Source organism: Bacilliculturomica massiliensis (assembly GCF_900605495.1).
GTDB classification, from domain to species: Bacteria; Bacillota; Clostridia; order Peptostreptococcales; family Anaerovoracaceae; genus Bacilliculturomica; species Bacilliculturomica massiliensis.
In genome coordinates, this window is the sequence record NZ_LR027591.1 from 1 (window position 1) to 183,778 (window position 183,778).

Here is a 183,778-nt window from a genome sequence, read left to right on the forward strand (position 1 = left end):
TCATGGTGTTGATTGTTTGTACTTGAATCTTTCCTGAAGTCTGCCGGCCGAAGCCGGTTCTCCAGTTGAGAACAACTTAATGTTCTCTTTGACTCAATTTCTACACTATGGAGTTATCAAGGTTCATTGCTTGCTTCTCAGGCTTTACAGCCTTTTCGCACGCTTTTCTTCGCCGCCGCCTCTCGGTGACAGCTATATTAGAATAACAGATTCCTTTCGGCTTGTCAACCGTTTTTTCGACTTTTTTCAAAGTTTTTCGGAAGACGTCTGTTTCTTCTTGTGCTGTTCCTCAGCGGGACAGCTATATTAGAATAGCAAACTTCGGATGGATTGTCAACAGATCTTTTTAAGTTTTTTGCAATTATCTCTGCAAAGATCCTCTAACCCCCTGCAGTCGCTCTTCTTGAGGGTATTATGTCCACCGTCTCAGGACTTATACATACTTTTTCCATTGAACATAAAAATAAATTGCAGCCGCACGTTTCGACGTTTCCTCAGAGTATGTTCGTTTCTGCTGTTCCCATCCGCGGTATTCCACGGCTATATACTGCGTCTGTATATATAATGTAGCGGTTTTACAGTTATTGTAGATTCCGTCAGCTTTTCTGCTTAGAAAAAATGAGACACGGTCTGCGTGTCTGCACACATCGACGGCGGTTTGGTATATTCCCGACAGCCGGCGGGCAGACTAGGTGCAAAATGCTTTAGATTGGCGGTGGTTTTTTGCTTATTATTTTAATACGTACTTTTATATTGTATGTGATCGTCCTTTTTGTGCTGCGCGTAATGGGAAAGGGCGAGCTGTCCAAGATGGATCCCTTCCAAATGGTTATTCTCTTTATGATCGCGGAGCTGGCTTCTCTTCCTATCGAATCGCCGGATGTTTCCATACTGACGGGGATCACGTCGCTGGTCACCCTGCTCTTTTTGCAGGTGCTCATTTCCGTGATCTCTCTGAAGTGCGAAAAGTTTAAACGGTTCATCAACGGAAAACCCAGCATCCTCATCGACAAGGGCAACATTGACGTAAAAGAGCTGAACCGGCTGAGGATCAGTATCAATGATCTGACGGAACAGCTGCGGCTGAAGAATTATCCGTCCCTTGCCGATCTGGATTATGCCATCATGGAGGTCAACGGCGATCTCAGCGTTATCCCATCACCAGATAAACGCGCTCTCACTCCTTCCGACCTCTCTCTCAAAACTGACAGCGAAATGCTCCCCATGGTCCTGATCTCAGACGGCAGCCTTTACGCGGGCAATCTGGATAAGGTAGGCATGACAGAAAAACAGTTCCTTACGAAACTGCATACTTATGACATCTCCGATTACAGCCAGGTCTTCCTGTGTTTTACGGACGAAAAAAAGGAGCTTCATGTCTATAGAAAAGATGAGCACACCGGCCGAAAGGTCTGCGATCTGAATCAGCCCGGCTCCGAGGCCATGAAAGCGCCGAAGTCCGGGACCTGCGATCCCGGAAAGCCTGGAAACTCCAGGGATAAAAAAGGGGGGAAACAGTAATGCGGTCCTTAATTATTTCTACGGTCAGCCTGCTCCTGATCTTAGGTATCTGGTTCGGTTTCATGACCTACTGTGAAGATACGCTGGGCGGCCTTGTGGCCGTCATCGAGGAAGAGATCGAAGTCAGCGTGGCGGCGGAGGACTGGCCGGCGGCGAAAGAAGAATTCCGGCGTTTTTCCGAGAGCTGGCACAAAGACGAGGCTGCCTTCTCTCTGTTCCTTGAACAGTCTTCCATGCTGGATACAGATTTTGCAATTGCCCGGGCGGAAGCGTATATCAACGCCGAGGACAGATCCAGCGCGCTGGGAGAGCTGGCCAGCATCCGCGAGCAGCTCCGTTTTCTTTTCCTGAACGAACGAATAAATCTTGAAAATATCATGTAAACATAGTATTCTAATAAGCAGTAGAGTAAACGATATGCGTTAAGTGTCATGAGATGGGATGTCGCTCATGAACGAAAGGCCCGCAGCCCGGGCTTGCGATATATCGTTGCGTCCGCTGCTGCATTAGAGAACATATGCGGGTCGGCTGAATTTTGCATACAGCTTCCCTGTCTTTAGTGTGGTACACTCGTTGTTTCTTACATTAAAGAAAGGGAGGTTTTTTATTATGAAGAAACAAACATTAAGTTCACTGGTACTGGCGTCTCTTTTCGCCACACTATCCATCGTACTGACTCAATTTCTCAGCTTTTACATCCCGTTTCTGGGCAACAATTCCGTTCGCATCGGGTTCGGACATGTGCCACTTCTGCTGGCCGGGCTGCTTCTGGGACCTTTTTGGGGTGCTGCTACCGGCGCGGTGGCCGATTTTGTCGGCGCTGTGGTCTTTCCCTTTGGAGGCGCTTATTTCCCCGGCTTTACAGTGACGGCCATGCTGACGGGACTGATTCCCGCCCTGCTGAAACGCTCGCTGGGATGGCAGCGCCTGGGATGGCTGCAGATTCTCCTGATCACACTGGTCACGGAGACGGTGGCTTCGATCTTCGTCAATACCCTTTGGCTCTCTCTCATGTACGGAATGAATTACTGGGCCACTCTGATGATGCGTCTTCCCGTTACCCTGTGCATGTGTGTGGTTTATTCCGCTGTCAACTATCCGCTCTATTCACGGGCGTCCAAAGAATTGAACCGTTTCAGCGTCTGAAGCGGAGTGTTTGAGAGATCCTGAAAGGCAGTGCCGGCTGCAGGACATCCTGGCGATCGGATAATTTTTTACACATTGCCCTTGCAATTTTCTCCTCATCAGGCTATAATATATAGCGATTGAAAGAGAGATCTTTCACAGTAAAACAGCCAGACTCACGGGAGACCCCATCAAAGCGTCACACACCGCCGGGGTCTCTCTATATTTTTTGTGCGGCCTACCGCTCCCGGGCCGGTCTCCATCCCAACGACGGACCGGATCCCGGCGGCGATGCGCCCCGGCAGCCTGGACATAAGCCGCCGGGTCACAGGCCCGCGATCACCATCCAGGCCAGCGCGCCGGGTATTCCAAGGACCCCTACCACCACAGCCGAGATCCAGCTCAGCGCCATGTGAAAGCCAAGGTAGCCCCCGATCCAATTGAACAGCAGAATGAAAGCTCCTCCCGCCAGACTGTTGAGAACCAGACGCAATACCAGTTTCAGCGGGACCAGAAATAAATACCCCACCACATAAAGCACTATGATGCCGAACGCATACGCGATCAAAATGCCGATCTCCGTACTCATGTCCATCTTTCTCATCTCCCTTCCTTCGTCCATCAAATTCACCTTATCCTGTATAAAATATTCCAGGGCGGCATAGAATAGACTATCAAGGTGATTCAAAATGGGGAAAGGACGTGGGAAAATGGGATCGAATAATTTTATCGGAGTGAAGGACATCATGGGACGCGCCTATCGCAGCTTCCTGAATATACCGGTGGCGCCGACGGAAGACGATCTGCTGATCTCCGCCATAAAAGGAGCGCGCAGAGACTATAAAATGGCCGAGAGCCGGTTCAATGAAGCCACCAATCAGGATCTGGTGGATCAGGCCATCTACGATATGCTTTCAGCCAAGACCAAATATACGTACTTGATGAAGCAGGCCAGAGAGAAAGACCTTCATTTCTGAACCGCGCTCCGTCCAACAAACGGAAACCTCATATCCAAGATCCGCACCGCCGCCGACGGCCGATGCGGATTTTTTTATGCCACGAGTCAACAAACTGTAGACGAATGGGGCAGGTAGGTACTGGAAACGTTCATTTACAGGATTTTTTTAATGGAATATAATGAAGAAAAAAGGCGAAACGATCAGCGCTTCCGCAGTTTTTCCCACAGGCTGTGGGACGCGCAGTAACGAGAACAGGTGGTAAACAGGTGGCAACGGATATGCAGACAGAAGACGATGGGGTGGTGACGCTCCTTGGCGTCAGAGGTTCCTGCCCGGTATGGGGCCCGGCTTTTGCCCGGTACGGCGGCTCCACCGCCTGCGTTTTTGTTCAGATGGGCGGCCAGTCCATCGTGCTGGACGCCGGTACCGGTCTGCTGTCTCTGGCCGATGTTTTTCCACATGGGGAGCAGCGTTTTTCCCTGCTGCTTTCCCACCCCCACGTGGATCATCTGATGGGCCTGCCCCTCTGTCCGCTGCTGCAGCGGAGCGAGTTTTCTGTATCTTTGTATTCTTCTCCACGAGATGGACGGCACACGCTGGAACAGGTGGCCGCCTTGCTTGCTCCCCCGCTGTGGCCGGTGGGGCCGGAATCCTTCGCCGCTCACATGCGCTGGGAGGACCTGCCGGCTCCGATGTTTGCACTGGGAGCCGTGGAGGTCAGATGTCTGGAAGTTGTGCATCCCGGCGGTAGCACAGCGTTCCGGCTGTCCTGCCAAGACCGCAGTCTGGTCTATGTCAGCGACGCAGAGGAAAGCGAGTATTCCCTGCAGCGTCTCGTTGATTTCGCCGCCGGCTGTTCCCTCCTTCTCATCGACGGACAGTTCACGAAGGAGGAACTGACGGATCACCAGGGTTACGGCCATATGGCGTGGGAGACTGCAGTATCCGTGGGCAGGCGCTGCGGCGCCGAAGAACTCCGGATCATCCATCACGCTCCGGAGCGGACCGACAGACAGCTGGATGAGTTTGAGGAACGACTGTTTCAGATGCGGGGCGACGATCATTATCGTTTTGCAAGGTGCGGAGAGAGGATCTGTCTATGAACAATTTAACCATGGAAAGACTCCTGCAGGTGAGTATCGCTCTGTCCAGCGAGAAGGACCACGACCGCCTGCTGGAGACGATATTGACCGCCGCCATGGATATTACACACTGCGACGGCGGCACGCTGTATCAACTGGAAAAAGACCGCCTGTATTTCAGGAATAAAATAACCCGCTCCCAAAATGTTTGGGAGGGCGGCAGCCACGGCCACGTGACCCTGCCGCCTGTGACTCTGAGCCCGGAAAATGCCTGCGCCTGCGCAGTCCTGTGCAATACGCTGATCAATATCAAAGACGTATACCGCTGCGACGGCTACGATTTTTCAGGACCCTGCCGTTACGACAAGATGACGGGATACCATACCCAGAGCATGCTGATCGTACCCATGGAAAACGATCAGGGGCAGATCATCGGCGTGCTGCAGCTCATCAACGCCCTCGACGACTCCGGCCGCACCATACCTTTCGCCAAAGAATTTGAACCTGTTATTCTTGCTCTGGGCGCTCAGGCCGCCATCTGCCTGACCAACATGAACTACGCCATGGAGATCCGCCAGCTGCTGGATTCCTTCGTAGGCGTGATGTCCGCCGCCATCGACGAGCGTACATCCTACAACGCCAATCACACCAGAAACATGGTCAAATTCGCCGTGCGCTTTCTGGATTGGCAGGAGGGCCAGGGCAACCCCTGGCATATGACCCGCCTGGGCCGCGAACAATTCCTCATGTGCGTGTGGCTTCACGACATCGGCAAGCTGAACGTCCCCCTCTCGATCATGGACAAGTCCTCCCGGCTGACGGAGGAAGAACTGCGTGAGATCTTCCATCGCCTGACGGAGATCGAGCTGAACTGCGAGATCGAATACCTGCGGGGAAAACTCACCGAAGAAGCGTACGCCCACAGGCTTAAGTCTGTCCAGCAGGACCGTCAGCTCATACTGGATGTGAACCGGGCAAGATATGTGACGGACGACCGCGTGGCTCAGATCGAAAAAATGGCGCAGAAGCCGTATTTCGACCGGAAGACCGGCCGCGCCCGGCCCCTGCTCACCGAGGAAGAGAAAGGGGCGCTCATGATCCGCTACGGTACGCTGACGGCAGTGGAACGGGCGATCATGCAGAATCACGTGGTCACCACATCCAAAATGCTGTCCCGGATGCACTTTCCCCGCATCTATGAAAAAGTACCCATCTGGGCGGGAGAACATCACGAATTTCTAAACGGTCAGGGCTATCCCAAAGGCCTGACCGAAGAACAGATCGCCCCCGAGGTCCGCCTGCTCACCGTGCTCGACATATTCGAGGCGCTCACCGCCCACGACCGTCCTTATAAGGACGCGGTCTCTGCGGAGCAGGCGCTGGATATTCTGGACGAAATGGTCTCCGAGGGGAAGCTGGACGCAGACGTGGTGGCGCAGTTCCGCCGGAGCCGCGTCTGGGAAGATCCCGAAGACGGCGAATCCATCGATCTGTATAATCAGCCCGAATACACGAAGGAGGTTGAGGACTTATGCTGAAACGCTTCATAAGCTGGACTCTGGCCCTTGCGCTGATGTTTTCCTGCAGTTTGGCGTCGCCCGTATTTGCCGCGGACAGCGCTGCGGCCACCACCATGCGGCTGGAACGGACGGAAGGGACCGTCTCCCTCACGGGAAAGAATGAAAAATCTCTGGTCATCACGGAAGGTATGAAATTGGCCAGCGGAAATACCCTGACCACAAAATTAAAGAGCTACGCTTACATCAGCCTGGACGACAAAAAGGCAGTAAAACTGGACGGCTCTTCCTCTGCCGAAGTGCAGAAATCGGGCAAAAAGCTCGAAGTCCTGCTCAACTCCGGCAAGCTCTTTTTCAACGTAAAGGTACCTCTGGAAAGCGATGAGAGTCTCAATGTCAGAAGTTCCACCATGACTGCCGGCGTGCGTGGCACCGCAGGCGTGATCGAGATCGTAAACGATCAGGTATCAAAGCTGCATCTGCTGGAGGGAACGGTGCAGCTGACCGATTACAGTTCCCCCTCCGGAAAGGCCCGTGTGGTCACGGTACAGGTAGGTCAGACGGCCACCTGCGTAAGCCCCACGGGAAGCGCCGGCGACGCGGCCGTTTCCGTGGAAAAGATGGAAGTTTCCGCGGTCCCGGGGTTTGCTGCGGTGGAGATCGCAAGAGATCCGCAGCTGGCGGACAAGATCAGAAAACAGTCCTCTCTGGATGTGGACAGCATGATCAGCGGCGCTCAGAGCCGCCTTGACCAGGACGAAGCCGCCCAGCTGAAAAGACAGCAGGCCGCCGGCTCCGCAGTAAGGGAAAACATCATTGCGGACAGCGGGATCTTTCGGGACAGCTCATCGGCCGTGGGCAGTAGCGGCGGCGGAGGCGGAAACAACGGCGGCGGAAACAGCGGAGGCAACGCCCCCACGTCTCCGGCGGAACCCACCCCGGACTCCATTACGCTGACAGGCGCTGTGACCGCAGACTTGGCCAACGCCGCCCTGACCTCTTTCAGCGCCGTGACCATCGCAAACGGCGCGGCCCCCTCTGCCACCACGCTTACCATCCAAGACGGCGAATCGGTGACGGTCCCCGCGGGCAGATCTCTCACCCTGGAGAGAGGCACACAGACCACCATCGACGGTTCCCTCGATGTGGCAGGCACGCTGGTTGACTCCGGCCTGATCCAATGCAATGTGGGAAACGCCGTCGCCGTGTCTGATACGGGAGTCTTTCAATTTAAAGGAGGTATACTGTGGGGCGTGCCCGGCCTGTCCGCTCCCCCCATCCACAACACCGGCGCCTTTCAGGACAGCTCGGGTTCCCGGCTTTCTGTAACGGGCGCCTGTGTGCTCAACGAAGGAAGTACTTACATGGAGAGCCTGAACGACGTCTTCGCCGCGCTTACCGGCGACAGCAATCGGCTGAGACTGGTGACAAGTTCGCCCGGCGCCAACCCTATCTCCGGCGATCTGGTCCTTCCGGCCGGGGTGGGTGTTTCTCTGGATCTGAGCTCCTACGAGCTTTCTCTGGGCCAGTACTCCATCACAGTGGAGGACGGGGCCTCGATCTCTCTTTCGGGCACGGGGATCATCTCCGCCAATGAGACCGTCCTGCGCAGCGCCGGGCGGATCGATATGTCAGGTACCTTCACGCTGCGCAGTCGTTCCGGCAGCGCGACGGCCCTTGAGATCTCCGGAGGCGATGTGCGGATCACCGGAGCTCCCAAAATATACGGCGGTTCCTCCGCCATCACAGGCGCCGCTCCCGCTTCCCATCTGACGATCAGCGGGGGAACGCTGCAGAGCGATTCCGGTTACGCTGTGACCTGGGCGGGGACAGGCGAAATGACCGGCGGCACGGTCTACGGTTACCGTCACGCCGGATCCGGCTCCCACATCTTCACGCTCCGAAACGGCAGCGTGTTGGAACCAGTCTCCCCCACCGCGGGAGATCCGTCCTCCCCTGCTCCCGTCAAGCTGGAGGCTGAAGGCTTTGTTGTGGAAGGCGGCGCAGCCGCCGTCGTACAGGCCGCTTCCGCTTCCGCGGTCATCGACAATGAGCAGGCGTCCTTCCGCTTCAACAGCGGAACCGTCGCGAAGGCAGCAGGCGGACAGTACTTTGCAGATCCGGAAAAGGTGGAATATACGGTCCCTTCCGGCTGTGCCGGCTTGTCTAACGACGAAAACTCTCAGCTGTCCTATGGAATATATGACGATCCAAAATCAGTTGTTGAGCAGATCAATATGGGGAGTATGGGGAGTATGGGGATCGATACGGTTTGTCATCTATACCTCAGGGACGGCCTGGAGCTGGATAAGAACATTATGGGCTATAATTTATCCATCACGGGGGTGGGCGACGCCCCGGTCACCATAAGCGGCAACTACTTCAGCGCCCTCGTCACGATCCAGCAGGCCGGCACGATAAACAACGTGGCGATCGTAAACAACTCCACTGATACTACCAGTATTCCTGCGGCTCTGGCCGCTCCAAACGTCCCCGACGGCTCGTACACATTGAAGGCCAAGTCAGAAATCGTCTGTCTGATTTCAAGGGATCAGCACATCCCGGGACAGTATCAGGACGACGGCTATTATACGCTGGCTTCCGACCAACTGCGCAGTGCGCTTCTATAATGACATCTTATAACCAATTCAAAAAGATCTGCGTCTGCCTGCTGGCGGCCGCTGCAATGACCGCCCTCTGCGGAAGCGGCCTCCTGTACCGGCCGGACAATGCGTTGTCCGACCGGCTCTATCAGCGGCCTCAGGCGCTGGACGGCAATATTGCCATACTGGAGATCGACCAGCGCAGTCTGGACGAACTGGGTCCCATTCAAAATTGGGGCCGGGGTCTCATGGCGGATATCATCCGAAGGCTCTGCACCGATCCGGAGAACGCTCCGGCGGTCATCGGCCTGGATATTCTCTACTCCGGCGAGACAGAAGCCGCCGGAGACCAGGCTCTCGCCGACGCCTGCTCCCTTGGCGTTCCCGTGGTCGCAGCCTGCGCCGCGGATTTCGGATCCCGGCTCGTCACTGCGGAAGACGGCTCGTTCTACATGGATCCCTCGTCCATCGTGGGATTCGACGGGCCCTATGACGCTCTGTCGTCGGCTGCCGCCGCTGCCGGCCATATCAATACCATGCTTGATGAGGACGGCGTTCTCCGCCACGCGATCTGGCGGCTGAAGCTGCCGGACGGCAGTGAAGTCCCCTCTCTGGCCGCACAGATCTGCCGGATCTATACGGAGAAAATGGATCTCAGGGGCGAAGACGGCGGACGATCGGCCGGACCCGAAACGGAACCGGGCCCGGAGACTGCGCCGCACATAGACGAGCACTCTCTCTGGTACGTCCCCTTCCGGGCCGCTCCCGGAGGCTACAGCGACGGCTATTCGGTGAGCGGCCTGTTAGACGGCACGCTGCCTCCTGAGATATTTGCAGACAAGATCGTACTGATCGGTCCCTATGCTTCAGGACTTCAGGATCACTTTATCACATCCATTGACCGCGCGCAGCACATGTACGGTGTGGAATATCAGGCAAATCAGATCGACGCCCTCCTGCACGGCGACAGGAAGGCGGAGGCGCTCCTTTTTCCGCAGCTCCTGACGGTCTTCTTTCTCTCGGCTCTGTGTCTGTACTTCTTTCTGGACCGCAGGATCCTGATCTCCGTCGCCGTGTGGTCTGCTGTCTGCTGCTTCTCACTGATATTCTGTGTGCTTCTGTACCAGAATGGTACCGTGCTCCGGGCGCTTTATGTCCCTTTTTCCGTGACGCTTCTCTTCATCGCCTCTGTAGCCTTAAATTACACGCGTGCGGCTCTGGAAAAACGCCGGGTCACAAACACGTTTCAGCGCTATGTTGCGCCGGAGATCGTCCGCGAACTGCTCCATGACGGCAGTGATTCACTGGAAACGGGAGGACGGCTTACGGAGATCGCCGTACTGTTTGTCGATATTCGGGGCTTTACCACCATGAGCGAGCGTCTGGCTCCCGCTCAGATGGTCCACATCCTAAACCGCTGTCTGACGCTGACCGCCGACTGCATCCTGGAAAATGGAGGCACTCTGGACAAATTCATAGGCGACTGCACCATGGCCTTCTGGGGCGCTCCACTGCCTCAGAAAGACAGCATTTTCAAGGCGGTAAAGACCGCTCTGGACATGCAGGAACGCTCCCGCCGACTGAACGAGAGTCTCCGCGCGCAATGCGGGTTCACAGTCAGCTTCGGCATCGGCATCCACTGCGGGCCCGCCGTGGTGGGCAACATCGGCTCACCGTTCCGCATGGATTACACGGCCATCGGCGACACGGTGAACACGGCCTCCCGCCTGGAATCCAACGCGCCTCCCGGAAATATACTGGTCAGCGCCGCTGTTGCGGACGCAGTGAGGGACCGCGTACAGCTCACATCTCTGGGGACAAATATCACATTAAAAGGAAAGACGGAGGGATTTGAAATTTTTCGCGTGGACGGTCTGTCCCCGGAAAAAACATCCCGAGAGGATCATAAAGTATGAGAAGAAGAATTTTTTCCGTCCTATTGGCGGCAATATTCGTCTGTGGCTCATATGCCCCTGTAAATGGGGCGGACGGCGATTCCGCTCCGCAGAATCCCGGCAGTCCGTCCGGCCTGTGCCGGACGGCGGACGGGGGCATGCTCATCACAGATGAATATTATAAAGTTATCTGGCAGCAGGGGCCCGACGGTACGCTTTCCCTGTTTGCCGGCGCCCTTTCCGGTTCTGGCGAAGACGGCGCGCCTGCAGGCGGCTATCGGGATGGAAAACAGGCCGACGCCCTCTTTTCCCATCCGTGGTCCGTCGCCCCCTTCCTCCGCGGGTACGCCGTATCCGATACGGGAAACAACGTGATCCGCTATATGGACGGCTCACGGGTGGTCACCGCAGCGGGGGACGGTCAGACGGGACTACGCGACGGCGCTGCCGCAAAAGCCCAATTCTCCCGTCCCACAGGTCTTGCCAGGGACGACAGCGGCAGTCTCTATATCGCGGACACCGGAAACAATGTGATACGCCGTCTCAGCGCAGACGGAACGGTCACAACCTTTGCCGGAAACGGCGAAGGCTGCGCGGACGGCGCGCTTTCCGACGCCCGTTTCCGCCAGCCCACCGGCCTGTGCTGGAGCGGCGGCACACTGTATGTGGCGGATTCCGGCAATCATCGGATCTGCAAGATAGAGAACGGGACCGTTGCCACGCTGGCCGGAGCAGTATTGCAGAGCGGCGACGCCGCTTTTCAGACCGGCTACCGAAACGGCCCTGCGGCCGCAGCGCGTTTCGCCAACCCGCAGGGGATCGCCGTGGGCGAGGACGGATCTGTCTATATCGCAGACACGGGCAACCAGGCGATCCGCCGTATTCGAGACGGTTACGTCAGCACCCTGACGGCCGCCGACACATCGCACGGCATGGACGCGGGCAGTCTGGACCCTTTGGATCCTCTGGCCGCGGCCCGACATCCGGTCTCTCCCCGATCCATGATCGCATACGGCGGTCTGCTGTACGCGGCGGATCCTTTTTCTCGGCACGTTTTCCGACTGAGCACCGAAGATATCCCGTCTTTTGCAGATGTACCGAAAGACGCCTGGTATGCCGGCGCCGTGTCCTTCGCCTCGGAAAACAGAATATTGGCCGGCACCTCTCACGCCGCCTTTGATCCGGAAACTGCGATGACCCGCGCCATGTTCGTCACCGCGCTTGCAAATCTTCACCTTTCCCTTTATCCTGATGAGCTGTTGTCTGGAACTGCGTATTTCTCTGACGTTCCGGCAGATGGATGGTATGTGAAGGCAGCGGGATGGGCATTTGAACGGGGCGTGATCAAAGGCGACGGCGACGGCTGTTTCCGGCCCGACGCCCCGGTGACCCGGGAGGAACTGGTCACTATGCTGAATAACTATGCGAAAAGCGGCCAAACCCCCGGCGCAGCCGCCGCGGGAAGCTCCCTGCAGGAAACGGAAAGCGCGGATAACGCGGATCTCCGTCCATATCCCGACGCCGCCGACGTGAAGCCCTATGCTCTTCCCGCTTTCCGATGGGCCTGCGGAGCAGGACTGATCAGCGGTTCTGACGGCAGGCTCATGCCGGCCGCGCCGGCTACCCGGGCCGAGACGGCGCAGATCATAAAAAACTTCGCCATGCTTCAGTGAGGCCCCGGCGGCCTTCGGTCCGCAGCAGGATCGAAGCGGCGGCGTTAAAAGGAAGCAGCGCCAGACAGGAACAATGAAAAGGAAAACGACATCGCACAAAACATCGTAAAGTGAGTTTATTGCAAAGGATTCTGATCATCTCTCTCGGCAATTCGTGCCGTAATTATAAAAAGACTCCGCCGGGCATATTGCGCATCCACCGGCGGAGTCTTTTCATATCCATATTTTCATCGGCGCCTGCCACTCTCAGTACAGTCCCGCCGCATTCAGCAGCCAGATCACGCAGGGCATGCTGAACATGACCAGGAGGTTTGAGAGGATCACCGTCTTGTTTGCCAGCATCAGGTCCCCTCCGTTGGTCTCCGACATGGGGCAGGAAAGCAGAGCGGCCGGCATGCTGAACAGCGTCACCGCGACCACGGCCACATCCCTTGGAGCAGGTATCAGAAGAAAAATTCCTGTAAATACCAGAGGACAGACCGCCAGTTTCACCAGAGTGATCCACCACGCCGTAGGGCTGCGAAAAAGCTCTCTGAAGGGAATTCGGCTGATGGAACTGCCCACGCTGAGAAGGATCAGCGGCACGGTCAGATTCCCTACCAGATTGATGGGCTCATAGAGCAGATGGGGCAGCTGTACACCGCACAGAAACAGGATGAAGGAAAGAACCGTGGCAAAAAGCCCGTTGTTCAGACACTGGCGGAACACGCCCCAGCCCGTCTCTTTGCCGAATATTTTGTAGCCGTAGGAAAACATCAGCAGATTCTGCGCCAGTCCGAACATGACCACATAAAAGATCCCCAGGCTGCCGAACAGCACCTGCATGATAGGTATACCCAAAAACCCCTGGTTTCCAAAGGTAAAAAGGAACTGTTCCGTGCCCAGCCGTCCCCGGTCCTCCTGTTTTGAAAACCGGCCCCAGACCTCTGAGACCGCCACAAAGAGAAACGTTCCCGCAAACCCTGCCGCGATCAGCATCAACGCGTTATGCAGCAGCTCCGTAGAAAACTCCCGCTGCATGCCGAAAATGATCAGACATGGATTGGTAATATTCACCACCACCTTGTTGATCGTCTCCGAGGCCTCCTGGCTGATATAACCCGATTTCCCTCCGTAGGCGCCGATCAGCATGATGAGAAAAAGCACTGCGATCTCAACCGCTATTTCCTGAAATTCCATACGCTTAAACTACTCCCAAAATTAAACTTGACGTCTGCTTCCATTATTGCCGCACCTATCGCCGCCCAGTGTGCGGCCGGCCTCGTTCGTATTCCTCCATGATCGCCGGGGAAGCGCTGGCTCCGATACGGTCCGCCCCCGCTTCGATCATCTCCAGGGCGGTCTTCAGGTCCCGAATACCGCCGGAGGCCTTTACCTGCAGTCTGCCGCCCACCGCCTCCTTCATGAGAGCGACCAGGCGGGCTTCCGCCCCTCCCGAGGAAAAGCCGGTGGAGGTCTTCACAAAGCCGGCGCCCCCTTCCTCCGCCAGCCGGCAGGCGCGCAGGATCTCTTCATCGGTGAGCAGGCAGGTCTCAAGGATCACCTTCACACAGACGCCGCCCCCCGCCTCCGCGGCGGCTTTTACCACCGCGCGGATATCCTCTCTCACATAATCGTCCCTGCCGTCCTTCAGCGCGCCTACGGCCAGCACCATATCGATCTCGCCGGCGCCCTTCTCACAGGCCTGCGCCGTCTCAAAGGCTTTTGTCTCCGCAGTGCACGCCCCCAGAGGAAAGCCCACCACCGCGGCCACTTTTACGCCGCAGTCCGCCAGCTCCCGCGCCGCCGTTTCCACGTAGCAGGAGTTGACGCACACTGAGTAAAATCCATACTTTACGGCCTCCGCGCAGAGTCTTTTCACATCCTCCTGGCGGGCCTCCGGCTTCAGCAGCGTGTGATCAAAATACAGATTCAGCGGTTTCTTCATTTCTTCCTCCCCCGCGCCATTCTGCAGCGCCTTTCTACCTTCGCAGGCGTCTCACCGTCTCCCGGCCGCCGCCTCCTGCGGTTTCTCTTTATCATCGGCCGTCCTTCGGCGGCCCGGGCGTCCGCATCTGCGGCGCGCCGTCCGCGCCCGCCCTCTGGCGTTCCAGTCAGCTGCCTGCAGTACCCTTCGCCGCCCGTCATCTGCTGCGCCGCAGGCGGAGCCTGATGCAGACGGGCCGGCCTTTGAAAAGGAAAGAAGGCCGCCCGCAGGCAGCCTCATCCCTTTGTCCTATGTACGTGTGGCTTACGCCAGGATCTCCACTTCCACATCGTTGGCCAGACCGGCGGCATTGCCCTCGTCGGTGTCCAGATGCATTTCTTTCTCGTGACCTTCTCCCGCACGGATCAGGACGTTCTCAAAGATCAATCCTCTCTCTCCGGGAACTCTCACGCTGACCATCTGGTGATCCGTCACGCCGGCTTCCTTCGCCTGATCGGCGGACAGATGGATATGCCGCAGCGCTACGATGGCGCCGTGATCGATCTCGATCTCGCCAGCCGGGCCTACCAGCTTCACGCCCGGGGTACCTTCCAGCTTTCCGGATTCTCTCACAGGCGCCTTCACGCCCAGAGAACGGGCGTCGGTCATCGCCAGCTCGATCTGAGTCTCTTTGCGGACGGGCCCCAGCACGCGGATCCCTTTCAGCGTGGACTTCGGTCCCACGATATCTACTTTTTCCTCACATGCAAACTGCCCCGGCTGCTTCAGCGGCTTGGTGGGATGAAGCTCGTAACCCTTTCCGAACAGCGTTTCCAGATCCGCAGCAGACAGGTGCAGATGCTTGTTGGATAATCCTACCGGTACTTTGTAACCCATTTTCTTTTCTCTCCTTTTTGCCCCGACCCCGGAAAAGCCTGCAAAACTCTCACCTTCCGCGCGGCTGCGTTTCACGGCGCCGGGCCTGTGTTATTTGAACTATATCAGCATAAGATCGGTCCCCGGAGCCTGACTCCCAGGACCGCCTGCCTCACTTGTTGATGAGAACCCCCGTCCTTATTTTTCCACCAGACAGGATATGTAGGGAAGATTGCGGTATTTCTGGTCGTAATCCAGACCGAAGCCCACAATGAATTGATTGCCTACCGTAAAACATTTGTAATCCGGCTGGATCTCCACCTTCCGCCCCTCGGGCTTGTCAAGCAGCGTGCAGATCTTCAGCGACTTGGGTTTTCTGCCGCTCAGATACTCTTTCAGATACTGCAGCGTGAGACCGGAATCCACGATATCCTCCACGATGATCACATTTCTGCCCTCCACGCCCGTATCCAGATCCTTCAGGATCCGCACTACGCCTGAGCTTTTCGTGGAAGCCCCATAGCTGGACACCGACATAAAATCTATTTTCACATCCAGGTCGACTTTGCGGATCAGATCCGCCAGAAAGGGCACCGACCCCTTCAGTATGCCGACCATCAGCACTTCCTCCCCCGCAAAATCAGCGGTGATCTCTTTTCCCAGCTCCGCGATGCGTTCCGCAAGCTGTTCCTCGCTGATGAGAACTTCCCCGAATGCATATTCCTTATCTGCCATTTATGCTACTCCTTCTTTTCATCATCCCCAGGCTCCCGGGAATCATCCTCTTCTTCCCGCACCTCATATTCTACACCGTCCACAATATTTTTTCCACGGTATTTTTTCTTCAGGTCCCGGTCCCGCTTCCCCGCGTCCTCTCCCGTCCAGTACTTATCCAGCTCGTCTCTCAGATAATAGAGAATAAACAGCCAGAGGATCAGATCGTCAAGAAAACCGAATACGGGGATGATCGGGGGGATGAGATCCACAGGGAGAATCAGATAGATCAGCCCCAGCACAACCAGCGCCTTCTTCCAAAAGGAGACGTTCTTGTCCTTCATCATATATTTGATGGCTTTGATCCGCTTGCCAAGGACGGCCAGGCTGATAAACTGCATCTCGCTACCTCCGCTCCCGATCCTTCACTCAAGGCTGAACCGCCCGTATTACTCCGCTTCGTTTCCGGGCGCGCCGTCTACCAACAGTTCCAAAACCTCCAGCAGCTGCTCCGTGCCCGTGCGCTTCAGCGCGGACACAGGGATGACAAGATCGTCATCCGAAAGCGCCAGCGTCTTTCGGATGACCGATATATTTTTCTGCATTTCATTCCTGGAGATCTTGTCCGCCTTTGTGGCCGCCACCACGCCGTCCAGCTCATAGTGCCGCAGCCATTCGTACATCTGAATATCCTGCGCCGTGGGCGCGTGGCGGATATCCACCAGCTGGATCACCTTGCGCAGGTTCTGACGGCCTGCCAGATAGGTCTCGATCATCTGTCCCCAGCTTTCTGTGACGGACTTCGATACCTTGGCATAGCCATATCCCGGCAGGTCGACGATGCGGAAAACATCGTTGATCTCGTAAAAATTTATGGTCCTGGTCTTTCCCGGATTTCCGCTGACTCTGGCCAGTTTCTTCCGGTTCAGCAGCAGGTTGATGAGAGACGACTTTCCCACGTTGGAACGGCCCGCGAAGGCTACCTCCGGCATGGTATCCTCGGGATACTGGGCCGGTTTTACCGCCACCGCTTTCAATTCGGCTTTTTTTATCTTCATGTTTGTTTTTGTCTCCCGTTAGACCAGCGCTTCCGCAAGCGCGTCCTCCACCTTGTCGATGAGAACGAAGGTCAGCTGTTTTCTGACGTTGGCGGGTATTTCCTCAATGTCCGCCTCGTTCTCCCTGGGAAGCAGTATCTTTTTGATCCCTGCTCTGTGCGCCGCCAGCACCTTTTCCTTGATCCCTCCCACGGGCAGCACATTGCCCCGCAGCGTGATCTCGCCGGTCATAGCGACCTCCTTGCGCACCGCCCGTCCCGTCAGCGCGGAGATAACGGACGTGCACATGGTCACGCCGGCGGAAGGTCCGTCCTTGGGCGTGGCCCCCTCCGGTATGTGGATATGCAGATCGCATTCCTTGTGGAAGTCCTCGCTGACGCCCAGCGCTTTGGCGTGAGCGCGGATATAGCTGATCCCCGCTTTGGCGGATTCCTGCATCACGTCGCCCAGCTGTCCCGTCAGCACCAGTTTTCCGCTGCCGGGCACCACCGTAGTCTCGATAAAGAGAGTGTCTCCGCCCACCACGGTCCAGGCCAGACCGGTGGTGACGCCTATCTCGTTGACGCCCTCGATCTTATCGTAGTGATAGCGTTTCTTTCCCATGAACTTTTCCAGGTTGGCAGGCGTAATGCGGCTGCTGCGCCTGCGGCCCTCCACCACCTGGCGCGCCACCTTGCGGCAGATGTTCGCCACCTCGCGCTCCAGATTTCGGACGCCGGATTCTCTCGTATAGTAGTTGATGAGATCCCGCAGCGCAGGCTCCGTGATCGTGAGGTTTTTTTCGTCCAGACCGTGTTCCCTGCGCTTTTTGGGTATGAGATACCGCTGGGCGATCTTGACCTTCTCCTCCTCCGTATAGCCGGAAACGCTGATGACCTCCATGCGGTCCAGCAGAGGCCGGGGTATGGTATCAATGGTGTTGGCCGTGGTGATGAACATCACTCTGGACAGATCGTAAGGCACTTCCAGATAGTGATCCATGAATTCTTTATTCTGTTCCGGGTCCAGGACCTCCAGCAGAGCGGAAGCCGGATCTCCCCGAAAATCGTTGCCGATCTTATCTACCTCGTCGAACAGGAACACCGGATTGCTGGTCCCCGCCTCTTTGACGGCGGAGACGACCCGCCCGGGGATGGCCCCGATATAAGTCCTCCTGTGGCCCCGGATCTCCGCCTCGTCCCGGACTCCGCCCAGAGACATGTGCACAAATTTCCGGTTAGTAGCCCTGGCGATGGAACGGGCGATGGAAGTCTTTCCCACTCCCGGCGGACCCACCAGGCACAGGATCGGTCCCTTGATATTGCCCACCAGCTTCAGCACAGCCAGGTATTCAAGGATCCTCTCTTTTACCTTCTCCAGGCCATAGTGATCTTCATCCAGGATCTTTCTGGCCTTCTTCAGATCCAGATCGTCCTTGGACACTTTATTCCAGGGAAGCGACAGGATCCACTCCACATAAGTGCGGATGACGCCGCCCTCGGCGGAAGAACTCTGGATCTTCTGGAGACGCTTGATCTCCTTTTCCACCTTCTCGTGGGTGTCCTTGGGCAGTTTCAGCTTCTTCAGCTGCTTCAGCCACTCCTGGATCTCATCCTCGATATCCTCGTCCTGTCCCAATTCCTCCTGAATGGCCCGCATCTGCTCTCTCAGGTAATACTCCCGCTGGCTTTTGTTCATCTGACTCTTCACTTTTGTGTTGATGTCGTTTTCGATGTGAAGGATCTCGATCTCCTTCATCAGATAACCGCTGAGCAGTTCCAGTCTCTGTTCCGCGTCAAAAGCGTCCAGGACCGCCTGTTTTTCATCTATTTTCAGATCCATGTGCGAAGTGATCACGTCGGCCAGCCGGCCCGGCTGATCTTCTCCGCTCACAGAGGCGTAAACATCCATGGACATTTTGGGACTGTAGTTCAGATATTCCTCAAAGGATGAAAGTACAGAACGCATCAACGCTTCCAGCCTCGGCGACATATCGTCGTATTCCTGCTCCCACACAGCCCTTACTTCCGCCTGGAAATAAGGGATCTCCTTCAGAAGATCCACCATCTCACCGCGGCAGATCCCCTCCACCAGCACGCGGATATTGTCTCCCGGCAGACGGAGCATCTGCTTGATCTTGGCCACGGTCCCCACGTGATAAAAGTCTTCGATGGTGGGAAGATCCGTGTCCGGGTCTTTCTGCGCCACCAGAAAAACGGTCTGATTGATCATCATGGCCTTCTCCAGCGCCGCGATGGATTTTTCTCTGCCTATGTCAAAGTGGAGTACCATGCTTGGAAAAACGGACAGACCGCGCAGAGGGATCAGCGGCATGACCTGTGTGTCCCTTTCCTGGTCCACAAGGGTCGGAGCTTCTATCTTATTTTCCTGATCTCCCAGTTCTTCTTTCTTCTCGTTTTCTAATTCAGCCATCGTTACTCCTCCTTTCTCTTCTCTTTTTTTGTTTTCTTACACTCTGCGCCCGCTGTCTTCACGGGCTGCCCAATGCAACAAAACAGGCGGCTCCCCGCCGTCTGTTTCATTTGGAATAAACTGCCTCCCAGCTGAGCTCAGGATGCGGATTCTTCTTCTTCTTTGGTTTTATCCAAAAGCACCAGCGCAGGTCCAGCGTTATTGTCGATCGTCCCTTTTGTGATGATGCACTTCTTAATGTCGTCCCGAGACGGAATGTCGTACATGACGTCGGTCATGACCTGCTCCAGTATGGAGCGCAGTCCCCGGGCCCCGGTCTTTCTCTCGATGGCTTTTTCCGCCACTCTTCTGAGCGCGTCCTCCTCGATCTCAAGCTCCACGCCGTCCAGCTCGAACAGTCTCCTGTACTGCTTGGTGATGGCGTTCTTGGGTTCGGTGAGGATGCGTACCAGAGCGTCTGTGTTCAGCTCCTCCAGCGTGACCATGACGGGAAGACGGCCGATGAATTCAGGGATGAGCCCGTATTTCATCAGATCCTCCGCCTGGATCTTTTTCAATGTCTCCGACGGATCCATTTTCTGTACGGAAATATCGGAATTGAAGCCGATGGTCTTTTCGCCGATCCTCCTCTGGATGATCTTATCCAGCCCGTCGAAGGCGCCTCCGCAGATGAACAGCACATTGGTGGTGTCGAACTGGATGAACTCCTGATGGGGGTGCTTCCTTCCGCCCTGAGGGGGGACGCTGGCCACCGTGCCTTCCAGGATCTTCAGCAGCGCCTGCTGCACGCCTTCGCCGCTGACGTCCCTCGTAATGGAAGGATTCTCAGATTTCCGTGCTATCTTGTCGATCTCGTCGACGTATATGATACCCTTCTGCGCCTTTTCCACGTCGTAATCCGCGGCCTGGATCAGTTTCAGAAGTATGTTTTCCACATCTTCGCCCACATAGCCTGCTTCCGTCAGCGCAGTGGCGTCGGCGATGGCGAAGGGAACGTTCAATATCTTTGCCAGCGTCTGGGCCAGCAGCGTCTTGCCCGAACCCGTAGGCCCGATCATGACGATGTTGCTCTTCTGGATCTCGACCTCATCGTCTCCGCGCTGCATATCCAGATTGTTGATCCGCTTGTAATGATTATACACCGCCACAGCCAGGCTCTTCTTCGCGTCTTCCTGATCGATCACGTAATCGGACAGAGTGGCGGAGATCTCCTTGGGCTTCGGCAGCGACTTGCTGTCTGTGAGAACCGCGTCCTCCTTCATGAAGGCCAGTTCTTCCTTGATAATGTCCTGACAGAGCTCAATGCACTCGTCGCAGATGTACACATTGGGCCCTGCCACCAGTCTGCGGACCTGGTCCTGAGACTTTCCGCAGAAGGAGCATTTCAACTGTTTTGATTCATCATATTTTGTCATATATACTCTTTCCCCCTATTATCTGGTGGAGATCACCTTGTCGATGAGGCCGTATCTGGCAGCCTCCTCCGCGTACATGAAATTGTCGCGGTCCGTATCTCTGGCGATGGTCTCCAGGTCCTGACCTGTCCGCTCGCTCAGAATACGGTTCAGCTTTTCTCTCGTGCGGATAATGTGCTCCGCGTGAATGCGGACGTCCTCCGCCTGACCCTGCGCTCCGCCGAGAGGCTGGTGGATCATGATCTCCGCGTTGGGCAGTGCGAAGCGCTTCCCCTTAGCGCCCGCCGCCAGCAGAAACGCGCCCATGCTGGCCGCCATCCCGATACAGATGGTGGACACATCCGGCTTGATGTACTGCATGGTATCATAGATCGCCAGACCGGCCGTCACGGAACCGCCGGGGCTGTTGATATAAAAGCTGATATCCTTATCGGGATCTTCAGATTCCAGGAACAGAAGCTGAGCCACGATCAGGCTGGCGGTCGTCTCGTTGACTTCCTCGCCCAACATCACGATACGGTCTTTCAGCAATCTGGAATAGATATCGTAAGACCTCTCGCCGCGGCTGGTTTGCTCTACTACCATTGGAACTAAACTCATTTCCTCAATACCTTCCTTTGTGATTATTCTTAGTAAATTCCGCCGGAGCGATACATTCAACTCCGGCGGCTCAGTTCATCCTTCTATATTTATTACTCAATTACCGCGTTTTCAAACATGAAATCGATGGCTTTTCTCATTTTAATATCCTGCTGCAGGTAAGAGAAGTTATCCACGTTCATCATTTCACGCAGTTTTTCCACTTCCATCTTGTACATTTCGGCCATGGCAGTCATTTCCTTCTCCATGTCCTCCTGGCTGGCCTCCAGCTTTTCGGCCTCCGCCACAGCCTCCACGATCAGCCGGGTCTTGACCTTCTTTTCCGCATCCGCTTTCAGCTCGCCCCGCAGATCTTCTCTGCTCTTCTGCAGGTACTGGCAGTACATATCCAGATTCAAGCCCTGATAGGACAGCTGCTGGCTGAACTCGTTGAGCATCTCGTCCAGCTGATCCTCGATCATGATATTCGGCACGTCGATCTGGTTGGCCTCGAACACCTTTTCGAGGACGGCGTTCTTGGTCTCAAACTCCACAGCCTCGGCGGCGGACTTCTCCAGCTTCTCTCTGGTGTCCTTCTTCAGTTCCTCCAGCGTGTCGAACTCGCTGGCGTCCTTGGCGAAATCATCATCCAGAGCCGGCAGCTCTTCTTCCTTGACCTCGTGGACCTTGCATTTAAATACGGCTTCCTTGCCCGCCAGATCCTCCGCGTGGTACTCTTCAGGGAAGGTGACCTTCACTTCCACGTCGTCTCCGGCCTTGGCGCCCACCAGCTGCTCCTCGAAACCGGGGATGAAGCTCTTGGATCCCAGCACCAGAGGCTGTCTCTCGGCGGTACCGCCCTCAAACTGATCGTCGCCCACGAAACCGGCGTAATCGATGAGGACCGTGTCTCCATCCTTCGCCTCTCTCTCTACGACCACCAGTCTGGCGTTTCTCTTCTGCAGAGCTTCCAGCTCCTTCGTCACATCCTCGTCGGAGACGGGATGCTCCACCTTCTCCACCTTGACGCCCTTGTAATCCTTCACTTCGAACTCGGGCATGCAGGTGACGGTGACGGTTATCTCAAAATCCTTGCCTTTCTCCAGCTTCGCTTCCCCGAATTCAACGTTGGGACGGTCCACCGGATTCAGCTCCAGATCGGCCAGAGACTGGGGATATCCGGAGGAGAACATGCTGTTCAGCGCTTCCTCGAAAAAGACGTCCTCTCCGAATCTGGCCTCGATGAGCTTCCTGGGAGCCTTTCCCTTGCGGAACCCGTCCACTACGTACTTTCCCTTTTCTTTCTGGTACGCTTCGTTCAAAGCCTTATCAAAGTCCTCCCCGGAAAAGGTCATTGTGAATTTCGCATCATTTTTTTCCTTGCCAAGTAATGTTGCTTTCATTTTCTCCTCCATTATATTTCATTATTTTTCCGATTAACTCACGAATTCAATTTTCAACGGCTCCGGCGTCTGACGCCCAGGGCCCTGACAGTCAAATGTGCCCAGCTTGGAAACTGCGCACATTATTATACCTTTTATTTATTGGAAAGTAAAGCAAAAAAGCTGAAAATACTGCAATTCTACGGTTTATGGCGTTAGAAGCACGGCGATTTCTCACGGCTCCGGAATTTCCCACGGGAGATGCTCCATATTCCAGAACTGGCGGTAGCGATTTGGCTGCACGGCTTCCACCTGAATGATCAGCGTGAACTCCGTATTGGCGTCGCTGCCCTGCACGGAATCCATGTCCACTCCGTCAAACAGGACGAGCTGTTGCTTCTGCGCCTTCACTCCCACGGCGGCAGAGCCGGAGACCGTCACAGCAGCCGACGTGACCAGAGAGGGCCCCACCGGCGTTTTATAATAATAACAATAATCATTTGCTCTGTTGTCGTACCAGCCGTCTCCCTGGATCCGGTAAGAGGTAAACGGCGCGTCCAGAATGCTGTCCGTCTTCCGGTCCACCCACTGTTCGAGAATACGTACCCGCACCAGCGCCGGAGATATGCCCTCGTAGTTCACCACATATTTCAGATCCCCCAGATATCTGTTGGACGACGCGGTGCTGATTTTTATGCCGCTCAGGTCGTCTGCAGCAGTCTGGCCGAAATACGCCTGTCCCGCTATGTGAAAGTCGCTGACCGCCACATCGGAGACCGCCTCCTCCTGAGGATTCAGCCACCCGAGGGTACCGGATCCCAGCAGTCCCACGGCCGCCGCTGCAGCCGCGATCATCAGGATCATCCAGCTTCTTCTGCAGAACCAATTGATTTTTTTCTTCTCGTCCATCTTTTTCTCCGTTACAGCGTGCAGTTAATGGTAAAGATCAGCCTGCCTTCCCGCTGTTCCAACGCTTTCCCATTGTCCCTGGCGCTGTCCCCATTCCAGGGCATCTGATCGTACTCCGCCCAGCAGAGCACGTCGATCTCAAAAGCCTTCGCCGTTTCGCCTTCTCTCCACGGCGGAAGCTTGCCCGGATAGACCACTGTATTGTTCGTCACGCCGTTGGTGATCTTGCTGTGATATTCATCCAGCGCAGCGCTGAGAGCGGCAAAATCTCCATATGCGCCGGTCAGCTTTCCCCGTATATACTGTCTGTAATTCGTCCCGGCGCCGTCCGCCCCGCGCACGCAGAAGTTCTCCGGTTCTGCCCAGGCGTCCGCCGGGATCACCATGGAGAGCATGCCGCTGTCCGCCGGCTGCGGCGCTGTCACCGTGGCCCGGATGCCCACAGGCAGTCCTCCTGTGTTGACGATCCGCGCCCGCACCAGCGTCACGCCCTCGTCAAACTCATCGTGTGCTCCGGTCACCGTTCCCGACGCCTGCGAACGCACCGCCGCCACCGGCTTCTCTCCGTCGTTGAGCTTCGCCGCGCCGGCGATGGGAACAGATACGGAGACCTGCTGGCCATTTTTTATCTTTTCTATATTCTCGCCGTTCATGTAGACGATATAGTCGATCACGCCCACTCCGTATTCCGCTTCCAGCCACGTACCTGAATCAGTAAACCACGCGCCTGTCTTTTCTGTTCCCAGCGCCGCTGAGAAGATCACCGCGGCGGTCAGGAGACATATGCAGATTTTGGTCGCTGCCATCTGTTTTTTCATAAGGCTCAATCATCCTCTTCCGCCGGTTGTTCCGGACTACAACGAAAACCTGTTCTGATAAAATACCTGCCAGTCCATGGCCTCGCGCTGTTTGGCCAGATATTCCACGGTGATCAACAGCCGGGAACCGCTGTACAGCTCCGTAAAGATCTGCTCCTCCTCTGCGGTGGGCAGTTCAGGGACTACCTTGACGGAAACCAGAGTATTATAACGGTCTCCGGCGCCGGCAGGGACCGCCACCGCCGCGGTGGACACCGTCTGTCCCGCGGGCACCAGCTCCCACTCGCAGGAGCGTTCCATCAAAGGCGCGTCCACTAAATTCCATTCGTATCCTTTTCCAGTTTCAAATGCCAGGTTCAGAAGCGGGACCATGAGCGTCCGGCCCGCCCTTTCCTCGGTTATTCCCAGCTGATATACATCCTGTGAGGGCCAGCAGACCGCAGAGTGGGTCGCCGCCTCCGGCAGGCCGTATTTCGTCACCACCTGCGCCGTGATCCTGATCCTGACGTTGGTAGTTACTGTGGATCTGTTCTCCAGACGCAGCACGTTCAGCGCTCCGTCCTTTACCTCGATCAGTTCTCTGCCCGGATAGATATAAGAATCATCCTCGCTCTCCACTGTGTTGGAGATAAAACTGCCGTAGGATCCGTCTGTATTGTCCTTTGGAAAATAACTGACGTCACCCGCCGTCAGCGGTATTTCTTCCAGTCCGGAATAGACGAACCAGGAATAGGTAGAGCCGGCGCCGAACATGCAGCCTGCCGCCACCAGCGCCAGAAGCGCCAGAAGCGCGATCCGCGGAAACGGCATACTCGACGCCGAGCCGCCGTTTTCTTTTTTTCTCCCATGCATGGCCCTCTCCTCCTTTCCCGTCTCGCTGTCTCAACCCGTTTTCCGCCCGGCTGAGATCTTTGGGCTACTGATCCGTATCGGTCCGGTACACGCCCCACGGCCATTCCGCCGCTGTGCTGGGGCTCAGCGTGATATTCAGCATGATGGTCCTGGGCTTTGTCACGCCGTTCAGTCCCAGCACACCCAGCTTATAGACTCCGTTTTCACGCTGCAGAGCCGGTTCCGCCGCGTTCTCCGTTGCGCCGCCCGCGTTCATGGCTTTTACATCCGTCCAGGTGGCGTTGCTGCCGTAGATCCGTGCCTCAGCCGAGTAGCTTATGGAGCGGTCCAGCAGCGGCATTTCCATCTGAAGCTCCTTGTTGAAGGAAACGTTTGAGAAATACGGGAATCCGAAATTCCAGTACGTAGCGATCCCGTTCATAAAGGAGTTTGCCAGCTCCGGATCCGCGTCTCTGTCTACCAGGTTGCGGACGGAGAGCATCAGCTCAAGCCGGCCCAGATCCATGTTCATTATGTCTGCGCAGGCCGGCTGCGGGTAGGCTCCGCCCTTCTGCACCCAGGTGCCTCCGTACAGGCTGCTGGACAATATCTCCGCAAATGCATCTTCGTTCATAGCGCTGTAGGGGACAAAGAACTTCAGTCCCGCTCCCGTGGCCACGGGCACATCGTCGTATACGTAGTCCATCTGCAGCGTCCCCGCGCTCTCGCTGTTTGTTCCGCAGTTGTAATAGCAGCTGCGGAACGACCCGGCGGCGTTGTTCCCCGCCATGGCCTTGATGTTGGTGTTCGTCATATTCGATGAGATAAAGCATCCCGTGAAGCTGCCTGCGTTCAGTCCGGCAAAGCCCCCCGCCAGATCCTCCACTCTCGAAGAATGGTAAATTCCAAACTCCGTGTTGGACACAAAGGACGAGCCTTCCACCCGGCCCCGGTTTTCGCCGGTCAGACCGCCCAGATAAGTGACTCCTGCAAAGCCGGAATTGTTCACGCGCAGCTGTCCGGTCACCGTCACATTGACCAGCGCGCCTTCGTTTCTGGCCGCAATCAGTCCGGCGTATAAATTCCCGCTTCCGGGAGCCTCCGCGGCGACCGAAAGGTTGGTGAGATCCAGATTCTTCACCTTGCCATAGGTCCCCACCGTTCCGAAAAATCCGGCGTATCCACCGGCGTCCACCGTCACGCCGTCGATGGAGCGGCCGCCTCCGTCAAATGTTCCGTTAAAGGGTCTCTCTTCCGTACCGATGGGCTCCAGAGGACCCACGGCGGCAATATCAGCGCCCAGCCGGTAGATCTTATTCTCCGTGATCTCCTGTCCGCTGTTGATCCGCTCCGTCAGCCGGCGAAGCTCCTCCGCGGTGTTGATCACCACGTCCGCCGTCTCGCCGGTTCCCGGATTCCCCGCTCCGGAGCCTTTTAGAATGTCCTGAAGCTCCTGCGAGAAAATGAAATGATAGCGGATCGAGATCATCGGTTTCGTATATAGGTAATACGGCTTAGTGACCACGGGCGATGTCAGCTCGCCGCCCACAGTCACGGAGGCTGTGAGCTGGTCGCTCCCGCCCTCCGACGCGTCGTCCACGCTGACCAGATAATCGTTCTCCACCGGCACGCAGCGGAAGACTTCTCCAGTGAGCTTCATCGCCACTTCCAGCGCTCCCGCGCCCTGACTCAGCTTCCGATTGGCCGTGGCCTGGGTGAATTTCGAATAGGTTCCATTCTCAAAGTCCAGCGCCAGTACCGAGAGCCCCCTGGCCGCGCGGAACAGATCCGACGTTCCCGATTCCGCCGCGCTGTCCTGATAATACCCTGCGGGCGCTTTCTCAGCCGTGTTTACGCCCGACGCGCCCTCCACAGCCGTAACTCTGCCTGTCATCTGTTTATCGAACCAGCAGCCCGTCACATTCCCGGGGGTGATCCCATAGCTTTGTCCCGAACCGCCGCTCAGAAATGCTCCAGCCGCAAAACAGCCGGCTACAGCGCCCGATCCTCCGTTCTCAGCGGCGATCCCCGCCGCTGCGTTGGAGCCGCTGACGATTCCCGTGAAATAGGAATCCCTGATGGTTCCTTCGTTTTTCCCGGCGATCCCCGCCGCCTGAGGTCCGTCGACCACGCTCATGGAAAAACAGCGTTTTACCGCAGTTCCCGCTTCCGCAGAGCCTGCCAGCCCTCCTGCATAGCCGCTCTCCCCCGTGATCTTCAGGGACGTAAAGCAGTTTTCCACCACGGTTCCCGCCGTGATCCTGGCCGCCAGCCCGCCGGTCAGTCCTTCGCCCTGCACGGAGCCGCCCTGCATTCCCACATTGCGGATGACCGCGCCGGAGGCGGTCCCAAATAATCCCGCCTGACCGCTGGTCTGCTGATTCAGATCAAAGATCACGTGTTCCTGACCGTCGAAGGTGCCGCGGAAGGGATGTTCCGGGGTGCCCGCGGACGTCCAGCCTGAGAGCTGATCCATGTGGACATCATCCCCCAGAAGCACCACGCAGTTTTCAAAGCTGTCGGAGAAAGCCGCGTCCCCGTCGCCGTGTTTGTGATTTCCGTTGGGATTGCTCACATTGACGGTGCCGTTTACGATGGCCGAAAACTCTGCCAGCTCGCTGGCCGCAGAGATGGTATATGTCTTTTTGCCGTCGATGATCACCGGATCATCGTACCAGCATCTGAGATTGAACAGCATGTCGCGCTGGGTTCCGGAAAGTCCCAGTTTCAGCCAGATCATGCCGCTCTGATCCATCAGATATTTCGGATAGCCCAGCGCATCCTTCGTCGTCACCGCCGTCCCCCTGGGAACGTCCCACGTGATGGACTGCTGTGTGATCGTCAGATCGTCACCCGCATAGAGGATGCGCCCCTCGCTGGCCGAGGAGGCAAACGGCAGAAATTCCGCCGGGATCGCCGCATTCCGCACAGATTCTTTTACCCCAGGGACCAGCGCGCTTCCCGAAAGAATCTCATCGGAAAACACGGCAGGAACCGGGTAATATCCAGCCGCCGCGACCCAGCTGTCGTCAAATCCCCCGTAACCGACCATCTGCGAAGTACTCTTCGCGGCTGCCGAAACGCCCTCTCCGGCAGCGTAGACATTGCCGGCGGCGTTCTTGTCAAATACATTGCCCACAGACTGATTGCCCCCTGTGGACCGGCCCACGATGGCGCCCTCGCTGACCGCCTCCACATAGCCCGCCACAAAGTTCTGGCGGAAGATGGTATTGGAGGCAGCCGAAGCGATCCCGCCGGCCGCCGCGGCGTCACCCGTCAGCTGCACCGCTCCGGTGAAGAAATTGTTTTCCACCGTATTCAATTCAGGTCCGCCGGCGGACTCGCCGATCAGTCCCCCGGCTTTGGAAGCGCTGCCGCCGCCCATCAGGCCCGACGTCGCGAAGCAGCTGCGGACCGCAGTTCCGTTTTGAATGCGCCCCGCCAACGTTCCCGCCGGACCGCTTCCCGCGCTCAGGTCCCACTCTCCGGAGAGGATGCCCGTATTCTCCAGCGTCGCCCCCGAAGTTTCGCCAAAGAGACCTACTGCGCTGTCTGTGGCTGTGATGTGCAGGCCTCCCAGCACGTGCCCCATGCCGTCGAATCCGTAGACGAAGGGCTGCGCTGCCGTTCCGATGGGACGGAAGGGCTTATACGCGTTCATATCGTTGATATCCCTGCCCAGCATGATGCGGTAAAGCGTCCTTGTGGTCGTATCGCCGGAGACGGACTCTCTGTCCGCCGGCACGTAAAACGAGCTGTCCGTCAGGGACACGCCGTTTCCGTCCTCCACGCCCCCTGCGATCTTCTCCGCCAGCAGCGAGATAAGTCCTGTTTTGTCCCCTTCCTCCAGCACTGCGGCCGCCGCCTGCTGCAGCGCCGGCCTGGCTCCGGGGTCGCCGGTCACTTCCGTCAGAAGCGCCAGCCCCTGCAGCTGGTCCGCCGTGTAAAGCGTCCAGCCCAGCTTCTCTGTCACCGTAGTCTTGACAGATACGGTCCCGTCTTCTCCTGTCTCCGCCGCCGCGGTCCGCACCGGCTCGCAGGACCACATGCCTTTGGGATTGATCACGTACCAGCTGAAATCCGCAATGCCGGAGGCCTCGGTACTGGCCGTGAACTCCCTGGTCTTTTCAAAACCTCTCCACCTGAGAGTCACCGCAGCAGGCGTGTTGGCTCCCGTGGCCACCCCCATGGCCCCGCTGCTGGTAAAGCGCATCTCCGGACAGACGACCGCCGCCGGGGACGTTTCATCCTCAAAGGTGATGAAAACATTCTGGTATTTATTTTCTCCCGCTTTTCCGGCGCGGGTCATAAACAGCGCGATCGAATGGAACTTGACCTTTTCCGCCAGTTTTACAGCCTCAGGTGAGACGGAAACGGCGTGAGTCAGTATGGGGAATACTCCCTTTTCCATGGTCCAGGAGCTGCTCTGCCAGGAATCCGCCGGCATCTCCGCCGGTCTGGTCCCCGAAGCCATATTCCAGGTCTGGTTTTTCCCGTTCATAGCAGGCTTTACGCTGCCCTCATAAGGCCGGTAAGCGTTTCGCGGATTCTGAGGATAATAGGTAAAGTGACCGTAGATATCCAGATTCATCGACCTGTACGGATTGAGGTCATAGCGGTACATACAGTTGACGATGCCGGCCGACAGCAGGTCGTCCGCCTGCTCCTGCACAGTGGGCACGCCTGTCAGCTCGTCGTCGGTGATGGTATTTCCCAGCGCGTCGGAGCTGTCAAAAGCCGGCTGCCCGGTCTCGATTACGAGACCGCTCTTTCCGATGAGTCCGCCAAGTGCGCTTTCCCGTCCGCCGGACACCAATCCGCTCTGATACACCTCGTTCATCGTCAGACCGAAGCCCGGCGATCCCGCGCCCTGGGTGTCGCTGTTGCTCAGGGCGGGGGAATTATAGCCGATAACGCCCCCCAGGATCCCGTCGTTTCCGCTGTAGGAAACGTCGGCGCCCACGGCCACCTGCGCCAGCGACGTTATCTTCGGATTCTTTTCGCCGGAATGATCGATTATCCCGATCAGACCGCCGGCCGTGCGGACGCTGGAAACGCTGCCGCAGACCTCCGCCCTCTCCACCGTCACGTCGGCCACCAGAATTCCGCCCGCCAGAAGGCCCGCGTTCTGATTGCCGCTCCTTCCCTGAAGGTCGGCCGCCACCGTGATATCCGAGAGTCTGGCCGCCAGTGTGTTTCTGCCGTCGATACAGCCGATCAGACCGCCGGCGTACACGGTGTCTCCCGATGGGATATGCATGATCCCCTCCGAATCCAGGGCGATATTGCGGAAGGTCCCCCCTCCCGCATAAGCCGCCAGACCGCCGGAATAGACTTTGCCCGACGCGGAAAATTGGCTGGTCCTGACGCCCCGGACAGTGAGATCCTCCACCGTGGCCGTGGCATTCACCCGGCCAAAAATACCCTGATAGGTATAGGTCACCCCGGCGTCCGTGGTGACGACAGTCTGAAGGGATACATTTTCGATGGTGCTGTTATTGCCATGCAAAGTACCGCTCAGGCCCATGGCCGGAGCGAAAGAGTAATCGTCCATATGCAGCGTGATGGGGCCGCCTGCCGTTTCCTCCGGCGTCACCTCCGCTATAATATAATGTACGCTCTGGTTGTCCCTGCCCTTTGACACAAAACGGACAAAGTCCAGAAACACATCTTCATTGTAGATGATGAAAGGATCGCTTTCCGTCCCGGTACCGTAGTCGAAAGCCTTCAGTCCCGCCGTATAATCTACGTCCAGTTCAAAACCGGCGTTCGAGCGATATTGGGCGGTCAAAGTACCTTCCTCGGTCAGGGTGTTTTCGGGCAGTATCACGTATTGATCGGAGCCCTCCGCCCGAACCATCATGGCCGTCTTCGCGCCTCCGGCGTTTACGTAATAAAGAGCCTCCGGCGTCACAGTCACCACAAAACCTGCGGGGCCGAATCCGGCCGCAGCCATGGGTTGGGCGCCATCGGCGGTCTCCGCCGCCCCGGCTGCTCCCAGGGCTTCCCCCGTCACCGCGCCCTCGCTCACGCCTTCTTCCTTCACGGCTCCGGTTCCAGCGGTTTCCTCTTTCACCGCACCTGCGCTCACGGACTCTGCCGCCGCGGCGGCTCCGCTGACGGCCGTCGGTTTTACTTCATTTACCGTGATGCTGCTGAACTTGATCCCCTGAAGATATTCGCTGGATGCGTCCGCGTCCAGGAAAAAGATCCTCCGGGCGGACATCTCCGATATCTGTCTCGTCTCTTCATCCGCGCTGCCGGCGAAAGCCGCCAGTTCCGGATAGCTGCCCGCCGCATCACGATCTGTAAACAGGGAGGGGTTCAGAACGTCTGCACGAATCCGATCCGCCAGCATACCGTTGTTCCCGCTGTCCTTGTCGGTGCCGATATTGGTCACCCGCCCCGCGATCTGTTTATCATAATACACGTTGGCAAGGGTCTTTATCCCAAAGCCGGCGGAAGCGTAGCCCACGATGCCGCCCCGTCCGCCTGCGCCGTGGACCTGACCGGCAAAGTACACGTTTTTGACGCTGTCCGAACTGGCGCCGGTCTTATTGCCCATCAGACCTCCTGCGCCCTTGTCCGCCGTGATCACCGCGTTGACATAACAGTCCTCGATGGTGGCCGTCTGCTTATCCGCAAATCCCACCAGACCGCCTGCATAATCATCTCCGTCTATTCTGCCGAAGGCGAAACTGCGCAATACCTTCAGCGATCCCGTCTGAAAACCGACGATCCCTCCCAGCTTATCATCCTTCGCCGACCTGTTCTCTACGGCAGTGCTGCTGATCCGACCCGCAAAAAAGCTGTCGTACACCCTGCCGTCGTAGTTGTTATAGGCGGCAATTCCGCCCACGCACATTCCAGCGAGCTCTCCTGTAAAGGAACAGCCGGAAATGGTCTTGCTGTTATTGATAAAGCCCGCGACTCCTCCTACATTGGAAGGATATCTTGAATTTGGGGCTTCGTTTACCTTCAGATAGCTGTTTCTTACATGCGAATCCACGATCTCACCGGAATTATTGCCCGCCAGACCGCCGTATCCGTCGTTATTGGCCTCGCAGGAATTCAGGTCCAAAACAGCGTTCAGATTTTCCACAGAACAGTTTCTGACCGATCCGCTTATTTTGCCGATCAGGCCGCCGAAGCTGTTCATGTTGTTGTTGTTTCCCGAACCGCCGGCCCGATAGTCGCCGATCCGTACATTTATATCGCCGAGGGATACGCGGTCGAAGGTGCTGTTCATAAGGTCTCTGCCGGCAAGTCCCCCGCAATAGAATCCGCTTTTCACGTTTTTGAGATAAAGCTCCAGACCGCTCACTGTAACTCCGGTCACCTTCGTGTTTCCTATATTGCCAAACAGAAGGCCGAAGCTGGCGTCATCCACATCCAGAGCGGCGCCCGAGATCCCCGCCGCGGCCGCCTCAAAGGAAAGATCCTTCACTTCGGCTCCGGTGGCGTTTCCCAGCAGACTGCGGCTGCTCTGCGCAAATTGAACGTCCGCCAGCGCAGCGCCCTCGCCGTTCAGCGATCCGCAGAACGCCCCCTGATTGTAATCCGGCAGCGGCAGAATGGGCGTGTTCAGGCTGATCGCTGAAGCGCTGATCATAAATTCACTGCCGCAGGGCGCGCCCCCTGCCTGCCAGTAATCCAGAAACTTATAAAACTCGTCCTCGTCCAGGATGATATTGTCCGCCTTTGGAGGCGTCAGCTCGATCCGGGATGCGGAGAGTCCAAATTTCATTTCCCCTGCCGTGAACACCCCGGAACGCTGGATCTTCTTTCCGACGATATTGCCGGGATACGTATTGTACACGCCCGCGATCTCCGTCTCCACGGCGGCGTTCATCACCGCAGAGCCAGTGGCCGGAGCTGGAAGAGTATTCATGGGATCCGAAGCAGTGGAAAGATCGGACAGGCTTTTCACCAGATCCGCGTACTCAGAAGAGACCGTGATCCCGCTCTCCGTGACGTTGTTCAGCATCACCGCGTCGCCGGCCTGCAGGCTTTCCGCCCACATCAATCTCGGATAATGATCGGAGGCGGTCAGCCACACGGCCCCGGAACTGGTGTCCGGCACAGCAGACACATTCTTCAGCCCGCTGAAGCTCTCGGAACAGAGGACCGCCGTACTCGTTGCCGTCACCGCCAGCGTTCTGCCATTATCGTAGACTGCAGGGCCGTTGGCCGTCACATCGCAGTCGTAAAAGACCCGGTCGTTTTCACTCAGGTTTCCGTTGGCCAGTCCTAAAATGCTTCCCGGCTGGGGAACCGTGATCCCGCCGGAAAAATAGGAATTGGAAATGGATCCTGTTCCGGAAGCGGTCACGCCCGCCAGACCGCCTGCCAATACAGACGGCGTCTCGTTGACGGCGCTGACGGACCCGGAGCAATAGGAATCGATCACCTTGACGCCGCGGCCGGCCACCCCGCCGCCTGCGTGGACTATGGAAAGGCTTCCCATGGCAAAGCTGCCTTCTACGGTGCCCGAACCTGACGTGCCCAGCCCCACGATCCCGCCGGCGCCCCCGTCCGTAGCGCTCTCTCCGCTTCCGCCCCACAGGATATCCGCATCCGAGATACACTGATAGATGTAACCTTTTTTTATGTCTCCCGCGATGCCGCCCACAGCATTCCGGCCCTGCGAGTCGGCTCCGCGGATGGATCCGCCATAGATACAGCCCTGCAGTGTAGGCTCGTCCCGGCTTCCGGGATTGTCTTTCGATTTAAAGTTCCCGAGAATACCGCCTATCTTCATAAAAAAGCCCACGCTGGTGTCAAACCTGCCGGGATCCGTTTCTGTCCGGCTGCTGCCGAAGGTGATATCCCCGTTGACGATGCAATTAATCGCGGCCGTGCCTGATCTTTTCGCCGTCAGCGATTCGTACACGCCGATCATGCCGCCGACGCCGCGCTCCCTGTCGCCGCTGTTGTCCTTTGTCTCTCCGCCGGAATGGATGCTTCCGATAAAGACACAGTTTGCCACCGTACCCGTACTGTAACCCGCGGCTCCGCCGAATCTGGCGGGAAAAACATCGCTTCCGCCGCCGTTTTTCTGCAGCTCAATGCCCGCATTTCCGCCGCTGTCCGGCGCATAAATGCGTGTATTTGCGATCAATCCGCCGTTGAAACCAGCCACAACGCCCAGAGCGCTGTCCCTGGTGTTCATTCGGCCGTCCGTCACGGAAAAAGCAGTGTCGGAGAACACGAGACCGTCTACCCGGGCCGCCGCTCCCAGCGTACCAAAAAATCCGTAACGCTCCGTGGTCTTGGTCACTTTGACTTGCGCTCCATCTTTATTCGTATAGGTAAAATCGTTTGTATAGGTAAAGCTGCTGATCGTTTTTCCGCCGCCGTCAAAGACTCCGTTAAACGCATAGGCGGAGCCGATGGGGATCCACATGGATTCCCATCCGCCGTCAGCGGCCGATATATATGTGCCGTTAAATGAAGACAGATCCACATCCGCTCCCAGCCGAAAATATTTACCTTCAAATCCGCTGATGATGATCTCCGGCGTAACGTAGGACACCGTCAGAGCCATGGGCATCGCCATTGCCTCTTCCGTGGCCGTCTCCATATCCAGGTCAAGGGCCCCATCGGAAGAAACGCCCTCCGGCGTCACCGCCGGAGGCGTGGATACCTGACCGGCGTCCTGCTCCCCATCGGAGCCCCCATCCGGAGCGGGATCCCCGCCGGACGTACTTCCCCCGCCGTTCCCTTCGGTATTTCCACCGGCATTTTCACCGCTTCCGTCCGGCGTGTCTGAGGGGGCGCCCCCCTGGCTTCCCGACCCGCCGCCGGATACATCGTCTCCGCCGCTTCCGCTTCCGGAAGCACTGCCTCCGCCGTCGCCGGAATTTCCGCCGGCCGTTTCGCCGCCGCTATTGCCCCCGTCGTTTCCTCCCGGGTTTTCTCCGCCGGTGTCAGAGCCGCCCGCGGAGCTGTCTCCCTCCTGGGATCCGCCGTCTCCGGTCCCAGACGTGTTCCCGGACGTTTCCGATCCGTCGGGAACGCCGCTTCCGGACGGACCGCCCGCGCTGCCGCTGCTGTCGCCTCCCGACGCGGACCCCCCCCGCACACATCCCTTTTCCCCCACCCCGCCCTTCTCCATTTCTATTTTTTTTGTGCTTTTTTTTAACCCAATTTGGGTTGAAAAAAAAGCCGGCGGAACCCGCCGCTCTGCCCCGCGCCGTCGGACGTCCCGCCGGTATTCTGTCCGCTTCCGGAGCTGCTGCTTTCGGAGCTTCCATTCTGACTTCCACCGCCCGCCGCCGGGCCGCTTCCTTCTCCGCCTGTAGACGAACTGCCTGCGCCCGTATCCGTGGTCAGTTCCCCAGTCAGTCCTGCAAAACACAGCTGCCGGACTGCAGATGAAAGACCGGCGCCAAGGGGCTCTGAACCGCTCTCTGCGCTGTGGCTGTCTTTTTTCTTCGGCTCAGCACCGTTCTCTGTCCCGGAATTCGCCGTACTCTCTGTCTTGGACGTCTCCGTCTTCCCTTCGCTGGCCGTATCCTTCGGAGTATCAGCAGAAGCGTCTTCTCCCGTCCCCTTGCCGCCGGGTACCGTCTCCGATGCTCCGCCGCCGTCAGATGTTCCGCCACCGTCAGACGTTCCGCCGCCGGCATTTTCATCACCTGCGTTTTCCGATCCCGGCGTATCATTTCCCGGCGTCTCATTCTGCGGTCCGCTCTGATCAGACGGGCTCTCCCCGGAAGGGGAACCGCCGTTTTCTTCCGTCTGTCCCGGCGTCTCACCCGCGGGACCGCCTGCTCCCGAACCGCCGTCCCCGGGGACGTCTCCCTCATCCGCGCTTCCTGGTCCCAGCGAGTCCGGCGTAGTGAGATCGGTTCCTGCCGCCCCGCCGGTGACCGTATTGGGCGCTTCTTCCAGACCGTTCAATTCCAGCGTCACAGCAGACATAGAAACAACGCCCGGAAAGGATCCCAGATCCATCTCCGCCATCCACCGCGCAAGGCCGTATATGTCCTCCACCGTATTGAGCAGATAGGGATACTCCGCCGAAGATCCCGGTTCGTTTCCTTCACCGTATGCGGCGTATCTGCTGTCTTCCGCATTAAACCAGCCGTAGGAAGGCACGATGATCCGGCTTTCTGCGGCCTGGGTCCTGCCGGGATTCAGCGAAAAACAAAAACAGGACACGACAATAAGGTCGAAAATAAGCACCAGAGAAATGATCCTTCTGGTAAGCTCATTGTAATATGACCTCCAATGTCCTCCCTGTTTTCTGTTTTTCAAGAATCCTCTTAATAATTTCATAAACACTTGCCTCGTCTGCCGGAAGCATCCGGCAGCTGACTATTCTATGCGGCAGACTATTCCGCCGCGCCGAACGTTTCCACCATAGTGAGGTCGGCCCATTCCACATGATCCGACTGCTTTGCCTGCAGGCGAATAACGATGCGCACCGGCAGACCCGCAAATACATTTTCCGTCTTCGGGCCATCGTAACAAAACCGGATGGAACCGTTGTCCTCCGTAAATACTTCCACCGGCTCTCCCGTCTGCAGGGCGCTTTCCGTGACGGCCGGCACTCTGGCGGTACGCGTCCACCATTCCCCCGCCATGATCCCGGAGTCCGTCACCTTTTGCAGCGCAAATCCTCCGTCTCCCGTTTTCAGACTCAGATTCAGATATTGATCGTCCTGCGGCGCGGACAGCGCGCCGTTGGTAATATAGATCGCCGTGGAGGATGTGACGTTTCCCGTCCCCCCATCCTCCCAGACCGTATACTGGATCTGGAATCTGACGTCCGTGTCGATGGAAGACTTGTTGGTCAGAGTGAATGAGGAAAACAGATTCTTCCCGGGAACCATCAAGCCGTTCTCCGCCGTATAATTGACTTCATAATGCACCTTGCCTGATTCCAGCGTGAAGGCGCTGTCGTTTTTGTCCGTGAACCAGGCGTAGGATCTGTTGGCGTTGTACGCCCCCACCAGAAAGCCCAGCAGGATCAGCGCGGCCGCGATCTTGTAAATGATCCCGCTGTTCCACGGATTATTCTGTTGTCCGCCAGTCTTTTTCACCTGGATCACCATCCTTTCGGCCTGTTCTTCTCCTTCTGGCAAACTCAAGCTCAAACGCCAGCCAAAGGATGACCAGCGCCACAGCTCCGATCTTCACCGCCTGTCGGTCGAAGGCCATCACCAGATAGCCCGCGTAAGGCACCGTCAGGATCACCTTCCCCTCCGCCCTCGAAAGCACCACAGGTTCCGGGTCGATGCTGTTGTTGGCGTCGCCCTTGGTCTCCGCCAGATCGCCGTCAATGGACACGATACGGTGGGTGAATCGTTTCACTTCCCCCGACCCCGTCGAACGGAAAGTCACGATATCTCCCGGTTCGTACTGTGCCTGCGGTCTGACTACCACCATGCTCCCATAGGGCAATGTGGGTTCCATACTGCCTGACACCACGGCCAGAGATCTATAGTCTGTAAAAACAGATAGATTCAGCAGAAGCGCCAGCAAAAGCAGTACGATGAGCACCGCGTTCAGCGCCGCGCGAAATACGATACTGTCACTTATCTTCTTCATGTTCCGACTCCCGGTCAAGCTCCGCCTCCGCCTCGCTGCGGATGATGTTCACGATATCTCCAATGTTGAAAATCACGATGAGAAGCAGCGGAGCCAGCACGAGAAAAATGTAGCCGTACTTGCTGGCCGCCACGTTGACGAAAGACCCGAACAGCGCTGAGCTGAACACTACCTTTCCCAGCAGGTTTTCCCCATATACCACATAAGGGTCCTTTATGGCGTTGGCGTCCCCCTTTGTGATAAAGCAGAGACGGCCTTTCTCATCTGTTCCCACTTCTGCGATCCTGTGAGTGTTGATCTCTCCCATGATCGCCGGATCTCTGGAATAAAAAGAGATCACATCCCCCTCTTCCAGGTCTTCCGGGTCAGTTTCCTTTACAAAGACCACCGCTCCCTCCGGTATATTGGGCTCCATGCTGCCCGATACTACCCGCAGCAGCGAGATCCCCCAGAGCTGGGGCGCGTCTCCTTTTTCTGTTGTAAGCACCGTCCACAGCGCGGCGATGGCGATCACGATAGCCCCCACAGCCGCCGCAGTAACGGCGATATCGATCCACTTTGACGTTTTCTTCAATGCTACTCTTCTCTTTTCCTTCAGCTCCCCATTTTACCAGGCCTTATACCGGCTGCCGCCGCGGCCTGTCTTTCTGTCTGCCGCCACGGTCTCCCGGACTCCTACTGGGCCAGCGTCGTGCTCACAGAGAACAGCCCCTCCGTTTTCAGCAGCGTAAAGCTGTTTCCCGCAGCAGCGCCCGTTCCCGTCTGCGCCTCAGGGCCTTCTCCTTCTGCCACGAACTGCACCCGATACTGAAGTTCCAATGTCTCGCCGGACTTCAGCGAAAAATTCCTGTCGAAGAAGAACTCCTTATCCCTTCCCAGAAACCGATACGCCTGCTCCTCATATATACCGGAGCCCTCCGCCTTCTTTAAAATAGAAAGCCGCAGCGCGTCAGACAAACAGTCCTCAGCGGAATCCGTCGGGATCTGACCGTACTCCGTACCGGCATCGTCCCGCCGATAATTCTTCACATCGGAAAGTCCCAGATAAACCCTGCAGGCGCCGCCGTTGTTCTGTATGGATACCAGATAGGTCAGCGTATCCCCCGGCTTCATGTTTTCCGCCCTCATGATGGCGTTTCCATCCTTTGACGGAAGAGGATTTCCATCCTGATCCGTTATGGTAACGTTCACGGAAAGGGACGGCGACGCAAAGCGAAATGCGTCTGTAAACGGCGTCATCCAGTTGATGAACCACGCCAGCGTCACGGCGGCCAGCATCAGCAGCGTCAGAAACAGCACGATCACGCCGCGCCTGAGCTGCCTCCGCCTATCCATCGGACTCCTTCTTCAGATCTGTCTGCGGTCCGGCTTCCGCCTGCCGCATATTATTGTAGATCGCCATCTGTTCCTTCTCCGCTCTGCGCCGGGCTGCTTCATTCGCCCTGCGCACCGCTTCCATCCGGCGTTCCATTTCTAGTTCTTCCGCCGTCTTTTCCGGCGGCTTCTTTCCATCGTCTTTGTTCTTTTCTTTCTCTTCCAACGCTTTCAGGCGTGCTTTCTCTTTCTCTTCAGCCTCCCTGGCTTTGGCTTTTTCCTTTTCTTCCAGCGCTTTCAGACGGGCTTTTTCCTTCTCCGCCGCGGCCTTCGCCTTGGCTTTTTCCTGTTCGGCCAGCGCTTTCGCCTTCGCCCGTTCTTTCGCTTTTTCTTCCGCGGCTTTCAGGCGGGCTTTCTCCCGCTCTGCCGCGGCCTTCGCCTTAGCTTTCTCTTTCTCCGCGGCCTCCCTGGCTTTGGCTTTTTCCTTCTCTTCCAGCGCTTTCAGACGGGCTTTTTCCTTCTCCGCCGCGGCCTTCGCCTTGGCTTTTTCCTGTTCGGCCAGCGCTTTCGCCTTCGCCCGCTCTTTGGCCTTTTCCTCCGCGGCTTTCAGACGGGCTTTCTCCCGCTCTGCCGCGGCCTTCGCCTTAGCTTTCTCTTTCTCCGCGGCCTCCCTGGCTTTGGCTTTTTCCTTCTCTTCCAGCGCTTTCAGACGGGCTTTTTCCTTCTCCGCCGCAGCCTTCGCCTTGGCTTTTTCTTTCTCCTCCAGCGCCTTCTTTTTAGCCTGCTCTTTCTCCCTGGCCAGACGCTCTTTTTCCTTCTGTTTCTCTTTTTCCAGCCGCTTTTTTTCGGCGGCGGCCTGACGCTGTTCGATGCGGGCCTGGGCTCTGGTGATCTCTTCTATGATCACTTTCCTGACTTCCACGTCGGGAATATCGTAGTCGTCTACAATTTCTTCCACGATCTGTTTCACGAACTTGGGTTTGATCTTTTTGCGTCTTTTTACATTCTGATCGATGGGACGCTCGTCGTTTTCCAGCAGAGACTTGAACACCGTATAATTCAGAATCATATTTGTATACATCTGATACAGATATTCTTCATCAAAATCAAGCGCCGTCTCCTTAACGTCGATGCTGTAGCCCACATCATCGTACTGTTCCAGAAAGGCCCACAGCGTGTAACACTTTTTGTAGTTCGGATCCTTCATCAGAAGATTGGTCCGCTGGACAGGGGATCTCACCTCTGAAGTTCCGGACATGATCTCCATGAACGGAGAGCGCTTGAATTCCATTACGATGCGGCGCACCCTGTCGATCCGCTTAAACACGTCCATGTGCTGGGCGTCCGTCTCCATGTAAGACTGTTTATTTTTGATGTTCATCTCCAGCGTGTAACTGATCGCCTCGTAATCGTCTTCCATCTCCGAGGCAATGCTCAGCCGGGATTCTTTTTCGTCCCCGGTGGACCAGAATATGATGTCCGTCCGCTTATCGATAAAGGTGACCAGCCGTTTGATCAGCGTGTAGATAAAACGGTTTTCGTAAAGGTTGTAGCTCTCCTCTGTGGTAACATTCAATATCTTGGTAGGCTGAATGTTACCCCCCTTGATCTCTCCGATAAACTGCGTGTTTCGGGCCAGATGCTTTACGGAGTCCGCGGTTATCTTTTTCGCCAGCTCGATGGGCACCACGGCCTCGTTGGAGGCGATGAAGCGGCGGGGCTTTGAAATGATCGCGTCTATGGCCGTGATCCCCTCTTCCACCCTGGTGAGCCACTTTTCATCCACTTCTTTATGTAAAATACGGTTGGTCTGCTGTATGGTGTGGGGACTGCACTCCAGGAGCTCGAACAGATACTGGTAGTACGCGTCGTTTTCCAGAGTCCTGGCGACTTTATTCCGATATCGCAGATAAAAATCGTTCAGCGTGGCAGCCATGGCCTGTTCCCTCCTCTCCCGCCGATGCTAGAAGAGATTCTGTATCTTAAGCAGATATCTCTTGGATTCCGGCAGTCCTGATTTGCCGAATGTTTTTTCCACAAAGGCGATCAGTTCTTTTATCTCATCCCTGACATAGGAAATATTCATACTCTCAAATTTTTTCAGGATCTTTCTGCCGATGATGTAGTCAAGCGCCTCGCCCTCCGTGCCTCCGCAGGCCACGTAGACGGGAACGAAGTCCTCCATCTGGCGCAGAATACGATTTCCGAACGACATCTTGAACCGCGTCATCAGATAGCCGTCCAGCTTATCCAGTTTGGTCCTCATGGCGGGACTGATGGGGAAATCCTCCTTTGCCTGAGCAAAAAGACTGTTCAGATACCCGGTCGAAATGTTGACGGCCTCCGTATCCGGCGCCTCAAAGGGCTCCGCCTTTTCATTGATCTCGATGGGAATAGCCCGGTCGTACACTTTGTCGGTGATCGTAAATGTGGAATCATCATTGTTGGCCGTACCAACAAACCAGATATTGGGCGACACCTTCAGCTTGCCCTCCGACATCAGTTTCGGATCGCCGGGCCAGCCCACGGGCACCAGATCCACGAGCCATTCGTCCACGGACGGCATTTCAAGCACGGACAGCATTTCCGCGAAATAGTATTCCACCCGGGCCAGATTCATCTCGTCCAGTACGATAAAACTGGGTTCTTCCCTGTATCCCGCCTCGTAAACGCTTTTCAGGAACTCCGTCTCGTTGAAGCGCTTCGTAAATTCATTGAAATATCCCAGCAGTTCCGTGCGGTCTCTGTAAGAAGGCTGCACGGAGACCAGGGCCGCCGGATTGTTGAGAAACCTGGAAAAAGAATAGGGAAGACTGGTCTTTCCCGTTCCGCTGATTCCCTCCAGAATCAGGATCTTTGTGGAAGCCATTCCCGCCACAAAGAGCCGGATGATTTCTTCCTTATAGTACAGGCCCATGCGGGAGCAGGCGTAATTCCTGTACCGCGCGATGAGGTCCTCCAGACTGATGCTCTCGTTAAAGACCGGGGCCTGATAGTCCTCATATTTTTCATCCACCATAGACAGCTTCGTAAAGCGCTGTTCTCCGGTTTCTGTTTTCTTCTCTTTTTCCTTCAGACTGACCAGTTGATCCGCGTCGTCCGGATTCAGTCCAAGCTGAGACACCTGCATGGCCATGATCTTATTCTTTTCGTCGATCAGGTCCACCACCTGGCGATTCAGCGCGCCGATCTCCCGCAGCAGATCTTCCTCATCCAGCTTATCCCGCTTCCGGGCGATCTTCCGTTTGATGTAGAGGACCAGTTTCAGGACCAGAAGCACCACCACTGCTATGAGCAGCGCCGCCAGCAGCACGGCCATCACCCACTGAAAGGGGCCGAAGAAGGCTGCGTAGCTCATGAAGATGGTGACGTATTCCTTTACATCGGTAAAAAACAACTTCAGAAAAGCGCCTCCGATGGTAGCGAAAAAGCCGAATATATTAACGGCGATCATGCCAAGCAGTTCATAGGCCAGCTTTAAAAACTCGCTCATGCTCTTCTATTCCTCTTTTCCAGATTCTCCGCTCTTTTCTGACGTGTGGGCAGCCCCGCGCTGCGCTGCCGCTCTGGCCGCTGCCGCTCTCGCCGCCGCGGCTTTTGCAGCTGCTGGAACTGCGGCATCGGCCCCGGCCTGAGCTTCCGCCGGCCTGTCTTTTGACCGATCCTCCGGCTCGCCGGCTTCCCGCGATCCATTCTCCCGTTCCGCCTCCAGCTTTTTGCGGACTTCTTCCTCGATCTGCTGTCTCGACGCCTCGCCCGCTTCTCTCACCGCTTCCTTTTTCATCTCTATGATGAGAAGGATCAGCTTATACAGCTGCCAGATAAAGAACAACAGGAGCGGCAGTACGATGATGACGAGGAATCCGGTGCTCGAACTGAGTATATTCAGGATCTGTCCCATAACCGGGATCTTAAAGCAGTACTCGCCGATAATATCGCCCTGAGAGACGATCAGATTATCCGGCAGCTCGTTGGCGTCACCTTTGGTCATGAACTGGATCATACCATTTTCGTCGTGTTTTTCAATGATCCTGTGGGTATTGATCGCCCGTTGATTCTCGATCAGCGTCCAGTAAGCGATGATATCGCCTTCCTGCAGCTGCGCCGCGTCCACAGCCTTGACGACGATCAGGTCATTCTGACCGAACTCCGGTCTCATGGAATCTGTCAGCACCGACATGGGCGTGTAGCCCCCGATGCTGGCCACCCCGGTCTCGCTCTTTGCAGAAAATGTGACGATGGAGAAAAACGCCGCAATAATGACCACAAGCCAGAGCAGCACGTTCAGTGCCACATTCAGCACTTTTGACGCAGTTTTCATTCCTTCTTTTTCCTTTCGTGTTTCAATGCAGGCCGGCCGCCCCTACCGCAGCCGGACGCCGCGTCGTATGCAGCGGAAACGGATCCCTCTTTATAATCAGACCTGGCCCTCAAAGCGCAGCCTTCCGCTGAAGGTGGCCTTGATCACCTTATCGATGCAGTCATCGTCGTCTCCCTCGATCCACACCCGCACCGTCACTTTTTTCGGCGTCTCCGCCGTCAGCGAAAACAGCTTCGCGTCGGCGTCGCCTGTCTTGGCCTTGGTAAAAGTGTCCTGCGTCCCCTTCCCGAGCACGCTTAGCGTGGTGGAGCCCACCTTATGAGGTTCGTAGATGACGGAGGACCCTCCGTCGGGAGCAAAGGATACCCGGATGCAGTTGAGCACGTCGGCCTTCCCACCTGTTTCCGACGTGGAAAAATCGGTGCCGTCCTTCTGTCCCGCTATGCTGTCCTCCTCAGTCAGATACACGTCCATGTCCTGGCTGGAGATAAAGTACAGATCAAATTCCAGAAAGTTTTTGGAGGAGCTCAGCACCTCCGCCGCCTTTTGATCGTGAAGTTTTTTTCCGTCCTCAGAAGTCAGCGGCGCCAGCTTGACGTCGTCCAGGCCGAAACCCAGCGCTTTCTGGATCGCCCTGTCTATATCTGAGCTTTCCAGCACCGACTTATAGGAATCGATGGTGTTGCCGTGGGATTCCGTATCAAACTTCAGATAGGCTCCCGCCGTCACTTCCATATCTATCGTCGTGATCTTCGTGCTCAATGAAAGCGTGAACCAGGCGTAGGTCGCCGTTGCCAGAGCGATCAGCGCCAGCGCAATCATTGTGAAGGTTATATTCAATCTTGTCTTCTGATCTCTGCTTATTTTCATGTTCCCACACTGTTTCTTCTCAGAGTATCGGCGGACGTCTCCCATCTGGGGGTCTCCGCTTTTCCAGTAAGTTGTTGGTTATTTTCGTAAAATCGGATCAGGTCGTCTCCAGGTTCACTCCGTCTCGCCGGCGATGAACGCCAGTTTTACGGAGAGCAGTCCGCCGGAAATATCGGAAATACAGTCGTAGTCCATACCGTCCAGCCAGACGTAGACTGTCACCAGTTCCGGTACGCCGGCATTTAATCTGAACAGCGGCTGCGGCCGGGCTCCTCCCATGGCGTCCAGCTGTTCCTTTGTAAATCTGATCAGTTCGTCGGTGACGAGGAACAGCCTTTCGCTGCTCTTTCTGTCCTGCGGCTGGATCGCCGCGATCTTTCCGTCATTCTTCAGCGAGGCGATCCCATATTTGTCAGGCACCTCCACGCCCTCTACTCTGGTCGTATTTCTTCTGGTATAGTTCCCGCCTTCCTCTGCGGGATCGGGTTCATACAGTACCGGCGCGCCGTCCGCTTTCGGCCGGAACCCAATCATGACAGCCCTTGTGAGCATGCTGCCCTTCGGCGATTCAGGCAGAGACGCGGCCGTTACCGCCGTTCCGCTGGTGGTCACATTTCCGCCCCGCAGGTAGACATCCACATCGGTGCTGGAACGGAACCAGATCGGAAGCGCCAGATACATTCCGCTGCCGTCCTCTACTTTTCTGAAAAACTCCGCTTTGTTTGTCACATCGAAGCCGTTCGTATCCGGTCCGCCGCCTTCTCCGCTCATACCCTCGTTGGTATAAAACGCTGCAGCCGATACGGTTGATACGCCGCGAAGGCCCTCTTCCACCAGGTCAGTGTACGCTTTCACATCTTCATTAGATAAAAAGGATTTATAGGACAGTCCGGTCTGATCGTCTTCCGTCGCCGTGCCGTTGTGGACGGCGATCAGCAGATCAGAGGCGGCTTCTGAGGAAAACGTCACCCGCTCCACCTCTGTCTTCTGATTGTTCACGAACCAGGCATAGGTAGCCGTCGCCAGCGCCACGGCGGCCACGACTACCCCGATCAGAGCCATATATGTACTTTTTTTCAGCTCATTCATGCCCATGGTTCCCTGTCCTTTTCCTTTTCAACTTCAGATCCGGATCTATACAAACGATGCGCCGCTATTTTGCCTGACCGATAAAGTTCAGCTTAACATCCACCTTGCCGCCTGAAACCGCGGTAACGCACTCTTCGTCGCAGCCCTCCAGCCAAATATATACCTTCACCAGCTGATCTTCGCCTGCCTTCGCATTGAAGATCGGCGCAGCTCCTGACTCTATAACATCACCCTCAACCCACACATTCGATGTGTTTTTCACGACCTTGAAACCGTCTTCATAAGCATTCTGCGCTCCAAACGTCGCTGCGCCGGTGCCCGTGTCAACGCTTGTAACAGCCTGCCCGGCATTTCCTCCGCCGCTGTTATTGGTCGCTCCTACCACCGTCTTGCTCGTATCTCCGGGGAATGCGAAGGTCTTTACCGTCGTCGCGCCGTTGCTGGTGCTGACAAAGGAGACCCGCAGCGCCTTGTCGATCTGATCGGAGTTGATACCCGGATGCCGGTCGACTGCGCCTACCGTGGCCGTCACTGCGCTGCCTGACGCCAGCCAGACATCCATATCCTGCGATCCACGGAACCACAGCGGAACCATTTTGACCACGCCGTAACCGATCTCGGTATCCGCCGTCAGCTCTCCGTATGTCTTTACCGCGCTGTTTGTCGTGTTCCACGTCTTGTCATAGAAGAACCTGCCTGCCTTCAGCGCCGCCTCGTCAGCCGAAGCCGGTCTCAGATCGATCGCGGAAAAGCTGGTCATGTATCCGTTGTTGATCTTCTGGATATCCGCCGTCGCCACAAGGCTTCCGTATACCACGCCGCTGGCCGTCGTAGCTCCTGTTCCCGTTCCGCTCTGGTTTACTCCGATCTCCAATGCCTGCGATGCGCTGGCCTGGAATTCCATGTTCCCGACCTCCACCGCCGCATTGTTCACGAACCAGGCGTACGTTGCGGTACCCAGAGCCACAGTAGCCACCAACAGCATAGCCACGGCAGTGAATAACTGCTTTTTCGTGTTTTTCATGTTTTTCTCTCCTTTTCCTTTTTGTCTTGTTTCCACACTCTTTTATTCGTTTTCACAAATATTATATTATTAAGTCCGGCGCCGTTGGGCGGACGTACGGACGAAAGACAATAGAATACGATTTTGTCAGCCTATCGGTCTTTGATAGGCTTGTCGACCTCCAGATTCATGCTCATGCGGATCATTCCTCCGATGATGGCGTCCACGCATTCGGGGTCGTCCCCCTCAAGCCAGCTCACCACCGTGTATCGGTCCACGTCGTTGACCTCGAAGTCCTCCACCAGCCGCGCCATGATCACCTGATCGTTGATAAAGGGAATGGTGCCGGGCTCCGGCTCGCCGTTGGCGGCCCGCTTGGCGTAAATGGCCCGCCTCCCCGTGTCGTCGTATACGGCCACCCGCACGGCGTCGGAGACGCCCTTGGCCTCCATCTCTATGATAATGTTGGCGATATAATCTATTTTTTCACGGCCGCCGTTTCTCACGTAAAAGGTATACGCCATATAATCCTTGCCGTTGTGGGATCCTTCGATCTGGTCCAGATCATCCGGCAGGTCGTCTACCGATATATTCGTGGCGTTTTCCACAGCCGCCGCTTTCAAGCGGCTTTTGGGATCTTCGAAATCCTCTGTCTCCGACAGCATCAGTCCCTGACGGTACATGTCCATACGGTTGATGTTTATGGTGAAGTTTCCCATGCGCTCCTGGATGACAGAAGCGATAAAGATCCCCAGGATCACCAGCGCCGCCCCCACCAGCAGCAGCGTCAGTCTTTTGGCCCGCAGCACTCTCCGGGCCGCCCGCAGAAGCGCTCTCCGCCGAAGCAGCAGCGCCGCCGCCCGCTTCTGTTCCTCGCCGTCGTCTTCCTCGTCTGTCTCCATGCCTTTTCTGCGGCTGATGCTCTGACGAGCCTGTTCCCGAAGCTCTCTCAACGATGCGTCCCCCGGCTCGGCCTCCTCTCCGGAGACCTGCCGCTCCGTCTCAGATAAAACGTTTTGCTCACCGGCTGCCGCCGTATCGTCTATGTATTTTTTTGAACGCAGTCTGAATTTCATCTGCCGCTCCCTTTGTCTCTGTTACTTTTGCGGCGGACGGTCCGTTCTTCCAAACGGGCACTGCAAAAAAATCCCCGTTTTGTTACGAGGTCCCTTTCGTCCGCCAAACCCGCAGCCTTATTTAGCTGTCCCCTGACAGCTCGCCCACCGCGTCCACGTACTTATACAATTTATCTTTGTCCTTCGGATTGATGAACACAAATTTCAGTCCCGCCGTATAGCGGAAAGCGTTGCCCTTTTCCGTTTCTCTGAACCAGCATGTCTCGCCGGAGACAGATACTTTCCGCTTTTTTCCCACCGGCGGAAGAGTCATATCCACCATCTCTCCCACATTCAGAGGAACATTTGTAAACATGGCAAGACCGCCGGCGCTGACGTCCATGGTCAGTCCCTTGACTTCTTCCGCAGAGTCTGTGCCGTCCGGATTCCACCAGCGCTTCGTAAAGGTCACATCCAGCTCCGCTTTAATACGTTCGTCGGTACGCTGGAAGTACGCTCTGTTCTCGTTGACCTTGCGTATTTTCCAATAATGGCGCCTGCCCTCCTGCAGTTCTTCATCCACGTAGCCTTCTACAACGTAGGAACTGCCGCCCATCTCATATTTCATGAGAAGCTTTTTCTGAGGGTCTGCTTCGACCCTCTTTCCGCCTGCCATGGGCACGGAAATGAGGAAGCTCACACTGTTTATATTTCGTTCGAAAGTTGAGGTCAAGGAGAAGTCTTTGTTTTTCTCTCCGTTGATCACCAGCCCCACCCGGGAACCCGACTTCAATTTCAGTTTTTCCATAGCGATTACTCCATGCGTTTAATTATACGAGTTACAATGTTCTCGATGTGTAACTCTTCCGTAACTGTTTCGTGACTCCATTCGAAAACTATGTCGAAAAATTAGGTTATCCGTCGCTTTCTCCGTCTTACATAGCAGTCAGAAATCCGGTCTCATTCTCCGCCGGACCAGACGGGTCAGATTAGCCGCAGTATTTTCAGCCCAGCTGTATTCCGCCATGAACTCTCCCATATAGGCGGCGCGCATCTCAACCGATCCCGCCAGCAGATCGAAATAGTCGCAGCTGAGTTTTTCGGGAAGGATATGGCATACGCCTCTCCCGGTCACGAACACGTCCGACGCCTCCGCCTCCTCCAGCTGTTTTCGCAGTGACATGACGGCCTTGCGGTACAGGGCCTTCGTCTGTTCATTGAAGGGCCGGTCTTCCCACAATTTATCCACGGCTTCTTCCATGGTGACCGTGCCTCCGTTGTGATCCACACACAGCGCGAAGAGTTCCCTGGCTTTGGCATTTCTGAACGTGATGGGCTGATTCCCGCAGAATACATCGAAACGTCCAAAGGTCTTTACCTTCAGCCTGGGTTCTCCCCCTCTGCACAAAAGCCTTGCTCTATGCATAGCAAAAACTACGTCGTCCTTGCTGTACGGTTTCATCAGATAGGTAGCCGCCCGCAGAGCCATGGCCTCCTGAGCGAATTCTCCGTAGCCGGTCACATAGACCAGCACCAGATCCGGATGTATCTGTTTGAGTCTCCTGCCAAGCTCCAGGCCGTCCATCTCCGGCATGGTGATGTCCAGCACCGCACAGTCTATCCGATGCTCCTGCGCATAGGCCAGCGCATCCAGAGGGAATTCGAAGCACCCCACGATCTCCACGGCGTCTATGTCCTCGCACTGGTATTTGAAATGTTCCAGCGACAGCATTTCGTCGTCAACCAATATCGTTTTCATCTATCTCATCCTCCTTCGCCGGGATCCGAATTCTCGCCGTTGTTCCCTCGTCCAGCCTGCTCTCGATCGATAGCGTTCCGCCCGCCACTCTCTCCAGACGATATTTAACATTCCGTATGCCGATCCCCGTCCCCTCTTCCTCCAGGATCGCCGTGTCAAAGCCGACCCCATTGTCGATCACTTCGATATAGATATCGTCCCGGTTCCGGTAAGCCCGGATGATGACCGAACCGCCGCCCCGCTTTTGGGCCACGCCGTGCTTGATCGCGTTTTCCACCAGCGGTTCCACCGTCAGCACCGGCAGCAAAAAGCTCCATTCATCGATCTCGTAGACCACGTCGATGCGTGGGAAGCGGATCTTCTCGATCTCCGCATACGCCCTCACATGGGCCAGCTCCTTTTCAAAGGACACTACGTTCTGCGAGCCCATAGCATCCATATTCGCCCTCAGATAGTCGGAAAAATTGGTGATCATCGAACAGGCCACATCGGGGTCTTTGCGGATCATAATATGGATCGAGTTCAGCGCATTGTAGATGAAGTGCGGCTGTATCTGGGAGAGCATCAGCTGCATCCGGCTCTGAACCAGCTGTTCCCGGATCTGGCTTCCTTCCTCCAGACGCATGTAATTTCTTCTCAGATACAGGATCCAACTGGCAGACAGCGCCGCAACAACGGCAAAGAGCAGAAGAATAGAAGGAATGGTGTTCGTTCCCTCTAACGGTTGGATCATGCTGTTTAGATAAAATAAGGCCACGCAGGCGCATAGGCCGCGTATCAGGGGCTGAGCGTCAAATCTGCCGTCGCTTTCCTTCTGTTTGACATAAACCGCACAGGCCAGCGCTATCATCAGCAGATGAAGAATAAAACAAGCGGACAGATCCCATCCGTACCGCAAAAAAAATGCCGGCGCTCCCAGCATCAATGCCAGCGACAAGATCCGGCAGACGGCCGCGAGCCGATCCTCCCACACATCGTTTCCGCGTTTACGTCCGGAATAGCGCAGAAAGTACAGATACAGAAAAGGCAGCGCGGACCGCGCTGCACACTGCAACAATTCTGTGTGAGCCTGCAGAATGAGGATCCGCACCAGCTCGCAATCTCCAAAATACCACAATCCCATAAGCAGACTGTTTCCGCCGAACAAAAGCAGCCTGCGGCGATGCACGCTCACCCTGCTGAACACGAATGCAAGCAGGATCACGACCACCGCTGTTACCAAAACAGCCGCGCTTAGACACAGAGGAAGAATGTTTCTGGAAGCCAGGACAGCGGCGACCTTTTCCACCAACACTTTTTGTCCATCTGCTGCCAACCCTGCCGTACCAAGCGTTTCATTCACTGCTGTTCCTTTCCCTCCGCGGCTACACCCCACGGATGCAGGAAACGGCTCTTCTATTATTTCCCCTTGCGGGCGAGGCTCAGGCCTCTGGCGTATTTACTGCGATTCTCCGGCACCAGCCCGTATTTTTCAGCCAGGCTTGCGCCGATCGCCTTGATCTCCTCCGGTTCGCCGGAATAGAGCTCGATCTCAAGCTCGCAGATCGGCATGGATCCGCCGTCTGTGACGATCTCCCCGGTGTCTATGGCGATCTCGCAGATCGCACTGCCGGAATCCGCGCGCATCTTGCGGCGCAGGAAGCGGTTTTCCATCATGTTGACCAGACGCTTGTCTCCCACCAGCTCCAGCAGCGCTTTGCCCTGCTCGCTCTCCTTGAAGAGGTCGGTGGGAGGATCGATCAGATAAGACTCTTCCGTAACCGGCACGTTCAATTCCTCCCGGGTGTGATAACCGTCCACCACGGAACCGTTCCACTTCAGAGAGGCCACGATGCGGCTTCCCTCCATCCTCACGCGGAACGCCATGTCGTTTTCGCTGAGCACATGGTCCTCCGTGTCGAAGTAGACGGCCTTCATCAGTACGGTTTCTCTGGAATCCAGATCACCGATCGCCAGCAACTGCGGATCTTCCCAGATCTCCTCCGCCCGTTCCTTGTCGGCAATGCCGTATTTCATTTCTATTTCCATATAACATCTTTCCTTCTAACTCTATATTAACCAGATTTACTCCGCAAAACAGCGGAAGTCCTGACTATAATATCATTATTTCCGCTGTTTTGCAACACTTCTCGGACGTGATTCTCACGATGGCGGCCTGGTCCCTGCTCAATTGAGCCATTTTCATATTTTAAACGTTCCCTTTTCTTTATGGGTCCTTGAAAAGGAATTCAACTTTTTCGTTTAAAGCCATCGTACCCCGGGTATACTGAAAACAGCAATAACAAAAAAGATGCTGGAAACTATTATAAATTTCACAGAGGAGGGAAAGACTATGTTATGGAAATGCAGTGTATGCGGCTATATCGCCGAGGGAGATAAGGCCCCTGAGAAATGTCCGAAGTGCGGCGCACCCGCCGACAAATTTACAGCTATCGAGGGAGAAGCCGCAAAGAAAATCATCGATGCGGACCGTACCAACGATATTCACCACGAGATCGCAGTCTATGCGGCTAAGATCGCGGAACTGTGCAAGGAAGGTCTGGCCATCAATCTGGACCCCGGCTGCAATGCCGCCTTTGCCGCTTCCAAGAACCGCGCATGGGAGATCAAACAGATGGTGAAAGCTGAGATCGCAGGACACGTGGGTAAAGAGAAATACTAATAGCCTGTCCTTCCCATTTTTCAGAGATAAAAGACCTGCCGCATTCTGCAGCGGGTCTTTTTTTGCGCCGAATCTTCAATCACAGGCCCGCGCATTTGCCCACGCTTCCCGCTCTGTTTCCCCGGCGATACACAGCGGGCATATTTGAGACAAAACGGAGGACTGAAAGATGAATTTAATGGGAACGAGAACCGACGCCAACCTGAGAGACGCTTTTTCCGGCGAATCAGAAGCCAGAAACAAATATACCTTCTATGCATCGGTAGCGAAAAAAGAAGGTTATGAGCAGATCGCCGCGATCTTCCAGGAGACTGCGTCCAATGAAAAAGAACACGCCGAACTGTGGTTCAAGGCCCTGAACGGCATTGGAAACACCGAAGCCAATCTGGAGGCGGCCGCCCACGGCGAACACTACGAATGGAGCGAAATGTACAAGGGTTTTGCGGAAGTGGCCCGGGAGGAAGGCTTTAACGATCTGGCCTTTTCCTTTGAAAAAGTAGCGGAAATCGAAAAGCATCACGAAGAACGCTTCCTCGCCCTGCTGGAAAACGTCAAGACGAACCGCGTATTTCAGCGCCCGGAAAAGGAAGTCTGGATCTGCCGCAACTGCGGTTTCATTCTGGAAGCGGATCAGGCTCCGGAAGTCTGCCCGGTCTGCAAGCATCCGAAGGCGTACTTCCAGCTTCACGCATCCAATTATTGATCCGCACCGCGACGGCTGCAGAAGCCAGCGGAATCCAGCCGCGCAGGGTCCCGGGAACTGCAGAGTTCAGGTGAATCCGGCCGCGCGGGACCCCGGTGTTGGCAGAATCCCGCAACGCGGGGTCTCTGCGACTGCAGAGACGGCGCTTGGCCCCCGGGAATCGGATAGATCCAACCCCATCGAAAAAAGCGCTTCCCTCAGCAAATGCCTGGGAAACGCTTTTTCTGTCCTTTGAGACAGCCATGTACCTGCTTATCTCTCAAGCATCTCCAGTACCCGGTCCAGCCTCGCTCTCTGCTCCTGATTCATCATCCCGCGCAGAGATCGAATAGCCCGGATCTGCTTCTGATAAGTCGCGGGATCCTTTTTCATGCTGTCCTTCAGGCGCATGATCTCCGCAAGGATCTCGTCCTCGCTTTTTCCCTGCATGCGGTCAGCCATCTGCTCCGCCTGCCTGACGCCTCTGCCGTTTTTCACTCCCACCTGTCCGGCCAGTTCCATGAGCATTTTTTCATTGATATCCATATGATCCACTCTCCATTTTCAATACTGATTCCGGCACAGTGCGCCGCCGACCGGCGCGCCGGTGTTCACACTTTTATATATATGCACGTTTCTCTGTAAGTTGTCATATAATAAAGAATCCTATTTCCGCAGGTACCGCGCGCTCCGGCTGCAGGCAGTCATGGGCCTGAACGACAGGCCACTCTGCAGCTTACTGCCATCTGCCGACGATCTGCGGCTGCAGGCTGAACGCAGGCCGCAAGTTTGACGGCCGGCTGCGTATCGCTGACCGGCAGGCTGCACACGAGCTCCGGAAATCTGCAAAGTCAGAAAAAAGTTTACATTACATATTGAAGGAGGCAACTATGAATCCTTTACTGCTGCTTATTGTCATTCTGATTTTTTCCAATAACGGCAGAGGCCGCGGCCCGCATCCGGGCGGGGCCTTTCCTCTGGCGCGCCAGTTTAACGCTCCCCATATCGACTACTTTGACACGTTCAAGATGGAACTGCTCCTGGACCGGCTGCGCGCCATCACCGATGCCCTCGACAAGCTCAACCACCTGAGGCAGATGCAGAACCTGCCGCCTTCACGTGAAAACTCCATGAACCGCATACAGGATTCCGTGGACGCGGCAAAAGGCTTTCTGGCGGACACGAAGGCCGCGGGCCAACTGGACACCATTTCCGATACGCTGTCCGGCGTGAAACAGCTTGGCGATATGAGCGGACTCATCTCATCTATGGGGCCCATCCTCTCCATGCTGACCGCAGGAAATGACAACAAATAAAGCAAATTAATGATAGTAAGTTCCCCTATTTCGGTGTATACTTTAATATAGACCATTATGAAGAATCTGTTCTGATAAGCACGGCCTTCACGGAGCTGTTTTCCATGAGTTTTTCCTGAGGAAATCTCGCGAAAGAGAATGGCTTTCGCCTGAGGGTGTCTTTCGTTTAGGGCTCGCCTGCAATTGAGTCTTGCAATTGAGGTCGCCTGATATCAGCGGGGCTCTATCGTCCCGCAGACGAAAACACCGGGCCGGCAGTTTATCGCAGCTGAAAAGGAGGAACACAGATGGCACTTGTTACATCAAAAGAAATGTTTGCGAAAGCGCTGAAAAGCGATTATGCGGTGGGCGCCTTTAACGTAAATAACATGGAGATCATTCAGGGGATCGTGGACGCGGCGAAAGAAGAACAGGCGCCCCTGATCCTTCAGGTTTCAGCCGGAGCCAGAAAATATGCGAAACCGGCGTACCTGCTGAAGCTGGTGGAGGCCGCGATCCTCGATACCGGCCTGGACATCGTACTTCACCTCGACCACGGCGAGGATTTCGATATCTGCAAAAAATGCGTCGACGACGGCTTTACCTCTGTCATGATCGACGGGTCCAAACACGAGTTTAAAGAAAATATCGCGCTGACAAAAGAAGTAGTGGAATATGCCCATGCCCACGGCGTGGTCGTGGAAGCCGAGCTGGGCAAACTGGCGGGAGTCGAAGACAATATCAACGTGGACGCCAGATCCGCCACATTTACCGATCCGCAGGAGGCTGCTGAATTTGTGGCCAAGACCGGGGTCGATTCTCTGGCCATCGCTATCGGTACCAGCCACGGCGCATATAAATTCAAAGGCGAGCCTTATCTGGACTTCGAACGTCTGAAGGAGATCCACAAGCTCATCCCCGACACGCCCCTGGTCCTGCACGGCGCTTCCACTGTTCTTCCCGAATTTGTGGCCCGCTGCAATGAATACGGCGGCAACATCCCCGGAGCCCAGGGCGTTCCCGAGGAGATGATCCGCACCGCCACAGCCCACGGCATCTGCAAGGTCAACATCGACACCGACCTGCGGCTGGCCATGACGGCGGAGATCCGCCGCTTCCTCATCGAGAAGCCCGCGGAATTCGATCCCAGAAAGTATCTGGGACCCGCCAGAGACGCCATCAAATCCATGGTACAGCACAAGATCAAAAACGTGCTCAACGCCAGCGGCCAGAGATAAAGCACAGACGATCAGCGGAGCGCTCCGGGCTGAGATCTATGCAGTCTGACTGAAGTTTCCCTGAAGATCGACGGAACTGCAGAGTGTTTTACCGCGCGACAGCAGCAGTGGGTCTATGACCGGCGAAGGGGCTTATACGGCACTGATGGGCGGCGGGACGGCGGCAGCAGTGTATGTAGGGCCGGCGGGACGGCGGATGGTATTGCAGCGGCGCAAACGGCCGGCGGGACGGCGGCAGCAGGGTGCTGGCCGGCGAAGTCATTGACTGCGGTATAACGGGCGGAAGGCTGGTTGCAGAGTGCCGGTCCGTGGGGGCATATAATGATGATCCCGGCGATCGGTAAATCATCAAGCGCCCACATAGGTGAAAACAGTTCAAAAAAACGATTTTCACCTAAAAACACGAGAAAATCGCCGCTAAATGCTCTGATATTTACCCGAAATAGGTGAGAATCAATATTTTTATTGTTTTTCACCTATTTTTTTATCGTATTTGGGGGAAATCACGAAAAATTTTCTGATCTCGCCCATTTATCTCAGCCCCGGAACACCTCCCACGACAATTTTCAACGCATCTCCCGGCGCAGCGCTTCCGGCCAACGTTTGTCTCATGTCCGCGCCGCGTTTGCATTTTCAGCGCCAGCCCCAAGCGCTCACGCGCCCCAGAGGATCTGAAATGCGGCGGCAGCGCACAGCCAGGGGCCGAAGGGCAGTTCGCCTCCCGCAGTCGCCTTCTTTAACAACAGCAAGACCGCCGAGACCGCACCGGACAGCAGAGACGCCGCGAACAATGCGTTCAAGCCGCCTTCCAGCCCCAGCAGAATCCCCATAGCGAATAACAGCTTCACATCTCCGAAGCCGAAAGCCTCTCCCCCGCATCCAATCGCCCTCACTACAGCTTCGGCCCCTTTGCCCACGATCCAAAACAACCCGGCGCAGAGCAGCCCGGCGAAAACGCCCCTGGCAGCAGCTGCTGCAGCTGCATGACGGAAAGTCAGCCCTCCGTCCGCCGCCTCCAGGATATTTCCGGCGAGACCCAATACAGCCAACGCGGCCGCCAACTGATCCGGGATGATCATATACCGCAGGTCAGCCAGGGTGATCAGTAAAAGGCACCAGAGCGCCCCCAACACAACAGCGGCAGTCAGGAACGCTGAAACCTCTGCAGCCCCGGATCCAGCCCCCGCGGCACCACCCAGCGCGTCCATGCCGGATGCATCCAAACCGACCGCACCGGAACTGACCGGTCCCATTCCAATGATGTCGTCCGCCGTTCTCACGCCATGGGCGCCCATGCCCTCCGGCGGACAATATACACGAATAGCCGCCAGTGCAAACACGGCTGCGTAAAACATGGGCCATCTGCTGTCATTAAGGCCCCTTTCCTCCGCTCCATGCCGTTCTGTCTCCGTTTCCCCGCAGTCGCAGAGCCAGCCGCCGGGCATCCGCCGCCAGGTGAAAACGGCGGACCAGCCACAGAGCGCCCCCGCGCACGCTAAAATAACAAATTCCATTTATAATTACCCCTGCTCTCTTTCAGCTTATGGCAGCTCTTTGGGAATCAGTTTGATCTGGTCATTCATCTGTCTGCCGCCGACGCTGTTGTTCCCCAGCGACCGGCGCCGCCTTCCAGAATCGCCGGCCGGAACCGTCTGACATCCCTTCCAACGCAGCCAATCTGAACCGCCGGAGATATCCTCCAACGCTGCCGACGACTGCAGCTGCCGAAGTACTCTTCCGAAACAGCCGGCGGGAAGCGCTAACCAAGACCGTCGCTTGAAGCCCCTAGTTTTATCCTGAGTTTATTATAAATGTAATTTATTTGAATTTCAATCTTTTATTTCATTTTATAGCGGCAGAATTTTCGCCACCTGACGCTTTCTGTGCTTCTGCCCGACACACGATCAGTTCGCGGACGATCTCATTCCGCACGCGGCTCTGCTCTTCTTCTGAACGGCCGATCTGTTTTTTCCTGCGCCTGTCAGCCGGCGCCCAGCGAAACAGCCGCAGTTCGCCTTGCATCTGCCCGGCATCGAGGACTGTCAGCTCCTTTTGAAAAGATTCCTGTATCTGAAAGAAACTCGGCCCCCGTAAGCGGTCCCGGCCCGGCAATCCGCAGAGCAGACAGGGACGGGGCGCCCGCACCTGCTGTAGCTCCCCTGAGATCTTCCGCTTTGCCAGGAGATCGCCGCAACTGTCTTCCTCAAATTCGAACACATTTGTGATGATAGGCAATCCCAGCAGCTCCGCCGTCATCAGACCTACGGCTCCCGCCTGCAGATCCTCGCTTCTATATCCGCAGAGCAAAGCGTCATAGGGTTCCAGCGAACGTATGGCCTCCGCCAGCACAGCCGCGGTTTCGCCAGGATCGAAATTCCACCTCACATCTCCCTGTCCCGCAGTACCATATCCCGGCGTTCCCTGTCCCGCAGCCTTCGTTTCCGAAGATGCAGTTTCTGCATTAGCTACGCACATCGCAGACGGCTCCGGTACCAAAAAAGCCCGCTCTGCACCCAGGGCCAGCCCCAATCGCAGTACAGTCTTTGCGCTTTCCGATCCCCGGCAGATCAGATCGATCGAGACAGCTTCCTGATCCAGCATCTGCAGCGCCAGCTCCAACATATTCTTATCATCATGGTTCATGGCCAGTCCACCGTTTTCATCGGGGACTGCTTTCACCAGCAAAAGCAGTTTCATCATCGTTTCGCGCCTCCTGTCGCGTGAATACACAGAAAGGGATCCGCAGCGGCGGCTCCCTTTCTGTAGAATATATCGAATTGACGGATAATGCAAGCTTACATTTCCTATTGACCGAGTCAAGTTATTGCAGTGTTTAAATGTATAACATAAAAGACCCGCAGCCCCGGACCTCTTTGACATGGATCAGGCCGCCGTCAGCTGATCATCAACGGAGAGACCCTGGCCAAAGGATACGGCTCCGCCGTGCCGGGCCATCCGGCCAACGCCGCCGCGACGCTCGCCGTCCGCATTCAGCAGTTCCCCGTGTAGACCGAAGGCAGATATTCCCGCGCCGTCTCGGCCAGACCATAGACTGTCTCCACCGGCGTGGCCCGCTGGTCTTTCATGCGCCAGCGCGGAAAAAAGCGGGTCACGTGGAGGGGGACCCGCTTCCCCGCCCTTTTCTCAACGGAAGACAGCCAGCCGGCCAGCCGCCGCATATCCTCCTCATCGTCATTTTTTCCTGGTACGATCAGGACCGTCACTTCCGTGTGACACAGCTGCGAAGCCCGAATGATCGTCTCCTTTACCATGTCCAGACTGCCTCCCACCCAGGAATAATACTCCTGAGTAAATCCCTTCAGGTCGATGTTGACGGCGTCGATCAGCGGGAGCAGCCGGTCAAGGACCTCCGGACCCGCCGTACCGTTGGTTACCAGCACATTTTTCATTCCCGCCTCCGCGATCAGCCCCGCGCAGTCCCGAACAAATTCCCAGCCTACCAACGGCTCATTGTAGGTATAGGCCAGCCCGATATTTCCCTTCGCTGCAAGCTCAGCCGCCTGTGCGGCAAGCTGCCGCGGCGACACCGTCATCGCCGCGGGTTCTTCGAAAACTTCCTTCACCGCGCCCTGCCCAGCGTCCCCGGCAGCACTCTTCACGACGGCTCCCTGCCCGGCGTCCCCGGCCGCATCCCCCACGGCGTTCCCGGCGTTTTCCTGCGCAGCCGGCCCTGCGGACCCATTCTCTGCGCAGCCGGCGGCTCCAACGCTCCTGCCCCATGTCCCAGATCCGCTCCTCTGCGGGATCCCCGCCATGGAGATCTCGTAATTCTGACAGAAGGGGCAGCGCAGATTGCAGCCAAAACTGCCGGCCGACAGGATCAGATTGCCCGGATAAAACTCTGCCAGCGGCTTTTTCTCTATAGGATCCAGAGCAAGCGCCGTCAGTTTTCCGTAATTGGCGCAGATCACCTTTCCCGCTCTCGCCTGTCTGGCGCCGCAAAATCCCGTCTCTCCCTCCGCCAGCCGGCAGCGGCGGAAGCAAACGCCGCATTCCACGCGTCTCTCTCCGTGCAGCCGGTGCGCCCTGTCTTCCCCTCTCATCTGTGTCTCACCACCTCGAAGCGCTGGATAGTCACCTGTTCACCTTCCCGGATCCCCGCTTTCCTCTTTGCGATGGAGAGTTGTTTTTCCACCGTGTCAACTCCGTCCAGACAAGGAAGCAAAAGTCCTCGTTTGCCTCTGTTTTCCACGATCACGCCGTATCGCTGCGGATCCAGCTGCGCCGGGGAATCCACCGGCTCCGGCTCGCCAAGCACATCCACGCTGTAGACCAGCCATTCCAGTTCTTCCTCCTCCACCGGGTCGAAACGCGGATCCTCGATACCGGCCGAGACCGCATTTTCAGCGATCTCTTCCGCCAGATTCCGGCGTACGGGACCGATGGTGCCGATACAGCCCCGCAAGACCCCGTCCTTTTTCAGCGATACAAAGGCTCCTGCCCGCTCTCTGAAAAGTTCTTCCGGCAGCTCAGCATTCCCGTCCTGTCCCCCGCAGATCTTTTCCCAGGTGAGTTTCGCTCCGGTCCGAACGCGGTATTCCAGACTTTTTCTGGCCAGGCTCACATAGGGGTCTTCTTCCTCTCTCAGGTCAGCCAGCCGCTTCCTCTCCCCCTCCTCATAGATCCGATCAAACTGCCGCGATCTCACAGACCGCTGGGACAGATCCGGCGTAAACACCGCCACTCCGTAACCGACGCCGAAGGTGCCTTCATAGGACAACAACTCCGAACGCACCGGAACGCCGTCCAGCGCTCCGGCCATGATCTGGAAAGAGCGCAGCCCGCACTCCCCCGCAGCCTGGCAGAGGGACTCCGGAAAGCTCAGCAAAGCAAGGAAATCCCCTTCCGCCATCGCCCGCGTCACCCGAGCGTCAAACTCCGGTCCCTCCGGATCAAAGCCGTAAGGACCGTCCTCCTTCAGTCTGTGTGAAAGATCGCCGCTGGCCGCCACGACGATCCGCCTGGAAAGCCGCTCCGCCGTCTGCGCAATGCATTTCCCGAAACGGTAGTGCACAAGCGGCGCCATTCCGGACAGGCCCACTCTCACGATCCTGGACGTGATCCCCGCTTCCCGCAGAAATCGCAGTGGTATCATCGTCCCGTGGTCCAAAGAAGGATCGCGCTCCCCCTGTCCTCCGGCGTAGATTCCGGCTTCACAGGCTGTCTGTCCCAGAAGTTCGGCGAATTCCTCGTCATACTCCTCATCGAATCTGACGCTTCCCGCCCGAAAGGCTCCCATGTCTCCCCTGGCCCGCCTGCCCGGAGAGATGTGAAAATAATCCGCGTATAACGTGGAGTGGGGCGAAAGGATCACGACAGTCTCCGGCTCCCACTCTGCCGCCCGCCGGGCGGCCTTCCTGCACGCTTCCGCTGTTTTACCGATCTTTTCTTCTTCTCCCCGGCCGATCTCCGGCATGATGATGGGCGGATGGGGAAAGATAACTGCTCCTGACACTGCCATCCTTAACACCTCCTGGTAGTTTCGATGTACCGGCTCTCACTGAGCCTGATCTGGTTCGCCCGCGCATGATGGACTGCCGCGCAATTTCGATCTCCCGGATCGCTGCAGCTGTCCTTTGCATTCAGTATAGCACAAACGCAGTATACACAAAAGACGCCCCTTCAGGCGTCTTTGGACAGCAGCCGCTGTTTTCATAGGGAGGGTGTGAAAGAAACGACAGTGCAGTTACAGCGCCAGTACCTGCATAAGCATCCCCGCGCCTGCGCCGATGAGATAGATCAGTCCCACGATGCGCAGGTTTTCCCTCCAGTTTCGATTGATCTGAAACAGCACCGCCGTACCGATCCCAGCGCCCGTAGACAGTCCAGCCACCACGGAACCGAAGCTGATGCCACCGGCCAGATAAAGCTGCGTCAGCACCACAGACGCGGCGCAGTTTGGAATGAATCCGAATATGGCTGTGAGCAGCGGCTGCAGCGGACTGTTCGTCAGCAGCAGTCTGCCCACCGTTTCCTCCCCCAGCAGATAAAACACGCTGTTGAGCAGGAGGGAGACCGCCAGAATAAAGACGAAGATCACCGCCGTGTGATGGAGAGCCGCCCGCAGGATCCCCCCCTCCTCGCAGCCGCAGTGACTGCAAATATCGTGGTGATGCTCGGCGGAGATGTTTGTCCGTCCCCTTCTCCTGTCGATCAGGTCGATGACCATACCGGCGATCACCGCCACCACTACTTTGACCGCGATCAGCCAGCCCAGCATCCTGCCGTTCCCCGGCGCTGAAAGCATGACCGGTATCGCCTCGTCAGAGGTGGACAGAAAAACCGCGATCAGCGTACCCCGGGTGATGACTCTGCCTGCGTAGAAGTTGGCCGCCACTACGGAAAAACCGCACTGGGGCAGCGCCCCCAACAGTGCTCCGCCAAGAGGACCGTACTTCCCCGAGCCGGCCAGCATAGCTTCCAGCTTGTCTCCTGCCCGATGTTCCATATATTCGATAATCAGATAAGCCGCCAGCAGAAATGGCAGCATTTTTACGCCGTCAAGCAGCGTGTCAATCAATACATCCTTCAAATTCCGCTTTCCCTTCTCTCAGCCTCCGCTTTACTCTTACTCTGTTTGTTGCCTCTCGGCGGGTTTTTTATTCTTCCTGGCCCTGCTGTTCCTTCTTTTCCTTCCGGTCTTTCCGGAATGCGATAAAGCACAGCGCGCTGACCGCCATCAGCACCGGATAAAACATATAAGGAATAATGTCAAAGGGCGTCAGCCCTGTAAATGCTGCAGCGGACAGCAGCTGAGCCCCATACGGGATGAGACCCTGAAATACCGAGGTGAAAATGTCCAGCAGCGACGCGGATCGGACGGGACTGATGTCAAATTCTTCACTGATCTCCCTGGCGATCGGTCCGGCCATAACGATGGCCACCGTATTGTTCGCCGTGGAGATATCCACCAGGGAAGCCAGAGCCGCGATCCCCAGCTGTCCCCCCTTCCTGCTTCGGATCTTGGATCTGATCAGATTCAAGATGAAATCGACGCCGCCGTTTTCCTTCACCAGCGATATGATGCAGGCCACGGTGATGGAAATGACCGTGATGTCGTACATTCCCGTCACTCCGCCGCCTACTGCGGTAAAGATCTGACTCAGGGGTATCGTTCCGGTGAACACGCCCACGACCAGAGACGCCGCGATGCCGCTGATGAGCACGACGAACACATTGATGCCTATGAGCGCTCCAAAGAGAACGATCATATAGGGAACGACCTTGAAAATATTGTACGGCAGCGCCTCTGTGATCTCAAAATCACCCTGCATCGTCAGTGCAAACAGTATGATCATCGTCAGGATCGCAGCGGGCAGCACGATAAAGAAATTGGCTTTGAATTTGTCCTTCATTTCGCAGCCCTGGGTCCGGACAGCTGCGATGGTCGTATCCGATATCATGGAGAGATTATCCCCGAACATAGCGCCGCAGCACACAGCGGAGATGCAGACAGGAAGCGCGAAGCCCGTCTTTCCGCTGATCTCCGCCGCGATGGGAGCCAGCACCGCGATGGTGCCCATGGACGTTCCCATAGAGACGGAGATAAAACAGCCGATGATGAAGAGTCCCACCACCGCGATCTTCCCAGGAAGTATGGAAAGCCCGAGATTCACCACGCTCTCCACGCCGCCTGCAGCCGTCACCGATCCGGAAAAACCGCCGGCCACCAGGAAGATCAGACACATGATGATGATATTCTCATCGCCCACGCCCCTTGCCACCACCGCAAATTTTTCGCTGAAATTCAGTTTCCTGTTCTGCAGAAACGCCACGAGAAGCGCGATCAAAAAACCTACGATGGCAGGCATACTGTAAAAATCCCCCATCAGCACCCCCGTGCCGATAAAAATGAGCAAAAATACTCCGATGGGCAGGAGCGCCATCGGATTTCCTTTTCTGTTCTGCTGATCCATACTTTCCTCCATCTATTTTTCTTATGTTCGTTTGTTCTCACCCGATCCATCCACGGCATGGGCGTTCCACACCGCCCTCAGGCCGTGTCCGCTGTTCGCAGGCTGCGCGCCGCCCGGCGCAAAACGCCGCATGCCCCCGGTCCGCCGCGCACAGGATCGTATAATAGCCGCTCTGCGGCCATTCTGTCCTGACCGGACGCAGGCCGGCGGGACAGAATCCGCGCATGGCGTCCGCCGCGCACAGAATCATATAATAGCCGCTCTGCGGCTATTATATCATATACCCGTAAAAAAACAAACGAACACGCTAAAGGGCCCTGGCAGGTTACTGCGGAAGTTTTGACATACGCGGTTTACTCATTGACTTTAAAGATACGGCGGAGCTTTTCCTTTTTGGAAGAATACCCTGACCTTACAAATCCATACTACAAACTTTTGCGATTATAACCCTAAAAACAATTGATATCTTTTAGAAAACACGGTACACTATTACTGACAGGAGGTGAAGTAAATGATTTACAGACCCATTTATATTGATAAAATAATGGCCTATGCGAATACGCCGTTTGTCAAAATTCTCACCGGAATACGCCGCTGTGGAAAATCGACCATTTTAAAAATGTTGATCGATGAGATGAAAAAACGAGGCGTTCGGGATGATCAGATTCTACACTATAGCTTTGACTCTTTAGAATATGAGGATATAAAGACTGCAAAAGCCCTGTTTGCCCACTTGAAACAGCATTTATTTACGGAAGGCAAAACCTACCTTTTTCTCGATGAGATTCAAGAAGTGGAATCATGGGAAAAAGTAGTAAATTCTCTTATGACAGACTATGAGGTGGACATTTATGTGACTGGTTCAAATTCCCGGATGATGTCTTCTGAAATATCCACTTACCTGACCGGACGTTATATTTCCTTCCGCATTTATCCATTGTCCTTTTCTGAGTATATGATCTTCAGAAAGGAATACACAGAAGTTCTTGATCCTCGCACGGAGCTTACAAATTATGTGCGGCTTGGCGGCTTTCCCGCGATCCATCTGCAAAAATATACGCAGGCTGAAATCTACACGATCGTTAAGGATATTTACAATTCTACGATCTTCACGGACATTGTAAGACGTAATCAAATCCGCAAGATAGATCAGCTGGAACGCATTGTGAAGTTCGCCTTTGACAATGTTGGACGGACATTTTCCGCTGCTTCACTTTCCAAATATTTAAAAAGCGAGAACCGTTCGATCGATAACGAAACGGTTTATAACTATCTTAGTAAACTGGAAAGCGCCTATATCCTTCATCGCTGCTCCCGCTTCGATATACAAGGTAAGGAGATCTTGAAAACACAGGAGAAATTCTATCTGGCCGACCCGTCGCTGCGTTACAGTTTGCTGGGATATACGGCAGATAGTGTGGCGGCAATGTTGGAGAATATCATCTATCTGGAATTGCTGCGCCGTGGATATGACGTATATGTTGGAAAATTTGACAACACTGAAATAGATTTCATTGCTGTCAAACAGGAAAACAAACTGTATATCCAAGTAGCACAGGAGATCGGCTCTCCCGAAACAGAGCGGCGCGAATACGGCAGGCTGCTTGATATCCGGGATAATTACCCCAAATATGTATTGCGGGCAGACGCTTTTGCCGGCGGTAATTACGAAGGGATCAAGACTTTGCACGTTGCAGATTTTCTGCTAAGTGATGAGTATTGAGCAGGGAAATGAAGTGTTGACTGCAGCCGCACGCCCGGCAGCGGGGCGAAACATTTTTACTGCACCGCAAAAAAACAGGTGGAAATACGATCGACCCATCGTTTTCCACCTGTTTTTTTAGCGTTTTAAATGAATTCAGTAAGAACAGCCCCGGCCCCGTTCACTTTCCGGCCCAGATACCGGTCTGCGCTCCTGGTCTGTCTGGATCTGCGTCCGGTTTTATTTCGTCACTATTTGTGATCCACCGAATACATATGCTTGATCAGCATGAGGATCTTGCTGGAATAACCCCACTCGTTATCGTAAAAGGAGATGAACTTGAAGAACTTATCGTTCAGCTCGATCCCCTCGCGGGCGTCAAAAATGGAGGTGTGCGGATCGCCGATGAAGTCGCTGGAGACCACTTCGTCGTCCACATATTCCAGAATGCCTTTCATGGTAGTCTCAGAGGCTTCCTTCACCTTCTTGCAGATGTCCTCATACGAAGTCGGAGTCTTCAGCATGACGTTCAGGTCCACTACAGAAACGTCTGTGGTGGGAACGCGGTAGGAAATACCCGTCATTTTTCCTTTCAGAGAAGGAATGACCAGAGCCACGGCTTTCGCCGCGCCTGTTGTGGAAGGAATGACGTTGCCGAACACGGCCCGTCCGGTCCTCCAGTCTTTCAGGGAACGGCAGTCGACTACCTTCTGCTTGGCCGTAGCCGCGTGAATGGTAGACATCAGTCCCTGGTCGATGCCGTAATTATCTTCAAGTACCTTGCACAGCGGAGCAAGGCAGTTGGTGGTACAGGATGCGTTTGATACCACGTTCATGTCAGGGGTATACGTTTCCTGATTCACACCCATTACAAAAGTCGGAGTAGCGTCCTTCGCCGGAGCGGAGATGACTACCTTCTTAGCGCCTCCCTTGAAGTGAGCGGAAGCCTTCTCGGTGGTCACATAGGCCCCTGTCGCCTCGATTATATATTCGGCTCCGCAGTCAGACCACGGAATATTGGCGGCGTCGCTCTCGCTGTATACCGGAATCTTTTTGCCGTTTACGATAACTCCCTTATCGTATTTTTCCAGAGTCCCGTCAAACCGCCCGAAAACCGTATCGTACTTCATCATGTAAACCATGTAGTCCAGATCGGCGTTGCGCACGTTGATGCCGCAGATGTCGATCTCCGGTTCCTGTTTCATTGCGGCGCGAAACACCACTCTGCCGATACGTCCGAAGCCGTTTAACCCTACTTTAATTCCCATATTAAATGGACCTCCTTTTTTACAAAAAACAGTGTTCTCTTCGCGCAGGGACGCGCCGCCCCCATCTGTCTCTATCCTACCACATATTTCTGGAACTGGCATGGAAAATACAAAAGTTATTTATTTCACAAGAGAAAAAGTAAACTTTTTTACCACTTAAAAAATGATCATCCCATGCCTCAGCACAAGATGATCATAAACGTTCAAATTTAGCTATAGAAAGCCATTTCCAGCCACATTCGCTCACGGGCCGAACGGGATCTTCGGACCCGCTCTCCTACTCCTGCAGAGCCGCCATGATGGACGGGATCAGCTGCTTTTTTCTGGACACGACGCCGGGCAGCCGGAAAGAATTTTTTGTCTTTTCCTGCCCTTCTTCCACGAAGGCCTGGGAGAGGATCATCTCCGCCTTTTCACCCTCGTAGATCAGCTCCGTCTCTTCCTCCAAAATGTCTGTGAGCATGAGACAGACCATGTCCAGTCCCCGCTCTCTGCTGGCCCCTTCCATATAGGGGATCAATTTATCCTTGATAGCCGCCAGCTCCGCTGCATCCAGAGAGTTGACCTGCCCCACCCCAAAACTGATATCGCGGATGGAAAACTTTTTAAAATCCTGATAGAAGATCTCCTCCGCCGACTTTCCTCCGAAATTGCTGCCTGCATGAAACATCTCCCTAGCAAAGGCCTCTGCCTCGATGCCGGCGATCTCAGCCAGCGCGCGGGCCGCCCGCCGGTCGGCTTCCGTACAGGTGGGCGAGCGGAACATCAGCGTATCGGAGAGAATCGCCGCGCAGAGCAGACCGGCCGTCTGTGCAGAGATCTCTTCCCTTTGCTCAAGATACATCTCATAGACGATGGTCGCCGTACAGCCCACCGGCTGGTTGCGGAAATAGACCGGCGCCATGGTCTCGATGCTGGCCAGCCTGTGATGGTCGATGATCTCCAGGATCTCTGCCTCGTCGATTCCGTCCACCGCCTGATTTTTCTCATTGTGATCTACCAGAATGACCTGTTTCCTCTGCATGTTCAGCAGGAAACGGCGGGAGATCATGCCCACATAATTTCCCTGGCGGTCCAGCACCGGGAAGTCCCGGTGGCGTTTTTCCGCCATGACCTTCTTCACGTCCTCGGTAAAATCGTCGATGCGGAAGGTCACGATGCCCTCCGATCTCATGAAATATCCCACAGGAGCGCTCTGATTGATCAGGCGCGCCGCAGAATATGTGTCGTGGGCCGTAGATATGATGCGGCAGCCCCGCTCCCGGGCCAGCTTCTGAATGGTCCTCGACACCGGGGCGTCGTTGCAGATGATCAGGCAGGCCGCCTCCAGCTCGATGGCGCAGAGCTGCGCCTCGTAGCGATTGCTTACGATGACGATATCGTGGGGCTCCACATACTCCTCGATCATGTCGGGACTGCCGGCAGCCACGTTGATCTTGCCCAGCCCGATGACTTCCTCCGGATCTCCCACGATCATTTTTCCTTCCAGCGTATCCAGCAGGTTGGAATACGGCGTTTTCGAACGGGAGAGGATCTGGCTGTCATACACGTCCATATAGGCGGTCACGATATCTTTCAGCGTGATGATCCCTTCCAGCGTATCGCCGCTGGTAACGGGAAGCGTCACGGCGCTGGCTCCCTTCATGCGTTCCCATGCCCTTTTCAGAGAGGTCAGACGGCTGATCCCCTCTACTTCACGGATCTTGATGTCCGATACCTGTGTGCCAACGTCCGCGATGTATTCCGGCACGGAGACCTGAAAACGATCCAGGACAAACTGCGTCTCCTCATTGAGCCCTCCGGCTCTCCGCGCGATATATTCTTTTTCTTCATCCCTGCTCTGCTTCAGCGCCGCATAGGCGATGGCCGAACAAATGGAATCCGTATCCGGGTTTTTGTGTCCGATCACTGTGACTCTTCCCCGCTGTACTGCCATTCCTTCTCCTTCCCGGGGTCCCTCCCCAGTTCAAATATCGTGCTGGGCCCCTAGGTCCGCGCCCCGGCCCGAATCCGTTCTGCAATTTCGTCCAATTTTTTCAGTCTGTGGTTGATGCCCGACTTTTTCATCGGCGGATCGGTCATCTCAGCCAGCTCCGCCAGTGTAGCCTCGGGATTTTCCAGCCTCAGCCGTGCCGTCTCGATCAGCTTTTCCGGCAGAGACGCCAGCCCGCGGGATCTCTCGATCAGCCGAATATTCTCGATCTGGCGTCCGGCTGTGTTTACGGTCTTATCCACATTGGCGCTCTCGCAGTTATTGATGCGGTTGGCTTTGTTTCGCATTTCCCTCACGATGCGCACGTTTTCGTACTGCAAGAGTTGACCGTGAGCGCCTAATATATTCAAAAAATCAATGATCTGCTCGCTTTCCTTCAGATAGACCACATATTGGTTCTTCCTTTTTGATACCTTTGACTTCAGTCCAAAGCTGTTTACCAGCCGTTTGACGTCCGCCGCCATATATTCGCTGGCGCAGACCAGCTCCACGTGATATCCCTTTCCCGGGTCGGTGATCGTCCCGCTGCCCAGAAAAATGCCCCGCAGGCAGGCTTTCTTGCAGCACCGTCTCCGGATCAGATCCGGATAGATTCCGTCGCTGATATAATTCGACCCTTCCTTCACGCGCAGAATACCCGTTTCACGCAAGATCTGCTCCGCGTTCATCTCCGACGTGATGGTCAGTTCGTAGGAATGCCCCTTCTTGAGCACGTGCGCCTCGCTGACCGACAGATCCGCTTTCGCCCCAAAATAGCTCTTGATCAGCTTGATAAAAAGCCGGGCGATCGCCGGGTTTTCCGTGGACAGCTTGATGTCCATCTTTCCGCCGCCGGCCAGCTGGATGCTTCCGCACATACGAAGAAATCCCGTGATCTCCGCCAGCATGCAGCATTTTTTGTCGGGCCCGATATGAGTCAATTCATTCTTTGTATCTGTCGAAAAGGACATGTCACAGCTCCTTTTTTACGTTTTCTCTATCATATATAAAAAAACGGAAACAGGCAAGCCCCGATCCGCTTTTTTGTCTCTCTTCTCGAATCCCGGCCTTACCAGCGGAAAAAAAACACGGACAGGCTCACTGCTTCCTGTCCGCGCGTACCGATCCGCTTTTCTTTTACTCCAGTGCGGAGATCATTCCATATTCTGACTGCAGAGCATTCAGCTTCTCTAATGTGGTGATCGGAACAGGAATGCCTGCCTCCACACGGCGCAGGCAGCAATTGTGTTCGATCTCTCCTGGGAAGCACAGGGGCGTGGCTCCTTCAACAAGTGGCGCTGATTCAAGATAGCTATGGTAGTATTCCATCCGCTCTTTCATTTCTTCCTTTGAGAGAAACGCCTGCAGATCGATCGCCAACATCATATGCCCAATCTGGCTGGGTTCCGTGGGATTGCGATACATACTTTTTATTTTGTCGGCAAATATGCCGCTGGTTAAAACGCCGCACAGGATATCGACCACATATGCGAGGCCCAGCCCCTTGTAGCCGGCGATTGGGAGCAGAAATCCTTTCAGCGCCGCCTCAGGGTCATCCGTGGGATTGCCATCCATGTCGGCAGCCCAGGTAGTGGGAATTTTAGAACCCTTCTCCGCAGCAAAGCGAAGCTTTCCTTCAGCTACGACAGATAAAGACATATCCAGCATGAACGGATGGTTGCTGTATGTAGGAATTCCAATACCGATGGGATTATTGCCAACCAATTTTGCCTTTGCTCCCGGCGCAGTGATTAACGTTGGAACGTCTGTCAGTACAATACCGATCATATCCCTGTCCACTGCCAGCTGCGCATAAGCGGCGCCTGCACCGAAATGATTGCTGTTTTTTACGGCGGCAATCCCGACACCAAATTTCTTTGCGGTCTCAATGGCGCACTCCATGGCTTTTTTCCCGGCAACACAGCCGGCTGCGTCATCAGCGTCAATCAGCGCAACTGCCGGAGACAACTGCACAATCTTCATATCCGGACAAGGGTTGATGGCTCCGCACTTTACGCGTTCCACATAATTGGGAACGCGCAGAATTCCGTGGGAATCCAGTCCCCGGAGATTCGCCGTGGTGATTGTCTCCGCAAACCACGCCGCGTCTTCTCCCGACATTCCTACTTTTTCAAACAACTCTGACACAAATGATTTGATTGTCTCAGCTTGGACTATTTTTATATTATCCATTTCAATCTCCCTATGCATCAATCTAGATTCTATTTACACAACATTCCGGAATTTTCCCGCTGAGGACGTCATCAATCCCCCTGGCAATCTGCAGTGACATTTGTTTTCTTGCGTCCTCACTGATTCCGGCAGTGTGAGGAGACAGCAGTACACGATCCAGCCCGTAAAGAGGGTGTGTAAAATCGGGGGGCTCGGGCGCAAACGCATCCAAGGCAGCGCCTGCAATTTTTTTATGGACGAGCGCCTGATACAGCGCGTCCTCATCCACCATTGCACCCCTGGAGAAATTAATTACATACGCCGTGGGCTTCATCAGAGAAAGTGTATGTTCATTTATAATACGCGTATTCTCTTCCGTCAGCGGCATGTGCAAGGAAATCACATCCGCTTTCCTGCACAGCTCCTCCATGCTTTCCGCGCATGTGTACCCCATGGTTTCAATTTGCTCGCGGCTTATAACAGCATCACAGACCAAGACCTTCATGTGAAAAGCCTTTGCAATTTGTGCCACCTGACCGCCGATTCGGCCGAGGCCCACAATGCCAAAGGTTCGTCCCGCCACATCGTAAAATCCGCCTTCGTCTCTGCACTTCCAATTTTTATTGTGCATAGCTCTGTCGAAGTAAACCGTTTTCTTATACATTGCACCCATTGCGAAGATGACAGCCTCGGCAACAGAACCGGTATTCGCGGCGCCGGTGGTTAATACCGCGATCCCGTTTTCTGTAGCCGCCTGAACATCGATGTTATCCACACCGATTCCGTTTTTTGCAATCGCTTTCAGGCATTTTCCCGCTTCAATGATGTCTTTGTCGATCTCCGTCAGCCGTGTAACAATTGCATCTGTATCCGCCACAGCATTTAACAAAAAGGACTTTGCTTCATTATTTGCCACCACGACATTGTACTTATTCCGCAATAGATCCATTCCTGCAGGGTGAATTGCTTGAATATATAAAATTTTCTTTTTCATGATTGGCACCAAACCTTAATCCTGTCATTACATACCGCTTGCAGCACGCTTAATCGCGTCGTCGTACGCCTTCCAAAGCTCCGGAGATACTCTGGATTCCACTTCTGACCAGCTCTCGCTCATCCGTTTTTTCATCTCGTCCCTGACTGCGGAATCAATCTGAATGTGTTGGCAGCCTGCATCCTCGAAGACCTGATAGAGCTCCTCGGAATGCTGATCGGTAGCAGCCTGGCAGGCCTCCACGCCTGCTGCCACAGCGTCTTCCACAACCGCTCTCTCCTCGTCAGTCAGACTGTTGTAGTAGTCCAGATTAACCGCGATGGGCAGGTTGTGGAACAGATGATTCGTGTCGATGATATATTTCTGCACCTCGTAGACTTTGGTGGCATAGCACAACTCCACGGGGTTCTCCTGCGCCGCGATAACTCCCTGCTGCAAAGAAGAATAGATTTCGGTGTAGGAAACCGGAGTTGGGTTAATGCCCAACGCTTTCCACGCCGCGACATAAATGGGATTTTCCTGAACACGAAGCTTAATATCATTAAGATCAGATATCGCATTAATTTTTTTGTTGGCTGTCAGTTTACGAAAACCCATGTCTCCCATGCCAAGGACCTTAATATTATACTGTTCAAGTTCGCTATTCAGCACAGCCCAAAGTTCCTTGTCATTGGCAACCTTGCGTCCGATTTCCTCGTTATCAATGGCAAACATTTTGTCATACACAAAGAACGGGGCCGCATAGGGCGCATAAGAACCACAAGCGGAAATATACATTGAAATTGTACCTGCCTGGACCGCTTGCACCCCCTCAGAATCTCCCACAAGGGATGCATTTGGATACACATCTACATCGAAAAGCCCGGAGTCTTCCATTGTTTTTTCGATTGCGTCACACATCTCGCCATAGCAAGTATCCGTAGAAACAACATGGGCGATGGTGAATTTCTTCTTGTCTGCCCCATCGGACCCGTCGTTACCGCCGGATTCCGGGGAATCTCCACAGCCTGCGAAGCTTAGAACCATAATCAGCGTAAGTACAACAGCTATTATTCTCTTTACGTTTTTCATTTTCTTCTCCTTTATTTTTATTCTCTTATCGAGAGCTATCAAACCAACCGGTTACGATCAAATCAAACACGTGCTAAAAAAGGGGATGAACGTAATCAGCGCCAGGGCCAATAAAAACATCAAAATCAAAGGCACTGCCTTCTTTGAAATGCTTACGACTGGAACGCCGGACATTGAGCTCGCCGTATAGAGGTTTATCCCCACCGGCGGGGTAGAGAAGCCGATCGCCAGGTTCACGACCATGATGATTCCAAAGTGGACGGGGTCGATGCCAAAGCTCTGCGCGATGGGAAGCAGGATAGGCGTCAAGATAACGATGGCGCTGCAGCCTTCCATGACCATGCCCACAACCAGCAAAATCAGATTGATCAAAAGCAGGAACACAATCTTATTTTTCACAACACCCAGCACAGCGTATTCAATCATTTGTGGCGCGCCCACCATGGCCAGAATCTTGCCAAAGACCTGAGCCGCCGCCACGACAAACATCATCGTTGCTACCGTAGACAAGGTATCCCGGAAAATATCCGCGTAGTCTTTCAGCTTGATCGTGTGATAGAAGAATGTGCAAACGATGAAGGAATATACGCAGCCTACAACCGCCGCCTCCGTGGGCGTAACAATGCCCCCATATATGCCTCCCAGAACCAATATCGGCATCAGCAGAGCAGGAATGGAATCCAGAAAAACCTTTCCAAACCCTTTTGCACGCAACTTAGTATAGCTTGCATTCAACTTTTCTCTGTCTTCTCCCACAAGTTTACAGTACACAAAACAATACAGGCAGAGGCAGAATGCGATCAAAACCCCTGGCAATACTCCGGCCAGAAACATGTCGCTCACTGAAACATTCGCCGTCAGCGCATACCAAATAAATGGAATACTGGGCGGGATAATGACGCCCAACGCACCGGCCACCGCAACGAGCGAGGCGACGAACATCTTGTCGTAGCCCAGTTCAACCAGCAGCGGGAGGCTCATCGCGCCCACGGCCGCCACTGTAGCCGGACCGGAACCGGAGATTGCGCCGTAAAACAGGCAGGTGACTACCACCGTCATGGGAAGGCCGCCGGAGACCTTCCCGATGAAAAACTCGAAAAACTCGAACAGCCTGCGGCTAAGCCCGCCTTTGCCCATAATCAATCCGCAGAGGACAAATAGCGGCACCGCCAAAACTGGAAACGAATCCATCGCTGTCACCATAGAGCGAAAGATAAACTGAGATTCCGTTGCAATCCCCGGAAAAAGAAGCGGTGCGGAAAGACAAGTCAGTACAAGGGCCGCGCCTATGGGAACGCTCAATAACAATAGGCTCACAAAAATAATGAAAATCCATCCAATTCCGGACATCTCTCACTCCCCCCTTTTCTCCGCTGCTAGTGATCTTTTCTTTTTTATGACCCCTATATATTTTTCAATCATACGAAAAATTGCCAAGCCACAGCCCAGAAACAGCGACGTGTAAATAATCCAAAGAGGAATCTCCAGTGCGGCGCTTTTCGATTGCAGCCGCATCATGCTTTGGATCACTCTGACGCCCGGCATCAACAGCGCCGCGCAGAAAATCACATAAAACGCGTCCGAAATCACGTCCAGCGCTCCTCTGATTTTCGGGAAAATGACGCCCAAAATATCAACGCGCAACGCCTCGCCTCTCTTGACGGCATAACTAACGCCTAAATAACACATCCAGATAAAGCTGTAGCGGCAGATTTCTTCAGGGGATGAGAGGGCATGGTGCATGATGTAACGCATGAACACTTGCAATGTCATAAAAACTACAATCGTCATCAAAGCCACACTCATCAAAATCTCTTCAAAATGGTCATCCAAAAATCTGATTACCTTCACGGTGCACCCTCTTCCTTACACGAAATTTTTTTCAACTTTGCTATAATCATATCCGCCGTCAAAATAGATCTGTCTGAACACGGCTTTTCCGTTCTTCAATGTCATCATAGGGACAAACACCTGGGCCGCGTCTGCACTTCCCCCAAAACGATCCACAAATTTTACCCTGCGAGTCTGCACTTCAAAGATAGCAATATCCGCCTTATATCCCGGTTTAAGCTCTCCGACTTTGCCGAGTCCCAAGTGCCTGGCCGGATTGACCGTCACCGCCCTGAAGATATCAATCACACTCATTCCGCACAGCAGCGACACGCACATGGGATACAGGATGTTAAACCCAGGGCGCGTATAGACATTATAGTCGACTATATCAGAGGATATAAAATCCGGGAAAAAGCCGTCGCGATATGCCTTTTCCATGTGATCCAGGCACCAGTGAATGGACCCGGTTCCCGAGGAGAACAGCACCCCGCGTTTTCTGGCTTTTTTCACGGCTTCGATTACCGTCCCGTCCTTATTGAAAATCGTGGGGCCGAGATTTTGATACGGGTGGGTGTAAATATCACCGGGGCGCAGCAGCTCCAAAATTTCTTCAATTTTTACGGTTTTCGGTATATTAGCCACATGCACCGCTACCGTACAAAAATGACCGGCGGCGTTCAAGTCATCAGCCAGTCTGACCGCGGCCTTTAACGGTTCCAAACCGTATTGCATGGTATGCTGCGATAACCGAACCTTGAGACCTCGCAGACAATCCGGATATCTATCAAACAGCCGAAAAATTTTCTCTCCGTCAATGGCCCCGGGATCTTGGTCTTCTTCATGCGTTGCCGTCACCGTGACGCCATTACCTGAAATATGCAGATACACCTTAGTGTCTGTCTGGCATCGCAGTATATTGGACCGATAAAACGCCTCGAAATTTTCTACCCCGGTGGAACCTGCGTCGACTGTAGTCGTGACACCTGAACAGGGACAGATCATATCCGCATTCAGGCCCAGACTTCCAATTTCGTACGCCCAGTGAGCATGTTCGTCTATCAATCCCGGAACGACAAGCATACCATCTGCATCAATGACCCTGTCTGCGCTTGTTTCTTGTTTCAGGTCCGGCTCCACAATATAACCATCCTGAATGTAAAGGTCTTTCACCGAGCTTCCCCTGCATTCAAAGTCAAAGACAGTCCCATTTTTGATGATCAAATCATATTTCAAATTGATCATCCCTCCCTTTTTAATTGAGCATAGCGTTCGTCTATCTCTTTGACCTTATTCCCAATCTTCGTCTCGTCTTCTTTCTCAATCACATCCTGCGGCCAGATGACTCGTTTATCTGTAAATCCGCGCAGCGAGATCGCATACTTAGCTGCGGCCGTGGCATTCCTTGACATCCCCAGGATTTTAGAGGATTCCCGAATTATCTCATTGTATTTCCAAGTCAGATCCATGTCTTTGCTGCGAGCCGCCTCGTAAGCGGACGTGAACATTCCGGGAAAGCAAGGCGCAAGCGCCGGCACAAAGCCGTCAGAACCCATCAAAATCGAAGAAAGTGCCATACCGGTCACACCCTGCATCACGCTGAAGGGTGTATCCCGATAGACCGAAACCACTTGCATAAAATCTGCATAAGCGCCAGAGCTGTCTTTATAGCCTTTTACCCGTTGGTCGAGCTTCGCAATGCTCAATACCGTTGGCACTGTCAGCTTTACGCCTGTAAAGGGCGGGATGTTGTAAATAATCAAATCCACATTGGTTTCTCTCAAAATCTTCTCAAAATGACGGATCGTCTCATCCTGCGACGTATGTCGGTCATAAAAAATAGGGGTTACCGCGGCACAGGCTCCGCCCATAGCTTCCAGCTGTTTAATGTTTTCGACTACACGCCTGGTACTGGTATCCATTACACCTGCAATAACGGGAACCCTCCCTTTTACCTGATCAAGCGCGATGCGAATGGCACGATTGCGTTCCGCCTGGGTCAACGCCATGGTTTCCCCATTGGTCCCAGCCACGAAGATACCGTGTAATCCGCCCTCAATACAGTAATCAATGAGCCTGCGGAAACCGTCCTCGTCAACGTTTTCTTTTTCGTCGATTGGTGTAATGATCGGCGGAATGACACCATGATATTTCTTTTCCATCCAACTTCCTCCTCACAAAAAATTTTCTGAATTCAGACTTGCCTATTATAAGAAGCAATTATGATGCCAAAAATCATCTCTAATCTATTTTTGTTCTTTTTCCCCCGCATAGCTGTACTTAAAACGATAAACGAGACCAATTAATCCCGATGTCCCGCCATATTGTACTGAGCGTTAACTCAGTTTTACCTGTTTACCCCACTTTATCCCAGCATTATCCTGTTGGCAGCGCCGCACAGCAATTGCATTTTGCAATTGCTTTCGCATTTTGCATTGCTTTTTTTCTCTCGACGGATATAATAGAAGTCACAGGGCTTATTATTATTATTTGAATGTTAAATTTTGTGGATTCCAGAAGGCGGAGCAGCCTGCAAGGGGGTTACAATATATGGACTATTCGATCGCTTTTATTCTGCCCAGCGCCACTGCATGTGAAACTATAAAACGAGTCTTGCATCGCATGAATTATGAATATCCCGTATATGCAAAGTCGAGAAATGATGCGGTGATAATCGCCCGGGAACTGTTACCGCATGGTCTGCGCATGGTTGTTTCACATGGAATTACCCTCTCCTGTCTCAACGAGAAACTTCCCATCCCCACCATGGAAATGCCTTTCAGCGGGCTAGATACTCTGATTGCAGTTCGCACCGCCCTGGGTCTGCCCGGGAAAAAAATTGTCCATGTCGGAACAAAGCACCTCTATTATCATATTCAAAAGAGCTTACGTATTTTGGGGGAAAAGGAGGACCTGATCTCTTTTTGCGAGTTGACGCAGGAAATATCCCAGGAAGAAGTCACACAGAATCTAATTGACGAGGGGTACGATATTTTTATTGCCGGGATTACCGTAGTCAATTACGTCAGACTGAAAGGAAAAACAGGACTGGAGTTCGATCTGGATGAATTGGGAGTGGAAGCAACAATTGTAAATGCTCAGACAGTGGTGAACAATATGCTTCGATTGGAAGAACGAAATGAGTACGATAAAGCAATACTGCACGCCACCTCCGACGCTATCATCGCGCTCGACTCATCGCGCCGCATTACGCAGGTCAATCCCGCGGCGTTGGACATTATACCCGCTCCAGTCCACGCGCTCACAGGGCGTTCGATTGCCGAAGTGCTATCGAAGTACCGGCTGACCGACATTGAATCCGGTCAACCGCAGGGTTTATCAAACTCGACCCCCATCCTGATTCAGGAGCTTCCCGTCATGGTGAGAGGCCATCAACAGGGCAGTGTCATCTCCATGAAACGTGTCTCAGACATTTTTGATTTGGAATATCAAGTAAAAAAAGATTTGCTTCTGAAGGGCCTGGTTGCAAAATACACTTTTGATGATATTCAGGGAATCAGCCAGGCGATCCGTGACATTAAACAGCAGGCCGCTGTTTATGCGGGCTACGACAGTCCCGTCCTGATTTACGGCGAGACCGGAACCGGAAAAGAACTGTTTGCGCAAAGTATCCACAATGCCAGCAAGCGCAAAACTCAACCGTTCGTTCCGATCAATTGCGCCACACTGTCTGAAAGTCTGATTGAAAGTGAGCTGTTCGGCTACACGCAGGGGGCTTTTACGGGCGCCAACAAAAATGGGAAAAAGGGCCTTTTTGAACTTGCAGACAAGGGTACCATATTCTTGGATGAAATCAGCGAGATTCCCATCCTTATCCAATCCAAACTCCTTCGGGCCATTCAGGAGGGAGAGATTATGCGCGTAGGCGGTGACAAAGTCATCCACGTCGATACACGTGTGATATGTTCGTCAAACAAAGATCTTCTGCAGCTCATACAGGAAAAACGATTTAAAGATGACCTATATTATCGTCTGTGCGTATTGGAAATTGATATTCCTCCTCTGCGCGAGCGAAGCGACGATATCAAATTCCTGGCCTTCTCTCTAATGCGCAGTTACGCAAGAAAGTATGGAAAGATCATCGACTCGATTGAACCCGAGGTTTTGGAATTCCTTGTAAATCTGCAGTTCCCAGGCAATGTACGGGAACTACGAAGCATCATCGAACGAATGGTGATTCTATGCGATCAGCCGACTCTGGACGCCGCAACGTTGAAAAAATGTCACATCCGCATTACAAATCAGAGCTCTCCTGCATGCCCGGAGGACTCTCTGAGCGTTAAGAATGCGGAGCAGCGTTTGATTTCGGAGGCATTGAAAAAAAGCAACGGGAACAAGGCCGCCGCAGCCAAAATGCTCGGGATAGATCCTTCTACCCTGTATCGAAAAATCAAGGCATACGGCGTACTATAATGCGGAAGGCTTTTGCGCCGTCTCCTTGAATCCAGGCCCCATCCGGCGGACAAAAAAACGCGGACAGGCTCACTGCTTCCTGTCCGCGCTCTGGGGAGCCGGAAAAACCGGCCCGTTTTGTCTCGTGCTATTGACTTGTCACAAAGGCGCCGCCCGCAGCCCTGTTAAAACCGCGGACGCCTGTCAATCTCCATTTTAATCTTTTAGAATCCGTCCGGCTTACCCGGCCGGTCCATCCCCGCACGCCGGACAGCTGCACGCCTCCGGCTTGAAAAAACTATTTCTTCAGGCTCAGGATCTCTCTGGCTTCCGCCGGGGTAGCGATCTCTCTTCCCAGCAGCTTGGCGATGGCTACCGCCTTTGCGACCATCTCTCCGTTGCTCTTTGCCAGCACGCCTTTTTCAAGATACAGATTGTCCTCGAATCCCACTCTCACGTGGCCGCCCAGCGAGATAGTGGCGGCAGCGATGTGCCATGCGTTCTTTCCCAGTCCGGTGGCGGTCCAGGTGGAACCCGGCGGAAGGCTTCCCGCCATGAATACCAGATCCCGCAGGGTCGCGCTCATCTGCACGCCCAGAACGAAGTCAAAATGCAGCGGGTGGACCAGCAGGCCCTTCTTGTCGGCTTTCAGCGCGATATCGATCATGCCCTTGTCGAACACTTCCAGCTCGGGCTTGATGCCTCTTTCCTTCATGATCTTCGCAAAGTTGAAAACTGTGTTGTCTGTGTTGATGAAGATCTCGTCTCCGCCGAAGTTGCAGGTACCGCAGTCCAGGGTGGCGAATTCAGGCGTCGGCGTGATATCCGTAGACTGGAGTCTCTCCAGATCGGTCATGCCTACCGCTCCGCCGGTGGACGGCTGAATGATAGCGTCCGGACAGGCCTTGCGGATCGCGTCCACCGCTTCCTGGAATCTGCCTTTGTCCTGTGTCGGAGTACCGTCGTCCCATCTCACGTGAAGATGGATAACGGAAGCGCCGGCGTCGTAGGCAGACTTCGCTTCCCGAACGATCTCTTCGATCGTGTAGGGAACAGCGGGATTCTGCTCTTTGGTAACTTCCGCGCCGCAGATCGCAGCACTGATGATCAGTTTTTCCATTCTCTTCTCCTTTTCTGATTTTATGAATAAGATAATGTACCGCCCCGATCGAAGGCCGGGCCGGTCTGTTTTATGTAAGCGGCACGGAGTGTGAAACCGTTCCGCCGACTATCAGTATATCACATGAGGGGGACTGTTTTCCACATGGATTTCGGCAATTTCGCCTTTTCCTTTGATTTATCCCTTCTGAAGCTCCCTGTCGTCGCTATCGACGTCCTGCGCCTGACATCCCGAAATCGGGCAATCCCCATCCCGAGCCGGGCATCCGGGCCGGGCAACCGGGGATCTGGCTCCCGGCTCCGGCTTCCGAAGTTCCCACCTGCTGTCATGGCGCCTGCGGTATCAGACCGTCTCTGCTATTACGGCCATCATGCGGCGTTACGGCAGATCCCGGTGGATCAGTACCACCCGTTTTCCCTCTTCTTTGAAACGGCGGGCGAATTCGTTCGCCATGGTGACGGACCGGTGTTGGCCGCCGGTGCACCCAAAAGCCAGCACCAGATGGTACTTTCCCTCCCGCGCATACATGGGGATCAGGTCGTTGACCAGCTTGTGGATCTCGTTCACGAACATCTGGCTCTCCGGAAACTTCAGCACGTAATCCTGGACCTTTTTGCTGTTTCCGGTGAGATTTTTCATGCTGGCCAGATAAAACGGATTGGGGATAAAACGCACGTCAAATACCCAATCTGCGTCCAGAGCCATGCCGTGCTTATACCCGAAAGATTCCAGAGTGATCGTAAAGCTGTCGCCGTTCTCGCCTTCTGAGAGCAGTTTTTTGATCTCCTCGTTCAGCTTGGCCGACTTCATGGTCGAGGTATCCAGAATGTAGGACGCCTCCTTGCGGACCTCCGCCAGCTTCTCTCTCTCCGCCTGGATCCCTTCCAGGATCGATCCGGACTGAGACAGGGGATGCGCCCGTCTGGTCTCTTTATATCTGCGGATCAGGACCTCGTCGGAGGCCTCCAGAAACATGATCTTGAACTTCACGTCCATGCGCTTCATCTCGTTGAGACTTTCCTTGAAATCGTCGAAAAATTCGCCGCCGCGGATATCCACTACGAAGGCGGCCTTCTCGATCTTGATCTTATCCTGTACTGTCAGGTTCATGAAATCATTGATCAGCGCCGGCGGCATGTTGTCGATACAATAGTACCCCAAATCTTCCAGACAGTGCGTCGCCTGGCTCTTTCCGGCCCCCGAAAGCCCCGTCACAATCATTACATCCATCATACTCTCCCGCCCCCTTTATCAAAACCGGCAAAGCGCCGGTCCTATCCCGTAAATTTTCTCTGAAGCCTATATGTCCGCCCGGTTCTTTCGCGCCGGTCCGACGGCTCGTCTCACTTCCTATGACTGTCTGCCGCGCCGCTTTTTGTAAACGGCGCGCATATCCTTTTTCCGGTAATTTTCCGAAATGCGGTAACGGTTCCTCTGCTTCTTCTCCGTCTCGGGCAGCCGCGCCGACGGCTCCCCGTGCCGGCGGCCCCAGAGCAGCGCTTCGGTATCGATCCCATCTTTCGTTCCTTCTGACGGCGATTCATCCGTTCGCTTTCCCATGCCCGTGGATGCCGGCTCCGGCGCGTATTCTGCGCTAAATGCCGGTAGATCTTTACCCAGTTCAGACCGATCCTCGATCTTCCGGGCGGGATTCCGGACAGGCTGGCGTTCCGTCTCCGGCCGCTGCTCACGGGAAGGTTCCTGCTCTTTTGCGGGCGCAGTGCTGATCTCCCGGACGGCTTGTCCCCGCTGCGGATCTGCGCTGTTGTCTGCTGCATGAGCGGCTTTGTTATCGACAGACCGGATCCTCTCCGCCTGATCTACAGCCCCTTCCTCCGCACTTCTGCCGCCGCCAGCGGCAACGGCAGCGGCGGCGGTCTCAGCCATTGCTCTCAGGTCAGAAGCAGGCGCTTCCTTTTCGATCTGAGTGGATTTCTCTCTCAGCCCGTCCAGGATCTCCCGCTGGCTGTCACTTCCGCTGTCGCCGGCAGGCCGGGCGGCGTTTTTCACTTCCTCGATGTTCACGATACGCTCCGGGGAAAGCCCCGCCTGCATTGCTCTCTCCAAGGCCTTCTCAAAGGTTCCCACCCCCTCCGGCGTGTGCGCGTCGCTTCCGATGACAAAAGAGACGTCGTATCTCGCCGCGATGGCGATCCCCGCTGCCGACAGATCTCCATGATAATTGTTGATCTCCATCCAGGTGCCCGTCTCCTGACAGGCGCGGGCGATACTGTGGATATCGAAGGGGCCTTTGTCCCCGGGATGGGTCAGCACCTTCGGCCGGTTGCGGCGCACGGCCGCAACCATCAACTCCGTATTGACGCGGCGAAGCCTATCCTCAAACGGTTCCCGCCCCAGTCTGCGGATGTTTCCACGGAAACTTTCCGCAAAATTCCAGACGGAACGCAGATTTGTATAGATCCAGTTTGCCCCGTGGATCTCAGCGGCATTCACCGGTTCCTCGCCGAATATCCCGTAATGATAACCCGCCATGACATAATTGAACCGCTCAAAATCCTCGGGCTTCACGTCCAGCAGCCCGGATGGATTGATAATATTCGCTTCCACCCCAAGCAGGATCTTGATATCCCCATACTTCTGCCTGGCCTCCTCGATCTGCCCGCGCAGTGTGGGCAGGCCGTCCTCAGGCAGACCGTAGGTAATATGCCCCGGACCGTGATTCGAAATTCCCACGCAGGAAAGCCCTTTCTCCCTGGCGGCCAGCACATTCTCCTCAACCGTTCCTTTCGCATGGAGGATCTCCCTGCCGTCGCTCCGCTTCATTACCGTGTGCGTATGCAGATCGAAAGTCATGCGGTATTTAGCCAATGATCCTCACCTCCGGCTCCAGCCTGACGCCCTTTTTGTCATAGACCGTTTCCTGAACCACGCGCATGAGGTCCAGAATGTCTCTGGCTGTGGCGCCGCCTTCGTTGACGATGAACCCGGCATGCAGTGGCGACACTCTGGCCCCGCCCAGCGACAGCCCTTTCAAGCCGCACTCTTCGATGAGACCGCCTGCGAAATATCCCTCCGGCCGCTTGAAAAAGCTCCCTGCGCTTGGCAGATTTACCGGCTGTTTCTCGTTGCGCCGCGCCGTCAGATCCCGCATCGTCTCCCGGATCTCATCCTGATCTCCCGGCTTCAGCAGCAGTTTTACACCCACGATGATCTCTCCCGTCTCCTGAAACACGCTGTGCCGGTAACCAAAACCCATGTCTTCTGTTTTTCTGTCTTTGATCATACCGTCGGGCCGCAGCGCCATAGTGGAGAGCACCACATTCTTCATCTCGCCGCCGTAAGCGCCGGCGTTCATAAATACCGCGCCGCCCAGACTGCCCGGAATGCCCGACGCAAACTCCAATCCCGTGAGCGAGTGTTCCATGGCTGCCTTTGCCACTGCGGAGAGCAGCATGCCCGCCTCCGCGAAGACGACGTTTCCTTCCACCCGGATCCGATCGATACCCGGGCCGATGCGGATCACCACGCCCTCGTAACCCCCGTCGCGAAACAACAGGTTCGACCCGTTTCCCATCACCATGTACGGCGCCCCTGTGCGGCCGCATACTTCCACTGCAGAGAAAAGCTCTGCCATACTGCCCGGCTCCACCAGCAGCGCGGCGTTTCCGCCTGCCCGAAACGAAGTGTACTCTTTCATGGGGCAGTCCGGCCGCAGCCTCTCCTCATCTATATTCAGCGCCATTTCTCTGTAAACCGCTTCAAAATCCAAACCGTTTCCTCCCTTTTCATTCTGTCTCATTCCCCCACCGGCTCTCTGATCCGGGCTCTGTAGCATTCCCGAACGCCGATCATAATTCTTCTATCGTATGGCCGTGAGCTGGACCATAAGGTCCAGCTGATTGTACACGCCCTTTTCCACCGCTTCGTAAAGCGGCAGATGATCTTCTTTCTTTAAGTATAGCACAATCGCGCAGTTGTATTCCTGTTCGCTCATCGCAAGACGGATCGGCGGCAGTCCCGCGCTCATCAGCTGGTAGAGCATGGCCAGCCTGGCCATGGCCGGTGAACACTCGCCGAAAGGATAGATCTCCAGAAGTTTATTGTGCAGCATCACGGAACGCATGATGGGATTCAGGTCCGGGTTGACCCGTCCTTCCTCCAGCGCCAGCCATTTGAACACAATATCCATCTGTTCGCTGATCTCATCCGCTCCCGGCGGCCTGTAGCCCCACGTCTCCACCGTCCGCGCGTCCTGCCGGTAAAACACGGGCTCCACGCCCTTATGCTCCGCCTCGCCTCGTGGATCGTAAAGGATCTCAAAAAGGTGCAGCAGTCCTGTTTCCGTCAGATCCGTCCCCATTTCCAGCATACTCTGCATATGACGCAGAGTCTCCAGATACCTGTGGATCAGCTGATGGTTTTTCAGACTCACATCCACCAGCAGTTCCCCCTGGATGATCCGCTGCACGCCCTCCTGGGAGATCGGCGTTCCCGACAGTCTGAGACATGAGGTGATCCAGTCGATCTGATTCATCTCCGCTATGTATTGCGCCGTTTCCGCCTGATACGGCTTTCGATTCTTCAATATAAGAACCTTTTTCTTGATCTGCCGATATCTCTCCTGATCCATAACCGCTTCCTCCCGCAGCTTCCGCATTCCAGGGGGCCCGTACGTTACTGCCCTATAGACTTACAGCATCGTCCCCGTGGCCTGCGCACCGCACAGAATCGTTGAATGGCCGCTTTGCGGCTATTCTGTCATAAACCTCCATACTTGGCTCTTTGCCGCATTGTAGTTTATGGCTCAATCATTTCCTCTTTGCGGCAGCGCCGCAAAGCAATGGTTGGAACTATTATACCGTGACTGGCCGCAGGCCATCATGGTATAATCCGCACATGGCGTCCGCCGTGCACAGAATCTATAATATCCGCTCTGCGGATATTATATCACAAATTTCTTTTCTCAACCTCAAAATTGTGGAGCGGCCCGCCGGGAGTGACGAAGGGGGGGGGACTGCCGGGGACAGTGGCCATCGCGGGCTGCCGGCAGTCGCAGACCTGCCGCTGCTGGTTGTCGTCAGGCCGCGAAAGGATGTAGAACGCGCATTGGTACGCAGTGATAGGACAGCACTGGTCTGTTATGCATGGCCCTGCGGTCTCCTCCGTCTGTTCAGACGCGAAATTCCACAGACGCCAAACGGCAATAGGTGAAATCACATAAAAAATTGCGATTTTGTCTATTTCCCGTCGGAATAACTGGTTCAATTTACATTTTAATCAATTTAATAGGTAAAAATCGTATTTTTGATGCAGTTTCACCTATTTCAAGCCATGAAATAGGTGAAATTCCGGAAAAATCATCAAATTCCCCGTTTCCTTACGCTCTGACCGCGCGCCTCTCTGCCGCAGCCCCGCCCCTCATACTGCAGACAGCAAAAAATTTTGCATAACCTTGAAGATATGCGGGATACAGTTGAAAACCAAGATGAAAAAATGATATAGTCCATATAACGAAGAAAGAATTGCATCTCAATATTTATTTAGCAATACGCCAATAATGTCTCATAAAATAGTATATACTTAAAAGCCGCCGCCTTTTAGCGTACCCTGCCTGGCGCCAGACACACAGACCGGAGGTCCGGTCCCCCCAGGTCCCCACAGGGCCGCAGACGTGCGGGCCACACCGCAAAGAAGCAGAAGTGCCCACCGCGGGACTGCCCGTCAGGACTGCCCGTCAGGACTGACCGCCGGGCGTCGGCTGCAGGGTAATGACCGCCAGCCCGGGAGCGCCTGATCATTGAACGCCGTCGGAACGATCCCCGCTGGTCATACGGATAAGCGGCACTCTGACAGAATGACGAAAGGAAGGAATCCACATGGATGATAAAAAAATAAAAGAAACTGCAGCAGAGCTGCTGCGAAACAAGGAAACGATTTTCCGGCTGCTTTCCTGGCTCCGGCCGGAGGATATCGAGCGGGGGACGCTGGTCCTCCCAGATCAACTGATCAATGAGGAACTGCGCGATTTTATCATTGACCGGGCCGCTCCTTATCTGAGTAATTATCAGCTTTCCTGCACCAAGACGGGCGGAAGCCCGGGCAACCCCGGCGGACTGGTCTTTCTCGATCTGGACCTCCAGATCCGCCAGCTTGGAAAGCTGCGGGCCCGTTATATGATCTCTGTCTCCGAACTGACTTTTACCGGCCAAAGCCGGCGGCTGGCCTTTCATTACCGGGAGGATGTCAGAAGCCTGGGAAATCCTCTGCAGGCCATGGCGCTGAAAGCCCTGCTTGGCGATAAGACACTGCTGATGAGGGCCGCTGAGATGACAAAAAACAGTCAGAAAGGCTTCAGCCCCGGTCCCGCTCTGTCAGTGGGCCGGGATTCGGCGCTGCTGGATCTGAATCGTCTGCCTCTGGCGCTGCCGGATTTTCTCGACTGCGTTGACCTTTGGCACGAGGAGACGGGGGACGGTTTTCTGCGCTTCCGCTTTGCCTTCCGACAGATCGCCAATCGTTAAAGTTGCAGGCGGAACCCTACGGCCGGGACCACTCACCGCGGCTGAACCGGACACCCAGGCCGGGATCACTCGCCACGGCTGGAATTACGGGCAGGCGCCCCATGATGCGTTTTGTCAAATGTTAATTTTGTTTATTGACACAATTTTTTCACGCAGACGGTTAGAAGCCGGTTTTAGGGGCGGGGAGATATAAACCCTTCCCACCTGCGGAGACGGGGCAATGATAGGGCAAAGAAACTCGTATTCATGTGGCTTTATCGGCTGGAAAGGAAGTCTAAATGCCTACATCGGACTGTCACGCTATGCCCTTAATTGTGTTCTGTTGGAGAGGCCGGGGACGCGGGGGCAGAGCCACCGCACAACCTAACGATAGCCGCGCCAGCGGAGCCGGTTTTGCCGTAGAATGAAGCGGACGGCGGCGGGGGCAGGATTGCTAAATCCAGTTCCCCCTTGTCGGCTCCACCGGAGCTTTTACACAACTCTCTTTGCTGCTTGACCAACGGTATTGTACTAAAATGGATTATGATGGGCGGCAGTTTCAACATCATTGAGGAGAACCAACTATTGTACCAAACCCTGTTTTTATAGGGTGCAATTTAGATTATTAAAGAATTTAATTGATTACAGGCTTGTAAAAGCGTGTTGTTAAATTATTCAACAGCTCACAACTCTTTGGAACTTTTTTAAACTTTGACGGCCTGTTTGTCACAACAGGCCGCTTTTATATAGTTATTGCACGCATGAAGGATGAGGACCTTTTAGCTATATCCTTCCCACTACTACAATAGAATTATGGATAGGGTACATGAAAGCCAGCCATGTCCATATCCTTCTTATTGCTACCGGGCGAATTCGGGACTTTCACCCGTTAGAACGTACGCTCTCCGGGCGCACGTACGTCCAGATGAAAAACTCCCCGCGGGCCGCCGCGATCCGATGATCAGACCGCGGCGGCCCCAGGGAGTTTTTTGTTCTATATTTCTCAGTTATTTCGCCATCTGATACAGCGCCTGAGCGTAGATCTTGCTCAGAAGCAGCAGTCGTTCGCAGGAAATGTGTTCATCCTGTTTGTGGAAGGACAGTTCTTCGCCCTCGATGGAAGGTCCGAAGGGAACGAAATTTTTCAGTATGCGGGCGTAGGAACCGCCTCCGTGAGAACGGGGTTTCGATGTCCTGTCTCCCGTCATGGTCCGATACACTTCCACCAGCATCCGGATCAGCTCATCCTCCGGATCCATGTAGAAGTGGGGATTGTATAGTACGACACTGTTCTCCATGCCTGCTCTGCCTGCCGCACGGTCCAGTTTCTCTGTCAGATCCTCTATGGTGGTGGTGACCGGACAGCGGATATTCATTTTTACGGTGAGCACATCGTCTTTATACGACAGCACGCCCACGTTATTGGTCAGCGGCCCGCTGTGATCACAGCAGTCGATTCCCAGGCCCCGGCCGTCCGAATCCCGGCCGATCTGCTCGGACAGGACCCGCAGAGTATGGCAGAGATCCATGGGTTCAAACGATATCTTTTCCAGGATCCTCAGCAACAGCGAGATGGCGTTAATGCCGATCTCGGGGGTGGAGGCGTGCGCCGATTTCCCCACAGTACGGACGCGCAGACCTCCGTCGATCTCTGTCAGCTCCACACGGCCGTCGAATCGTTCCCCGTCTTCCGCCTCCGCCGACAAGACCGCTGCGCGGACCTCTGCGATCCTTTCCGGCGAGCCTGTGAACGAGGCGGATGCGAAGGGGGCTACCACATTGTACGCTTCTCCTCCGCTGAGTTCTGTGATCCTGAGCTCAGTTCCGTCGACGGCCCCATTACCGGCGCCCCGGCATTTCCGGGTAAAATCATAACTCACGATACCCTTTTCCGCGAAGGCTGCCGGGAACCACGAATCCGGCACGATACCCCGCACAGGCATATCTTTCGTATGCTTTTTATAATACTGTATGCAGGGGAAACTGCCTGTCTCCTCATTGGTTCCAACGATCTGCTTTACGCGGTACCTGAGGGGCAGTCCGCTCTCTTTCAAAGCAAGACAGGCGTAAAAAGAAGCCACGAAACATCCTTTATCGTCCACAGCGCCTCTCCCATAAATGTTTCCGTTATCCACCACGCCTCCGTAAGGCGGGTATGTCCATCCCTCCCCTTCCGGCACCACGTCCAGATGGCAGATGACTCCCACGGATTTTTCACCTTCGCCGAAATTCATCTCGCCGGCTCGGTTTTCCAGATTCAGGCATTCAAATCCCCTGTCGGCCCCCAGCTTCATGACGTAGTCGAAAGCGGCCTGTATTTCTTCCCCGTAGGGCGCCCGGTCCCTGGACTCATCTACATCGCCCACCACGGACCGAAAGCGGATCAGTTCCTGCAGTGTAGATGTCATCTCTTCCGCGTACCCGTCCAGCAGGTCGTTCAAATCTTTGTTTATCTTGATTTCCATTTAACAATCTCCATTCAGTCAGTCTCACGTTTATTCAGTCACCAGCTGCCGGGCCGGCCATCGTTCGATCAGACAGCCACAGGCCGGCCATCGTTCGATCAGACAGCTGTTCGGTCAGTCGGCCGTCAGATCAGCCCTACGATCAGGAAAGCCACCACCGACAGCACATAGCTGATGACCGCGTAGGGAAGCGTTCCCATCATCTGATAATACGGCTTGATATCCATAGCCCGGGAGGATACCATGATCGCGTCCCCGCATACGTAGGTCGTGCTTCCGGCAGCCGACGCGCAGACCAGCGCCGCGCAGGGCAGGATCGGATCCACGCCCAGTCCGTTGGCCAGAGGAACGACGATGCCCATAAAGATCATGGCCATATCCCAGAAACCGCCCCCGAAGTAGGAATACACCGCGCAGAAGCCGAACACCAGCGCCGGCAGGAACGCGCCGTTCAGATAGGGGGCCAGCGCGTTGACGACGAAGTCCGCCATACCGGTGGCTGTATTGACTTCCACCAGCGTCATGGTCATGGCGATGATGATGCAGATGGAGACCATGCTCAGCACGCCCTGATAGGCGCTGTCCAGAATTCCCGTGATGGTGCTCTTCTTCTGGATCAGCATCAGGACCGCGGTCACCGCGATAGCGGCTCCGCAGCCCAGCATGACGTTTACGTCGCTGGTCAGAGTGATCACGATCAGCACGGCCAGCGGCAGGAGGAAATTCCAGGGCTGCGCTTTCAGTCCAGTGTTTTCCTTCATGATCGCCTCGAAGTCCGGAGCGACGATCTCTTTTCCGTCCAGACTGACCTCGGCCGTGCAGACGATGCCTGTCTCCTTAGCCAGCTGAGCATGCTTTCTGGTGATCCCGATCTCGGGAATAACGCCCAGAATCACCAGAACCATGACGATCAGCGCGATCCATGCAAAGAACATGTAGGGGACAGAGGCAAAGTACGCTGCTGTGCCGCTGCCGTTCACTGTCACGCCAAAATCTTCATACAGCCCGCTGTAGAAAACGGCCCAGGTGGATATGGGCACGATGATGCACACGGGCGCGGCTGTGGAGTTGATGATATATCCCAGGAACGTCCGGGGGATCCGATGGCTGTCGCAGACCTTTTTCATGGCTGTGGCAATGGCCATATTGTTCAGATAATCGTCCACGAAAATGAGCCAGCCCAGTATGTAGGTGATAAACAATGCCTTTCTTTTCGTGTTGGCGAATTTGCTGAGCCACATGGCGAACTCAGTGACCGCGCCGGAGGCGTCCAGCAGTGAGATCAGCATACCGAACAGGGCCAGCAGCAGGTAACAGTATCCCACCGTTCCTCCCATGAACGCTCCCTGCACCTTTTCAAGCCAGATGTTCATGAAGCCGAAGCCGCCCAGCAGCACGGAGCCGGTCATGGTGGCCGCTGTGACGGACAGCAGCATCCTCTTTGTGGTAAAGATCAATACAAACAGCACTACCATAGGAAGCAGCGTCAATATTCCTAATTCCATAAAAGCTCCTCCTCACATTATAAGCGCCAGACTCTGGTTTGAGAAGGCATGCTTCTTCCCGGTCTGACTTCTCTGTTTACCTGGCCGCCGTCAATGACGGGCACTCCGTTGACGATAACGTATTCGATGCCGTCCGGCGCGGCCATGGGATCGCCCAGGCCGGGGAACGTGGCGTTCTCTTTCACGGTCTTCAGATCGAATATCAGAATATCCGCGTCGGCTCCGGTCCCCAGGTATCCCTTGTTTTCAATTCCAAAGAATTGGGCCGGCATCCAACTGGATTTTTTCACAAAATCCATTACGGTCAGCACATCCTGCTCTCTTACCAGTTCTCTGAGGATCTTGGGATAGCTTCCCGCGCTCTGCGGGTGGCCCAGCCCCGGCGCCAGATTGGGGAATCCGCCGTCCGTTGAGATCATGGTGTAAGGCTGTTTCAGCGCCAGAGCTACCTCGTAGGGCTTTCCCACAAAAGCGGTGACGCTTCCGTCGGGATCGTTGGCGCGCATTTCCTCAAACGTTTCTTTCGTCAGCCGCTGACCCGCATATTTTCCCGTACCGGCCAGAATGTCGTGATAAGTGCAGTCGTAGATATCCTGCCAGCCCTCGCAGAATACCTCCGAGCCCACGGGACATGCAAAGTCGCAGTAGGCCCCGCTGTCCACGCCGATCTTGTAACCCTGACGATACGCCTTCTCAATGATCTTAAGGGATTCTTCCATCATCCCCTGCCCGCACTGATAAACGTGATGAGACAATAGAACTCTGACCCCTGTGGCTTCCTGCAGCTTGATCACCTCTCTGGTTGCCTCCAGAGAATTCCATCCTCCCGCTCTGGAGTGGATCGGCATGACCTTATCATATTTGGCGGCCACCTTAGCCAGCGCCACCATCTCGTCCCACTTTGTGGCGGGCGCATATTCCAGCCCGAATGATACGCCGATAGCCCCGCCCAGCAGATCTTCCTCCGCCCAGTCCGCCATCTGCGCGATCTGTTTTTCCGTGGCGGCTTCGTAGGGGCTTGTTATCCCGGCCCGTTCTCTCAGGATCCAGGATTCCGGCGTAAGCGCCGCCGTATTGATCGGATAACCTTCGTCGTCCAGTCCTTTCAGAAATTCCGGAACCGGATAGGGCCCCAGACCGCAGGAACCCACCACGATCGACGTCACTCCCATGTTGGCCATCACGTGGGCGCTGAACAGCTGTCCGTCCGCGTGGCTGTGGGGATCGATGATGCCGGGACAGACGATCTTGCCTGCCGCGTCGATGACCCGCTTCGCTTTCAGCGGAACCCGCGTTATCCCTGCGATCTTCCCTTCCGCCACCGCCACATTAGCGATGGTCCGCATCTCGGTCTTCGGGTCGATCACCGTTCCGTTTTCGATGACGAGGTCATACTCGCGTTCAAAAAACAACCTGTCGTTTTCATTCATGTCCATTTCCATCCTCCCGTCCTGCTGTGACCGCATAAATTGTACTGTTATATCCGTTTATATATCGCAACATCCGTGCCAATCCACGGCTCCGGACTACAGAAATTTTTTACTCCTTTAAAGCGTTATAACTCTGCGCTTTTTCGCCCTTATTCGACAGGTCTGTCCTCCGCCCCGGACGCCGATTCTGTCGCCGCAGCGATTTTTTGCAAGAATTTGCACGCAAAAAAATGCAGACGCGAAAATGTTTGCACATCTGTATTCCCGTCTGCATCTTCCTTATCCGCTTCTTTCCCGCTCCCTATTCTGTATATCCCGCCCTGAACCCACAGGCGTCCCAGGTCTGATCAGTCCAAATTCCAGCGCTGCCTTCATTCGATCTTATTGTAAACGCTGCGCACGGAAATGTTCAGTTCCCGGGCTGTCTTCGTTTTGTTTCCGCCGTTTCGCAGCAGCGCCTCCCGCACATATTTTCTCTCAAATTCTTTCACCGCCTCGTTCAGCGTCGACCCGTGTTCCACGCTCATGGCGCACACCTCCGTATCCCCGGCGCCGTGTCTGGTCCCCTTGGCGGGCAGATGACGTGCCTCGATCACCAGATCGTCCTGATCCATATCGATGATAGTCCTGCCGATATAGTTTCCCAGCTCCCGGACGTTGCCCTTCCAGGAATAGCTTTTCAGGACTTCCACCGCCTCCTCCGTGATCCCCCGGATCTGCCTGCCGTACTCGTCGTTATATTTTTTGATCATGTGCTCCGCCAGTATGCGCATATCCTCTTTCCTGCTGCGAAGGGGCGGTATCTCCACCGGCACCATGTTCAGCCTGTAATAGAGATCTTCCCGGAACCTGCCCTGGCGGATCTCTTCCTCCAGATCGATATTTGTGGCGGCGATCACTCTCACATCCACGCTGATAGGCTCGGAGGCCCCTACCCGTATCAGCTCCTTCTCCTGCAGCACCCGCAGCATCTTTGCCTGCAGGGTCAGACTCATCTTCCCGATCTCGTCCAGAAAGATCGTCCCGTGGTCCGCCTGTTCAAAATATCCCGCTCTGCCTGTCTTTTTCGCTCCTGTAAACGCGCCCTCCACATATCCGAACAGTTCGCTTTCCAGCAACGCCTCGCTGATGGCCGCGCAGTTGACGCGAATGAAGGGCATGAGAGCCCTGTCGCTTCCATTGTGGATCGCGTGGGCAAATATCTCCTTCCCGGTTCCGCTTTCGCCCATCAGCAAAACAGTGGCCGGCGTTTTGGCCGCCCTTTTCGCTTTCTCCACAGCCTGGGTCAGCTCTCTGCTGCAGCCCAGAATATCGTCGAAGATATATTTCCCCTCGATCTCCCGAATGACCTGTTTGGCTTTGTCCAGCTCCCTCGTCAGGCTGAGCAGTTCCGTCAGATCGTGGGCCACCGCCACGCTGCCGGACAGCTTGCCGTCCACAATGATCGGCGCCCCGTGTGCGATGATCTCCTTTCGCTTCTTGCCCACGAACATGTGAAATCCCCGTTTCTCACATCCTGATTCCAGCACGGCCCGGTGCACGCTCGCCCCTTCACAGTCCAGCTCGCAGGGCTGGCCGATACAGTCCGACAGCTCCGAACCCAGTAGATTGGCGTAGGCCTGATTCATCATGACGACAACGCCGTTCTGGTTCGTCACGGAGATAGCGTCCTGCGCAGCGGAAAATATGGCTTCCATCATACTTTGCATCTCTTCCAGCCGGTCTACCTCCGACGAAAGCTCCAGCAGCTGGGGCAGCTCCTTAAAAACAGCCACGGCCCCCTCTACTTTTCCTTCCTCATCCCAGATAGGCATGCGGCTGGTGACCAGCGTCAATTCGTCGTCGATCTTAATGCTGTGATTGATCTCCGCCGTACCGCTGGTGATCACCTGAGGCATCCTGGCCTTCGGCGTCACGTCCACGATATGCTCGCCTTCGTAAGATCTGTCCTGCAGCCTGAAAAACCGCTTCGCCGCTTTGTTGAACAATATGATCCTGCCGTCCTGATCCACGGCTGCAATGCCGTCGTAGGTGGAATCCAGTATTTTTAATAATTTTTCTAATGTGATCCGGGATCTCACTGCCCTTCCCCTCCTGCCGCGGCCCATGCAATGAAACAGCCTCGCCGCGCTTTTATATTATTTGTATCATAACAGAGTCCGGGACCGGAAACAAGGCCGTAAGCCTGCGCTCAGGACATAAAGTCCATTCTTCAGCCATTCCGCGCCATCCCGTTTCCTGTGCTCAAAACCACGGGCAGCAGCTATCGCTCCCATCATTATGATGTATACACAAATACCAAGCAGCCGGGCGACCGGCCCGGTTGTCAAGCCGCCCTTACATCTGCATGGGCCGTTATTTGACATTTCCGCACGCTGATATTAGAATTGATCTATCCCAAAGGAGGAATGAGCATATGCAGGATTTTATCAAAGCTTTGACCAGTGAAGGAAAAAACACAGCGCTGCCCGAAGAGTTTAATTATTTTGGGAAACTGATCGGCAGCTGGCAGATCGACTATATTGAGAGCAGCGATCCCCGCCCGATCAAAGGCGAATGGCATTTTTCATGGGTCCTTGAGGGCATGGCAATACAGGACGTTATTATCCTGCCTGATTACGAATACGGAACATCACTTCGTATTTTCAATCCTGATACACACGCCTGGGATGTTGCTTATGGCTATACGGGAAAGATCATACGCCTTGAAGCAAGAAAACAAGGTGAAATGATCATTCTTACATATACGAATGATGAAAGCAGAAAGTGGGTTTTTGTCAAAATCGACCAAAATACATTTCACTGGCAAAATGTCACTGTAAAAGATAACGGCGAATGGCATATCAATGCAGAAATACATGCGAAACGCATGGGATGATCACAGGCCGAACTGCATCAACTTTCGGCCTGTAAGGCTGATCTATGCGCCTAATAGGATTAAGGCATACTACGCCGTCTCCCATTAAGGCCATAAAAAAACAGATGAAAACGGCTTTTCCTCCATTTCCATCTGTCCGCATCTTCCGTCGCCCGCCTGTAGCATCCGTCTAGACGCCCGTCCTCAGATCCCCATATCTTTCTTCACCTTGGCAAAACATTCCACGGCGCGATCCAGATCTTCCTTCGTGTGAGCCGCTGAGATCTGCGTCCGGATCCGCGCTTTGCCCTGAGGCACCACCGGATAGCAGAAACCGATGACATAAACGCCCAGATCAAGCATTCTAGCCGCAAATTCAGTGGCCGTCTTCGCATCGTAGAGCATGATCGCCACGATCGGATGATCGCTCTCGATGATGTCAAAACCCACGCTCTGAATTTTTTGTCTGAAATATGCGGCGTTCTCGTGCACCCTGTCCCTGTATTCCGTGGAACGCTCCAGGATCTCAAGGGTCTTCACCGCTCCCGCCGCGATGGAGGGGGCCAGAGTGTTGGAAAACAGGTAGGGCCTGCTCTTCTGCCGCAGCAAGGCCACGATCTCGCGGCGCGCGCTGGTATATCCGCCGCTGGCTCCGCCCAGGGCCTTGCCCAGCGTCCCTGTGATGATGTCGACTCTGCCCGCCACGCCGCAGTGTTCCGGCGTACCTTTTCCTTTTGCTCCCATAAAGCCCACGGCGTGACTGTCGTCCACCATGACCAGAGCGTCGTATTTATCCGCCAGATCACAGATGGATCTCAGGTCCGCCACGATGCCGTCCATGGAAAAGACGCCGTCGGTGGCGATCAGACGGATCCTGGCGCCGGCAGCCTCCTGCAGGCATTTCTCCAGTTCCGCCATGTCGTTGTTTTTATAGCGCATGCGCCTGGCTCTGCACAGACGCACGCCGTCGATGATGCTGGCGTGGTTCAGCTCGTCGCTGATCACCACGTCTTCCTCTGTCAGCAGCGTCTCGAAGAGACCGCCGTTGGCGTCGAAGCAGGATGAATACAGGATCGTGTCTTCCATTCCCAGGAAAGAGGACAGTTTCGCTTCCAGTTCTTTATGGACGTCCTGCGTTCCGCAGATGAACCGGACGGAGGACAAGCCGTAGCCGTGAGCGCCGTAACTCTCTTTAGCCGCCTGAATGATCTCCGGGTTGTCCGCCAGACCCAGATAATTGTTGGCGCACATGTTGATCACATTTTTAACCTTCGTGGTGTCGATCCTGCTGCGCTGGGGCGTTACGATGATCCGTTCTTCTTTATAGGTGCCGTCGGCCTTTGACGCCTCGACTATATCATTAAAGTAGCGCAATGCCTGTTTCATTTTCTATTCCTCCCTGCCTGCTCCGGTCCAGTCCAGCACCACTTTCCCGCACATGCCGCTGTTCATGACGTCGAAGCCTTTCTGAAAATCCCGAAAGTCGAATTTGTGTGTGATGATCTTCTCGATGTGGAGACCGCTGTTCAGCATCGCCATCATCTTATACCATGTCTCAAAGATCTCGCGGCCGTAGATACCCTTGATCTCCAGGCAGTTCCAGACGATCTTGTTCCAGGGCACCACCGTCTCGCCCGACTGGATCCCCAGCACCGCGATCTTGCCGCCGTTGTACATGCTGTTGATCATCATATTGAAAGCGTTGCTGTTTCCGGACATCTCAAGTCCCACGTCAAATCCCTCGTGAATGTGCAGCTCCGCCATGGTGTCCTCCAGCTTCTCCTTCGACACGTTGACCGTGTGCACGTCGCTGATGGAGCGGGCCAGTTCCAGCCGATAATCGTTCACGTCTGTGATGACCACGTTTCTCGCCCCGATATGGCAGCAGATAGCGGCGGCCATAATGCCGATGGGACCGGCTCCTGTGATCAGCACGTCTTCCCCGATCACATTGTAGGTGAGGGCCGTATGAACGGCATTTCCCAGGGGGTCGAAGGAGGAACAGAGTTCCTCGGAGATCCCCGGCTCGCATTTGATCACGTTGGTCTGGGGGATCACCAGATATTCCGCAAAGGCCCCGTCCCGGTTCACGCCCACTCCTACGGTATTCTTGCACAGGTGCCGCTTTCCCGCCTTGCAGTTTCTGCAGTGACCGCAGACGATATGCCCCTCCCCGGACACGATATCTCCGATCTCAAAACCGTTGACGCTGCTTCCCATCTCCACGATCTCGCCCACAAACTCGTGGCCGATGGTCATCGGTGTTTTGATCGTCTCCTGGGACCATTGATCCCAATTGTAGATGTGCAGATCTGTGCCGCAGATCGAAGTGTAATGGATCTTGATCTTCACATCATCCCTTCCCGTTTTCGGGATATCCACTTCCGTCAGCGCCAGACCGCTGCCCGGCGCCTCTTTTACCAGCGCGTACATCTTTCCCTGTTTCATGTCCGTTTTCCCTCCGGTTCTCCCACAAAAGAAAATGTATTTTATACGAGGACACTTTTCTCGTTTTGTGTCCTCAACTCACGCACATAATATCACGGCTGTTTTAGAATTGCAATCGTTTTCTGAATATTTCTTCTTGCAATTTATCCGTGCCTGTGGTAGTCTGTTCTCCGTAAAAAAACAGCCGTTTTCAAGAGGTATACAATGAAATCCAATTCGACGAAATCAAACGCTTATCTGATCGTGGACAAAAAGGTGCTGCCGGAGGTGTACGAAAAAGTTCTCTACGCCAACGCTCTCCTGGAGAGCGGAGAGGCCGCCAGCACCTCGGAGGCCGTCCGGCTTGCCGGTATATCGCGCAGCGTCTACTATAAGTACAAAGACTGCATCCATCCCTATACGAAGAAGGACTCCTCCGGCATTCTGACAGTCCAGGTGATTCTCCTGGACCGCCCCGGCATCCTGGTCAATTTTCTGTCCGTCTTCTACGAGGCCAACGCAAATATCCTCACGGTGAACCAGAGCATCCCCGTAAAGGACCGGGCCTTTGTCTCTGTCTCCGCCCGTGCTGAGCATCTGAATATTGAGCTGGACGAACTGCTGGCCAGACTAAAGGCCGTGAAAGGCGTTCTTAAGATCGACAGTATTGTCGACTGACCGGCCGTCTCTGCCCCTCTGCAGGCGAAACAGGCCGCGAAACGAAAAAGCCCCGCACTTCCTGTCATCCCGACAGGCTGCGAGGCCTTCTTTTTTATTCGATCACTTTGATGCCGTTGTCTTTGAGCACGCCTACCGCCCGTTCCATGTCGCTGGTCTTCAGCACGATGTACGGCAGCTCATGTCTGCGCATCACGTAAGAGTAGATGTACTCGATATTAATGTCGTTGTCGGCCAGAATGTGGAAGATCTCATCCAGGCTGCCGGGCTTATCCTCCGGCTCCACGGCGATCACGTCGCTGACCTTGGCCACGAAGCCTTCCGACTTCAGCATGTCAAGGGTCTTTTCCGCGTCGTCCACCACCAGACGAAGTATGCCGAACTCCGTGGTGTCGAAAACGGAGATGGCGCGAATATCAATTCCGTTTTCACGCAGCTTGCTGGTCAGCCTGGCCAGCGTTCCTTTTCTGTTTGGTATAAAAATCGAGATCTGCTTGATCAACATGGTACGTCCTCCTTTCGGTGCGAAGGGATCTGACCGCGGCAGCTGCCGGAAAAAAATCCGGACGATCCGCGATCTCTGTATGAATCCATTTTACACGTTCCCGCGCCTGGGCGCAATACGGCCGGCCGCATTTTCACCCTGCCGGTGAAACGACCCGTTTCCGCCGTCGGATCTCCGGCTCCGCTTACCGCAGATCGATGACCCGCTTCGCCTTGCCCTCGAAGCGCTCCAGCGTCCGGGGCTCCACCAGCGTGATCTTTGAATCGATGCCGAGCACAGTGCGCAGTCTTGCCTTGATATCTCTGGTCAGCGCTTCCAGCTGAGTGTAGGAGTCCAGCACGCTGGCGTCCACCAGTTCCACCACCACCTCGATCTTGTCCAGATATCCCTTTTTGAAGACCTTGATCTGATAGTGGGGTCCGATGCCCGGCGTATTCAGGAGCACTTCCTCGATCTGGGATGGGAACACATTGACGCCGCCCAGTACCATCATGTCGTCGCTTCTGCCCTGGATCTTGGACATGCGCACGGTGGTTCTGCCGCAGGCGCATTTTTCGTAGTGAAGGGACGTGATGTCCTTCGTTCTGTACCGCAGAATGGGCAGGGCTTCTTTCGTCACCGTGGTGATGACCAGTTCGCCCGCTTCTCCCTCCCCCAGCACCTGACCGGTCTTAGGATCGATGATCTCCGGAATAAAGTGATCCTCGTTTATATGCATGCCGCACAGCGCCTGACATTCTCCGGATACGCCCGGTCCGATCAGCTCGCTCATGCCGTAATTTTCCGTGGCAAAAATTCCCCAGGCGTCCTGCAGTTCCTTGCGCATGGCCTCCGTGGAGCCTTCGCCTCCAAACACGCCCCATTTCAGGGACAGATCCTTTTTCGGGTCCATTCCCATCTCTCTGACCACCTCGGCTATATGCAGAGCATAAGACGGCGTGCTGATCAGAGCTGTGGTCCCGAAATCCTTCATGATCATGATCTGTTTCTTCGTATTGCCGCTGGACATGGGGATAACGGAGGCGCCCACGCGCTCCAGTCCCTGCTGCAGTCCCAGCGCGCCGGTAAACAGCCCGTATCCGAAGGATATCTGCGCCACGTCTTTATATGTAACGCCGGCCATGGTCACCAGACGGCCCACGCACTCGGCCCATGTGTTCAGGTCGTTTCTCGTATATCCCACCACTGTGGGTTTCCCCGTAGTCCCGGAGGACGCGTGGAATCGGACCAGCTCGTCTTTGCCCACGGCGAACAGTCCGAAGGGATAGTTGTCGCGGAAATCCTGCTTCACCGTCATGGGCAGAAGACGGATGTCCTCCAGCGTCTTGATGTCTCCCGGCTCAACGCCTTTTTCTTTCAGCGCGCTGCGATAAAAAGGGACCTTCTCATAGACGCGCTTCACGGTATCCTGCAGCCGTTCCAGCTGGACCGCGCGCATTTGTTCTCTGTCGAGGGTCTCATTTTCACTCCAAATCATTCCTTCTTACCTCCTGTTACACTGCCGTTTCTGCAAAACAGCTGGGGACCCGGCCTGCTTTCTAAACGCGCTCTTCTCTGTCAGTCCGCCGGCGCCCTTCGGCCCCGACGTTTCTATAACAAAAAAAGCCGTACCTATAGCAAATAGAAGTACCGCCGATGTCGCCTTCAGTCCTTTTGGGGGTTCCGTATGTTTTGCTTCCTTGCTACTTAACTACTTTTTCAGAATAGCATAATCACTGTTTTTTTTCAAGGATAAAATCCTGTTAAGCACTAATTTCTAAGGAATAAATACCGTTTCCACCGTGAATAAAAATAATTCACTTTTTTTACAGGACAGTCTTTCCAGATGACAGAAATGTTGCTATACTTTAGTTGTCAAAGTAGTGTCAAGTTGAGGCGTTTCTGTATCAGTCACATACATCACACAGTTTTGTGGGCGCATCACAAAGAGGAGGTCACTTAAAATGAAATTTTCCAGCAAGGTAGAAAAATGCAGCCTTTCGCCGATCCGGAAGTTCTATCCGTACACGGTGGAAGCGAAGAAAAAAGGAAAGAAAATTTACCAGTTGAATATTGGCCAGCCGGATATCAAGACGCCGGAAGAATATTTCAAAGCCGTTAGAGATTTTAACCTGCCCGTACTCGAATACGCTCCATCCCCGGGTATTCCCGAGATGATCAAGGCCGTTCAGGACTACTACGCAAAACTGGGCATTCAGTATGCGGAGAACGACATCACCATCACCACAGGCGGAAGCGAAGCCCTGCTGTTCGCTCTGATGAGCATTCTGGACGACGGCGATGAGATCATTATCCCCGAGCCCTTCTATCCCAACTACAACACCTTCGTAAAGGCCACGGGCGCCACGATCCGTCCGATCAACACCACGCCGGAAGAAGGATATCGCTTCGCAGACAGAGCGAAGATCGAACCGCTGATCAACGAGCGCACCAGAGCGATCATGTTCACCAACCCGGGCAATCCCACAGGCGTGGTCCTCACGCCGGAAGAGCTCCGACTGATGGCTGACATTGCAAAAGAGCACGATCTGTTCATCATCGGCGACGAAGTGTACAGAGAATTCGTATACGGCGGCGAGAAGCTGGCTTCCCTGGGCGAATTCGACGACATCGCGGAGAACGCCATCGTCATCGACAGCGTTTCCAAGCGTTTCAGCGCCTGCGGAGCCAGGATCGGCGCCGTCATGACGAAGAATAAAGAGCTGCAGCAGCAGATCATGAAGTTCTGCCAGGCCAGACTGTCCGTAGCGACTCTGGACCAGGTGGCTTCCGCCGCTCTCTACAACGTCGGACCCGAGTATTTCGCCGAAGTGAGAGAAGAATATAAGAAGAGAAGAGAGACCATCTACAAGGGACTGCAGGCTATTCCGGGCGTTGTGTGCAAGGAGCCCCAGGGCGCGTTCTACGTAATGGCCAAACTGCCCGTAGACGACGCTGAGAAGTTCCTGGTATGGCTGCTCACCGAGTTTGACGACAACGGCGAGACAGTTATGTACGCTCCCGGCGGCGGCTTCTACGCCACACCGGGCAAGGGCATCGACGAAGTCAGACTGGCTTACGTCCTGAAGCAGGAAGATCTGGCCAGAGCCATGGAACTGCTGAAGATCGCTATCGAAAAATACAACGCGAAATAAGATCGGGATCGGCTTATTCGATCCAATCAGATCCATACAAAAAAGGAAGGGCACGGCGGATGTCATCATTTCTGCCGGGCCCTTCCTTTTCATTATGGACGATGAAGTTAGTCACATCAGTTTTGATCCTGCTGCGGCAGCCCCTTCAAAACTTCTCGACCGGATCGCAGGCGCTTATCTCAATTTCTGTATTTCCTTGCTGCAATAAGATAGAATGCTGATGCAAAAGCCGTAGGTTCTGATTTCTTTATCTTCATCTTCGAAATAAAACGCATCATGTGCCCTCCTGAAGCCGATCATAAATCATCATCCATTTCTAGTGATCAAATTTATGAAGTCATTTTTTCAATCTTTTTACCACCACTGAAAATAATATAAAAAACGACCCCATGATTATAAAAAACTCTCCCATCTTTGATAGAAATTCAAAATGAAAAACAAAATGAAGCAGCAACAAAATAGCACCCATCACATAAAGTGTTTTCCATAGTATCGCCATTGTTGACTGTTCTCCTTCTATTTTCAAACCTCTGATATACACTGAATCTAACAATAATATTCATCATTTATAAAAGCACCCAGTGTTCAAACCAGGCGCTTTTAAATCCAATGCGCAATTTATTTTGAGATGATCTATCCAGCTATATGATATAATATTTGTCCGCAGCGTTTTTGTCCGCCGTACTAAAATCCTGAGTTACGATATTAACCGTTACTGATGAGCTGTTTGGTGATATTACCGGAAGCTACAATAAAACCGCATTTTACCGGACTTCCAGTGCGCCAGTAGCCCAAACGAGAATTCCCCCCGCCTCCCAGAAGTACCAGTGACAGGAGTTCTGACACTGGTACTATAATAATCGTAGCTTAGATGAATACTATATTTAAAAGCTAACCTGAATTTTTCCAGCACTGCTAATCGTAAAATAAGCTGACAAACCATACTTTCCGTAATTTACGCCTTGTTTCGTAATAGTAACTTGCGTAGCCATTTCTTTAGTACGTCCGCCATCAATGGTTGATATCGTTGGATAGATAGGACTGATGGTTGCAGCATAGGCTGTAGCGTTATAGGTCTTCTGATATGCTTTGTTTGCGGTAAATTGATTAAAAACATATTTGTTTCCGCCTGTTGTAATCTCGTAGGTAACAGAAAAAACAATCCCTAAGCCATATCGGCTCTTTAATTCAGTATTTTCTGCCTCCTTAACCGCTGCCGATCTTGGATTGGAAGAGGGGTGCTCAACATCCTCTTCATCTTCTTCAAGGCTTATCGTTAGTGAGTCCTCACAACCCTGACGTAAATTTTTTTCAAACTCTTCTACTGAAACGAAATAATCGTCCTGAAATTCCGAAATAGGCTGAAGTTTTATATAATCTAGTCCATACTCTTTGGTTACCTCTTCAACAATACGCTCGTATTTCTGATACAATTCTTGTTGTTCCAGTGTCATGGACTCTTCTCCTGCAAAAGCTGGTATTCCCATGGACAATACCATAATTATCGAAATAATTATGCTTACTAAATATTTTTTTTTCATTTTTCCCTCCATTACACCGCCGGCGGTACAAATATGTTATAGATAGGGGATGTTGAACCCCAAAATCTTTATATATGTCGCCTTTACAAGCACTACTGGACATTGAGAACACACACTGAACTTTACACAAACAAAATCAGATGGATTCGCTTAGATGGCAGTCTTGGCTACCTGTTCTTCTAGGGGTGATTCTTTGAAATCGTTTACCCCATTTGCCATGTTGTCAATATACACAAACGAACCTTTGTTGCCACATCGCCATTAGAGGGATTTCACAGGTCCTTCCACATTGATCGTGTCCAACAGCTTCGTTCCGTTGTAGGCCTTGACAGTCGTCACATATGTATATTCGAATCCAGTCTGCATCTTATAACTTTCATCGAATTTTACGTTGATTGATGTGACTCGCTTTGAAACATCCCAGGTTTTTATCGTAGTCCATTGTCCATTCACTTTTTTCTGCAATTCTCCGACAAAAGTCACTTTTGTTACTTTGTCTGTATCAACTTTTACAACTATATAAGGATTTACCGTTTCGCCGGATACAAACAGCTTCGGCTCTACCTGGGCCACACCCGTCCACCGTGGAGATATCGAACTATATTCTTGTTTCACCGCCGCGTCAGAACTTGCATATATCCCTGACGGTACAATAAAAAACACCATCAGGGCACATAGAATACAGCACACCCTTTTTTTCTTTTTCATACAGCTCACCTCCTTTCATACGGTTAACGTACTCTGGAGGTGCTTCGTTACATCATTTTCTGATTGTTTTTCGATTTATTTTTTTCTTAAAGGAACGTAGACAATATTTTCTCCTATTTTCACCGCGTTTTCTTTGGACTCCTGTACGAGCAGATCGTAGCAGAATCCATTCTGCTCCCATATAAGCATGACCCGGCCTTCCTTTTCCAGACAAGCTGCCTCGCTGCGGCCTATTTGAATTTGAGTCATCTCGCTGTCCTCGCTATCGGCCATTATATGTCTCTCCTCAGAAGAGTCATATGAGAAAGAGAGGTATCCCGTCTTGTCCGACTGAAAGATAAAGTCTCTGTGCTCATCCTTTCCATCCACTTCCACCAGCTCATACCCCTCCGGCAGCCAGCCCGGAAAATACAGCTCGTCCCAGTCCTCCGGGATCATCGCCAGCACTTCCGGCGGCAAACTGCCTGATTCCACTATGTTCACGTCTACGTACTCGCCGTGGTCCTGCAGAAGGATATCCATGAGTTTAATCCGGAAGGCGTCCACGGTGACGGTTAGAACGAATCCTCCGATCAGGACGCAGGCCAAAAGAATGACAGCAACACGGGTCAGGCTGCGGGCTCGCTGTCTTCTTCTCCCCTGACGGGCTTTTTTCGCTTCCCGCGTTTCCGCTTCGCAGGCAGCCGCGTTCAGCGCCCGCCGCAGCTCAGGGGGCAATTCCGCCTGCGCGCCCAAGATTTCAGCCTCTGCCTCCGCTTTCTTATATTCATTCAAGTTTTCTTCTGCAATCGCACAGGCAGCCTGCCGCAGAACAAGCTCCGCCTTTTGCTGCAGTATCTCGCGCCGTTCCTGTTCAAAATCCTTCACCGCTGATCACCTCCTTCCTTTTCCCTCATTCGCTCAGCCAGCTTCTTTTTCGCCCGCAATAGCCGAACTCGCACCGTGCTTTCCTTCATATCTAAAAGGGCTCCAATCTCCCCAAAGCTCTCCTCGTTGAAATAACGATGAAAGATGATACTGCGCTCATTCTCATCCAAACACTTGAGCTCCGAAATCAACAGCTCCGTCGCTTCCGTTTTGGCTAAGATTTCATCTAACGAATCCTCATCCTCCCTATAGGATAACGTTTCTTCCTCCCAATTCGCTACAACCTGTTCCCTCTTTCTTTTCCGCAAAATATCAAAGGCCGCGTTTTTCAGCATCTGCATCAGATACGCCGCTTCCTTATCCGGTCCTGCAGTCTCCAGCTTCTTCAGGTTTAGAAACAGCTTCAAAAAGCACTCCTGCACCGCGTCGGAAGCCAGCTGCTCATCCTTCAGGATCCGGACCGCGGCGCGATATAGCACGACGGCATGTTCCGCGACCAGCCTGTGGTATTTACTCTCTTCCTGTTTATCCGCAAAGGCCAATAACGCTATCATCTTAGCTTCCCTCCCCATCGCTCTTTTTCCCCTTCGGCTTACAACATCGCACACCCTGGTCAGCTAATGGTAGCCTCAGTTTATCTTAGAACGAACGAATTGTCAAAATTTATTTTTTTTGTGAGATCAGAGGCCCTCCGGAACCCGCGGACACAGGCATAGATACTATTTTTTCAATGCCGCCAACAGCGTCTGGCAACGCGCGGCGAATTTCCGCCGGATTCCTACGGGTAAAAACAGAGCGCGTGGACGGATCCACGCGCTCCCTAAATTCAAATTTCTATGTTGGTTCTATTGCAATCTATCGTAAAGCCAAAGGCTTCACGAGATAACCATTCATTTAGCTGCAGGTCATGCCTACGATCAGAAATCCGATGCAGGAGACGGCCGCCGCGGTCAGCGCGTATGGCAGCTGCGTCTTCACGTGGTCCACGTGATCCGACCCTGCAGCCAGCGAAGACAGGATCGTTGTATCGGACAGCGGGGAACAGTGGTCTCCGAAACATCCGCCGCCCATGATGGCGCCGATGGTAGCGTATACGATAGCTCCCGGCACGCCGCCGCTGACGCTGAAGGCCAGAGGTACGCAGATGGGCGTCATGATCGCGTAGGTGCCGTAGGAGGTTCCCGTAAAGAAAGAGATGAATGCGCACAGCAGGAACGACACGCATATCAGCACGGCCGGCGTCATCCAGCTTTCCGTGACACTGATCACGTAGTTGGCCGTTCCAAGCTGTTTGCTGATGGCGTTGATGCAGTAAGCCATGGCAAGGATCAGACCGGCCTGCATGACCGACTTGATGCCCTCCACCGCCACGTCGGCCAACTCGTTGAGGGTGCCCATCTTCTGGAACAGCATGACGATAAACATGTAGGCGATGGCCACGAAGAAGGCTTCCAGCGTCTTGGCGCTGCCCATGATCGCGTAGGTCCCCACGGTGACGGAGATGACGATGACCGCCGGCATGAAGAAATTCAAAGCGAGGCTCGTCTTCACTCCTTCCTTGGGCTTGATCTTATCCAGCTCCCCGGAAAGCAGAGGTCTGGCCGTGTCGGAATAAGGCTTTCCCTCGTCCCGGGCTCTGATCTCAGCTTTTTTCATGGGCCCGAATTCGGGGATGACGCCGAAAGCGATCAGCGCTACCATGAGGATAGAAAAAATTCCGTAGAAATTGAAAGGGACCATGCGTATGACCGCGTCGAAGGCGTGATCGTTGTCCACAAAGGTGCCGATCCCGATGAGAAGGCCCGCCATGTAAACTCCCCAGGACGAGAATGGGATCATGGTGCATACCGGAGCGGAGGTGGAGTCGCAGATGTAGGCCAGTTTCTCTCTGGATACTTTGGCTTTGTCTGTGATATTTCTCATGACAGTACCCACATAGAGAGGTGAAAAATAATCGCTGAAGAAGATAAAGATACCCAGCAGCCAGGAGACGATCTGCGCGCCTCTGGCCTTGATGTTTTTCTTTTCGATCATCGCGCCGAAGGCGGTTATGGCTCCCGACTTTTGAAACAGCGCGATCATGATGCCGACGGAGATCTCAATGCTGATGACCCAGATAAAATCCGCGTTTCCCAGGGCGCTCTGCATGATAGCGCTCAGGCCCAGGAAAATATTCTGGCCGGTGATGACGACGCCCACCACCACGCCGATCAGGATCGACACCAGCGCGTTGCGTGTGACAAAGGCCAGGACCAGCGCTACAAACGCCGGCGCCAGCGATAGTATACCATAATTGTCCATATTCTTTCCTCCATTCTGCTGCGCTCCGGCTTCCGCCGGAGCGTATGGGAAACTGCGCTGTGTTTATCAGCACTGACCGAGGGCCTCCATGACGTCCACATACGGGATCCCAAAGGCCTCCGCCGTGGGCTTAAAGGTCAGCATGCCCTTTACAAAATCCAATCCGTGGATCAGATCTCCGTTCTCCATCGCCGCCCGTTTCCAGCCTTTGTTTGCGATATCCAGAATATACGGAATGGTAGCGTTGGACAGCGCCGCGGAGGCGGACTGCGCCACCGCGCTGGGCAGGTTGGGAACGCAGAGGTGACGGATGCCGTCCACATAGTAGACCGGATCCTCGTGGGTGGAATAACGACAGGTCTCGATGGCGCCGTTGGGCTCCGCGTCGATATCCACGATGAGCGAATTGGGCTTCATCCCCGCCAGCATATCCCGTGAGATCAGCGTCAGACCGGGGAACCACTTCACCGCGTTGACCACCATGTCCGCATCGGCGATGGCCTTGATGATGTTCGCTTTGTTGGAATACATGGTGGCGGCTTCCGGAAGCAGCGACGCGTTGATCTCACGCATCCTGCGGATGTTCGTGTCCATGATGGTCACCTGCGCGCCCAGCGCGGCAGCCATCTTCGCGGCCCGCAGTCCCACGTTTCCGCCTCCGAAGACGACCACCTTTGCCGGCGGCACGCCGGGAGCGCCGCAGATCAGCGTTCCGTTCCCGCCCCTGGTGCACATCATGTAATGAACGCCGTACAGTACGCCCACATCTCCGGCCATCTCGCTCATGGGAGTCAGCAGTGGGAATTCGCCGCGCTCATCCATCACGTCCTCGTAGGCGAAAGCCACCAGCTTTTTTTCCAGCAGCACCTGGGTCTGCTGCCGCCGGTTGGCGGAATGAATGTATGTAAAAACAATGTGTCTGTCTTTCAGAAATTCATGTTCCGGGGGCAGGATCTCCTTTACCTTGATGATGAGTTCCGCCTGGTCGTAGACTGCTTCCGGCGTAGGGAGAACAGACGCGCCTGCAGCGCTGTAATCCCCGTCCTCAAACCCGGCCGCCCTGCCGGCGTCCTTCTCAACGAAGACCTGGTGACCGGCGTCTGCCAGCCTGCGGACATTGGATGGGATCATCCCTACGCGATATTCGCCTTCCTTGATCTCTTTCAGCAAACCTATTTTCATCTCTGTACTCCTTCTTTCACTCCGGCAGACACGCGGACTGCGCCGCTGTGTCCCCTTCCCTTAACTTTCGGCGGATCCTTGTTCCCCGCCGACCCTCCCTGACTGGCGCCGTCGATCTCTGTAAAGCGCAATTTCCGTGCCAACGCAAAAAAAACAGGCTGACGCCTGTTTTTTGATCTCAATTGGTTATTTTCGTGTATCAATGCGTAAAAAGGCGGTCAAGAAATCTTGACCGTCAAAACATCTTGACCTGACGCCCATCGCTCAGTACTGCTTCAGTTTGTATTTTTTCAGTTTGTAATCGAAGGCTTGTTTGGAGAGACCCAGCTTCTGCGCCGCCTCCAGATAAGTGGCGGAGACCGCCAGCGTCTCGCGGATGATCTCTTCTTCGATCTCCTCCAGGATCTGCGCCAGCGTGCCCCTGCGGCCCGAAGCGGATCCCCCGGCGCCGAGTCCTCCGGCAGCGCACACTCCCCCTCCTCCGGTTCCGAATCCGAACCGTTCTTTCGCCCCGGAGCGCAGGAGATATTCAGGCAGATCCTTCGTCTGAATGAAGCGGGACGAGGCCATATTGAAGGCGTTTTCCACGATATTGCGCAGTTCCCGCACGTTGCCGGGCCAGCTGTATCCCCGAAAGATCTCCTCCACCTCTTTTTCAAGACCCATGATGTCCTTGTTCATTTTCTCGTTGTAGCTGCGGATAAAATAATTCACCAGCGGCTCAAGATCCTCCATTCGTTCCCGCAGCGGCGGCAGCGTGAGCTGGACCACGCTGAGCCTGTAAAAGAGATCCTCCCGCATCTTTCCTTTGTGCACGCAGCGCAGAGGATCCTCGTTTACCGCGGAGACGATCTTCACATCCACGGCGATGGGCTGATACCCGCCCACACGCACCACCTGTTTCTCCTCGATGGCCTTCAGGATCTTGGGCTGAACGGACAGCTCCATGGAATTGATCTCGTCCAGAAACAGCGTGCCGCCGTTTGCCCGCTCAAAGAGTCCCGGCCGCGTCTCCGCTCCCGTGAAACTTCCCTTTTCCGTTCCGAACAGGATCCCTTCCAGCAGTGTAGAAGGGATCGCCGCGCAGTTTTGCGAGACGAAAGGCTTTTTTCTCCGTCCGCTCTCCGTGTGGATGGACTGGGCGATCAATTCCTTGCCCGTCCCCGTCTCACCGTAGACCATGATAGAGGAATCGGTGGCGGCCACCTTTTCTATTTTTCCCTTCAGCAAGCTCATGCTGTCGGAGACGGAGATGATATCGTCCAGACGGTAAAGCCCCTTTTCTTCCTTCATCTCTTTTCTGGAGAGAACGATCCCCTCCCTCTGGTAACTGGACACGTCTGCGGCTCCGACGATCTGTTCTCCCTCCATGATAGGCAGCGTGGTGGTAGTGGCCGTAGCGTGGTGGCCCCACACGTCTCTCAGCACCTGAACCTCGTTCAGAACCGGCTCGCCTGTCCGCAGCACTCTGAGGATCGTGCTTGAATCCCTGTCCAGCGTGGGGTAGGCATCCAGTATATACTTGCCCAGTACGTCGGACTCGCACTGCGCTCCCTCCCGGTTGCTGTAATAATACTGAATGACAGCGTTCTCATCGGTGATGATAACGCTGTCCACATAATTGAAAATATCGAAGATCTGGTCTGCGTATCTCCTAAGCATGGCTGATGTCTTCCTCCCATTATCACTGGTGCCTGTCTGAACGCTCTGAGCTTAGTATATCGCATCTGCACAAAAGTGTCTAATACAAAAGACGCCCCTGTACGCCAAAACGGCCTCCCGCCCAGGTCATCAGAGATGACCCGGACAGAAAGCCGCTTCAGCTTCGTACCTTTGTCGTTGTGTTGTTATATGAGGTTATTGCTAGAACTCTTTTACAATGTCGTCCGGGGAGACGAAGGGAATGTCGTGCTTAACAGCGGTCTCCAGCAGAGTCAGCTTTCCTTCGTAGGTGGTCAGGCCTCTGCGCAGGTACTTGTTGTCCTTCAGCGCCTGCTTCAGTCCCTTGTCGGCGATCTGGATCACATAGGGCAGCGTGGCGTTGGCCAGCGTGGTGGAAGCCGTGCGGGCGAACGCGGAGGGGATATTGTCCACGCAGTAGTGCGTAATACCCTCTACCTCGTAGATCGGGTCGTCGTGGGTGGTGGAGCGGCAGGTCTCGATGGCTCCCTCGTCGTCGCAGGCTACGTCCACGATCATGGAGCCCGGTTTCATGAGCTTCAGATCTTCTTTGTAGACCAGGTGATCTTTTCTGGTCTTATCCCACAGAATGCAGTTGATCAGCACATCTGTCTCCTTCAGGCACTTTTCCAGATTGGCTCTGTTGGAGAACAGCAGGGACGCGTTCGGGGGCAGCTTATCCTTCGCGGCCTTCAGTCCCTCGATGCTGACATCCAGAATGTTAACTCTGTTTCCAAACGCAGTAGCAAGCTCCGCAGCACCCATTCCGGACGCTCCTGCTCCGATGATGGTCACGGTGGGCGTCTCTACGCCGGCTACGTTGGCCAGCAGCATGCCCTTTCCGCCGTGGACCGCCTGCATGAAGTGCAGCGCCGCCAGGAATCCGCCTTTGCCGGCCAGCTCGCTCATGGGAATGAGCAGCGGGAACTTGCCGTTCTTATCGTCAACATCCTCGTAAGCGATGCTGGTGATGCCGCTGGCAAGGAGCGCTTCAGTCATTTCTCTGTGGGCGTTGGAGTGGATGTAGGTGAACAGGATCTTGTCCTTTTTCATATACTTATATTCCTCGGGGAAGATCTCCTTCACCTTGTAGATCAAGTCCGCCTTGTCATATACGGTGTCGCAGTCCGCGATCTTCGCGCCTGCTTCCTTATATTCTTCATCAGAAAAACCGCTGCCTACTCCGGCGTTGTTTTCCACATAGACCTCGTGGCCTCTGCGGGTCAATTCCTTGACCGCGGTGGGCGTCGCAGCGACTCTGTATTCGTTTGGCTTGATCTCTTTTAAAACTCCGATTATCATTTTGAATCTCCTCCTTGACTTCTGGTTCTGGCAATACTTTGTTTTTATATAATGCAATTTTGATGCCAACTTATGACCATCAAGAGAAATGGCTGAATTTCAAAGTTTGTGTCCCTGCCGCCAACAGCGTCCGGCAACGCGCGGCGAATTTCCGCCGCACATTTTAACTCATTCGACAATTTCCTGTCGAGCATTTCCAGAAAATACAATAGGCGGCGAATTTCCGCCGGAGACCCGAGGACAAAAAGAAACAGAGCGCGTGGAAGAATCCGCGCGCTCCGTAAAGATCTATATTATTTCTGTTAATCTATTCAAAACCTTAGGTCTCACAAGTCAACCTTTTTAGCTGCAGACAAAACCCACGATCAGGAATCCGATGCAGGACAGCGCCGCCGCGGTCATCGCGTAGGGCAGCTGTGTCTTAACGTGGTCCACGTGGTCCGAACCGGAAGCCAGCGATGAAAGGATCGTGGTATCGGACAGCGGGGAACAGTGGTCGCCGAAGCAGCCTCCGCCCATGATGGCCGCGATGGTAGCGAACACGATGGTGGTCAGCTCTCCGCCGGTCACGCTGAAGGCCAGCGGAACGCAGATCGGAGTCATGATGGCGTAGGTTCCCCAGGAGGTTCCCGTGAAGAACGCGATGAAGGCGCACAGCAGGAAGGACAGCATGATCAGCACCGTGGGCGTCATCCAGCTCTGAGTGGCGTTTACAACGAAATCAGCGGTTCCGAGCTCCTTGGAGATCGCGTTGATGCAGTATGCCATGGCCAGGATCAGCATGGCGCTCATTACACTCTTGATACCCTCTACCGCAACGTCGATCAGCTCGTTGATCGTTCCCATCTTCTGGATCAGCATGACGACGAACTGATAAGCAACAGCTACGATGAAGGACTCCAGCGTCTTGGCGCTTCCCATCACCAGATAGGTGCCCAGCGTTACGCCGATGATGATGATAGCCGGCATGAAGAAGTTCAGGAACAGATTGGGCTTTACTCCCTCGTTGGGCTTGATCTTTTCCAGCTCTCCGGACAGCAGCGGTCTAGCGTTGTCGCTGACGGGCTTGCCTTCCTCCATGGCTCTCTTTTCCGCTTTTTTCATGGGGCCGTAGTCAGGCAGGATGCCCAGACAGATCAGTCCTACCATAAGAACGGAGAAAATACCGTAGAAGTTGAACGGCACCATCTTGATGACGGCCTCCGAGGCGATATCAGGCGAGGTGATTGCGCCGATCCCCACCAGCAGGCCGGCCATGTAGATGCCCCAGGAAGAGAAGGGGATCATGGTGCATACAGGCGCGGAGGTGGAGTCGCAGATGTAAGCCAGCTTTTCTCTGGAAACTCTTGCTTTATCTGTGATACCTCTCATTACGGTACCAACGTAAAGAGGTGAAAAATAATCGCTGAAGAAGATAAAGATACCCAACAGCCAGGATATGATCTGCGCCCCTCTTGCCTTGATATTGTGTCTGCTGATCATGGCAGTAAAAGCGTCGATCGCTCCCGATTTCTGAAACAGCGCCACCAGCATACCGATGAATACCTCGATGCCGATGACCCAGATGAAGTCCGCATTGCCCAGGGCGCTCTGCATAATACCGGAGAAGCCCCATAAAATATTCTGTCCTGTGATGGCTACGCCTACCAGAACGCCGATAAGGATGGAGAATAATGCGTTTCTGGTGGCAAATGCCAGGATCAGGGCAATAATAGCAGGCGCTAATGATAAAATTCCGTAATTGTCCATGTTCAAACTCCTTTTTTACTGTCCGGCATTCCTGTATGCGATGATGTGTCTTTACAGCCTCCTTTCTTTTAAAATGCGAAGACCGGACAAACATTAACTGATAATTACGGAATTATATAATGCAACTTCGATGCCAACTCTAAAGGCCAACGAAAAAACTGCCGCGCACATTGAAATTTCAACAATGCGCGCGGCAGCTTATAGAAGGTTTCTATCCCATGCGGCGAAAAACCGCCGCCTTTTGCGACCTTCTTCGACAAAAATTTGTCACAGTTTGTCGAATAAAGCAGATTATCGACAATTTTCCGTCATTATTATCAATTGTGTCGAAATCCGAGCCGGAAAAGGGCCAAAACGCTTAGCTGCACATGATCCCCACAATGAGGAATCCCACTGCCGACAGGGCGGCCGCCGTGATGGCGTAAGGCAATTGTGTTTTTACGTGGTCCACATGATCCGAGCCGGAGGCCAGCGAAGACAGGATGGTGGTATCCGACAGAGGCGAGCAGTGGTCTCCGAAACAGCCGCCTCCCATGATGGCCGCTACGGTGGCGTAGATCACCGCATTGGTGGCGCCGCCGGTAACGCTGTAAGCCAGAGGAACGAAGATCGGCGTCATGATCGCGTAGACGCCCCAGGAGGTCCCCGTGAAGAAGGAGATGAACGCGCAGGTGAGGAAGGTCAGCACCATGAGCACCGTAGGCGTCATCCAGTTTTCCGTAACGCCCACGACATAGTCCGCCGTCCCCAGCTGTTGGCTGATGGCATTAATGCAGTAAGCCAACGCCAGGATCAGCATGGCGCTCATTACGCTCTTGATCCCTTCTACGGCAACGTCGATCAGCTCGTTGATGGTCCCCATCTTCTGGAACAGCATCATCACAAATTGATACATGACCGCAACGATGAAGGATTCCAGCGTTTTGGCGCTTCCCAAAATGATGTAGGTCCCCAGCGTGACGCTGATGATGATCAGCGCCGGCATCAGGAAATTCAGGAACAGATTGGGCTTGACGCCCTCGTTGGGCTTGATCTTTTCCAGCTCATTGGACAGCAGCGGCCGGGCTCCGTCCGCCACCGGCTTTCCCTCTTCCATGGCGCGCTTTTCCGCTTTTCCCATGGGACCGTAATCCGGGATCAGCCCCAGCGCGATCAGGCCGACCATCAAGACAGCGAAAATTCCGTAAAAGTTGTAGGGAACCATATGGATCACGACATCCATGGCCTGATTGGTGTCGGCGATGGCCCCCAGCCCCACCAGCAGCCCCGCCATGTAGATGCCCCACGAAGAAAACGGGATCATGGTGCACACCGGCGCCGAAGTGGAGTCGCAGATATAAGCCAGCTTTTCTCTGGATACCCGCGCTTTATCCGTGATGCCCCGCATTACAGTTCCCACATACAGCGGTGAAAAGTAATCGCTGAAGAAAATAAAGATTCCCAGAAGCCAGGCCAGCATCTGCGCCCCTCTGGCCTTCAGATGCCATTTTGCCACCACCGCCGTGAAGGCCTCGATGGCTCCCGATTTCTGAAACAGCGCCACCATAATTCCGATGAAGACCTCGATGCCGATGACCCAGATAAAGTCGGCATTTCCCAGCGCGCTCTGCATGATGCCGGAAAACCCCATGATAACATTCTGCCCGGTGATGACTACGCCCACCAGGACGCCGATCAAAATAGAAAACAGTGCGTTTCGCGTTACAAAGGCCAGAACCAGCGCGATCAACGCAGGCGCCAGCGATAATATTCCGTAATTGTCCATGTTGCACTCCTTTGATTTCTTGTAATCACATCCCCAAAATAGAAACAGACAGAACACGTGCATAAAACTCCGCCCGTTCCCCACGTTCCGCCGGAGGTCTTACAACAAAACAGCCCTATCCTCCTCTCCGTTGAGATTGGATCTCCGACCGGTTGTCCTTAGATAGAGCAAGGTTCGTGCCAAATATAAACTTGTTGAAATTTCAAGGTTTTCAAGAAATCAAATCGAAGATCGGCGGAAATCCGTCCCGCAAAATCCGACAAAACCGACGGCCTGCCGGCACTTTTGTCGAAAAAACAAACGAACCGGCGATTTTCCGCCGGTTCGTATTAAACGATACATTCTCACATTCATTGCCGCGCCCCGCGCCTATCTTTCGATCCGCAGGCGTTCGATCTTATATTTTAATGTCTGACGGGGCAGTCCCAGAAGCTGGCTCGCCCGGGTCTTGTTGCCGCAGGTGGCCTCCAGGGCTTTCACGATCAATTTTCTCTCGATGTCGTCGATGATATCCACAAAGGGGATCCCGCCGTTCTCGTCCTCGATGATCTGGTCGGACAGCAGATCCTCCTCCAGTTCAAGCCGTTTCTGCCGCTCCTTTTCCAATTCCTCGGCGCTTTTCGTTCCCAGACGCTGCTGCAGATACTGCGGCAGATGCACGACATCCAGCACCGCCTTGTCGTCGCTGAACTCGATCATGAGCTCCATGACGTTTTTCAGTTCTCTGACGTTTCCCTCCCAGTCGTAGGCCAGCAGAGCCTCCCGCAGTTCCGTGGTAATACCGCGGATATTTTTCCCGTACATGTCACCGAAGTACTTGATATAATAATCCACAAAGAGCTCGATATCCTCCTTGCGGTCCCGCAGAGGCGTCAGGCGTATAATACTGCTTGAGAAGCGGTAAAACAGGTCCTTGCGGATGAGATTGTCCTCCATGGCCTGCACCGGATCCACGTTCATGGCGCCGATGACCTTCACATCCACGCACTTGTCCACGCTGCCTCCCAGCGAACGGAAGGTGCCGTCCTGGAGCACCCGCAGCAGCTTTGCCTGCACATTGTAAGGGATGGAGTTCAGCTCGTCGAGAAACAGGATGCCGCCGTCGGCCTCCTCAAAGAGGCCCTTTCTGTTCTCCGCCCCGGTATAGATCCCCCGCTCCGTGCCAAAGAGGATCGACTCCACCAGATTTTCCGGCACCGCGGCGCAGTTCAGCACCACAGCCCTGCTCTTGGGAACGCCGCTGTGGTTGATCATGGACTGAGCGAACAGCTCTTTTCCCGTACCCGTCTCCCCATAGATCAGCGTGGGATTGGGAAGTTTGGCCAGCGCCTTTCCCATCTCGATATTTTTCAGCATCTGGGTATTTCTGGTCATGATCGTGTCGAAGGTGATGAGCCCGGACTCCCGCTGCAGATTTTCCACGAACGCGTCAAACTGCTCCGACGCTGCGGCGGCCTTCACATTGTCCAGCGGATCGATATCCTTCACCAGCTCCACCACGCCGAAGATCTTGCCCTTCCTGCGTATGGGCACCGTCACATTGTTGGTCGTATAACTGCGTCCCCTGTAGTCCGTATAGGTCTGGTTCTTGCAGACCACCACCTCCCCGGTAGTCATGCAGCGGACCACCGAGCTCCGCTCCCTGTCAAGGCCGGGATACGTCTCGAAAAAATTGCGGGTCAGATATTCGGAAGGCTCTTTTTCCGGAATCAGATTGTCGGAAGGGATATTGGTCCTCTGATCCAGCCGCGTATTGAACATAATATTATAATGGCTGTCCACGATCAGAACGTAATCAAGACTATTGAGTACCAGATTGCCGATACTGAGCATACATACTCCTCCCTTTCTTCCGCCGTTTTGTTTCCTGTCGATGCGCCTTTCGCATACAATGAGCATACCACATTTTTCTCTTCCGCGAAACGAAAATCGGCGATTTTTCGCCGCTTTTCCCGGCAGGGCCGGTGTGAGGGCGCAGTTGGAAGCCCCGCGACAGCCGCCGCCGAAAACTTCCCCAAACAAGGAAAAGCCGCCAGCACAAACGCGGCTGGCGGCTTGACAGAGGAGCAGACCAGGGTCCGCTCACCCGCCGGCGGTCACCTACCTTGTCTTATCTTTGTCTTATCTATCTCATTATACGTGATTAAAACTATTTCTTCAGGAGCTCCAGCGCGTCCACGACGATCTCCCGTCTTCTGACCTGCTCCTTCTCCGGAAGAAGATGGGGATCGCCCGTGGGATAGGGGATCGCCTGGGCGCCGGAAATTCTGGCCGCCCCTACGGTCTTGGAGATCGGAGTCACCGTACAGATGTGAGCCGCCGGGATCCCGGCCTTCTCGATCTGCTTAACGATCGTTGCACCGCAACGAGTACAGGTTCCTCAGGTGGAGGTCAGGATGACTCCGTCCACTCCTGCGGCCAGCAGATCCTCAGCCATCTCCTGGCCCATTCTGGTGGCGTCCGCAACGGAGGTGGAGTTTCCTGTTGTGGTCAGCAGATACGGATAAACGTCACCGATCACGCCTTCCTTTTTCAGCTCGTACAGCATGTTCATCGGCGCTACGCGGTTGGGATCCTGATTGGCATAGACCGGGTCGTAGCCGGCGTGCACGGATTCCCATTTTCCATTTTCCAGGCCCTTTTCGTCGGCCGCGTCATATTTCTTCCAGATCTTGGCCGTGGCCGCGGGCAGATGGTCCGGATTGCCCATGAGCACGATTCCGCCGGAGGTGCACAGAGCGATCTTCGCCTTGGACAGATCCTTGACGGGAGTCGCCGGCGTGACCTTCTCATAGACAGAGATCTCAAGCTCGGTCTCGTACTCCTCGCCCTTCATCTTGGCCATGAGCATATCAACGGCTCTCACCGCGCCGTTCTTCTCTCTGAAGATATTGACTCTCTGGCCTTTTGCATAGTACTGTTCTTTCTTGGGAGAACCAAGAGCTTCTCCAGACAGCAGTTTATTGGCGAAGTTCGCCATCAGAGGCACCGCCTTGCGGATGCCGGCTGCGGATTTTGCAGTTTCGAGGATGTAGATATTCTTCTTGTACATCTCCACGGCAGGATTTTCCCAGTACAGACCGGTGATGGCCTCAATGCCCAGCTCCTGTTTGATGAATGTGCAGACGTCGGCGCAGGCGATCCCGAAACGGCCGGCGTTAAAGGCCGGTCCCGCGATGACCAGATCCGGCTTGACGGCTTCCAGATGTTCTCTGACAAATGCCTTTACCTTATCCATGTTTTCCACATAGTAGTTGTCGCCGCAGATGATCGTATTCACGATCTCGGCGTCTTTCAGCAGCGGCGCGAAAGCGTTGGCCGGACCGATCTTCCCTTCATTGAAGGAAGGTTCAGTGTAAGCCATTTCCTCTCCGCCGATCTGGCCGAAGAACTGATTTGTATAAAATACAACCTTTTTCACTGGTTTTACCTCCTAAATCGTCGTTGCGCTGAGCAGCGTATTTCCCTGCAGATTGTGGCTTCCCATGATTCCGTGGATCTCTACCAGAAGCGTTCCGTCTTCCTTGATGGAATCCACATTTCCTCCGGTCACACGCTCGATCTCTTTCAGCTCGCCCAGAATGCGATCCACCTTCGGCAGCAGGATGGTGGCGTTGCTGTTTCCGGTGGAAACGATGGCGTTGGCTTCCTGTACGCTGTCCGGCAGCGACTCCGACATGCCGTCCACACCCGCGTCCTCATTGGTGATGATGACGGTCTTGATCCCTCTCTGCTCCAGACCCTGACAGGTGATCATCAGGTCGGTGGTGGGATTTCCGAAGCCCTCCTGGGAAATGATAACGCCCTCGGCTCCCAGAGACTGCACTTCCTTGATGGTCAGCATGGTATCGCGGAATTTTTCCTTCAGCGTAACCATCAGCGGGTTCAGTACTACGCCCATGAAGTTGATCTCTTTTCCGTGTTTTTCAAACAGCGCGTCGATGACGGCGTTGTTCAGATGATGATAGGTGGTCGTCTTGGAACCGGGAGATACGCAGTTTCCGCTGACGATCGCTCCGTCCATGAATTCCAGCGGAGAAACGATGGTAGGCACCAGCGCCTTGCAGTCCCTGCCATAGAAATACGTGTCGTGCAGCAGTCCCTGAGCCATGCAGTTGCAGACGTAAACGACCTTCGGCAGCTCCGGATACAGCGCGTAACGCTCCCCGATGTTGCCCCACTCATAGGTGACGGCCTCGTAATCCGCGTAATCCGTCCCCAGCTTTCCGATCTCGTGGGCGACTTTGATGCCGGCCATTCTCACAACTTCCTCATGCTCGTGCTGATCCACGTGATCCGCTTTCGTAATATGCATAACGATATTGAGCAGCTTGGAGAAGATCGTGAACTCGGCTCCCGGACCGCTCATGTCGATCAGTCCTTCCTGAAAACCTACGATGGGACCGGTGGTCACAACGGCGCAGCCCTTCAGCGCACAGGTGACGCCCTCGCCCACAGCGTCCATGGTCTCCTTGAAGATCCCGGGGAATGCTTCGCCGCCGACCTTGGCTCTCGGCTCGATCACGTCTTTCACCGGCAGGATCCTCACGGACTCGCCCGGCTTAGCCAGATCGAAGGAAACGGCCTTTACACGGCTGTCTTCCATGACCAGATCCGTCAGTTCTTTCTGATTGAGACAGAGAACGCCGTCCTTGATCCCGGCAGCGTCTCCGAATACCACATCTTTGATGCTGATTTTTCTTAATTCTAAAGTCATTTCACCATCCCTTTCTTTGTCGCGGATGACCTTGATTCAAAGTGATTTCCTTGTCTCTATATTATAGCAATTTCCATGCCAACTGCTTGTACCATCGAAAAAGTCGATATTTCAACGATCCTTCATACGAAAACCTGTATAAAAAAGGACGTGCGACAGGAAATTGTCGCTCGCCCACATTTCATTCGACAAATTATTGTCGCGCCAGGCATTTTCGCCAGTTTTCTGTCGCCCGTTTTCACAGACGCCCTCTTTCCTGCGGTCACTGCCTGCGCAGGATCTCATCCATCGAGATATTCCATTTGTCGATCTTATATTTCAGCGTCTGCCGGGGAATTCCCAAAAGCGCGCCCGCCTTGGTCTTGTTTCCCCCCGTGTAGCGCAGCGCCTTCTCGATGAGTTCGCGCTCGGTGTATTCCAGAGACTTTTTCAGATTCAGCAGCGCCTTCAGCTCTTCGTCCTCCTCCGGCGGTATGCGCACGATCCCCGCCGCAGCTTCCTCCCGCCCGGCCGCAGTCTGAGCCGCGGACTTCCGCGCTTCTCCCTCCTCTTTTTTGCCGATGCGGTCGTAGAGATAGGCCGGCAGCTGCCTGACGTCCAGCGTTTCCGAGACCCCGTCGTCCAGCACGCTGATCATGGATTCGATAATATGCCGCAGCTCCCGCACATTTCCGTCCCAGTGATAGTTGAGAAAAACGGTGCGCAGGTTTTCCGTGATCCCCGTCACGTTTTTTGAATATACCTCGCTGAATTCTTTCAGATAATGCTCCACATAGAACAGAATATCATCCGGACGCTCCCGCAGGGGCAGCAGGTAGATCATACCGCTGGAAAGTCTGTAAAACAGGTCCTTGCGCAGCATTCCCTTCTCGATGGCCTGCAGCGGGTCCACATTCATGGCCGCGATGATCTTCACATTGACGCGCTTTTCCGTGTTGGATCCCACCGGGCGGAAGGTTCCGTCCTGCAGCACCCGCAGCAGCTTGCCCTGCACGTGAATGGGCAGAGAATTGAGCTCGTCCAGAAAAAAGATGCCGCCGTCCGCTTCCTCGAACAGTCCTCTGCGGTTCTCTGCGCCGGTGTAGGCGCCTTTGGCCGTTCCGAACAGGATGGATTCCAGCAGTCCCTCGGGCACCGCCGCGCAGTTCTGCACCACGATCTTCTTTTTAGGCATGCCGCTGTACTGGATCATCGCCTGGGCGAACATCTCCTTGCCGGTGCCCGTCTCCCCGTAGATCAGCGTGGGATTGGGCGAGCGGGCCAGCACCTTGGCCTGTTCGATGCTCTTGCGCATGGTCTCGTTCTGGGTGAGGATCTGTTCAAAGGTAATGGCGTTCTTCTCCCGGCGAATGTTCTCCGCCAGTTCGTCAAAATCGCCGTTGTCGTACACCTGCTCTCCGGAGATGTTGTCGATGACCGTCACGTCCTTGATCATCTCCACCACGCCGATGATCTGGCCTTTTCGGATCACAGGGACCGTAATGTTATTGGTACAGAAAAATTTGCCGGTAAAATCGCGGAAACTCTGCTTCTTTTTTACGATGATCTCCCCGGTAGTCATGCACCGGAGCACGGAGCTGTGCTCCTTCTGCACGGTGGGATAGACCTCGAAGAAATTTCGGTCCACGTAGTCCGATAACTCCCGGTCTCCCGCGAAAGGATCGATGCGGCTGTCAAAGCGCGAGCAGTAGACCACGGTAAATTCCCTGTTTACCAGCAAGAGGTAGTCGATGCTGTTCAGCTTCATATTGCCTATATTTATCATGCCAAAACCTCGTTTTCAGATATTCGTAGAACGTTGCCGCCGTTTCTCATCGACCTTATCAGATCAGCTTGTTCAATTCTTCCTCGTAGGCAGAGTAATCCTCGCCCTGTTTTTTCATTTCGATGACATTCTGCAGCATTATAAATCTTCTCCTGCTGACAGGATAAGTATACAGCAAAGCCGCGCTCAAAATCAACGCGATGCTGGGATAGAGCACAAAGATCCGCGAAAGCTCCGTCATGGCCCGCCCGCTCTGCACCGCCAGATTGGCGTCAAACCCCGCCGCATTGAGAAAGAATCCGATCAGCTGCAGACCAAGGGCCGCCGCCAGCGTTCCCGCGATGGACTGCAGCGCGGCGATGCCGCCCTCTCTCCGACTGCCGTACACGTACTCGTCCACCTCCGTGATATCGTAAAATATGGCGTTGCTGATCTGCCAATAGCTGGACTGTACAAACATAAACACGATCACATACAGAACTGCCGTAAAATAATTGTGGATCCCCGCGGCGTAAAACCCCATTCCGAAAACGCCGGAAACGCAGATGGAGATAATGACCGCCTGCTGCTTGCCCAGCTTCATGGCCATCCAGGAGATGACCGGCGTGTAGACGGCCGAAGCGATCACCGAGATCAGGTACACCGCCGATATCTTTTCGCCGCTGAGACCAAGCCGGTACTGCATGAAAAATACCTGGCCCGAGGTGTAGAAGGTGAAGGCCACCATGAACATGACCTTCGCCGAGATGAGGATGGTCATGGACTTAATGCGCAGAAGCTGCCAGAAATCCCGAAACACCAGAAGCAGACTTTCCTTTTTCGGCACCTCCTTTCCCGGCGCCGTCTCCACAGCGCAGGGCTCCGAACCCCTTGTCATCCACCAGCAGATGAAAAGCCCCAGCCCTATGGAAACGCCGAATACCAGCGTGAAATAAAACCATCCCGAGGTCTCGCCGATCCCCATCCCCATGAGAAACTGGATCACCGTCAGCGGCAGAACCGTAGCGAAAAAATTGGCGATGATGTTGAAGATCCGGTTCAGGCTTCTGATCCTGATGCGGTCGTTATAATCCGTGGCGACCTCTCCCCCAAGCGCCGTGTACGGAATGTAAAAAGCGGCGTATGCGGTCCAGGCCAGGGCGCCCATGATCGTGTAATAAACGAACATGACGGCGGTGGACTGATGGATCGTGGTAAAGCTCAGCGTCATGGTGATCGGGATCGAAAACACCGCAAACAGTATAAACGGCCGTCTCCGTCCAAACCGTCCCCGCAGCTGATCGGAGAACTTGCCAATCAAAACGGAGCATACCGCGTCCATCAGGATGGTCAGAGACGTGATCGTCCCCGCCAGTCCCGGAGAAAGTTTCACCACTCCGGTGAGAAAGACCAGCTGAAACGCTGTCACAAACTGATAAAAACCGGCTTCCCCCACAGCGCCCACGGCGTATCCGAGGCTGAGCCTGAGACTGATTCCCTTTTTCAATGCGCACACCTTTCCCTATTCGATACAGCGCACGGTCACATCCGGCGCTGAAGACAAAAATACCATAGCCGCATAACACAGATCGAACTCCAGCACGTCCCCCACCTGTATCTCCTGCTCACATTCTTCGATATCCAGTATGGTGTGGTCGCTGCTTCCGCCGATGACCTCCACGCCCAGGAGCCTGGGGATCAGCTTATCGAAGGAGTAGCAGTCCACCTTTCCCACTGCCGCCAGCGCCCGCTTCCGCATGCCCCGGTCCACGTAATGGCCGCCCTCGCTGAAACAGTCAACAAAGATCTCGCCCACCGGATAACTGGGCTTGGTCTGTACCTCCACGATCTCCGCCTTCAGCGTAAACGCATCCTTATGTATATAATCAAACGACATTCCGAAATTATCTTCCATATCCCGCGCCAGGATCATACCGCCCCCGATCCTCGCGTGATTCATTCCCGGCGGCATCTGGTGTTCGTGGACCAGCACGATCGCCGGCGTACACGCCCCCGAGACGATCTCCAGCTTTCGCCCGATCAGCGCCTCCACCCGTCCAGCCAGAGCCACCAGTTCTTCCATCTTCTCCGGCGTTGTCTTGATCGAACCGTAACAGCCCAGATTCGTGCCGATACCCGCCAGCTTCACATGAGATAACTCCTGTTCCACATACAGACACAGCCGGCAAAGCTCGTCCTTGTTCCACATGCCCTCGCGCAGGTCACCCAGATCCGCCATGATCACCACGCTGTGAGTCTTATTCTGGGCAGCGCACTCCTTCTCCAGCGCATCGATGACCGTCCGCTCGCTCTGGAGACTGTACTCCGCCGTCCTGACCAGCCGCGGAAGCTCAGAGAGCATGGGGATCCGGATCAGCATAAACGGACCGTGAAGCCCATACGCCTTCACCTCCTCCAGCTGCGAAAGTCTCGAAGAGGCGATCTGACTGCATCCTCCCAGTTCCAGCTGCTCCGCCGCCTGCGGAAATCCGCTGAACCCTTTGATGACGCCGGCCACCTGAATGCCGGCCGCCCCGCATCGCTTCACCACTTCCTCCGCGTTCTGCCTCAGTTTTTTCAGATCGATCTCCAGCACAGGGTACCTTGTCTCCATTGTTATCTCCTTCTGCCGCCTATGCGCCGGCCCTGTCCACATCTTCACAGCCGTTTCACCACTCTTATATCATTTTTATATAGCAAAATCAATGCCAAAAATCAATTTTGCCCTTCCTTCACATTCATGGGGAAAAAGAAAAACAAGTCGCGGCCGCCGCCGTCAAATGATCAGCGACACGGCGCAGCAGACCAGCAGAAGCGCCATGATCAGATTGACCGCTTTCACATGCCGCCCCACAAACCGGTGAAAAAAAGAACCGAACAGCGTCCAGCAGCCTGTGCCCGCCAGCGCGGCCAGAGAAAGAAAGGCGCAGAACAGCAGGATCGCGGCCGGCGATCTATAATTGGGAATGATAAAGGTCGCAAATACAGATATTCCGTAGAGAATGGAATTGGGATTGACAAATTGCAGCAGAGCGCCGTGCAGAAACAGACGGTCTCCCGCCGTTCTTCCGGCCTCTTCCTGTTGGCCGCCCTCCGGACGGCTTTTCACCACGTTCCAGGCCAGCCACAGAATATATCCCGCGCCCGCCCAGATCATAACCGGCTGGATCTGCGGAAACACGGTCAGGATCGTCAGACTGAACGCGCCGCACAGAAGCAGCAAGAAAAAAACGCCGGCGGCGATCCCCAGATTAAACCGGAGCGCTCTTCTTAATCCGTATTTCCCGGCGTTGGACATCGACAGAACGGCGTTTGGCCCGGGAGACACATTGGATACGATAACATAGGATAAAAATGCGGCAAAATTCGGCATGGACTGCGTCTTCTCCTTCAGCGATGGATACCTTCAGTTGACAAGATCTGTACGCTGTCCATGGTATCACCTGCACATTTGACTGTCAAGAAGACGGAGCCCTCTGCGGCCGGTCTTTATGAAAAGAAGCCCCGGGGGGACAGCGCCGGACCGCGCTGTCCCCGGGGGCTTCCCGCAGACTTATTTCTTTACCAGAACCATAACGCCGAGCACGATCATGATCAGCGCCCCCAGGAGTCTCCAGCTGACCCACGGGAAAAACCAATCGAGGATCAGGTAGACCCCCACCGCGATCAACAACAGGCCCACGACCCAGCTTCCGGAGGACCTTCTCTGCGGCGCCGGTTCTTTTTTCTGAAACGGACCTTCCGGACCGCCCCATCCTGATCCGCCGCTTTCCGATCCGAAGGTTCCGGGTCCGGCCGTTCCTCCGTCGGCAGCGCCGCCGGCGCTCTCACCCTCTCCGGTGTTAAACTCCGCGCCGGCCGCCGCCCGCGTCTGTCCATTTTCCGTCCTCTCTTCATATGTCGTCTCGTATACCGGCCGTCTCGTGCCGTCGTTCATGCGCACCGTGGGTTCCTCCGGAATAATGACGGCGGCCACGATATACGCCACCAGCGCCACGCCGAAGGAGATGAAACAGAAGATCACCATCAGAAGTCTCACGATGACCACGTCGATGTCAAAGTATTCGGCCAGCCCGGCGCACACGCCGCTGATAGCTCTGTCCTCTCTGGACTTGTAGATTTTTTTATTCATTTCCCTTATTCTCCTTTTGACTACCCTGATCTGTGACTCCGCGCCGCACAGTCCCTGCACGGGTCCGCTGCGGTCATTATACCACTATTCCAGCCGACAAAACATTACAAATTGCGTACAATTATAGGCCTGACTGCGCTTGACTTCTTTGTTGCAGTTATATATAATTTTTCTAATGTTTATGTTATTAAATAACAACGCCTCTGCGGAAGGAAAGGGTTTCCGTCCTCCGGTCACCATCCGCCGGCAGCTTTGCCGGCGGAATGCCGAAGCCTGCGCCCTCCTCCCGCCCAGGATGACATTTCGGGTTATGTATAGGAAAAAGGAGGTAGGCGAAATGTTGGATATAAAAGTACAGAAAACCACGGCTCCCAAACAGAAGCCGGCTGCAGACGATCCGCTGAAATTCGGAACGATCTACACAGACCATATGTTTCTGATGGATTTTAACTCAGAAAAAGGGTGGCACGACGCCCGCATCGTTCCCTACGGAGACATCATGCTGTCGCCGGCAGCGGTGGTCCTGCACTACGGTCAGGAGATGTTCGAGGGGCTGAAAGCTTACAAAGGGCCTGACGGCACGCCCCTGTTGTTCCGCCCCGGCAAGAATATAGAACGCTCTCACATGACCGCGGAACGCCTGTGTATCCCTCCGGTACCGGAGGATGTATTCCTGACTGCGCTGAAAGAGCTGATCAAGATCGACGCGGACTGGATCCCCGACGCCCCCGCCACCTCACTCTACGTCCGTCCCTTCATGTTTGGAACGGACGCCAAGCTGGGCGTGGACGTATCCGATTCTTACCTGTTCGTCATCATCCTCTCCCCCAGCGGCCCCTACTACCCGGAAGGTCTGAATCCCATTAAGATCTGGACGGAGGATCAGTATGTACGATCCATCAAAGGCGGCCTGGGACACACGAAAGCCGGCGCCAATTACGCCGCCAGCATGAAGGCGCAGCAGGAGGCCCACGCCAACGGTTACTCCCAGGTCCTGTGGCTGGACGGCGCGACCCACAGCGTCATCGAGGAAGTGGGTTCCATGAATATCTTCTTCAAGATCGGCGGAAAAGTCATCACCCGTGATCTGGACGGAAGCATCCTGCCCGGCGTCACGAGAGATTCCGTCATCGCCCTCTGCAAGGACTGGGGCGTGCCGGTGGTGGAAGGCTCCCTGACCATCGAAGAAGTCTACGAAGCCTCCCAGAACGGCACGCTGGAGGAAGTATTCGGCACAGGCACGGCCGCTGTTATCTCCCCCGTCGGCGAGCTTCGCTGGGGAGACAAAAACATCATGATCGGCGGCGGTGAGATCGGCGAGTTTACGCAGAAGCTCTACGACACGCTGACCGGCATCCAGCTGGGCATGCTGCCCGATCCCCACGGCTGGGTCATGAAGGTGGAATAGCATCCTGCAAAATATAGAAGACCCCCGCATCGCACCGGACATCCGGTACCCTGCGGGGGTCTTTTGATCTCTGAAGCGGCCGAAGCCTGACCTCTGTTATTCCGCCGCCCGGAACAGCCTGCGGGCAAACGCCCGGGCGCGGCCGGCCTTGTCCCCGTCCATGAACACGGTATCGTATCCCAGATGGCGTTCCGCCAGCATGCCCAGATATTCCAGCTGCGAATGCTTGCAGTACCTGCGGAATCCCTCCTCCCACAGATCGGCTCCCTTTTCCGGCCGGTAGCCGCAGGTGGTGATCAGCGCCGTCTTCTTTCCCGCCCACAGGGACGGTCCCTTTTTCTCCCCGTAATATTTATTCAGGCCGTACACCAGCCGGTCCAGCAGCGCTTTCATGGGCGGCGTACAATACCAGGAATAGATAGGCGAAGCCAGTACCAGAAGGTCGGCTTCCAGTACCTTCCCTGCGATCTCCTGCATATCGTCCCGGATCCGGCAGGCGAATTCCGACCAGTCCCGCTGACAGACGCGGCAGGCCGTACAGGGGGCGATCTTCCGATCGCAGAGCCAGATCCTTTCATATATGTGATCTCCGGCGGTCAATTCATCGCAGAAAGGCTCCAGCAGCGCCGCCGTATTCCCGTTCTTTCTCGGGCTCCCCATCAAAATGCATACCTTCATAAAATCTACCTCCGCGTTTTCTTCATTTCCCGCCGGCCCCTGTACCGGGCACTGCGGATCTCATTTCTCTGACCGGATCAGTATAACTCCTGGGGACTCAGATTTCCACCACATATTGATTAAATTTCCGCCCTGCGGCGATCTCGCCGCGGTCACTGTGAAATACCTGCGTAAAAATCGGCGAACGCACAGCAGAAAGGGAGCGCCCCGGCCTTCTCTTCCGCTGCGCTCCCTTTCATCGTTCTTCCTGTTCAGTTTCGGTCGGATCCTCTCGCTTCCGCGCGCCTGCGCATCAGAAGTCCGACAGTTTCGCTCCGCACTGGGGGCAGTAATTCGGGGCCAGCTTGATCCGCCGCAGCGTCACCTTCTCCTTCGGCCGGTAGATGCACAAGATTTCCGCATGGGATTGCTCGGCAAAATCAACATAGACCTCGTCTGAATTCTTAAACTGATCTTTGATACAGTCACAGGTAAATTTCTTCATATTGGCTATTATTGCCGTCTTCGCCGTAATTATTCCCAGTGTTCTCCATCTGCTTCCTTGGCTTTCAGGGGGCCTGTTCCAACTCCAGCTCCAACTCCAGCTCTATCTCCATCTCCGGCTCCGGCGCCGCCGGCAAACCCGAAGCTGCCGCCGGCCCCGTCTGCGGACTCAGCGCCGCCTGCGGCGGTTCCGCCGCTCCCTGCCGCATCCACATTCGCCCCTTCGCGGTCTCCAGCCGCATCCGGGGTCTCCGCGTCCTCTGCTCCACTGTCTCCTGCCGCATCCATGTTCGCCTCGCCGTCTCCCGCGGTCTCCCCTTCCGCCGCTTTACCGTCTCCTGCGGTATGATCGTCTGTTTTCCGCCGCTTTTCTCCTCTTCTCTTCCGCGGCACGATCATATTTTTATCCCGCGTACGGCTGAATCTGCCGTAGAAATAATCCTGCCTCCGCCCGAAGAGCTGCAGCAGCGACTCCCACAGGAACAGCAGCCAGATCCCGCCCACAAAGAGGACCAACAGCGCCAGCAGGATGCTGAGCAGCGTGGGCACCACCGTAGCCAGATAAAAGCAGCCGATCACCAGAAAAGGACCGAAGATGATGAGACAATATAAAATGCCGTACCGCACCAGATATTGATAAAACTTCGGCTCCCCGCCCTCCTCGTCAGTGATCTTCATACGGAAAAACCACTTGCCGAAGGTATAGCCTCCTGTGGCCCAGGGCAGCACGCCAAAATACAGGGTCAGCAGGACCGCCGCTCCGACGGCGCCGGAAAAGATCCATTCCAGCGCTCTTCCCATCACCGCAGGCAGCAGGTTTTCCAACACATGCAGTCCTACGCGCAGAACTCCGGCAAAAAAGAACAGCGTGATCCAATCCAGAACCAGGGCCAGAAAACGGCGCAGCAGCGGCACCCGTTCTCCCTTCTCGTACGCCATCTCGTCGATGCGCTCTCTGGACGGCAGAAAATGACAGATCACCGGCGTCATCCAATACCCTTCCATACCGCCCAGCGTGTTGAGCATCAGATCATCCACATCAAAGAGCCGGTAAGGTCTCGGGTAGATGCCGTACAATCCGGAAAGCTGAGTCAGCTCAAAGAACAGGCTGACGCCAAAAGACGCCGCCAGCGTTTTTTTCCAGCTCCACTTGAAATAATAGCGCAGATAGATCCCCAGCGGCACGAACAGCAGCATGTTGAACAGCACCACGAAGAAAGTGGAATCCGTGACCGCCGCCCAGTAGGTGCCGGGATCCGTGATATTAAAATTGGACTTTTTAATAAAATCGCTGACAAACTGGAAGGGTATCAGCTGCATGGCCGGCCCCGTGTAGTTTGCCACCTCCTCCGCGGGAGGCAGCGGAAGGATCACGAAGAAGTACATGTTGATCAGGTACAGAATAAACGTGTACATGATCGCCGACCGCCAGAAGGGAATGGCCCCGAACCTTTTATACTGCGTCACGATATAGGGGAGCGTAAAGAGCAGGGCGATAAACGGAAACGCAACAAATGCGCTCTTGATCGGCACCAGATAAATTTCCATATTCCTCCTCGCCCCCTTTCCCCGCCGGACATTGCCCGCCGGCCTTTTTCACTCCAGTCTTTCCCGCCGGATATTGCTCGCCAGCCTTGCCCGCCGGACATTTCCAGCCGGCCTTGCCCGCCGGAGTCTTCCCGGATCTAGGCCCGGCGTACCGCGGCCTTCATCTCTCTCACATAATCGGCCACCGGACCGATGGAATCCGCGCCGTGCTTTGCCACCAGTTTAACGATGGCGCTGCCGACGATGGCCCCGTCCGCCAGCCGTGCCATCTTCTCCGCCTGATCCGGAGTCGCGATGCCGAATCCGATGGCGCAGGGCGTGTCGGTGCTCTCTTTGACCAGCTTCACGATCTCGCCCACATCGGTCCTGATCTCGCTTCTCACTCCCGTGACTCCCAGAGAAGAAACACAGTAGACAAAACCCTTCGCCTCCGAGGCGATCATGGAAATACGCTCTCTGGACGTAGGCGCCACCATACTGATCAGATCTACGCCGTATTCCTCACAGGCTCCGCTCAGCTCGCTCTTTTCCTCATAGGGCAGATCAGGCACGATCAGCCCGTCTACTCCCGCCTCCACGCAGCGTTTCATAAAGGCCTCTTTTCCATATGTAAAGATCGGATTGACGTAGGTGAGGAAAACCAGCGGCACTCTCACTTTGTCCCTGATCCCCTCCAGCGCGTCGAACAGCCGGTCCGTAGTACAGCCCGCCGCCAGCGCCCGTTCGTTGGCCTCCTGGATCACCGGCCCCTCCGCCACCGGGTCGGAGAAGGGGATCCCGATCTCGATGAGATCGGCTCCCGCCTCCTGCATAGCCAGGATCAGCTCCTGTGTCACGGCCAGCGTGGGATCGCCGCCCGTCACAAACGAGATAAACGCCTTTCCGTCCTTAAATGCTTCTCCGATTCTACTCATCGATCTTCACCCCTCTGTATCTTGCAATGGCCGCCACATCCTTGTCTCCCCGGCCCGAAATATTGATGACCAGCAGCTGATCTTTTCCCATGGAGGGAGCCAGCTTTCTGGCGTACGCCACCGCGTGGGCGCTCTCCACTGCCGGTATGATTCCCTCTGTGCGCGAAAGATATTCAAACGCGTCCACCGCCTCGTCGTCTGTCACCGGCACGTACTCTGCCCGGCCTGTACGCGCCAGCTCCGCATGCTCCGGTCCGATGCCCGGATAATCCAGCCCCGCCGAGATCGAGTATACCGGCGCGATCTGGCCGTATTCATCCTGACAGAACAGCGATTTCATGCCGTGAAAAACTCCCAGGGTACCGTTGGCCATGGTAGCTGCGTTTTTCGGATCGTCCACGCCCAGTCCGGCGGCCTCGCAGCCGATGAGACGCACGGAAGTATCCGGTATGAATTCGTAAAAGGCTCCCATGGCGTTGCTTCCGCCCCCCACGCAGGCCACCACCGCGTCGGGCAGCCTTCCTTCCTTTTCCAATATCTGTTCCCTGATCTCTTTTCCGATTATTTTCTGAAAATCCCTCACGATGGTGGGAAACGGATGAGGCCCCATGACAGAACCCAGCACGTACAGCGTATCGTCCATCCTGCGCGTCCACTCCCGCATGGTCTCGTTGACCGCGTCTTTCAGGGTCATGGTGCCGCTTTCCACCGCGTTGACCTTGGCCCCCAGAAGCTCCATGCGGTACACGTTCAGCGCCTGACGCTCCGTATCCTCCTTGCCCATAAAGACCTCGCACTCCATGTCCATCAGAGCGGCCGCCGTGGCGGTAGCCACGCCGTGCTGTCCGGCGCCCGTCTCCGCGATGACCCGCGTTTTGCCCATCTTCTTTGCCAGCAGCACCTGACCCAGCACGTTATTGATCTTGTGGGAACCGGTGTGGTTCAGGTCCTCCCGCTTCAGGTAGATCTTCGCCCCTCCCAGATCCCTGGTCATCTTCTCCGCATAATACAGCAGCGACGGCCTTCCCGCGTAATTTCGGTACAGATCCGCAAGCTCCGCCTGAAAATCCGGATCATTTTTGTAATGCTCGTAGGCCTCTTCCAATTCCCGTACCGCGTTCATCAGCGTTTCCGGTATGTACTGCCCGCCATAGGGGCCGAATCTTCCTTTTTTCTCTTCTGTCATCTTAACCCTCCTGTCATTTTCAACGGACCTGTTCGCCGGTCCCGCGGCGCTGCGCAGAAGCAGCCCGATCCTCTCTGTTATTTCGTCAAGTTCTCCCGCCATGTTTCCTTCATAAAAAAGTCTCCTTCGCAGCCTTTTTCGCCCTGGGGACTCACCTTCACAATGCAGGCTTTTATGTCATTCCGCCAATATCGCCAAAGAAAGGCCATATTTCCTACATAATAAAAAAGCTTTTGCCCCTCCTCAAAGGGACAAAAGCTGAACTTCTGCGGTACCACCCAAATTGACGGCAGAGCCGTCCACTCCTTTTGCGCACATCCATACGCATCCCACTGATAACGGACGGGATCCCCGTCAGCGTCTACTCCCATGTCTCTGGTTTCAAGCTGCCCTCGCAGGCCCATTCCGCAGACTCTTCTATCGCCGCACTCTCACCACCCGTCGGCTCTCTGTCATATCGCCCTCTGCGTACTCTCCCTGCTCATCGGTTTTTCTTTCAGGCAGTCCGCCGAAGCTCGCCGCCCTATTGCTTTAATGACATACAGTATAGACCCATCGCCGTCAATTGTCAAGAAACGATCCTGAATTCATCGCCGATATCTGCTGTTTTATCTCGTCTCCCACCTGCGGAGGCTCCGGTTCCGGTCTGCTGATCCAGTAACCCTGCAGGTAATCCACGTTCATGGAGATCACCGCGGCGGCTTCCGCTGAGGTCTCCACGCCCTCCGCCACGATAAACATCTGGCGCTCGTGGGCATAGGATACGATATTCTGCACGATCTTCTGTTTGTCCAGGTCCTCGTCGATCCCCCGAATGATGGAAATATCCACCTTGATAAAAGCTGGCGAGAGGAGCAGCAGCATGCGTTCGCTGTTGTAACCGCTCCCGTAGTCGTCCAGGGCCATGGATGCGCGCCATTCCCTGACCTTCCGCTTTTTGATCTCCATGCCGGCCTCGTCAAGCCGCTCTTCCTCCGTCATCTCAAGCACGATGCGGTCCAGATAGCCCCTGTACCTTTCATCAAACTCCAGCAGCTGCCCGTCCGTCATGGTCTCGCTGGCGATGGAGTTGATAAAGATCCGGCAGTCTCTGTGGATCTTCCCCGCCTCCACGCACTGGATAAATGTCTCCATGGCGCACCGCCACGTCAGTTCTTCTATTTGAGCAAGCTTTCCCTCCGCCCTGGCCAGCTCCAGAATTTGAGACGCCGTGTGCAGCGTGGGCATATTGGCCCGCATCAGAGCTTCGTAGGCGAACAGAGTTCCGTCTTTTGCGCTGACGATAGGCTGGAAATAATACTGTACCAGCGATTGATCGATGAGCTCCGCCAGCTCGATGCGGTTCTGACTCAGATACGCTTCCCGGTTGTATACGCCGAGATCAAACTCCTTCATCGCGCCTTTCTCAGATTGTTTTACCTTGTACATGGCAAAGTCCGAATACCTCAGCAGTTCGCCGTAATCGCTGCTGTCGTCAGGATACCATGCGATCCCGCCCGACGCCGCCACCGGCTGCGACCTTCTGTTGGGCAGTACGAACTGCTCGCTGCGAATGGACTGCGTCAGACGGTCCAGCCGCTCCCGTATCTCCTCTTTGCTCTTATATCCATAGAAAAACAGGTAAAACTCGTCGCCGGAGATACGGGAGACCACCGTGCGCTCCGGAACTGACGATACGAAGCATTCGGCCGCTTTCTGTATATAGTTGTCCCCGCACTCGTGACCGAAGGTATCGTTGATCTGTTTCAGATTATCCAGATCAAGCATGACCAGAGCCGCGATCCCCAGAGCATCCTTTTCTTTTTCAAACAACTCGTGCATGATCCTGGCAAAAGCCCTGCGGTTGATCAGTCCGGTGAGGAGATCGTGATCCCGCTCGTAGGCGATGCGGTCGCGCTCCAGCATGGACTGCGTCACATCCTCGGCCAGTCCGATACAGCGCACGCCGTCGTCAACGTATTTGAGCTTGACGAAGATCGGTTCCCCGCCGTCCGGAATGCGGAATATGATCTGATCCGCGTTCTCTTCCTCCCTCTGCACGTACTTCCCCAGCCCGGACATGATTTTTGCGAATGTTTCCACGTCCAGGGTCCAGGTGTCGATTCCCCTGATGTTGAAGACCTCGAAGAAGCCGTCGCTGATGAACAGCTTCTCCTGATCCCTCCGGATCTCGAATCCGGCGATCTTTACGCTGGCCAGCTCTACGATCTGGGTAAACTTTGTGGCGGCGTCGATGACGTCCCTGCTGAGATTTTCGATGGATTCTTCCAGACTGTCGATCTCCCTGATCCCTGTCCGGCGCAGTTTCACCGCATTCTTTACATTCATGACTCCGATCTCGCTCATCAGCGTCTCCACCGGCCGGGAGATCAGACGGCTGACCAGGAAACATCCCGCAACGCCGATCATAAGGGAGAACAGCACGCCCAGAACGAGATTGCCGGTGACCTTGTTTGAAAAGGAAAACAGATCCTGTTCCCGCACCGCGCCGATGAGCGCCCACCGTTGATCGGAAAAAGGAGCGTTGGAATTGTAAAGGTTGAGAAATTCCACAGCGCAGCAGAAATTTTGATCGTCCTTTTCGATCCGGCAGTCTTTGCCGTTTTCCAGCACCTTCGTCGTCTGTTCCCTGCCTCCGGCCTGCCGGTAGATCGGACCGCTGATCAGCACGTTGTCAAAGAGATTCCCGCCCTGACGCTCCACCCCCAGAATGTACGAACCCTTCTGGTCTTCCGCGATCTCCCCATAAGGAATGATCCTGTTGAGATAATCCAGCGTGATATCCACGCCCACTACGCCGTACACTGTCCCGTCGCTCAGGATCAGCGGCACGGAATAAGCGATCGCAGAACGCACGTCCCCTTTCAGCACAAAGGGGCCGCTCCAGTAGCCCAGATCCTTATAACCGATCCCCTGGTTTTTCTCATCGCAGGCCGCCTGATACGGAACCGTGAGAAATTCATAACTCTGCTCCGATCCTTCGGAGAACTCAAACCGCGGCGACCACCCGCTGTCCATGGGAATATTGATGGACTGTACCACCGACGTGGGCGCCCTCTCCAGCAGAAGATCCGTGTTGTCATAGGAAGGACTTGACGCAGGGTCCAGATCTCTGAAATACAGACCCGGTTTGCTTTTCAGCAGCCGCAGTTCTTCCCCCGTCTCCCCGTCCGCTCCGGTCACGATGGGGATCTCATTGCTGAACACCACAAATCCGCCGGTAGTCCTGCAGCTTCGCATCATGGAGATGATCTCGCCTGTGATGTCATTCAGCAGCCTGGCGCTTCCCTCCGTGTCCTGATCCAGCCTTTTCGGATCGATCAGGCCCGCCGCCGTCAATTCCTCCGTCTTTTCGTTGATCTGCCGCACGGTAAGATCCAGCTGAGACCAGCTGTTGATCATTTCATTTTCAAGATAGCTTTTTCGATTCAAAACCCTCTGGCCGAGAATATCCCGCGCGTTCTGATTCAACCTGCCCGTCAGACCGCCGCCGAATATGCTTCCCGCAAGCAGAAGGCTCTCTATCAACACGAGAACGCAGACCGGGATCAGGATCTTGATGTAGATCGATCTGCCTGCGGATTTTGTGTCACTGGCTTTTGCTGGCCTCACTGTATTCCTCCGCCGCCGTCGCTGCCGATGGCAGCCTCCAGCTCCGTCTTTGTCTTCTCATACCACCGATCAAAATTATCGTCCTGGAGATAGAGCGCGGACGCCTCTTCCAGCGTCATCCCCTGCTCGATTCTCTGTCTTACCAGCTTGCGGTCCGCCGCGGCCTGGCCGGAAAGCGACGTCTCCAGTACATTTCTGGCAGTCGTCCCATTTTTAAAAGCTTTCGGCGTATACAGCTTATTTTTCATCACCGTGTCTACGGACACCTGCAGGATCGAATCCATCATGCTCCCGTCGGATCCTATGTACTCCGTGATCAGCTCCGCGTCGTTGGCGGCCTTCGTCACCGGCAGATAACCCGACGCCACCGAGAAGCGAATATTCCTCTCATCCTGCGTAAACCACTTCAGAAACTGCACGGAAGCATATACCTTTTCCGGTTCGGACTTTGTGACCACCATGCCCGCTCCCTGCTGGACCGCATACGCCTCTCCCCCCTCGAACTTGGGACACTCCAAGGCCAAAAGTTCAATGGGATATTCGTCCTGATCATCGTCTCCGCCCACCACAGAGCTGGGGAAAAAGGTTGCCCCGGAGGACGCGCCCACGAAGGAGATAATGCTCCCCGTCTTCATGTCGCCGCTGCGGAACCGGGCGGAAGCGTCAAAATACCCATTTATAAAAGGAACATAATAATTGTCCCAGAGCTTTTTCATAACGTCCCGATCAAAATGCAGTTCCACAGAGCCGTCTTCCTTCACGGTAAAGATCTCCGTTCCCAGCTGCCTGGCTCCCAGGAGGAGATAATTTGCCATGGCGTCTCTGCCAAAAAATGCTTTTCCGTCGTTCTTCTCCGCAGTCAGGCTGTCTGTCCACCGGTAATACGCCTCCGCCGTCCGTGTAACGCCTTCTATCGTGGAAAGCTCAGAGAGTTTCCAGCCTGTCGCCTCTGCAAATTTATCCCAATCCGTCTTATTCAGCACCAGAATCTCTGTTGATTTCGCCACCGGAAAAATCTTCAGCGTACCCGCTCCGGAAAACTCTCCTTCATTGAGATAGCTGGCGATAAAACGATCCAGCTCCTTCTCAGAAAAATAAGGCATCAGATCCGCCACCAGATCCCGCTGGTCCACCGCGTAGGCCGTGTCGGCGTAAGCTGCAAAAATATTGGGTACTTGAGATGCTCCTACCTTCCCGTCCGCGGCGTCCAGAACGCTTTGTTCCAGCTCGCCCACGCTGCCCAGACTGTAGGTCTCCACAAATATGCCGCGCTCCCGCCCTTCCGTGCTGTTGAACTCATCCACCAGCCCGTTGAAGGCGTCCTGCTGTTCGCCGTTATAATAATTCCAGACGCTGATCGTCACGGGATTTTCCGGATCCAGCTTCACCTTGTCCGGATTTCCCGCGCTGTCGTTTCCGCAGCCACCCATAACCGCCGCGGAACACATTAAAATACCTGCCAGCAAAACGCCTGCAACTCTTCTTATCATATCGATTTCCCCACACTTTCAACCCAACGCAACGCTCCCTTGCCCCTAAAAGGTTCGTCGGGATCTTCGCCGGATACGGCCCGGCCTATCTGCCGCCGGGCCCTGATGATCGTATATTAACGATTGCCGCTGAATTCTGTCGATACCTGACCGGGCGGCCCGCCGCCCGCCGTCTCTGGCGATCTGATGCCCTTGGCGCTGTGATGCCCCAGTCAGCCTGCGGCCTGCTGTCTGCCCTTCGCTGTCGTCCTGGCTCCGTCTGCTGTCTGCCGCTGTCCATTGGCTTTCTGTCGCTGTCCATTGGCTGTCTGCCGTCGATTTTTCGTCCATTTTATCGCTTAATAGCGATAATCGTTTTATCCGCCGGATCGTCTGCAAAGATCCACCGGCCCGCCGGCGAGAGCCGCCCGCTTCCCCTCCGTCGGCGCCCTACAGAAAGAATTCCGGCTCCGCCCTGCGGGTATAGCCCTCCTCCAGCTCATGCTGGTGATAGAGGTAGCCCTCATCGTCGTAATACCGGGCATTCTCCGGACACTTCTTGATACAGGCCCCGCATTTAATGCAGATCCCCGTGTATCTGCTCACGTCTTCGGGATCGATAGAGCCCATGGGGCACAGCCGCGCGCACAGGCCGCATTTCGTACATTCCGGCCCGGTCTTTGGCAGTACCTTGCGGATGTCGATGGGCGTTCCCTTCCGGTCGCGGGGCTGGTAGTATCCGCGGATAGGCGTCTCTCCCCTGACCGGAACCGGTCCCTGCTCAAACGCCTTCCCGTCTGCGCTCTCCTTCTTTTCCCAGACGGCGCGCAGCTTCCCCGCCGCTTCCCGGGCGAACTCCCCGGCCAGCGCAAAATCAGCCTCGTCCGGCCGGCCGGCTCCCAGGATCCGGGAAAAGGAATGCTCTCCCACAAAGGCAGCCGCAGCCACGGTGTGAAATCCGTCTTTTTCCAGTATATCTCTCAGTTCTATCAGCGCATCGTCATAATTCCTGTTTCCGTAAAGCACTACCGGCACCGCCAAAGCACCGTTTCCCGCGATCTCAGCTAAGAATTTCAACAGTACGTTAGGGACCCGTCCCGCGTATACCGGAACCCCAAAAACGACGGCCTCGTCGCTGGAAAACGCCTTCCCCTGGGCTCTTTTCCGGGGCAGTGTAAAATCAAAGGGCTCCTCCGCCGGTCCCAGCCCCAGTTCCGCGCTGATTCTGTCCGCCAGAAACGTCACGACGCGCATCGTTGTATCTGTAGCGCTGAAATAAGCCGCGCGCACTTTTTTTTGACCCATATTCTCCTCCTTTACTTTTCCAGTGTTATGGTAACCGTCCTGCTTTCATCCAGCCAGTCCACCGCAGCGGACAGCGCCTCGGCCGCCGCTCTGCCCGGCACCAGCGTCCGCCCGTTGGCGATCTGCGCAGGCACGTCAAGCTCGACCGACCGCGTACCCTGAGCGTCCTTCACTGTCATCGTCTTGCTGTCGATGGTCATGAGCACCTCCGTCCCGTCTTTTTCGGCGGACACGGTCTGGGATGTTCCATCCCATCCCACCTCGGCGCCCAGCGCCTCGAAAACAGCGCGGAACGGTATGAGCACGCGTCCTTCCTTCAGCACCGGCGGCTGATCCATCTCCAGCTCCGAACCGTTAACCAGTACGGTGACATCCTTCATGACGCCCACGCGCTTCAGATATGTCTCCACCGCCTTGCCGGCCGCTTCACCGAATCGTTCCTGCGTGCTGCGCTGGATAAGCCATTGATAATCCATCGGGTTGGACATGAAGGAAGTCTCAAACAGCACCGACGGATAGCCGGTCATCCGCGTCATGGCCAGATTGCTGTGCCGCGGCGTTTTTGACCCGATCCCCATATTCTGCGTGATCGCCTCATTAATGATGGCCGCATCCTTCTCGTGATCCAGCGAATAGAAAGTCAGCATTCCCTTGGCGTTGTTGTAGTCCGCTGTCACCGGCATCGAATTGCAGTGGACAGAAAGACAGAGATCCGGCTTTTCCATGGCCACCTGATACGCCCGCTCCGAAAGCCCCACTGCGGTATCGTCCGTTCTGGTCATCAGCACGGCAGCTCCCCTGCCCTCCAGATAGCTCTGGATCCCCAGCGCGATACTCAGGTTGATATCCTTTTCCATCGGTCCAAAGACCCCGGGAGCCCCCAGCGACCCAGTGTCCGTTCCGCCGTGTCCCGCGTCGATGTGGACCCGCACCCCAGTCAGATCTCTGCCGTTGAGTACAGGACTGTGCTTAAATCCCACTTTCATGTAGCCGTCTTCAAATTCCGCATAATACCCGTTTACCGGCGCTCCGTCCCGAAAATTGAAACTCAGTATGGTATTCGCCCCGTTGCTTCCGCCTTTCCCATCTGCCAGCACCGTGACGTTCTTCAGTATCTTATTGGAAGTGATCTCCGGCAGCGTCCCATTCTGTTTCGTGTTGTACAGGATCAGCGACGCCCGATTCTGTCCCTCCACCGGTTCCAGGCTGTAAAGCGCGTTCTGGTCCATCCTCAGCCACAGTTCCGTGCAGTTTTTATCCGTCATGGGCACAAACTTCATCTCCGAAATATTAGAAGCCGCCAGAGTACCCTCCGCAGCCTTGATGTTGCTCTTATATACAAAAGTGCCGTCGGACAGCCGGTACAGATTGCCCGCGTCCCCCGTCAGCTGAGCCACCGTGCCCTTTGCCAGCGGAGTCAGCAGCTTTGTCCCGTCGGTCCCCGGCGAAGCCATGCGGGAGATATTGTGGCCCGTCACAGTGCCGTACTTCGGCGTAACGCCCGCTCCCCAGATATTGACCTTCGTCTGAGAGCCTCCGCCCCCTGTCCCCGCCTGCTTGCGTGTGACCGTCACAGTCTTGCTCCTGCCGTTATTGGTAAACGTAAATGTATTTTTACCCACATCCAAACTGACGTACTGTGCAAAGAAACCCTTCTCCGTCGTCTCGATCTGCTTGCCGTTCAAATACAGCGGGTAATCGTAATCACAGGCCCCATAGATACTGATCTGTCTGGCCGTGGTGCTGTAATTAAGCTCCGGCGCCTGAATAATGATATCGTGAGGATTTTCATAGGTCGCCGCCTTCACGGCCGCTTTCGCGCCCACCGCCGCCTCGCCGGTGCTGACCACCGCCGGATCCATCTGTCCCGTCGAATCCGCCGCCAGCGCGCAACCAGGAAACTGCCCCAGAAAACAGACTGCCGCAGCCAGGATCGCGATCCTCTTTACCATCTCTTTCTTTCCCTTCATCTTCCCAATTCCCCCATACTCGCTTTTATCGATCCCTCAGTTGATCCCTGCGCCCCACGCGGTCCGCCTGTCCGCCTGCCGATCTTGTGACCTGCCGATCTTCTGATCTGCCGGCCTTTTGACCTGCCGGACTTCTGACCCGCTGGGCTTCTGAACTGTCCGCCTGGTCTTCTGACCTGCCGGCCTTTGTATTTCGCGTGAGATCCCGGGCGGTCGCGCCCAGTCCGTGCGCTTATTTTTCATTTTACCATGACTGGACGCAGGCCATCATGGTAAAATCCGCGCATGGCGTCTGCCGCGCACAGAATCTGTAAAATAGCAGACCTATGGCTATTTTACCACAGATTCCGCCCTTCTGCGACATTTAGAGCCCAATTATTCACCGCAAGTCCAAGCTTTTTAGCGACCTGCTGCAGACTTCCGTGAAGAAACCGGAAGGGTTTTAAAAAACGGCCGTTTCCTCCGGTCCTCAGACCTTTCGGAAACAGCCGTTTCACTGCGTTTTAACATACCGGACGCCGCCGACCGCCTACAGCTGATCGAACAGCTTTTTCAGCTCCATGGCGCGGTCCCAGTTCCCATCCACGAAGACGCGTCCTTCTCTCACCGCCTGCTCAAAATCAAGCTTCTTCTCCACAATATCCAGAAGATCGTCAAATATCACTTCCAGTCTGGCGTCCCGATCCCGATAATCATAGGGCTCCACTGCCAAAAAACCGTCCACGATCTCAATGTAGAAGATCCCGTGCCCCTGACCGGCGAGATCTATCTGATAAGCCGCCTTCCCGGCTATAACGGCCGGATCGGTGGTCTTCAGCTTCTCTCTGACGAAATTCACCACATCAATATACTCCATCCCCGCCCGTTTGACGCCGGCTTTCTTCCGGGTCTTTTTTGCAGGTGAAGCCTCTTTTTCCTCTTTCTTCTTTGCCGCGGCTTTCTCCTTCTTTACGATGGCCGTCTGCGCTTTTTCCTTCTTGACCACAGAAGTCTGCGCCTTATCCTTCTTTACAACAGCCGTTTCCCCTTTTTCCTTCTTAACTACAGCTCTCTGCGCCTTATCCTTTTTTACCACGGCGGTCTCACCTTCGACTTTCTTGACAACAGCTGTCTCCGCCTTCTTCTTTTCCACGATTCCCGTTTCCATTTCCGGCTTCTCCACGACAGCGGTTTGTGCCTTCTCCGCAAGAGTGGTATTCTCAGTCTTTTTTTCGGCCATAGTAATCCCTCCTGACTTACGGCGGCGCCTCAGGTCGCCTTCTCTATTCTACTGTTGATACTTTAATTATATCACTGTTTCTCTTAAACCGGAGCGCCTTTTTCAATATTACAGCGAAAACATCCATCTGCGTAAAAAACTGCAAAAATGCTTGCAGACAGCGTGCAGCATGCCGGGACGTCATTCGGATAGAAGCCATTCTGAAAGCCTGGCCGCCGGGCGCGGTGCCGGACAGGGGTATCTGCCCGGGGGTGCGGTGCCGGACAGGGGTATCTGCCCGCCCATGCGGCGGGCATCTGGAAAATAATTCCTCGACATGGGTGAAAATGCTGATAATATTTCACTTTTGCATAATTAAGGCAGGAATATATGCGAAACCTTCCAAAAAAAATAGTTTTCACCTATTCACTCATGAAATATTGCAGTTTCAGTGGGTCTATACAGCTAATTTAGGTGAAACAAGAGATTTTTCTGCAATTTCACCTATCGTTCCGCTGTCAGGAACCTGCGGTCGCTTTGCGGCGCCGCCAGTCCAGCAGCCATCCCTCCGCCCGTTGGTCCTGCGGTCATCTGCGGCCGGCCGCGACCCGCCCGCCAGTCCGGCCGCCCGCCCCCCCCCCCCCCCCCCTCCCCCCCGCCCCCCCCCCCCCCCCCCCACCCCCCCGCCCCCCCCCCCCCCCCCACCCCCCCGGCACCCCCCCCCCCGTGGGCCCGCCGGCCCCCACCCGCCCGTGAGTCCATCGGCAGCCATCCGCCCGCCAGTGCCGCAGCCGCGCTCCATCCGCCCACCGCCGAAAACAAAAAACAAAACCGCAGCCGATCATTCTGCATAACGACCGGCCGCGGTCCCGTGACTCTATTTATTTATTCTTCATTGATTCAATGATGCTGTCGGCCAGGGCCCCGATCTCATCCAGATTGTCTTCTCTCATGGCGGAGGACAGGGTGACCTTCTCATCGAGTACGGTCATCTGTTTCATGTTGTTCTCCAGAAAATCTCTCATGAGGGAGCCGGACTTGCAGGCCCAGGATCCGTTTTCAATGATGGCCACAGTGCGTTTCTGCAGATTCAGCGCCTTCATATCCATCAGATAATTGTGCATCACCGGGTAGATGCCCAGGTTATAGGTGACGGAGGCCAGCACGATGTGACTCAGGCGGAAGGTCTCCGAAATAAGCTGCGACACATGGGTCTTGGAAACGTCGTACATGACCACGTTCGTCATGCCCCTCTCCACCAGCGCCGTGGCCAGGGAATTGGCCGCCGCTTCCGTATTACCGTACATGGAGGCGTAAGCGATCATAACGCCCGTTTCCTCCGGCTCGTAACGGCTCCACTTGTCGTACTTGTCAAGGAAATATCCCAGATCCGTGCGCCATACGGGTCCGTGGAGCGGACAGATCATCTTGATGTCGATGCCGCCGGCTTTTTTCAGCAGCGCCTGCACCTGCGGGCCGTACTTGCCCACAATATTTGTATAATACCTTCTGGCGTCGTCGATCCAGTCGCGGTCGAAGTTCACTTCATCGTTGAACAGCTTGCCGTCCAGCGATCCGAAAGATCCGAAAGCGTCCGCAGCAAAGAGCACGCCGTTGGTGGTATCAAAGGTCACCATGGCTTCCGGCCAGTGCACCATGGGCGCCGCCACGAAAGTAACGGTATGCTTTCCGAAGCAGCGGGTATCCCCTTCCTTTACCTCCTCGATCCGGCCGTCGATAGAGAAGCCGAACTGACGCATAAAGAGAAATGCCTTCTCTGTGCTGATGATCTTCACCTCGGGATAGCGCAGGATGATCTCCTCTATGGAAGCCCCGTGATCCGGCTCCATGTGATTGATGACGAGATAATCCAGCTTTCTCCCTGCCAGGACCGCCTCCACATTTTCGATGAACTGCCGGCCCGCGGACCAGTCCACCGTATCGAAGAGAACGGTCTTCTTATCCAGAAGCAGATAAGAGTTATAAGAAACGCCCCTGGGAATGGGATGAATATTTTCGAAGAGTGTCAGGCGACGGTCATTTGCGCCCACCCAATACAGATCTTCTGTTACTTTTCTGACACAATACATGGCTTCAGTCCTCCTTTTCCTGAAACAAATCTGCTGCTGTTTCCTGCTCCGTGCTAATCCGTTTCAAAACCGTTCCAGATCTATTATGCACGGGCTTTCGGAAATCCGCAAGACGTCTCTTAAGCCTCTACTTCAATAAACATATCCTTTTCTTCGCCGCAGTCCGGACAGATCCACTCTTCCGGCAGATCCTTGAACAGCGTTCCCGGACGGATGTCGCCTTCCTCGTCGCCCACCGCCGGATCGTATTCGTACCCGCAGCCGTTGCACACATACGTCTTGTAAGACGGAGCCGCTTTCTTCGGTACAAAGCGCTTCATCTTCTTCATGGGCGGAGCCGGCTGCTTGGGCTCTCCGTTATCCAGCGCGGCCGTCAGCAGCGGCAGGATCTCCATCAGGTCTCCCACGATGCCGTAGTCTGCGTTCTTGAAGATCGGAGCGTTAGGATTGTTGTTGATCGCCACGATCGTGGCCGCGTCCTTTATTCCTTTCAGGTGCTGTCCTGCCCCCGAGATACCGCAGGCAATGTACAGATTCCCGTTGAATTTCTGACCGGACATACCCACGTAACGGTTCAGCGGCACGTATTTCAGGGTCTCCGCCACCGGACGGGAAGAGCCTACGGCCGCGCCGGCCTGAACTGCCAGGGCCCGGATCAGCTCCATGTTCTTTTCCTCCCCGATGCCCTTACCAGCGCTGACTACCCGCTCCGCCTTTGTGATAGGCGTATCGATGTCGATCCCCACGGTGAAGTCGTATCCGTCTCCCTTCAGCGCCTCGACCAGAGCGTTCACCTGATCCTGCGCCGTGCCGTCCTTGAATATCATCTTCTTGCGCGCCCCTGTGACCGGTCCCCGTTTGCGGACGGGAGTCCCGCTCTCTGTCTTGGGCATCTTGCCGATGATGTGGGAAGCGATAACTACCCGCTGGATCTCGTTGGTCCCCTCGTAGATCGTGCAGATCTTCGCGTCGCGGTAAGCCCGTTCTACTTCCATGCCCTTCAGATAACCATTTCCTCCGAAGATCTGAAGCGCATCGTTGACGATCTCAAGACATACGTCGGAAGCGTACTGTTTCGCCATGGCGGATTCCATCCCGTAGGGTTCGTGATGCTCCTTCAGTTCCGCAGCGCTGTAGACCAGGAACCGGGCGGCTCTCAGTTTTGTCGCCATATCGGCCAGCTTGAAGGAGATGATCTGCTGCTGCGCGATCGGCTTTCCGAACTGTTCTCTTTCTTTTGCGTACTCCAGCGCGTGCTCGTATGCGCCCTGGGCGATCCCCAGCGCCTGGGCCGCAATGCCGATCCGGCCGCCGTCCAGCGTGGACATGGCGATCTTAAATCCCTCGCCTTCCTTGCCCAGAAGATTTTCCTTCGGCACTTTAACGTTGTTGAAGAGAAGCTGCGCCGTGGAGGAAGAACGGATGCCCATCTTATCGTAATGATCGCCGAAAGTGAAGCCCTCCCAGCCCTTTTCCACGATAAAAGCACTGATGCCGCGAACCCCGATATCCGGCGTCGTAACGGCAAAGATCACATACGTATCCGCTTTATCCGCGTTGGTAATAAATATTTTTTCACCGTTGAGGATGTAATGATCGCCTTCCAGCACCGCCGTCGTCTCCGTGCCGCCGGCGTCGCTGCCCGCATTAGGTTCCGTCAGACCAAAGGCGCCGATCTTCTCACCCTTTGCCAGCGGCACCAGGTATTTCTGTTTTTGTTCCTCCGTGCCGTAAGCAAATATGGGCCAGCTGCCAAGGGATACATGCGCGGAAAGGATCACGCCCGTTCCACCGTCCACCCTTGCCAGTTCCTCCACCGCGATGGCATAACTGAGAATATCCAGCCCTGCTCCGCCATATTCTTCAGGATAAGGAATCCCCATCAGCCCCATCTCGCCAAACTTCTTTATGGGTTCTGTAGGAAACATATTTTCCTTGTCCATGAGAAAGGTCAGGGGTTTCACCTCTGTCTCAGCAAATTCTCTGATCCTCGCCCGCAGAGCCTCCTGCTGTTCCGTCGTCTTGAAAAACATACAACTACCTCCTTCTCTCTTTCGGTTCTTTATACTGCCCATCGGCGCCTCCCAAATATCAATAACAATTATCATTATTAATTTCTTGGTAGAGATATACCCTCTTCTCACACTTCAAAACACATAAAATGAATAATGTGAAAGAAACCCGCCAGAACCGCCGCCTTACCCGGCCCTACAGCCAGCCGCAGCCCGCGGACACAGACTCGTTTGACAGCGCTGCGCAAAGACGTTAAACTGTTGGCATATACGTGACATACACGTTTTACGGCGTCGATCCGACGCCGGTTTTCCGATAGATCGTCTGATCAAAGAGAGGTTAAAACATGAACGACCACGATCACAACGCTGCAGAGTTGAGCATTGAAAGGGCGGAGAACGCCCGGGAGCTTGCGGCCTGTCTGAATATACGCGAACAGGTCTTTACCGGCGAAAAGGGGGTGCCGCGGGACATCGAGAGAGACGCCTGCGACCGGCTGAACGGTCCCTGCGACCATTTTGCCGTACGCTGGGGCGGAGAGTCTGCCGGCGCGCTCCGCTGCCTGCGGCTGGATCCCGCCGCCGTCAAATTACAGAGATTTTGCTTTCTGAAAGAATACCGGGATCTGGGTCTTGGCAGAAAGGTCCTGCAGTTTATCGAAGGGTATTACCAGTCCAGGGGCTTTACCCGAATCGTCATGGACGCCAAATTTGACGTTGCTGGATTCTATGAAAAATGCGGCTACACGAAAACCTCCGATCCTTTCACCGAGGCCGGCGTCGTTCACGTGGCCATGGCCAAGAATCTGCGGGGCGGGAGATAAAGACAGTCAGGGGCTAATAAGCGCTTCCTTTCAGATGGTAATAAAACAGGTACTGCTGGACGATCCCCAGCTCGCTGCCATAGCGCTCGTATGGAAAGTTACCGGCGTAATTGCCGGCGATGATCTTTTTGATATGCGTGTCTACCGGAAATACACCGGTGCGGTGAAGGCCGAACAGGCAGATACAGTCCGCTACTTTTTTGCCGATCCCGTAGATGGACATCAGCCGTTCTCCGGCCGTTTCGTCGTCCGCCCCGTCCAGCTCGCCTTTCAGCTGGGCCAGTCCGCCGTCCTTCATATCCTCCGTCAGAGCCTTCAAATATTTCGCTCTGTATCCCAGTCCCAATCTGATGAAATCCGCTTCTCCTGCCGCAGCCAGTTCTTCAGGCCGGGGAAATGCGTAATAAAAGCGGCCGCCATCCATCGGCATTTTCCGCCCGTATTCCCCGCACAGCCCGCGAATACTGTTTCGGATCCGGCCGATGTTGTTGTTCTGGGAGATCAGGAAACTCACCATGACCTCCCACAGATCCTGCTTCAATACCCGGATGCCGCCGCCGTATTCCACCGCGGCTCTCAAGTACGCATCCTCCGGATCGATGCGCCGTTTCAGCTGACCGTAATCCCGCTCCAGGTCAAAATAATGACTCCACACCTGCCGAAACTCATCTTCAGAACAGGAAAAGAAAAAGCGGTCTCCCTCCTGGACGGCCACCAGACAGCGGCCCAAGGCCTGGATGGCGTAACATCCTTCGTCCAGCCGGGTCCAGGTAAAACACTGCCCGGAATCGGCGATCTGGGCCAGATCCATATGCTCGATGACAATGGGACCCAGCCTTAAGTCCGTCCGTTTTTCACTCATCACAGTCTCTCCCTCAGACGCTTGAGCTTTCTGGTCAGCTGGTTCAGATCCTCAATACGCCGGGCCACCGCATAGGTGCTCTGTTCCCGATAGAGCAGCACCCGGGACAGGGTTTCATACAGCTCGTCGCAAAGCTGCTCCGTCTCGCCCCGCAGCCTTCCTGCCAGTTCCTCCAGCCCTTCTTCCAGACGGCCGCTGTAATCCTCCAGAAAAGCATTTCGCAGGTGTTCCAGATCTTCTCTCGTCAGCGGGGCCTCATCAGGCTTCGCCGGCGATCCCGCAGGCACGGCTTCCAGTCCCGGGAGCTCCCCGCCGGCCCTTTCCGCGCCTGCAGCCTGTCTGCCGGAAAGATCCAGTTCTGTAAGCTCGTAATGGTACTCCATGCCAAACTGGCTCAAAACAGCCGCCGACAGCGCCCGCTTCACTTCATTTCTGTGCAGCTCCATACCGTTTGCGATCTTTGCAAAATCGCGTCTCAGCTGCTTTCTCCCCTTTTCGTAGATCTTGCGCAGACAGGTTTCCGCTTCCGCTCTCCCCATCTCTGTCAGCTCGTCCATCCAATAATCGAATTCTCTGTCGATGATCTGCTCCAGCTCCGTCTCAATGCGGTCCGCCTCTTCGTTGAGACGGGCCACCGCCTCTTCCGCCGAAGTCCTCTGCTCCGCAAAGCTTTCCTCCATGGCCGCAAACCGCTCGTCGAAACTGCTGGGGACCATATTCAGCGCCTTCCAGTACAGATTCAGCTGCGACACCGCCCTGCCGATAATATCATAGAGCTTTTTCCGCGCCGAAGCATCCAGTATCTCCCTTACCGACTCGCGGCAGTCCTTTTCAATACTTTCCCGAAGCGCGCTCAGACCCGTCCCGGATCTGGCGCTCACCGGAAACATCTGCACCTCCTGCACATCCAGCAGGCTGCACAGCAGTCTGCGGCAATAATCCAGATATATCTCCAGTTCGTCCTCTGTCACCGTATCGATCTTATTCACGGCAAAATAAAACTTCGCCGCGTATTCCCTGGCTCTGCGCAGAAAATCGATCTCGATCTCGTTGATGGGGCTGTCCACGGACAGCATGAAAATAACCGCGTCGCTCTCCGCCGCAAAAGCGTAAGCCGCGTCGGAATTGTGCCGGTGCACGGAACCCACGCCCGGCGTGTCCACAAAGGTGATGCCGTCCTTCAGAAAATCTGCCGGAGTCTGCAGCGTGACCGATGCAACTCCCAGTCCGTTGTCCGGGTTGCTCTGCTCGCTGATATATGCGGCCAGTTCCTCCGGCTCCACCTGCTGCACCGCGCCGTTCTCAAAATGTACGGCCGCGGATCGCTGTCCGTAGCGGACCCTCGTCACTGCCGACGTGACCGGCACAATGCCCACGGGCATCAGCTGTTCGCCCAGAATGGCGTTGACCAGCGTGCTCTTTCCCCGCTTGAACTGCCCGATCACAGAAACTGTGATCTCCTGATTTTCCAGACGGCTCATCACCTCTTTGACCCTGGCCGCCTCTCCCCCGCACAGCTCTGAACTGCCCAGCAGTATGGCTGCGTGGTTGGCTATCGCTATGGTTTGATCGCTCATTTTATAAATCTCCTGTCTATCTTCCGCCTGCCGCGCCGCACATCCGGGAACTTCACGCCCCGCCGCGCCTGACCGGCCGCGTTTTGATCATGGCTTCTCACTGGTTTCCCCGCTCGCCTCCGCCGACAGCGAAGACCGGGCTCCTTCGCCCGGCCTTCGTCGTACCGTAATCGCCTTCGGCTCGCCAGTCGCGGGGTATGGACATTGTACCATAAACTCTAAGCTCTGCCTTCGCCTTCGGCTTGGCAGTCGCTAAGTGTTCTGGGCACCTGTCATACCGCCGCTCTGCCTTCGCCCTTGGCTCGCCAGTCGCGGGGTATGGACATTGTACCATACTTTCAGGTGTTGTGTCATGTAATTAGACCGAGCTCCGCTGTGGTGAAAAATGAGTTCGTCTCTGCAGCAGACCTTTCAGCCGATATCCTGTTGACAAAAACCGTATTATTGATATAATACAGTTAACCGTATTACTTAACTAACACAGTTTTCATTTTGAAAGGCAGCAGGTAACTCGCCGATGATTTCATTTGAATCCTTTACCATGGAGGACGGCAGTCCCATCTATATGCAGATCATCCGGTACATTAAAAGGGGTATTATCGCCGGAACCATACGGGACCGCGACGAGCTCCCCTCCAGGCGGGTCCTCTCCTCCCTGCTGGGCGTGAATCCCAATACGATCCAGAAAGCGTACCGCATGCTGGAGGAAGAGGAGATCATCGAGTCCCACTCAGGCGCAAAGAGCTATATCACCGCCGGGGAAACGCAGATCTCACGGATCCGTTCTCAGCTGGTGGAAAGCGATGTAAAAACGCTGATCAAAGCCATGCAGCAGATGGGCGTTTCCAGGGAAGACACCATCCGCCTTGTAGAAAAAATCTGGGATTGAGACAGGAGAGCAGACGATGAGACAATATTTTTCCGTTATGACGATCGCCGCCAGAAGCACGATTTATAAAATAATCAGCCTGCTGTTTCTCATGTCCGCGCTGGAAACGGTCCTGTTCCTGCGTCTTCTCCGGCAGACGGCCGCCCAGCCCTGCAGGCTGGAGGCGATGATCACTCTGAGCAAAATGCCCCTGGTCTGCGGCGGGGCCTTTGTGATCCTCTGCGCCCTGCTCAGTCTGGCGGGCTGCGAGCGCTGGGGCAGCAAGTGCGGATATACGCTCCGGCGTCTTTCCGTCGGCGAGGGGACCACCGCCCTGCTGTGGGCCTTTTACAACAGTATGTGTTTTCTTGTTTTCTGGGCGGTCCAGCTCCTTACGGCTCTGCTTTTGTGCCGCGTGTACGTGAACTCCCTGGATCCGGCTTATTGGAACGATCAGACTATCTTTATGGCATTCTACCGCAGCGATTTTCTCCACGGTCTGCTGCCCATGGCGGCAGTCAGTATCTGGCTCAGAAACGGCGCGCTGATCGCGGCGCTGGGCGCCGCCGCCTCCTCCTTTTCCATGCGCCAGCGGCGCGGAGAGAGGGGGATCGCCATCGTCGTGCTGGCAGTCCTGACCCTGGTCGCGTTTCCCCGGCAGATCGACAGTTTTGTCTCCGATATCATTACCCTTATCATCGCTCTCTGCACCGCCGCCCGCCTGTGCTTTGATATGCAGTGGGGGCGTTTCGGCAGAGAGCCGGACCCCGGCCAGATAGAAGAGGGAGGTGTGCGTCATGTCATATGACAGAGAGACCAGCAGCGCCAAGATCCATAGCCAGGCCCGCGATGCAGGAGAAAGCGTAACCCGCGGCATCGGAAACTGGGTCCCTCCCGGACTCGATCACCGACAGGAGGCCAAGTGGACCGCCTGGGCTTTTTCTCTGAGCCTCCTGTACAGTCTCCGCTTTTTCCTGGCCCTGTTTCAGGCCCGCGATTCCCTCTTCCTTCAGGCGGGCGCAGAAAAAATCCTGGATGTGAACGCTGTGATGCCGGATTTCATCCTGCTTCTCCGCGACAGCCTGATCGGGTTTCCCATGACTGCGCTGGGAGCTGCAGCTCTTCTGGCCTACCATTATTTTTACCATTTCCAGGGCAGCAAAAGCATATACCTCATGCGGCGGCTTCCCCGACGCTTGGAGCTCGTCCGGCGCTGCGCCGCGCTGCCCCTGCTGACGGCGGCTGCAGCCCTTCTGGCCGCAGGGCTGTTACTGGCGCTCTACTTCGGTATCTATCTGCTGGTCACGCCGGAGACCTGCCTGAGCTCCGGTCAATGGGACAAAATCTGGAATGTTTTGCGATAGGAGAATCACCATGCTGAAACTGCACAATGTAAGTAAATCATACAACTGGAAACCCGCCCTGAAGCAGGTGGATCTCTGTCTTTCCCCAGGTGAGATCGTAGGTCTCTTTGGTGAAAACGGCGCCGGCAAGACCACGCTTTTGAAATGCATATTGGGCTATCTGCCCTTTGACGGAGAGATCACGCTGGACGGCCATCCTATAACCCGGGCCAACATCGCGCGCGTCTCTTTTGCCACCTGCGAGCACTCCTTTTTCCCCAATCTGACGGCCGCGGCTCACCGCGAATTTTACGAACTGCACTTCCCTGCATTTCGCTCAAAGCGGTTTCACGGTCTGATGGATTTCTTCGAGCTTCCCGCAAACAAAGCGCTGCGCCATTTTTCTACTGGCCAGAAAAACCAGTTCGAAGTGATCCTGGCTCTCTCTCAGGGCGCCGACTACATCCTGATGGACGAACCCTTCGCCGGAAACGACGTATTTAACAGGGAGGACTTTTACAAGGTCCTGCTGGGCATACTGGAGCCCTCGGAAACAGTCTTTCTCTCCACCCATCTTCTGGCGGAGGTAGAAAACTTCATCAGCCGGGCGGTCCTGATCCACAGAGGGCGGATCGTCGGCGATATGACCACCCAGGAACTGGAGGATTCAGGCCGCACGCTGATGGGCTATGTAAAGGAAACCTATCAATATAAGTCCGACCGGGTCAGCAAAGCGCTGTCCGATCTGACAGGTGAAAGACAGGAGGAGCTGTGATGCGTAAAAGTCTGCTTCTCGCCGGCGTACTGTTTGTCCTGTCGGGCTTCCTGCTCTGCGGAGCGTACGGCGGACTGGACTCAAAAAAAGACGCGGTGACCATAGGGGAAACCGTGCTGGCCGGCCACGCCGCCGAGGCGAAGGGAATCTCCCTTACATCCCGATATCACTACGACCACCACCTGTTCTGGGACACCGTCATCACTCCCGGGGGACAGCCGGCAGCCGCCACCGACTTTCGTTTTTACCAGCAGAGCAAGTGGGAGAACAGCCCGAGGCCCCCCCGCGTCGACCTGAGTTTCTCCTCGAGCTTCAGTCTCAGCGGAAATACCATCGACCTGGAAGACGAATATCTGCTGCAGACCGGGGTAGCCGCGCCTGTCCGGGATGTGGCCGGCCGCACGCCGGCGGGACAAAGGCGGCGGGAGATCATTCTTCTGAAAGATTATTACGATGTCTATCCCCTTTTCATCGACGCCTACACCCCCGGACTTATCTTCCGCATGGACGACGAGAACAGGGGCGGATCCCTCGAAAAAAATTTCTGCATACCAGTTCGTCCGGACCACAGGCTGGAGATATCCGTGGTGCGGGACAGAGCGGGAAACATCACTGAAGTGGAGAGCAACACGCTGTCCGGCGGGATCGGTTTTGAGTCCAATTCCGTGATTCTGAAGGACGCCTGGTACCTCGCCCTGTCCCTGACAGACCTGGATACCGGAGGACCGCTTCCGGTCCCTGCGGAAAGTTCAGGGATACACCTCCTTCCCATTGAAGAAAAAGACGGAAAAACCTATCTTTCTTCAGACCGTATCCAGTTGGTCTATCCTCTGGACGAAACGACCCGCGTCTGTTCCCTGCAGGCTGAAGCCGCTTCAAGCCGGCTCCTGCTTGTCACTGAGGAACCCTCCGGCGAAAACGCCACAGCGTTTTACTTATCCGTCATCGATCGGTCTGACATGCGATTGATCCAGAAAACCCAGTTTCCTCTGCAATTGCCGGATCCTCCGGAAACGAAGAAATCAGACGACAAAACCGTTCAATTGCCCGCCTCGCTCCCGGACACAGCGGAGGCGCCCGCGCAGGCGACGCAGGCGAAAGGAACAGCGCCGGCAGAGCTCAAGACTGCATACCCGCATATCTCCGATGTTCAGATCGTCCAGTTCAAACAATGCGACGGCTTCCTTGCGGCTATTTTCAGCGACGGAAGCTTCTACGTGCTGACTCCTGATGCCGGCGGTCTCTATGAGCTCCAAATGTGCGGAGATCTGTACGAATGCGGGGATTTAGAAAAAGATATCCCCCTGTATGATCTGATCATGAGTTATGACGGACGGCGGCTGGCCGTCGCCTGCTACCAGAATTACCACAGCTCCCTCAGCACCTGCCTGCTGGTGTACCGCCGGGAGGAAACACAAAAACCGGACAGCCGGAACGGCTGCCATCCTCAGACGGCTGCGGACACCCACGCCGGGCTGGTCTACGCCGCAGTATACGACTTCAGCAACGATCGAACAGTTCCTGGCGTCAGCGGCTATCTCAGCCCCGTGGACGGGGACCGGCTGATCCTGGATATGTGAATAGATGCGAGACGGGGGAGAGATCAGTCGGGCCAGCCAAAATAGACGCGTCCTCCGATCAGCCGCGTCAGCAGTTCAGGCTCTGAAAAAGGCAGCGCGCTAGTGCAGAATCTCCGCTAGTTCATCCAGACGGCGGAGACGCGCCACCGCGCCCGGCGGCAGGTCCGGCTGCTCGTCCTGGGACAGAAACAGTCCCCGTGCCCCGCTGTTTTTCGCAAAGAGCATGTCGTTTAGAGAATCGCCCACCATGTAGACCTGCTCTGCGTCCAGACCGCAGGTCTGGCAGAATGCCTCCATCATATCCGGCGACGGCTTTGGTTTCATATCCTGTTCCGCCGTTCCCAGAAAGGCGAAGCTGCCCAGTATTCCAAGGCTCTCCAGACAATATCGGGTAGTCTGCGGGCTGTCCGCCGTGGCGATTCCCAGCACATACCCACGATGGGAGAGCTCTCCGCACAGCCGTCTCAGATCGGCAAGGGGCCTCACTTCTCCGAAACAACAGGCCATGTCCGCCAGCTCATCCGCCAGCCGCGCCGCAAAAGCTTCCCGCTCTTCGAGAGGGGACCTCCTGTCCCGCAGTTCCCAGAGTCTCAGCAGTTTTTCCCACCCGCGGCCGATATCCCGGTTCGTGCCCGCCGCCAGCGGGCTGTCCGGAATGATACGGCCGCCCCCGTCGATGCCGGCGGCCATCAGCAGCTTCTCCTGCTTTCCTCTGTCGTCTGAAAAGCCATACTCAAAAGCCACCTTTCCCGCCAGTTTTTTAACAGGCAGTTTCCAAAACTCCGACAGGCTGATCAGCGTACCGTCCTTGTCAAATAGAATTCCCTTTTTTTTCATCCCGTTCCCCTCTTTCCCCTGATTTTTCTGAGCTTCTCCATTCTCCGTCTTATTTTAACGATTGATGTTCCCTGATATATTCGCCAAGCGCGCGGCACAGTTCCCGGATATCTCGGGAGTAGATATCGCCGATGGTCCCGATGCGGAAGGTAGGCTGATCAGTCAGCTTTCCGGGGTAGATGACGAATCCCCGGGCCTTCAGCCACTGGTACATACTGTCAAAATCCAGCGGCATCTCCGCCCCCGTTTTCGGATCGCGCACCTTCAGATCAAAAGTCGTAATGATGCAGGACTGCCAGCCCCGCGGTACGATGGAACGGATGCCCAGCGCCTCCATGCCGCGGACCAGAGCTCTGTGATTTTCCATATAGCGCGCTTTCCGGGCTTCCTGACCGCCTTCGGCGTCGTATTCCCGCAGCGCCTGTTCCAGAGCGAGGACCACGTTGGTGGGCGACGTAAAGCGGAACTTCCCTCCACCCGGGTACAGCCCCTGGTACTGGTCGTACAGATCGAGACAGTGAGACCGTGAATTTCCCTTCGCGTTCTCGATCAGCTCCCTGCGCGCGATGACGAAAGCAAGCCCGGGGAGTCCCTCCAGACATTTATTGGCGCTGGAAGCCAGGCCGTCGATCCCCCAGGCCTTCATATCGATCTCGTAAGCGCCGAAGCTGGACATGGCGTCCACCAGCACAGTCTTTCCTCTGGACTTTGCCAGCCTGGCCAGCTTCTCAACGGGATTGATCACACCGCTGGTGGTCTCACTGTGCACAAACATCACGGTGCGGATCTCTGGATCGTCGTCCAGACGCTGCTCTACGGCGGCGGGGTCGATGGCGTGACACATGTCAAATTCCAGGATCTCAAAGGTCTTCCCCGCCATGCCGGCCTGACGCGCCATCCGCTTTCCGTACTCTCCGTTTTCCACGATCAGAAGCTTTTCCCCATCTCTGCAGAAGCTCTGGATCATGGCCTCCACCGCGTAGGAACCGCTGCCCTGCAGAAGCACCGCGGCATATTCTTCTGTGTTGGCGCTGATTCCGGCGATCCGATCCATGATCCCTCTTGTGATCGCCTTGTATTCCTCGTCCCAGGTGCAGTGATCCGCAAGCATGGCTTCCTTGACGCTGCGTCTGGTGGTCAGCGGTCCCGGCGTCAGCAGCTTCCGGGGCGCAGACTGCGCTAAACGTCTCTCGATATCCGCGATCACGCCCTCAAGCCCGCTCATATCCGCAATGATATAGTCGGCGCCGGCCTTATAGAATGTCTTTTTCACACGGCTGATCTCCCCGTCCAGTTCTTCCGCGGAAAGAGCCCCCGCTTCTTCCATCGTCAGTCCCAGTTCGCTGGAACCCATGACCACGCCTACGGTCCAGACACCGGCGGAAACGCCCTCGCCGATGTCCGACACGGTGTCTCCCACCTTCACCACCAGCTGCGGATCCGGTACTCCCAGCTGGGTCATGTTCGCCCAGATCATGTAGGGATACGGTCTCCCCGCCGGTACCTCGTCAGCGCAGACGCAGGTGTCGGGCCGATAACCGGCCGCCGCCACTTTGCCGATGATCCGATCCATCATCGCTCTGGTGTACCCTGTTGTGGAGCCCACGCGGATCCCCCGTTCTCTCAGCCGTTCCACCGCCTCGCATACCCCCGGCTTCACGTCAGTATAAGAGAGAATATTGTCCATCAGCGTCTTTTCAAACACATGATAGATCTCCAGCACATCCTTTTCCTCCGGCTCCCGGCCGTTGATCTGCGCGAAGGCCTCCCTCACCCGGGGCATTTCCGCGATGGCCCGGGTGTGATCCAGCTTCAGCATCCCCATCGGCTTTCTGGCCTCGGCGCTGGTGATGTGCACGCCCTTTGAAGAAAAGCCGTCCACAAAACCCGCCAGCGGCGCGAAGCAGCCGTAGTCGATGGTCGTTCCCGCCCAGTCAAAGATCACGGCTTTTATCTTCGGATTATAAATATCATTGTCCATCATTACATGTTTCATTCGTCGTCTCCCCTATGATATGTGATATCTGTCATTGTTTCATTTTCCTGCAGGCGCGGCTCCCTCCGGCCTTCCGCCGTACCCAGTCTGCAACCCCGATCCACGGGTCACCTACAGGTCATCCACGGGTCATCCACGCGTCGGTCCTGCGGCCCACTCTTCTGCTCACGAACTCGTAGATCAGGCGCACCGCGATGTTTACGGCCAAAATGACCATGCAGAGGGCCGCCGCCTCCGCGTCGTCCCCCGCGCCCTTCACGTTCAGCACCACTACGCTGGCCAGCTTGGTAATGGGCGTGTAGAGAAAGATCACGGCGGAAACAGTGATCATGGAATTGACGAAGAAATACACCATCATTTCCAGGATCGCGCCGAAGGACATGGGAACCGTGATGCGAAACAGCGTCTTGTAGAAAGGCACCGACAAGGAGTCGGATACCGTCTCAAACTCCTTGTCCAGCCGCTTCAGCGACGTGGACGCCGTCACAAAAGGCACTGAAAAATAATGGACGATGTTCACGAGAATGAGGATCATCGTCGTGCCGTACAGAAAGTTGAACCCATTTACCAGGGACAGGCCGCTTCCCGGTATGGGGAAGGTCCTGGGGTTGAAAAACAAAATATAAGCCAGACCGACCACTGTTCCGGGCACGGCGTTAGGCGTAATGGAGAACAGGTAAAGCAGTCTCCTGAGTCCGTAAAACACCGACAGCTTCTCGATCAGATACGCCGTCAGAAATGCAGCAGCCGTACCGATTACCGCCGTGGCCAGCGATACCCGCAGGGACTGGTAGATGGATTCCACCCCTCCCCCGGCGCCCACCGTCGAGAAGTCGTAGTGAGCCAGCGTCAGCTCCATATTGTAAGGCCAGGAAGTGACGAGAGATCCGTACAGCGACACGGCGAAAAAGGCCACGAGGAACAGGGACACAGCGCCGCAGAAAAACGTGGCCGCCGCGTCGGCGCCGCGGCTGGGCTTGATCCGGTAAGGAACCGACTTGGACGAAATGGCGCTTCCCTGCCTGACGCTGGTGATCCTGTCCACCGCAAAGGAGATCACCGTGGGGATCATCATGAAGATGCCCACTACGGCTCCCATGTTGAAATTCTGCTGACCGATGACCTGCTTGTAGATGTCAGTGGCCAGCACGTTGTAATTCCCTCCCACAACGCTGGGCGCGCCGAAATCCGTAAAACTGTATGTAAAGCAGACGAACAGCGCGTTGATCAGCCCGTATTTCACACCGGGCAGCGTGATGGTCAGCATCTTGCGCAGCGGACTTGTTCCCATGACGTCCGCCGCTTCAAACAGACGGTTGTCTGCGGCGGAAAAGGCCACCGTCAGGATCATCAGCGCCACGGGGAAACCGTAGATGGCCTCCGAAATCACGATCCCAACCGGTCCGTAGAGCGGAAGCGCCAGCCCTGCCTGGGTCACAAGTCCCTTGTTTCCGAACAGATAGATCAGCGACATGCCAAGCAGCATGGTGGGGGCGAACATGGGAAGCATGGCGATGAATCGGAATACGGGCTTGAAGGGCACCGCTCTTCTCGTCATGGCATAGGCAAAGAAGAACGCCGCGGTCACGGAAATGACTGTGGACGTAACGGCGATAAACAGCGTGTTGGTGAGAGATATCACCATGTTCGGCGAACTCAGATACGTGGCGAACTGTGTCAGCCCCACGAAAGCTCCCGACTTATCCTGAAACGCTTTGATGAACAACATGAGCAGCGGCCCCGCGAGAAACACCAGAAAACCGAACAGCACGCACAGGATCAGCACCAGCTTGACCGCATCCTGACCGGTGTAGCACCGAAGCCGGTCAAATCGGCCGGAGACGGCTCGATCCCGGGCTCCGCCGGGAAGGCCGGAACCGGCGCACGCCGGAGAGACCGGCGTCCCCGGATCCGACGCCGCGCCTGCCGTTTCCAATAAACTTCCTTCCATCCTACGCCCCCTGTTCCGCGAAGTGCAGCACCTGCTGGGAAGGCAGATTCAGATATACGACGCCTCCCACCTTCAGATCCAGCTGCTTCACCTCGCTGTAGGGCAGATCCACCATCAGCTCGTCGTTCCTCTGCATCCCGGTGAGACGGGCGGTGAGACGGCAGAAACTTCCGCGGAATTCCATGGTCTCCAGCTCCGCGCAGAGACTTCCCTCCTCCGGCTCCGTCCCCATGCGGATATTTTCGGGACGCACGGCGGAAAGACGGCCTCCCTTGTCAAAATCGGGATAGAAGTTGATGGCTCCGATGAAATCCGCCACGAATCTGCTTTCCGGGCGCTCGTAAATCTGCTGAGGCGTTCCGGACTGCATGATCATCGCCCTGTTCATGACGATGATCCTGTCCGCCATGGTCAGCGCTTCATCCTGATCGTGGGTCACCATGATGGTGGTAAGCTCCAGTTCTCTCTGGATCCGGCAGATCTCCCGGCGCAGCTTGATGCGGACCTTGGCGTCCAGAGCGGAGAGCGGCTCGTCCAGAAGCAGAAAACTGGGATTAGTGGCCAGCGCTCTGGCCAGCGCCACTCTCTGCTGCTCTCCGCCGGACAGCTGAGCCGGGTAACGATCCCGGGCCTCAGTCAGCCCCACCATGGCGAAATAACGATTTACCACCTCGTTGACGGTCTTATTGGCAAGCTTCTGGTTTCTCAGACCGTAAGCTACATTTTCAAAAGCAGTGAGATTCGGAAACAGGGCGTAAGACTGAAACATGATTCCGAAATTTCGTTTTGACGCGGGCAGAAACGTCGCGTCCTTTCCTTTTAAATAAATCTTCCCCTCTGTGGGCATATCCAGCCCCGCGATAAGACGCAGCAGCGTGGATTTTCCACAGCCAGAGGGGCCCAACAGACAGACGAACTCGCCTTCTTTGATATCCAGATCGATATTGTTCAGTACGGTGTTTTGTCCGTAGCGCTTGAACACGCCTTCTACACGGATCGCACTTTCTGTCATGGATTTGATCCTCCTCTTCTTTCTAAAACAGGGCATTTCCCGCATGAGCGGAAAATGTCCTGCTGCTGTCGTTTCCGGTCCGCGGCCGATAGCCGGCACAGGGCGCCGAAGCGTCCTGGCCCGGTCCGCCGGGTTCAGATACGCCGTACTATTCCGCCGCGCTTTTTCCGTCGTAGCGATTGGTCCATTCGGTGAGAATGCGGTCGCGGTTTTCCGCGCACCATTTCAGATCTACGTTCTTGATCAGCTGATCCACCGGATTCTTTTCGTAGCCCTCCGGGATGGAGTCTCCGATCCCCGTGGCCACGATGGGATAGTTGGTGGCGTACTGAGCCATGCGGTCGTCCTCGATGGCCCAGCTGAGGAAGGTTTTCGCGATCTCCTTCTCGCCCTCGGGCTTCTTGATCAGGCAGTTGGCCTCCACGTCCCAGCCGGAACCTTCTTTCGGAAATACCACGACGCCGTTGTCGCCCATCTCCTGTGCGGATTTGATGCAGCGATAACCGAAGCTGACTCCGATGCCGTATTCTCCTGTGGCCGTATTCTTCGCCGGGGCGCTTCCGGAGTGCAGGTAAACAGCCACGTTCTCGTGAAGTTTATCCAGATACTCCCATCCCTTCTCTTCGCCGTACAGCGTCAGAACCCCGTTCACCGTCAGCGTCCCCGTTCCCGATGAGGCGGGATTTGACATGGCGATCAATCCCTTGTACTGGGGATCCAGCAGATCTTCGTAACTCTCCGGTATCTTCGTCACATTGTGGCTGGCCAGCACCTCTTTATTTACAAGAAACGCCGTTTCCCAGGCATCGATGCCGACCCATTTCGGCGGATTCTCTGTATCTTTGAATTCCGGCAGAATGCGGTCCACACCCTCCGGAGCGTAGGGCTGCAGCATCCCTTCGCCGTCCAGTACAAGAAGACTGGCAGCGGACAGACCCCATACCACGTCGGCCTGGGGGTTGTCTTTTTCCGCCAGCAGCTTCGCCGTGATGATGCCCGTGGAATCTCTGGTGATATTCACCGTCACGTCCGGATACTTCTCTTTAAAATCGGCCAGATACTCGGAAACCTGCTCGTCTTCCAGTGCCGTGTAGATATTCAGCGTCTTCTCGTCCAGCGCCGCCGAGCCGCCGCCGTATTCGTCTCCCTCGCCGCTTGTCACGCAGCCCGTGAGCATTCCAAAGCACATTGCAAGGGCCAGGCCCGCCAACAAAATTCGTTTCATAATAGGTTCTCCTTTTAACATTGAGTTTCACGTCTGTAACGAGGTCCATTCTATGCTTCCTTTGTTAAAGACATATAAACGGCAGGTTAAAACGGTTTTAATCCTTTATTAATACCAGCCCCGGCAGCGGACAATCCTCCGGCGCCAGAACACTTCCCAGCGGCTGTCCCTTGGCCTCATAGATCCCATGAAAATCGCTGCCGCCCGTGCAGAAGAGACCGTTGTCCGCGGCCAGCCGCGAGATCAGCTCCCGGTGCTTCTGTGTGTTCGCCGGATGATTCCGCTCGATGCCGCTCAGGCCCACGCGGACCAGTTCCGGGATAAGATCGAAATTCTGCTGCTGCCCGGGGTGGGCAAGCACCGCGTAGCCCCCCGCCTCTGCCACAGCCCGCACCGCTTCCACGGCCTCCGCGTATTCGATATCGAAATCACAGGGCCCTCCGTTTTTAAACACCGTTCTGTAAACATCCCCGAATACGGCGGGACTTTGCCCCGTATCATAGAGATATTTCAATATATGTTGTTTATAGAAGGTCCCTCCTGCGGCGTAGGGAGCCACGGCCTCCTCCGATATGCAATACCCCAGATCCCTGAGAATGCCGATCTGCTTCAGGCAGTTTTCGTGCCTGCGTCTCAAAATCGGAGCGCAGACCGCTTCGATGGGCTCCGGCCGTTTATAATCATATCCCAGTATGTGCACCTTGCGTCCTGTGGTCCGGTCCGAGGCGGAGATCTCCACCCCCGGGATCACCGCCACGCCGGTCTCCGCCCCCAGCCGCTGTGCCTCCCCAGCGTAACGGGTACAGTCGTGATCCGTGAAGGCCAGGTGCGTAAGGCCCAGCCCCGCAGCTCTTGCCAAAATTCCTCGAAGGTCCTCGCTGCCGTCGGAGCAGGTGGAATGTACGTGCAGATCCGCTCTCACCGCTTTCTCTGCGCTCCCGCCGTCTCTGTTCCCTGCTCCATTCCGCTCTCCATTCCTCACTTTGATCCCCTTTCCGGCCCCTGGTCTGGCCCTCTCCCCGTTTCCTGTTCCGGTTCTTTCTCTGCACATCTCTCCCTTTGTCCGATGGTCCATTCATCCCTCATTTTACAGCGCGCTCTTCCCGATCTGCAAAGCTGCCCCGGGACAGGTTAAAGACCTGATCGCACAGCCCGTCCATAAAAGCCAGATCGTGGAAGATCCCCAGCATGGAAGTGCCCTGAGCCTTCAAACGGATGAGCAGGTCCCGCACCAGCAGCTTTGTGTCCGGATCCAGACTGGCCGTGGGTTCGTCCAGCAGAAGTAATCTGGGCGCTTTCACCATAGCCTGGGCCAGATTCAGCCGCAGCTTCTCGCCCCCGGAAAAAGTGACGGGATAAAGGGCCCACAGATCCTCGCGCAGCCTGAAATACCGCAGCATCTCCGCGGCTCGCTCTTCCGCCTCATCCTGTGGAAATCCCGCGTCCAGCGCCGCGTCTGTCACGTACTGAAACGCCGTCGTCCGGGGCAGTGTGGACAAAAACTGCGACACATAGCCGATCTCCGCCCTGCGCAGATAGATGATCTGGCGCTCCGCCGCGGCAACCAGATCCAGAGGGCCGTAGGCCAGAGAATCATAGACCACACGCCCCCCGGTGGCCAGATATGTGCGGTAGATACAGCGCAGCACCGTTGATTTTCCGGCCCCGGAGGTTCCGACGATGCCGATGAATCCGCCTTTCTGAAGGGATAAGGAGATATTCCTGCAGCTGCTGATCTTTTTCTTCTGCTCATGCAGATAAAACTCTTTGGAAAGATCTTCGATCATCAATATCGGTCTCATCCTGTCACATCCCCTTTCTCCCGGACCCGGTCTTCCCCTGCTTCGTCCTGCCCGCCGGGCCCGGTGCATAGGCCGCCGTAGTTCAGCTCCATGGCCGCTCTGCCGGACACCCAGGTCTGAAGCAGACGGGGACGGCTGTACCCCTCCGCCTCGACGATGAGGAAATCCGCCTGTTTCCCTTTCTCCAGGCTTCCCGTCTCCCGGGAGAGCCCCGCAGCTCTGGCCGGATTCAGTGAGACGAACCGGCAGGCTTGATACAGCGGCACAACTTGTTTTTCCGCCAGGCAGAATACTGCCCGCAGCAGCGCCTGGGGATAGTAATCACTGCACAGAATGTCGGCGCAGCCCCGGCGGATGGCCTCCTCCGCCGACAGATTGCCCGAGTGACTTCCGCCCAGCAAAATATTAGGCGCTCCCAGAAGAATTGCGATCCCGCGTTCCCGGGCGGCTCCGGCCACTTCCATGCTGATGGGAAATTCGCTGACAGATACGCCCAGCCTTTCATTCTCCGCCACCCGCTCCAGCGAGTCGTCATCGTGGCTGGACAGGGGAATGCCCAGCTGGTGAGCAAGCTCTGCCAGACAGAACAGCTTTTCCCCGGTCAGCATGGGCTTTTCCGTCTCCCGCTTCACCAACTCCGCAAATTCCCCGTCGGTCAGATCCTTCCCTGCAGAAGGGAGGTGGCGGCGATACACATTCAGATCCCGGTACTGCCCCTGTCCCGGCCGATGGTCCATGAGAGACAGCATCTGTACCCTGCCCTGCCGCATAAGTTCCGTCACCAGGCCGTAACACTCCAGATTGTCCATCTCATAGCGCAGGTGATAGCGATTGCGGATCAGTCCCGGTTTCTTCCGCATGGCGTCTATAAGATCCGCCAGTTCCCGTACCCGCGGAGCCGTGCGGATCTCCCTGGCGTCCCAGCTCCCCTCTCGAAACATAGACACAGAATGAAAGATCGTAGTGATCCCGCAGGCCGCCAGCTGCTTTTCCGCCTCCCAAAGCCCCGTTTCAAAATCCATCATGGCAGTGGATCTGGGCTGAAGCAGCCCTTCGATCATATCGGAATGAATATCGATGAAGCCGGGAAGCAGGTAAGCTCCCCTGACGTCCACCACTGTCTCACACGAAGTCCTTTCATCAGCAGGGCGCCCATCTGCGATCATCCTGCCGGCGGACCGGCTCTCCGCGAAGTTCCGCCTCTCTCCCCGCTGGCCGCAGGTGCTGGCCGCCGGGCTTTTGCCCCGCCAGATCCTTTCTATGTAACCGTCCGCCACCGTCATGCAGTGATCTTCCAGAACCTGATCCGGCGTGACGATGCGGGCGTTGATAAATGTCGTCTTCATATATGAATTGTTCTCCTTGTCGTTTACAGCAGCGAATGCACCAGCTGCTGTGTGTAGGGATGCTGGGGATCGTCCAGGATCTGATCCGTCAGACCCCGCTCGATCACCTGCCCGTCCAGCATGACGATAGTGCGGTCCGCCAGCATGCGGATCACCGCCAGATCGTGAGATACCAGCAGGATCGAGATCCCGTATTCCTGCCTTATCCGGCGGATCAGGTCCAGTACCCTGGCCTGAACGGAAAGGTCCAGCCCCGTCGTGACCTCGTCCAGAAGCAGCACGGCCGGATTGTTTGCCAGCGCTTTGGATATCTGCACTCTCTGCTGCATGCCTCCGCTGAAATATCTGGGCGGCTCCTTCATACGCGTCTCCAGGATCTCCACCGCCGCCAGCAGCTCCCTGACCCTTCCCGTCATAGCGGAAAAGCTTCTGCCCCCCGCCGCGATCAGTTTCTCAGCTATGTTTCCCGCGCTGGAATAGTCCATGCGGAGTCCCAGCACCGGATTCTGATACACCATTCCCATGATATGATTTCGAATGTACTTCTTCTGCTGAAGATTCTGATGAAATATATCGGCCCCGCCTTCCTTGTAGGAAGTCAGCCAGGCTCTTCCCTCTGTCACGGGAAAATCGAAGTATAAACTTTTCATCAGCGTGGATTTCCCGGATCCGGACTCGCCCACAACGCCCAATATCTCGCCGGGGTAAAGCTCCGCATCCACGGCGCGGCAGGCCCACACCGTCCTGCACTGCGGACACGTATTTTTCAGCAGAGCTCCTCCTTCCAGGCAATGCGGACAGCCCTTCCCATACCGGACGGTGAGACCTTCCACCTTCAGGACCGGTCTTTCTTCCTCTTTTTTCATCTCGCCATCTCCTCCCCCGAAGCGCCGGCCGAGACGCTCCCGCCCGTCTCCCTCTCACTTTCCGTAAATCCGGCGGAGATCCTTTTTTCCCCTGCCGCTTCGGCCCGGCGCTTTGCGCAGTAACCGGTATCGCTGCACTCACATACGCGCCGGCCCGTCATACTGTCCGTCAGTTCATCCAGATACACGTGCTCCGCACCGCACAGTCTGCACTTTTTTCCCGCGAAATTCTCCGCTTCAAAAGGCACGTCTTCAAAAGCCAGCGGGATCACGGCTGTATACGGCGGTACAGCGTATATTTTCTTTTCGCGCCCGGCCCCAAACAGGTATAAAGCGTCGCTGTCGTTCAGCTTCGGCGTATCATAGCGCGGAATCGGACTGGGGTTCATCACATACCGTCCCTCTACCGACACAGGATATTCCGAACTGATACCGATCCTGCCGCAGCGGATCAGGTCTTCATACAGCGTCAGCCACATGGGGCTGTACTCAGCCTCCGCGTGCATCCGCTTCGTGACCGATTCCCTGGGTTCCACCACACGAAGGGGTTCCGGCGTGGGTACCTGCAGGATCAGGATCTGATCCTGACGCAGCGGCGTCTCCGGTATCCTGTGCCGCGTCTGGATCAGCGTGGCTTCCTCCGAATCCGTGGTGACCTTTACGCCGGTGCAGGCTGCGACCAGCTTCTTGATATTCACCGCATTCACGCTGTCGTCGCTTCCCTGATCGATCACCTTCAGCACATCCTGCCTGCCGATAACGGAAAGGGTGATCTGTATGCCTCCTGTTCCCCAGCCTCTTCCGATAGGAAGTTCCCGGCTTCCAAACGGTACCTGATAGCCGGGAATGGCCACCGCCTTCAGCAGGCTCCGCCGGATCTCCCGCTTGGAGTTTTCATCCAGAAACGCGAAATTGTAATGGCTCTGATCAATCATTATTTCCCTCCTTCCCGGTATCCCTGCCGATTCCTTTCTCCCTGACCCGGTCCAGCTTCGACTGGAACGTAACGTAATGGGGCAGCTTCAGATGAGATATGAATCCCTGCATCTCCAGACAGTCTCCATGGGTCAGTACAAATTCCTCGTCCTGGGACGGCGCCGGTCCCTGGGTGTTCAGGCTGGCGTCGGCGATGGACATAGCGATGGCCTTAGTCTCGTTTCGCCCGAATACGCAGCCGTAGCCGCCGGAAAGGGTCATCCTGTCAAATTCCTCGTCCGTCTCCGCGCGGCTGGGCCACAGCGCTTCCACCTCCGTCACAAAGATCTCTCCGATGCAGATGCTCTCCCCCTCCTCCGTGGGACAGGGCACTTCGATGGAAAGCCATCCGGCGCGAAGCTCGCTTACCGTAGGATGGACCGCGCCGTAGCCGCGCATGGCGCTGTACGCCACTCCTTCCAGAAATCCCGACTCGCTTCTGGCCAGGGTCTGCAGCCTGGCGCTTCTGGGCGCCGGAAAGGTCATCACATGGCTGGTAACGTCAAAGGGCGGCGTGTCGTCCCCCTTCGGTTTTTCCATGATCCCTTCCTCCTGAAGCAGTTGGTCCACTCTGGGACAATAGATATCTTCCCCTTCCATCCCTGCTGAGCTGTCCGCTCCTGCCGGTCCTGCCGATCTCTCCGCTCCGTCCGGTCCGTGGAGCTCCGTGCTCTCAGACTCAGCCTCGCGGCCGGCCCTGCCGATCTCTCCATCTCCACTTCTCTCTCCGATCTGAACGGCCGCCCGGTCTCCTCCCCGCTCTTCCTCTCCGTCTCGCAGACCGAAATCCAGCAGCCTGTGCGAATAGTCGAAGGTCGGGCCCAGGATCTGGCCCCCCGGCACATCCTTAAAGGAAGCGGAAATGCGCCGCTGGATCCGCATCTCTCCGCAGTCCGCCGGAATCGAATAATAGTCGCGGCGCAGCGTGCTCCGATACGCTCTCAGCAGAAAAACGGCTTCCTCGATGCTCCCTTTCCCCTGCTTCAGCGCCAAAGCTGCATATTCCGGCGCGTAAAGTCCCGACTCGCTCATGACCTGATCGATGAGAAACGGCATGTTTTCTACAATATCCCTTATCTTTACCGATCGCTCCGCTCCATAGCAGATATCCAGCAGCCGCAGAGACTGCCCGATGGCGGCCTCGCCGCCCTTTACCGCTGCGTACGCCATGTGCCGCTCACCCTCCCTTCCTCATTCTCCGATCTCAGTTCCGCATCCCGTTCCGTACCGCCGCCTGGGCAGCTGCGGATGCTGGCGGCAGCGTTGTCGGCAGCGTTGTCGGCAGCGTCGGCGGTCACACCGGCAGCCGTGCCGGCGCCGTTACCAACGCCGTCCTTGACGACGACTCTGCACAGACGCGGCAAAGCCATTACCTGACCGTCCCCGCTCAGAAAAAACAGATCTATGCCGCAGGGGTAATCGCTGTCGATCTCGGTCCTCAGACCGCAGATCCCCGCCACATACGGTGACAGTGAGAGCCGCCGCGTCCCCTGTATTCCCGGCCCCCTGGCCTCCGCGGCCACATTCCCGGAAAGCTCCGGACAGCTGATCAGAAACGCAGCCGACTTCTGGGGATCCTCCAGCGTTCCCTTTTTCGCCCCCGCGAACAGGGTCCGGATCGTATCATAATTCAGCTGTGCTGATAAAAATATATAATCGGCGGCATTCGGTGCCGCGTGGCGGGCCAGCGTAAGATCCGCCAGTCCTTTTTCCAGATCTGCATCCATTTCCACGTAAAACGTCGTCTCGTTGTCCATCAGTGTACATCCCACAACCCAGAGTTCCGGATGGCTCCAGGAAAATCCCGGCAGCTGTTCCGCCACAGATCTGACGCTCATCGGGTGGGCGGACGCCATCAGCAGCTGACGAAAGACCGCCTGCGTGTCATGGACAAAATCAAACTGATATACCTGTTCCATCTTCTCATCCCTCTCCCATGGCGCTGAATTCCACCTTTGACTTTATGATCTCGCTGTTCCTGTGCATCCTGGCCGCCTTCTGAGCCCGGTCCATCTCCAGCAGGCGTTTTGTCAGTTCCTCCGTCTCCGGCACGCCCGCCGCAAAGGCGGCGTCCACCACTGCGGCGGCAGTCACCTTTTCAAAATCATCTCCCATCATGACGGAAAAACCTGTGGACCGCTCCACCTCCACCATACATTCGCAGCACAGCGCTTCTCCCAAATAAAAGAGCGAGGCCGAAACCGGCTCCCGCATCTGTATCATGGCCAGGGTCTTCTGCGCCGGACGAAGACTCCTCACCCTGTGGGTCCGCATTATCAGTTCACTGAGAGCACGCGCCTGTTCCCGGTCCGCGGCCGCCAGTATTCTGGAATACTCCCTTCTCGATAACTTCATCATTTTTCCATGCCTCCCGTATCGCATTCCGCCGGGCGCCCACCATCCTTCCGCCTCTCTTTCCGCGGCGTGTATTCCTGTGACCGCCCTGACTTTTTCGACCGAAGCCATCCGTCTTTCCGCAGTGCTTTCCGGCTTGGCGTCGATCTGGAAAAAGCATATCAGCAAAGGCATGCTCCGTCATAAAATCCATGTTAACTTCCCGTAAAACCCGTGTAAATCTGCAGTCGTGCTCATTTTGCGGCTTCAGCCGCAGTACAGAATGGGACAGCTCAGCAAGCCTGCCAGCGTGGGAGCGCGGCATGCCGCATGTTGATAGGGCAAGGCGCGGACGAAAATAAGTTTAATTAATACAATCGTTTTATGGCTGAATATGATATAATTATCAATCTGCAGCATGATGCAACTATGGCTGCCATGAACAGGGAGGTAAGAAATGAAACTTTTTAAAAACTCACATGGGAACGTGCGCTCTGGCTGGATCATTTTACTTTGCGTCGCATTTATCTATGGGCTGAACTACGTCCTGTCGTGGGGTCTTATCAAAGTTCTGGGCGCGGTCCTGCGCCTTACTGGCGACATTGACCCTGTGACCGGGTTTTACAGTCCGCTGGTGGATTGGCTCGAAGAAACGTTCCTGCCGATCACGCTGCAACTCCTGATGGAAATCGTCATGATCGCTGTCGTTCTGCTGATGTGGAAAGTCATGGGACAAAAATGGGAGGACTTGGGTCTACGGAGCTTCAAGATCCGCTTCCAGCGCGATGGCCTGGTAGGAATGATACTGGGGATCGTGTGTTGTTCCGTAATTTTTGCAGTTCTCCTGCTCAGCGGCAACGCGATTGTCGCTCCTGTGCAAATCCGATTCTCATCTGTGTGGTTTGGGTGGGTCATTATCTTTTTATTCGTCGGCATAGGGGAAGAGCTGATGAACCGGGGGTTTATTATGTCCTCACTGCGGCGGACAAACAATGTGTGTCTTATCCTGTTTGTCCCGTCAGCCATCTTCGGCCTGATCCATCTGACAAACCCGGGAGTGACCTTCCTGTCCATTTTGAATATTATTCTGATCGGTATGGTGTTTTCGTGGATGTATTACAAGTCCGGCAACCTTTGGATGTGCATTGGCTACCATATCACGTGGAATATCTTTCAGTCCTCGGTCTACGGCATGCCGGTCAGCGGCTTGACCGGTATCGATTCTCTACTTTCCACCCACTTCCCCACAGACAATCTTATAAACGGCGGAGCCTTCGGTATTGAAGGCGGACTGCTGACAACTTTTATGACCCTGCTGCTTTTTGCCTTTGTTCACTATTATTATCGAAACTCAGAGTATCGCTTTCTTCCACAAGATAAAACATCTGCGAAATAGGTATCATACAGAAGGGCATTGAGAAGGAACGAAAGGATCGTATTAAACTGAACGGATCCATTGGACCAGCACCTGCCGGATCGCTTCTGCCGGCATTTCTCCTCCCGTTCTATTGAGACAAAAAATAAAAACAAGGCCCTGGGTATTGGACAGTCTAAGAAAACTGTTCAATACCCAGGGCCTTGTTCATTTGGAGCGGAAGACGAGATTCGAACTCGCGACCCTCGCCTTGGCAAGGCGATGCTCTACCCCTGAGCCACTTCCGCACAGGTGTCTCACGAGTATTAATTATACCGGGATTCTCTGGAAAAATCAAGTCCTAATTTAAAGAGTTCCACGGAAAAAAGCGCCGCCTAATTTTTAAAACTTAAATACCCAAACGAGGCCAGCTCAGTTTACGCTAAAAAAAGCTGAGCTGTTTTCCGTCGTCCCTCGGCCGCTCCCAGACCACGCCCCTTTCGGCGGCGCGCTCCGGTATGTCTTCCAGAAACGGCGACGGCGTGTCCTTTTCCGTCAGCAGCGTCAGTTCGTCTTTCGCCCGGGTCATTCCTACGTAAAACAGACGGCGTTCTTCTTCCACATCAGTATGCCCCTTGAAGCTGCGCAGCGGGATCGTGTCCGACTTCACGCCGCAGAGAAACACCACAGGGAATTCAAGACCTTTAGAGCCGTGCAGCGTCATAAGGGACACTGCGTCGCTCTGATAAACCTTGCCGCCGCTGCGGCTCACATCGCCTTCCTGGCCCAGCGCAAGATTTTGCAAAAACTCCGGCATGGTTTTGTGCAGGACCGCCGCGCTGCGGAGCCTGCCCATTTCCGGTTCGCCTGCCAGACCGTTTTCCGCGATCCAGGTGTCCAGCAGCTTCCACGGTTTTTCTTTCGCCGCACTGCGGTCTGAAAAACCTCCGGCCAGCTGAGACAGGCGGTCTTCTCCCAGCGCAGCCGCGACCCGTCTGCATGCGGTCCCGTCGTCAGGATCCAGCAAATACCGGAAAAATGCCATTGCGACGCGCACGTTTTTGTCTTCCAAAAACTTATCTCTTCCAGTCACTATGTAGGGAATACCCTCTTTGTGAAAGCATTCTTCCAGGAGCGCAGACTGCCGGTGAGTCCGGTACAGCACCGCTATATCAGAAAAGCCGGAGACCGCGGCTTCTCTGTCTCTGCCCGATCCCTGCAGATGAGCGTCCAGCATATCGATGCCGCCCACCATGCGGTTGATCTCCTTTGCCACATACAGCGCTTCCGAAAAGGGGCTGTCCGCGGTGAGCACGCGCACGCTGCGTCCAGATCCACGGAAAGGCGTCAGAACCCGCCCGCCGGACGCGCTCCCCGGTCCCAGGCCGCATGCGGCGGCTTGATCCTGTTCGTCGCCTTCCATTCTCCCACCGGCTCCGCGCCGCTCATCCTGACCGCCTCTGCCGCCCGCCGGCCGTGCAGCCTCCGGCAGCTCCTGCCTGTTGATCACAGGCAGAGCGCAGTTCAGTATCTCCGGCGTCGACCGGTAATTCCGCGACAGCCGTATGGTCCGTCTCTCCGGAAAGGCCTCTGCAAATTTCTGAAAGCAGCGTGCGTCGGACCCGCGGAAGCCATAGATAGACTGATCCGGATCTCCGATCACAAAAAGTTCCTCATTTCCAGCGCTCCACACTTTCAGCAGTTGATACTGGACCTGGTTGATGTCCTGAAATTCATCCACCAGCAGGTAATTGAACAGATTTCTGACCCGCTCCAGCTCCTTCTCAGATACCAGCGTGCAAGACGCCCCCGGGCTGTCCATTCCCGCCGTACATTCGGTTTCCGCTGCATCTCTCGTCCCAGCAGTTCCTCCGGTTTTTTCTGCACCTTCTATCCCGCTTTCTCCCCCGCCGAAGGCCCGCAGCACTTCCAGCAGCAGATCGTCGAAGTCCAGCGCTCCGCATTCCCTCAGCGCCGTGCAGTATCGGTCAAAAAGTTCGTCAGGGATATCAACGCTCCCCCGGCCGGCCGCGCTGTTTTTTCGATCGGAGATGGCCTGGAGCAGATCCCGGGGCTTGGCGGTGATTCCCAGCGCCTTGCCCGCCTCCTCCGCTACGGCCAGCGCTTCGGTCTCGTCGGCCAGCGTTACCGAACCGCGCCATCTTTTTAAAAGATCCAGACAGATGCCGTGAAACGTTCCTATATTTACCTTCCGGGCAGCCCGCTTATCCGCCAGCTCCTGCTGCAGCCGCTGCCGCATCTCTACCGCCGCCTTATTCGTAAAGGTCACCGCTGTGATCTGTGCAGCCGGCACCTTTCTTTCCTCGATGAGATAGCGTATATGGCACACCAGTGTCTTCGTTTTGCCTGTACCCGGCCCTGCGATGACGGCGATCGCCCGGTCTTCCGCCCCTGCCGCCGCCCACTGTTCGCTGTTCAGTCCATAGAGCCGGTCTCCTGTGGAAGGGATCTCATGACTTTCCCCACTCCCCGCGCTCTCGTCGCCCGCTGCGATCCCGTGCTGGTCCAAACCCGCTGTCAGACATCCTCCCGGCATCTCCGCAGAGCTCGCGGCGAATTCTGCCGCAGAACCCTGCCCGGAATCTTCCCCAGAACCCGCTGCGGGATCCACCGCGGACCTCAGCCCAGAACCTGTCGCAGAGCCCGCTGCGGCGCTCTCCACAGAGCCCGTCTCGGAACCCGCCGCTGCGCCGCCCGCTCCATCTTCCGGCGTCCCTTTCTCCGCCCTGCATCCTTCTTCCTTATTCGTCCCCCAAGCCGAAGCCATGGAGAAAAAACTCATCTGCCCGGAATAACAGCTGATCTCTCCGGCGTCCAGCAGGGTGACCTTTCCGTATTCGCCGTCATAACCAGGCTCCCAGCGCACCTCCCCGGCGCGGATCCTGCGTATGCCCTCTGCCACGCAGGGACCGCCCAGCCGTTCCAATTCCTCGATGGGCACCTGCCGCAGGATGGGAAGCTCAGAACCCAGCTTTCGCAGCAGTTCCTCATACATGCCCTGTACCTTCTTGCTGGCTGCGGTCAGCCCCAGCGAAGCGGCGATCACTTCCGGCAGCGGTATGATACTCTCGAAATCCTTAGCCAGCGGCGGCCGGTAACCGTCTTCACGGTCTGCCAGTTCCTCCACACGGTGAAGGACGCCGACGGTGATTTTTCGCCCGCATACCGGACACACGCCGGCGGCCGCAATGGTTTCCGAAGGCTTCAGACACACCTTGCAGTTCCGATGGCCGTCCATGTGATACTTGCCCTCCTCCGGATAAAACTCCAGGGTTCCGAGAAAGGCCCCCGTTTCAGGGTGGCTCAGAGCGTTGGAGATAGCGGAATAGGAGAGCTCCGTGTCGAACAGGTTTGCTTCTCTGGCCAGCTTGGAGGGAGAATGAGCGTCGGAATTGGATACCAGCGTAAAACGATCCAGCGCGGAGATCCGCCAGTTCATCGGAGGATCAGAGGACAGTCCTGTCTCCAGCGAATGGATATACGGCGTCAGATCTTCAAAGCAGTCTTCGATCCTGTCGAATCCGGAATAAGCGCCGAAAAGAGAAAAATGCGGCGTCCAGATATGCGCCGGAATAAAAACGGCCTCCGGGCAGACCTCCAGCGTGATCTCCAGCAGGTCGCGGCTGTCCAGCCCCAGTATGGGTCTGCCGTCGGAATGGAGATTGCCGATCTGCTCCAGTCGGTGAGAAAGCTCGTCCGCCTGTTCCAGACCGGGCAAAAGGATAACATTGTGAACTTTTCTTGTCTTTCCATTTTTCTTATAGATCGAGCTGATCTCCGCAGATAAAATGAACCGCGGACGGCAGCTGTCGGAGTCAAAAGCAGAATCAAAGCTTCCGCGGCGCATCGCGCCCGCGGCGGCCGGACCCAAAGGCAGCGCTCCTGAGAGCGCGTTGCCGTCCACCCGATATTCATCCTTCAAAACATACAGCCCTTCCTCTGCCGTGATCAGCTTTTCACGCAGCTCTTCCCGCCATGCGGGATGGGTGAAATCCCCCGTCCCTATCAGGTGCAGTCCCTTGCGCCTGGCCCACAGATCCAGCATCTCCGGTACGCAGTCTCTGCTGGTGGCCCGGGAATACTTTGAATGAATATGAAAATCAGCCGTAAATCTCATGCTATGTCACTCCTGTTCTTTTCCGACTTTTTCCTCATCGGCAGCTGTACAGCTGTAGAAAGCAAATCCCCCTCTGCCTCCGTGTTTTGCCGCGTACAGCGCCTGATCGGCGGCCAGATACAGTTCTTCATAACCAGTCCCGTCCTGAGGACACAGTGCGATCCCAATGCTGGCGGAAAGAATCTGACCTCCCGTTTCCTCCAAGGCAATACTGCTGATGCCATCCAACAGGAGCCTGGCCCTCCGCCGCGCCGCCGTCTCTCCTCCCGCCTCAGGCACGAAAGCGACGAACTCGTCTCCGCCGATCCTGGCTGCGATCCCTTCCGATCCAAAGACTTCACTCAGCACCGCTCCGACAGCGCGCAGGAACGCGTCGCCCACCATATGACCGCACTCGTCGTTGATCTTTTTCAAATGATCCAGATCGATCATGAAAAAACAGCCCTGCTCCTGGCGCCGCAGCATTCCCCGGATCAGCTGTTCTCCCGCTCTGTTGTAAATACAGGTCAGCATATCCTTCTGCGCCTGCTCTTTCAGCATTTCCTCCCGGCCGCGCCGGTCTGTGATATCCGCCAGCTTTCCGATGACTCTTTCCACCCTGCCGCCGTTCAACAAATATTTATACGTACACCCAAACCAGTAATACTTGCCGTCACAACCCTTCATTCTGCCCTCTGTATAACCGGTCTCTCCGTCCTCCTTCACAGACTCCGGATGGAATATTGCCGTCAGTACGCCCTGATCATCGGGATGAAGCACGCAGAGCTCATAGCCCCGTCCTGAAATTCCTCTCAGGCACAGCTGGTCCAGATGCAGCCGCGCCTTGGCGTTCGATGTAAATTCCACCGCGTCCTCATCCACGCTGTATTCAAAGAGGATCGTATCGGAAAATTGGGACAAAGCCGTGTACCGCTGCTGCTCTCTGCTCAGACGCTTTCTCTGTCCCAGAAATACGCTTGCCATAACAACCACGGTCAGGGCCGTCAGACAGATGAGTATTACTCCCGTTACGATCAGACTGTGCAAGACCGCCCCCGACTGAATACGAACATCGGGAGAACGGACAAACTGAACGAGATACCATCTGTTAACGCCCAAGTCAATAGCAGACATAAAGTACACATTCCCTTTCCCTTCAAAATATCGCGTGAAAAGTTCCGTACTTCCAAATGATTCTTCAATTTTCCTGACATCCTCCGCCCGTATTCCATTCTTTTCCATTGACGAAAACAGATCTCCGGTGCTCTCATAATGCGTATCGGCATAAACGATCTCGCCGTCGTGCCGTACCAGCAGCATACTGCTTTTCTGAAACAAGCCCGCGTTCTTCTCCCCTGCAAGCAGGAGCGACGCGCTGATCGTTGCCCGGAGCGCGCCGATCATGGTTCCGTTTTGATATACAGGTCTGGCGACCATAAAAAAACGATCGTCCTGCCCTGAGAGCCCGGTATTATAAAAATCAGAAATGACCTCCTGTCCTGACAAAAGCCTGCGGGCGAATTCTCCTTTGTCCGTTCCCTCCGCCGCCGCTTCCGCATCTTCAGACAATTCATCTATCCCCACAAAATCTACCTGATACTCTGACCTCGGTATCTGCAATTGCTTCAGATAAGACTCTATCCACTCTCTCTGCAGCTCAAGATCAGAGGTCTCGATCACGGCTCCAACGCCGGCCAGCATGTTTTTCGCTTGCCCCAACATGGAATTGACCTGATTTTTCTGCCCCTGTACGCAGACCTCCAGATTGTCGGCCACAAGCCGGTCAAATTCTGCGGTCAGCTTTTCACTCTGTGTGAAAAAGACTCCGAAGACCGCCGCTGCAAATACCAACAGACATATGACGAGAACAGCAATATATTTTGTTTTATCGTTGTACCTCACTTTTTCCATCCGGGGCATCCTTCTCTGAAATATTCCATATCACTGTGATCTTCCGTGGCAGGGACTCGCTGCTGAAAAATCCATGGAGACCCGTCAGCTGAAGATCGGTATTCTGTATAAAGAAAAAACCGCTTTGTGTACCCCGTACGGCAGGCGGCTTTCATCCCAATTATAAAGCATTTAATTACCGAAACGCAATATATTTTCAGAGTCTGCCTCTGTACAAGTCGATCTGGATATAGGGCCCGGAGAAGCGGAAGGGTACGTTAAACACAGACAGACCGGATTTCGCCCCGCGTAAATCCGGCCTGTCTGTTCCTGTCTTCATCTCGTCTATCCTCATCCCGCCTATCCTTCTCTCGCCCTGCCTCCCTCCTGCTCGACTCCGCCTGCGGAGACAGCCCAGGTGCATGGGCAAAGATATGGCGTATAATGTTGAAATGTGTTTTTCAGCTGTTTTTACTGTAATTTCCCTTCAGGCACGCGGCTGTTGCGCACCTTTAAAATACACAGTATCAATGCCACCGCCGCCACGCAGGCCGACACACCATATGCAGCGTGAATGCCGCTGGCCGTTGCCAGCACCGGGTCTCCGGCATGGCTGTTATTCGTGACCACAGTCATGATCGTGACGATGATCGCGGTGCTGATGGAACCGCCCACCTGACGGCCCGTATTGCCGATGGCGTTGCCGTGAGCGATGTACTCATTTTTCAGAGAGTTGATCCCCCAGGTGTTCACCGGCATGTTGGCGATAGTCAGCCCGGCGGACTGGATCACATAGATAACGATCAAGTACCCCGCAGAGGTGTGGGGACCTGCGAAGGCCAACGCTGCCAGCGCTCCGGTCAGTCCGGTCAGACCGATGACCGCAATGGCTCTGGGACCAAATTTGTCAAACAGAACGCCGCTGAGCGGACTGATGAAGATCGTAGCCACTGCCCCCGGCGTCATCATGATCCCCGTGGCCAGCGCCGACAGTCCCAGCACATTCTGCAGATAGATCGGCAGTACGATACTCCCCACCGCCAGTGCGGAGTTGATCACCGTAATGATGATCGCCGAATAGGCAAACGTCTTGTTCTCCAAAATCCTCAGTTCCAGCAACGGCTCTTTCAGATGGAACTGTCTGCGGATAAACCAGATCAGCGCAGCGGCGCCGACGATCAGAGGCACAGTCACCAGCGGGCTGTGCCATCCCCTGGTACTGGCGGAAGAAAATCCGTAGAGCAGTCCCCCAAAAGCCAGAGAAGACAGCGCCACAGAAGCCAGATCCAGATGCGGACGTTTTCTCTCGCCCACGTTTGTCAGGAAAACGGCGCTGAAAATCGTCACCAGCACAGCCAGCGGCAGGATGGCCAGAAACATCGTCTTCCATCCGAAAGCATCGACGACCCAGCCGGCCACCACAGGCCCGGCGGCAGGAGCGCAGCTCATGACGATGCCCGCCATTCCCATGGCCGTTCCCCTCTTCTCTCTGGGAAATACCAGCATGGGCACTACCGCCACCAGCGGCAGCTGAATTCCCGCTCCCATGGCCTGCAGGATCCGCGCCGCGATCAGCACGGAGAAGCTGGGGGCAAAGGCCGCCAGCGCTGTTCCCACTATGAAGATCAACATGGAACTGATGAATAGCTTTCTGGTAGAAAAACGATCGATGAGATAAGCAGTAACGGGAACCATGATCCCGTTCACAAGCATATAAATTGTAGTGACCCACTGTGCCGTCCCTGCTGTTATCCCAAAGTCGGTCATCAGCTTCGGCAGCGCGGGCGACAATACGGTCTGGTTCAATATGGCGATGAAGGCCCCCGATACTACGATCGCGACGACCATGATCTCTCTCCCTGTTACTTTTCCTGAATCGCAGCGCGCGGTTTTTTCTTTGTTCAAACAAATTCCCCCTATTCTTTTTTAATCTTTGTGCTTCTCCAGATTGCCCCACACGCGTATGAGAAGATTCTTCAGCAAAAGCTGTTCTTCCTCGCTCAGTCCTTCCGTCATCAGGCGTTCCACCTCATCCAGACGCTTGAAAAACAGCGGCAGGAAGGTCTCGCCCTTCTCCGTCAGCAGAATCTGGTTGGCCCGGCTGTCCTTTGTGCTTTTCTTTCTGATGATGCACCCATTTTCCTCCATGCGGTCCAGGATCAGAGCCACAGTAGAACCCCGCAGCGAAAGATACTTCTCAAGCTCCTTCTGTGTCACCTCGTGTTCCGGTCCATTATTCATGCGCAGAAGATAGAGATGAAGGATAACCATGGACTGCACGTAAGTGATTCCGTGCTTCCACATTCCATTGTTCATCAGGGCATTCTGTCCATTGGCAATTTTCTTGAACACCTCGCTGTAATAGAAACGCTCGTCTTTCATAACCTTATTCTTCTCCCGGGATACATCCCCAGACTCAGCCTGATTTCTTTGAGTCTTCACGTGCAAAACAAAATAGTTAGTGCACTAACATAATTCATTAGTGCACTAACTATAATAATCCCTTCTGATGCTTTCGTCAACCCACGTGAATGAGAAAAAACAAACTTCTTTTGTTGAGCTCCACCTATCTGGCTCCCTTTCACAATTGCATAATATCGTGAAACCATATTTCCCGCATAATAAAAAAACGCTGAATGCGCCAGTCGCATAAATTCAACGTTTTTCCGTGTTTTCCCGTTCGATCTTTTCCCTTTTATTCATTTATACTATACCATAAAATTGAACATTTTTCAAGACTTGTAGTCCATGGGACGTTATTGTACAATGTAGAATCAGTCGAAATTCCTTGGAAAAACACATGAGATCAGAAAGGCGGTGCTATATGCAAACAGATTACAGCATGGCGGAAATTATGCCCATTGTGGCCGAGCTGTCCGCAAAATACACCCGCAGACAGAGTTCATCTATACCTTTCGAACTGGCGCGACAGCTTACGGAAGCCGTTCTCTACTGTATTCGGGAAAACGACAGCGTGGCCGATAACAGCGCTGTACAGGATCGTAGATCACAAGCTCAGCCCTCCCCCCCTCAGCAAACGGAACACGCCATCCCTGCCGCTCTCATGGCTTACCGCAGCGGCCGCCAGCGCGTTCTGGATAAAGTGATCCGCTCTCAGGCGCTGTACGAAGAACTTCTGGCAAACTTCAGAAGCTTCGGGAATATCGCTTACCGGGATACGGTCGAGCAGGGGCTGCTGGCCTTCTTTCAGTATTATGACGTTGAATTTGCTCCTCAGGACACGATCATCACGATGGATTACCCGGTTCTAGGAAATCTGCAGAATTTACAGGGAATAGACGCCATCTATGAATATCTGAACAGTCTCCGACTGGAACAGGCTTTTCTGAAACCATTCCCCGAGGACTACGTTCGGGACACGCTGATACAGCATCACCGGGACTGCGACGTACTGCTGCTCAATCCCTGCAGCCTGGTGCTGCGAAATGTTCTGGGCTGCATGATCGCCGGGCGCAGCGTCGCTTCCGGCCGCTTTACGGAAGAAGAATACCGGATGGTGGAGCTCTTTCTCGTACCCTTTTCAGTTTCCTTGCCTGACTGCTGCTCCCTGCCTGGCCATGACCTTCATTCTCTGACACTGAAGCTCGAACGCCTTCTTCTCCCCCTTATGCAGACATATTATCCCGATGAGCCCCTGCTGTTTGACTACCTGAAGCTTGACCTTCCCGATTTTGCAGCGGAGCTGATCACATCCGCGCGGTACGGCAATCTCTCCCGCTTTTTCTGATCTTTCTCCCGCTGCCTGTATACCGCGTTATTTCTCCCCGCAGTCCGCGTTCCTGCCGCCGGCAGGCAGTACACCGCGGACGCCAAGTTCCTAAACGTCCATTTTAGAAAGGATGGGATCTATTTTGGAATACACATTTGAAATGATGATCAAAGAACAGCGTCGACAATCCCTGCAGCGGATCCTGAGCTGCAACGAGAAAACGGCGCCCTACGGTCTGACATTATCGGAGGCCGAGGCGTCGGCCCTGCTGGTCTGCCGGGAGCAGTCCCTCGCCCAAAATCAGAGGATCGAATTCGGCGAAAGTATTCTTCCCCAGCTCATAGAAGCGTTCTGCGACTCTCCCTATATCAACTGTTGGGAATATTCCGATGTGCTGGCTCGGCTGCAGGATATTTTTTATCTGTACAAAAATGAATCATTGGACCAACTCAGTGACGACGAGCTGCTGGATTTTATGTCGTGTGAATTCAACGGAGTCTGCTGCGGCGACCTGGATTATTTAGAGAGTACCTGCCTGGAACGTTTCGCCCGGGCGATCCGATCCGGTTACGAGATCCGGGCGCACAGAGACCAGCGGGATGAATATACCATGGGCCGAAGCGGATCGGATGCGGAATACCGGGCATTTGACGAGGAGACAAGATGGGAATTTGACTTGTTCCGGATGAAGCTGGATGAGCTGGACTGAACACCGTCTTACAATATCTTTGCATTTTAGTTAAAAGGGCGGCGGTCTCCTTTTGGAAACCGCCGCCTGTGATTCTTTGGCTCTCCCGCCTTTGCGTTTTGGTTTGCTCTTACTGTGGTATCTTCAGCGCGTCGCCTGGGTGGATGACCGAATAGATGGTCTTGCCATTGACTTCCGCTAAGGTATGCATACTCACGTTGTGCTTTTCAGCGATCAGCCAGAAGCTGTCGCCCGCCTGCACTGTGTAAGTGCCGAAGCCGGTTTTCCTCTTCGGGAAGTCCAGCGTTACGCCGTAGGTGTTGAAGCTGTAATTCTCGCCGCCTACGTTCCTGGTCGTGTTTTTAACTGGACTGCCGTTCTCATAGTACATCCACTGGCCGTTGTCGCTGCGTATCCAGCCCTGTGCGGCGGAGGCGTCAATCATCAGCTCCATGAAATGGCGAAGTGTCGCCGCCGCCTCGGCTCTGGCGGCTGTGCCCTGGGGGTCGAACCTGTTTATGTTCTTGCCCGCGAGGACGCCGGCCATCTGCATGGCTTTCACAGAGTCAGCCGCCCACGGGGAAATAGTCGCGGCGTCCACAAAGGTGTTCTGTGCGTGTGCCTTTGGAAGCTCAAAGCCGATTGCCTTTGCGTAATTTGCCACCATGACCGCCATCTGCTCTCGGGTGACAGCATTGTCCGGCGCAAAAGTGGCAGATGTCGTGCCTTTCACAATGCCGTTTTTCGCCGCCCATTCCACATAGCTCATGTAGTAGGCGTCCGCTTTCACATCGGTGAAGCTGCTCTGCTTATAGCCGCTTACGTCCGCTCCCGCCAGCCTGCCGAGGGCGGTGACGAACATCCCCCTTGTCATGGCTGTGTTCGGGCTGAAGGCCGCGGCGCCTGTGCCGGAGAGCAGTCCGCGGTTTACTACAAACTGAATGTCCTCCTCTGCCCAGTGCCCCGCAATGTCGGTAAAGTCGGCCGGAGCCTGATAGCCCACGCCGTAGGTGGAAAAGTGGTTGGTGTTAAAGCGCAGCACCTTATTCTCGGCGTCATACACCGAGCTGGTCAGCCACTGCACATTTCCGCTGCCATCCACATAAACGGCATATACGCCGCCCGCTTTTTCGCCCGCGCCGAGGGTGTAGGGAATTGCCACGCTGACGCTGCCGCCGTCAAAGTCGGCCACCTGTTTCCCGCCGCCGTAGTTTACCCTGAGGTCGAAAACAGGGCGAGCGCCGATGGCGGTTTTTGCGTTGCCTGTCAGCTTGCTGTTGTCCTGCTTGGTGGCAGTAATGTTCACATCCGCTTTTGCCTGTGTGTTGATGGATGTTACCGCAGACAGATCCATGCCGATTTTAATGTCGGGGTTATTCACCACGATCACGGTGTTCACAATTTTTTTGCTGATGATGGTCTCCTGTGTAGTCTTTGGCAGATTGACGGTAACGCTGCCTGCGCTGCCGCCTCCCCGCACATTCAGCACAAGGGTGACGCCGTTATCCAGATTGCCGTTTTTGCGCGCCTCGTCCTCGGCCTTTTTAATGGCCTCGTCAACGGTCTTTTCAGGGAGGGTGACGGTAACGCTGCCGTTTGCGTCCACCTTGCCGTCCACCTTAATTTCGCTCTCGGTGGGGGCGCTTGGCTTTGCTTCGGTGGGCGGGGTTACAGTGCCGCCGCCCGAGCCTCCGCCTGACGAGCCGCCGCTGCCGGAGCTGGATCCGCCGGTATAAGTTCCGGTCTTAATTGCGCCGTTAAAGGCAGTGACTGCGCGGTTCAGCGCGCTCACTGCAGCGGTAATCTCCGCTGCCGCTGCGGCGGAGTTATCCATTACAGTCTGTGCCGCCGCAATCGCAATGTTCAGCGTCTCCATTTCGACTGTGGTTACAAATCTTGTGCCGCTTGCAACAGAGGAAGGCGAGAGGTCTCTGACGACAACGCTATTTTTGGCGCTGTTCGCCGCGGCAATGGCAGTGGTCAGCGCAGTCTTGTCGGGCAGTATGGCAATGATCTTGCTTACCGTGACGGTACCGTTTTCGCCGTTCAGCGTCAGCCTGAGCGTGCCTGTGATGGAACCTGCCGCCCCTGTGGTGGCCTCGGTCTTGCTAAAACCGTCTGTGCCGTCCCATGCAACCGCAACGCCGTAGAGCGTTGCCACGTTTGCCGCGTCCAGAATATCTTGTGCGGTGGCGGCGTTTGTAACCGTCAGATGATCAAGGGCCGCCGCAATGGCACTCTTCGCCATGGCGAGCTTTTGCGCGTCGGTAAGCGCGTCGCTCTGCACCGTTACCGCTGCCGAGCCGCTCTTGGTTGTATCCACGGCGGAGATTGCCGTTACCGTCAGCGTCGCTGCCGTTTCATCAGCCGCCACGGTCAGCAGGCCGGTGTTGGAAATGTCTGTGCCGGTTTTACCGCCGGTCACTGTCCATGACACGGTCTGTGCCGGGTTGTTTGTACCGCTTACTATGGCGGTAAACTGCTGGGTCATGCCCTTTTGCACGGCGGCAGGGTTCGGGGAAACGGTCACGGAGCTAACGGTCGGGGCGGCGGATGGCGGTGCGGGATGGACCCTGCCCACCGTGCCGCCGGTGTGGCTGTAATAGCTGCTCAAATTGTCGACGGTCACGCTATCGGGATAGAAATACACCGAATTGTCCGCCGGGCTCGCCGTGTTTTTTACCGTGCCGCCGATGATCTCCAGCACGACGGCGGCGGGGGTGGGCACTTCGCGGAAGTAAATTGTGCCCTCGGTTGCAAATGTATTCTCGCTGGTAACAACTGCGCTGCCGCTGATTGTGATTTTGCCGGTGGAGAGGTTACGGATGGCAATGCCTGCTGCGTCAGTTGCCTCTACCGTACCGCCCGTTACCGTGACTTTGCCGGTGGAGAGGTTACGGATGGCAATGCCATATGCGCCGGTTGCCGACACCGTGCCGCCCGTTACCGTGACTTTGCCGGTGGAGTCGTTGGCGATGGCAATGATGCTGCCATACGAACTGCTTGCCGTAACTGTGCCGCCGCTTACCGTAACTGTGCCGGTGGAGTCGTTGGCGATGGCACTATCCGCTGAATCGGTTGCCTTCAGCCTGCCACCGCTGCCGCCGTCTGTTACCGTAAGATCCGCGCCGTCTTGCAGTACGATTGCGCTGTAGACACCGCTATATGTAACGGTTTTGCCGTTCAGGTCAAGGGTGAGGGACTTACCGCTGATTTCAACGCCGGTTGTGCCAAGGTCAATGTAGCCAAGGATTTTCAGCGTATCACCGCTCTGTGCCGCCGTGATAGCACCGGAAAGGGTGTCATACTTGCCTTGCGCGGTGCCGCCGCGCAAAAGCTCCACGCCCTTTAGCGGTTCTGGATGGACCCTGCCCACCGTGCCGCCGGTGTGCTTGTAATAGCTGCTCAAATTATTGGAGGTTACCTTGCTGTCTGAGAAATACACCGCATAGCCATCGGTTACCGTATTTTCCACCTTGCTGCCGGTGATTTCCAGCGCAACATCGGCGGAAAGGGGTATCCCCGTGATGAAAATTGTGCCCTCGGTTGCAGATGCATTCTTGCTGGTGATGGCTGCATTTCCACTAATCTTTATGTTGCCTCTGGATAAGTCGGCGATGGCGACACCCGATGAACCGCTCGCCGAAACCGTGCCGCCCGTTACCGAGATTGTACCGCTGGTGCCATTCATAATGGCATAGCCCCCATTGCCGGTTGCCTCCAGCTTACCGCCGGTGCCGCCGTCCGTTACCGTAAGGCTCGCAGTATTTACCAGTGAAATTGCGTTTTGGTCGCCGCTATATGTAATCGTCTGACCGTTCAGGTCAAGGATGAGGGTTTTCCCTTTGATATCAACGCCCGTTGTGCCAAGGTTGATATCGGCCATGATTTTCAGCGTGTCGCCGTCCTGCGCAGCATCGATGGCTGCGGCGAGGGTGTCAAAGTCGCCGTCCGGCGAAACCTTGCTGTCGCCCCGCCAAAGCTCCACGGCGATGGCCGGTGTTGGTGCGGGACGAACCCTGCCCACGGTGCCCCCTGTGTGGCTGTAATAGCTGCTCAAATTGGCAGATGTTACCCTACTGGGCGTGAAATATACCGCATAGCCATCGGCCGCCGTGTTTTCTACCTCGCCGCCGCTGATTTCCAGCACAACGGCAGCGGGGGTAGGCACCCCGTTAAAATAAATCGTACCTTGGTTTGCAGCTGTATTCCTGCTGGTGACAACTGCCGTACCGCTGATGATTATTTTGCCGTTTAAGTCGTTCCAGATGGCCTTGCCGGAATGACCCGTTGCTGACACCGTACCACCCGATACCACAACCTTGCCGTTGGATCTGTTCGCGATGGCATTGCCATTGCCATTTACTGCACACACCTTGCCGCCTTCTACCGTGACTGTACCGGTGGATTCGTTCGCGATGGCAGTGCCATTTCCATTTACTATCGATACCGCGCCGCCTTCTACCGTGATTTTGCCTTCATTGTTGTTCATGATGGCAATGCCGTCCCCATTTTCTGCAGACACCGTGCCGCCCTTCACCGTGACCGTACCGGTAGAGTTGTTCTGGATGACATAGCTGCCATTGTCTGCCGACACCGTGCCGCTCTCTACCTTGATTTCGCCGGTGGAGTCGTTGCGGATGGCAACGCCCAATGAGCCGGCTGCCGACACAGTGCCCCCCTTTACCGTGACTGTTCCTCTGATTTTGTTGTAGATGGCAGTGCCCGACTCGCCGGTGGCCGACACCGTGCCGCCCTCCACCACCACTGTGCCGCTGAGGAAGTTGTTGATGGCAAAGCCCGCCTCGCCGGTGGCCGACACCGTCCCCCCCGTTACCTTAACCGTGCCGGCGTAGTTGTCGATGGCAAAGCCCGACGGGCCGGTGGCCGACACCGTGCCGCCCTCTACCACCACTGTGCCGCTGTCGTAGTTGTGGATGGCTCTGCCCAAGTGGGCGGTTGCCTCCAGCTTGCCGCCGCTGCCGCCGTCCGTTACGGTAAGTCCCGCGTTGCTGTCCAGTTCGATTGCGTCGCTGCCGCCGCCGTACGTAATGGTTTTGCCGTTCAGGTTAAGGGTGAGAGACTTGCTTTTTATGGCCACGCCCGTTGTGCCAAGGTCGATGTTGTTCATGATTTTCAGCGTATCGCCGGTCTGCGCCGCCGTGATGGCGGCGGCCAGCGTGGCGTGCTCGCTTTGCCTGGC

At 55.3% G+C, this 183,778-nt stretch carries 140 protein-coding genes, 1 tRNA gene, 1 riboswitch and 1 other annotated feature; of the genes, 29 read left to right on the plus strand and 112 right to left on the minus strand.

Annotation, left to right across the window (positions count from 1 at the left end; genetic code table 11):
* The first annotated feature begins 723 nt into the window (after nt 1-723).
* From E0E37_RS00455 to E0E37_RS00465, 3 genes are all read left to right on the plus strand, one after another.
* Complete coding sequence (locus E0E37_RS00455) at nt 724-1,521, plus strand: DUF421 domain-containing protein (protein WP_130861015.1); 798 nt, start codon at nt 724-726, stop codon at nt 1,519-1,521.
* On the plus strand, nt 1,521-1,904 hold the full coding sequence (locus E0E37_RS00460; protein WP_130861016.1) for a DUF4363 family protein: 384 nt from the start codon (nt 1,521-1,523) through the stop codon (nt 1,902-1,904). Before E0E37_RS00455 ends, E0E37_RS00460 begins: the two co-directional genes overlap by 1 nt.
* Before the next feature lie 19 nt (nt 1,905-1,923).
* Nucleotides 1,924-2,024: riboswitch (THF riboswitch) on the plus strand.
* Between the two features lie 106 nt (nt 2,025-2,130).
* Nucleotides 2,131-2,667 (plus strand): folate family ECF transporter S component, encoded by a 537-nt coding sequence (locus E0E37_RS00465; RefSeq protein ID WP_130861017.1) that lies wholly within the window; start codon nt 2,131-2,133, stop codon nt 2,665-2,667.
* 304 nt (nt 2,668-2,971) lie between these two features.
* Here the strand turns inward: E0E37_RS00465 and E0E37_RS00470 are convergent, their stop codons facing one another.
* Nucleotides 2,972-3,268 (minus strand): pro-sigmaK processing inhibitor BofA family protein, encoded by a 297-nt coding sequence (locus tag E0E37_RS00470; protein WP_246019591.1) that lies wholly within the window; start codon nt 3,266-3,268, stop codon nt 2,972-2,974.
* Nucleotides 3,269-3,356: 88 nt separating this feature from the next.
* On the opposite strand from E0E37_RS00470, the gene E0E37_RS00475 reads away from it, so the two are divergent.
* The 6 genes from E0E37_RS00475 (at nt 3,357) to E0E37_RS00500 (ending at nt 12,375) form a co-directional block, all read left to right on the plus strand.
* Nucleotides 3,357-3,623 (plus strand): DUF2508 family protein, encoded by a 267-nt coding sequence (locus tag E0E37_RS00475; RefSeq protein ID WP_165445136.1) that lies wholly within the window; start codon nt 3,357-3,359, stop codon nt 3,621-3,623.
* Between the two features lie 260 nt (nt 3,624-3,883).
* Entirely contained in the window at nt 3,884-4,708 is an 825-nt protein-coding gene (locus tag E0E37_RS00480) for an MBL fold metallo-hydrolase (RefSeq protein WP_130861019.1), read from the plus strand.
* Nucleotides 4,705-6,225, plus strand: coding sequence for an HD domain-containing phosphohydrolase (locus E0E37_RS00485; RefSeq protein WP_130861020.1), 1,521 nt, complete (start codon nt 4,705-4,707; stop codon nt 6,223-6,225). Before E0E37_RS00480 ends, E0E37_RS00485 begins: the two co-directional genes overlap by 4 nt.
* Nucleotides 6,219-8,834 (plus strand): FecR domain-containing protein, encoded by a 2,616-nt coding sequence (locus E0E37_RS00490; protein WP_130861021.1) that lies wholly within the window; start codon nt 6,219-6,221, stop codon nt 8,832-8,834. Before E0E37_RS00485 ends, E0E37_RS00490 begins: the two co-directional genes overlap by 7 nt.
* Entirely contained in the window at nt 8,834-10,723 is a 1,890-nt protein-coding gene (locus E0E37_RS00495; RefSeq protein WP_130861022.1) for an adenylate/guanylate cyclase domain-containing protein, read from the plus strand. Before E0E37_RS00490 ends, E0E37_RS00495 begins: the two co-directional genes overlap by 1 nt.
* Nucleotides 10,720-12,375 (plus strand): S-layer homology domain-containing protein, encoded by a 1,656-nt coding sequence (locus tag E0E37_RS00500; RefSeq protein ID WP_130861023.1) that lies wholly within the window; start codon nt 10,720-10,722, stop codon nt 12,373-12,375. The genes E0E37_RS00495 and E0E37_RS00500 overlap by 4 nt, the downstream gene beginning before the upstream one ends.
* 246 nt (nt 12,376-12,621) lie before the next feature.
* Here E0E37_RS00500 and E0E37_RS00505 read toward each other — a convergent pair whose 3' ends face one another.
* The 30 genes from E0E37_RS00505 to E0E37_RS00650 form a co-directional block, all read right to left on the minus strand.
* Entirely contained in the window at nt 12,622-13,554 is a 933-nt protein-coding gene (locus E0E37_RS00505; RefSeq protein WP_130861024.1) for an AEC family transporter, read from the minus strand.
* Between the two features lie 55 nt (nt 13,555-13,609).
* Nucleotides 13,610-14,302: a deoxyribose-phosphate aldolase gene (gene deoC, locus E0E37_RS00510; RefSeq protein ID WP_130861025.1), complete on the minus strand. Its 693-nt coding sequence runs from the start codon at nt 14,300-14,302 to the stop codon at nt 13,610-13,612.
* 303 nt (nt 14,303-14,605) lie between these two features.
* Nucleotides 14,606-15,178, minus strand: coding sequence for a phosphate propanoyltransferase (pduL, locus tag E0E37_RS00515; protein WP_130861026.1), 573 nt, complete (start codon nt 15,176-15,178; stop codon nt 14,606-14,608).
* 177 nt (nt 15,179-15,355) lie between these two features.
* Entirely contained in the window at nt 15,356-15,892 is a 537-nt protein-coding gene (hpt, locus tag E0E37_RS00520) for a hypoxanthine phosphoribosyltransferase (RefSeq protein WP_130861027.1), read from the minus strand.
* Between the two features lie 5 nt (nt 15,893-15,897).
* On the minus strand, nt 15,898-16,272 hold the full coding sequence (locus E0E37_RS00525; protein WP_130861028.1) for a YkvA family protein: 375 nt from the start codon (nt 16,270-16,272) through the stop codon (nt 15,898-15,900).
* A gap of 48 nt (nt 16,273-16,320) precedes the next feature.
* On the minus strand, nt 16,321-16,929 hold the full coding sequence (gene yihA, locus E0E37_RS00530; RefSeq protein WP_130861029.1) for a ribosome biogenesis GTP-binding protein YihA/YsxC: 609 nt from the start codon (nt 16,927-16,929) through the stop codon (nt 16,321-16,323).
* Nucleotides 16,930-16,947: 18 nt separating this feature from the next.
* Complete coding sequence (lon, locus tag E0E37_RS00535; RefSeq protein WP_334295417.1) at nt 16,948-19,242, minus strand: endopeptidase La; 2,295 nt, start codon at nt 19,240-19,242, stop codon at nt 16,948-16,950.
* A gap of 236 nt (nt 19,243-19,478) precedes the next feature.
* Complete coding sequence (gene clpX, locus E0E37_RS00540) at nt 19,479-20,756, minus strand: ATP-dependent protease ATP-binding subunit ClpX (protein ID WP_130861030.1); 1,278 nt, start codon at nt 20,754-20,756, stop codon at nt 19,479-19,481.
* An 18-nt stretch (nt 20,757-20,774) separates the two neighbouring features.
* Nucleotides 20,775-21,356: an ATP-dependent Clp endopeptidase proteolytic subunit ClpP gene (gene clpP / locus E0E37_RS00545; protein WP_130861031.1), complete on the minus strand. Its 582-nt coding sequence runs from the start codon at nt 21,354-21,356 to the stop codon at nt 20,775-20,777.
* 92 nt (nt 21,357-21,448) lie between these two features.
* Complete coding sequence (gene tig / locus E0E37_RS00550) at nt 21,449-22,738, minus strand: trigger factor (protein WP_130861032.1); 1,290 nt, start codon at nt 22,736-22,738, stop codon at nt 21,449-21,451.
* A gap of 213 nt (nt 22,739-22,951) precedes the next feature.
* Nucleotides 22,952-23,626 carry a hypothetical protein gene (locus tag E0E37_RS00555; RefSeq protein ID WP_130861033.1) on the minus strand — a complete coding sequence of 225 codons (675 nt, stop codon included), beginning with the start codon at nt 23,624-23,626 and terminating at the stop codon, nt 22,952-22,954.
* 11 nt (nt 23,627-23,637) lie between these two features.
* The gene (locus tag E0E37_RS00560) at nt 23,638-24,444 is read right to left on the minus strand and encodes a hypothetical protein (protein ID WP_130861034.1); all 807 of its coding nucleotides are present in this window, start codon (nt 24,442-24,444) and stop codon (nt 23,638-23,640) included.
* 36 nt (nt 24,445-24,480) lie between these two features.
* Nucleotides 24,481-25,296 carry a hypothetical protein gene (locus E0E37_RS00565; RefSeq protein ID WP_130861035.1) on the minus strand — a complete coding sequence of 272 codons (816 nt, stop codon included), beginning with the start codon at nt 25,294-25,296 and terminating at the stop codon, nt 24,481-24,483.
* 64 nt (nt 25,297-25,360) lie between these two features.
* A complete protein-coding gene (locus E0E37_RS00570; protein WP_130861036.1) occupies nt 25,361-35,377 on the minus strand; it encodes a M26 family metallopeptidase in 10,017 nt (3,338 codons plus the stop codon).
* A gap of 38 nt (nt 35,378-35,415) precedes the next feature.
* On the minus strand, nt 35,416-36,558 hold the full coding sequence (locus E0E37_RS00575; RefSeq protein ID WP_130861037.1) for a hypothetical protein: 1,143 nt from the start codon (nt 36,556-36,558) through the stop codon (nt 35,416-35,418).
* A 56-nt stretch (nt 36,559-36,614) separates the two neighbouring features.
* Nucleotides 36,615-37,325: a hypothetical protein gene (locus E0E37_RS00580; protein WP_130861038.1), complete on the minus strand. Its 711-nt coding sequence runs from the start codon at nt 37,323-37,325 to the stop codon at nt 36,615-36,617.
* A complete protein-coding gene (locus E0E37_RS00585) occupies nt 37,297-37,833 on the minus strand; it encodes a signal peptidase I (RefSeq protein WP_130861039.1) in 537 nt (178 codons plus the stop codon). Before E0E37_RS00585 ends, E0E37_RS00580 begins: the two co-directional genes overlap by 29 nt.
* Complete coding sequence (locus E0E37_RS00590; RefSeq protein WP_165445137.1) at nt 37,817-38,407, minus strand: signal peptidase I; 591 nt, start codon at nt 38,405-38,407, stop codon at nt 37,817-37,819. Before E0E37_RS00590 ends, E0E37_RS00585 begins: the two co-directional genes overlap by 17 nt.
* Before the next feature lie 101 nt (nt 38,408-38,508).
* On the minus strand, nt 38,509-39,168 hold the full coding sequence (locus E0E37_RS00595; RefSeq protein WP_130861041.1) for a M73 family metallopeptidase: 660 nt from the start codon (nt 39,166-39,168) through the stop codon (nt 38,509-38,511).
* A complete protein-coding gene (locus tag E0E37_RS00600; RefSeq protein WP_130861042.1) occupies nt 39,161-41,083 on the minus strand; it encodes a hypothetical protein in 1,923 nt (640 codons plus the stop codon). The genes E0E37_RS00595 and E0E37_RS00600 overlap by 8 nt, the downstream gene beginning before the upstream one ends.
* 27 nt (nt 41,084-41,110) lie before the next feature.
* Entirely contained in the window at nt 41,111-42,640 is a 1,530-nt protein-coding gene (locus E0E37_RS00605) for an AAA family ATPase (protein ID WP_130861043.1), read from the minus strand.
* Between the two features lie 6 nt (nt 42,641-42,646).
* Complete coding sequence (locus E0E37_RS00610; RefSeq protein ID WP_130861044.1) at nt 42,647-43,468, minus strand: signal peptidase I; 822 nt, start codon at nt 43,466-43,468, stop codon at nt 42,647-42,649.
* A gap of 96 nt (nt 43,469-43,564) precedes the next feature.
* Nucleotides 43,565-44,338 carry a hypothetical protein gene (locus tag E0E37_RS00615; protein WP_130861045.1) on the minus strand — a complete coding sequence of 258 codons (774 nt, stop codon included), beginning with the start codon at nt 44,336-44,338 and terminating at the stop codon, nt 43,565-43,567.
* 114 nt (nt 44,339-44,452) lie between these two features.
* Entirely contained in the window at nt 44,453-45,433 is a 981-nt protein-coding gene (locus E0E37_RS00620; protein WP_130861046.1) for a hypothetical protein, read from the minus strand.
* Nucleotides 45,434-45,491: 58 nt separating this feature from the next.
* Nucleotides 45,492-46,451 carry a hypothetical protein gene (locus E0E37_RS00625; protein WP_130861047.1) on the minus strand — a complete coding sequence of 320 codons (960 nt, stop codon included), beginning with the start codon at nt 46,449-46,451 and terminating at the stop codon, nt 45,492-45,494.
* Nucleotides 46,452-46,582: 131 nt separating this feature from the next.
* The gene (locus tag E0E37_RS00630; protein WP_130861048.1) at nt 46,583-47,506 is read right to left on the minus strand and encodes a hypothetical protein; all 924 of its coding nucleotides are present in this window, start codon (nt 47,504-47,506) and stop codon (nt 46,583-46,585) included.
* Between the two features lie 121 nt (nt 47,507-47,627).
* A complete protein-coding gene (locus E0E37_RS00635) occupies nt 47,628-48,293 on the minus strand; it encodes a PilZ domain-containing protein (protein WP_130861049.1) in 666 nt (221 codons plus the stop codon).
* Between the two features lie 138 nt (nt 48,294-48,431).
* A complete protein-coding gene (locus tag E0E37_RS00640; RefSeq protein ID WP_130861050.1) occupies nt 48,432-49,244 on the minus strand; it encodes a response regulator in 813 nt (270 codons plus the stop codon).
* Nucleotides 49,225-50,586: a sensor histidine kinase gene (locus E0E37_RS00645; protein ID WP_130861051.1), complete on the minus strand. Its 1,362-nt coding sequence runs from the start codon at nt 50,584-50,586 to the stop codon at nt 49,225-49,227. The genes E0E37_RS00640 and E0E37_RS00645 overlap by 20 nt, the downstream gene beginning before the upstream one ends.
* A gap of 56 nt (nt 50,587-50,642) precedes the next feature.
* The gene (locus tag E0E37_RS00650; protein ID WP_130861052.1) at nt 50,643-51,272 is read right to left on the minus strand and encodes a CYTH domain-containing protein; all 630 of its coding nucleotides are present in this window, start codon (nt 51,270-51,272) and stop codon (nt 50,643-50,645) included.
* A 304-nt stretch (nt 51,273-51,576) separates the two neighbouring features.
* On the opposite strand from E0E37_RS00650, the gene E0E37_RS19185 reads away from it, so the two are divergent.
* Nucleotides 51,577-51,906 carry a rubredoxin-like domain-containing protein gene (locus E0E37_RS19185; RefSeq protein ID WP_130861053.1) on the plus strand — a complete coding sequence of 110 codons (330 nt, stop codon included), beginning with the start codon at nt 51,577-51,579 and terminating at the stop codon, nt 51,904-51,906.
* A 169-nt stretch (nt 51,907-52,075) separates the two neighbouring features.
* Nucleotides 52,076-52,609: a rubrerythrin gene (gene rbr / locus E0E37_RS00660; RefSeq protein WP_130861054.1), complete on the plus strand. Its 534-nt coding sequence runs from the start codon at nt 52,076-52,078 to the stop codon at nt 52,607-52,609.
* A 252-nt stretch (nt 52,610-52,861) separates the two neighbouring features.
* Here the strand turns inward: rbr and E0E37_RS00665 are convergent, their stop codons facing one another.
* Nucleotides 52,862-53,134: a hypothetical protein gene (locus E0E37_RS00665; RefSeq protein WP_130861055.1), complete on the minus strand. Its 273-nt coding sequence runs from the start codon at nt 53,132-53,134 to the stop codon at nt 52,862-52,864.
* 344 nt (nt 53,135-53,478) lie between these two features.
* On the opposite strand from E0E37_RS00665, the gene E0E37_RS00670 reads away from it, so the two are divergent.
* Both E0E37_RS00670 and fba read left to right on the plus strand, forming a co-directional pair.
* A complete protein-coding gene (locus E0E37_RS00670; RefSeq protein ID WP_130861056.1) occupies nt 53,479-53,904 on the plus strand; it encodes a hypothetical protein in 426 nt (141 codons plus the stop codon).
* Nucleotides 53,905-54,191: 287 nt separating this feature from the next.
* Nucleotides 54,192-55,121 carry a class II fructose-1,6-bisphosphate aldolase gene (gene fba, locus E0E37_RS00675; protein ID WP_130861057.1) on the plus strand — a complete coding sequence of 310 codons (930 nt, stop codon included), beginning with the start codon at nt 54,192-54,194 and terminating at the stop codon, nt 55,119-55,121.
* 653 nt (nt 55,122-55,774) lie between these two features.
* On the opposite strand, the gene E0E37_RS00680 is transcribed toward fba, so the two are convergent.
* The 6 genes from E0E37_RS00680 to E0E37_RS00705 all read right to left on the minus strand — a co-directional run bounded on the left by E0E37_RS00680 (nt 55,775) and on the right by E0E37_RS00705 (nt 63,058).
* Entirely contained in the window at nt 55,775-56,635 is an 861-nt protein-coding gene (locus E0E37_RS00680) for a prepilin peptidase (RefSeq protein ID WP_130861058.1), read from the minus strand.
* 328 nt (nt 56,636-56,963) lie between these two features.
* Complete coding sequence (locus E0E37_RS00685) at nt 56,964-57,821, minus strand: electron transfer flavoprotein subunit beta/FixA family protein (RefSeq protein WP_165445138.1); 858 nt, start codon at nt 57,819-57,821, stop codon at nt 56,964-56,966.
* Nucleotides 57,822-58,111: 290 nt separating this feature from the next.
* On the minus strand, nt 58,112-59,185 hold the full coding sequence (locus E0E37_RS00690; RefSeq protein ID WP_130861060.1) for a radical SAM protein: 1,074 nt from the start codon (nt 59,183-59,185) through the stop codon (nt 58,112-58,114).
* A complete protein-coding gene (gene amrA, locus E0E37_RS00695) occupies nt 59,182-60,603 on the minus strand; it encodes an AmmeMemoRadiSam system protein A (RefSeq protein ID WP_130861061.1) in 1,422 nt (473 codons plus the stop codon). Before amrA ends, E0E37_RS00690 begins: the two co-directional genes overlap by 4 nt.
* Nucleotides 60,604-60,828: 225 nt before the next feature.
* On the minus strand, nt 60,829-61,674 hold the full coding sequence (locus E0E37_RS00700; RefSeq protein WP_246019592.1) for a putative manganese transporter: 846 nt from the start codon (nt 61,672-61,674) through the stop codon (nt 60,829-60,831).
* A gap of 67 nt (nt 61,675-61,741) precedes the next feature.
* A complete protein-coding gene (locus tag E0E37_RS00705; RefSeq protein ID WP_130861062.1) occupies nt 61,742-63,058 on the minus strand; it encodes a Na+/H+ antiporter NhaC family protein in 1,317 nt (438 codons plus the stop codon).
* A gap of 511 nt (nt 63,059-63,569) precedes the next feature.
* Here E0E37_RS00705 and E0E37_RS00710 point away from each other — a divergent pair.
* Nucleotides 63,570-64,781 (plus strand): ATP-binding protein, encoded by a 1,212-nt coding sequence (locus E0E37_RS00710; RefSeq protein WP_130861063.1) that lies wholly within the window; start codon nt 63,570-63,572, stop codon nt 64,779-64,781.
* Nucleotides 64,782-65,011: 230 nt separating this feature from the next.
* Here the strand turns inward: E0E37_RS00710 and gap are convergent, their stop codons facing one another.
* The 10 genes from gap to E0E37_RS00760 all read right to left on the minus strand — a co-directional run bounded on the left by gap (nt 65,012) and on the right by E0E37_RS00760 (nt 76,229).
* On the minus strand, nt 65,012-66,028 hold the full coding sequence (gene gap, locus E0E37_RS00715) for a type I glyceraldehyde-3-phosphate dehydrogenase (RefSeq protein WP_130861064.1): 1,017 nt from the start codon (nt 66,026-66,028) through the stop codon (nt 65,012-65,014).
* Nucleotides 66,029-66,305: 277 nt separating this feature from the next.
* Nucleotides 66,306-67,964 carry a putative manganese-dependent inorganic diphosphatase gene (locus E0E37_RS00720; protein ID WP_130861065.1) on the minus strand — a complete coding sequence of 553 codons (1,659 nt, stop codon included), beginning with the start codon at nt 67,962-67,964 and terminating at the stop codon, nt 66,306-66,308.
* A gap of 50 nt (nt 67,965-68,014) precedes the next feature.
* Nucleotides 68,015-68,971, minus strand: coding sequence for a DNA-binding protein WhiA (gene whiA, locus E0E37_RS00725; RefSeq protein WP_130861066.1), 957 nt, complete (start codon nt 68,969-68,971; stop codon nt 68,015-68,017).
* Nucleotides 68,972-69,137: 166 nt separating this feature from the next.
* On the minus strand, nt 69,138-70,193 hold the full coding sequence (locus E0E37_RS00730) for an Ldh family oxidoreductase (RefSeq protein ID WP_130861067.1): 1,056 nt from the start codon (nt 70,191-70,193) through the stop codon (nt 69,138-69,140).
* Nucleotides 70,194-70,215: 22 nt separating this feature from the next.
* The gene (locus E0E37_RS00735) at nt 70,216-71,166 is read right to left on the minus strand and encodes a hydroxyacid dehydrogenase (protein ID WP_130861068.1); all 951 of its coding nucleotides are present in this window, start codon (nt 71,164-71,166) and stop codon (nt 70,216-70,218) included.
* 27 nt (nt 71,167-71,193) lie between these two features.
* A complete protein-coding gene (locus E0E37_RS00740) occupies nt 71,194-72,237 on the minus strand; it encodes a TRAP transporter substrate-binding protein (protein WP_130861069.1) in 1,044 nt (347 codons plus the stop codon).
* Nucleotides 72,238-72,294: 57 nt separating this feature from the next.
* Nucleotides 72,295-73,587, minus strand: a complete 1,293-nt coding sequence (locus E0E37_RS00745) for a TRAP transporter large permease (RefSeq protein WP_130861070.1) — start codon at nt 73,585-73,587, stop codon at nt 72,295-72,297.
* A 3-nt stretch (nt 73,588-73,590) separates the two neighbouring features.
* Entirely contained in the window at nt 73,591-74,088 is a 498-nt protein-coding gene (locus tag E0E37_RS00750) for a TRAP transporter small permease (protein WP_130861071.1), read from the minus strand.
* A gap of 15 nt (nt 74,089-74,103) precedes the next feature.
* Nucleotides 74,104-75,312 (minus strand): amidohydrolase family protein, encoded by a 1,209-nt coding sequence (locus tag E0E37_RS00755; RefSeq protein ID WP_130861072.1) that lies wholly within the window; start codon nt 75,310-75,312, stop codon nt 74,104-74,106.
* On the minus strand, nt 75,309-76,229 hold the full coding sequence (locus E0E37_RS00760; RefSeq protein WP_130861073.1) for a dihydrodipicolinate synthase family protein: 921 nt from the start codon (nt 76,227-76,229) through the stop codon (nt 75,309-75,311). Before E0E37_RS00760 ends, E0E37_RS00755 begins: the two co-directional genes overlap by 4 nt.
* A gap of 388 nt (nt 76,230-76,617) precedes the next feature.
* Here E0E37_RS00760 and E0E37_RS00765 point away from each other — a divergent pair, with 388 nt between their 5' ends.
* Nucleotides 76,618-78,501: a sigma 54-interacting transcriptional regulator gene (locus E0E37_RS00765; protein WP_130861074.1), complete on the plus strand. Its 1,884-nt coding sequence runs from the start codon at nt 76,618-76,620 to the stop codon at nt 78,499-78,501.
* 277 nt (nt 78,502-78,778) lie between these two features.
* Here E0E37_RS00765 and kce read toward each other — a convergent pair whose 3' ends face one another.
* The 5 genes from kce to E0E37_RS00790 form a co-directional block, all read right to left on the minus strand.
* On the minus strand, nt 78,779-79,600 hold the full coding sequence (gene kce / locus E0E37_RS00770) for a 3-keto-5-aminohexanoate cleavage enzyme (RefSeq protein ID WP_130861075.1): 822 nt from the start codon (nt 79,598-79,600) through the stop codon (nt 78,779-78,781).
* 378 nt (nt 79,601-79,978) lie between these two features.
* Nucleotides 79,979-80,833: an RNase adapter RapZ gene (gene rapZ / locus E0E37_RS00775; protein ID WP_330548518.1), complete on the minus strand. Its 855-nt coding sequence runs from the start codon at nt 80,831-80,833 to the stop codon at nt 79,979-79,981.
* A gap of 117 nt (nt 80,834-80,950) precedes the next feature.
* Nucleotides 80,951-82,429 carry a PHP domain-containing protein gene (locus E0E37_RS00780; RefSeq protein ID WP_130861076.1) on the minus strand — a complete coding sequence of 493 codons (1,479 nt, stop codon included), beginning with the start codon at nt 82,427-82,429 and terminating at the stop codon, nt 80,951-80,953.
* Nucleotides 82,422-83,330: a UDP-N-acetylmuramate dehydrogenase gene (murB, locus tag E0E37_RS00785; RefSeq protein ID WP_246019593.1), complete on the minus strand. Its 909-nt coding sequence runs from the start codon at nt 83,328-83,330 to the stop codon at nt 82,422-82,424. The genes E0E37_RS00780 and murB overlap by 8 nt, the downstream gene beginning before the upstream one ends.
* A 90-nt stretch (nt 83,331-83,420) precedes the next feature.
* The gene (locus E0E37_RS00790) at nt 83,421-84,191 is read right to left on the minus strand and encodes a Fic family protein (RefSeq protein WP_165445139.1); all 771 of its coding nucleotides are present in this window, start codon (nt 84,189-84,191) and stop codon (nt 83,421-83,423) included.
* A gap of 1,246 nt (nt 84,192-85,437) precedes the next feature.
* On the opposite strand from E0E37_RS00790, the gene E0E37_RS00795 reads away from it, so the two are divergent.
* The gene (locus E0E37_RS00795) at nt 85,438-86,082 is read left to right on the plus strand and encodes a hypothetical protein (RefSeq protein ID WP_130861078.1); all 645 of its coding nucleotides are present in this window, start codon (nt 85,438-85,440) and stop codon (nt 86,080-86,082) included.
* Between the two features lie 986 nt (nt 86,083-87,068).
* On the opposite strand, the gene E0E37_RS00800 is transcribed toward E0E37_RS00795, so the two are convergent.
* The 4 genes from E0E37_RS00800 to E0E37_RS00815 all read right to left on the minus strand — a co-directional run bounded on the left by E0E37_RS00800 (nt 87,069) and on the right by E0E37_RS00815 (nt 93,542).
* Nucleotides 87,069-88,526: a Sapep family Mn(2+)-dependent dipeptidase gene (locus tag E0E37_RS00800; RefSeq protein WP_130861079.1), complete on the minus strand. Its 1,458-nt coding sequence runs from the start codon at nt 88,524-88,526 to the stop codon at nt 87,069-87,071.
* Between the two features lie 125 nt (nt 88,527-88,651).
* Nucleotides 88,652-90,031 (minus strand): Na+/H+ antiporter NhaC family protein, encoded by a 1,380-nt coding sequence (locus E0E37_RS00805; protein ID WP_130861080.1) that lies wholly within the window; start codon nt 90,029-90,031, stop codon nt 88,652-88,654.
* A 17-nt stretch (nt 90,032-90,048) separates the two neighbouring features.
* Nucleotides 90,049-91,467 (minus strand): N-acyl-D-amino-acid deacylase family protein, encoded by a 1,419-nt coding sequence (locus E0E37_RS00810; RefSeq protein ID WP_165445140.1) that lies wholly within the window; start codon nt 91,465-91,467, stop codon nt 90,049-90,051.
* Nucleotides 91,468-91,832: 365 nt separating this feature from the next.
* Nucleotides 91,833-93,542 carry a sigma-54 interaction domain-containing protein gene (locus E0E37_RS00815; RefSeq protein WP_130861082.1) on the minus strand — a complete coding sequence of 570 codons (1,710 nt, stop codon included), beginning with the start codon at nt 93,540-93,542 and terminating at the stop codon, nt 91,833-91,835.
* Nucleotides 93,543-93,877: 335 nt separating this feature from the next.
* Here E0E37_RS00815 and E0E37_RS00820 point away from each other — a divergent pair, with 335 nt between their 5' ends.
* A complete protein-coding gene (locus tag E0E37_RS00820; RefSeq protein WP_130861083.1) occupies nt 93,878-94,339 on the plus strand; it encodes a hypothetical protein in 462 nt (153 codons plus the stop codon).
* A gap of 183 nt (nt 94,340-94,522) precedes the next feature.
* Here the strand turns inward: E0E37_RS00820 and E0E37_RS00825 are convergent, their stop codons facing one another.
* Nucleotides 94,523-95,704 (minus strand): glycine C-acetyltransferase, encoded by a 1,182-nt coding sequence (locus tag E0E37_RS00825; protein ID WP_130861084.1) that lies wholly within the window; start codon nt 95,702-95,704, stop codon nt 94,523-94,525.
* A 3-nt stretch (nt 95,705-95,707) separates the two neighbouring features.
* Nucleotides 95,708-96,766, minus strand: a complete 1,059-nt coding sequence (gene tdh, locus E0E37_RS00830) for an L-threonine 3-dehydrogenase (RefSeq protein WP_207302895.1) — start codon at nt 96,764-96,766, stop codon at nt 95,708-95,710.
* Between the two features lie 204 nt (nt 96,767-96,970).
* Here tdh and E0E37_RS00835 point away from each other — a divergent pair, with 204 nt between their 5' ends.
* A complete protein-coding gene (locus E0E37_RS00835) occupies nt 96,971-97,423 on the plus strand; it encodes an ACT domain-containing protein (RefSeq protein WP_130861085.1) in 453 nt (150 codons plus the stop codon).
* A 94-nt stretch (nt 97,424-97,517) separates the two neighbouring features.
* Here E0E37_RS00835 and E0E37_RS00840 read toward each other — a convergent pair whose 3' ends face one another.
* Nucleotides 97,518-97,928 carry an ACT domain-containing protein gene (locus E0E37_RS00840; RefSeq protein WP_130861086.1) on the minus strand — a complete coding sequence of 137 codons (411 nt, stop codon included), beginning with the start codon at nt 97,926-97,928 and terminating at the stop codon, nt 97,518-97,520.
* Between the two features lie 184 nt (nt 97,929-98,112).
* Complete coding sequence (locus E0E37_RS00845) at nt 98,113-99,405, minus strand: phenylacetate--CoA ligase family protein (RefSeq protein WP_130861087.1); 1,293 nt, start codon at nt 99,403-99,405, stop codon at nt 98,113-98,115.
* 466 nt (nt 99,406-99,871) lie between these two features.
* On the opposite strand from E0E37_RS00845, the gene E0E37_RS00850 reads away from it, so the two are divergent.
* Nucleotides 99,872-101,062, plus strand: a complete 1,191-nt coding sequence (locus E0E37_RS00850) for a pyridoxal phosphate-dependent aminotransferase (RefSeq protein WP_130861088.1) — start codon at nt 99,872-99,874, stop codon at nt 101,060-101,062.
* Nucleotides 101,063-101,946: 884 nt separating this feature from the next.
* Here E0E37_RS00850 and E0E37_RS00855 read toward each other — a convergent pair.
* The 18 genes from E0E37_RS00855 to E0E37_RS00940 form a co-directional block, all read right to left on the minus strand.
* Nucleotides 101,947-102,603, minus strand: a complete 657-nt coding sequence (locus E0E37_RS00855) for a hypothetical protein (protein WP_130861089.1) — start codon at nt 102,601-102,603, stop codon at nt 101,947-101,949.
* Between the two features lie 261 nt (nt 102,604-102,864).
* On the minus strand, nt 102,865-103,311 hold the full coding sequence (locus tag E0E37_RS00860; protein WP_130861090.1) for a hypothetical protein: 447 nt from the start codon (nt 103,309-103,311) through the stop codon (nt 102,865-102,867).
* A 75-nt stretch (nt 103,312-103,386) separates the two neighbouring features.
* The gene (locus E0E37_RS00865; RefSeq protein ID WP_130861091.1) at nt 103,387-104,178 is read right to left on the minus strand and encodes a DUF4367 domain-containing protein; all 792 of its coding nucleotides are present in this window, start codon (nt 104,176-104,178) and stop codon (nt 103,387-103,389) included.
* Nucleotides 104,175-104,732 carry an RNA polymerase sigma factor gene (locus E0E37_RS00870; protein WP_165445141.1) on the minus strand — a complete coding sequence of 186 codons (558 nt, stop codon included), beginning with the start codon at nt 104,730-104,732 and terminating at the stop codon, nt 104,175-104,177. Before E0E37_RS00870 ends, E0E37_RS00865 begins: the two co-directional genes overlap by 4 nt.
* Before the next feature lie 340 nt (nt 104,733-105,072).
* Nucleotides 105,073-106,479, minus strand: a complete 1,407-nt coding sequence (locus E0E37_RS00875) for a Na+/H+ antiporter NhaC family protein (protein ID WP_130861093.1) — start codon at nt 106,477-106,479, stop codon at nt 105,073-105,075.
* Between the two features lie 66 nt (nt 106,480-106,545).
* Entirely contained in the window at nt 106,546-107,661 is a 1,116-nt protein-coding gene (locus E0E37_RS00880; RefSeq protein WP_130861094.1) for an alanine dehydrogenase, read from the minus strand.
* A 264-nt stretch (nt 107,662-107,925) separates the two neighbouring features.
* The gene (locus E0E37_RS00885; protein WP_130861095.1) at nt 107,926-109,323 is read right to left on the minus strand and encodes a sigma-54 interaction domain-containing protein; all 1,398 of its coding nucleotides are present in this window, start codon (nt 109,321-109,323) and stop codon (nt 107,926-107,928) included.
* Nucleotides 109,324-109,524: 201 nt separating this feature from the next.
* Nucleotides 109,525-110,643, minus strand: coding sequence for an alanine dehydrogenase (ald, locus tag E0E37_RS00890; protein WP_130861096.1), 1,119 nt, complete (start codon nt 110,641-110,643; stop codon nt 109,525-109,527).
* Between the two features lie 342 nt (nt 110,644-110,985).
* Complete coding sequence (locus E0E37_RS00895) at nt 110,986-112,392, minus strand: Na+/H+ antiporter NhaC family protein (protein WP_130861097.1); 1,407 nt, start codon at nt 112,390-112,392, stop codon at nt 110,986-110,988.
* 358 nt (nt 112,393-112,750) lie between these two features.
* Nucleotides 112,751-114,157 carry a Na+/H+ antiporter NhaC family protein gene (locus E0E37_RS00900; protein WP_130861098.1) on the minus strand — a complete coding sequence of 469 codons (1,407 nt, stop codon included), beginning with the start codon at nt 114,155-114,157 and terminating at the stop codon, nt 112,751-112,753.
* A gap of 369 nt (nt 114,158-114,526) precedes the next feature.
* Complete coding sequence (locus tag E0E37_RS00905; RefSeq protein ID WP_165445142.1) at nt 114,527-115,990, minus strand: sigma-54 interaction domain-containing protein; 1,464 nt, start codon at nt 115,988-115,990, stop codon at nt 114,527-114,529.
* Nucleotides 115,991-116,306: 316 nt separating this feature from the next.
* Nucleotides 116,307-117,578, minus strand: coding sequence for a glycine/betaine/sarcosine/D-proline family reductase selenoprotein B (locus E0E37_RS00910; protein WP_130861100.1), 1,272 nt, complete (start codon nt 117,576-117,578; stop codon nt 116,307-116,309).
* A gap of 12 nt (nt 117,579-117,590) precedes the next feature.
* A complete protein-coding gene (locus E0E37_RS00915) occupies nt 117,591-118,874 on the minus strand; it encodes a glycine/sarcosine/betaine reductase component B subunit (protein WP_130861101.1) in 1,284 nt (427 codons plus the stop codon).
* Between the two features lie 262 nt (nt 118,875-119,136).
* Nucleotides 119,137-120,639: a sigma-54 interaction domain-containing protein gene (locus E0E37_RS00920; RefSeq protein ID WP_130861102.1), complete on the minus strand. Its 1,503-nt coding sequence runs from the start codon at nt 120,637-120,639 to the stop codon at nt 119,137-119,139.
* Between the two features lie 58 nt (nt 120,640-120,697).
* On the minus strand, nt 120,698-122,125 hold the full coding sequence (locus E0E37_RS00925; protein ID WP_165445143.1) for an MFS transporter: 1,428 nt from the start codon (nt 122,123-122,125) through the stop codon (nt 120,698-120,700).
* Nucleotides 122,126-122,140: 15 nt separating this feature from the next.
* Nucleotides 122,141-123,232 (minus strand): alanine racemase, encoded by a 1,092-nt coding sequence (locus E0E37_RS00930; protein WP_130861104.1) that lies wholly within the window; start codon nt 123,230-123,232, stop codon nt 122,141-122,143.
* Between the two features lie 162 nt (nt 123,233-123,394).
* Nucleotides 123,395-123,991 carry a LysE family transporter gene (locus E0E37_RS00935; RefSeq protein ID WP_130861105.1) on the minus strand — a complete coding sequence of 199 codons (597 nt, stop codon included), beginning with the start codon at nt 123,989-123,991 and terminating at the stop codon, nt 123,395-123,397.
* 180 nt (nt 123,992-124,171) lie between these two features.
* Nucleotides 124,172-124,750 (minus strand): PspC domain-containing protein, encoded by a 579-nt coding sequence (locus tag E0E37_RS00940; RefSeq protein WP_130861106.1) that lies wholly within the window; start codon nt 124,748-124,750, stop codon nt 124,172-124,174.
* 337 nt (nt 124,751-125,087) lie between these two features.
* Between E0E37_RS00940 and E0E37_RS00945 the strand changes: the two genes are divergently transcribed.
* Nucleotides 125,088-126,158 (plus strand): branched-chain amino acid aminotransferase, encoded by a 1,071-nt coding sequence (locus E0E37_RS00945; RefSeq protein ID WP_130861107.1) that lies wholly within the window; start codon nt 125,088-125,090, stop codon nt 126,156-126,158.
* 96 nt (nt 126,159-126,254) lie between these two features.
* Here the strand turns inward: E0E37_RS00945 and E0E37_RS00950 are convergent, their stop codons facing one another.
* The 12 genes from E0E37_RS00950 to E0E37_RS19270 form a co-directional block, all read right to left on the minus strand.
* Nucleotides 126,255-126,836, minus strand: a complete 582-nt coding sequence (locus E0E37_RS00950) for a flavodoxin family protein (protein ID WP_130861108.1) — start codon at nt 126,834-126,836, stop codon at nt 126,255-126,257.
* A gap of 292 nt (nt 126,837-127,128) precedes the next feature.
* Nucleotides 127,129-127,320, minus strand: coding sequence for a hypothetical protein (locus E0E37_RS00955; protein ID WP_130861109.1), 192 nt, complete (start codon nt 127,318-127,320; stop codon nt 127,129-127,131).
* A gap of 29 nt (nt 127,321-127,349) precedes the next feature.
* On the minus strand, nt 127,350-128,867 hold the full coding sequence (locus E0E37_RS00960) for a VanZ family protein (RefSeq protein ID WP_130861110.1): 1,518 nt from the start codon (nt 128,865-128,867) through the stop codon (nt 127,350-127,352).
* Nucleotides 128,868-129,004: 137 nt separating this feature from the next.
* Nucleotides 129,005-129,781, minus strand: a complete 777-nt coding sequence (gene trpA / locus E0E37_RS00965) for a tryptophan synthase subunit alpha (RefSeq protein WP_130861111.1) — start codon at nt 129,779-129,781, stop codon at nt 129,005-129,007.
* Nucleotides 129,774-130,967 (minus strand): tryptophan synthase subunit beta, encoded by a 1,194-nt coding sequence (gene trpB / locus E0E37_RS00970; protein WP_130861112.1) that lies wholly within the window; start codon nt 130,965-130,967, stop codon nt 129,774-129,776. The genes trpA and trpB overlap by 8 nt, the downstream gene beginning before the upstream one ends.
* 244 nt (nt 130,968-131,211) lie before the next feature.
* Nucleotides 131,212-131,461: a binding site (T-box leader), on the minus strand.
* Between the two features lie 67 nt (nt 131,462-131,528).
* Nucleotides 131,529-134,579, minus strand: coding sequence for a bifunctional diguanylate cyclase/phosphodiesterase (locus E0E37_RS00975; protein WP_130861113.1), 3,051 nt, complete (start codon nt 134,577-134,579; stop codon nt 131,529-131,531).
* On the minus strand, nt 134,576-136,069 hold the full coding sequence (locus tag E0E37_RS00980) for an extracellular solute-binding protein (protein ID WP_207302896.1): 1,494 nt from the start codon (nt 136,067-136,069) through the stop codon (nt 134,576-134,578). The genes E0E37_RS00975 and E0E37_RS00980 overlap by 4 nt, the downstream gene beginning before the upstream one ends.
* A 429-nt stretch (nt 136,070-136,498) precedes the next feature.
* Complete coding sequence (locus E0E37_RS00990; RefSeq protein ID WP_130861114.1) at nt 136,499-137,353, minus strand: 4Fe-4S binding protein; 855 nt, start codon at nt 137,351-137,353, stop codon at nt 136,499-136,501.
* Between the two features lie 11 nt (nt 137,354-137,364).
* Nucleotides 137,365-139,323 carry an N-acetylmuramoyl-L-alanine amidase gene (locus E0E37_RS00995; protein ID WP_130861115.1) on the minus strand — a complete coding sequence of 653 codons (1,959 nt, stop codon included), beginning with the start codon at nt 139,321-139,323 and terminating at the stop codon, nt 137,365-137,367.
* Between the two features lie 529 nt (nt 139,324-139,852).
* Nucleotides 139,853-140,542, minus strand: coding sequence for an SCP2 sterol-binding domain-containing protein (locus tag E0E37_RS01000; protein ID WP_130861116.1), 690 nt, complete (start codon nt 140,540-140,542; stop codon nt 139,853-139,855).
* 860 nt (nt 140,543-141,402) lie between these two features.
* Entirely contained in the window at nt 141,403-142,611 is a 1,209-nt protein-coding gene (locus E0E37_RS01010) for an FprA family A-type flavoprotein (protein WP_130861117.1), read from the minus strand.
* A 119-nt stretch (nt 142,612-142,730) separates the two neighbouring features.
* Nucleotides 142,731-144,644: an acyl-CoA dehydrogenase family protein gene (locus tag E0E37_RS19270; RefSeq protein WP_130861118.1), complete on the minus strand. Its 1,914-nt coding sequence runs from the start codon at nt 144,642-144,644 to the stop codon at nt 142,731-142,733.
* A 326-nt stretch (nt 144,645-144,970) separates the two neighbouring features.
* Here E0E37_RS19270 and E0E37_RS01020 point away from each other — a divergent pair, with 326 nt between their 5' ends.
* The gene (locus tag E0E37_RS01020; protein ID WP_130861119.1) at nt 144,971-145,447 is read left to right on the plus strand and encodes a GNAT family N-acetyltransferase; all 477 of its coding nucleotides are present in this window, start codon (nt 144,971-144,973) and stop codon (nt 145,445-145,447) included.
* A 13-nt stretch (nt 145,448-145,460) separates the two neighbouring features.
* Here E0E37_RS01020 and E0E37_RS01025 read toward each other — a convergent pair whose 3' ends face one another.
* Entirely contained in the window at nt 145,461-146,309 is an 849-nt protein-coding gene (locus tag E0E37_RS01025) for a DNA-3-methyladenine glycosylase family protein (RefSeq protein WP_130861120.1), read from the minus strand.
* Nucleotides 146,309-147,886 (minus strand): dynamin family protein, encoded by a 1,578-nt coding sequence (locus E0E37_RS01030; protein WP_130861121.1) that lies wholly within the window; start codon nt 147,884-147,886, stop codon nt 146,309-146,311. The genes E0E37_RS01025 and E0E37_RS01030 overlap by 1 nt, the downstream gene beginning before the upstream one ends.
* A 517-nt stretch (nt 147,887-148,403) precedes the next feature.
* Here E0E37_RS01030 and E0E37_RS01035 point away from each other — a divergent pair.
* The 5 genes from E0E37_RS01035 to E0E37_RS01055 are packed head-to-tail and all read left to right on the plus strand — an operon-like array spanning nt 148,404 to nt 152,452.
* Nucleotides 148,404-148,775 (plus strand): GntR family transcriptional regulator, encoded by a 372-nt coding sequence (locus E0E37_RS01035; protein WP_130861122.1) that lies wholly within the window; start codon nt 148,404-148,406, stop codon nt 148,773-148,775.
* Nucleotides 148,776-148,791: 16 nt separating this feature from the next.
* Entirely contained in the window at nt 148,792-149,562 is a 771-nt protein-coding gene (locus E0E37_RS01040; RefSeq protein ID WP_130861123.1) for a hypothetical protein, read from the plus strand.
* A complete protein-coding gene (locus E0E37_RS01045) occupies nt 149,552-150,118 on the plus strand; it encodes a hypothetical protein (RefSeq protein WP_130861124.1) in 567 nt (188 codons plus the stop codon). The genes E0E37_RS01040 and E0E37_RS01045 overlap by 11 nt, the downstream gene beginning before the upstream one ends.
* A 10-nt stretch (nt 150,119-150,128) precedes the next feature.
* Nucleotides 150,129-150,872 (plus strand): ABC transporter ATP-binding protein, encoded by a 744-nt coding sequence (locus E0E37_RS01050; protein ID WP_130861125.1) that lies wholly within the window; start codon nt 150,129-150,131, stop codon nt 150,870-150,872.
* Nucleotides 150,872-152,452, plus strand: coding sequence for a hypothetical protein (locus E0E37_RS01055; protein WP_130861126.1), 1,581 nt, complete (start codon nt 150,872-150,874; stop codon nt 152,450-152,452). Before E0E37_RS01050 ends, E0E37_RS01055 begins: the two co-directional genes overlap by 1 nt.
* Nucleotides 152,453-152,551: 99 nt before the next feature.
* On the opposite strand, the gene E0E37_RS01060 is transcribed toward E0E37_RS01055, so the two are convergent.
* The 13 genes from E0E37_RS01060 to phnG all read right to left on the minus strand — a co-directional run bounded on the left by E0E37_RS01060 (nt 152,552) and on the right by phnG (nt 166,820).
* Nucleotides 152,552-153,289: an HAD family hydrolase gene (locus tag E0E37_RS01060; RefSeq protein ID WP_130861127.1), complete on the minus strand. Its 738-nt coding sequence runs from the start codon at nt 153,287-153,289 to the stop codon at nt 152,552-152,554.
* Between the two features lie 49 nt (nt 153,290-153,338).
* Nucleotides 153,339-155,285: a 2-aminoethylphosphonate--pyruvate transaminase gene (locus E0E37_RS18655; protein ID WP_207302897.1), complete on the minus strand. Its 1,947-nt coding sequence runs from the start codon at nt 155,283-155,285 to the stop codon at nt 153,339-153,341.
* Nucleotides 155,286-155,403: 118 nt separating this feature from the next.
* Nucleotides 155,404-157,236, minus strand: a complete 1,833-nt coding sequence (locus E0E37_RS01070) for a putative 2-aminoethylphosphonate ABC transporter permease subunit (RefSeq protein WP_130861128.1) — start codon at nt 157,234-157,236, stop codon at nt 155,404-155,406.
* 1 nt (nt 157,237) lies between these two features.
* Nucleotides 157,238-158,248: an ABC transporter ATP-binding protein gene (locus E0E37_RS01075; protein WP_130861129.1), complete on the minus strand. Its 1,011-nt coding sequence runs from the start codon at nt 158,246-158,248 to the stop codon at nt 157,238-157,240.
* Nucleotides 158,249-158,396: 148 nt separating this feature from the next.
* Entirely contained in the window at nt 158,397-159,473 is a 1,077-nt protein-coding gene (locus E0E37_RS01080; RefSeq protein ID WP_130861130.1) for a putative 2-aminoethylphosphonate ABC transporter substrate-binding protein, read from the minus strand.
* A gap of 97 nt (nt 159,474-159,570) precedes the next feature.
* Nucleotides 159,571-160,548: a PHP domain-containing protein gene (locus tag E0E37_RS01085; protein WP_130861131.1), complete on the minus strand. Its 978-nt coding sequence runs from the start codon at nt 160,546-160,548 to the stop codon at nt 159,571-159,573.
* 7 nt (nt 160,549-160,555) lie between these two features.
* A complete protein-coding gene (locus E0E37_RS01090; RefSeq protein ID WP_130861132.1) occupies nt 160,556-161,275 on the minus strand; it encodes a phosphonate C-P lyase system protein PhnL in 720 nt (239 codons plus the stop codon).
* Nucleotides 161,272-162,621 carry an alpha-D-ribose 1-methylphosphonate 5-triphosphate diphosphatase gene (locus tag E0E37_RS01095; protein WP_130861133.1) on the minus strand — a complete coding sequence of 450 codons (1,350 nt, stop codon included), beginning with the start codon at nt 162,619-162,621 and terminating at the stop codon, nt 161,272-161,274. Before E0E37_RS01095 ends, E0E37_RS01090 begins: the two co-directional genes overlap by 4 nt.
* Before the next feature lie 23 nt (nt 162,622-162,644).
* Entirely contained in the window at nt 162,645-163,487 is an 843-nt protein-coding gene (locus tag E0E37_RS01100) for an ATP-binding cassette domain-containing protein (RefSeq protein ID WP_130861134.1), read from the minus strand.
* Entirely contained in the window at nt 163,484-164,422 is a 939-nt protein-coding gene (locus E0E37_RS01105; RefSeq protein WP_130861135.1) for an alpha-D-ribose 1-methylphosphonate 5-phosphate C-P-lyase PhnJ, read from the minus strand. Before E0E37_RS01105 ends, E0E37_RS01100 begins: the two co-directional genes overlap by 4 nt.
* Entirely contained in the window at nt 164,415-165,632 is a 1,218-nt protein-coding gene (locus E0E37_RS01110) for a carbon-phosphorus lyase complex subunit PhnI (protein WP_130861136.1), read from the minus strand. The genes E0E37_RS01105 and E0E37_RS01110 overlap by 8 nt, the downstream gene beginning before the upstream one ends.
* On the minus strand, nt 165,614-166,381 hold the full coding sequence (phnH, locus tag E0E37_RS01115; RefSeq protein ID WP_130861137.1) for a phosphonate C-P lyase system protein PhnH: 768 nt from the start codon (nt 166,379-166,381) through the stop codon (nt 165,614-165,616). Before phnH ends, E0E37_RS01110 begins: the two co-directional genes overlap by 19 nt.
* A gap of 4 nt (nt 166,382-166,385) precedes the next feature.
* Nucleotides 166,386-166,820 carry a phosphonate C-P lyase system protein PhnG gene (phnG, locus tag E0E37_RS01120; RefSeq protein WP_165445144.1) on the minus strand — a complete coding sequence of 145 codons (435 nt, stop codon included), beginning with the start codon at nt 166,818-166,820 and terminating at the stop codon, nt 166,386-166,388.
* A 433-nt stretch (nt 166,821-167,253) separates the two neighbouring features.
* Here phnG and E0E37_RS01125 point away from each other — a divergent pair, with 433 nt between their 5' ends.
* A complete protein-coding gene (locus E0E37_RS01125) occupies nt 167,254-168,192 on the plus strand; it encodes a CPBP family intramembrane glutamic endopeptidase (protein WP_130861139.1) in 939 nt (312 codons plus the stop codon).
* A gap of 191 nt (nt 168,193-168,383) precedes the next feature.
* On the opposite strand, the gene E0E37_RS01130 is transcribed toward E0E37_RS01125, so the two are convergent.
* The 5 genes from E0E37_RS01130 to E0E37_RS01160 form a co-directional block, all read right to left on the minus strand.
* A tRNA-Gly gene (locus tag E0E37_RS01130) sits at nt 168,384-168,458 on the minus strand.
* A gap of 134 nt (nt 168,459-168,592) precedes the next feature.
* Nucleotides 168,593-172,288 (minus strand): UvrD-helicase domain-containing protein, encoded by a 3,696-nt coding sequence (locus E0E37_RS18660; RefSeq protein WP_207302898.1) that lies wholly within the window; start codon nt 172,286-172,288, stop codon nt 168,593-168,595.
* Between the two features lie 6 nt (nt 172,289-172,294).
* Entirely contained in the window at nt 172,295-174,178 is a 1,884-nt protein-coding gene (locus E0E37_RS01150) for a diguanylate cyclase (RefSeq protein ID WP_165445145.1), read from the minus strand.
* A gap of 450 nt (nt 174,179-174,628) precedes the next feature.
* Nucleotides 174,629-176,062 (minus strand): MDR family MFS transporter, encoded by a 1,434-nt coding sequence (locus E0E37_RS01155; RefSeq protein WP_207302899.1) that lies wholly within the window; start codon nt 176,060-176,062, stop codon nt 174,629-174,631.
* Nucleotides 176,063-176,083: 21 nt separating this feature from the next.
* Nucleotides 176,084-176,539: a MarR family winged helix-turn-helix transcriptional regulator gene (locus E0E37_RS01160; RefSeq protein ID WP_130861141.1), complete on the minus strand. Its 456-nt coding sequence runs from the start codon at nt 176,537-176,539 to the stop codon at nt 176,084-176,086.
* Nucleotides 176,540-176,981: 442 nt separating this feature from the next.
* Between E0E37_RS01160 and E0E37_RS01165 the strand changes: the two genes are divergently transcribed.
* The gene (locus E0E37_RS01165; protein WP_130861142.1) at nt 176,982-177,905 is read left to right on the plus strand and encodes a DUF6179 domain-containing protein; all 924 of its coding nucleotides are present in this window, start codon (nt 176,982-176,984) and stop codon (nt 177,903-177,905) included.
* A gap of 124 nt (nt 177,906-178,029) precedes the next feature.
* A complete protein-coding gene (locus E0E37_RS01170) occupies nt 178,030-178,596 on the plus strand; it encodes a DUF6323 family protein (RefSeq protein ID WP_246019594.1) in 567 nt (188 codons plus the stop codon).
* Nucleotides 178,597-178,705: 109 nt separating this feature from the next.
* Here E0E37_RS01170 and E0E37_RS01175 read toward each other — a convergent pair whose 3' ends face one another.
* The gene (locus E0E37_RS01175; protein WP_207302900.1) at nt 178,706-183,706 is read right to left on the minus strand and encodes an S-layer homology domain-containing protein; all 5,001 of its coding nucleotides are present in this window, start codon (nt 183,704-183,706) and stop codon (nt 178,706-178,708) included.
* Nucleotides 183,707-183,778: the final 72 nt, after the last annotated feature.

Bases quoted from the DNA above. Each gene is read 5' to 3' on its own strand.
- E0E37_RS00460 (WP_130861016.1), top strand. From the start codon at position 1,521: ATGCGGTCCTTAATTATTTCTACGGTCAGCCTGCTCCTGATCTTAGGT.
- E0E37_RS00465 (WP_130861017.1), top strand. From the start codon at position 2,131: ATGAAGAAACAAACATTAAGTTCACTGGTACTGGCGTCTCTTTTCGCC.
- E0E37_RS00470 (WP_246019591.1), bottom strand. From the start codon at position 3,268: ATGGACGAAGGAAGGGAGATGAGAAAGATGGACATGAGTACGGAGATC.
- E0E37_RS00475 (WP_165445136.1), top strand. From the start codon at position 3,357: ATGGGATCGAATAATTTTATCGGAGTGAAGGACATCATGGGACGCGCC.
- E0E37_RS00480 (WP_130861019.1), top strand. From the start codon at position 3,884: ATGCAGACAGAAGACGATGGGGTGGTGACGCTCCTTGGCGTCAGAGGT.
- E0E37_RS00485 (WP_130861020.1), top strand. From the start codon at position 4,705: ATGAACAATTTAACCATGGAAAGACTCCTGCAGGTGAGTATCGCTCTG.
- E0E37_RS00490 (WP_130861021.1), top strand. From the start codon at position 6,219: ATGCTGAAACGCTTCATAAGCTGGACTCTGGCCCTTGCGCTGATGTTT.
- E0E37_RS00495 (WP_130861022.1), top strand. From the start codon at position 8,834: ATGACATCTTATAACCAATTCAAAAAGATCTGCGTCTGCCTGCTGGCG.
- E0E37_RS00500 (WP_130861023.1), top strand. From the start codon at position 10,720: ATGAGAAGAAGAATTTTTTCCGTCCTATTGGCGGCAATATTCGTCTGT.
- E0E37_RS00505 (WP_130861024.1), bottom strand. From the start codon at position 13,554: ATGGAATTTCAGGAAATAGCGGTTGAGATCGCAGTGCTTTTTCTCATC.
- deoC (WP_130861025.1), bottom strand. From the start codon at position 14,302: ATGAAGAAACCGCTGAATCTGTATTTTGATCACACGCTGCTGAAGCCG.
- pduL (WP_130861026.1), bottom strand. From the start codon at position 15,178: ATGGGTTACAAAGTACCGGTAGGATTATCCAACAAGCATCTGCACCTG.
- hpt (WP_130861027.1), bottom strand. From the start codon at position 15,892: ATGGCAGATAAGGAATATGCATTCGGGGAAGTTCTCATCAGCGAGGAA.
- E0E37_RS00525 (WP_130861028.1), bottom strand. From the start codon at position 16,272: ATGCAGTTTATCAGCCTGGCCGTCCTTGGCAAGCGGATCAAAGCCATC.
- yihA (WP_130861029.1), bottom strand. From the start codon at position 16,929: ATGAAGATAAAAAAAGCCGAATTGAAAGCGGTGGCGGTAAAACCGGCC.
- lon (WP_334295417.1), bottom strand. From the start codon at position 19,242: ATGCCGCTGATCCCTCTGCGCGGTCTGTCCGTTTTTCCAAGCATGGTA.
- clpX (WP_130861030.1), bottom strand. From the start codon at position 20,756: ATGACAAAATATGATGAATCAAAACAGTTGAAATGCTCCTTCTGCGGA.
- clpP (WP_130861031.1), bottom strand. From the start codon at position 21,356: ATGAGTTTAGTTCCAATGGTAGTAGAGCAAACCAGCCGCGGCGAGAGG.
- tig (WP_130861032.1), bottom strand. From the start codon at position 22,738: ATGAAAGCAACATTACTTGGCAAGGAAAAAAATGATGCGAAATTCACA.
- E0E37_RS00555 (WP_130861033.1), bottom strand. From the start codon at position 23,626: ATGGACGAGAAGAAAAAAATCAATTGGTTCTGCAGAAGAAGCTGGATG.
- E0E37_RS00560 (WP_130861034.1), bottom strand. From the start codon at position 24,444: ATGAAAAAACAGATGGCAGCGACCAAAATCTGCATATGTCTCCTGACC.
- E0E37_RS00565 (WP_130861035.1), bottom strand. From the start codon at position 25,296: ATGCATGGGAGAAAAAAAGAAAACGGCGGCTCGGCGTCGAGTATGCCG.
- E0E37_RS00575 (WP_130861037.1), bottom strand. From the start codon at position 36,558: ATGAAATTATTAAGAGGATTCTTGAAAAACAGAAAACAGGGAGGACAT.
- E0E37_RS00585 (WP_130861039.1), bottom strand. From the start codon at position 37,833: ATGAAGAAGATAAGTGACAGTATCGTATTTCGCGCGGCGCTGAACGCG.
- E0E37_RS00595 (WP_130861041.1), bottom strand. From the start codon at position 39,168: ATGGATAGGCGGAGGCAGCTCAGGCGCGGCGTGATCGTGCTGTTTCTG.
- E0E37_RS00600 (WP_130861042.1), bottom strand. From the start codon at position 41,083: ATGGCTGCCACGCTGAACGATTTTTATCTGCGATATCGGAATAAAGTC.
- E0E37_RS00605 (WP_130861043.1), bottom strand. From the start codon at position 42,640: ATGAGCGAGTTTTTAAAGCTGGCCTATGAACTGCTTGGCATGATCGCC.
- E0E37_RS00610 (WP_130861044.1), bottom strand. From the start codon at position 43,468: ATGAAAACTGCGTCAAAAGTGCTGAATGTGGCACTGAACGTGCTGCTC.
- E0E37_RS00615 (WP_130861045.1), bottom strand. From the start codon at position 44,338: ATGAAAATAAGCAGAGATCAGAAGACAAGATTGAATATAACCTTCACA.
- E0E37_RS00620 (WP_130861046.1), bottom strand. From the start codon at position 45,433: ATGGGCATGAATGAGCTGAAAAAAAGTACATATATGGCTCTGATCGGG.
- E0E37_RS00625 (WP_130861047.1), bottom strand. From the start codon at position 46,451: ATGAAAAACACGAAAAAGCAGTTATTCACTGCCGTGGCTATGCTGTTG.
- E0E37_RS00630 (WP_130861048.1), bottom strand. From the start codon at position 47,506: ATGAAATTCAGACTGCGTTCAAAAAAATACATAGACGATACGGCGGCA.
- E0E37_RS00635 (WP_130861049.1), bottom strand. From the start codon at position 48,293: ATGGAAAAACTGAAATTGAAGTCGGGTTCCCGGGTGGGGCTGGTGATC.
- E0E37_RS00640 (WP_130861050.1), bottom strand. From the start codon at position 49,244: ATGAAAACGATATTGGTTGACGACGAAATGCTGTCGCTGGAACATTTC.
- E0E37_RS00650 (WP_130861052.1), bottom strand. From the start codon at position 51,272: ATGGAAATAGAAATGAAATACGGCATTGCCGACAAGGAACGGGCGGAG.
- E0E37_RS19185 (WP_130861053.1), top strand. From the start codon at position 51,577: ATGTTATGGAAATGCAGTGTATGCGGCTATATCGCCGAGGGAGATAAG.
- rbr (WP_130861054.1), top strand. From the start codon at position 52,076: ATGAATTTAATGGGAACGAGAACCGACGCCAACCTGAGAGACGCTTTT.
- E0E37_RS00665 (WP_130861055.1), bottom strand. From the start codon at position 53,134: ATGGATATCAATGAAAAAATGCTCATGGAACTGGCCGGACAGGTGGGA.
- E0E37_RS00670 (WP_130861056.1), top strand. From the start codon at position 53,479: ATGAATCCTTTACTGCTGCTTATTGTCATTCTGATTTTTTCCAATAAC.
- fba (WP_130861057.1), top strand. From the start codon at position 54,192: ATGGCACTTGTTACATCAAAAGAAATGTTTGCGAAAGCGCTGAAAAGC.
- E0E37_RS00680 (WP_130861058.1), bottom strand. From the start codon at position 56,635: ATGGAATTTGTTATTTTAGCGTGCGCGGGGGCGCTCTGTGGCTGGTCC.
- E0E37_RS00685 (WP_165445138.1), bottom strand. From the start codon at position 57,821: ATGATGAAACTGCTTTTGCTGGTGAAAGCAGTCCCCGATGAAAACGGT.
- E0E37_RS00690 (WP_130861060.1), bottom strand. From the start codon at position 59,185: ATGAGAGGGGAAGACAGGGCGCACCGGCTGCACGGAGAGAGACGCGTG.
- amrA (WP_130861061.1), bottom strand. From the start codon at position 60,603: ATGGCAGTGTCAGGAGCAGTTATCTTTCCCCATCCGCCCATCATCATG.
- E0E37_RS00705 (WP_130861062.1), bottom strand. From the start codon at position 63,058: ATGGATCAGCAGAACAGAAAAGGAAATCCGATGGCGCTCCTGCCCATC.
- E0E37_RS00710 (WP_130861063.1), top strand. From the start codon at position 63,570: ATGATTTACAGACCCATTTATATTGATAAAATAATGGCCTATGCGAAT.
- gap (WP_130861064.1), bottom strand. From the start codon at position 66,028: ATGGGAATTAAAGTAGGGTTAAACGGCTTCGGACGTATCGGCAGAGTG.
- E0E37_RS00720 (WP_130861065.1), bottom strand. From the start codon at position 67,964: ATGGCAGTACAGCGGGGAAGAGTCACAGTGATCGGACACAAAAACCCG.
- whiA (WP_130861066.1), bottom strand. From the start codon at position 68,971: ATGTCCTTTTCGACAGATACAAAGAATGAATTGACTCATATCGGGCCC.
- E0E37_RS00730 (WP_130861067.1), bottom strand. From the start codon at position 70,193: ATGGATAATATAAAAATAGTCCAAGCTGAGACAATCAAATCATTTGTG.
- E0E37_RS00735 (WP_130861068.1), bottom strand. From the start codon at position 71,166: ATGAAAAAGAAAATTTTATATATTCAAGCAATTCACCCTGCAGGAATG.
- E0E37_RS00740 (WP_130861069.1), bottom strand. From the start codon at position 72,237: ATGAAAAACGTAAAGAGAATAATAGCTGTTGTACTTACGCTGATTATG.
- E0E37_RS00745 (WP_130861070.1), bottom strand. From the start codon at position 73,587: ATGTCCGGAATTGGATGGATTTTCATTATTTTTGTGAGCCTATTGTTA.
- E0E37_RS00755 (WP_130861072.1), bottom strand. From the start codon at position 75,312: ATGATCAATTTGAAATATGATTTGATCATCAAAAATGGGACTGTCTTT.
- E0E37_RS00760 (WP_130861073.1), bottom strand. From the start codon at position 76,229: ATGGAAAAGAAATATCATGGTGTCATTCCGCCGATCATTACACCAATC.
- E0E37_RS00765 (WP_130861074.1), top strand. From the start codon at position 76,618: ATGGACTATTCGATCGCTTTTATTCTGCCCAGCGCCACTGCATGTGAA.
- kce (WP_130861075.1), bottom strand. From the start codon at position 79,600: ATGGAAAAACTGATCATCAGTGCTGCGATCTGCGGCGCGGAAGTTACC.
- rapZ (WP_330548518.1), bottom strand. From the start codon at position 80,833: ATGATGGATGTAATGATTGTGACGGGGCTTTCGGGGGCCGGAAAGAGC.
- E0E37_RS00790 (WP_165445139.1), bottom strand. From the start codon at position 84,191: ATGGATCAGGAGAGATATCGGCAGATCAAGAAAAAGGTTCTTATATTG.
- E0E37_RS00795 (WP_130861078.1), top strand. From the start codon at position 85,438: ATGGATGATAAAAAAATAAAAGAAACTGCAGCAGAGCTGCTGCGAAAC.
- E0E37_RS00800 (WP_130861079.1), bottom strand. From the start codon at position 88,526: ATGGAAATCAAGATAAACAAAGATTTGAACGACCTGCTGGACGGGTAC.
- E0E37_RS00805 (WP_130861080.1), bottom strand. From the start codon at position 90,031: ATGGAATTAGGAATATTGACGCTGCTTCCTATGGTAGTGCTGTTTGTA.
- E0E37_RS00810 (WP_165445140.1), bottom strand. From the start codon at position 91,467: ATGGACATGAATGAAAACGACAGGTTGTTTTTTGAACGCGAGTATGAC.
- E0E37_RS00820 (WP_130861083.1), top strand. From the start codon at position 93,878: ATGCAGGATTTTATCAAAGCTTTGACCAGTGAAGGAAAAAACACAGCG.
- E0E37_RS00825 (WP_130861084.1), bottom strand. From the start codon at position 95,704: ATGAAACAGGCATTGCGCTACTTTAATGATATAGTCGAGGCGTCAAAG.
- tdh (WP_207302895.1), bottom strand. From the start codon at position 96,766: ATGAAACAGGGAAAGATGTACGCGCTGGTAAAAGAGGCGCCGGGCAGC.
- E0E37_RS00835 (WP_130861085.1), top strand. From the start codon at position 96,971: ATGAAATCCAATTCGACGAAATCAAACGCTTATCTGATCGTGGACAAA.
- E0E37_RS00840 (WP_130861086.1), bottom strand. From the start codon at position 97,928: ATGTTGATCAAGCAGATCTCGATTTTTATACCAAACAGAAAAGGAACG.
- E0E37_RS00845 (WP_130861087.1), bottom strand. From the start codon at position 99,405: ATGATTTGGAGTGAAAATGAGACCCTCGACAGAGAACAAATGCGCGCG.
- E0E37_RS00850 (WP_130861088.1), top strand. From the start codon at position 99,872: ATGAAATTTTCCAGCAAGGTAGAAAAATGCAGCCTTTCGCCGATCCGG.
- E0E37_RS00855 (WP_130861089.1), bottom strand. From the start codon at position 102,603: ATGAAAAAAAAATATTTAGTAAGCATAATTATTTCGATAATTATGGTA.
- E0E37_RS00860 (WP_130861090.1), bottom strand. From the start codon at position 103,311: ATGAAAAAGAAAAAAAGGGTGTGCTGTATTCTATGTGCCCTGATGGTG.
- E0E37_RS00870 (WP_165445141.1), bottom strand. From the start codon at position 104,732: ATGATAGCGTTATTGGCCTTTGCGGATAAACAGGAAGAGAGTAAATAC.
- E0E37_RS00875 (WP_130861093.1), bottom strand. From the start codon at position 106,479: ATGGACAATTATGGTATACTATCGCTGGCGCCGGCGTTTGTAGCGCTG.
- E0E37_RS00880 (WP_130861094.1), bottom strand. From the start codon at position 107,661: ATGAAAATAGGTTTGCTGAAAGAGATCAAGGAAGGCGAATATCGCGTA.
- E0E37_RS00885 (WP_130861095.1), bottom strand. From the start codon at position 109,323: ATGCTTAGGAGATACGCAGACCAGATCTTCGATATTTTCAATTATGTG.
- ald (WP_130861096.1), bottom strand. From the start codon at position 110,643: ATGATAATCGGAGTTTTAAAAGAGATCAAGCCAAACGAATACAGAGTC.
- E0E37_RS00895 (WP_130861097.1), bottom strand. From the start codon at position 112,392: ATGGACAATTACGGAATTTTATCATTAGCGCCTGCTATTATTGCCCTG.
- E0E37_RS00900 (WP_130861098.1), bottom strand. From the start codon at position 114,157: ATGGACAATTACGGAATATTATCGCTGGCGCCTGCGTTGATCGCGCTG.
- E0E37_RS00905 (WP_165445142.1), bottom strand. From the start codon at position 115,990: ATGCTCAGTATCGGCAATCTGGTACTCAATAGTCTTGATTACGTTCTG.
- E0E37_RS00915 (WP_130861101.1), bottom strand. From the start codon at position 118,874: ATGACTTTAGAATTAAGAAAAATCAGCATCAAAGATGTGGTATTCGGA.
- E0E37_RS00920 (WP_130861102.1), bottom strand. From the start codon at position 120,639: ATGATAAATATAGGCAATATGAAGCTGAACAGCATCGACTACCTCTTG.
- E0E37_RS00930 (WP_130861104.1), bottom strand. From the start codon at position 123,232: ATGGAGACAAGGTACCCTGTGCTGGAGATCGATCTGAAAAAACTGAGG.
- E0E37_RS00935 (WP_130861105.1), bottom strand. From the start codon at position 123,991: ATGCCGAATTTTGCCGCATTTTTATCCTATGTTATCGTATCCAATGTG.
- E0E37_RS00940 (WP_130861106.1), bottom strand. From the start codon at position 124,750: ATGAATAAAAAAATCTACAAGTCCAGAGAGGACAGAGCTATCAGCGGC.
- E0E37_RS00945 (WP_130861107.1), top strand. From the start codon at position 125,088: ATGTTGGATATAAAAGTACAGAAAACCACGGCTCCCAAACAGAAGCCG.
- E0E37_RS00950 (WP_130861108.1), bottom strand. From the start codon at position 126,836: ATGAAGGTATGCATTTTGATGGGGAGCCCGAGAAAGAACGGGAATACG.
- E0E37_RS00955 (WP_130861109.1), bottom strand. From the start codon at position 127,320: ATGAAGAAATTTACCTGTGACTGTATCAAAGATCAGTTTAAGAATTCA.
- E0E37_RS00960 (WP_130861110.1), bottom strand. From the start codon at position 128,867: ATGGAAATTTATCTGGTGCCGATCAAGAGCGCATTTGTTGCGTTTCCG.
- trpA (WP_130861111.1), bottom strand. From the start codon at position 129,781: ATGAGTAGAATCGGAGAAGCATTTAAGGACGGAAAGGCGTTTATCTCG.
- trpB (WP_130861112.1), bottom strand. From the start codon at position 130,967: ATGACAGAAGAGAAAAAAGGAAGATTCGGCCCCTATGGCGGGCAGTAC.
- E0E37_RS00980 (WP_207302896.1), bottom strand. From the start codon at position 136,069: ATGATAAGAAGAGTTGCAGGCGTTTTGCTGGCAGGTATTTTAATGTGT.
- E0E37_RS00990 (WP_130861114.1), bottom strand. From the start codon at position 137,353: ATGGGTCAAAAAAAAGTGCGCGCGGCTTATTTCAGCGCTACAGATACA.
- E0E37_RS00995 (WP_130861115.1), bottom strand. From the start codon at position 139,323: ATGAAGGGAAAGAAAGAGATGGTAAAGAGGATCGCGATCCTGGCTGCG.
- E0E37_RS01000 (WP_130861116.1), bottom strand. From the start codon at position 140,542: ATGGCCGAAAAAAAGACTGAGAATACCACTCTTGCGGAGAAGGCACAA.
- E0E37_RS01010 (WP_130861117.1), bottom strand. From the start codon at position 142,611: ATGTATTGTGTCAGAAAAGTAACAGAAGATCTGTATTGGGTGGGCGCA.
- E0E37_RS19270 (WP_130861118.1), bottom strand. From the start codon at position 144,644: ATGTTTTTCAAGACGACGGAACAGCAGGAGGCTCTGCGGGCGAGGATC.
- E0E37_RS01020 (WP_130861119.1), top strand. From the start codon at position 144,971: ATGAACGACCACGATCACAACGCTGCAGAGTTGAGCATTGAAAGGGCG.
- E0E37_RS01025 (WP_130861120.1), bottom strand. From the start codon at position 146,309: ATGAGTGAAAAACGGACGGACTTAAGGCTGGGTCCCATTGTCATCGAG.
- E0E37_RS01030 (WP_130861121.1), bottom strand. From the start codon at position 147,886: ATGAGCGATCAAACCATAGCGATAGCCAACCACGCAGCCATACTGCTG.
- E0E37_RS01035 (WP_130861122.1), top strand. From the start codon at position 148,404: ATGATTTCATTTGAATCCTTTACCATGGAGGACGGCAGTCCCATCTAT.
- E0E37_RS01040 (WP_130861123.1), top strand. From the start codon at position 148,792: ATGAGACAATATTTTTCCGTTATGACGATCGCCGCCAGAAGCACGATT.
- E0E37_RS01045 (WP_130861124.1), top strand. From the start codon at position 149,552: ATGTCATATGACAGAGAGACCAGCAGCGCCAAGATCCATAGCCAGGCC.
- E0E37_RS01050 (WP_130861125.1), top strand. From the start codon at position 150,129: ATGCTGAAACTGCACAATGTAAGTAAATCATACAACTGGAAACCCGCC.
- E0E37_RS01055 (WP_130861126.1), top strand. From the start codon at position 150,872: ATGCGTAAAAGTCTGCTTCTCGCCGGCGTACTGTTTGTCCTGTCGGGC.
- E0E37_RS01060 (WP_130861127.1), bottom strand. From the start codon at position 153,289: ATGAAAAAAAAGGGAATTCTATTTGACAAGGACGGTACGCTGATCAGC.
- E0E37_RS18655 (WP_207302897.1), bottom strand. From the start codon at position 155,285: ATGAAACATGTAATGATGGACAATGATATTTATAATCCGAAGATAAAA.
- E0E37_RS01070 (WP_130861128.1), bottom strand. From the start codon at position 157,236: ATGGAAGGAAGTTTATTGGAAACGGCAGGCGCGGCGTCGGATCCGGGG.
- E0E37_RS01075 (WP_130861129.1), bottom strand. From the start codon at position 158,248: ATGACAGAAAGTGCGATCCGTGTAGAAGGCGTGTTCAAGCGCTACGGA.
- E0E37_RS01080 (WP_130861130.1), bottom strand. From the start codon at position 159,473: ATGAAACGAATTTTGTTGGCGGGCCTGGCCCTTGCAATGTGCTTTGGA.
- E0E37_RS01085 (WP_130861131.1), bottom strand. From the start codon at position 160,548: ATGGACCATCGGACAAAGGGAGAGATGTGCAGAGAAAGAACCGGAACA.
- E0E37_RS01090 (WP_130861132.1), bottom strand. From the start codon at position 161,275: ATGAGACCGATATTGATGATCGAAGATCTTTCCAAAGAGTTTTATCTG.
- E0E37_RS01095 (WP_130861133.1), bottom strand. From the start codon at position 162,621: ATGAAGACGACATTTATCAACGCCCGCATCGTCACGCCGGATCAGGTT.
- E0E37_RS01100 (WP_130861134.1), bottom strand. From the start codon at position 163,487: ATGAAAAAAGAGGAAGAAAGACCGGTCCTGAAGGTGGAAGGTCTCACC.
- E0E37_RS01105 (WP_130861135.1), bottom strand. From the start codon at position 164,422: ATGATTGATCAGAGCCATTACAATTTCGCGTTTCTGGATGAAAACTCC.
- E0E37_RS01110 (WP_130861136.1), bottom strand. From the start codon at position 165,632: ATGGCGTACGCAGCGGTAAAGGGCGGCGAGGCCGCCATCGGGCAGTCT.
- phnH (WP_130861137.1), bottom strand. From the start codon at position 166,381: ATGGAACAGGTATATCAGTTTGATTTTGTCCATGACACGCAGGCGGTC.
- phnG (WP_165445144.1), bottom strand. From the start codon at position 166,820: ATGATGAAGTTATCGAGAAGGGAGTATTCCAGAATACTGGCGGCCGCG.
- E0E37_RS01125 (WP_130861139.1), top strand. From the start codon at position 167,254: ATGAAACTTTTTAAAAACTCACATGGGAACGTGCGCTCTGGCTGGATC.
- E0E37_RS18660 (WP_207302898.1), bottom strand. From the start codon at position 172,288: ATGAGATTTACGGCTGATTTTCATATTCATTCAAAGTATTCCCGGGCC.
- E0E37_RS01150 (WP_165445145.1), bottom strand. From the start codon at position 174,178: ATGGAAAAAGTGAGGTACAACGATAAAACAAAATATATTGCTGTTCTC.
- E0E37_RS01160 (WP_130861141.1), bottom strand. From the start codon at position 176,539: ATGAAAGACGAGCGTTTCTATTACAGCGAGGTGTTCAAGAAAATTGCC.
- E0E37_RS01165 (WP_130861142.1), top strand. From the start codon at position 176,982: ATGCAAACAGATTACAGCATGGCGGAAATTATGCCCATTGTGGCCGAG.
- E0E37_RS01175 (WP_207302900.1), bottom strand. From the start codon at position 183,706: ATGAACAACATCGACCTTGGCACAACGGGCGTGGCCATAAAAAGCAAG.